Raw genomic sequence first — 230686 nt, forward strand, 5'->3', positions numbered from 1 at the left:
CCCGTATATTTTATAAAATTAATGGACTATAATAGATGAAATAGTTTTTTGTTAATAAAGTAGGAGCAAGTAATGATTATTTTAAAAGGGCGATATGACTATATCGCTCTTTTGTTTTTTTTACCTCATAAGTTGTTTGAGTTATGATTCTCAGACCTTTATTTAATGGCTATCCTATTAAATCGATATGCTAAACATTTATATTTTTTTGTTAAATAATTTACTAATAGTGAATATTTGTTAAATATATAAATAAAAGTATTGCCCTTAAATTAATTATGGTTTTAACGTAACCATTTGAATGTAAGTATTTTATGACAATTTATTTTTTTGTTTCTAGATGAAATATTCTATATTTATCCAAGTCATAGTTGAAATAATTCTTTCCAAAATTTTAATAACGATTCTACATTTTTTGCCTCAAAATGTTAGTCGTTACTACTTATGCTGAAATTGGTATAAAACCGAACAATTAACCAAATTTCACTCATATGAAAACTAAATTTTTTTATTTAACATTATTCATGTTTTGCAGCTTCGGGCTGCTAGCTCAACAAGGGACTCCTGTTAAAGCCAATGCCGTAAGCAAAGCGGTTTATAAAAAGGATATCCCAGCATTTTCTAAAATGAAAAACATTATTTCTGCTGCAGGACTTCAGCATGTCGCTCCACCTAAGCGTAGAGGAAGTAATACTTTTGTTCCAGGAAAAGGTTTCCCTAAAGGAAATGATCCTCTTATCGAGCAACAAAAAAGTGCTAGTAAAATGGCAATTCGAGCTCCAATAGCATCTTTTGATGCTCATGTAGGAACTGTATTAAATGATGCAACAGGGGCTATTGGTCCTAATCACTATGTGTATGCATTTAACTCTGGTTTTGGTATCCTCGATAGAACGGGTAACGTTCTATTGGCAGAAGCTTCTTTGGCAACTTTGTTTCCAGGAGAAGATTTGGGAGATCCAGTGGTGGTATATGATAATTTTGCCGAGAGGTTTATTATCATGGAGTTTAGTAACTCACCAAATGGATTTTTAATAGCCGTTTGTAAAGGACCGGATCCAGTAAATGATGGATGGTCTACTTATAGATTTAATACAGGAACATTTCCTGATTATGAAAAATTATCTATCTGGCATGATGGGTATTACATTACTGCAAACAAAGATCAAAATGCTCCAGATACCAATAATGTAGTATTTGCAGTAGAACGAGATAAGATGATTGCAGGAGAAGCATCTGCACAGATGGTAAGTTTTCCATTGCCAGGAGCAGAAACAAATGGGTTTTATAGCCCAGGAGGATTTAATGCTACAGGTACAACACTTCCTCCGGCAGGTGTAGGATGTTCTATAGTGTATATGCAAGACGATAGCTGGTCTGGAATTTCGACAGATCACCTAAAAATCTGGACAACCAATGTAGATTGGACGACTCCAGCAAATTCTACGATTTCACAACCGCAGGTGCTCAATACAACACCTTTTGACAGTGTATTTGATAATGGATCTTTCCAAAATCTTGATGAACCAGGTAGTGGACCAGACATAGATGCATTACAGGCAACTATGATGTATATGACAAACTATAGACGTTTTGGTACTCATAACTCTGTGGTAATGAATTTTGTGGTAGACTTAGATGGTAATGATAGCTTAGCTGGTATTCGTTGGTATGAACTTCGACAAACTGCAGATGGGCAACCATGGACTATTCATCAAGAGGGTACATACACACAACCAGATGGACTTAGTGCTTTTTGTGGAAGTATTGCTCAGGATTCACAAGGTAATATCGGGTTGGCATATACGGTAGTAAGCACTAGCGTGTATACTTCATTACGATACACTGGTCGATTAGCTAGTGATCCGGTAGGAACGATGACTGTTGCAGAACAGGTTTCTGCAGATGGAGATAGCCAAAATAATAGAGGTGATGGTCGTTATGGAGATTATGGTCAAATGACTATTGATCCATTAGATGATAAAACTTTCTGGCATATTAGTGAGTATATGAAAGGACCAGCTCCTAATGTAAGAAAGAGTCATGTTGTAGCTTTTAGAATCGAACCAGATACTCCGGATACAGAAGCTCCTACAGCTCCTGCTAATCTAACTGCATCTAATACTACAGATGTTTCTACTTCATTGAGCTGGGACGCATCTACCGATAATATAGGAGTTACTGGATATGACGTATATCAAGATGGTACGGTAGTGGCAACTGTAGCTACAACTACAGCAGATATTACTGGGTTAACAGCAAGTACCTCTTATGATTTCTCTGTAAAAGCAAAAGATGCAGCAGGAAATGAATCTGTTGCAAGCGCAACAATTACTGTTACTACAGTTGCACCAGATACTCAGGCACCAACTGTACCTGCAAATTTAACAGCGTCTAATACTTCAGCAGGTCAGACAACCTTAAACTGGGACGCATCTACAGATAATGTAGGTGTTGCAGGATATGATGTATTACAGGATGGAGCAGTAGTTGCTACTGTAACGACTACAACTACTATAGTAACAGGACTTTCTCCTGAGACTACATATGAGTTTAAGGTGTTAGCTAAAGATGCTGCCGGAAATGAATCAGCTACCAGTACACCAATAAGTGTAACTACTCTAGCCGCAACAGGATGTTTAAATGGAGTTGCTGTTCCATATAGTGAAAGTTTTGAAAGTGATTTTGGAGGATGGACACAAGCATCAGGAGATGATCTGGACTGGTCAAGAGATTCTGGAGGTACACCTTCTAATAATACAGGACCTTCAAGTGCAGATGATGGATCAACTTATATCTATGTTGAAGCATCTGGAAATGGTACTGGATATCCAAACAAAAGAGCAATTCTTAATTCTCCTTGTGTTGACCTTAGCGGTGCTACAGCGGCTGTATTTTCATTTAGTTATCATATGTATGGTGGTACTGATTTTGGATCACTAGATGTTGAAGCAAGTAATGATGATGGTGCAACCTGGACCAGTATTTGGAACAAAAGCGGGAACCAGGGGAACTCTTGGCAAAATGCTACAATAGATTTGGCAGCGTATCTTGGGGTTGGACTACAATTACGATTTAATCGTGTAACTGGGAATACCTGGCAAGCTGATGCAGCAATAGATAAAATATCACTTACTAGTGATACTGCAGGAAATTGTGCTACTGGTGATTTATCATTAAGTATAACATTTGACAACTATCCAGAAGAGACTTCTTGGACATTAACTGATGCAGGAGGTACAACTGTAGCTTCAAAAAGTTATTCTACAGCAAATCCAGATGGGTCTACTGTTACAGAAACTATTAGTGCACCAGCTTCAGGAAGTTATACATTTACAATTTCTGATTCTTTTGGAGACGGGATTTGCTGTTCTTATGGTAATGGGTCTTATACATTATCAAGTAGTGCAGGTACAATTGCTTCAGGAGGAGAGTTTACAAGTTCTGATGCTACAGAGTTTTGCGTACAGGGATCAAGTGTAAGGCTGGATACTTATGAATTAACAGATGTTAACTCAAATGACAAACGATTTATGTTGTATCCAAACCCAACTACCGGTATTTTAAATATATCAGTTGGTAAGACACCAATCCAGAAACTAGAGATTTTCTCTATGTTTGGTCAAAAAGTTCGTAGTATTGATGATCAGGGAATTAAGCAAATTGATGTAAGTAACCTTACAGCGGGAACTTATTTTGCAAGAATTACTGCTAAAGAAACTATTGTTACAAGAAGTTTTATTGTAGCGAAATAATTTCTGAACAAATAAAAAATTAATGTTAAGAGGCTGTCTTTTTTAGACAGCCTCTTTTTTTATTAAATCAAGAAGAGGACAGTGTTTCAGGAATTATATTATTTTTGCGTTGAGCTTGTCGATATAAGTAAAGACAAACTTTTGTAGTAGGATTCTCAATAAAGTACTTACTGCTCAATATTAATTATATAATACCAGATAATGATCAATAAGTCCACTATAGATGCTGTATTCGAAACTGCTCGGTTAGAAGAAGTAATAGGTGACTTTGTGCAATTAAAAAAAGCAGGGAGTAATTTTAAAGGATTAAGTCCATTTAGTGATGAAAGAACACCTTCTTTTATGGTGTCTCCCGTAAAACAGATTTGGAAAGATTTTTCTAGCGGAAAAGGAGGTAATGTAGTTGCTTTTTTAATGGAACATGAACATTTTACATATCCTGAAGCCATAAAATATTTGGCTAAGAAATATAATATTGAATTTGAAGAAACCGAGCAAACAGATGAACAAAAAGAGCAAGCAAATGAAAGAGAAAGTATGTATCTGGTTAGTGAGTTTGCTAATACTTTTTTTCAGAATTCTTTACTTAAAACAGAACAAGGTAAAGCCATAGGGCTAACTTATTTTAAAGAAAGAGGATTTACCGAAGAAACTATAAAAAAGTTTGGACTAGGGTACTCTCCTGATGTTTGGGATGCATTGACGGCAGAGGCTATTAAAAAAGGATATCAATTAGATTATTTAGAGAAAACAGGTCTTACCATAGTAAAAGAAGAAAAACAATTTGATCGTTTCAAAGGTAGGGTGATGTTTCCCATTCAATCAATGTCTGGCCGTGTCCTGGGTTTTGGAGGGAGAATCTTAACCAATGAGAAAAAAGCGGCAAAATATCTTAACTCTCCAGAGAGTGATATCTATCATAAGAGTAAGGTGCTTTATGGGATTTATCATGCAAAACAAACTATTGCCAAAGAAGATAACTGTTACCTTGTAGAAGGATACACAGATGTAATTCAGTTTAATCAAACAGGTGTTACCAACGTAGTTTCTTCATCTGGTACGGCATTAACGTCAGATCAAATTCGCCTAATTAGCAGACTAACCAAGAATGTCACAGTATTGTTTGATAGTGATGCTGCCGGGATGCGAGCATCTTTAAGAGGGATTGATTTGATTCTTGAACAAGGAATGAATGTAAAAGTTTGTAGTTTTCCCGATGGGGAAGATCCAGATAGTTTTGCTAAACAAAATACGCTAGAAGAACTAAGCTCGTATCTCGAAGAGAATGTTCAGGATTTTATTAGCTTTAAAGCATCACTATTGCAGCAAGAATCTAAGAATGATCCTATTAAAAGAGCAGAATTGGTTAGAGATATGGTAACTAGTATTTCTAAAATCCCAGATGTGATCAAACGAGAGATTTATGTAAAAGAATGCTCTCGAATAATGGACGTTTCTGAAGATGTATTGTTTGATACTTTAGCACAAATTCGTAATGTTGATGTAAAAGAAGATCGTAAACAGCAAAAACAGCATCAAAAATCACTAGAAGTTGTAAAGAAAGAAACTGCGCAATCTCCAAAAGTTGACGAACAGTATGAACTGGAAAGAAAGGTCATAGAGATATTGTTACTTTATGGAAATCGTGAAGAAGAGTTTGAAGATCTTGTTTTAAAAGAAAATGATGATGGAGACCTCGTTTTAGAACCAGAAGTGCATATCACAAAAGTATTTGAGAAAATATACCTAGATCTTCAGGATGATGAAATAGAATTTACTAACAATAGTTTTAAAGAGATATATGCTGTTTTAATAGAACAATTACATCAAAATGAAGAATTTAAAATCGAAAACTTTATTAATCATGTGGCTCCCGAGATAGCTTCAGAGATCACAGCTATCATGATGAATGAAGAGCGATATACATTGCATAGATGGATAGATATGGAGATTCATGTAAAGCAAAAAGATTTTACAATAGCCCAATATGTAAGTGATATTATTTTAAATCTACGAAGATTTCTGATTAGTCAAAAAGTAAAAGAGCTCTCACAAGAAGTGAAAGCTCCAAATACTGATGCCGATGATAATCAAGAAACCATACAGGATATCATGGATTATCTGTCATTAAAAAGAATATTGTCTGAGAAACTAAACCGAGTAGTTTAGCTAATATGCAATAATCTGGATTGATGAATTAGATCAGCAAGATTATCCACTTTTAATTTTTTTAGCAGTCGTGTCTTATACGTACTTACCGTTTTTTCATTAATAGATAATGTAGAAGCGATATCTTTATTACGTTTTCCAGAAGATAACAGGTTGAGTACTTCTATTTCTCTGGAGGATAGTTTTTTATATTTTACAACCATATTATTTTCATTAGCATTTCCGTTTGCTAATTGTTGTGTAAGGTTATCATTTAAATATATACCACCCCTTGCAACACGTTCGATTGCTTTTTTAAGTGTTTTTGTTGGTACTGTTTTGGATAAGTATGCCGAAGCCCCTGCTTTAATAGCACTTAAAGCATACATTTCTTCGGGATGAGAACTAAAAATAATTACTTTGATTCTGGGAAATTCTTTTTTAATAGTTCTCAATGCCATAATTCCATTGATCTGAGGTAAATCTAACTCCATAATGAGTACATCTGGAGTATTAGCTTTCAAAACATCATACATCTCGTTTCCGTTACTTACTTTGCCAATGATCTCATAATCTTCTGAGTTGCGAAATAAGGAAACGATCCCCTTCCTTGTAATTGGATGATGATCTGCGATTAATACGGTTGTCATTCTTGTTTACGATTGTTAATGTTAGTTTAATTTTAAGAGTGTAACATCTTAGGCTAGGGGTAATTTTCAAATCTTTGTGCAAAATTACTAAGAACTAGTCCTCGTAAACTTTTTTTTATGTATTTATCGACAAAATGTTGATTATAATAGATCAACGGGTATTTTACACACCGGAATAGGGATCATTTTGTGTTGGTTTACGGTATTTAGACGGATAAAAATTTTAAAAACCTCTTGTTCTCTTCCTTTAAAATCATCAATTTTTTTACCTTCATCTTTCATTTTCATAGCCCATTCTAATTCATCATAACTTGCGCCAATTTGATCTTCGTCACTTCTGCTATCTCCAAATAATCCATCAGTTGGAGGAGCAACTTGTATCGAATTTGGTACCTTTAAAGCTTCTCCTATAGCATATACTTCACTTTTTAGCAAATTTGCAATTGGACTTAAATCTACACCACCATCCCCATATTTGGTGTAAAAACCAACTCCAAAATCTTCAACCTTATTACCTGTTCCCGCAACTAGATATTTGTATAAACCAGCAAAATAATATAATGTAGACATTCTTAATCGAGCTCTGGTATTTGCTAATGACAGATCAAGTTGTGCACTTGGCGCTGTCTCTGGAACAACAGATTTTAATTCTTCAAAAACTGGAGTTAGATCAACTCTGATATCAGAAACATTAGGAAACCTTTCTTTTAATTGGGTAATATGCTCCTGGGCCCTTGTTACCTGACTCTGGGCTTGATGAATGGGCATTTCTACACAAAGCGTTTTTAATCCTGTTTTTGCACATAAAGAAGAAGTAACAGCACTATCAATCCCCCCGCTTACACCAATAACAAAACCTTCTATGTTTGCATTAGTAGCGTATTCTTTTAACCAGTTTACGATATGATCAATTACTTTTTCTGTTTGCATTCTTCGTTATTTGTTAGTGTTAATTTAAATCCGAATACGATGAGTATTTCAATTTTATACTTCGTATTTTGATCTTTGTCTATAGCAATTTGATATCTTACCTTTGCGAATATAAAATTAATAAAAAAAGATGGCGTTCTGGAATAATAGAAATTATTTAAAGAGATATTATAATTTAGGAATGAATAGTATTAAGTATTTAAAATTAGCCATTGTTTTTTGCATATTATTTTCTTGCTCTAGCAAAAATAAAGTAGATAAAGAGGTTGCTAAAATCCCTGTAGATATTAAAATTGAACGTTTTGATCGATTATTTGCAGAAATGACTCAGGAAAACTTACCTAATCTAAAAAAAGAATATCCTTTCTTATTTTCAGAAAAATATGCAGATAGTGTATGGATCAAAAGATCTCGAGATACAATACAACAAGAAGTAAACAAAGAAGTAGAAAAAGCTTTTCCTGATTTTTCTTCTGAGGAAAATGAACTACATTCACTTTTTCAGCATATTAAATATTATTTCCCAGAAATTAAAGAACCTAGAGTGGTTACAATTACTAATGATGTAGATTATCATAATAAAGTGGTGCTTTCAAAAGGGTTACTTATTATTTCTTTGGATACATATTTAGGTAAGGACCATCATTTTTATGAAGGGATACAAAAATACTTAAGACAGCATTTTGATAGACAGTATATAGTGCCAGAGGTAGCCTCTATGTATGCTAAAAACCAGATAGGGCCGATTAGAGATAGAACGTTTTTAGGTAATCTTGTTTCTTTTGGGAAAGAGCTATATCTTAAAAGTTTACTCTTACCAGATTTTAGCGATGCCAGAAAAATGGGGTATACAGAGGAGCAATATGCCTGGGCAAAAGCTAATGAAGAGGAAATATGGAGGTATTTCGTAGATCGCCAACTATTATATAGTACAGACAGCACTCTTATGCCTAGATTTTTGTATCCTGGACCTTTTTCAAAATTTTATTTAGAAGAAATTGATAAAGAAGCACCAGATAGAATAGGACAATTTATAGGATGGAGAATTGTAGCTTCGTATATGAAAAATAACAATGTATCTTTGCGGCAATTAATAGTGGCAGATGCCGAAACGATTTTTAACAGATCAAAGTATAAACCCGAAAGATAATGGCAAATAATCATAAGTCAGAAATAAAAATAGATATAGAGCTAGATGAAAACAGGATTCCAGAAAAATTAAAATGGACGGCAAAAGATGGTGGAGTAGAGAACGAAGAAACCAAAGCAATGCTTCTGTCTGTATGGAATAGCAAAAATAAGGAAAGCCTTCGTATTGATTTATGGACCAAAGATATGCCTGTCGACGAAATGAAGATCTTTTTTCATCAAACATTAGTTGCTATGAGTGATACTTTTTATCGAGCTACACAAGATGAAAAAATGTCGGCAACCATGAAAGATTTTTGCGATTATTTTGCCGAAAAACTAGAACTTAAACAAAAATAGTATTGTGCTTTTTTGAAATGTTTTGTCAAATTTGTTGACTAAATGTCAAAATCTAAACATTGAAAAAAACCTTGTATTTTGTATATAATACAAAATCAGATATTTGGAATAAATATCTTGATAACCTTCATAAAATTATAAGTCCAACTACATATTCATGTGATCTTTGTAGTCTTACTCATGGTAATTTTTCTGAAAAAAAGGAATGGAAGAGTTTTAGAGAAAATTCAAATTATAAATTCGTTTTCATGTATAAAGATGAGTTTTTGAGAATGTATTCCTGTCTGGAAGATAAGAATTTTGGATTTCCTATTATTTTTCAAAAGCAAGGAGAAAAGATTGATGTACTATTTGATTCAAAAGAGATATCACCTTTAAATTCTGTAGAAGAATTGATAGAATTTCTGAAAAAGAAAATGAGTTAAGATTTTTTTAGCTGCGAATTAATTTCTGCTATGTAATTAAGAACATCTTCTTTGCCTAGCCCAGAAGAAGATGAGGTGATAAAATAATTAGGCATTTCTTCCCAATATTTGAGCATTTCTTCAGTGTAAGCATTTATTTGAGCGGGTAACTTGTTTTTTGAAAGCTTATCGGCTTTTGTGAAAATAATAGAAAATGGTATTTGATTTTCGCCTAACCATTGCATAAACTCAAGGTCTATTTTTTGTGGTTCATGTCGGCAATCCACTAAAACAAAAGCGCTAACCAATTGTATGCGTTTAGAGAAGTACGCAGTAATAAATTTCTGAAATACTTTTTTTGAAGACTTAGATACTCTTGCATATCCGTATCCTGGTAAATCAACCAAAAACCAAGCCTTATTGATAATAAAATGATTAATCAATTGCGTTTTTCCCGGTCTTCCAGATGTTTTAGCAAGACTTTTGCGAGTAGTAAGCATGTTGATTAATGAGGACTTGCCAACATTAGATCTGCCTATGAATGCATATTCAGGGAGTTTGTCTTTAGGACATTTGGAAACATCGCTATTACTCATTACAAATTCAGCGCTACTAATCTTCATAGTATCAAATCAATTATGATTAGAAGTTACGTTCTTGTAACCAATTGTATAGTAAACGGTTAAATTCTTCGGGATGCTCCATCATAGCAGCATGACCACATTTGTCAATCCAGTATAAATCAGAATCAGGTAATAAACGATTAAAATCATCTGCAACTTCTGGAGGAGTAACATTATCATTTTTCCCCCAAATAATACAAGTTGGGGTATTCATGTTTGGTAAATCTTTTGCCATGTTATGTCGAATAGCACTCTTAGCAATTGCAAGAGTTCTAATTAATTTATTTCGATCATTAACAGTAGCGTATACTTCATCTACAATTTCTTTGGTAGCAATTTCGGGATCATAGAATACATTTTCTGCTTTAACTTTAATGTATTCATAGTCACCTCGTTTTGGATAACTCTCTCCCATGGCACTTTCATAAAGGCCAGAACTTCCGGTTATAACCAAACCTTTTACCTTTTCGGGAAACATTTTGGTGCATAAAAGTGCAATGTGTCCCCCTAGAGAATTACCTAGAAGTATAACTTCTTTATCACCATATCCTAAATGATCTATAAAATCTTTAAGGTACCTGGCATAGGTACTAACTTTGGTTTTTAGTAAAGGTAAAGTGTATACAGGGAGCTCTGGAATCAGTACCTTATATCCATGTTCAGGGAAGTAAGAACTAACACCTTCAAAATTACTCAAACCACCCATCAATCCGTGTAAAATGATGATTGGTGTGCCTTCCCCTAAATCTAGATAACTAAATTTTCCGTCTTTTTTTAATTCGTGCTTCATTAATACTTCTTACAAGAATTAAAAGCAAATATAGCATTTTCATAATTAGTTTTGGGATTTTTTATTAATACTACAGAATGATTTTTTATATTTTTTTTTGCGACCTATTATTTCTATCTCAAATTAGGTGAAACCAAGAATTCACAAGTGTTACCGTAGTGTGCTGATAAACAAAATCTTAAAGTTTTTAGTAGTTGTGGCTTTACTGTTTAGAAGACAATTTATTAACAATGTGGTAAATTGTGGTAAAAAGTGGTAATTTTTTCAATATATTTGACTAATTAAACGTTTAGGGAAATAAAAGTGGTAAATCTAATCGGCACATACGAGTGTAAGGCAGACGCTAAGGGACGTCTGATGATACCTGTGGCTTTTAAGAAGCAACTCTCGCCGGTGCTACAAGATGGATTTGTATTAAAAAGAGCTGTTTTTCAATCTTGTTTGGAGTTGTATCCAATGGCAGAATGGAATCTTTTGATGCAAAAAATTAATAAACTCAACCGCTTTAAAAAGAAAAATAATGATTTCATCAGAAAATTTACTGCTGGTGTAAAAGTAGTTGAAATTGACGCTGCTGGTCGACTCTTGATTCCAAAAGATCTGGTTGGCTTTGCAGGAATTACTAAAGATTTGGTGTTATCATCTGCTGTAAATATTATAGAAATTTGGGACAAAGATCAATATGAAAAGGCAATTGATGATGCAGCTGTTGATTTTGCAGATTTGGCAGAAGAAGTAATGGGTTTTGATGACGAAATAGATCATGATTGATAGCATTGATAGGAGTTAAAACACTTATTCTGATAAGATTAGTAGAGGTTTAGCTTTTATTTAGACTATTAAAACTAGAAAAGAAAAGATGAAAGAGATGGAATATCATAACCCGGTTTTACTTAAAGAAACGGTAGATGGATTAGCAGTGAAGCCAAATGGAATCTATGTCGATGTCACATTTGGTGGAGGAGGTCATTCTAGAGAAATTCTGAAGCGATTGGGGCCAGAAGGTAAATTGTTTGCTTTTGATCAGGATCAGGATGCTTTAGAGAATGCGATTGATGATGATCGATTTACTTTAATAAACGAAAACTTTAGATTTATTAAACGATTTCTACGATTCTATGGGGTTAGAAAAGTAGATGGAATCTTGGGGGATTTTGGGGTTTCTTCACATCAGTTTGATGTAGCAGATAGGGGCTTTTCTACTAGGTTTGAAGCAGAACTGGATATGAGAATGAATCAAAACGGAAAAATATCAGCTTATCATGTAATCAATGAATACGATGAGTCTGATCTAAGGATGATGTTTTTGCAATATGGAGAATTGAGAAATGCTCCTAAGCTAGCAAGAGCGATAGTTGGAGCCAGAAAAGAAGAGAGTTTAAAAACCAGTGTAGAATTAAAAGAAGTGCTTAGGCCGTTTTTGCCAAAACATAAAGAACATAAAATACTGGCGCAGATATATCAAGCGATTAGAATCGAAGTAAATCAGGAGATTGAAGCTCTTAAAGAGTTTTTGGTACAAACAACAGAGCTCTTGGATGTCGAAGGAAGAATTAGCCTGATCTCTTATCACTCTTTAGAAGATAGGTTGGTAAAGAGATTTATACGTAGCGGGATGTTTGAAGGAGAGCCAGAAAAAGATTTATATGGTAACGTATCGGTACCTTTTAAAAAAGTAGGTGGATTGATAGTTCCGGATGAAGAAGAAGTTAAAGAAAATAATAGAGCACGAAGTGCTAAACTGAGAATAGCCAAAAGAATTTGAAGCAGACAATTTATGACATATTAAAAGGTAAGTTTCTTATTGCAGATGATGCAATGAAAAACTGGAGAATGTTATTGTTTCTTTCTTTTTTGGCAATAATAATGATTGCAAGTTCACATAATGCAGAGAGCAAGGTGCATGAGATTGCTAGATTGAATAATGAAGTTAGAGAATTAAGGACACATTTTGTAGATGGAAAAACCGAATTGATGAGATTGAAGATGGAGTCATCAATAATAAAAAAGATGACGCAAAAAGGGCTAAAACGGCCCGAAAGGCCTCCGAGAAAAATAATAGTAAAAAAGTAAGCTGTTGGCAATAAAAGAAAAAAACATATTAAACCGATTGTATTTCATAGCAGCGTGTATGTTCATCTTTGCAATAGCAGTATTGGCTAAGTTGGTAAATATACAGTTTGTAGAAGGAGATATGTATCGTAAGAAAGCTCAGGAACGGGTTTTTAAAACCTTTGATATTCCTGCGAACAGAGGTAACCTGTATGATAGTAAGGGAAACCTTTTAGCAACATCTGTTCCTAAATATGATATACGATTTGATGCATTGGCAGTTAATGATAAAGACTTTAGAGCACATATTAAACCACTTTGCGAAGCATTATCTAAAGAATTTGGAAAACCAGTTTCATACTATGACAAAATTATAAGAACCGCAAGAGCGAATAGAAACAGATACTTGTTGTTACGAAGAAATTTAGGGTATTCTCAGTATATGAGAGTTAAAAAGTTCCCTTTGTTCGAATATGGAGCTAATCGAGGAGGATTAATAGTAGAGCAACGCACAGTAAGAGAACATCCTATAGGAAAAATAGCTGAACGTACAGTAGGATATGAAAGAAGGGATGAACATGGGTATTATACCAGAGTAGGCTTAGAAGGGGCTTATGGACCATTTTTAAGAGGGAAAGAAGGGAAACGAAAAAAACAAAAAATAGCAAAAAACCAATGGAAACCTATAGGGGATGCTAACGAAGTAGAACCGCAAGACGGGTATGATGTTGTTTCTACTATTGATGTAAATATACAGGATATAGCACATCACGCATTACTTGCTCAACTTGAAACATTTGAAGCAGAGCACGGCACTGTAGTGGTAATGGAAACTAAAACCGGAGAGATAAAAGCGATTTCTAATCTGGGGCGCACCAATGCAGGGAAATATTATGAGAAACTTAATTATGCGGTTGGAGAATCTCATGAGCCGGGATCTACATTTAAATTGATGACAATGGTTGCTGCTTTAGAAGACAGAGTTATAGATTCAAGTTATGTAGTAGATACCGAAAATGGTCGTGTAAAGTTTTATGATAGAATTGTAAAAGATTCTAAATGGGGAGGGTACGGAAAAATATCTGCAGCAAAAGCATTTGAGTTATCGTCAAATACTGCTTTTGCTAAGATGATTAATGAAAATTATAAAGATAACCCTAGAAAGTTTGTAGATCGCTTAATTAATATGGGCCTTGGAGAAACACTTGGATTGGCAATTAAAGGAGAAGGGAAACCTATAATCCCTTACCCGGGAGATAAAGATTGGTACGGAACCACATTGCCATGGATGGCACATGGTTATGGTGTTGCAATTACGCCATTACAAACATTGGTTTTTTATAATGCAATCGCTAATGATGGCGAAATGGTAAAACCTAGATTTATTAAAGAAGTCAAAACATGGGATAAAACCAGGGAGAGGTTTGATAAAGAAATTCTTAATCCAACAATATGTTCTAAAGAAACTGCAAAAATTGTTCAGGAGATGATGAAGAATGTGGTTAAGAGAGGAACAGCAGATAATATCCGTACTAATAATTTTGGTATTGCAGGCAAAACAGGCACATGTTGGGGAAATTATGGAAAAGACAAAGAACGTGAATACATATCATCTTTTGCGGGCTATTTTCCATCTGATAAACCTATTTATTCTTGCATTGTAGTGGTGCATAAACCAAATAAGAAAAAAGGATATTATGGTAGTGAAGTTGCTGCTCCGGTGTTCAAAACCATTGCTACAAAAATATATAACGATATACCGGTAATTGATGAAGTATCTTATGCTGTTGTCGAAAGTAAATCAGTTGTAAATAGTTATGAGAAGTATTATCAGAATGCTCAAAAATACAAGACTATAATGCCTAATGTAACAGGTATGCCAGCAATGGATGTGATCTCTCTTCTAGAAAATATGGGACTGAAAGTCGAACTAAAAGGATCAGGAAGGGTGAAAAAACAATCTATAGAACCAGGAACTAAAGTAAAGATAAACCAAACAGTGAGATTAGAATTATCGTGACAGAGTTAAAAGACATTCTATACAAGGTAGCGATTAATGCCGTAGTTGGTAATACAACAATGAGCGTTAATAAGATTGAATTTGACTCAAGAAAAGTTGAACAGGATGATGTGTTTGTTGCCATTAGAGGTTCTGTCTCAGATGGTCATGATTATATAGAAAAAGCTATTAATCAGGGAGCTTTGGTTGTGATCTGCGAAAAGGTGCCAAATATTGCAGTTAGTGGTGTAACCTATGTAGAGGTCGAAGATACCCAATCTGCATTGGCGATCATGGCATCTAATTATTATGATTCTCCTTCGGGAAATCTAAAACTGGTTGGAGTTACAGGTACCAATGGTAAAACAACAATTGCATCTTTATTATATCAGCTTTTTAAGAAAGCGGGATTTAAAGTGGGCTTGTTGTCTACGGTAAAAGTTGTAGTAGATACCAAGGTTTATGATGCGACACATACGACTCCAGATTCTTTAACTATTAACTACTACCTCAAAGAAATGAATAATGCAGGGGTCGAATATTGTTTTATGGAAGTTAGTTCTCATGGGATACATCAAAAACGTACAGAAGGATTAGATTTTGCCGGAGGAATCTTTACGAATCTGTCTCATGATCATTTAGATTATCACAATACATTCAAAGAATATCGTGATGTAAAGAAAACATTTTTTGATGAGTTGCCGGCAAAAGCTTTTGCATTGGTTAATAAAGATGATAAAAACGGAAGTTTTATGATTCAAAATACCAAAGCAAAACAGCATACTTATGCTTTAAAATCCTATGCCGATTATAGAGGTCAAATTTTAGAAAGTAGTCTAGAAGGGTTATTGCTAAAGTTGAATGATCATGAAGTCTGGGCAAAATTAATAGGCAGTTTTAATGCATACAATCTACTGGCAATTTTTGGTACAGCCGAATTATTAGGACTTGAAACCTTAGAAACCCTTCAGCTATTAAGCGACTTGCAAAGTGTAAGTGGTAGATTTCAATATCTGATCTCTGATGAAAAAATTACAGCAATAGTTGATTATGCTCATACACCCGATGCATTAAAAAATGTGTTAGAGACTATTAATGATATTCGAACCAATAATGAAACATTGATTACAGTTGTAGGATGTGGTGGAGATAGAGATAAAATGAAACGACCTGTGATGGGAAATATTGCAGCAAGACTTAGTAATAAAACAATTTTTACGAGTGATAATCCCAGGACAGAAAATCCAGATCAGATTATAGAAGATATCGAGAAAGGAGTAGAGCCGCAGGATTATAAAAAAACACTATCAATTACAGATAGAAAACAAGCTATTAAAACTGCATGCCAATTAGCAAATAAAGATGATATCATTCTTATTGCTGGTAAAGGACATGAAACCTATCAGGAAATTAATGGAGAACGAACCGATTTTAATGATTTTGAAATTGTCAAACAAGAACTAAAAAAACTAAATAAATAAATCCTTGACTCTCTTAAAAAAGAGGTAGAGGTAGTAACTTATGCTATACTATCTATTCGAATATTTGGAAAGCGAATACCAGTTCCCCGGGGCGACGTTGTTTCAGTTTATCACTTTTAGGGCAGCAATGGCAATAATTTTGTCGCTATTAATCTCTACAATTTATGGTAAACGAATCATAAATTTTCTTAGAAAAAAACAGATGGGAGAAAGCATTCGTGAGCTTGGTCTGGATGGTCAAGCCGAAAAAGCTGGTACGCCAACCATGGGAGGAATTATTATTATTCTGGCAACTCTGGTTCCTGTACTATTGTTAGCTAAACTTGATAATATATATGTAATCTTATTGATCATTACTACATTATGGATGGGGGTTATAGGTTTTACAGATGATTACTTAAAAATAAAAAGAAAAGATAAAGAAGGTCTGGCAGGAAAATTTAAGATAATAGGACAAGTTGGGCTTGGGCTTATTGTGGGATGTACAATGTATTTTCATAATGATATTACTATCAAAGAAGAAAAAGTAAAATCAGAAACAGAGCAAGTTGTAAATGCAGGAGAAGAGGTGTCCGATTTTAATCCGGCTATAAAATCTACAAAAACTACGATACCTTTTTTTAAGAATAATGAGTTTGACTATTCAGATTTGATTACCTGGATTAGTCCTGAAATGGAAAAATATGCTTGGTTAATTTTTATACCTATTGTCATTTTTATTGTTACGGCCGTATCAAATGGAGCGAATCTAACCGATGGGATTGATGGTCTTGCAGCAGGCTCATCTGCAATTATGGTATTAACATTAGCTCTTTTTGCATGGGTGTCGGGTAACATTATTTTTTCAGACTATCTCAATGTGATGTATATCCCAAATTCTGGAGAAATGACCATCTATATTACTGCCTTTGCAGGAGCGCTAGTAGGGTTTCTATGGTATAATACATATCCGGCTCAGGTGTTTATGGGAGATACAGGTAGTCTTACTATAGGAGGAATAATAGCAGTGATAGCAATTGCAATACGTAAAGAATTTTTGATCCCAATTTTATGTGGCATCTTTTTTATTGAAACCGTATCAGTAATGATGCAGGTGAGTTGGTTTAAATATACCAAAAAGAAACATGGAGAAGGAAGAAGGATTTTTCTAATGTCTCCATTACATCATCACTATCAAAAAAAAGGAATACATGAAAGTAAGATCGTTACCAGATTCTGGATTGTCGGCATTTTTATGGCAATCATAGCAGTGATTACATTAAAAGTTAGGTAGTATGAAAAGGCTGGTAGTGCTGGGAGCAGGAGAAAGTGGAGTAGGAACTGCTATTCTGGGTAAAAAAGAAGGATTCGATGTTTTTGTTTCGGATAAAGGGACAATTACAGATCAATATAAAGAAGTTCTTAGAAATTTTGAAATTGAATGGGAAGAACAAGGGCATACAGAAATTAAAATTCTGAATGCAGATATCGTTATGAAAAGCCCTGGGATTCCTGATACAGTAGCATTAATAGCAAAGCTGAATAAAAAAGGAATTCCTGTAGTGTCTGAGATAGAATTCGCTGCAAAGTACACAGGCGCTCAGATTGTTGGTATTACCGGGAGTAATGGAAAAACTACAACCACAATGCTTACACATTATGTGCTTCAGCATGGTGGATTAAAAGCCAATATGGCTGGTAATATAGGAGATAGTTTTGCAAAACAAGTAGCAGAAAATGATGCTCCTTTTTATGTGCTTGAGCTAAGTAGTTTTCAGCTAGATGGGATAAAGGATTTTGCTCCGCATATTGCTGTTCTTACAAATATTACTCCAGATCATTTGGATCGATATGAATACCGGTTTGAGAACTATATAGCGTCAAAATTCAGAATTGCAATGAATCAAAATGAAAATGATTATTTCATTTATGATGCAGACGATACAGTAATAACAGAATATTTAAAACAACATCCCGTTCGTTCAAGGTTACTGCCTTTTTCATTGACCAAAAAGGTAGAAAATGGAGCATATTTAGAAGAAGAAAATATAACAATAATAATAGATAACAACAAAGTAATCATGCCAACAACAAATTTAGCATTAAAAGGAAATCACAATGTAAAAAACGCTATGGCCGCCGCTACAGTATCACAATTGTTAAAAATTAGAAAAGCGACTATTAGAGAGTGCCTGGAGAATTTTCATGGAGTAGAACATAGATTAGAAGATGTATTAAAGATTAATAATGTGCAATACATTAATGATTCTAAAGCGACAAACGTAAATGCTACTTTTTATGCTTTGGATGCTATGAAATCGGCAACAGTGTGGATTGTTGGTGGGATAGACAAAGGAAATGATTATACAGAATTGTATTCACTGGTTAATGAAAAAGTAAAAGCTATTATTTGTTTAGGAGTAGACAACTCCAAGATTATTAATGCATTTGGAAATTGTGTGGATAATATTATAGAAACACAATCGATGAAAGAAGCTGTAAATATGGCATATAAAATAGCGGAGAGAAATGAAAATGTACTGTTGTCTCCAGCGTGTGCAAGTTTTGATTTATTTAAAAACTACGAAGAAAGAGGGAGACAATTTAAAGAAGCAGTAAGAGAATTGTAATAAAAAAACAGAAAAATAATAGTAGAATGACCAAAGTATTAGCAAATATAAAAGGGGATAAGGCAATCTGGGCGGTAGCAGCTTTGTTGGCACTGTTTTCGTTCCTACCTGTATATAGTGCTAGTAGTAATTTGGCATATTTGTATGGAGGCGATGGAGATACTTTTAGTTTTTTGGTTAAACACTTTGCACATTTGGTTTTAGGGTTTTTGATCATGTATGGTGTACATAAAATACCTCATCATTATTTTAAAGGACTTTCTATTATCATGATACCAATGGTGATAGTACTGTTGTTAATCACATTGGCGCAGAATACAACAGGCGGAGGGACAAACGCAAGTAGATGGATTCGTTTACCATTTGTAGGTGTAGGTTTTCAGCCTTCTACTTTGGCAGCAGTAGTTTTAATGGCTTATGTAGCTAGATATCTTTCAAAAATTAAAGATAAAGCTGTTACTTTTAAGGAAACATTACTACCATTGTGGTTACCCGTGTTTTTGGTACTAATGTTGATTTTGCCTGCCAATTTTTCTACTGCAGCAATCATATTTTCAATGGTAATTGTTTTGGTATTTCTAGGAGGATATCCGCTAAAATATATTTCGGTGATCTTAGGATCCGGGCTTTTGATACTTACTTTTTTCATTTTGTTTGCAAAGGCATTTCCGGGAGTTTTTCCAAATAGGGTAGATACTTGGGTAAGTAGAATAGAAAATTTTACAGATAAAAAGGACACTCAGGAAGATTATCAGATAGAACGTGCAAAAATTGCAATTGCCAGAGGAGGAGTTATTGGTACAGGGCCTGGTAAAAGTGTACAGAGAAACTTTTTGCCGCAGTCATCATCAGATTTTATTTATGCAATTATTATTGAAGAATGGGGTTTTGTTGGAGGAGTTTTTCTAATGTTATTATACATATTGTTATTATTGAGGTTGGTGATTGTTGCCCACAAAAGCGCAGATATTTTTGGTAAGCTATTAGTGATGGGTGTTGGTTTGCCTATTGTTTTTCAGGCGTTCATAAATATGGCGGTTGCTGTAGAGTTGTTTCCGGTAACAGGACAAACACTTCCGCTTATTAGTAGCGGAGGAACATCAATTTGGATGACCTGCCTGGCAATTGGTATTGTATTAAGTGTAAGTAGTAAAAGAGAAACTAGTATAGAAGAAGAACGAATAAAAGAAAAAGAAGAAGACCCTTTAGAGGTTTTGAGTGAAGTTTTATGAGCAAAAAGCTAAGAATCATATTATCTGGAGGAGGTACAGGAGGACATATCTATCCTGCAATAGCTATTGCTAATGAAATACGTGACAGATACCCAGATACTTCTATTTTGTTTGTAGGAGCAAAGGATCGTATGGAGATGCAAAAAGTACCGCAAGCAGGATATGAAATTAAGGGATTGTGGATTAGTGGTATTCAAAGAAAGCTAACGTTGAGTAATTTGTTGTTTCCGATAAAACTATTAAGTAGTCTGTGGAAATCCAGAAAAATTATAAAAAAATATAATCCAGATGTAGTTATAGGAACCGGGGGATTTGCAAGTGGGCCATTATTAAAAATGGCAAATTCAAGAAAGATTCCAACCGTGCTTCAGGAACAAAATTCGTTTCCGGGAATTACCAATAAATGGTTGTCAAAAAGAGCCAGTAAGATTTGTGTTGCTTATGATAATATGGAAAAGTTTTTTCCGAAGAATAAAATCATAAAAACGGGTAATCCTGTTCGTCAGGATTTGCTAAATACCAACGAAAAGAGAGACCAGGCAATTGAAAAATATACCCTTGACCCAGAAAAGAAAACAATTTTGGTGATTGGAGGAAGCTTAGGAGCTAGAAGAATTAATCAATTAGTCGAAAAAGAACTTGATTTTTTTGCAGGAAAAGAGGTTCAGTTACTTTGGCAATGTGGTAAACTGTACTATTCAGATTATAAGCAATATACAGATCAAAAGGATGTGCAAGTACATGAGTTTTTAGAGACTATGGATTTGGCATATGCAGCTGCAGATGTTATTATATCAAGAGCTGGTGCAAGTTCGGTTTCAGAATTATGTATTGTTGCTAAGCCAACATTATTTATCCCTTCGCCAAATGTAGCCGAAGATCATCAAACCAAAAATGCTAAGGCGATTGTCGATAAAAATGGAGCTGTAATGTTAAAGGAGAGCGAACTCGATAATAAGTTTGAGTATACGATTTCGGAATTACTAGATTCAGAAAATGTACAAGCCAAACTTTCTGAAGGAATAAAAGAATTAGCCTTGCCTAATGCTACTTCGGATATAGTAGATGAGATTGAAAAATTAATGTAAAATAAAACAGTAAGAAATTAGAAGCATATAATGAATAAAGGTTTAGAGAACATACAAAATATATATTTTATCGGTATCGGTGGTATCGGTATGAGTGCTCTTGCCCGATATTTTAAATTTCTAGGTAAAAATGTAGCAGGATATGATAAGACTCCTAGTCAGATTACTTCTGATCTAATAGCATTAGAAATTCCGATTCATTTTGAAGATAACATTGATCATATCCCTAAGCCATTTTTGAATACTGAGAATACGTTAATTGTGTATACTCCTGCTATCCCAAAAGATCATAAAGAATATGTGTATGTACAGAGCAATGGATTTTTGATCAAGAAGAGAGCAGAAGTTTTAGGAATTATAACAAAAGATACGTATACGCTTGCAGTGGCGGGAACACACGGAAAGACGACAACAACAGCTATTCTAGCGCATTTACTTAAAGAAAGCGGAGCAAAAGTGACTGCTTTTTTGGGAGGGATAAGTGAAAATTATAATTCTAATCTTGTATTAGAAGGAAATGAAGTAGTGGTAGTAGAGGCAGACGAATTTGATAGATCGTTTTTACAATTATATCCGGATATAGCAGGAATTACTTCGATGGATGCAGATCACCTGGATATTTATGAAAAGGCTAATACATTAGAAGAGTCGTTTGTTGAATTTTCTTCTAAAGCAAAAGACCACCTTTTGGTACGTAATGGATTGCCTCTTTCGGGTATCACTTTTGGAATCGAAGATGACTCAGATTACTGTGCTCAAAATATAAAAATAGATAATGGAACCTATATTTTTGATTTAAAAACACCACATAAGTATATTAAAGATTTGCATTTAAACCTGCCAGGTAGACACAACTTGTTAAATGCTATTACAGCCTTTGCTATAGCGATGCTTTACGGCTCCCCGACCGGACCTTTGGCAAAGGCTTTATTTTCTTTTAAAGGCGTGCAAAGAAGATTTACCTACCAGATTAAAACGAATGATCTTGTGTATGTAGATGATTATGCACATCACCCCACAGAAATTAATGCGTTGCATCAGGCGGTGAGAGAGATGCATCCTGGTAAAAAGATACTCGCTATTTTTCAGCCGCATTTATATAGTAGAACTAGAGATTTTGCAGCAGATTTTGCGCAGAGTCTCAGTCAGTTTGATCAATTACTGCTTTTGGATATCTATCCGGCAAGAGAATTGCCTATCGAGGGCGTAACCTCGGATTGGTTATTAAGTATGATAGATGCAAAAGATAAAAAACTAATACAAAAAAATAATTTGATTGAAGCAATAGTAGGTAGTAATGCCGAGGTAGTGTTAACTATTGGGGCAGGAGATATTGGAGAAGAAGTATATCGTATAAAGGAAGCTTTGTTAGTATGAAAAGAAGGATTTTGACATATTTAAAATTTAGCAGTCTGCTCATTTTAATGGTGGTTCTTTTTGCTTTTGCCAGTAAACGTAATGAGCAACGAAGGATTAATGAAGTGCTCATAGAATTTGTTGAAGAGCAAGATCCTTATGTAGATGAAGTAACGGTTAATAAATTGTTAATACAAAATCAGGACAAAGTTACGAACGTGGGTAAAGAAATTTTAGTTTTGAATATTGTAGAACAAAAGCTCGATGCACATAAAATGATTGAACATTCTGATGTGTATCTTACTGTAAATGGAGAACTTAGGGCAAGAATCAAGCAACGCACCCCAATTGCTAGGGTTAATGCGGTTACTCCTTTTTATGTTGATGTTACAGGAAATACGATGCCTTTATCTGATAGTTATTCGGCTCATGTGCCAATAGTACATAATGTATCAGAGCGAGAAGTTATTCAGGTTTTCCCTTTATTAAAAAAAATTCAGGAAGATGAATTTTTAAAAAAACATGTTGTAGGGGTTTACCTTAATGTCGAAGGAAATTATGAACTAGAGTTGCGAGTGTACTCGTTTAAATTAGTTTTTGGGAAAATAGAAAATTTAGATAATAAGATAAGGAACTTTAAAGCATTTTATCAAAAAGCACTAAGAGATAAAAGTCTTGAAAAATATAAAAAAGTCAGTTTGCAATTTAGTAATCAAGTGGTGTGTACAATAAAATAATACCAATATGGAAAGAGAAGTAAATGAAATAGCGGTAGGACTAGACATAGGAACAACTAAGATTGTTGCCATGGTAGGAAAATATAATGAGTACGGAAAGATGGAGGTATTGGGAATTGGCAAATCCAAAAGTTTGGGAGTACACCGTGGTGTAGTTAATAACATAACGCAAACAATTCAATCAATACAGCAAGCAATTCAGGAAGCAGAAAGTGTTTCGGGATTAAAAATTAATGATGTAACGGTTGGGATTGCAGGTCAGCATATTCGTAGTTTACAACATAGTGATTATATCACCAGGCCTAATGCAGATGCTGTAATAGATGAAGATGATATAGACAAATTATGTAATCAGGTACATAAATTAGTGATGTTACCTGGCGAAGAGATTTTACATGTATTACCTCAGGAATATAAAGTAGACGGGCAAGCCGAAATAAAAGAACCGGTGGGGATGTATGGAGGAAGATTAGAAGCTAATTTTCATGTAGTAGTCGGGCAAGTGACTTCTATTCGTAATATAGGACGATGTGTAAAAAGCGCGGGATTAGAATTATCAGATGTGACTTTAGAACCATTGGCATCTGCTAATGCAGTGCTAAGCCAGGAAGAAAAAGAAGCAGGAGTTGCATTAATTGATATAGGGGGAGGTACCACAGATTTAGCCATTTTTAAAGATGGAATTATTCGTCATACAGCGGTAATTCCTTTTGGAGGTAATGTAATTACCGAAGATATTAAAGAAGGATGCTCAATCATCGAAAAACAAGCAGAATTACTAAAAATAAAATTTGGATCTGCCTGGCCAGGGGAAAATAAGGATAATGAAATTGTTTCAATTCCCGGACTAAGAGGAAGAGAGCCTAAAGAAATTACTTTAAAAAACCTCTCTAAAATCATTCATGCACGAGTGGTCGAAATTGTAGAGCAGGTTTTTTTAGAAATCAAAAATTATGGACATGAATCTCCTAAAAAGAAATTAATTGCAGGAATAGTATTAACAGGAGGAGGATCACAGCTTAATCACCTTAAGCAACTTGTCGAATATATTACAGGTATGGATACACGAATTGGATATCCTAATGAACACCTGGCAGGAAATAGCGATTCAGAAACTACAAGTCCTATGTATGCAACAGCAGTAGGATTAGTAATGGATGGATTAATACATATTAAGAAACAAAAGAAAATCAGTAAAAAAGAACCTGTTGCAAGCGTTCAATCAAAACGACAACCTGAAACAGCAGCTATAGATGATGATATCACTATTGAAGAAGAAGATCCAAGAGTTGATCTAAAACCGAGGAAGAATATTTTGGAGAAATGGACAGAGAAATTCAAGGAATTCTTAGATAATGCAGAATAGTTAGAAGATTAAGTAATGTTCATTTTTTTGAACAGTGAAAATATATAAAATACAGTAGGAGAACCAGAAAATTAGCAATTATGAGTAAAAATGAGGAGTTCGAAAACATTTCGTTTGATTTACCAAAAAATCAATCTAATGTAATTAAAGTTATTGGAGTAGGAGGAGGAGGTAGTAATGCCATTAATCACATGTTCCAGCAAGGAATTAAAGGAGTTGATTTTGTCATTTGTAATACAGATGCACAAGCATTAGAAAATAGCCCGATACCTAATAAAATACAGTTAGGGGTTTCACTAACCGAAGGACTAGGTGCAGGAGCAAACCCAGAAGTAGGTGAGCAATCTGCCGTAGAAAGCTATGAGGAGATAAAAACAATGTTGGATACCAATACCAAAATGATCTTTATCACAGCAGGTATGGGTGGAGGAACCGGTACAGGAGCTGCTCCGATCATTGCCAAAATGGCAAAGGAATTGGATATCTTAACTGTTGGGATTGTAACAATTCCTTTTCAGTTCGAAGGTCGTATGCGTAATGAACAAGCGCAATTAGGAGTAGAGAAACTTCGTGCTCATGTAGATTCTTTGGTTGTTATTAATAATAATAAACTAAGAGAGGTTTATGGTAATTTAGGATTTAAAGCCGGGTTCTCTAAGGCAGATGAAGTTCTTGCCACCGCATCTCGAGGTATAGCAGAAGTAATTACACATCACTATACACAAAATATAGATTTACGAGATGCAAAAACAGTACTAAGCAATAGTGGTACAGCTATTATGGGGTCTGCTAATGCCTCTGGAAATAAACGTGCTCATGATGCTATTGTTAAAGCATTAGATTCTCCTTTGCTTAATGATAATAAAATTACCGGTGCTAAAAATGTACTCCTGTTAATCGTATCTGGTAAAGAAGAGATTACTATTGATGAGATTGGTGAAATTAATGATCATATACAACAGGAAGCTGGTCATGGTGCTAATATCATTATGGGAGTTGGTGAAGATGAATCTCTAGAAGAAGCAATCTCTGTAACTGTTATTGCTACTGGATTTGATGTAGAACAACAAGACGAGATTGTTAATACTGAAACTAAGAAAATAATTCATACTCTAGAGGACGAACAACGTTCTGCAATACAAGATTTATCTCCTAAGTCTACTGGTAATGTTACTCCCATGCGTTCTCCTTTACCAAAGAAAAAAGAAGTAGAAGAACCACCAATTATAAAGCATGAACTAATTGAAGATGAAGAAGTAGATGAGGATTCCTTGTTGATCCCTACAACAGATCTGCTAAAAGATATTGATGTATCCTACGAAGTGGTAGATTCTTTTTCTTCGGATAATGATTTTGTGATTATTAATGCACAAGATATCATTAAACAAATAGAAGTTAATGATGAAAAAGAAGTTAATGCCGAAACAGAAAAAGAAGATCAGTTTGCATTAGCTTTTGATATGCCTGTAGGAGGAAACAAAGAAGAATCTACGAAGGCACCAACGGCTTCTATCGATGAGCCAAAAGTAGAAGATGAAGAACAACCTATTGTTTTTGATCTAAGTGATGATATTCTCGATTTAGAAGTAAATGATGCAATAGAAGTGGTTCCTGTTGGAGAAACCACATCTGAGGGAGTGCGTAAGTATAGCTTAGAGGATTATATGGAAGAAGAAAAGCGATTAACTGAAGCGCAACCAGCAGAAGTTATGGAAGAAGAAGATGAAGAGGTTATATTAGAAAAGAAAACGATCGCTCCAACTCCAGAAGAAGAAAAAGTAGAAGATGCAGATCCAGTTAATCAGCCTATTTCTGAAACCCTAAAAGCCAGAGCAGCAGAACGTAGAGCTAAGATGAAAGAATTTAATTATAAGTTTAGAAATAACTCTTCTAACATCGATGATATCGAAAAAGAACCAGCTTATAAAAGAGCAGGAATCGATGTCGATACTAAACCAGATGATTCTGGACTATCAAGAACTTCTTTAGGAACCGATAGTAATGATGATATACAATTGCGCAAAAACAATTCTTTTTTGCATGATAATGTAGACTAATTGCATAATAATTAGAATACTAATATTGTAAAGTATAAATATGTAATTCTGGGACTTCGTCTATGTTTAGTATAGACTTAGCCAGAATCTAAAAAATAAACATAATACTTAAACTAAACCGATAATCTACTCTTAGATTATCGGTTTATTTTTTATCTTCGCAATCCAAAGATAAAAATCGATTATCATGAGTTTAGAGCAAAAAGTAATGACTGCGATGAAAGAAGCTATGAAAGCTAAAGATACTAATGCATTAACATCATTGCGTGCTGTAAAATCAGCTATTCTATTAGCCCAGACAGAAAGTGGGGCAAAAGAAGAACTTACCGAAGATCAGGAATTAAAATTATTGCAAAAACAAGTTAAGCAACGTAAAGATAGTGCTGCGATTTTTATAGAACAAGGGAGAGATGATCTGGCAACGCCCGAACTGGCACAAGCAAAAGTGATTGAACAGTTTTTACCAGAACAATTAGACGAAGCAGAGATCGAAAAAATAGTAATAGATATTATTGCTAAAACTGGCGCAGAGGGGATGAAAGATATGGGTAAAGTAATGGGGATGGCAAATGCTGCATTAACAGGGAAAGCAGATGGGAAAACAATTTCTACAATAGTAAAAAGTAAATTATCTTAATATAGGAAAAATGGCCTCGTGGCGCAACTGAATAGCGCATCAGATTTCGGCTCTGAGGGTTGGGGGTTTGAATCCCTCCGGGGTCACGAATGAATCACAAAAAAGTGAATCATGAAGCGAGTTTCAAAAATGAAGCTCGCTTCTTTTTTTGAAAATTGTGAAGTGATTCTTTTTGTGATTTTCAACGCGGAGCGTTGTAGGGATCAACACTAGTTAATCCCTACAGAGTCACTACTAATTAATAATCCCTTGTGAAAACTAGTTTTCACAAGGGATTATTAATTTTTGTAACAAATCGACAAGATTTTAAAGTTTTGATAATCAGCATGAAAAAGTTTAATCTTTCCTATGTTAGATTTGTAGGAAAAAACTTCTTTTTTCAGGTTCAAGAGAATTTAAAGTAGAATCGAGATAAGTTAGCATATCTTCAATTTTATTATTTAACAATTTTTACAATACCTCTATCAATAATATCTAATGCTGTTGTGATGTTAGACATATCAGTAAACAACTCATCTGTTTTTCCTGAATGATGACTATGCCCAATTGGCTCGAATAAAAAGTTCTTAGACAGCCCAAATTTATCTAAATCTACATCAACTGCATAAACAATAGCAGGTTGACCAACTCTACCCGAACCACTATAAATACTATCATTTGGAAAACGGTCTTTACTATAATACTTGTTCCAGTTAAATGATTGATTGACCTCCATTAAAACTCTAAATTTTTTCAATTTTCCGAGTTTCGCTTTAGAATTAATGATGAAATCATAGGTTGGAGTTGCACCAGAAACTGCATCGATATCGTAAGCTTTTCCTAAAGGAATAAATAATCCGTCAGAAGCTCTAATGCCTCTTTTGTGCGACCAATATGGTAGCGATTCTGGACGACGAACAATAGCGGGTTTCCAAATTCCGTTTTTGTCTGGTTTACCATTTACATACTTGCTTGTTGCAATAGATTTGGGCACAAATAAACTTTCAATATAATTTCCGTCTATATCTTCTACCCAAATTACCATCATTGCATAACGAAATGCGTCCCCTATTTTTACATCTATCTCTACCGCAACTTCGTTAATTTCCTTTTTTATGATAATACTTTGTGTTCCGTCTTCTAATGTTTCTTTTCCTTGTAGGCTATTACGATATTCATTTCCGAAATCGTAAATTTTGTTAAATCCAGAAATATTAAATAATAATCCTGTGAATAAAATTCCTGCAATAAAAAGTAATGTGATAAAACGAACATTCAAAAAGTTATTCTTTGAATTTATACTATACATTTTTAATGGCTTTATATTGTTGATGATATGAAAAACTACCAAAATTGAAAATAGAAAACCAAAGACTGTATGTATTGATGCCGTAATTTTGTAATAAGGTTTTATATACATTAAAACTCCTGTTATGCTTACTATTAAAAATATTAGTGCAATGCTTATACTTACTAATTTTCTAAATTTCATCTGTTCTTTTTTATTGTTCTTTATATGCCAGATAGAACTTGTTATTGATCATATCGGTTGGTATTAATCAAATTATTATGACTCTTTCATAATTTAAAAATCAAAACGGTAATTGGCTTTAAATGCCACACCCCAATTAGTTCTTGAGATATGTTTATTGAAGTTATCGGTAACGACAAAATAGATATAGGATAATGGTTTATATTCCCATTGCAAACGACTGTTAATATTGAAGTTATTTTGTTGAGTATTATACTGCACATAAGTTGTCCAATTCAAACGATTACTAAAAAATACTTCGCCTGTAAAACGTGCTAAATGAAATGTGTCTTTTCCTAGATTTTCAAGATCGATATGATTCAATGAATAATTAATGTTTAATTGTGCAAAAGGTAAAAGGCGATACCCTAAAACAGTTTCAAAACCACTTCTTTTTCCATTAAAATATCCGCCATGAAAAACTTCAGTTGCATAATAGAAATTTTTGTTACCTGAACGGTTATCGTATCCAATTTTAGCATCGATTGTATTGTAAATGCCTGGTTGAATAGGATTACCACTATTTAAAATATCAAATCCGTATTGAAGATTGAAGTAATTATGTGTCAAATTAAAAAATAAAGATGACAAATTCTTCTTAAACCAGACAGAATTACCCAATACTGTAGCCATCTCGGTAAGTGTGCCTTTGCTATTCCAAAATGTATCATTTACTACCGACAAATAACGAAAACGATCTATAGAATTAGATTTTATTGGATAATAATTTTTTTGAAAAACGAAATAAGAATCTAAATACGAATCTCGAATGACCAGGTTGTTTATGGCATCATAATTATAAAGTCTTGGTGTAAAACCAACATCGGCTATAAAGTTTTTGTCTACCGTTTTAAATGCACCTTTAACATAAGTTTTTCGTGTGTTGTATTGCCCTTCGATATTGAAAAAGTTATTGTTTGAATTGATATTATTGCTAAAGCTTTTTCCGTAGTTCGTCTGTGCTGACCATAAATTGTTTTTTGATTTGTAATTTAAGTTCAAGCCAAAAACACGATTGTAATCGTTTTTAAAATCAAATCTGTCGGTTTGCTGTCTGTTTACCCAATATGCTGTGGTTGTAAATGCTCTTGATAATTTTTGTCGACCCACCACAACAGCATAATTTTGTGCGTCGTTTCCATCAGCTTTTTCGGTTTGAGCATTTAAAATTCCGATACGTGTATTAGGCGAAACATTTCCCGAAAGCTTTAATCCAAATTGCATATCGGTCGTTCCGCCGATTATTCGAGAGTAAAATGGATTGACACCAAAGGCTCCTAAATTATTAAACAGATCACTGTTTTCTAAAAAGAAATTTCTTCGTTCTGGAAAATTAACTGCAAAACGGGTTAAATTAACTACTTGTTGGTCAACATCTACTTGCGAAAAATCAGGATTAATAGTCGTATCTAATCGTAATGAAGACGTGATATTATACTGTGCATCTATGCTTGGTTTAAAGGTAGATTCATCTGTATTATTAGCAACATCTTTTTCGTAATTATACGCTACCGAAGGGACTAACATAAATTTTGAAGTATTGGTTTTGGGTAAATTTTCAATAATCACATCTTCTGTAAAACGTAAATCAAACTGAAAAAAGTTACGTGGCATATCGGTATATGTCATCCATAAATTTGTTTTAAAATCTCTATAGAAGAATTGAATTCCCCAAGTATTGTTATTTATATCAAAATTTAATGCTTTAAACGGAATTTCTATTTCATATACTTTTTTAGTTCCTTCAACCGAAGTTTGCGAATACCAAATGGCATTCCAGCTTTCATTAAAATTGTAGCCTGTTCCGTTAAAGTCTACCAGCGCATCTACTTGTGTATTTGCTGCGTTCAGTGTAAAATAATAGCCGTTATTTTCTTTATTGAATGGATCAAGTACAATTCCAAAAGCATCACTACTTACAACAGCATCTCCGTGATTATCACGCTTTAATGTGCTAATTTTACTTTGTAATGTCGTATCGTAATATGCAACACCTATATAGAGATTTTTACCATCATGAAATACCCTCACTTCTGTTTTGTTTAGTGCTTTACCTTCATCGTTGGGGTAATAATTATTAAAATCTGTAAACATTTGAATATTTTGCCAAATAGGTTCATTCAATTTTCCGTCAATTTTTACAGATTCTACAGAAAAAGGAATTGTTTTATTTTGAGAATATCCACAGAAATAGAAACCGATGACCGCTAAAAAAATGAATAGTTTAGTTTTCATCTATAAGTCGATAAGCGGTTAATTTATGTTGTAACATAGCAGGTACTAATACCATTTTTAATTCGGGGATGTAGGCAATGTCGGCAGAATTAACTTTTTCTTTTGTAGTATCTAAAAGGATGGTTTTATCACCATTTTTAGTTACATAATGTATTATTCCTTCCCAACTCGAAATTAAATAATCATCATTACCAATGGCTATAATTCCATCAGGGTTTGATATGTCTTTTGCTACTGTTTTTGAGGTTTTGGTTTTTAAGTTATAACTCTTAATTGTCTTGTCTCCCAGGCCAATGAGGATATTTCCTTTTTCATATAACACTCCGTTTGGCCATTCTAAATCATTCTTTAAAATGGTTACTATTCCATCTTTTAGGACGAATAATTTTCCGCTTTTTGTTCCACTTCCATAGATAGCTCCATCTTCGCTTGATGTTAAATCATTGATACGTTCTGTACCTTCAATTTTATGTCTCTTAATTATTTTTGATGTATTGATATCGATCTCTAAAACAGTATCAAAATCAGCAACAAATAACTTACCCTTATAAATAGCTGTTCCTGTTGGTCCTTCGATGTTATCAATCCATTTATGGTTTTTGATTTTTCCGTTTATATCAACTTTACTTATAAACCCTTTTCCGTTAGGTTTCATCCAATGTCCATTAATGCTTGTAACATAAAGTATAGTATTCCTTTTGTCATAAATAGCAGATTCTAAATCATTTAAAACGGTATCGGTTTCCCACAGTTTTATCAGTTTTGGATTCTTTAATGACTTTGTAAAACTTGATTTTTGTGAAGTACATAATTGTACCGAAAAAGCAGTAATTACTACTAAAACTAAAATAGCTCTCATAATTGTATTTATTTTGTAGATCAAAACTACAGTCCAATTGAGCTGTGATTTTAAAAAGAGGACAAGGCATGAGTTTTAGTGTACATAAACCTCAAAACATATTTGTAACTCGTATAGGCTTGTTTGTATTCTTATTTTACTTGTTCGTACACAAATTATTATATATAGGCAGCTTTGTTGTATTTTTATGAGTTGAAAATGAAGCGTTTTTTTAAAATATTTAACCTACCTGTTTATAAACACACTCTATTTTGGATTGTTGTTTTCTTGTTCTACACAACATCTGCAAGAGAGCGGTTTAATACTACAGAAGAAATTATAGTAACCTATTTTTTTCACGTGGTTTTTCAGATTATGATTGCGTATACAGTATTATATTTTATTGTATCGAATTATCAAAAAAACAAGAGTATTGTTAAACTTATCGCTTCAATTATCGTGTTATTTTTCTTCATTAATTTTTTATATGTTTCTATAAGAATGTCTTTTCTTGAAAAAGCATACCCTGATTGCTATAAAGTGTTTTTAGATAAAAACGGATATCTTACGTTTTGGGAACGGATCTTCGATTTAAAAACTATTTTCTTTCACTTACCACTGTTTTATTTACAGCCATTATTTTTTTTGGTTGGGTTAACGTTTTATGAAAACCAGTACAAGCTTTCGAAAATTAGAGAACAGAAAAATGCAGTGGAATTAAAAGTGTTAAAACACCAGTTAAATCCTCATTTCTTATTCAATACGTTAAATAATCTGTATGTGTTGTCTGTAGAAAAATCTGATAAAGCACCAGAAATCATTGAAAAACTTTCTGATATATTAGATTATATGCTATACGGTAGTGATAAAAAATTTGTACCTATTCAAAAAGAAATTGAACTTATTGAAAATTATTTAGCTTTAGAACAAGTGCGTTATGAAGATAGAGTTTTGGTGTCGTTTAATAACTCAATAATCGAAAATATTAAAATAGCACCTTTATTACTATTAACATTTATAGAAAATTCTTTTAAACACGGTGTAAGTCAGGAACTAAAAATGGCAGCTGTAAAAATTGATTTATCTTCTGAAAAAGAGCACATAATTTTCAATATTTTTAATACTAAACCTTTGTCAACAGTAGAAAAATTAATTCAAAAAAAATCGATAGGCTTAACCAATGTAGAACAACAACTTAATTTATTATATCCTGATGCTTACGATTTAAAAATTGAAGAAACGTCGAAAAGTTTTTCAGTAAATTTAAAACTCAAAAAACATTAAAAATGTACAGGTGTTTGATAATTGATGACGAAAAATTAGCAAGACAACTCATCGAAAATCATATTGCAAAAATTGATAATTTTGAAGTTGTTTTTTCTTGTAAAAGTGCCATTGAGGCAATTAATATATTAAATTCTGAACATATAGATTTACTTTTTTTGGATGTTGAAATGCCTGTTTTATTGGGAACAGATTTTTATAAAAACCTCTTTCAAAAACCTAAAGTAATTTTTACCACTGCCTACCGAGAATATGCTGTTGAAGGATTTGAATTAAATGCTATTGATTATTTAGTAAAACCAATAACATTCAGTAGGTTTTTTAAAGCAATAGAAAAGTTTTTAGCCTCACAAAACCACAAAACTGAAATACAAACTTCTTCAGAAACATTACAGAGCAAGAACTATATTTTTGTAACAGCAGACAGAAAGCAGGTCAAAGTACAGTTTGATGATATTCTATTTGTAGAAAGTGTAAAAAACTATATTAAAATTAGAACTGAAAATAAATCACTCCTTGTTAAATTTAGTATTTCTTCATTTCAAGAAGTGTTGGATGCTCGTTTTCTTCGTGTTCATCGTTCATTTATTATCAATAAAGATAAAATAACGGCCTATACAAAACACGATATTGAAATTGGTACTATTGAAATTCCTATTGGAGAGATGTATAAAAATATTTTAACCCAAATAAAATAATGATATCATCAAAAAAGAAGGGAATAATGGGTAACACTTGTTAATCCTGTTTTTAAATAGAACTAGCTTCCTTTTTTTGATTCTTTTGGCGACTATCATATTTTACAAAAGCTTCCATAGCAGCATAATCTGCTAATCCCAAAGCATTGTATTTTTGTGCAGTATCTCTATTTCGTTCTTCGACCCGCATCCAGAATTCTCTTGAATCTTCTCCCTGAAACATGACTCCATCTTTTTGTGATTGATGGCAAAAAATAGCGTGTCGTTTTTTTAGTACTTGATCCGGACTCATAGGTACAGCCATTTCAATTTCATGAATATCCCATTCGTGCCATGCGCCTCGATATAACCAAACCCAACAATCTTTCATATAAGGCTTTGTCTTTAACTCTTCTAAAGCCTTAAATAAAGCATCTAAGCATACTTTGTGAGTCCCATGAGGATCTGCCAGGTCACCCGCTGCATAAATCTGATGAGGTTGTATTTCTTCTATTAATTTACACATGATAGCAATGTCTACTTCTGATAGCTTGTCTTTTTTTATTTTACCTGTTTCATAAAATGGTAAATCTAAAAAATGAACATTACTATCGTTTAATCCTAAATAACGTGTTGCTGCAAATGATTCACTTCTTCTAATTAGTCCTTTTAACTGTCTTATCTCTATGGTATCTGAAGCATATTCCTTTGTATTAAACAACGTATTAATAATGTTTTGGGCTACAGTTGAATCTGAATTTAATTTTTGACCTACCTCAGCAAACTTTAAAGCTTCTTGATTTGATACGGCTATATTACCAGATGTTTGGTAAGCCACATGAACATCATGACCTTGCTCAACCAACCTATCAAAAGTACCTCCCATAGAAATCACATCATCATCGGGATGTGGACTAAAAATAATTACTCTCTTTTTGGTTGGATTGGCTCTTTCTGGCCTATTCGTATCATCGGCGTTAGGTTTACCACCGGGCCATCCCGTGATAGTATGTTGTAATTTATTGAACATTTTAATATTTAAATCATAAGCAGAACCTTCTTGTACTAATAATCCAGACATACCATTATCGTTGTAATCCTTATCTGTTAGACTTAAAATACTTTTTTGAGTAACTTCGCATAGCCAGATAATTGCTTTATTCTTTAATGCATCTGTCCAGATTAATGAACTGACCAACCAAGGTGTTTTATTTCTGGTTAATTTTGATCCTGCCTCGGTGTCCAATACAAAAGTTGTGTTTTGATGCTCTTGAAGATATGTTGCGGGTACTTGGGAAGAAATATTTCCTTCTATTGTTTCTTTGATAATTGATGCTTTGTGTTGTCCCCATCCTAACAATACAATACGTTTTGCTGCTCTTACTGTAGCAATTCCCATAGTTATAGCTTTTCTGGGGACATTTTCTATACCTAAAAAAGAAGGAGTAGCATCTACTCGGGTAATATGATCTAATGTAATCATTCTTGTACCCGAGTTATAATGTGATCCTGGCTCATTGAAACCTATATGACCTGTTCTTCCTATACCTAATAATTGAAAATCTAAACCTCCTGCTTCTTTAATTTTCATTTCATAATCTATACAATACTGATAGATACCATCACTATTTATTTTTCCATCAGGAATATGAACGTTTTCAGGAGGTATATCAATATGATCAAAGAGATGTTCATACATGAAGTAGTAATAACTTTGTATATTTTCTATATCCATTGGATAATACTCATCTAAATTGAAGGTCATCACATTTTTAAAACTTAAACCTTCTTTATGATGCATTCTTACCAATTCTTCATATACTTTAATCGGAGAAGAACCTGTAGCTAATCCTAAAACGCATTGTTCATTTTTTTGAGATTTTTCTTTTATAAGATTCGCTATTTCTGTAGCCACTACTATAGAAGCTTCATTAGAATTCTTAAAAATCACATTATGTATTTTTTCAAACCTTGTTTCCTCAAATTGACCTGCTGGTTTATAATTAATCTTCATCTTTATTTTAATTACATTTTATAATACATTAGTTTTAATTCTACTCCATATTTTTAGAAGTAAATATCCAGAAACAATAGTCAATATGGTTAGTAGCAAGGCATATGTTATGTATCCATATATTTAGTATCCTGTGGCGAACATGATGCTATATATCAATACACACCCTAATAGCTAATTTTAATCCCAGCTTAATTTAGAATAATATTTGTTTAAGTATTTTTTTACTGCAACGATATCTTCTTTAGCCGTTAAATCTGGTACATGTTCAGAAAAAGGTATTCCTATAGTTTCATTTGGATACTCTTTTAACATATTTAAAAGCACTGTTGGTAATTCTTTTTCATTTCTTTCGGGGTGAACGGGACAGTTTTTTAAATAGGGATAGATAGTACTACCATTAAATTTGAAAGCGTTCATACTAACTCGTAATTTACCTTCTTTGTCTTTATACTTATTAATCTCTTTTTGAGTAGGCTTCTCAACAATATCTAACAAATGGTTTGCCTCATCTAATTTTGCAAGTGCGAAACGTGAAATTCGTTCCGAGGAAAACTCCATTGTATCTCTATCGTAACTAATAAACGCATTTTTACTAGATGTAGCTCTTAGGGCGAATAATACTTCTGAAGAATACAAATTATCACTGTTGCAAACGGTATAATAGTTTTCGTTTAATTCGGGATATTGCTCAACTGCCTGAAATAATGCATCTGCTGTTCCAAATGGCTTTGCCCTTCCTGCAGGAATATATTGAATAGCAAAAGAGATGTCAAGTCCATGAAAATCATTATCCCTATCACTATTGCCATAAAATTTTTTGAATAATTCACCTTTTTCACTTATGATGATATAAACCTTTTTATAGCCTGCAAGTTTTACATTATATAACAGATAATCCATAAGAGGGCGTCCATTTGGACCAACACCAATAAGGCCTTTACTTCTTTTATTTGCTTGTTTAATTTCTTCATCGCTTAAACCCTTAAATGAAGTTTGTTTCTTCATTCTGGATGAGGTGCCTCCAGCCAAAATTATTAAGTTTCTATGCATGGGATAATTTATTTTTGTTTATTATTTTTAGAGTATTCTTGCTCCGGGATCTACTTCAACCGGATAAGCATTTTTTCCTCCGGCTTTTATAATTTTATCAATAACCTGTTGCTCTTTACCTTCTGGAGCAATAGTAACAATACTACCTCCTTTACCCGAGCCAACAATCTTTGCTCCATAGGCACCAGCTTGTAAAGCTCCTTCAATCATACGATCTATTTTGGGTAGCGTTATTTTTAAAAAATCTCTTAGGATAGTATGATGCTTATTCATTAACACGCCTATTTTTTTTATGTCCAAATGATCTTTTTTGAATTCTAAAAGTGCTTTTTGCGTAATATCATGGTTCGATACAGCTGCATGAAAAAAAGGCTCTAATCTATCTGGTAAATGATGAGATAATTTTTTTACATCTTTTTTTTTAATTTTTTCAATATCAAAATTTTCGTTACACATTGCCAATGTATGTATTGCTTGCCAAGCGTTTTCTTTTAACTCATTAAGAACACCTATTGTTTCTTTTGGAATACCAGACTCTCCTATAATTAACCCTGGTATAGGGCAATCAAATAATTCATATGAATTGTTTTCTCCGGTTTCCAAATACATAATATTTCCCAGTCCGATGCTATATTGATCCATTTTTCCTCCGGGGTTTCCATGTTCTAAAACTTCAGCCTCATATGCTATTTGTGAAATAAACTCTGGTGTGATTTTATCATCTGCTCCAAAAGCTTCTAATAAAAACTGAACCCATGACACTACTACAGCAGAGGAACTAGAGGTACCGGCATTTATAGGGAGATTTCCAGAAATTGTAATGTCATACCCAATATTAGGAATGCAACCATATCTTCTCAATACTTTTAGTGCTGATAATAAATGATCTCCTTTTTCAACAAAACTGATTTTATCATAAATATTAATACTTCTTTTTTTACCTATATCTGGTGTATTGATATTAAAGATTTTTTCTTCATTTTTTATAGCGGTTAATTTGATATGTCTATTTATAGCACAGGCTATAACCGGTAAACCTAAATAATCTTGATGGTCTCCAAAAAGGCATGTTCTCCCTGGAGCAAATGAAATCAATTTATTTTTTTGGCTAATTTTTTTCAAAATCATGTTATTATATTCGATACATATTATTCATTCTAGCAAAATAAAGCCTCTGAATAATGTTTAATCATCAAAGGCTTTATAAAACTAACTAACTCAACAACATTTAAAGTTTTAGTTTGGTTAAAGCGATGCCAGGTTACTTATTTTTTTGGATTCAATAGTTAATTTTATTGCGATCCTAAACTTGGTAATGACGAAAAATCTATATTTGGCTGTATACCATTTGATGTTCTCGAAAACTCGGTATTCATAGTTGTATTTTCATCAAAGAATCCGCAGTTTTTTAAATAAAACGAACTTTCTTTTACACCACCTGCATAATCAAGTCTAGCTTTATCTCGGGCCGTTGCATCAGCAGTAAATTTGGCTTTGGTTAATTCGTGCCATTCTCCTTGTGTATCATACACCCATTGATTTGTGTATTTTCCTTTTCGCGAAATAAACCCTGTATGGGGGCTAAAGTTTTCTAAAAATGAATGGAATCTTTTTAGGTATGTATTGGTATGTGGTCTTCTAAAACTTGCTATTAATTTCCACTCACTTTCTTCTGGGGCATAGAAATATGCTGTATAATCTGTACTGTTGTTTATCGAGGGTTCTCCTTTTAGCAAAAATTTGTATGAGTTTTCAGGTTTCCAATCAAACACTTTATAGCTCTGTCCTCCAGAACCTTCTCCTCCAAAATTTCCAGCTGTTACTCTTTCTCCTTTGCCTAAAAGAATTACCTTATAATCATCAGGAATAGTACTTGGATCATCAGTAACAAAGGGACTCCATACAGAAAATAATATCCTTCTTTCGGTATCAGAATTAACTTGTATTCCAAAATATCCTTCGCCAAAACCATTTGCCATAAAATAAGATCCAACTACATCTTCTCCCTTAGGCACAGTAATCTCGTTATAAAAATAGGTAATGTCCTTGTTTTCTGGCATTTCATAAGTTAAGTGAACAGAAGGGCCTCTTCTTCCGAAATGAAAACTGAAATCACTCGGTACAAAAGAAATACCACTAGCTGTAGCAGGCCCTCCTAAAAGAATTTTGTCGATATCACCTATATATTCACCTGTTTTTTGAAGCCCTTGAATTTCAATAAAGCTATACCCTGGTTTAGTGATATCAAACATCCCTATTTCAACATTTTTATAGGATACATTGTCAATTAGCACATCTTTTGTCGTATTTCCTAACGTTACTCTAATAGTAGATGGCCCTTTTTCTGATTTCATGTGTAAACCCAGATGCAATTCGCCTGTTAATTTTGTATGGAAATAAATACGAATAATGTCATCTAATGCTGTCCAATTATGAATACCTGAATCATGAATTAAAACAGCATCTTGCTTAGTACTATTTATTACCCAGCTATTACCTCCAGGAGGAATCGTTATTGATAGATCTAACTCTCTATTATCTCCAGGATTAAGAGGTTTTTTGTCTGAACTACAAGCTAATATGCAAGTACTTATTAGTACGAGTACGATTTTATCAATTGATTTTTTATATTTCTTCATTGTCTTATATTCATCATTATTAGTTAACTTCATATGATTGATGCTTACTATTATTATTTATTACAATAACTTTTTTCTTTTTTCGAGAGGTTATCAGCAACATATTTCTCACATCTTTATCTGCATAAAATCCAGTTTCAGCATTTTTTGTAGGTTTAAATTCTTTTTTTGAGCTTCCTTTAAGATAAACACCTATACCAGCATCGGCACGAGTGGTTTCTACCTCTGTATGATAATTATTTCCTGCCATGAGTAAGTCTTTAATCTGGTCACCATCAAAATCTTCATAAAGAATACTATTAATAGGGCTCATTTGAGCTTCTGGTGGGAAAGGCTTAAATTCAAAACCAACGTTGTTATTAACAAAAATACCAGATCTGAATTCTGTAGCTTGATAGTGAATAGCCGATTGAAAAGTCTCTCCTAATATTTCCTGAATATCACTATTCGCAAAATCGCTGTATGTTTTTATCCTTTCTTTTAAGTACGGTATTTGCTCTGCAGTACAATGCTTTCCTCTTACAGGGACTTGTTTAGATTTGTAATACTTGGCCAACATAATATCTTCTGTACCATTATTATCGAAATCATTTGTATACACATGAAAAGGCTTTTCTTTTGATGCTTTATGCTTGAAGTTTAATCCTAAATTCCCAGCTATTATATCTTTGTCACCATCATTATCAATATCGACTACCAAAATTTTATTCCACCAACCCTTGATTGATGATAAATCATTATACGTTTCTTTTCTTGAAAGAATACCGTTATCGTTACTAAAAACTTCAATACCCATCCATTCTCCCGTAACCACTAGATCTAAATCATTATCGTTGTCAATATCATTCCATTCTGCACTAGTTACCATACCAATATTTTTTAGGTCTGGCGCCAAATCATCTGTTTTATTAATAAAACTTCCATCTTTATTAATTAACAAATAACTTGTTGGTGCATACGGGTATTTCCCCGGAATTACGCGACTTCCTATAAATAGATCAATATCACCATCCTGATCAAAATCTGATGCTTTTACAATAGAACCTGCGGTATTAATGGATGGTAATTTCGATTCTGATCGATTAAAACTATAACCACCTTCATTAATATACAATCTATCTTGTAATAGTGATGAATCTGGGTCAAACTCATAGCTTCCGCTTACTACATATAAATCTTGATCTCCATCATTATCTGCATCAAAAAAGGTAGCACTTACATCCTCGTATATACTATCTTTTATAAAATCTGGTACAGGTATATTTTTGAAATTTCCATCATGTGTAGCAACTAATAGCTGTGCAGTTTGACTATGCGCTCCTCCTATAAAAAGATCTTCTAATCCGTCGTTATTAAGGTCTGTTTTTGCTATAGCTGGCCCTGTTTGTGACAGTTTATGTGGTAATAATAATTGTTTGTCAAAGTCATTAAAAGGAATTTCAGTATGCTCAAAATCTAACAAAGTTTCTGTAAAAATCGTATTAGATTTTGTATCTGTATTTTGTTCTGTTGTTTTAATACTTTTTGCATAGTCAATACGTAATAGTTGATTTGCTTTTATATTGGAAAAATATTGTTCATTCCCATCAGACCAAATGATCTCTATTTTGGGAACACTAGTATTTTTACCTAAACCAAAATGTAATGTATTAGACATAGAGGAGAGGTATCCTCTAGAGTTTATGAGTTGTCGAGTCAATATTTCTCCATCATTTTGGTATATTTTTACAGTTGTTCCTACTCCGAAAATATTTTCCTTGGGTCCTTTGAAAGTAAATTGCAAAAAATTGTTGGTATTGATCTTTCTCGCATTATTTCTAAGGATAGTTGCATTTTCATCTAAATTATTAGTAACAATGTCCAAATCTCCATCATTATCTAGATCAACATATACAGCACCATTTGAAAATGTAGGTTTTTCATCTGACCAATCTTTGGTTATATTATCAAATTTTAGATTTCCTTTATTTTTAAATAAGTAATTGGTTAATTTTTGTTGCGGTAATTTTTGAGTGAATTGATAAAAGTCTTTCTCTTTTAGGGTATTTCTTTTATCGTTGATCGTATTGTTGATTTCGATGTTCATGTCACGATCGACTACATCTCTATAAATACCATTAGTGACATAAATATCATTAAGCCCATCTAAATCAAAATCAGCAAAAAGAACAGACCAACTCCAGTCTGTTTGGGCAAGGCCAGACATATGTGCTATCTCACTAAAGGAACCATTTCTGTTATTTAATTGCATTACGTTATGCATGTACTGATGATGATGATCGTTTTTAACCATTTTATTAAATCTATCGATAGACATCATAGACATGGTTGTTTTAGATCGTACATGATCTTCTGGGCTCATGTCTAAAACCATTAAATCATTAAATCCGTCGTTATTAATATCTCCTATATCACTTCCCATACTATAGTATGAAATGTGTTTAAAAAGTGAATTTCTTTTCTCAGAGAAGGTGCCGTTTTTATTATTTATATATGCAAAATCAGGCCCTATAAAATCATTAGATACATAAATATCCTGCCAACCATCATTATTAAGATCTCCTACCTGTGCATTAAGTCCAAAGCCTAAATCTGGTAAAATTCCTGCTTGTACAGAAACATCTGTGAAATTTCCTTTTCCATCATTATTATATAACCTATCACTACTTCTAAAAGCTTGTGTTTTTTTGCTATTCTGAATTTTATTTACCTCTACTATTTTACCAGATAAATTAAACTCGGCTGGAGCATTAGCGATATAAACATCTAGATCTCCGTCTTTATCATAATCAAAAAATGTAGATGAGATCGACCGATTAGTATCTGCTAGACCATGACGTTTTGCTTGTTCTGTAAAAGTGAGATCTCCATTGTTTATGTATAACATATTGGCAAGTTTCTGGCCTCCTTCGTACCAACCTGCTCTATTGATATAGATATCTAAAAAGCCATCATTATTGATATCAACAACAGATACTCCGGTATCAAATCCAGCTCTTTTTTTTATTCCGGATTTTATAGTAATATCTTCAAATTGAAAATTCCCTTTGTTTAAAAAAAGTTTATTATGATAGATATTAGAGGTAAAGAAAAGGTCTTCTAATCCATCATTATTGAAATCGGCAGCAGCTACTCCTCCGCCGATATAGATATATAAATATTTATAGTAATGTAGTTGTTCGGATTCTAATATTTTATTCTCAAAAGTCACTCCTGTAATCTCTGTTGGGACTGTTGTGAATAATTTCTCTGATGATAAATTATCTACTTGATTATTACAAGAATACAGGAGTGTAAGTACAAAAAACACAATCCAAGTTTTATATGTATAAATCCACATGTTTTTGATATAAGAATACTTTAAATAGTAGAAACAGCATAGACTTCATAAGAAATCTATGCTATTGTATATTAATCATTCTGAATTAATGATGGTTGTAAAATGATCTGTTGTTCTGGAATAAATTCTACAACTCTTGGGTGTGTAGATGGTATTTCTAGAAAAGCATTTGTTCCATTTAAATGCGTACCTGGATATTTTCTATTCATTGTACGACCATTTCTATATACATCATATCTTCTATGTCCTTCATAAGCTAACTCTAATCTACGTTCTTCTAAAACAACATCTAATATGGTTTTTCCTGTTGGGATATTAGCTAATGTATATGTAGGGATACCTGCTCTCTCTCTAATGATATTTATATTATCCAATGCTAACTGATCCATACCTCTTTTTGCTAAGGACTCAGCTTTATTCAAATACATTTCTGACAGGCGAGATACCATTGGTGACCAAAGATGTATGTCATTTTCTTGTAATGATGCTTTTAGAATATAGAATTTTGGGTGACCATTACGTTTTTTAAGATCAACTCCTTTAATAACATCCTGTCTACCGTCGGTACCATTAAAATAATATATTGTTTTACCGTCTACAATTTCAGACTCTACGGTGTATGTATTTCCATTGTCTTCAAACGTAGTTATTCCTCCGCTTTCAGTTGTTATTCGAAACTCATAGACATACTCATCATTTACCCAATACACAGCAGGAATTTCGTTTTGATCACCATCTTTTTCGGGTTGTGGTTCTATAAATGATTTCCTTGCATCGTTAGGGTTCTTTTCTATTAGATCTAAATATGTTCTAGAGGCATACATTTCACCCCAACCTTTACCTTCGACATTGGCATAAAAAGATCCTATGGTAAACCAGTCATCAAAGCCCCCTAAAAGATCTGTAGCAGAACTTAATGTTACAGCAAAAATAGCCTCCTGATTTTGGTTAGGAATTAATGTATTCATTTTAGAAAATTGATCTGTTGAAAGCAAAGAGTAATTGCCAGATGTAATAACTTTATCAGCATATTCTTGTGCTTTTATATTATCTTCTTTATATAGATAAACTCTGGATAATAAGGCTTGTGCGGCTTCTTTTGAAGCAAAAGATGCGCCTTTGTTTACTGTCATCAAAGATTCTGCCTTTTCTAAATCCTTTATAACTTGAGTATATACTTGTTCTACCGTATGTCTATCTGGTCTATCTGTAATATTTGATGTTAATTTAAGTGGTACAGATAAATTTGAAGCACCTTGATTATAGGGTCTACCAAATACGTTCCCCATTTGAAAATATGTAAGTGCTCTTAGATAATAATTCTCTCCTAATAATTGATCAGTTTCTGCAGATTCTCCTTCTATAATTTTTTCGATAATTACATTACATCCTACTGCGATTTTGTACGAATTACGCCAAAATCGTTCTACTCTAGAGTTGGTTTTTATAGATTGATAATTATATAAAAAGAATAGGTGGTCGGTCGTACCACCACTAAGGCTTACATTATCTCCGGCATATTCTGATATTCTATGTAGATCATCTACCCAACCATCGAAACCTTTATCGCCTTTTAGTAAAGCATAATTACCAATTGTAGCTGTTTCAATTGATTCTGGATCAGAAAATAATTCATCTACCGAAATCTGCTCATAAGGGTTCTTTTCTAACTCACAGGAATGCAGTATAAACGCAATAGCTGGCAGTAGTATTATTAATTTTTTCATACTATTTGTTTTTAAATGTTTTTTAAAATGATACGTTAACACCTAATACATAGCGTTTTGGTATCGGATACGTTAATCCAGGGCTTCCTGATAAGCCTATGTTATTGCGATCATTTGGATTACCTGTAACTGCCGGATCAACACCACTGTATTTTGTAAATGTCAATAAATTGTCTCCGGCTACATATACGTTAAAGTTGCTTATTCCTATTTTATTTAATACATTCTGAGGTAAATTATAGGATAGTGTAACATTTGTCATTCTTAAATAGCTGGCATCTTCTAAATAACGAGATGAACGCTTGTTAGAGTTGTTGTTACCGCCTTCAACAACTAAGGGGTGTGTTGCTATATCTCCCGGCTTTTCCCATCTGTTCCAGTCATCGGCTAATACTTGCTGGTTGAAAGTAGTATAGAATCCGTCTGAGTCAAATAGTTCTCGAGCACCATTATATAGCTTTCCTCCCTTAGAGAAATTAAAATTGGCAGAAAGTGATACATTTTTATAGCTTAATCTAGAATCAAATCCTCCTATGAAATCTGGGGAGGACGCATCTACAACTTGTAAAGTAGCATCATTCCAATTACTGGTTTCTGTTCGTTCTCCGGTATCAGGATCAACGACTTCCCATAGTGGGTTTCCGTTATCAGGATCAACACCTAACCATTTTCTTATATACCATGAATTCGAATCTTCTCCAACTTTAAATATTTTGGATCCTCTAGGGATTTCTGTTTGTCCATCAAACAACTCTGTAATTTCATTTTTATTAAACCCTATATTAAACCCTAAGTTCCATTCAAAATTTTCACTTTGTATTACATCGACCGAAATCGCAGCTTCATATCCTGTATTGGTTAGGCCTCCTACATTCTCCCAAAATCCGCTATATCCAGTGACATCGGGTAAATTTACGAAGTACAATAGATCAGACGTGTCTTTGTTATAATATTCAAACGTTGCACTTACTCTATCAAACAGTCTTGTGTCGATCGCAATATTTGCTTCATACGATTTTTCCCAACTTAAATCTGGATTTCCCAATTGATCTAATACTGCTCCCGGAGTCCCAATGTATTGTGTGTTTAACCTATATGTTCCTTGGTATGGGTATAAAGATGATGGCCTGTTTCCTACAGACCCATAACTCAATCGCAATTTAAGCTCATTAATAGCTTTACTATTAAAAAACGCTTCATTATGTATGTTCCATCCTGCTCCTAGTGAAAAGAAATTACCATATTGGTCATCTAATCCAAAATTTGAAGCTCCATCTCTACGTATAGAAGCTTTTGCATAATATCGATTGCTAAATCCATAATTTGCAGAGAGAAAAAATGATTGTAATGCATAATCATTCTTGAATCCACTTATCTCTCCAGTTTCGCTCGCAACATTTAAAACTTCTGTTCCGGCAACAATGCCATTACCTGTTACGTCTACATTTTCATATTTATAATCATTATACTCATATCCGCCTAAAGCAGTCACAGAATGCTCTCCGAATATATTTGAATATTGTAATATCTGCGTTGTTAATTTGGTAAACCGCTCGTCTATCCTATCATTTATACTGCCACCTGTGGCCAATCCGGAAATTGATCTGGGATCTGTATATGTTTTTGATTTATAGCGATAATATGTAAAATTATTTACTGATTTAAAAACCAGATTGGGTACAACTTGATACTCAAAATCAAAGTTTGAACTTAGGCTAAATGTATTATCAGAAGAGTAGTTCCATTGTTGATCATATAAGTAATTTCTTTGATCTCTACCTAACCAATTAGAATCTTCCTGTGCATTAATTGGTTTACCTTCTGCATCAAAAGGATTATCCCAAGGTAAGTTTAAATACAACTCATATAAGGGAGCTTCTGCAATTTTATCTCTGTTGTCAAAACTAAATGATAATTTGGGACTTATTTTTAAACGCTGTGTAATATCATAATCCAGGTTCATTCGATAGGTATACCTATCTAATTCATTCCCTCGTAAGGTTCCTGTTTCATTATAGTAACCTCCATTGATATATAGTTTTAGTTTTTCGGTACCTGAAGTAAACGATACATTTACATCTTTTACAAAACCATCTTGAGTTCCGTTTTCGATCCAATCATAATTTCGATCTAATAATTCTGGAGTAAACCAAGGTTGTGAATTTGAGAATTGTGTATGATACTCATATAATTGTCCTGAGTCCATGACTTCAAATTTTCCGGTATTAAAAGTGTTTATAGCTACTTTTGAACTTACACTAATTTCTGACTTACCTGAGGTTCCTCGTTTTGTAGTAACAATAACTACTCCATTTGCTCCACGAGACCCATAAAGCGACGTTGCAGAAGCATCTTTAAGTACTGATATCGATTGAACATCATTAGGGTTTACAATAGGTATACTATGTTGTATTACACCATCAACCACCCATAGTGGGGTTACTCTACCTCCTAAAGATGAAGAACCTCGTATTAATATATTAGGTACGGATCCCGGACTACCGCTAGAAGCTCCTAAACGCACTCCTGCTACTTTTCCTTGTAACATGGTAGTCACATCGGGAGTTGTGATATCTTTTAGTTTTTCTGATTTGATATTTACTATCGATGAGGTAATCATTTCTTTCTTTTGTGTACCATAGGCCACAACTATGATTTCTTCTAATTGACTAATATCTTCTTGTAGGGCAATATTTACTTTTGTTTGTTCATTTACCACTACCTCTTGCGTTATAAATCCTACGTAAGATATTTCGAGAACATCTTTTTTATTAGCCTTTATGGTATAATTTCCATCAAAATCTGATGTAGTTCCTTTTGTAGTGCCTTTGATTAAGATAGAAGCTCCAACAACAGGTCTATCTGATGTGTCGTAAACCGTTCCTGTTATTGTTTTTTCTTGAGCTAACATACTACTTGTGAAAGTACATATGAGGATCAATAGAATAATCTTTAATTTTTCCATATATTATGATTTAGTGATTTAATACTTACTTTTTATCCAATTATAAGGTTTGCGTTTTACCCACATTCCTCTTGTGAAATCAGGAAAATCTTGTGGTTCTCCATTATTTTCAATAGATAATTCTGATAATGGTGTAATCGCGCTCCAAGCTGCTGCGTCATATACATCAAGAGGTGGAGCAATATTTTCTTTTGCAGATTCTACAAACGCATTTAGGACAAAGAAATCCATTCCTCCGTGGCCTGCATCAGTGGCTAATTCGCCATACTTTTGCCATAAAGGATGATCATATTTTTTGAGCCATTGATCTGCATTATCCCATTGATGTGGTTTTGATTGTCCTTCGATATACATTCTATCACCATCAACTTCCCATAATCCATTGGCTCCCTGTACTCTAAATCCTAAAGAATAAGGTCTTGGCAGATTACAATCATGTGTTACAATGATTGTTTCTCCTTTGGCGGTTTCAATTGTAGTGGTAATCACGTCTCCCTGCTTAAATTTTACTTTAGCATTCGGGTGCTCTTTTCCTCCATGTTTTACGATATAATTATGTAGCCCAATAGCTTTTGTTGCATTCGAACTTAATGAAGTAAAGCGATTGCCTCTATTAACATCGCACATGGTAGCAACCGGTCCCACGCCATGAGTTGGATACACATCTCCATTTCTTAGTACAGAATGTTGGGTTCTCCATTTGGATTCTGATATTCCTTTTTCTCCAAATTCAACACCTTTACCATATGCAGATTTCCCATCATTTAATTTCACAAAACGAAGATCATGTTGATAACCACATCTAAAATGAACCAATTCTCCAAAAACATTCTGCTTCACCATATTTAGAACAGCGAGAACATCTCTACGATAGTTTACATTTTCTAAGATCATTAAATGAGTCCCTGTTGCTTCATGGGTATTTACCAAATCCCAACATTCTTCAATAGTATTGGCTGCTGATACCTCTAGACCGGTATATTTTCCTGCTTTCATAGCATCTACAGCCATTTTAGTGTGCCATAACCAGGGGGTAGATATTATTACTGCATCGACATCTTCTAATTCTAGCAAATTTCTATAATCAAGATCGCTGTTTCCAAAAACTTTAGGCTTTGAAAAATTGGCTTTATCTATTTTCTTTAATGCTATTTTTATTCGCTCAGGATCTATATCGCAGATAGCAGTTATATCTATATCTTTTCTATTAAGAGCATTGTTAAAATGGTTCATTCCTCTTAATCCTACTCCAATGAAAGCTAATCTAAGCTTCCTGTCTGTTTGATTAGTGACTGCTCCAAAGGATAAGTTTGAAAGTAGTGATACACCTGCACTGGCAAGTGCTGTTTTTTTAACAAAATTTCGTCTAGAATTCATTTAAGTTATTTATATGTTAAACTATGAGAATTCAAATATGACGGATAGATTCCTTATTTAAGATGATATTTTAAGCGTTTAGGAGTACTATTTAAGACTTAATTACACCAATGCTTATTTTCTCCTCTTTTTTGACGAATTAGACTACTTTTTAAGGTGTTCTTCTAATCTTTTAAAGCCGTTTTTGGTATTTTTTATTAATATATTTAACACTACTTTAAGTAATAGTTCGTCATAGTTGTTAAAAATTTAATATTAAAGTATAAACTTGAGATTGTATGAATGATATCTCATGTGTATCATTTTCATATTTGTACAATTACAGAAAATCATATTGTTAAATAATTGTAGTAGAATACTAAGAGATATTTTACTAAAAAATGAGTGTTTTATGTCTGGATTAAAAATCTATCTTTTACTAAGTTTTTTTATGTCATGCTCTCTTTTCTTGCATGGTCAAAATCACACAAGTTTTAGACATCTCTCACCTGTTAATGATAATAAATTTGTTATCCCAACTAAAACTGTGCAAGATTCATTTGGTAATATTTGGATGTTATGTTCCGATGGGATATTAGTCTACAATGGGTATGATTATAAACTGATTAAAAACAAGATGATTTTTCCGGATATTCAGCATAATGACTTTGTAAACAATATGCTTGTTGATTATAACAAAAATATATGGGTAACCTCTCAATTTGGATTGATATCGAAATATGAAGCGATTGCTAACAAATTTGAAGATATGACTATTTTGTTACCCAAAAATGATGTTGTAAGCTCTATTGTCGCAAAAAAAGAAAGTATTTGGTTGGCTTCTAAGCTTGGTAACATTTACAGATATGTCGATTCTAAAATGAACTTTATCGCTACAATTTCAAACAGCGGTTCTGAAATCAAAAATATTATGGATATTGACATATTAAACTCTTCTGAAATATATGTTAGTACCAACAGTGGTACAATTTATAATTATTCTTTAAAATCAAAACAGACAACAGAATTAGTAGGACCATTTACTAACTATCCCGGAAATATTATCCTGACTTCAGATATCAATAATAAGCTTTGGGTAGGAACCGAAACTTATGGGTTATTTGTCTATGATCCTATCAACAAACAATTTATCCAAGATTCTTTTTTTGAGGAGGAGAAGTTTAATATCAACAAGGAGATGTTCTTGTCACTATTTTGCAGTAAAGATGGATATATGTGGGGAGGAACAGATGGAGGCGGATTGTACAAAATAAATATAAACAGTGGAGAGGTTGATTTATTTACAAGGCAATATTCTAATGAATTTTCCTTGAGTAGCAATACAATTTTGGATATTAATGAAGATAACCACAAAAACATATGGATTACGACAAACTATGGTAAACTTAATATTCTTCCCAACAGAAATAATAAAATTAGCTACCATGAAGGCTCTGATAACAACACTCCTCTTAGGGTATTAAGCATTCTTAAAAGCTCTAAAGATATTTTGTGGATTGGAACAGATGGATCTGGATTAACAAGAGTGACCTATAATACCGATGGAAGTACAAAAGAAAAGCGATACTTTAATGATATATCTCTAAATAGAGGGTTTTATATTCAATCCATTACAGAAGATAATCTATCAAATATTTGGTTCGGAACCTATAAAAATGGTTTATGGCATCACAATACAAGTAAAAACACTTTTGAAAAGATAAATATTTATAACTCTAATAAACAGGAAGCGACAGATATAAGAACTGTGTTTTCTGATTCTAAAGGACGTATTTGGATCGGATCAAATCTTTCTATTAATGTCTACTCTTCTGATTTAAAGCTTCTAGCTGTTTTCGATAATAATTCTAAAGGGTTAAAAGGTACTAACACAGAAAGTATTCTGGAAGATAGAAATGGTATTATATGGTTAGGACTTTATAATGGAGGATTATTTCAATTTAATGAACATCATCCTTCCGATATACAACATTCTACATTTATTGATTATTCACAAAAAAACAAAAACTACAAAGACCAAATCCATGCTGTTAAATCTATGGTTCTAGGCGACCCTGGAGAAATATGGTTAATTAACAGATTAGGTAAGTTATTAAAATTTAATACTAAAGATAAAACGTATACCACATTTGAAGATGTAGAATCTATTGGTGAAAAAATGTTTATTGCAATTCTTAAAGATAAAAATAATGACTTATGGATGAGTTCCAAAAATAATGGTATTAGCCACCTAGATGTAAAAAGACTTATTCTAAAAACGTATTATGATACAGATGGGCTTCAAGATAATATATTTTTACCAAGAAGTAAATTTAAAGATACACAGGATCTTTTGTACTTTGGAGGTGTTAAAGGGTTAAATAGCTTTGACCCAAAACATCTGAACAAAAAAACTTCTGAAACTAAATTATATATAAATAGCATAGAAATACTTAATCAACCCGTTTATTCACTATTACCTCACAAAACTACTACTGGAATATCCAATGTTGAATCTTTAAAATTAAAACATAATCAATCTCATTTTTCATTTAGATTTTATGCAATAGATAATATTTTAAATCCAAGTTATTATTATGCTTATAGATTAAAAGGGTTTGATGAAAATTGGATAACCAGTCAATCAGAACGTTTGGCCACCTATACAAATATTCCCTCGGGAAACTACACTTTTGAGATTAAAACAGGAACCAAAAAAGGGGTTTGGGATCTTCCCGAAAAAAAAATAGCCATTACCATACAGCAACCTCTATGGAATACACCTCTGGCTTATATTTTTTATCTGCTTATCCTCATATTCACTGCTTATGGAATAAGAAGGTGGTATTCTTTAAGAAAAAAACTGTTTCTAGAAAAGGTGAGCCATAAAAAAGAAAATGAATTACATGATTTAAAGATGAATTTCTTTGCAAAAATGTCACATGAAATTCAAACACCGATTACATTGATCCTTGGCCCTATAGATGATATGTTAAAAAAAGCCGAAAAAAATGGAAACTTATTATTAAAACAGCGTTTGGAGATTATGTCATATAATACCAAACGTCTTTCTAAAATTGCACAAGAATTAACACTGGTTAGAAATAAAGAATTAGGAGCCTTAAGATTAACAGTAACCAAAAATGATTTACATAAAGACATAGAAAATATCTCTATATCCTTTAAGGAATTAGCCAGAAAAAGAAAGATTGATTTTATCGTGAATTGCCCTAAAAATCTGCCTGCAACCTGGTATGACAAAGAAAAATTAGAACATGTAATTTATAATTTGCTTTCTAATGCTTTTAAGTTTACTCCTAAAGAGGGCAATATTTTTTTAAATATTGTGCCAGTTAATAATAAAAAATTTATCAAATTATCTGTCATAGATTCTGGGCCGGGAATTCCAGACGAAGAACTACAGCATATTTTCAAGCTATTTTATCAATCTGATATTGGTAAAAAAAATAAAGGTGCAGGTATAGGATTAGCGCTCACCAAAGAATTAATAAACTTACATAAAGGTAAGATTAAGGTTAACTCGAACCCTATAGAAGGCACAACATTTATTATTAAATTTCCAATTACAGAAAATGCCTATACCGAAACCGAGAGAATTATAACTGATGATGCAGAAGAACCTAATAATTTTTCTTTAGTAGAAAATGATACTTTAATTAAAGAAGAAGAATTAGATCTATCAAAAAAAACTATTTTAATAGTAGAAGATAATTTTGACCTACAAACTTTTTTAAAAGAGTTGTTACATATCAAATATAATATCATCATGGCCGAAAATGGCGAAGAAGGTTATTATTATGCAAAAAATAATTTTCCCGATCTGATCTTAAGTGATATTGTCATGCCAAAGTTAGATGGTATAGAAATGTGTGAAAAACTTCAAAAAGACCAGGTAACTATGCATATCCCCATTATATTGCTTACTGCTAAAAACTCTACGAAAGCTAAATTATCAGGACTTAAATCTGGTGCGATAGAATATATCAATAAACCATTCAATACGAATGAATTATTATTGAAGGTAAAAAATATTATTTCATCTAAAGAGCATATCATATCAAAATATCGTAAAGAAATTATTAGTAGCCCGAAAGTCAAATTAGAAAGGTCGCAAGACGAAATTTTTCTTGAAAACCTTGTGTCTAACATAAATTTAAGAATAGATGACGCTGATTTTAAAATGGAAGAACTTGCCGAATCCTTGCACATGGGATATTCTAGTCTTTACCGAAAATGCCAAGCATTAACAGGAAATAGTCTAGTTGATTTTGTACGGTTGATGCGTTTGAAAAAAGCTGCCGTTTTAATTACAAAATATGGCTATAATATTTCTGAGGCATCCTTTATGACCGGGTTTAATGATCCAAAATATTTTTCGAAATGTTTCAAGAAATATTTTAAAAAAACTCCTAAAATATTCAAAAAAGAAGCTAAAGAAATGGGTACTATTGCGTATCTAAAAAAGCATCAAGTAGAAACTATTTTTTAATATACTTATGTGTTTTAAAAATTTTATTAAATCTAAAGTGTGAAGTATTTTTGATCTATATTGTTGTATAACAAATCTATCAAGTAAGCTAATTTCTATTAAGAAATAAACTTCACTACCAGTAATCTCATTTAAGTAACCGATTTATTACTAAATCTTTTTTACGATTAGAAACAGGAATTACACTTCCATTGTTTAAGTATAGATATCCAGTTTTGTCATATTTGTCTATATATGTGGTATTAACTAAATATGACTGATGAGTACGTATGAAACTGGATTGTGATAGTTGTTTTTCGAAATCTTTTATCGGTTTGGAAGCTACAAATACTCGTTTATCTGAAAGGTGAAAACTAGTATAACCTCCATCAGATTTACAATACATTAAATCTTTGTATAATATAAATTGTAATGAACCTTGCAAGCTAAGCACTATTTTATCAAGACTAAACTGATTCCTTGTATTTGCAATGGTTAATGTATTTATGGGTTGACAATGATCGATAACCTTATCAATAGCCATAGAAAGTTCTTCTATATCTACCGGTTTTAAGATGTAATCCACCGCTCCATTTTTTAAAGCTTGTAAAGCATATTCATCATATGCAGTAACAAAAACTACATGAAAATTAATATGATTAATATTGTCTAAGAAATCGAATGCATTGCCATCTTTTAAGTTGATATCTAAAAAAATTAGATCGGGTTGTAAACTCTCATTAAGCTTTATTGCTTCTTTAACGGAGCTTCCTTCACCTATAATTTTTAACCCTTTATCCAGACGCTCAATCAGCGAGATTAACCCTTTACGAATAAATATTTCATCATCAACAATAAGTGTTCTCATAAATTATTTATAGATTTTTATACGGTAATACAAGATATACTTGAGTACCATGTTCTCCTTGATGTTTTCTATCTTCTATTGTAACTTTTGTTTTTTGTTTACATTCTTTAGCAAGTAATTGCAAACGCTCTTTTATTATGATTAAAGCAAGTGATTTTTTTGTAGCATTCTTTTTGCTTAAAGTCTGCTCTATGCCGATCCCATTATCACAAATCATACATTGTAATTCTCTATTGTTAAATGTAATGGTAATATCAATTTGCTTATCAATACATTCATTGGTAAATCCATGAACGATAGCATTTTCTATAAACGGTTGTATAAGCATAGGAGGGATCATAAGTTGGTTTTTTATTGATTCTTCTACTGTAATACTGTATTTAAAAGGAATTTCTGAACCTAAATTTTGAAGTTCTAAATAGTGCTCTATTTCTTTAAGTTCTTCTGTTAACACCACAAATTTTATACGTGAGTTTTCTAAATTCATACGTAGTAATCTAGAAAACTTAGATAAATACTTCATGGCCTGTGTCTCTTTTTTATTTAAAATCATTCCTTGTAATACAGAAAGAGCATTAAAAATAAAATGTGGGGTCATTTGTGATTGTAATAAACGATTTTCTAACAGAATTGATTTATTTTGGTTTTTAATATTTTTATAAATGTATAAAAACATTAAACTTAGTATGGTTATCAAAACAGCTAAAAAGGAGATAATACCCTGTAACATTTGTTTTTCAAATCGTTCTAATTCTGAATCTTTTATTTGTACTTTGCGCTTAAGTTTTTGCTCTCTCTCATAAGAAGTTTTTATTTCTTGTATCTCTTGACTTACTTTTTGTCTGTAAATAATTTCATTACATATGTATATTGAATCTAAATAGGCACTAGAAATATCCTGAAAATCACTATGTCTATAATAAGAATATAGGTTGTTGTACTTAGATTTTAAAGTTCTAAGAGTAAAATGTTTTTTGGGGATAGCATTTGCTGAATCTAAATATATTTTAGCTTGTTTTAGTTTTTTTAATTTTATAAGAAAATAAGCAATATTTAAATAGGATTGTGCTAAACCATCTTTGTCTTCTGTTTTTTTATTATGGGCAATAGAGGCTTTGAGATTTTTAAATCCTTTTTTATCATCTCCTAACTCTAAAAGTATTAGACCATAATTGTGTATGAAAATATCAAAATCAGTATACTTTTTAACTGTAATTTTATCATAGATATCCAAAGCTTTTAAATATTGTTCTTGTTGGTAATATAACATTCCCCATTTAAAATAAAGTAGTTGTAATTCTAGAGAATCCTTGGGCCTAAATTCCTTACTAATAGTTTCACAAAAAGCGATGCCTTCTTCAGTTTTGTTTAGATCTATAAGATTTTCACATTTTAAGTTATATGCTTTAAAAAGATAAGTACTATCAAATTCCTTTTTACATTTTTGTATGAGTGCATTGGCATGCACAAGAGAATTACTATATTTTGTTAACTTCTGATAGGTTTTCCCAAATCGATATAATTCGTTAATCGTAAGTTCGCACTCTTTACTTCTTTGGGTGAGTATATCAATTAGTGTATCGTACCTATGTTGTTTATATAGTTGTTTTAAATCATCTACTTGACCATAAACTCCAAATGACAAGAACATCGTACTACAAAGTATAACAATTTTGAATAAGTTATGCCTCAAATAAAGTTTCATCTATTTATCTTATTGTTTTTTATCGATCAGATAGAATTTGGATAATAATCAGCTCGATTACTATTAACCAGATTACTATGGTTCATTTCATAAAAATAAGTGTATTCTTACTATTAATGTGATATATTTTAAAAAAACCATGCACCAAGAACAATGTTCTTGGTGCATGGTAAGCTCTACTTACTATACTCTGTCATTTTTGCTCCATAATCATTCACGAAAAGATCATCTAGTTCATCGGCTTTTTCTGCCAAATGAGAAAAATTATTTAAAATTTGTTCTTCATGCTCACTATACAAATCACTTAAATGTACTCGATAAGATAAGAAAACCTTATTCGATGCAATAGAAAGTTGGTAAGGTTTGGTATCCTCTGTAAGTATATAATTATAAATCTTATCTAATTTAGTACGTGGTAAATCATTTAGTGGTGATACGGCAAATAAATAATTATTGTCGTAAACATACATCCTTATTTCTGCACTTCCTTGATGAAAAGACCAATATTCGGTTCCACATCTTGCCAAGATAGGGTCAATCCCTAATTTAGTAATGGCATTTTCGACTTTCATTGAAAGTTGAGATAATGGTGCTTCTTCAAAATAACGCTGATCTATTTCACAGCCACAAGAAGGGCAATAATCAGTTTTATCGTTTATTACCCCATTACAGCCATGACAACCTAGAGATAGTGTATTAACATCTATATCGTCAATAACTTCTAATTCGCTCAATAAATCTCTATATGGAATAGCAAACCCCATATTATCGGCTTGAGTAAATTTTGAAGTAACAATACCAATAAGGTTTCCTTGCTCATCTACCATGGGCCCTCCACTATTACCAGGGTTTATAGCTGCATCGGTTTGTATAAAACCATTGCCTTCTATCATTTGATTAGGATTAGATATAATTCCTTCTGTTATAGTAAATGGCATACCGTAGGGGAACCCAAGTACTAAAACACGATCTCTCACTTTAGTTATAGTATCATGATCTGAAGTAACTGTTTTTTCAGGTTTAACCAAATCATCTACTTTTAAAAAAGCTAAGTCTTTTCGAGGATTAATGTAAATAATTTTGGCCAAAAACCGATCTCTATTCTGATTCTCCACACTTACTTTTAAAGTACCCGCCACTACATGATAGTTCGTAATTACTATATTGCCAACTTCACTGTAAAATCCAGTTCCAGACCCGCTAGAGGTGTGTATTCTGTATATAGATGTACCTATATTGTTTAATTCGTTCATTGTATTTAAGTTAGTTATTTAACATTCCTTTCATCATATTTCGAACCATAGCCATACTGTTCTCCATCTGCTCACCCATTACTTTAGACAAATCCATACCAAAATCACCAAAACCGATATTATCTTCCATTATGGCTTCCATACCACTATAAAGTACAGAAGAGGCTTCATTCCATGATAAACCACTAGCCTTAGCCATAGCTTCACTAATTGGTGTACCAATTTCTGCTGAAATTAGATTATAGTAAAACAAATTATAAAAACATGATAGTAAAAACACTGATGCATCTCGATGACGTGAATTATTGATCATATCTTGGGCTATTTCATAAGACTCACTCCAATTTTCTCGTATATTTTCTTTTTTACCACTGTATTTACGTGGTATAAAAGTCTGGACTTTATACAAGCAGTTGAAAAACTTATCTTTATCGTATTCTTTTAGTTTGTTTAAAGCAGTTTTTCCTTTTAATAGGCGATCTTGAAAAGTAACATTATCATCATAAATACTATGTATCGCTCTGTTAATTTCGGTAATTAAAAAACCTTGTGGTTGCAAATAGTATTCTAATTGTTTCAATATAATATTAAGGGTGTACCAGGAATTATTATCATCTCTTTTAGATCGATAATAATCGAAATTCTGTATACCTTCTTTTAAAATATGCTGAAACTTAATATAAGCCTCTTCCTTCACTAAATCGGAAACGGGCTCTATATTTGGGTCTTGTAGATGTTTTGCTCCGAATTTTTCGATAAATTCATCGTCATAAATATCTGCGTATAGGCATATTTCATGTAATACATTATAAATTTTATGAGGTTCGCACAAACTCAAAGGGCATTCAAAATAGAATACAGCCTGGTCGTTTACTAAAGAAATATTGGTAAGATTTAGCGGATGCATTCTAAGCTCAGATAATTTACGCATTAATGGCATTTTTTTAGAACCAGAAAGATCTACAAATGGACATGTAATTTTGATCTCTTTTTCGGTTTGATGTAAGTTTACAACAACCGACCCATGTGGTATACTGTATGATGCATCAGTTTTATATTGTATTAACTTTGGATCTAAATAATTTAATATAGCTGGGATTATTTTGTCAAATTGATTGCTATTATAAAGAGCTATTGTTTCATCCCATTTTTCATCCTGTATAGTAGATCCTCCCGTACTATATATAGGAGGAACATAAGAATTACATTTTTCCATGAGCAAGTTTATTTTACTGATTGTATTTAAGGTTATTTTCAGAATCTATTGTGAAAGGAAACTCATAATAATTAGTAAGAATTTGTCCGTTTTCTAGAGAAGTTCCCTCTCCTTTTTTGATGGCTTCTATGGTAAACTCTGCAGAAATATTATTGTCGTTATCAATATCAAATGACCATCTGTTCAATTCAAAATCTCCAAACTCTTCGGGAATAGTTTTGGTTGCTTCTTCGAACTTTTCAAAGATAAGATCAAAATTCAAGTCCTTTATTTTTACCTTTCCTTGAGCATTTTTTAAAAAGAAATCGGATTGAGATCCTTTTTTAGGTTCTACTAAATTATCAGCTCCTTGTATCTCCATATAGGTTTGGGAATAATTCACACCATTATCTAAATAATCAATAGAGATAAAGCCCATTTTGCTTGTTAGATGTTCTTTTGCGTTTAGTGAAAGCCTGTAAATTTCTTTATCAGCACCAAAATTCTCTTCTACTAATGATTTAATACTTTTTAAATCATCCTGATCGTTAATATCATACCCTGTAATTCCTCCGCCTCCGCAAGAAGTTACTATACTAATAATGAGTATAAATACAAGTTGTTTAGTGATTTTATTCATCGTAAATTAAGTTTAATTATTTATTTAGTTTTCAAGTTTGTCTTTAGCAGTATACAGATATATGGCTGCCCCGCCTATGATAAGAAATATTCGTATTACCCACCCCATAAAGGTGCCCCATAGATCTATCCAGATTAATAGTTTAAGGTTGTAGTTAAAAATGGAAAGTATGGTTGATACTAAACCCATTAAAAATAACAGGCTTCCAATGCTAGAAAGTTTAGATTTAATGAAATCCATATTAAAAGATTTTAGTTAATGATTATGATTGTTTAAATAATGTTTTAGTGTCTATAGATGTTTGTTGTGTCTTGTTGGCATAATGCCATTCATAATTTTTAAATCCTGTTATAGATGCTATAATGTTACTCGGGAAAATTACTATAGCATTATTATAATCGGTAATAGAAGTACTGATATACCTTCTGCCAGCAGAAATTTGTTCTTCTACTTCATTAAGACTAAATTGTAGATGTGTAAACTGTGTATTAGCTTTTAGTTCAGGGTAGTTTTCTACCTGAACCATTAGTCCTTTTAATAAATTAGATGCTTCAGACTCCTTTGTACTATCATTAGGCAGAGTACGCATTGCAGTAATCTTTTTTAAAGTTTCTTCTTCAAAATCCATATACTCTTTTACTACATTAACTAAATTTGGGATCAAGTCATAGCGTTTAATGAATAATGCATCCAATGATGATATGGCATTTTCTATTTGATTTCTTCGTGTTGATAAGGTATTATAGCTTATTATAAAGCCAATTGTTAAGAGTAAAACAATACCTATGGTGATGTAAACAATAGTCATAATTTAAGATTTCCAGATATTAATATTTAAGTTTAATTGATCGATTACAGATAGTTGATCACAGAATTCCTTATAGAAAAGAGATATCAACGATTCATCCATATAATTGGTGAACACATTAGTTTCAAAACTATCTTTACCACTATTATTGGCTATAGTAATGCGTTGATCTTTAAAGGATATAAAATATTTACCTTTTGTAGTTAAAGTGAGGTCTTTTAAACGTTGCATTAGTGCTGTAGATAGAATATAACGTGCTTCAATTTGGTCATTACTATATACAGTATACATCTTCATGAATGCAGGATCCTCTAGGGTAACAGTTTCACCCAAATCGTAACTTAAATAAGTCTCTGCATCATTATCAAAATTCAGTATACCACTCTTAGGTATTAAATACAGCTCGCATTTAAAAGCTTTATTGAATTTTGCCATAAAAAGTTGCCCTGAAAACACTTTGTTGGGTGTTTGCATTTTAGTAGAAATATCGGGTACTTTTTCTACTAGTAAATCACAACGCTGAAAAGCAACGTTTTTATAATTCCCGATAATTTGGTCGTTTCCTGTGATACGATAATTTTTTGATTGAAACAATCCAATATTTATGAACTCTTCTAAGCTTATATGCCCATGAAGGGCATATTGAAAACCGGGAGCAATAAAATTAATTATAGCTTTAAAAATGTTGGTTTTATATAAATGATTACTATTTACGTCTGTAGTACTACCACGTTTTATAGCTATTACTCCATATAGAATAATAAAAAAACCAATAAAAGCACCAATAAAAATGACCTTATATTGTTTAAGAATATTTGAGATATTCACACTGTACATAAATGAATACCATCCGGTAAGTATTATTAGGGCAAAAGCGATATACATTATATAACTTTTTCGCTGCCTTAATTGTGATTGTGCTATAGAGGGTATTTCTGATGCTAACTGTTCTTTAATAAAAGTATTAAATGCTTTTTCGGAAGGAAGTTCTATTGCATCACTAGACGAAACCGTAAGTGTGTTGTCGTACAACTCATACCAAGCATTATGCAATTCATCATTTTCTAAACCACTTACCAGTTTTTTAAACTCAGGAATGATCTCAGGAGCTATAGGAAACTTGTATCCTTTAGTATTAGGATCATTGGTTAAAAAAATAGTGATATATTCTATTGGGAAAAATTTGAGTTTTAATTTTAATAATGGGATCGTGATTTTATAAATGCGATGCTCTATTAGATGTTGAGCTATTGCTCCATCAGAAATTTTATCAAAAAATGTATCGATTTTACCTGTTCTGCGAGTTACTTGAATATATATAGATATTAAATACGCTAAATAAATGATTATGATTACAAGTAACAATCCCTGAAGATACCTAAATAATCCTCCTTTTTCATTAGTTATACTATTTATCATAATTGCTATTCTATCTTTCGCTAACATATATAACAGCAATACTCCAACAATTAAAACAACAATTTGCAAGGAGATAGATATAGCAGTAAGACGTTTGTCCTCTTGATGTGTCTTTAAAAGTTCTTGTTTGAGTTTAGGTATCATTTTAAACAAAAGATTAGTACTTTAATTGGTGTGAATTTATGATCGAATGACTGCTATACCTATACCTAATGTATATTGATATGAAATGAACTTATATTTGAGTGGAATGAATTATTATTCGATTTAAAGTATAATTGAACTTAAATAATTATATGAGCTATACAATTCATTTTCTCTATAAAATAGCATCTGTTAAAGCTATAACAGGCATTAAGAAGAAATTTATAAGGTTATATACCTTGAGTGTGCTATTTGAAACATATCGAAACCAGACTTTGTCGATTTAGTATATTTTTTTACTTTTTAAAAGAAATCAGAAGTAAAAACTTCAAAATTTTAGTATAACTAAATCTATGATTAATTGTTAAACTATTATTAATTATAGTTAAACTTCGTTATGTAATAGTATTACTATTATATCTTTGTGATAAGAATGCAAAAATTACAGATGTTGAAGAAGGTAAAAACAATAGTGTTCGTTTTTATCACGATCTCGTATTAAAAACTATAAAATGAATTTGTGCAAGAGAGACATACTAGCATTTTTTAAAAGCCTCACAATATTGGTGGTATTGCTTGCCGTATTTATTCAACCTTTGGCTGAAACCATGAGCTTTCTTGCAGATTCTTCTTACGAATTAGTTCATGTAGATGACGAAGAAAATATAGAAAAGGAAGAGCAGCAGAAAGATGGAAAAAACGAATTACAGATTTTAGATTTACATAATCATCTTCTAGAGCATGGTGTGGGTTTTTCTGTCTATTCATCCCCAAATATGTATAGTAATCTTTATATAGAAATCCTTATTCCACCTCCAGATGTGGCATAAAACCATTCTAATTATTTTATATAGGTTTCCTAATTCTTAAGGAAACATTTCATTCAAATAGCGTAACAAAATAAGGATTAATACCTATTGATCCCTAACCATTAACACCCAATTCTAAGTTAAATGGAAAATAAAATATCACCCTGGAAGAGATTTTTAAGTCTTCTTGAACTGGATAAAAAAGATATTCGTCAAATTTTCTACTACGCCATTTTTGCTGGTATAGTAGCGCTCACCCTACCACTGGGGATACAAGCCATTATAAATCTTATTCAAGGTGCTCAGGTATCTACCTCGTGGATTGTACTTGTGGTTCTTGTCACAATGGGAGTCGCATTTCAAGGAGTTTTACAATTGATGCAAATACGTATTTTAGAAAATATGCAACAAAAGATTTTTACCCGAGCCTCTTTTGAGTTTGCGTATCGGTTTCCTAAAATAAAAATGAAAGAGTTAAATAATTACTATCCACCAGAATTGGCCAATCGGTTTTTTGATGTATTAACCATACAAAAAGGGCTATCAAAAATTCTAATAGATTTTCCGGCTGCTACACTACAAATCATATTTGGTTTGATATTGCTATCCTTTTATCATTCTTTCTTTATTATTTATGGGTTTTTATTGATTTTGCTCATTTATGTAGTCTTTAAGTTTACAGCAAAAAGAGGACTTGAAACCAGTCTTGTAGAATCAAAAAGTAAATATAAGGTTGCACATTGGTTACAAGAAATAGCTAGATCACTCATTAGTTTTAAGCTTTCTGGGAATACAGATTTAGCGATGAAACGTAATGATGATCTAACTACAAACTATCTTGAAGCCCGTGAAAATCACTTTAAGGTACTAGTGTTACAATTTATTCAACTTATCGGGTTTAAAGTTCTTGTCACTGCCGGGTTACTAATTGTTGGTGGGTTATTAGTGCTTAATCAGCAAATGAATATAGGACAATTTGTAGCTGCAGAAATTATCATTTTACTTGTTATTGGTTCGGTCGAAAAACTTATCAAAGGATTAGAATCATTTTACGACGTACTGACCTCATTAGAAAAAATAGGACAGTTTGTAGATAAAGAACAAGAGATGCAATCTGGAGAAGACCCATTTACAAGCGAACAAGATTTACATATAGAGATCGATAACCTAAAATATAGTACACAAGAAGGTCAAGAAGTGCTGAGTGGCATTGATTTCAGTATAAAAAAAGCCGATAGAATTCTATTTGATGGAGCTTCGGGAACAGGAAAGACGACCTTAATTAAAATCCTTTCTGGCCTTATTTCATCTACCACTGGAGCATTGTATATTAATGGTGTTTCTATAAAAGGTCTCTGGCTCAATAAATATCGCGCTTATATAGGACAAGTACTTCCTGTACAGTCTCCATTTGAAGGTACTATCCTGGATAACATAACCTTTGGGAACAAAGAGATTTCACAAGAACATTTGCATTCTGTACTCAAAAATCTTGGACTACTGTCTTTTATAAAAGAACAACCTAATGGAATCAATACAATGTTGTATCCCGAAGGGCAACAAATCCCGTTTACAGTATCCAGACGAATAGTACTCGCAAGAGCTATTATCCATAACCCTAAATTACTCTTGCTTAAAGATCCTTTAGAACATTTTGAAATAAATGAGGCCTCTAGAATTATCAAATATTTAACAGCACCAGAACGCCCCTGGGCACTTATAATATCTAGTCAAAATGGGCAATGGAAAAACTATTGCAATCAAACCATTAAAATTTCAGAAGGAAGAATAATCTCTAAGAACGCAAACAATGCTTAATATCTCTAATAATCAATTAAACAAAAAAGTATCGCTTGAAGGATATACCGCTTTTTCGAAAGCATTTACTTCAAGACACAATAAACTATTCAATAGGTTTTTAGGTGTTTTTGCTATCATTGTTATTATCATTCTCTTTTTACCATGGACGCAAAATGTAAATGGTAATGGTTATGTAACTACCTTAACACCAGATCAAAGACCGCAAACGATACAATCACCTATACCAGGACGTATTGAAAAATGGTATGTTAAAGAAGGTGATTTTGTGAAGAAAGGGGATACCATTTTATTTATTTCTGAAATAAAAAACGAGTATCAAGATCCACGTTTAGTCGAACGTACTAATCAACAGCGGGATGCCAAAAATAGATCGGTAATATCCTATCAAGAAAAGATTAAGGCATTAGAAAGTCAAGTAAGCGCATTAAATAATGAGCGACAACTAAAACTTTCGCAAGCTAAAAATAAGCTAGAACAATCTCGATTAAAAGTGAAGAGTGATAGTGTTGATTTACAGGCTTATAAAACGAATCTTGATATTGCTCAACGGCAGTTCGATCGTACTGTAATTCTGCAAAGTGAAGGTTTAAAAGCGATGATTGATGTAGAGGAAAAACGTCTAAAGTTACAAGAAACACAAGCCAAATTAATCTCTCAAAAAAACAAATTGCTTGCTAATCAAAATGAAGTGCTTAATGCAAATATTGAGATCAACCGCGTTGCTGCCGAGTATGCCGATAAAATTGCCAAATCACGTAGTGAACGTTTTACAGCAGAGTCAAGCCAGTTTGAGGCAGAAGCGCAAGTTACTAAACTTGAAAATCAGTCGGCTAATTATCAGATACGTAATGCTTTGTACTATATCACAGCACCGCAAAATGGGTATATAAACAAAGCCCTACGCGGGGGGTTGGGCGAAACTTTTAAAGAAGGCGAAAAGCTTGTAGGCATTATGCCTGTAGAATATGATCTCGCCGTAGAGACTTTTGTAAACCCTATAGATTTACCATTAATACATATTGGAGAGAGTGTTAGGGTTCAATTTGATGGCTGGCCTGCTATTTTCTTTAGTGGTTGGCCTAATGCATCTTACGGAACCTATGCAGGAAAAATTGTTGCTATAGAAACCTTTATAAGCGTTAATGGAAAATTTAGAATTCTCATTGCTCCCGATAATGCAGAGAATCCATGGCCTAAAAATATTCGTGTAGGCTCTGGTGCATATACTATAGCATTATTAGAAAACGTACCAATTTGGTATGAACTGTGGCGCCAATTAAATGGTTTTCCACCTAATTATTACATCCGGGATAAAAAAGAATCAACTAAAGCTAAAAAGTAAATGACAACAGGTATTAAATATATCATTGCACTGATTTTGCTCCCTTTTGCAAAACCTGTGCTGAGCCAGAGTAGCGTAGCTGAAACAGAACAAAATACAACTACTTCATTAGCGCAAACACTTACTTTTGAAGAATATTTGGGTTATGTAAAAAAGCATCACCCACTAATGAAACAAGCCGAACTTACATTAAGTATAGGTGAGGCAAATTTGTTAAAAGCACGTGGCGGATTTGATCCAAAAATCGAAGTAGATTATGATCGGAAGAAATTTAAAAATACTGAATATTACGATCAATTAAGTGCTACTTTTAAAATACCCACTTGGTACGGTATTGAGTTTAAAGCAAATTTTGAAGAAAATACAGGCGAATTTCTAAATCCAAATCGTACTGTTCCTGATGGAGGTCTATATAGTGCAGGTGTTTCATTTTCGCTGGCCCAAGGCTTTTTGATCAACGAACGCATGGCCTCGCTTAAAAAAGCACGTTTCTTTAAGGAGCAAACCAAAGCCGATAGAGATGTACTTGTTAATACACTATTGTTGGAAGCTAGTAAAGCTTACTTAGAGTGGTTAAAAGCTACTAATGAACAGCTTATTTATACAACTTTTCTAAAAAATGCGAATACACGTCTTATGGCCGTAGAGCGTAGTGTCGAAACAGGTGAAAAAGCAGCCATTGATATTACTGAAGCCAGAATTACATTACAGAACAGACAACTTAATCTGGAAGCAGCTTCTTTAAAAAGAAAAAAGGCAGCTCTAATAGTTAGTAATTATTTGTGGCTAAATGATATACCAATGGAGGTTAAAGAGGATGTAGTACCGGTAGTACCAGAATTAAATACGTTAGAAGCTTCCCTCTTATTAGAAGGCATTACGAATACTTCGGGATTACTTAACAATCACCCTAAATTATTGAGTCTTGATGCCAAAATTGAGGGACTTACCGTAGAACGTTCTTTAAAACTGAATAAATTACTGCCTAAAATAAATATTCAGTATAATTTCTTAACACCAAAAATTGATCAAATACACACGTTTAATACTACGAATTATAAAGCATTTGTGAATTTTAGTTTACCATTATTTTTGCGCAAAGCAAGAGGAGATTTACGATTGGCCAATTTAAAATTACAAGATGCCAATCTTGAGCGGGTATCGACAGCGATTACTCTTCAAAATAAAATAGATGCTGTTTATGCAGAGATTAATTCACTTGCTAAGCAAAATCAATTAATAAGAAATATCGTCATAGATTATGAGGCGTTAGTTAAAGCAGAAGAACGCAAATTCTTTTTAGGAGAAAGCTCGTTATTTATCATAAACTCACGGGAACAAAAATTACTCGATATACAGCTAAAAGAAAATATTCTGCTTATTAAACGACTTATGACAACAGCTAGTTTATATAACACTTTGGGATTATCTGTTTAAATAAAAATTGTGAAAGCAATAACTTGTGGTTTCGTATATATAGAAGAGAATATTCATGAAATCAAATCGGTTATTATTTCTACGAGAAAATAGAAATGTTTTTTTGTTTTGTTAGATAAACTATTTGCCCTAAATATAACTTGGTGTAAGTCCTATTAAATTACAGATCTATCCTATTCTTTGGATGATGACGAGAGCTATTTTTGTACATAAATAACGAGTAGTAATTTATGTATTAGTAAATGTAAACCGAATCGATATGAATCAGAAATGGGATAATAGATATAAAATTCAAGAATTTGCTTATGGTAAAGAACCTAATGTGTTTTTTAAAGAATGGCTTCAAAAATTTGAACCAGGATCTATATTGATGCCGGCAGACGGGGAGGGGCGTAACGGGGTATTTGCGGCGCAACTCGGGTGGAAAGTAACTTCATTCGACCTAAGTATAGAAGGGCAGTCAAAAGCAATACAACTAGCAAAAGAGAATCATGTAACTCTTGATTATATTGTAGGAAATCTAGAACAACTTAAGTTTAAAAAAGAAACATTTGATATGATCGGACTTGTGTATGCTCATTTTTCTGCCGAAAAGAAGTCAGTATTTCACAAGAAATTAAACGACTATCTCAAAGAAGGTGGCATTATTATTTTAGAAGCTTTTAGCAAAAACCATATATCCCTTAGAAAGCTTAATCCTAAAGTTGGAGGTCCAAACGATATTGATATGCTGTACTCTAAAGAAGAAATAATGGCTGACTTCAAAAATTATGAAATAGTAGTATTAGAGGAAGAAGAAATTCTATTAGATGAAGGTAAATATCATATAGGAAAAGGATCGGTGATTAGATTTGTAGCAAGAAAATTAGGGAGTAACTAACTATTAATATTTGTGATTAGCCCCTTTGTTTTTAAAAACAGATGATGATGTTAAACCCTAAACAATATTTTCTAAAAGAGGCTCGGCCATGGCTGCTGATACATCTCTGGTATCAATAGTGATAATATGCCCGTGATATTTAAAATGATATCGAATATGAGTCAATGCACCTCTATAAAACCATGCAGTATTTCCTGTGTATTTAAATTTTGTATTTATGTTCTTCAGAATTGGTAAAGAAGATTTTTCTTTTGACCCTTTTTTAGGATTGAATGCTCTGGTTAGTTCTAAACGTTTTTGTGAACAACACGACATAATTTTCTTTTTTAATTATTGTTTTGATGTAGCTTGTTCTAACAAACAAGCAAACCCTGATAATGCAAACCAAAGCAAGAGTATTTGGCTCCAATTCTCTCCTTTCCAAATTGCAAAAGGTAAGCTTACCCAAATGCTAAGGCAATAAAAACAATCTAATAAGGATCCGAAGAACCCTTGCCCTAACCATTTCCTGATTGTAATTATGATATCAAAGGGGCCGTCTTCGGCACTACACAAATGTGTAATTCTCCAGATGCAAAGCCCCTTTAGAATAAATATGAACCAATCCATTGGCTATGGAGTTGGTAAGTTTATACGTTCCATCAAAATACTTCTATGAGCTTGATACAAGCTACTAAGCCCACTATTATACCCATTAGTAATTCGTTTACGAGCAGTGAGATGAAAAGAAAGACGCGTAAAATATTCATTAGCTTTTATCCATCCTCCTTCTGTTAATGCTGGTTGTATTCCTGCATTGATTAACCCGACATCCGAAAATTCCTGAAGAGTTCCACTATATCCGACACAGGCATGAGGTTCGTTCCCCGATGCATTTCCCGAAGAAAATATAGTATCTCCAGAAACTGTATCAGATAGAGGAGGGTTAGGGGTATTAACTCGTAACCCAATCATCGGACCAGGGCATCTGCTCATCGTGAGAGCATAAGAATCAACAAATCCATATGGATCATTCGCTCTAAAATTGAAATTGATCTCGGTGTTAAGTTCATAGTCTTCTAAGCGATACAATCCGCAACCTGCATTTACAATTGAGGTATCAGCAAAAGTTAGAGCAGAAAGATTAAAGTTTAATGGTTTGTTATGTATATACAAAGCAATCATATCTGTAGCATTGGCTACCGGATTACCATTACCGTCATAACCATCTACACGTACATAGAATGTTCCTGGTTTGGTTTCACCTTGTACCTTATCATAAATACTGGTTCTAAGCTGCATGTAGCGACCAATTTTATCTGGCACCCAGTCAATATGATCAACATTCATTTCTCTCTGAATATTCTTGTAGGCGGGTACACTCACGGCAGGACCACCATCAACTTTTAGGAGTTGATTATAAAATGGACCCACATCATCACCGTTATAATTAGGTAAATTACGTTTAGAATAACGAGGGTGCTTGTAATTTTGACTAACAAATACCCAAGGAATGGTTCCTGAACGTTTTATACGAATGGTATACCATTTAATTTTATTTTGTGTGGCTGTCTTACTCACATCATACATACAACCAGTCATATCTATAGTACCTCCCCAAGCAGCACAATCTACTTTGAAACCTGCCAGGCTACTATTTACAGAAATTTTTCCATTTGGCTCTAGGTCATTGTTAAACCCATTACGATGCAATTGAGAGGAGAAAAAAGAAGCTGTTGTATTTTGATTTCCACCTATAAAAACATTTCCTAAGCTGCCGATCAAATTTCCGTTAAAACATGCAGACGAAGGTTGTATTTGCGATTTTGGTAAACAAAGGTTTATTCGTTTTTTGTTTGGAATGTTATAATAAGGAGCACTTTCATATAAAATAGTATTAGGAGCAAGGCTAGTAACTTTTACAATTACATCTGGATACGCAACTACATTAATGTTTTCGCCTGGAGCTTGATCACTAGAATCTTCGATCCCAGGGAAACTCATATCGAATGAGAACCTGAAAATATAGTTTCCATTCATATCAGTAATAGTGTCTCCCAACAATCTTCTGTTCCCTTCTCCTGTATACGCATCTCCTGCAAGTTCTGCAGCTGTACGATCATATTCCTCAAAAGTTAATGTAATATTATTTGCTGGTTCTGTATTACATCTAAAATATAATCCCTCAATGGCTTTTACCAATTTTAGATCCTGTACTTTTGATCTATCAACCAGTGAAACTTCTCGTTTTCTAGTGTTGATAAGCTTGTAGTTTGTAGCAGCAAATTCAGAAGCTTTTTCTTTTGCTTCTTTCTTAGTTATCAAATCAGGATTCTCTAACCTTTGATATAGTAATTCTGTTTTTGGTTTCGTAGCCTCTCCTTTTAAATCGATTACCATAGGTTTAAAAGGAGCGGGGTCTGGTGGAAATGGACCTATATCTTCTGGGATTCTCTCCGGGTATATTTTTTCTATATACTTTTTGATTTTATTATTCTTTAGTGCCTCGAGTAAACCAACATAGGTGTCAATTACAAACGGCCCTCTCCAGCATGGGTTAAATAGACATCTTCCACTATACATAGAAACATGACCATAAATAAGAAAATCATTAATGTTTACTGGTGTAGAACATTCGAGCACCAAGTCGTTAAAATCAGAATCACCTCCGGCATCATTAGATAGGATTTCGAAAGAGTGATTGCCTCCGATAGTTTTTGGAAATTTAATTTTGGTATCAGACTGTTGATATCCTCCTCCTGGATCGTTTTGTATGGCAATTGCCCATTGATCACCTGTTACATTAACCGTAGTTCCTACAGTTCCCGAGTGAGTTCCGTTTCCGGTATCAGCTCCGATCACGATAAATCTTTGAGGATAAGAAGCAGATTTTGCTTTTACCTTAACATTCCAATCCCCCTGCATTGAAATAATCATAATATACTTTTTTTAGTTAATATGGATTAATGAAGATTATAAAAATAAAATAGAAATCAACAAGTATCAAGGTGTGTAAAACCCTTAATACAAAGTGTTTAGACTGTGTTTTTTCAGTGTTAATACCCCGGGTTTGGTGAGTGGTAAAACGGTAAAAATTATGTATTGGGGTTTTTGTCGATATATTAAAAGTATATTATCTCATAAAAAGTATCATTAATATTTATTAGTAACTTTATATAGATTTATTGATCACTTTATTACCTTTGATTGTTTCTTGGGAAATAATTATTGTTATCAATACGATAAGTATAGTTTCCTGATACCTGTTTTAGAAAGAAAATGATGGATTCATAAAAAAATCTATAAAATGAACAAGGCTAAAAATTCTATTTCCAATCGGTCTACCCATCTATTACTTAGTGTTGCTAATTACATTAATATAAAATCTCCTTTTTCATAATAATTTCAATTTGATTACTAATTTATTACCTGCTACTTGAGTTTGAATTTTTTCATAACAATACTCATTTGGTATGATTATCCTTCTTCGAATGATTTTGTAAAGCATAGTAAAAGCAGAATTGTATTGAGAGTATATTTAAATCCGTATTAAACAGATCAACATTATGAATAGAAAAGAATTATTAGAAGCTATAGATAAAAAATATAATGCAATGGGGCAAGATCCAGATGTACACCTGTCTGGTTTATTGCATGCCGAACCCATGAAATATTGGGATTTTATTCAGGTAGATGCCTTATTAGGATTACAAACCCAACGAACACAATTGCCTGATGAGATGGTGTTTATCATGTATCATCAAATTAATGAATTATTGTTTAAAATGATTCTTTGGGAAATGAGTCAAATTTCTCATACCGAAAATATAGAACCTAAAAAATTCGAAATGCATCTTATGCGTGTGAGTAGATATTTCGATATGCTTTCGAATTCATTTGATATTATGGGCGAGGGGATGGAGATTGATCAATATATGAAGTTTAGAGATACGCTAACACCTGCAAGCGGATTTCAATCTGCACAATATCGTAAAATAGAGATTGCTTCTACAGAACTTATTAATCTAATCGATTTTAGATTCAGGAAAACTATAGATAGAAATACCCCTTATGAGTATGCTTTTGATAATATGTACTGGCAGGCAGCAGGAACGGATCATAAAACTGGTAAGAAGAGTAAATTGATGATTAATTTTGAAACGAAGTATAAAAAAGAATTGATCGAATGGATGAAAGAGTATAATACGGTTAATTTATGGACAAAGTTTAAAGAGCTTCCTGAAGAATATCAGAAAAATACCGAGTTGATTAATGCTATGCGCCATTATGATCATACGGTAAACATTAATTGGGTAATGCACCATTATGATGCCGCAGCAAAATATTTGGATCATGGAAAAGAAAATGTAGAAGCAACCGGAGGTAGTGATTGGCATAAGTATATGCATCCAAGATATCAAAGACGTATATTTTTTCCAGAATTATGGAACAAGGAAGAACTAGAAAATTGGGGAATTACCAATCTTAAAGGATATGAGAAAATTTCATAACCTCATTCTACCGATACTTAATTTTGATATAATGTTCAGTTCCTTAAAAACAGAGCTTAATTGGTATTAAGTTCTTGCAATTCCATTTCGGTAGCTTTTAAGAGTTTTTTTAATTTTCTTTTTGTAAATCTACAATTAGAGTTTGATATATCTTCTGTTGTACGATACATTAGGGATTCGCAATATTTAATTCGATTAGCAATGGGGAGCTTTGAGATAACATTTTTATAAAGTTGATCTAAGTTCCTTAATGAGTCTGGGGGATTCCTCTTAAATGAAAACATTATTGGCTGTAATTTTAGTCGTGTTAGGGGGTGCTGATTTTAAAAATTAGACACTAACTGCTACACAGAATCAAATTTCATTCCCAAGTCTATGCTAAATAGTTAAATTTTTGATAAGAGTAAGTATATTGATGTTTGCCCGTATTTACTATAAAAATATAAGAAACTGGTAGTGTGTAAAATAGGGCTGATTATGTTAAATTGTTATTTTAATACCATTTTTGCTTCTAAAACGTTATTTTTAATAACCTTAACCTACATTGTCCTTTTTTGAATCTTTATATAGTATCTTTATTATTGGTTGAAGAAGAACCTTCTAACACATTATTCCAAAATATACTTGGGGTGTTTGTTACCGTTGGGATTGTTTCGATATGTATATATTATGTTTTACGATATTTAGAATCAATTTATGTAAAGTATAAGAAAAAGCCCTATTTCATTCACCTTTATTTTACTCCGAAGAAATTGCCACCGCATTTGCAGGCATTCCTGGATGAGAATGATTTTTATACTACTCTCGATAAAAAAAGAAAACGATTTTTTGCACATAGAACAGTTAGGTTTCTTGAAAACATTCGTTTTGTAGGTAGAGATGGGTTAGTTATCGATGATTTTATGCGTATGCAAGTAACTATTATGGTTACGCAGCTTACTTTTGGGATGCGTCATTATCTATTAGAATATTTAAACACAATAGTTTTATACCCAACATCATTCTATTCGATTTTAAACAAAACAGAAAATATAGGAGAGTTTAATCCTATATCTAAGGCATTAGCTTTGTCCTGGAAAGATTTTCAGAAAGGAAATTTACACCTGGACAAAGGAAAAAGTTTGGGGGTTCATGAAATAACACATGCTATTCATTATAACTCTATAAAAAACAATAATATTAGTTGTGAAATTTTTTATGATACTTTTTTATTATTAGAAAAGTATCTGGGTGCTGAAGAAATAAGGAAAAAGATAGTAGATTCTAAGATATTGAGAGACTATGCATATACCGATAAATTCGAATTTATTGCAGTTCTGGTTGAAGTTTTTATGGAATCACCCAAAGAGTTAAAAAGACAATTTCCCGAGATATATTATTATGTAGTACAGATGTTTAATTTTAGATATTTTGAGGATTAATTATGATGTCATTCTCAAGAAACAATTATATTTATAACCATAAATAATCTTAATTAGTATACATATATATATGGAAGAATTTCAGCAAATACTACCTGTTAGTTCACTTACCGATGAAAAAAGGGTTGCGTTTTATAAAAAGACCTATACCCATCTTGCTATGGCTGTTCTACTTTTTGTAATCGTAGAATGGATATTTTTTCAAATAGAACCTATTGTAAATTTTGCATTTTCTATGACACAAGGATGGAGATGGCTTATTATGCTGGGCGGTTTTATGCTGGTGACAAATTATGCAGAGAAAATGGCATTAAAGAATCATAATATCAATCAACAATATTTAGGATTGTTATTATATGTCGTAGCAGAAGCTTTTATCTTTATTCCACTTATTGGGATTGCGATGATGATTGCAGAAAGCGGAGGTGCTAATATTCTTAACCAAGCTGCAATTTTGACTCTAGCATTATTTACAGGGCTTTCAGCTGTTGTTTTAATTACCAAAAAAGATTTTTCGTTTTTAAAATCGATACTGGCAATTGGATTTTTTATAGCAATAGGACTTATTGCAGCAGGTTTACTATTCGGATTTAATCTTGGCCTTTGGTTTAGTGTGGGGATGGTAATTCTAGCTTCTGGGTCTATTCTATATCAAACCTCTAACATGGTACATAAATATTCTGAAGACCAGTACGTAGGAGCATCATTAGGATTATTTGCTTCGTTAATGCTATTGTTTTGGTACATATTAAGTATTCTCTCTAGAGATTAGACGATAATTACTATAAAATTAAAGCCAGACTAAGTCTGGCTTTTTTTGTAGCTATTTTTCTGTAATTGATCTTAATATTGTTTTTGCATGAATTCTTGAGTTCTCGATAAACCAAACATGAGTGTCCATACCACCACATATTACTCCTGCCAAATAGAGATTTTTGATATTTGTTTCCATTGTTTTTTCGTTATATTGAGGATATAATTTGGCATCGTTAGAGAGTTGGATTCCAATTTTTTGCAGAAATTCGAAATTTGGTTTATAACCCGTTAGTGCCAATACCCAATCATTTTGAATACTAAATTTTCCCTGCGGTGTTTGGATATCGATTTTTTTGGGTAATATTTCTTTTATAGTAACATTGTAGAAAGCTTTGATACTCCCTTCTTCAATACGATTTATGATATCTGGCCTTACCCAATATTTTACACGTTTTCCAATTTCTGGTCCGCGAACCAGCATTGTTACTTCTGCACCTTTTCTATAACATTCTAAAGCGGCATCTACTGCAGAATTACTTGCACCAATAACGGCTAGTTTTTGTTTAGCAAAAAAATGAGGATCTTTATAGTAATGAGAAACTTTAGCTAAATTTTCTCCCGGAACGTTCATAGTATTAGGAAGGTCATAAAACCCGGTAGCAATAATTACATAAGTAGAAGTATATTGTTCTTTATCGGTTTTGATATGAAAAACACCTTGTTTTTTATGTACAGTATTAACTTTTTCAAACAGGTTAATATTTAATTGGTTAGAAGTTACAATCCTACGATAATATTCAAGAGCTTCATTGCGTTTTGGTTTGGCTTCATTACTGATAAACGGGATATTATCAATTTCAAGTTTTTCTGAAGACGAGAAAAACTGCATGTTAAGAGGGTAGTTGTATAAGGAATTAGTGATGACCCCTTTTTCGATAATACAATAATCAAGCCCTTTTTTCTTTGCTTCGAGACCACAGGCTATACCAATAGGTCCACCGCCAACAATTATCAAATCTATATGCTTCATTAAAAATCATATTGACAAGGTTCTAATTCTAACTTTTAGAACGATACCTTATTTTACTCTTGTAAAACTAATGATTTTTGTAATCTCAAAAGTAAAAAAGGTAGGGTTCTGTTACGAACCTCACCTTTTCTAAGTAGTGATTAACTATTATTTAATAACTAATTTTTTTATAACTGTTTTTTTCCCGAGTATAATATTCATAAAATAATTTCCTGGCGATAAAGAAGCAGTGTTTAGTATAATTTCCTGATTGATATTGAAATTGGTTTCCGAAATTTTTAACCCCGAGGCATCCATTATTTTAACCGTAATAGGAGTATTTGTTTCTATAGTATCAATTTTGACTTTCACTAAGCTTTTAGAAGGGTTTGGATATACGATTACTTTAGGATTGTTGTTGTTTCTCTTTTTTATAGGTGGATCAATTGGTTTTTTTTTACCTTCTTCTATAGTATAAAATTTATTTACTCTTAGTTTGGTATATGTATCGACATTTCCTGATGGCCAATAGATAGTTAATTTATCGATTTTTGGAGCTTTACCCAGTCCAAAATGAACTCGTAAGCTATTATGACCCATAAATGTATTTGAGGCAGAGACTTCTCTTTTTAGCGTTACCAATTTTCCTTTGATTTTGGTCGTTAATTCTAATCGAGCACCTAGTGCGGCTTTATTTGAAGGATTACCAATAAGTTTAATATTTACAAAATGATTTTTTATTGCTAAATCATTTCTAAAAAGCCCTTTTACGCCTTGGCCAACAACAAAGAAATCCAAATCACCATCATTGTCGTAATCTCCAATAGTTGCCCCGGTAGAATTTCCAGAAGTGGCTGTATTAATAAGATTAGCATTATTTTCTGTAAAAGTTCCATCTCCATTATTAACAAAATACCCACTACCTGTTGTACTAGAAGCTGTAATGATGACATCTAAATCACCATCATTATCAAAATCTCCCCAGGCATTGGCTAAGTTTTGATTGTTACCAGCGGTAAATGGGGTATTGGTACTTTGATATGCACCAGAATTATTAATATAAAATTTGTTTTCTACTCCAGAATAGTTAGTAAGGCAAATATCGAGATCACCATCGTTATCATAATCGATTGCATTATAGCATTGCCCATCTTGTGGATCTTCTGCAAATGAGAGATTGGTATTGGTTAATTTTACAAATCCTTCGCTTCCGGTTTCGACTTGTAGGTTTTTAAATAGAAAATCGTGTTTGATTCCTGTTGGACCAGCAGCAGGACCACTGGCAATGAATAGATCTGTATCTCCATCTTCATCATAATCAGTCCAATTAGATACCGTGTAGGCTGCTTTTTCTGTAAGAAAATCGTAGGGTTCTGTTACTTCGGTAAACGTACCATCACTATTTCCTCGATATAAACGATTAGGAAATCGATTTGTCCCAAGAAATAAGTCGGCAAAGGTTAAAATAAAATCAACATAGTTATCATTATTATAATCACACCATTGTACACTCCAGGTTGCAGAATTGATTGTGTTTAAAATTGTATTCGTTTCTGTAAATTGACCATTACCGTCGTTAGCATAAATTCTGGTTTGCAAAGTAGACGGTGCCGTAAACCGTGAATAGATTAGGTCGAGATCTCCATCATTTTCATAGTCTGCCCAGCTACAACTGTTAAGTGATGTGGCAGTAGGGATTGTTGTACTACCATCTGCAATTTTAAAATTTCCATTCCCAAGATTTTTGTAAATGGTTCCGGCATAAAATAGATCTAGATTGCTATCATTATCAATATCTGTCCATCCTGTGCCAAAATAGGTTCCTCGAATAGTCGAATCGGATACTATAGGATTAAGACTGTCTTTGATAAGTGTAAACTTTTGCGCAAAAGCGGTAATCGTAAAACTGTAAAAAATGAATAAAAATAAAGTTCTCATAAGCTCAAGATTTTTAAGAGTTATAAGATTAAAGTTCATTAAAACGGGAAGGGAATAGGTTTAGAATTATAATTTTTAACCTTTTTATACTATTAAGAGAGTATTCAAACTATAACTGGCGTTAATTATTCTGAACTTCTAATTTTTTTCTTTTATATTCAGATGGAGTACAATTGAACTTATTTTTGAAAGCAGTATTAAAAGTAGCTTTGTTATTGAATCCAACATCAAAATAAATCGTTTTAATACTAGCTTCAGAATTTTCTAGAAGTAGTTTTTTAGCTTCTTCTAATCTATATTCGTTTATAAATTGGTTAAAGTTCTTCTTAGATTTTTCGTTGATAAGTTTAGAAAGTATGTGGCTAGAAAAACCGATATTATCTGCTAATTGCACTAGACGTAAGTCATTGTTTAAATAGGGTTTATTTGTTTTAATATATGATAATAAGATATCATAAAACTCATCCTTGGTAGACTCGGTTAATTCCTGATGATTTTCTTCTTTCAAAAATAGATTAGATAATAATTCTCCGTTAAAGATAGATGGTTCTTTATATACCATATAACCAATGCCATAGATAGCTATAGACATTGAGAAAGAAATTGCATAATCCCAATGAATGTTGAAAAAAGAGAATTTAACTAATACATAATAACTTATATAGGCGATAATAAAGACTAAGAATAAGTTGATAAGGAAAGTAGACCATTTTTTTCTGATCATTTCGTATTGAGATTTTTTATCGCTTTTATGAAAAGTGATAAAATCTTTTATGGTGATTATATAAATTATTAGCGATAAAGCTACCAGCCAGGGAGAGCGAAGTGACCAAAAAAGATAAAATAGAAAATCACCTTTATAATCTTTAAGGTTTTGAAAACCTTCTGATGCAATAAGATAGTATCCATTAATAATAAATGATAGGATTGCTGGTGCAAAGTGATACCATCTTATTTTGAAATTTTTACTATAAAATCTTGTAATATACACATACAGTAGAGGTCCAAACGCGAGATACCAGCTAGAGTCAAAAAAATAAAAATAAGGATATACAGACCCGTAGTTAGTCCAGAAAAATACGTATTGAAGTAGAATAAAAGAAAAACCTAAGATAAGTAAAACAACAGGAAGGTTATTGATCCTTCCTGTTTTACGAATACTTAAAATAATACTTAAGAAGAACCCTAGTGAGCTTACGATTAGGAAAATTGATGTCCAGGTATCAAAAGACGGAATAGGATTCTGTTCCATTTTGTATAGACTAAGTGTTTATGATCTCTTTTAATTCTTTAATGGTTTGGTTAGGATTAGTACTTTTAAAAACAAAACTACCGGCAACTAATACATCCGCTCCCGCGTCTATAAGTTGTTTTGCATTTTTATTGGTTACTCCTCCATCAATCTCAATTAATGTACTTGCATTATTTCGTACAATAATTTCACGAAGTTGTTTTACCTTTTTATACGTGTTTTCGATAAATGATTGACCACCAAATCCGGGGTTTACGCTCATTATGCATACCAGATCTATATCATTAATAACATCTTCTAGTAAACTTACATTGGTATGTGGGTTTATAGCAACGCCCGCTTTCATTCCTTCTGCTTTAATAGCTTGCAGTGTTCTGTGAAGATGTGTACAAGCTTCATAATGTACAGTAAGAATATTACTTCCCAGATCGGCAAAAGTTTTAATGTATCGATCTGGATCAACAATCATAAGGTGTACATCAATTGTCTTGGTAGCATGTTTTACAATATCTCGCAAAACAGGCATCCCAAAAGAAATGTTGGGAACAAAAACGCCGTCCATAATATCTATATGAAACCAGTCTGCATCACTTTTGTTAATCATTTCTACATCGCGTTGCAAATTAGCAAAATCTGCAGCTAATACTGAAGGGGCTATACGTTTTGAAGCCATAAATCTATGTTGTTTCCGGCAAAAGTACTATTTAATATATTTATCCTTTGAATTTACTATAATAAAATGTTCTTTTTTCGATACTGTTTCAGAAAAAGAATAAACGGGTAGCTCTTCGTATACTTGATATCTAGTCTTGCTAAGCATAAACTTTTCTTGTTTAATGGTGCAAAAACAGGAATTCTCTTTTGTAAATAAATTTAGGTGATAAATGGTATAGGTTGTGTAATTGGAGAAAGCTCTATTTTGAAACCTTATGATAGTCTGTAGTTAATTGAATTTCATGAATTTTTGAGCTAGATATGAAATACTTTTATAATGTTCTGGATTATGTTCTTCTTCTTTTTTTAAGAATTGATGTAATTCACTTTGATTGTAATGATCAGATATTACTGTAAATGAAGAGCGAGATTCTGAGAAGGAAGAGCTTATGATTTCTTTATCCAGCATCTTAATGATATTATGGTGTCGATAATCTTTTCTTATCTTTTCGAACATCATTTTAACGGTTTGTTCTTCACCTTCTAGAATTTGAAAAAAATTTCCTTCAGAATATATCAATATCCCCATAATACCAATTGCATTATTATTAAGCCTAACATAATCCATAAGCTCTGTCATATCAGAATTTGATATGTTTGGATTTACGGTGCTAACATAACTTATTATATATCTCATGGTGAATAATATATTAAGAGGGGGGTAGCTACTTAAATATACGAATTTTGAGATACTTTTGCTAGAACATTGGGGGTTCTATTAGGGAAATTTGTAATATTTATGTGTAAAAATGTTTTTTTTATGGGTTCCCGTAAAGTTTTTACGGATTACCGTAAGAAAAAACCTCCGGTAATCAGCCGGAGGTCATTCATCAATCAAAAAACGAACAGTTATGTTATAAAACTGTTTGTAACCGCAATTTAGGAATTTATCCTAAATAAGTCTTTAATATTTTACTTCTAGATGTATGTTTTAATCTTCGAATTGCTTTTTCTTTAATTTGACGTACACGTTCACGTGTAAGATCAAAAGTTTCTCCAATTTCTTCAAGAGTCATTGGGTGTTGATCTCCAAGACCAAAATATAATCGTATTACATCTGCTTCTCTAGGAGTAAGTGTTTCTAGAGCACGTTCTATTTCTGTACGAAGAGACTCGTGTAATAGTGTCCTATCAGGATTTGGTGACTCTCCAGAATTTAATACATCATAAAGATTAGAATCTTCTCCTTCAACAAGTGGAGCATCCATACTTACATGGCGTCCAGAATTCTTCATCGATTCTTTAACATCGTTGATGGTCATATCTAATTCTTTTGCAATTTCTTCGGCACTTGGTGGGCGCTCATGTGATTGCTCTAAGAATGCATATGTTTTATTGATCTTATTGATCGAACCAATTTTGTTTAATGGTAAACGAACAATACGAGATTGTTCTGCCAACGCCTGTAGAATAGATTGACGAATCCACCATACAGCATAAGATATAAACTTAAATCCACGGGTTTCATCAAAACGTTTTGCAGCTTTAATTAGTCCAAGATTACCTTCATTAATTAAATCGGGAAGAGTAAGTCCTTGATTTTGATATTGTTTTGCAACCGAAACTACGAATCTAAGGTTAGCCTTTGTTAGTTTTTCAAGAGCTCTCTCATCACCAGCTTTTATACGCTGAGCTAATTCCACCTCTTCATCTGCAGTAATAAGATCTACTTTTCCTATCTCTTGCAAATACTTATCTAGCGATGCAGTCTCACGATTTGTTACCTGCTTCGTAATTTTAAGTTGTCTCATCTATAGTTCTCCTTGAAATTTAATTTTGTGAATATTTAGGGCCTTTTATTTATTATACGTAATATGTTATAGAAATGTTACAAAAAGATTGTTTTTTTATCAGAGATATTCTTTTGATTTGCTTGTTACCTATTGTTAATAAAGGCTGTAAGGCGATTTGGTTATTTTTTATGAAATTGGCTGTTTTTAAAAAAAAGACTCAAAAAACAACGAATTTTATAAAGAATGTAGAAAACAATGTGGTAGTATTAATATGATTTAAAACTCATAAGAAACCCCTGTTTGAATTGTAAAGTATAAAGGTCGGTAACTTTCAGAATTTTGACTTGCATTTTTTAATTGATACTTCAGTAAAGGCTCAACATTGAAAAATATTTTTTTCGATAGTTTGTATCGAAGATTTGCTCCAATGTTTATACTGAAATTTCTTTTCAGAATATTAGTATTGCTTCCTAATTTAAAATTATTAGAAGTAGTATGTATTTTAATATTGTTTTCATCAAGAAATAGAAAACCTAATTCTCCTATTAGCGCAGTGCTAATTTGATTATTTAAGATTTGATAGTGTAACCCAAATAAAACCTCATTATAAATAGTCTTTTGTATTAGATCTATCTTTTCAGGATTCTCTATAGTATTATTTGTTGGTAAAATTATTCCCAAATCATTAAGTATAATAGGTAATTGATCAGTTGGTACGTTTTTTATTTTGTTACTTAATTTTAATCGATTATATCCAACCCTTAGTGCTATTTTTTCTGTGTAGTATGTCTTAAAGAGAACACCATAACTTAAGCTTATTCTGCCACGGTTTGTGTTTTTTGCAAGGTGGTTGCTTACCAAAGAACCATTAGGGGCTATTGTATATGTTGGGGTAACATGTACTCCGATACTAAATTTCTGAAATGGTTTTTTCTTTATAGGGGTCATATATACTAATGTATCCTTTTTTTTACGATTATTGATAGACGTATTCTTTTTGGATGCTATTAGAGTTTTTAAGGAATCACCTTTATTTTCTTTAAGATTTTTGTTTTTAGCTCTGTTACGACTATTGTTTAAAATCTTATCCGATTTATTTTTTGTTTGGTTTGTAATTGAAGTTGAGGATATTGATGTTCTTTTATTTGTAAGATTAGTTTTTGCATTATAATTAGTAGAGTTTTTGGTGCTTTTTATTTCTTCGACACCTCTATTGGTACTATTTTTTACCCGAGGCGCTTGTTTACTAGTTCTATGAGTAGAAAGAGACATTTTTCTGGTTATTATAAAACTAGAATTCGAGACATTTTTATTTGATGACAAACCAATACCATTATTAGTTTTACTATTTAATATAGACCAATTATTTTCTATTGTACTGTTGTAGACGTCATTGATATCAGATTTTGATTTGGGTGATGCCGATACCGTTGTAATAATTTCATTACCGGGTAATTGCAGTTTGCTATTTTTTGGATCTATTTCGTTGCAGTCTTCTAGAGTTACTGGGATTTTTATATTGGTATTAGTTGAGTTTTTTGTGATGATATTACCATTATACGTATCGGCTGCAAAAAATATTAATAATAAGAGAAATATAAGTACACTTACTACTTTTGCCCAATAAGAAAGCGTATCATCTTCTTTTTTGGGTAACTTAGGTTCAATATCTTCCCAGGATAAATTACTAGGTGATTGATCAAAACCTTTAAGTTTTTCTTTAAAAGCTTTTCCTATGTCTTTTGGGTCAGCCATTACTTATTGCAATTTTTTTTAAACAATTGTTATTAGATGTTATTTTGGTTTTCAGTATAACTTTTGCTCTATGTAGATTCGATTTTGAGGTTCCTTCAGAAATATCTAACATTTTGGCTATTTCCTTATGAGAATACTCATCGAGTTCATATAAGTTAAAGACCAATCTATATCTATCTGGTAATTCTTGTATGTATTTTAGTAATTCATCTAATGAAAGGTTTAGTGTTTCAGAATCAATTTTAGTATCTGCGATGTTCTCTTTGTTTATATTTATATCGGTAAAAGGGGCTTTTTTATACTTGTCGATAGCTTTATTAATCGTTATTCTTTTCATCCACCCTTCAAAAGAACCCTTAAAATTATATTGATGTATCTTTTTAAAAATTGTAATAAAAGAGTCTTGTAAATTATCTTCTGCTTCATTGTAATTTTTGCAATACTTAAGACTCAAAGCAAAAAGTGTGTCCTTATAAAGGTGAAATAATTCACTTTGTGCTTTCCGGTTATTTTTTTGGCACTTTTTAATTAGTTTTCTTGTGTCCAATTGGTTTTAAGCTTAATAAAGATTATGGTTCGAAATCTGAAATGTTTTTTTTCATAAATAAAAAAGAATTCGATTTTCATTATGTGATACTTGAAATAACACATAAATTATCACTAGTTTACTCTTTTAGACTGAATTGTTTTAAATGGTTGCGTAAATGGGATGAAAAGATGTAATTAATAATAGGAACGTGCTTTTTATGGTATAAATAAAGCAATCTTTCCTTTTTTTAAGGAAAGATTGCTAAAAATAATAATTAACTCTCATCATTATTATCGCAGGCTTCAGCAAATAAAACTATTCTAATTATTTTAGATTCGTTGGTGTCTGTGTTTTTGATGGTAACAAAAACTAATTGGGGATTAGTTGTGTTTAGATAATCAGATGAATCTAATATATTTATTTCTTGTTCTGCATGTTCATAGGTTTGATAAAATGATAATGTTAATAAAGAAGGATCTACATTTTCCTGAAAAGAAAGAATGCAGTCTTTGTAATCATTAAAAACAAAATTGGCTGTATCTTCAAAATTTTTCAATTCACATTCCTTAAATTCTACATAATCACATGAGTTTTCGACATTACATTGTCTTTTGATGATGTATGTATCGGTTTCATTAGATATTTCTACAGTTTCATCATCTATTATCAAGGCTTTCCAATCAAAATTCCAATCTTTGGCTGTTTTAGAATCTCCTTCAAGATGGATATTAATATGTAGTTTACCTTCAAGGAAAAAGGATACCCACGAGGTTCTATACGCATTACCTTTATCGTAAAAAATACCGGTTCCGTCATCATAAAAATCTAATAACGCCTCATTATAATTTTGGTTATTGGTTAATGAGGTGATTTCCCAAACGCAATTTTTCTCTAATATTCTATTACAATAGATAATAACCTCTGATTCGATACAAGCTTCGATTGTTTTTTTTAATTCGGTATTGTCCTGTATGCTAAAGGAACTGCCATCTTCTAGAATGGTAGTTATAGGATAGCTTAGTCCTATTGCGTCATTGCTTCCTTCTGACTCTTCCAGAAGTCCTACAAAATCAATATTATCATAAACTATTCTACTATCTACAATTTCAGAATCTTCATTAAAAAGATATACATTAAAAGGGTAAATAAAAGTGATACAGATCGGTTGATCATCTTCATTCTTATTTTTAGAAATATTTTTTAACGAGTTAAATAGCTCTGAATCTGTTTCTATTTTTTGGATATTATCCGGAAATAAGTCAAAGGATTCATTATGGCAGGAAACCATAGAAATTAATAGGGCACTAAGCAGTAGGGTTTTAAATGTTGTCATGATTACATTATTTAAAGTCTTTGTCTAATAGACTAGTAGTCTTTAAATGGTTGCGTAACATTAACTAATTTATCCCAATGTCAATAATAAAGGAACATGTAGGAGAAAAGTGTATTAAGAGTTTAGAAGGCATCTGAATGAAATAAAAAACGCCTTCAAAATTCTTGAAGGCGTTTTTAAAATAGTATAGAAAAATTAATTTTCTTTTTTATCTCTGTGAGGTTTTCTATCACCTCTTGGTTTATCACCTTCTGGTCTTGGAGGTCTAGGTAATAATGCTTTTCTAGATACTTTTTCTTTACGGGTTCTAGAATCAATTCCGAAATATTTTACATCAAAGACGTCACCCATATTTACAACATCGCTAACATTCTCTGTGCGTTCCCATGCCAATTCTGAAACGTGAAGTAAAACTTCGTTACCAGGAGCTTCCATATATTCTACTACAGCACCAAAATCTAACATTTTGATTACTTTCACTTCATATACACTACCAACAGCAGGTTTAAAAGTAATAGCATCGATTTTTGCTAATACTGCATCAATTCCTTCTTGATTTGTACCAAGAATCTCTACATTTCCTTCTTCTGTAACAGGATCTTCATTAATTACTATAGTTGTACCTGTAGTTTTTTGTAATTCTTGAATTACTTTACCTCCGGGGCCAATTAAAGCACCTATAAAGTCTCCAGGAATTGTTTTAGTTACCATTTTTGGAGCGTGTGGTTTCACATCCGCATTTGGTGATGCAATAGTATCTGTTAATTTTCCTAGAATATGTATACGACCATCGGCTGCTTGCTTTAATGCATTTACCAAAATTTCATAGGAAAGACCTTTTACTTTAATATCCATTTGGCAAGCAGTAATACCATCGGCAGTACCGGTTACTTTAAAATCCATATCTCCTAAGTGATCTTCATCACCTAAAATATCAGATAAAACAGCATATTTTCCTGTTTCACCATCAGAAATTAATCCCATTGCAATACCAGAAACTGGTTTCACCATTTGTACTCCGGCATCCATCAATGCCATAGTTCCAGAACATACAGTTGCCATAGAAGAAGAACCATTAGATTCTAATACTTCTGATACAATACGTACAGTATATGGGCAATCAGCAGGAATCATTCCTTTTAAAGCACGTTGTGCCAAGTTACCATGACCAACTTCTCTACGAGAGGTTCCTCGTATAGGTCTTGCTTCACCAGTACAGAAAGGAGGGAAGTTATAGTGAAGGTAGAATGTTTCTTCTCCTTCATAAGATGGCATATCAATTTGATTTGCCTCTCTAGAAGTTCCCAAAGTTACTGTTGCTAGTGCTTGAGTTTCTCCTCGTGTAAATATAGAAGATCCGTGAGTTGATGGTAAATAATCAACTTCACACCAGATTGGTCTAATCTCATCGGTTTTACGACCATCCAGACGTAACCCTTCGTTTAAAGTAAGATCACGAATAGCGGATTTTTCTGCTTTAGCATAATATTTAGATACTAAATCTCCAAAATCTTCAAGCTCTTCTTCAGAATACGTAGCTTTTATTTCTTCTTTTATTTCTGAAAAAGCTAAACCACGTTCTTTTTTAGAAGATCCCGCTTTTGCTACAGCATATACTTTATCATATGCCATTTCATGAATTTTCTTAGCTAAGTCTTCATCTTCTCTTTCTGGGTCGTACTCTCTAACTTCTTTTTTTCCAAAGGCTTCTGCTAATTTAAGCTGAGCAGCACATTGTATTTTTATATGATCGTGAGCGAATTTGATAGCTTCTACCATTTCTTCTTCGCTAATCTCTTTCATCTCTCCCTCAACCATCATTACAGAATCCGCAGAAGCACCAATCATCATATCGATATCTGACTCTTCTAATTGCACTCTTGTTGGGTTAATGATAAATTCACCATTTACACGACCTACACGTGCTTCTGAAATAGCACATTCAAAAGGGAAATCAGATAATTGTATTGCTGCAGATGCTGCTAATCCTGCCATTGCATCAGGCATAACATCATCATCATGAGACATTAACTGAATCATCACTTGAGTTTCTGCGTGATAATCTTTTGGGAATAGTGGTCGCAATACACGATCTACTAATCTCATTGTTAATACTTCGCCATCGCTTGGTCTTGCTTCTCTTTTGAAGAAACCACCCGGGTAACGACCAGATGCTGCGAATTTCTCTCTATAATCTACTGTTAATGGTAGAAAATCGACATCACTTTGTTTGTAATTTGAAACAACTGTACATAATAACATACACTTGCCAGATTGTACAACAACAGAACCATGAGCCTGTTTTGCTAATTTTCCGGTTTCGATAGAAATTTCTCTACCGTCACCAAGGTCAATGACCTCTTTATAAACTTTTGGAATCATAATTTTTTTGATTCTAACGTATCAGTTTTATCATACAGATAAATCCTGATATGTTTAATTAAACATTGGTTTCCGTCTTACTCGGACGGACAAGGTTGTGTTGTTGTAGTAATTGCGCGACCAATGAAAAACTAAGGCATGCATTTGTACTCTAGTGAAGTACAAATGTTTTTTAATATATTTAATATAAAAAAAAGAGGCACGCAGCCTCTTTTTATTACTTTCTTAATCCTAATTCTTTTACAATTGCACGGTATCTCATGATATCCTTTTTAATAAGATAGTCTAACAGATCTCTACGTTTTCCTACCAACTTTACCAAAGAACGCTCTGTGTTATAATCTTTACGATTCTTTTTTAAGTGCTCAGTAAGATGAGTAATTCTGTGAGTAAACAATGCAATTTGACCTTCTGCAGAACCACTGTCGTTCTTTCCTTTACCGTGCTTTGCGAAGATTTCTTCTTTAACTTCTTTTGTTAAATACATTCCAATATTATTTAAATGATTTTTATGTATCAATAGCTCTTTGCTATTAGCGTGCAAATATAATATTTTTTGGGTTAGAATTGCATTTTATATAAAAAAACATAATGCAATTAAACGTTTTGCATAATATATAGTCTTAGTAGGGTAACGTTAAAATTAAATATTATGAAAAGTAACTTATCTAAATTTAGTTTAATCACATTATTTTTTTTGATTTTAGTAGGATGTAATAAAGATGATACCGAAGATCAATTGGTAGCATCTTTTACCACCGAAGAAACCGAACTTAATGCCAAAGTAGACAATACAACCGAGGTAATAAGCGATACATTTTTACAAGTGTATGAATATGAGGAAAGTGCTGTAAAAAGCCCAATACATCCTTTTATACCGGACTGTGCAACTATAACCATTAAAGTTACAGATACTTCTAAAGAGGTAACTGTAGATTTTGGTTCTGAAGGGTGCGAAGTTAGAGGAGGGCGTATCGTAAAGGGAAAGGTTAATATGTCATATGTGGTAGATACAGAAGCAATGACAAAAATTATTAACTATACGCTCGAGGACTTTTTTATTGATGATATGCAATTTGTTGGATCTAAAACAATAACCAGGCAAAAAGCTAACGATAATGGTAATCCTCAATATACAATGAATCTTGATTTAGCGATTACTTTTGCTGATGGCACGCAGGCAACTAGGACAGGATCAAAGGTTCGCGAATGGATTGAAGGCTCTTTTAATGGTAATTGGGGAGATAATGTGTTCTTAATTACAGGTGCCTGGGAAACTAATTTCAAAAATGGAAACATGCACAGTACCACAATTACAACACCTTTACGACGAGAAGCTAGTTGTAGGTTTTTGGTGAGTGGTGTTGTTGAGTTAGTACGAACAAATTATAGTGGTTCATTAGATTATGGTAACGGAGCGTGCGATAATTTGGTCGTATTTACTAATGATAATGGAGAAGAACGTGAGATTCGACTGTGATCTGTAAGTTTTTGATGTGATTATATAAAAGGGCACGACTTTAAGTCGTGCCCTTTTATATATAACTAGATATATTATATCTTAATTTGCCAAAGGACGATTTAGAATTAAACTTAGATATAAGTTTATCTTTTGTTTTAGTTCGTGTCTTGGAGTTATAAAGTCCAGAAATCCATGTTCTTTTAAGAATTCGGCAGTTTGAAAACCTTCGGGTAATTCTTTTCCTGTAGTGTCTCTTACAATACGAGGGCCAGCAAATCCAATAAGTGCTCCTGGCTCTGCAATATTAATATCACCTAACATGGCAAAAGAAGCTGTTGTACCCCCAGTCGTAGGATCTGTACATAATGATATATAGGGTATTCCTGCATCTGCTAATTGGGCCAACTTGGCAGAAGTTTTTGCCAATTGCATTAGTGATAATGCAGCTTCCATCATACGAGCACCTCCTGATTTGGAAATAATCATAAATGGAATTTTGTGTTTTAGGGAATAATCGGCAGCTCTTGCAATTTTTTCACCGACTACACTACCCATAGAACCTCCAATAAATGCAAAATCCATACATGCGATAACTAAATCATTACCAAAGGACTTTCCTACTGCGGTTCTTACGGCGTCTTTTAAATTTGTTTTTTCTTGTGCGTCTTTAAGACGGTCAACATATTTCTTTTTGTCTTCGAATTTAAGAGGGTCTTTTGAGGTAACACCTTTATCAAGCTCTTTAAATTTATTATCATCAAATAGGATTTCAAAATATTCTTTACTACCTATTCTTACATGGTATCCATCTTCTGGACTTACATAGAAGTTTTTTTCGAGTTGTTCTGCATCTACAATTTTTCCCGTTGGAGATTTGTACCAAAGTCCTTTAGGGACATCCTTTTTGTCTTCGGTAGCAGTTTGTATACCTTTTTGTGTTCTCTTAAACCAAGCCATATAGTTTTATTATAATTAAAAAAAGCTGAAACTCATTTAAGGAGTTTCAGCTTAAGTTTTCAGTCTTCTATAATGTATTTACATTATTTAAATCCTCGAATGCCTTTTTAAGACGGTTCTTAAAGGTAATTTCCCCTTCTCGTAACCATTTTCTAGGATCGTAATACTTTTTATTAGGTTCTTCTGATCCATCAGGATTACCAATTTGTGTCTTCAGATATTCAATATTATTGGTCATATAATCACGAATACCTTCATTAAATGCAAATTGCAGATCAGTGTCAATATTCATTTTAATAACTCCGTATCCAATTGCTTCTCTTATTTCTTCAATAGTAGAGCCGCTTCCTCCGTGAAATACAAAATCGATGTGGTTATGTTCGACTTTATATTTTTCTGAAATAAACTCTTGAGAGTTTTTAAGTATTTTAGGTGTTAACTTTACATTACCTGGTTTGTATACACCATGAACATTACCAAAGGCTGCTGCTACAGTAAATTTATCACTTACTTTACTTAATTCTTCGTAGGCGTAGGCAACTTCTTCTGGTTGAGTATATAGCTTAGAATCATCTACATCACTATTATCTACACCATCTTCTTCACCACCAGTGATTCCTAGTTCGATTTCTAAGGTCATACCCATTTTGCTCATACGAGCCAAATATGCTGCACAGATTTCGATGTTTTCTTCGATTGGTTCTTCAGATAAATCAATCATATGAGAACTGTACAATGGTTTTCCGGTTTCTTTGTAAAATTCTTCTCCGGCATCTAATAGGCCATCGATCCAAGGAAGTAGTTTTTTTGCACAGTGGTCAGTATGCAAAATTACGGGTACTCCATAGGCTTCAGCCATTAAATGTACATGTTTGGCACCTGCAACTGCTCCTGCGATTGCTGCCTTTTGGTTTTCATTAGAGAGGCCTTTTCCAGCATTAAACTGTGCTCCTCCGTTAGAGAATTGAATAATTACAGGAGAATTTAACTCTGCAGCAGTTTCTAAAACGGCATTAATCGAATTAGAACCGATTACATTAACTGCAGGTAATGCAAAAGCTTTCTCTTTTGCATATTTAAAAATTGCCTGAACTTCGTCTCCTACGGCAACTCCTGGTTTGATGTTGTGACTCATAATTTAGTTTTGGTTTATAAGGCTACAAAAATAGTAAAATTATACGGAAACCGATAGGATTAAAATAATCATTAAAACGGGTAGAGTTGTGGTTGTTTTAATTATTATGGATTATTGATTTTTCTCAAAAATAAGATATATAAATGTTTTGATGTTCGAATTAAGCTATCTGATATGATGAATGGCTAAAAAGGATAATTAATTCCAAAATTATAAACTGCTTCAGAGAAGTTATACCCTTTAAACCACCTTTTATTTTGATCGTTGGCTGGATTAAAAGTTTTAAATCCTATGTCAAGTCTTAAAACGAAGAAATTAAAATCATATCGAAACCCGAAACCACTTCCTAGAGCAATTTCCCGTACATCATCTAATTCTGAAAAGATAGCATCTTCTTCTTCTACATTGTCCAAAACATTCCAAATGTTTCCGGCATCAACAAATAATGCTCCATGTAATGACCCTAGAATCTTGTATCGGTACTCTGCATTTAGTGCAATTTTCATATTAGCTTCATTAAACTCATCTCTTCCGCCTGTACTTCCTGGTCCCAGATCATATACTAACCACGCTCTGTTATCATTAGGCCCACCACCAAAGAAACTTCGTGCAAAAGGTATACTATTAGAATTACCGTAGGGAAGTGCAATTCCTCCAAAAGCTCTAAAGGCAACTACACTTTTTCTTCCTAAATCCCAATGTTTTATATAATCCAATTCTGTTTTTGCATATTGAGAAAATTCTACACCAAATACCTCAAAACGTTTGTTAGAATTTTCTTTTAATCCGGATATATTTGAAATTGCACTTAATACATTGCCTGCTAACTCGATTTTTGCTCTAAATCTTGAGTAGCTTTCATCATAAAGATTTTCTCTATTGTTTTTTGTGTAGGTATAACTCGAAGCAAAGATTAAATTGTCTTCGGTTAATCTTACCTTTCTTTCATTGATATTTCGAATCTCTTGTAATTGATCTGATGTTAGATCAGAATCTGCTGCAGAGCTTAAAGATTCTGCTATAAATCCATTTGCTCCACTAGGTATATGTAATATGGCATTATCTATATTTGGAGTACCGGTATCTGGTTGAGAAAAGAATGGAGAATCTACCTCAAGAACTCTTGTAGCAATATTATTAAGCCTGTTAAATGAAGTGTTATAAATGTTAAAATAATTACTAGTGTTTAAGTTTCTAACGTATTGTATATTAATAAGATCAAATTGATTGGTTAGGATATTGCTGGGTTTCCATCGATAATTAAATACTCCTGTAGCATTTTGTTTGTCAAGACCAATATTTTGCTGAACATTCATTCCGAAAATAAGATTGGTGGTTGGTGACATGTGTTTTGGAATAATTTTATTGGTTCTAAGTGGGAAAAGTATTTTTGGAAATGATAGTTTTATATCTGCTCCTACTTCAGATATATTAAAGAATTTTTGACCACCATCTATTGCATCACTAGAAGAACCAATACTTCCTCGAGCCGAGATCTCTAAGATTTCGGCACCTCCAAAAACATTTCGTATCAAAAGAGATCCCCCAAAACCTATTCCGAAGGCTTGAATATTTGATGTCGATACATCAAAATCTATATTTGTACTGTATTTTTTTCTTGGGGTTAATAAAATATTAGCAACAAGGTTTTCTCCAGATGAATCATTGGGATCAATCTCATAATTTATGTTAGGGTATTTAAATGTTCTTAAGTTATTAATTTGGTTATAAGTATTTGTACGGTCTTTATCTCTAAAAATCTCGCCAGGGGTGATAAGAACAGAATTTGTAATTGCCTTACGGGTGTATTTTATTTTGTCATACCCATAGATGTTATATCCTTTGTAAAAAGTGCTATCCTTGGGGTTTTGATTTCGATTTTGATATGAATAATCGGTAAAAATATTCACTTTACTTATTTTATGAACCTTAAAGGGAATTCTGGCAGTAGAATCTCCATAGGTAATAGAACGATTCTTTATGAGTAAATTTAGATTTACCTTGTGACCTGTGTTAATTGTATCGGCATCAAATTTTATAAATTCTTTTTCAAAGTGATAGAGTCCAGAATTTCGGTATAATGATGTTAGTCTTTCTCGTTCTGCCTCTATATCCAGAGTTTTGTATTGTTTTCCTGAAATGATTGTAGATTTTTCAGTATTAAGTTGGTAAATAGAGTCCGCAACCTTGGATTCTATTCTAGTGTTAAGCGAATCAATAAAATAGGGTTGGTGCGGTTTTACATAATAATCTACCGTTGCGGTTTTATTATCTTTTGTATTAATTTTATAATCTGCTTCAATATTAAACCAGCCGTTATTCCAATAATAAGCTTGTAATCTTTTTATAGAGCGTTTTACTTTTGATTCGTCAATAATTGAAGGAGGCTCTCCTGTACTTTTAAGCCATTCATTAATACGTGATAATCCTACACCTAATCTATCTACTTGCTTTTTTGAAAGAAACTTGATGATTCGTTTTTCTCGTTTAGGTTTTCTTGTTAGCCAATCTTGATATAAAGAATCTTGATTTACACTGGCTAAATTATATATGTGAAGCCTAATAGGGATTCCTAATAGTTTAATATTGGGTTTTTGATATAATTGATTGTATAGTTTTGGGTTCTTAGTTTTAGCACTATCAACATAAATTTGATTTTTTTTCAAAAGATATTCACTCTCGGGAACTCTCTTTACCGCATTACACGAAAATAAAAAGATGCTAGTTAAAGTAATTAATAATATTTTTGTCAGAAAGTGTTTCAACCTGTATTCATTCATTGATTCAAAAATACACTATTTGTATGGTTAGCAAAAACCAAAAGAAACTAATAAAGAGTTTATATCAAAAAAAGTACCGAAAACAACATGGATTGTTTGTTGCAGAAGGTAAAAAAGTGATTAGGGAGTTACTTGAAGCTAATCTTAAGCTTCATTCTCTCTTTACATTAGAGGTAGGAATCTTTGATGTTTCTACGACCTTAGAGTATGGTATTACAGAGGAGGAGTTAAAACAGATTAGTTTTTTGACTACCCCACAAGTTGCATTGGCAGTATTTCATATCTCTGAAGTGAAAAAAACAAGCTCAAGCGGATTGATTTTGGCATTAGATGATGTTAGAGACCCTGGTAATTTAGGGACTATAATTCGTCTTTGTGACTGGTTTGGGATACAAGATTTGGTGTGTTCTTTGCAAACTGTAGATTGTTATAACCCCAAAGTGATACAAGCTACAATGGGATCCATTACAAGAGTAAATATTAGTTATATGAATTTAATGGAATTTTTAACTTTAGAAACATCAAATTCTAGGATTTTTGGCACTTTTATGAATGGAGACTCTATTTATACCGAGAAATTACCCAAAGATGCTATTGTTATAATGGGTAATGAAGCAAATGGAATTTCTGAAGATATCCAGAGCCTTGTTAAAGATAGGATAACGATTCCGCAATTTGGATCAGATCAAAAGACAGAAAGCCTTAATGTTGCTACCGCAACAGCTATTGTGCTTAGTGAATTTAGAAGGTCTTAACTAAGTAAAATTATTGAAACGTGAAATTTATAAAAATCCCTCTTGTCGACATTTTGTCAATAGTCGAAGTATAGGGACTATTAGGATCATTATCTTTTACCAATTCATCAGACATAGCAAAAACTCCTCTAATAGATGGAGTAAATTTGAAATACTGTAAATATAAATCTATACCAAAACCAATTTCATAATAATTAGTGTTGGTTTTCATTCTAAATTGCCCTACACTATTATCATCAGGATTATCTTCGTTACTAGATAAGTTTATAGAGGTAGAAACGCCTCCAACAATAAAAGGCTTAATATTATTGATTCTTTTGGTCGATATTTTTAACAATAACGGCACATGAACATATGTTGATTTAACCTCTCGTACAGATTCAAAATCAGAAGTGAATTGAGGATTCGAAAATCTTAGATTTCGAGTATTAAAAGTAACCATAGGTTCTAATCTAAGATCAAAATAATCATTTAACCTCAGATTCCCTAAAAGACCTACACTAAAACCTATAGATTCGTCATGTATAATATCGGTTTCTGGGGCATCAGTTTTATAATCAAAATTAAAATCATAAAGGTTAAATCCAAGAATATAGCCATAACTGAATCTTGGCTTATCAAAGTTTTGAAGGTTTTGTACCTTTTCTTTAGAAAATAACTGGGCACTCATGTTTTGAGTACATATTATAACAACTATTAAGATAAATATTCTTTTCATCTAAATTAAAATTAACCTTTTAATGGTTTAACCCTCTCATTTATTATGGTGCTACTATTTTGTAGCTGTGTAAATTGTAGCGACACCAAAAGTTTGTGGGCTATCTTTGACTTCTATAAACCCGATTTTTTTCAAAATATTGTTGAAGGCTTCTCCATAAGGAAAAGCGGCAGCACTTTCGCTTAGATAAGAATAAGCAGATTTATCCTTTGAGAATAACCTGCCGACAAGCGGTAGTATTGTTGTCGAATAAAACTTGTATCCTTGTTTATATGGGGTTTTGGTAGGAATAGAAGTTTCTAAAACTACAAAAATCCCTCCGGGTTTAAGAACTCTAAATACCTCTGAAAGTCCTTTTTCTAAATTTTCAAAATTTCGTACCCCAAAAGCTACGGTTATCGCATCAAAATAATTTTCATCATAAGGAAGGTTTTCACTATCTCCTTGTACCATATTAATAATGGTGTCTAATTTTTTTATTGCAATCTTTTGCCTTCCAACTTCTAACATTCCTGTAGAAATATCAAGACCAATGATTTCTGATGCCCCTGTTTTTGATAGATTTATAGCCAGATCACCAGTTCCCGTAGCAACATCCAAAATTCTTTTAGGATTTGTTTTGCTAACAAGTTTCACTACTTTTTTGCGCCATTTTACATCAATGCCAAAAGAGATAACACGATTTAATCCGTCATAATTCTCTGAAATAGTATCAAACATCTCGGCGACCTGCTCTTTTTTAGACCGGGTCTTATCTTTATATGGAGTTATTTTTTCTGACATTAAAAAAAATTTAGGCAAATATACATTTTTGATATTGAACTAATCCTGAGTTTTGTTGTTTAAGCAAAAAAATGTGATTTTGCTCCATAATAAAGGTTTTGTAAGCAATGATTTTTGATTACAGAATGATAAAAAATACGATCAGAAATATCAGAATTGAAGTTGGAGATCATCAAATTTTACCAGTTAGTCAATTTACATTATCTTTGTACGCTTTTATATTCTAAGACATTACTTCTTGTTATTTTGAAGTGTAGTATTTAGTCTTAGTTTGATTTTATCTTTAGATGGAAAACAATAAACAAAACCAATGAAAATCATAATCGCCGGAGCTGGTGAGGTAGGATTTCATTTGGCGAAATTACTCTCGTTTGAATCCCAGGACATTACTCTTATAGATACAGATAAGGAATGTCTTAATTATGCGGATACTCACCTTGATATTAGAGTTATTAAAGGAGATTCGACTTCAATTGCTATTTTAAAAGAAGCAAGAGTAGATAATGTAGATATGGTAATTAGTGTTACCTCTAGCGAAACGACCAATATTACAATATGTGTATTGGCAAAACAACTTGGAGCTAAACGTACAATTGCCAGGATTTCGAATACAGAGTTCATAGAAAATAAAGAAGAAGTAGGGTTTATTAAATTTGGTATTGATGAGCTTATTTCTCCAGAGGCCTTGGCAGCTAGTGAAATAGAATTACTGCTTAGTCAATCCGCATTTCACGGGAGTTACGAATTTGAGAATGGTGCGCTAACGATGGTAGGAACAACCTTATCTAAAGAAGCATTATTTGTTGGTAAAACGGTAAGACAAGCAGCAGAGGTTTTTCCAGAGTTACACTTTATGCCTATCGCAATTCAACGCTCAGGAACTCAATATACATTAATTCCTAGAGGAGATACTACTTTTAAAGAAGGAGATCAAGTCTATTTTGTGACTTCTAAAGGTGGAGTAGAAGAGTTGTATAAGTTAACCGGAAAAGTTAAAGAACAAATCAAGAATGTAATGATTCTTGGTGGGAGTAAGATTGGTTATAAGACTTCTCGCGACCTTTGTGATCACAAATTTAGAGTAAAACTAATCGAGAAAGATAGAGAGAAATCTTTTGATCTTGCCGATGAATTACCTAATGCTTTAATTATTAATGGTGATGGACGAAATGTAGAATTACTACAAGAAGAAGGTATAGATGGGATGGATGCTTTTATAGCGGTGACAGGTAATTCTGAGACCAATATAATGTCTTGTCTGGTAGCTAAATCTAAGGGAGTGAGAAAAACTATTGCATTAGTAGAAAACATGGATTATTTTCAGCTGTCTCATTCTATAGGTATAGATACCTTAATTAATAAGAAACTTCTGGCTGCAAACAATATTTTTAGATTTATTAGAAAAGGTGAGGTTGTAGCAATGACCAAACTTAATAATATGAATGCCGAGCTGTTAGAGTTTATTGTTAAATCTTCTTCAGAAGTAAGTGATAATTTAATCAAAGATTTAGATTTTCCGCGTTCTGCCATAATTGCTGGAGTTATTAGAGATGAAGAAGGAATGATCCCACTGGGAGATTTTTATATTCAGGCCGGAGACCGGGTAGTGGTATGTTGTTTGCCAAAATCTATTAAGAAAATAGAAAAGCTTTTCCTTTAAGATGTACAGATTAAACTATAAGATTATCTCACATATCATGGGGCTGTTGTTACTCTGTAACGGCGGGTTTATGCTAATCGCCACTGGTATTAGTTTTATCTATAAAGATGGAGTTACTTTAGAGATCATGATGGCATCACTGGCTACGATGTTTATTGGGATTATCTTAATGTTTTTAACGAGAGAACATCAAAAAGAAATCAATAAACGAGAAGGGTATATTGTTGTAACTTTTGGCTGGATATTTATGTCTCTTAGCGGAACCTTACCTTACTTATTCTCGGGAGCAATACCATCTTTTACTAATGCTTTTTTTGAAACCATGTCGGGATATACTACCACAGGTGCGTCTATTCTTAATGAAATAGAGATTATCCCTAAAGGAGTTTTGTTTTGGCGCAGTTTAACGCATTGGATTGGAGGCATGGGAATTATTGTATTGGCCATTGCTATTTTACCTTTGTTAGGGATAGGAGGGATGCAACTATTTGCTGCAGAGGCACCTGGGCCAAGTGCAGATAAATTACACCCTAGAATTACAGATACTGCAAAACGATTATGGTTGATCTATTTTGGATATACCGTTGCAGAAACTATTCTTTTAAAACTGGCAGGGATGAATTTCTTTGATGCAATAAACCATGCATTAAGTACATTGTCTACAGGAGGGTTTTCTACTAAAAATGCAAGTGTTGCCTATTGGAACGATCAACCGCTAATACAATATATCATCATACTGTTTATGTTTTTGGCAGGAATGAATTTTGTACTTAGCTATTTTGGATTTAAAGGCAAGGTTCAAAAAATTATAAGAGATGAAGAATTTAAATTTTATGCCCTTTCTGTTATCATATTTACAGCAATAGCTACTCTTGTAATATATAGTAAAGCAGATATGTCTATTTCCTCTATTGATCATCCAATGGTGTGGGGAGAAGCAGAAAGTGCTTTTCGTCATGCACTATTTCAAGTACTTGCAGTAATTACTACTACAGGTTTTGTAAGTGCAGATTTTACAATGTGGACATCATTTTTAACAGTTTTTTTCTTCGGGATTATGTTCCTGGGCGGTTCTGCCGGATCTACCTCGGGAGGTATTAAAGTAGTGCGACATTTAATAACTATTAAAAATGGGATTTTAGAATTTAAAAGAACACTGCATCCCAGAGCAATATTACCAGTAAGATATAATAGAAGATCTGTCTCTAAGGAAATTGTATTTAATATATTGGCATTTTTTATCTTATATATGCTTTCTTTTATTATTGGTTCTGTGGTTTTAGGTGCATTAGGATTAGATTTTGAAACTGCAATTGGTGGAGCAGCTTCTTCTCTAGGTAATGTTGGCCCTGCTTTTGGTAAACTTAGTCCGGTAAATAACTTCGATGTACTACCAGCCTTTGGGAAATGGTGGTGCTGCTTCCTTATGTTAATAGGAAGGTTAGAACTCTTTACAGTGCTGATACTTCTTACCCCGTTTTTCTGGAGAAATAGGTAATTTAGTTTATTGCATTTGCCACTCCCAGGTTGCAGAAGAATTTGGTACTATAGCCCATAACTCAGCAACTTTTTTGATAGTGTCTTTTACAGTTCCCTTTATGCTTTTTAGCTCTCCATCTTCAATTAGAAAAATATCTAATATTGATTCGTAAAATCTAATGTAGTTAGCGCTAAACTCTTTTTCGGGTTTGATGTTTAAGATTTCATCATCTGTGTGAGTGACGTCAAAGTTTTCTTTAAAGATTTCAAGGACATTTTTTTTGACGATACGTTCCTTTTCTAGAGTATCCATAACAATTGGTTTTAAGTTGGTTCTTTTTGAATACTTGTTTTTTGTAAAACTAATATTCGGGATATGGCAAAAGTATAACTCTAATTTCGTTTATTTAGTATAGAAGGCAGTTTTAAAAATTGTAAAATAAGGTTAAAATTTACTTAACGTTTGCTAAAAAAATATGCCAATACCTTATTTTATAGGCATTGGCATATTTATAAAAAGTTAAAACCGGTTACATTATTAACTCACGGCTTCTTTAATTCTTTTGATCGCTTCTTTGATTTCTTCTGTACTGGCAGCATATGATATTCTAATACAATTACTATTTCCAAAAGCAATACCCGTTACTGTGGCAACGTTAGCTTCTTCTAATAAGAACATTGAAAAATCTGTAGCATTTTCGATGGCATGTCCTTGTAATGTTTTACCAAAGTAATATGAAATGTCAGGAAAAACATAAAATGCTCCTTCTGGTTCATTACATTCGAACCCAGGAATTTCAGATAACAGGCCTAGTATTAGTTTTCTTCGCTCTTTAAACTCATCAACCATATACTGGATTTTACTAACCGGAGCTTCAAGAGCAGTAATTACAGCACGTTGGGCAATACAATTCGCTCCACTAGTTACCTGACCCTGCATTTTATTACATGCTCGGGCGATAGAAGCAGGTGCTCCAATATATCCTATTCGCCATCCTGTCATGGCAAAAGCTTTAGCAACCCCATTAACAGTTACTGTTCTGTTATACATGTCTTCAAATTGAGCCATAGAAGCATGACCGCCAACATAATTAATATGCTCATATATTTCATCACTTACTACAATGATATTAGGATATTTCTGTAGTACGTCTGCCAATGCTCTTAATTCTTCTTTGCTATAAATAGATCCGCTTGGGTTACAAGGAGAACTATACCATAGCATTTTGGTTTTTGGTGTAATCGCTTTTTCGAGCTGTTCGGCGGTTATTTTAAAATCCGTATCAATAGAAGTTTTTACTTCTACAGGAACTCCTCCAGAAAGTTTTATAATATCACTGTAACTTACCCAGTAAGGACATGGTAGAATCACTTCATCTCCTGGGTTAATGTATACTTGGGCAACATTATAAAGAGATTGTTTTGCTCCAGTAGAAACAACTATTTGAGAATGATCATAAGTAAGACCATTATCACGTTTAAATTTAGTAATAATTGCATCTTTCAGCGCTACGTATCCATCAACTGGTGTGTATGAATTGTAGTTGTCATTTACAGCTTGTATAGCAGCTTCTTTAATAAAATCCGGAGTGTTAAAATCTGGTTCTCCAAGACTAAGACCGATAATATCCTTCCCTTCGGCTCTTAGTTCACGTGCTTTTGCAGCCATTGCTAATGTAGCTGATGCTTTAAGCGCATTGATTTTGTCTGATAATTGTATGCTCATTTCTGATACTTGTGTGCTCATTTTATCTGGTAAATAAAAATTATGATTGTATGGCAGGCTTCATCCCCATTTCTTTAAGGTGTTTAAAATGGGCTATAATAGCTTTGCGTGTGGTTTTGTACTCGTTATATGGTAAATTAAACTCTAAAGCTGTTTGTTTTACAATTTTAGAGATTTTAGTATAATGAATATGGCTTATATGAGGGAAAATGTGGTGTTCTACCTGATGATTTAAACCGCCAGTAAACCAATTTACTAACCTGTTTTTTGTAGAAAAATTAACTGTAGTAAATAATTGATGTACGGCCCAGGTGTTTTTCATGGTTCCTGTACTATCGGGTACTGGCATTTGTGCTTCTTCTACCATATGTGCTAATTGAAATACTACACTTAATATTAATCCTGCAACATAATGCATTATAAAAAATCCTATTAAGATTTTCCACCATGCGATAGACATAATGATCATAGGAATTACAATCCAGATCAAAAGATAAATAATTTTGGTTATTACTACAGTACTCCATTGTTTTAATGGGCTAGGTAATTTACCGTAAGAAAGCTTACGGGCAAGATAGTTTTTAGTTTGCTTAAAATCTGTGGTCAACGCCCAGTTAAAAGTTAGTAAACCATAAAGAAATATAGAGTAATAATGCTGAAACTTATGAAAACGTCTCCATTTTGAATGTTTTGTAAAACGAATTACCCGACCAGCATCCATATCTTCATCATGGCCATGGATATTCGTATATGTATGGTGTAAAACATTATGTTGTACCTGCCAGTTATAAACATTACCTGCCAGGATATACATACTGCCTCCCATTAGCTTATTGATCCATTTTTTTGAGGAGTATGAACCGTGATTGCCATCATGCATCACATTCATACCCACGCCAGCCATTCCTACTCCCATTACTATAGTAAGTAGTAGCATCCACCATTGTGAAATGTTAAGGGTAAGAATTAAAAAATAAGGAGTTAGAAAAAGAGAAAACATAACGATGGTTTTAATGTGTAATCGCCAGTTTCCTGTTCGTTTAATATTGTTGTCCTTAAAATATTGATTTACACGTTTATTCAATGTTTTAAAAAATTTAGCAGAATCTTCTCTGCTAAAACGTATGTTTGGTGCAGTCATGAGCATTGAGGTTTATGATCAAACGATATTTGTCATAATTATATTGGGTAAAGTTAGGTATTTAAATTTTTTTAAGTTCCTAAAAAGAAGTAAAATATCTCATCTTAAGGTGTATTTTTGTGCTTTAATTACTATTTGATGGATATTCTACAAAAATACTTTCAGAACATAACTGAAGAACAAAGATTACAGTTCTCTAAACTTGGAGATTTATATACAGAATGGAATGCTAAAATTAATGTGATCTCTCGTAAAGACATAGAATTGTTATACGAACGACATATTTTACATTCTTTAGGAATCGCGAAAATTCTAGAGTTTAAACCGGGGACATATGTGCTGGATGTGGGAACAGGAGGAGGTTTTCCTGGGATTCCGTTAGCGATTTTATTTCCCGAGACTCAGTTTTATTTGGTTGATGTCATTGCCAAAAAGATCAAAGTGGTCAATGAAGTGGCAAAAGCATTAGATTTACATAATGTTAAAGCAGAGCAGCGAAGAGCAGGTACTTTTGACCATCGTTTTGATTTTATAGTAAGCCGTGCAGTAACTAATATGCCTGATTTTGTAAAGTGGGTACGAAAAAATATTGCCAAAAAAAACAATCACGAATTACAAAACGGGATTTTATACCTTAAAGGAGGTGATCTTACCGAGGAACTAGCTTTGTTTCCTAAAGCAATACAACACAATCTTTCTGATTATTTTGAAGAGGAATTTTTTGAAACAAAAAAAGTGGTGTATTTACCGCTAAAGTATAAAGTATAAAGAAAAAGGAGTTTTAAACGAATCAAAAACTCCTTTTTTGACAATTGTTTTGACTATTTATATATTAATAATCTGTATAGCCTACTTCACCAGGAGTGTAGAAAGTATCCATGATAGGTTGGGTTAAAGCAATGTTGTTTTTTAATTTTTCAATAAGATTTGGATTTGATATGTATGGTCTTCCTATATAAGCAAGATCACTTCCTTTATCCAATACAACTTGGGCTTCTTCTGCAGTATTTATATTTCCTCCTGTGATAATTGTTCCTTTAAAAATATTCTTAAGTGTCGTAACAATATCTGTAGGGAAATCTGGAGCTCCCATACCGCGATGATCTACGATGTGAATATATGCTATATTAAGTTTTGATAACTCTGCTGCTAAGTAGCTATACATTTCTACTAAATCATCATATGTATCTTGCATATCGTTAAAAACACCATAAGGAGAGATTCGTATACCTATTTTATTTGCGCCAATGGCATCAATGGTTCTTTGTGTTAATTCTAATAAGAAACGAGCTCTGTTTTTATAAGAACCTCCATACTCGTCGTTACGAACATTAGATGCTGGATTTAAAAATTGATCAAGTAAGTAACCATTTGCACTATGAAGCTCTATTCCGTCGATCCCTGCTGATACTAAATCAGTTGCTGCTTGTATGTATTCGTTTTGAGTTTTTTGTATTTGTTCTATAGACATAGCTTCAGGAATGGCATAAGGACTAATCCCTGATAAGTCGGTGTGAATTTCTCCGCTTAGTTGTATGCTTGATGGAGCTATAGCTTTTTCGCCTTCAGGTAAGTTTGGAGTTGCAGAAGCTCTACCGCAATGCATTAATTGCACAAAAATTTTACTGTCTTTGCTATGTACTCTTGAGGCAATATTTTTCCATCCTTCAATTTGGGTATCGGTAAAAGCTCCGGGAATTCTTGCGTACCCTAACCCATTAGGAGATGGCGAAGTTCCTTCGGTTATAATTAAGCCAGCATCAGAACGTTGTTCATAATACAATGCCATAATATCATTTGGGATGTTTTTGATTGCTCTATTGCGAGTCATAGGAGCCATTACAATACGGTTTTTTAAAGTAATTGAACCTAAAGAATATGGTTGAAAAATTTTCATTTTGTATGTTTTTTATATTAAAAGTTTATAAAAGTAATTATTAATAGTTTCTAAAAGAAACATTTGTATTTTTGTATTCTAAAAAAATGGTAACCTCGATGTAACTAATGGGGTTGTTTAACTAAAAATTAAGAATTATGAGTAGAAAATTAATTCATAATCCAAATCATTGTCCAATGATTCACGCAACGAATATTATAGGAAATAAATGGGCACCCATTATTATTTATGTTTTAGGAGAGCGTAAGTTAAGATTTGGGCAATTAGCGGTTTTTGTAGAAGGAATTAGCAGAAAAGTGTTAACAGAACAACTTAAAGAATTAGAACAAAAAGAGGTTGTGAAGCGCGAATCATTTGCAGAAGTCCCGCCCAGAGTCGAGTATTCTTTAACAGAATGGGGAAAAGAATTATTACCTATATTAAGTCAATTGTGTACTTGGGGGTCTGGTATTAGTACTGGTAGAGAAGATGAAAAAAATATTGAAATACAAAAGAAGGTTTGATTTATTCCTTTAGATTAACCCGCATCTCAATAAGATGTTTTTTAAAACCAACTTTTTCATAAGCTCGTATAGCTCTTGGGTTTTGATCATAAACCGTAAGACGTATTTCTTCTAGATTTTTACTTGCAAACCAATCACATAGGTATTTTATGATTTCCTGGCTAACACCTTTTCCTCTATGTTGGTCTTTTACATACATAAAACCGATATAGCCCAATTGTTTTTGTTTGAAGAAGTTTTTTCGGTCACGTATTTGGCCATAGCCGCTTCCAACAATTTCTCCTTCAATCTCGGCAACAACAACCTCTGTGTGATCAGATAAGATATAATCCTTAACACTATAATAGCTTATTTTTTTATCCTGTATTAATGTAGGATCCATTGGGCGCTCTGCTTCAATAATTTTTTGTTCAAAATCCAAAAGAATAGGTAGATCTTCTATTATAGCTGTTCTTATAATCATACTAGATTGCAATAAATTACTTTTTTTGTTTTGAGCAAAAGATACATGTATTATTTTAAATCTACCAATTTGGGGTTTCGGCAAGAGGCCTGTAATCTTCAGTCCAGTTTTTTTCTCCTACTTTTTTTAATCCTAATTTAGCAATCCAATAAGGTAATTTTGAAAGTTTTTCGCGCTTTTGATTGCGTGTTCTGGTCCAATCTATACGATTACTCCTATTTTTTGAAAATGTAGAGGCCATAGTGCTCCAATCGTTATTTTTTAATAAGCCAGATAATACAATAGCATCCTCAAGAGCTAAAGCGCCACCTTGTGCCATAAAAGGGGGCATCCCGTGGGCTGCATCTCCTATAAGAACAACCCTGCCACTACCCATAACTGGTAGTTTAGGAAGCTCTTCCAGATCATTCCAATAGGCATGATCAGGATTCCAGTCGTTAAGAATTTCGGGAACCGGAGAGGCAAATTTTTTAAAAGGCTCCATGTATTGCTTTTTGTCAAATGTTTTAAAACCTTTTGTTTTTCTATTTACGTAACAATATGCCGAATTCTCATCGACAGGGATGATGAGAAATTGCCCTACAGAATTTATAAATAAAGTCCAGGAATTGATATCTTTTGGCTTTTTAATAATAAAACGACATACTTGTGCGGTTACTTTTCTTAATGGGATATCTCCCAAAACTAGATTTCGGGTTTTAGAGTATAGTCCATCTGCACCGATAACCAGGTCATACTCTTCTTTAGAGCCATTTGATAGTTCTATTGCTACAGAATTTGGGTTTGCTTTTAAATTCTTAATAGTAGTGTTAAAAGAGATATCAATAGTATTTAATCCATCAATAAGAATGTCATGAAGTACTTTTCTTTTTATGCCTAGGCATGGTTTTTCTCTTCCCCATATTTTTTCGAGATCCAAATCGAGTATTGCTTTTGCTTTGGCGTTCTTTATATTACGATAATCTATAATAAATCCTTTCTCTCTTGCAGTAGCTGCAAGTCCTATTTTGTCTAAAGCAACAACTCCGTTAGAAGGTAAATATAATCCGGTTCCGGATATTTGCCACTCAGGTTGTTTTTCAATTATCTTGATGTAATACCCTTGATTTTGAAGTACTCTTGCAGTTGCAAGGCCGGCAATACCTCCTCCAGAAATTACTATTTTTTTCATATTAAGTTGGTGTGTGATTTTGAGTAAATTTAGAGGTTTTAAGTGGTATGCCCAAACAAAAAAAAGTGCCATTTGGCACTTTTTTGTATCTATAATTTATTGAGATTATTCTCCTAAAAATGGGTATCTATAATCTGCTGGAGAAACAAATGTTTCCTTGATCATACGAGGTGATACCCAACGTAATAAGTTGAGGTACGAACCTGCTTTATCATTTGTTCCCGAAGCTCTGGCTCCACCAAAAGGTTGTTGCCCAACAACTGCTCCTGTACATTTGTCATTGATATAGAAGTTACCGGCACAGTTTTCTAATGCTTTAGTTGCTTCTGCAGCAGCATATCGATCTGTAGAAAAGATAGCTCCTGTAAGAGCATATTCACTTGTTCCATCAACCAGCTCTAATGTTTCAGCCCATTGATTGTCTTCATAAACATATATTGTAATAACAGGACCAAATAATTCTGTACACATTGTAGTGTATTTTGGATCTTTAGCTACTATTACAGTTGGCTCAATAAAATATCCTTTGGATTTATCATAATTACCACCAGCTATAATTTCTACATCAGCATCGGTCTTGGCTTGATCTATATATTTAGCCAGTTTGTCAAATGACCCTTCGTGTATCACTGCAGTAATAAAGTTACTCATGTCTTCTGGCGATCCCATTTTAAAAGAATTAACATCTTCTATGATGTGTTTCTTTACATCAGGCCATAAACTTTTTGGGATATAAGCTCTGGATGCGGCACTACATTTTTGTCCTTGAAACTCAAATGCTCCACGAGAAATACCTGTTGCAACTTGTTTTGCATTTGCACTAGGGTGAGCCATAATAAAATCCTTACCACCAGTTTCTCCTACAATTCTTGGGTAGGTTTTATAATTATGAATATTAGTTCCGATTTTTGCCCAGATATCTTTAAATACGTGAGTACTTCCTGTAAAATGTATTCCTGCAAAATCAGGACTGGCTAATACAGTATCTGTAATCATGACAGGATCTCCATATACTACATTGATCACACCATCTGGTACACCAGCTTCTTTAAAAATATCTACAATAACTTTTGCAGAATAGATCTGACTATCACTTGGTTTCCATACTACAGTATTTCCCATTAGTGCGGCACTGGCAGGAAGATTTCCTGAAATCGCAGTGAAGTTAAAAGGAGTAATTGCATATACAAATCCTTCTAATGGTCTGTATTCTAATCTGTTCCAGGCAGCAGATGTAGAATCTGGCTGATCTTCATATATCTGAGTCATATATTCTACGTTAAAACGTAAGAAATCTATAAACTCACATGCAGCATCAATTTCTGCCTGAAAAATATTTTTAGACTGCGCAAGCATAGTAGCTGCATTAATCTTTGCACGGTATGGTCCTGCAATAAGTTCTGCGGCTCTTAAAAATACAGCAGCACGTTGTTCCCATGCTAAGTCAGCCCATTGTTTACGCGCTTCAAGTGCAGTATCAATTGCTTTTTGAATGTGTTGTTTTTCTGCCTTATGATAGGTCCCTAAAATATGCTGATGATCGTGTGGAGGCACCATTGTAGAAGTGTCTCCAGTTCTTATTTCTTCACCATTAATATATAAAGGTACGTCTACAGTAGTGTTGTACATTGCTGCATAAGTTGCCAGAACTTCTTCTCTTTCCGGTGTACCGGGAGCGTAAGACTTTATTGGCTCATTTAACGCAGTAGGAACTTGAAAAAAACCTTTTCCCATGATGTAATGTGTTAATTTAAATTAGTAAGATGTATTTATCTAATGAATTTTGTTATTTAAGATAGCAAAGATAGAAAATTATATAGGCTAAAATCTATTTTAACCTTTTATACCAAAAAAATCTGTAAAATGCTCGAATTCATATTTTCTTCTTCATGTTTTTGTGGTTGTGTTGATCTTTTGTGTTGCAGGTTTTTTAGAGTAATCATAGGGTGTTGTAAAGAGTTACTTCTTCATTTGGTATCTAAAGATATAGAGTAAGTATTTTTTTTGTAAGTTGTGAGATATTTAGCCGACCCAAAACTTATGTGTACAGTTACCTTAGTCCCAACTCAAGAAAATAATTTTATACTAACCTCTAATCGTGATGAGGCCGTAAATCGAAAAACGCTATTTCCTGAATTTTATCAGGTAAATAAAACCAGGATGCTATTTCCTAAAGATGCCGTTGCTGGTGGTACCTGGATTGGTGTTAGTGATAAAAATACTATGATTTGCTTGCTTAATGGCGGGTTCGAAATCCATGAAAGATCGTCGTCATACAGGCAGAGTAGAGGAGTTGTTGTGAGAGATTTATTGGGAGCCGATGATTTAGAGAAGGCAATTCATGCATATAATTATAAAGGGATAGAGCCTTTTACAATTGTAGCTGCAAATTGGCAATCTGATCTTTTGCTTTTTGAACTGGTTTGGGATGGACAACAAAAACATCTTAGGAGATTAGAAAAGAAAACCCATATATGGTCGTCTTCTACTTTGTATACTAAAGATATGAAAGCAACACGTAGAAAGTGGTTTGCTGCTCATGAAAACCAGAATGGGCTAACTCCGATGACACTTTTAGATTTTCATAAAAATGCCGGAATAGGAGATAAAGATGTTGATCTTCAGATAGATAGGGGATTTTTGAAAACCAGAAGTATTACTCAAGTTGTAAAGAATGAAGAAGAACTTTCTATGCGATACGAAAATCTGCAAAATAAAGAAGTAAGCACTGTTGTTTTTGAAGCTATAACAGCTTAAGAAAACTATCTAAATTTATGCAAAATTGAATTATACAGGTAAAATAATTTCACTTGCTTATCCTGATACATTTGTAAAACACTCAGATGAACCTTCGACCAAAGTACTTTTGGCACTGGGATTAGGAAAACATAGTTATATTAAAGCCGGGCACGCTGCTTTTGTTCTTATTGAAAATAGAACAGGCCAGGCCGAATACTATGATTTTGGAAGATATATTACTCCGCAAGGGTATGGCAGGGTAAGAAGTGCTGTTACCGATGTAGAATTGGTTATTCCGTTTAAAGCTATTATTACACCTGAGAAAAAATTAGGTAACGTAGAGGAGTTTTTGCTTTGGTTAGAAGCAAATCCTGATAAAACACATGGTGATGGCCGATTAGTTGCATCGGTATGTGACTATATTTATTATGAGGAGGCAAGAGATTATGTGTTGTCTGTTCAGGAGAAAGGAAGTATTCCTTATAAAGCTTTTGGAAAAGAAGGAAGCAATTGTTCTCGAATTGTTACCGATACGATTTTGGCAAGTACAGATTATGCTAAAATCAGAAAGCCATTATTACGTAATAAACTATTTACACCTAGCCCTCTGGGGAATGTAGAAAAAGCAGCTATTGGTAATCCGATTTATCAAGTAGAACAAGGGAGGTTGCATGTGTATCCGGGATCTGTTTTTAAAGAAAACCTCACTAATTATTTTGATAAAAATATACCCGAAACCAAACATAATCATACCGTGAGTCCGAAAGGAGTTTTGAAAAATGCTCATTTTCTTTCGGGTACGGGCAGTAGTGCATATTTTATATTAAACAAATCTTTAGAAAAAGATCTGTTCGAAATTAAGAGATATACCGAATGTGGTAAAGAAGATTTTAAGGGACTCTTTGCTGTGGCAGAAGGGTGTTTTGATATGTTAAAACACTATAGTTTTGTATATGATTCTAATTGTAAGTACTGTCATGTAGAGCAAGACGGAAAGAAGATTAGGTTCGAATTGGTAAAGAGAATTGTTAATTAAGTGCAAAAGGCGCACTTAATTTGAAACCAGGGATCATGACCTTAAATTTTCTGGTAGATGTAAAATTAACCATATTGTAATGTCCTTTCATTGCTCCAAAAGGAGAACTAAGCAAACAGCCGCTATTATACGTATGGGACTCGCCAGGTTTTAAAACTGGCTTTTTACCAATTACACCTTCACCTTCTACAATCTCAGTATTATTTAAAGCATCTTTGATTTCCCAGAAACGAGAAGTAAGTTGTACAGAGTCTTTACTTTGATTTTCTATGGTAATTCGATAACCAAAGGCAAAGTGAATCTTATAGTTCTTATAGAACGTACCTTCAAAAGTTGTATCCACCGAAATTTTTATTCCTCTGGTAATTTGCTGTACCATATCAAAATATAAACACAGATCCTATTATTGTTAATATAGAACCGATTCCTGCTAAGATAAAAAATAATACATTCACAAGCAGAAATTTAACAATTGTTTTGATTCTTCCTTGGTTGTAAAATTTCCGCATAGCTTTATATAGATAAAATAAGAAAACAAGCATTGCAATCCCAAAAAGAGCATTAATGTTGGTGATTTTGGCAATCAAAATTGAAAAACCTATGACGATAAAAAACATGGTTTGAGTGTGAAATATGAATACAAGATGTTCCATATAATTAAAAGGTCTTCTAATGTATATGAGCCAAATGCTTAAGGCGAAAAAGGGAAGAAAGAAGAATATGATGAAAGGTAATTTATTAAATATAAATTCAAAGAATTCTTGTCCGTAATTCTCTTCTATTGATTTGGTTTTTAAGACTCTATGGTAGATGTATTTGTTGTATTGATTTTTCTCATGTTTTAACTCTGATAAAGCTCTATAAGTAGATTTCTCTTCTGTTTTGTCATAGTAATCTTCATACATAGACCATAGTTTAAAGCCTCTTTTGAAAAAACCAATACTATCAATCTGTTCTTGAGAATAATAGGTGGCTTCTTCTGGTTTGGTTAGGCTGTCATTTAGTAAAGGAAGCCCCTCAACTTTTAGAATTCCTTCACTAATTTTTTCTTTGTCAGATTTAGAAATACCTTTAGTTGCTAATATTTGATCATTAATTTTCTGCGTTAACGAATCATCCATTTTGATGCTTTTTTTGATTTCGGTAATAGCATCTTTTCCAACGTTGACTTTACCTTCAACTTCTGTTCTAAAACCATCAAAATCAATAAATAAACCGTTAATGATAAAAAAGATAATAGAAACACTAAGGTAAAACCGAAATGGATTTGCGTATTTTACTCTTTTGCCTTGGGTGTATTCTTTAGAGATTTTTCCAGGCTTAAAAAGTAATGCAATAATAGTGTGTCTTAAACGAGAATCATAAGAAAAGATACTGGCAAAAAACTCATTAAAAAAATCCTTAAGCGATAATCTTTTATTGGTGTTAATTTGTCCACAATTATGACAATATCGATCAATAACGTCTAATGGTACACCGCAGTTAAGACATTCGCTACCGCGATACTCTTTTAAGAATCTTCCCGTTTCTTTCATTTTTTGTTGATAGTTTCCTTACGGGACTAAAATAGTAGTATTTTATTACAATCTAAAAAATGAATGTACTTATATTAATTTGTAATGTTAGCCGAGTTTCCTGTTCCTTTTCCGATAACCCTATCATAACGCGCTCCGGGAGCTCTGTAATAAGGTAATACGGTGTACTCATTTTCGGTTTCATCAAAATTACCACTAATAAAACCTGGATCTATGGTTCCGTCGGGTCTTAAGAGGATATATTTATAATTATAAAATCCTTGTTTAAAAATGCTTTTGTTGAAGTATCCACCACTTTCTTTATCGTATTGAAGTAGTGTTGATTTATCAAGAGTATAGTTGTTGAAATTACCATAAAGGTGAATTTCTCCTCCTTCCAGAGGTTCGTAACATTCTAATGAAAAGTGCATCCAAACATAATCTGCTTCGACATTATTATTTTCGGCATCCAGGTTTCTGATAACAAAATTACCATTGATATCGGGATTGTACGTGTATCTTCGATTAGCTCTAACTCGATTAGAGTACAGGTAGTTGTGATAGATGTCTTTTAGTTCTATGCTTCGTGTGCTTACTGTAGATGCTCTAATGTCTTTGCTGTCAAAAAATAGAAATTCATTTCCTGCCCAAAAACTAGACTCCTGATCATATTTGTATACTAGACTATTACCAATGGTGAATTGAGGAACCAAATTAGTAATCGCATTTTTGAGATCGTTATTTTGCATCACCAAAGTTTTTACTGTTTTTCGAGGGTTTCTTAAAATTTCATTTGGTGAGTTTATTTCGAATTGAACAGATTGTTTGGTGTCTATATGTTTGAGATCTCTAGATCTTTTTGTATATACTTTTACAGATGTTAAAGGTTCGTAGATAATAAATTTTCTAGAGAATACAACTTCATCATCTTCATCGTATATTTCTATGAGGTAGTTTCCGCTTACTTTAAGCCTTCTGGTGTCTTCATTAGGAATACTTAGACTGTAATGACTATACATTTGTAATGTATTAAAAGAATTTTCATAGGTTACAATCCTGATTTCGTCAAAACCGTCCAGATATTCATTTTTATATAAAGAAGAAGGTGTCCAATCGAAGTTATAATGACTTATTCTATAATAATAATCAGATTCATCACCATTAATATCATCAAAAGTGATTCTAAAAGGATCTCCAAGTTTAAGTATAGGTACTCCAGAGAATTCTGCGCCTGTTAGTAGTTGGATCGTTTTAATGTGATCGGCAGTACTGACTTCGTTTACAGTAGATTGACCAAAAAAGGTGTAAGGAGCAACGATCTGCAGTAGTAGAAGTAGTAGGGATGATTTAAATCTTTGTGACATCATATAAAGAATTACGGGTATAAATATAAGCAAAATGTGTGCCTAAAGAATAAAGAGTGTTTTTTTGAGTCGCAGATCGTTATTTAGAAGCATTATAAATAATATCTTATAACAAAACCAGCTTTCACTTACGTGTTTTAATTAGTAAATTTGCACGATTTTTTTAGTTAATTAACATAGACTACAAATATGTCAAAAGACATTCGTATCAGAAAAGGCTTAGACATTAAGCTTGTTGGCGGAGCAGAAAAAGTTACTGTAGATGCCATAAGAAGTAATGTTTACGCAATTAGGCCTGACGATTTTCACGGTATAGTACCAAAGGTTGTTGCTAAACAAGGTACAGAAGTTAAAGCCGGCGAACCACTTTTTTATTCAAAATCTAATGAAAAAATGCTTTTTCCTTCTCCTATAAGCGGAGAGGTAATAGAGATTGTGCGTGGTGCCAAAAGAAAGATTTTAGCTTTTAAGATTCTTGGAGACAAGGAACAGAAACATGCAGACTTTGGTGCAAAGGATGTGAATTCTATGAGTGGGGACGATATTAAAACCCACCTTTTAGCATCAGGTTGCTGGCCATTTATTAAACAACGCCCATATGATGTAATTGCTAATCCTGATGTAGCTCCAAAAGCTATTTTTGTTTCAGGATATACAACTGCTCCTTTGGCAGCAGATAGTGATTATGTATTAGAAGGAAAAGAAAAAGAACTTCAAGCTGCAGTTACTGCTTTAAGCAAATTAACTGAAGGTAAAGTGCATATTTCTGTTGGTAAAAATGGAAATTCACCACTATCTGGCCTGGAGAATAGTATAATGCATAATGTTTCGGGGCCTCACCCTGCAGGAAATGTGAGTGTACAAATAGCCAAAATAGATCCTATTAATAAGGGAGAAACAGTTTGGGTAGTAAATCCACAAGATCTAGTCGTTATTGGAGAATTGTTATTAACTGGGAAATTTAATGCAGAAAGAACCATAGCTTTGGCTGGTTCGTCTGTTAAAACTCCTAAATATTTTAAAACTAAAATCGGAGCTGAGGTATCGTCTGTAGTATATGCTTCTGGAGTACATGATGAAGGAAATATTAGAGTGATTAGCGGAGATGTACTTACCGGAGAAAATGTAAAACCAGATGGTTACCTTGGATATTATCATAATACCATAACAGTTATTCCCGAAGGAGATGATTATGAACTTTTTGGATGGAATAAACCTATTTTTAATAAGATTTCACCTTCTAGAGCACTTACTTTTTCATGGTTGTTTCCTAACAAAAAGTATGAGCTTACCACCAATACAAATGGTGAACACAGAGCTTTTGTAGTTACAGGAAATTATGAAAATGTATTTCCACTAGATATTTATCCGCTACAATTACTTAAAGCATGTGTGGTAAATGACTTAGATGCAATGGAACAATTAGGAATGTATGAGGTAGCTCCAGAAGATTTTGCTCTTACAGAGTTTATATGTGTTTCTAAACAACCACATCAACAAATTATAAGAGAAGGGTTAGACCTAATGTTAAAAGAAATAGGATAGTGCTATGGGATTAAAAGATAAATTACATAAACTAAAACTTAAGTATAAAAACAAAAAGATTGCCCCTGCATTTAATGCAATCCATACGTTTTTATATTTACCTAATGAGACCACACATTCTGGTGCTCATGTTCGTGGTGCAGATGATTTGAAACGTACCATGAATACTGTAATCATGGCTTTAGTACCATGTTTGATATTTGGAATGTTTAATGCTGGATATCAGCATCACTTAGCAGCAGGAGAGATAAAAGCCGTAACTAATGGTTTTTTTAGTTCAGGGTTTTGGTCTTTGGATAATCTTACAGTAGGATTATGGAAAGTATTACCACTAGTAATTATTTCTTATGGGGTAGGACTTGCTGTAGAAGTTTTGTTTGCAGTTATTAAAAAACATGAAGTAGAAGAAGGATACCTTGTAACAGGGATGCTAGTTCCTTTAATTGTACCGGTAGATACTCCATTATGGATGTTAGCTGTTGCAGTTATTTTTGGAGTTGTGATTGGTAAAGAAGTATTTGGAGGAACAGGGATGAATATTCTAAACCCTGCCCTTACCATTAGAGCATTCTTATTCTTTGCATATCCAACCTGGATGTCGGGTGATAAGGTATGGGTGCATGGTGCAGTAGAAAGAGCTAACGAAATAGCAGGAGGAGCAGAACTTGATGCAATGTCTGGAGAAACTGTTCTAGGTGCTTTAGCTCAAGGAAAAGAACTTACCTATTCAGTTTCGGATATGTTTTTAGGATTTATACCAGGTTCGGTAGGAGAGACCTCTGCAATATTAATTTTGTTAGCCGGGTTATTCTTAATCTTTACAAAGATAGGAAGCTGGAGAATTATGGTGAGTGCTGTATTAGGTGCTTTGGTAATGGGATTAATCTTTAATGGAGTGGTAAGTGCAGAATGGATTAATGAAGGAAGTAAGTTTTATAGCCTTATGAGTACAGAATTCTGGCATCATTTAATTATTGGTGGATTTGCTTTCGGAGTTGTTTTTATGGCAACTGATCCGGTAACAGCATCGCAAACTAATAAAGGAAAATGGATCTATGGATTTCTTATCGGATTTATCTCAATACTTATTCGAGTGTTTAATCCTGCATATCCAGAAGGAGTAATGCTAGCAATTCTATTAATGAACGTATTTGCTCCAACTATTGATCACTATGTGGTTCAGGGTAATATCAAGAAAAGAATGAAACGTTTAAAACTAAAAACGGCTTAATCATGGCGATGAATACAGATAAAAATTCATACACGATCATATTTGCCATTGCAATGGTAGTTGTGGTTGGTTCATTATTGGCATTTACTGCATCTTCATTGAAAGGAAGAATAGATGCTAATAAGCGTACAGAAAAACAGCAGAATATTTTGTTTGCAATGGGTATTGCAGATACCGAAGATCCTAATGAATTTGTGCCTGCAGAAAAAGCACAGGAGTTGTTCGATAAATATGTTGGTGATGAGCAATATATCATTACTGGTAGTTCTGCAGAGAAAACAAGTGACGCTTTTAGTATAGAGGTGAAAAAGGAAAATGATAAAGTAAAGCAGGATCCTAATTATGAAAGAAAACTTCCTTTATTTATAGGTAAGAAAGACGGAGAAGAGTTTTATGTAGTTCCTATGAGGGGTAATGGTCTTTGGGATGCAATTTGGGGTTATGTCTCTTTAGATAAAGAGTTTAAAACCGTAAAAGGAGCATTTTTTGACCATAAAGGAGAAACTCCGGGATTAGGAGCTAATATTAAAGAAGCATATTTTAGAGATGATTTTATAGGAGAAAGTATATTAGATGCATCTGGAAACTATAAAGGAATTACTGTGAAAAAAGGAAATGCAGATCCTAAAAATGAAGATAAAAGTGATAATGAAGTAGATGCCATGGCAGGAGCAACAATAACAGGAGATGGTGTTACAGCAATGGTAAAGAAGGGAATAAAGATGTATCAACCTTATTTCGAAACTTTAAAAAAATAACAAATGGCTGAAGTAACAGAAGAAAAAGTTAAAGTAAAAGAGCCTAAAGAGCCTTTGTTTTCAAAGAAAAACAAGAAATTACTAACAGACCCTCTTGCCGATAATAACCCAATTACCATTCAGGTATTAGGGATATGTTCTGCTTTGGCGATTACTGCACAATTGAAACCTTCAATTGTAATGGCAATTTCGGTAATCTTTGTATTAGGAATAGGTAATGTGGTTATTTCTTTGATGAGAAATATCATCCCTTCAAAAATTAGAATTATTGTTCAGTTAGTAGTAGTGGCAGCTTTGGTGATCATAGTAGATCAAGTCCTTAAAGCATTTGCCTATACCTTAAGTAAAGAACTTTCTGTATTTATAGGATTGATTATTACCAATTGTATTATCATGGGACGTTTTGAAGCATTTGCTTTGGGTAACGGGCCTTGGAAATCTTTTCTTGATGGAATTGGTAATGCAGCCGGTTATGGAGTGCTATTGATTATAGTAGCTTTCTTTAGAGAGTTATTAGGGTCGGGTACCTTGTTTGGTGCTAAAGTATTAGGAGATCCTATAGAAAAAACAGGATTATATGCTTTGGGATATGAAAATAATGGATTTATGGTATTGGCCCCAATGGCATTAATTACAGTAGGGATCATTATCTGGATTCAAAGAAGTAGAAATAAAGCATTAATAGAAGATCATTAAAATAAAGAGACATGGAATATTTAGAATTATTTTTAAAATCGATCTTTATAGATAATATGGTATTTGCATTCTTCTTAGGAATGTGTTCATACCTTGCTGTATCTAAAAAAGTGTCTACTGCGGTAGGACTGGGTGCTGCAGTAATATTTGTATTGGCAATTACAGTCCCATTAAACTTTTTATTAGATAAGTATATTCTTAGAGAAGGTGCTCTAGTATGGTTAGGACCAGAATATGCTGATTATGACTTAAGTTTTTTAACCTTTATATTGTTTATTGCTACGATTGCGACTATGGTACAATTGGTAGAAATAATAGTTGAGAAATTTTCACCATCATTATATAATTCTTTAGGTATATTTTTACCATTAATTGCAGTAAACTGTGCAATTCTTGGAGGATCATTATTTATGCAACAAAAAGAATTTGCAACGATTTCCCATGCAGCTGTATATGGTATAGGATCTGGTATAGGGTGGTTTTTAGCTATTCTTGCTATCGCAGCAATCCGTGAAAAAATTAGATACTCTAATGTGCCAGCTCCTTTACGAGGATTAGGAATTACATTTATTCTTACAGGACTAATGGCAATTGGTTTTATGAGTTTCGGAGGAATGTTAACAGGAGGGGATGAAGAAGAAAAGAAGGAACCTAAAGCTGTTCAGGTCGAAAAAAAAGAGACTACAAAAGAAGTAGCCGAAAATACTAACGTTACAATACTTAAATAATTATGATATTTTTAGCATCTACCGGTGGAACAATTGCGATAACCATTATTTCGTTTTTGGTGCTGATTCTTGTTTTAGTTGGAATCTTATTATTTGCAAAAGATAAGTTACTACCATCTGGACCTGTAAAGATTACCATTAATGGCGAAAAAGAAATTGAAGTAGCTTCGGGAGGTACATTACTATCAACTTTAGGAGCTCAAAAAATATTTTTACCATCTGCATGTGGTGGTGGAGGAACCTGTATCCAGTGCGAATGCCATGTACTAGAAGGTGGAGGAGAAGCGTTACCAACAGAAACTCCGCATTTCTCTCGTAAAGAGTTACAACATGGAGCACGTTTAGCTTGCCAGGTTAAGGTGAAACAAAATATGAATATCGAAGTTCCGGAAGAAGTATTCGGAATTAAGAAATGGGAAGCCGAGGTTGTACGTAATTATAACGTAGCGTCTTTTATCAAAGAATTTGTGGTTCGTATTCCCGAGGATATGGGATATAAAGCAGGAGGATATATTCAGATTGAAATTCCACAATGTGAGATTAAATATTCAGATATAGATATCACTGCTCACCCAGAAGAACATGAAACTCCAGATAAGTTTCAGGCAGAATGGGATAAATTTGGTCTATGGCCATTAGTGATGAAGAATGATGAAACTGTAGAGCGTGCTTATTCTATGGCTTCTTATCCTGCAGAAGGAAGAGAGATTATGCTTAATGTACGTATTGCTACGCCACCATGGGATAGATCTAAAAATGGATGGATGGATGTTAATCCAGGAGTAGCTTCATCTTATATCTTTGCTCAAAAACCTGGAGATAAAGTAGTGATTTCAGGACCTTATGGAGAATTCTTTATCAATGAGTCTGAATCAGAGATGCTTTACGTTGGAGGAGGAGCAGGTATGGCACCAATGCGTTCTCACTTGTATCACCTATTCAAAACCTTAAAAACTGGTCGTAAAGTAACATATTGGTATGGTGGTCGTTCTAAACGAGAATTGTTCTACTTAGATCATTTCTATGACTTAGAGAAAAACTTCCCTAACTTTAAATTTTACCTTGCGTTATCAGAACCATTAGAAGAAGATAATTGGAAAGTTAAAAGTGATATCGATGCCGAAGGAGATGGATTTGTTGGGTTTATACATAACTGTGTAATCGATAACTACCTAAATCATCATGAATCTCCAGAAGATATAGAACTATACTTCTGTGGACCACCATTAATGAATAAGGCAGTACAGAAAATGGGAGAAGATTTTGGTATCCCAGACGAACATATTAGGTTTGATGACTTTGGAGGTTAAGGATAATCTTTCAGATATAATATAAATAAAAAACCGATGCTTTTAAGTATCGGTTTTTTTGTAGAAATACATAACACCTCCTGTCAAAAAATTGGATATGTATATTTATTTCTCTCGATAGCAAAAGATAATTTTAACCTTTTGTTGAATCATGATACTCAGATTATTAATATTTTTATACACTAAATGTTAGTTATAATGAGGTCAAGGATTACTTTAATTTCGGCTTTTTCAATAGTAAACCTGTTAATAGGAAGGTTATTTCAGGAAAGTCTGCAAATTGTTTGTTTTTCAGAACTTATTGCCGTTGCAGTTTCCAGCTTTATATTTTGGAACCTAGCCATGCCTCAAATAAAACGTACCATTCGATATTGGAATCTATTTACAACTCCTAGGCATATATTGGCCCATAGTGGCATGGCAATTTTTACAAGTGTTTTAAATATATTGGTAAGTCAGGCTTTAATTTTGTTTCTGATGCTATATGTGTATCAATGTACTTCGCCAAGCTTCAGTTTTATAAATGCAAGCTTAACCAATAATATAGCTTTAAATCTTCTGTGTTATTTTTCATTAGTGTTTTACAGTATGCAGAGAAATCTTAAAAAAGAGACTCCTATAGAAAGTAATGTGCCAACGTCATCTAATTCGAATACTAACTTTGTAAGTTTAACTTATGGAAATACAAAAAAGATCATTCCGGTCGAGGATATAAAATTTATAGAGGCATCGAATAATTGTATAGTATTTAATACTAATGAGGGGAAATTTGTTAGATATCAAAGCCTGAAATCATTTTTACACGAGTATAATGGTACTGATTTTAAACGAGTACATCGATCATATGCGGTAAACATTAAATATGTTAACTGTATTCAAAAAAATAAAAACGGAGATGGTATTATTACACTTACAGATAATAAAAAAATTAAACTTAGTAGAACGTACCGATCATCGTTGGTGATGTAGGTAACTCCTCTTTTTACCCTTTTATCACCTCATATTACCCCTTTTCTTTTTTAAAACTAATATGCATGTCAGATGTTTGTTAAAAAACAAGCATGACAAGAATTGTATTAATATGTTGTAGCATTTTATGCTGCTCATATTCTTTTGGTCAGGAAAATACAGAAATCATAATCAAAAAGACGAATAGCAAAATTATATTAGATGGATATGTTAATGATGAAGAATGGAAAGGAAATCATACCTTTTTATTTCATGAGTTTACTCCAAATTGGAATCAAAAGGACAGCTTAACGACGGTACAAATAACTTTTGATGACAGTTTTATATATTTAGGAGTACATGCCAAAGAACCAGAGCCAGATAAAATAATTAATAGAAATTTACTTAGAGATGGATGGTATGGTGACGATTTTATTGCTTTTGGGATAGACCCTAATCAAACCAAAAAGAATGCTTTGGTGTTTAGTATATATCCTTCTGGGAGTCGGTATGATATGTCTATTTCTAATGATGGAATCCCTTTGGGAGATTCTACGTTTAATCCATCTTATGATATGATATGGGAGGGGAAAACTCAAATTACAGAAAAAGGCTGGTCTGCAGAGTATAGAATTCCTATTTCAAATTTAAGATTTGTAAGAAAAGAAAATCAAATAAAAGCAGGAATATCTGTAGTTAGAACACAGAATCATCGTAACAGAAAGGTAAGAACATTACCATTGCCACCACAAAATATTCCGAATGCTACAGAAACACCATCATTGTACCAGCCTATAGTTTTTGATAGTCTACATCCCAGAAAACAATTGCAAATAACTCCTTATGCATTGGGTTCTGTTGGAAGTTCTTACAATTTTGATGGTAATGAGTATCAAAAAGAAAATGATAATAATATAGAGGCAGGTGTTGATATACGATATGGTATTACACCAAAGCTTACTTTAGATGTCAGTATTAATACAGATTTTGCTCAAGTAGAAATTGATGATCAAATCGTTAATATTAATAATAGAGTAAATATTTTTTTACCCGAAAAACGAAGGTTTTTTCAAGAACAAGCAGGGTTGTTTGATTTTAATGCAGGTGTACTTTCGCAATTGTTTTATAGCAGAACTATCGGTATCAATAAAGGAAGGCTAACTCCAATAATTGGAGGAGTACGGTTAACAGGGCAGGTTAGAAATGCTGATGTTGGATTTCTTTCATTACAAACAGAAGGAGTGAATTTGGGTGATGAAGGGAGTGTATCATCAGAAAACTTTAGCGTATTACGATTTAGGAATAAAGTATTTAATGATAAGTCTTTTGTAGGTTTTATGGTTACTAATCGTTTGAGAAAGGATTATTTTAATACTGCAATAGGTTTTGATGGTGTATTTAGCTTGGCAAAAAGCTTATACTTTATTCCATCGGTATCGACTACTGTAGAGAAAGACACTAATGATTATGATTTGGCTGAAAATTCCAGAGTTTCATTAGTATTAGATAAACGTAAACAAGGTGGATTGTTTTATAGAGCAGCATATGAGTTTTCTGGTAAGCAATATAATCCGGGAATGGGGTTTTTATTACGAGAAAGACACCATAATTTTTATGGGAGTTTAAATTATGGAAATTACAATAGTAACAAAGATGAAGCTTTGTTTCAGTATACAAGATGGACTCTGATTAATTCGGATTTATATTATACCACAGATTTTTCAAAGGTTATTACATGGTATAATAGGAGTTTTTGGACAGGAAGATTGTTTAACGGAGATAGTTTTACTGTTTTTGGACAATTACAGTATGAAAATTTAGAAAAACCTATACGTTTCACAAATACGCTCGAAGCTGCTATTGGAGATTATATGTTTTATTATTTTGGAGCTTCCTACTCTCCGGGAAACCAGCGTAATATTCAATTTCCTGTTGCTATAGAATACGGTACGTTTTATGAGGGAACCAACTTGAAATTAGAAATCAAACCGACCATAAATTTTGGGAAACATTTTAATATAGAATCTTCCTGGAAAGCTAATCATATCGTATTTGATAAACAAAATACAGAAGAATGGATACATGTTATACAGACAAAACTTAATTGGGCATACAATCTTCATCTTTCTGGTAGTGTAATAGGTCAATACAATTCGGTTTCTGATCAATTTCTTACAAGTGTTCGATTGCGCTACAATGTTAAAGATGGTCATGATATATATCTGGTTTATAATCAAGATTACAACATAGACAGGCAGTTAACGACCTCAAATTTACCAGAATACAATAATCAGATATTTACCATTAAATATTTGTATACCTTTTTTAAATAAATTATTTCACTGTAAATAGGTATAAGCAATTGTACTGGTTTTTTTATTTTTGAGAATGAATGAGTATGATCAATGCTTTTTGCCAGAATATATGTTAAAACAGATGAATGTAATTATAGGAATTCAGTGGATTATTTTATTGATTTCTTCATCATTGTTTTCTCAAAACATAAAAATATCCAGAGATTCTTTGGTTAATATCGTTGAATTTGATGGAGCTTTTTATAATGAATATACCTTAAAACGATTGATGGTCGATAGTTGTAAAGTTTCCAGCGTTTTACGAAATAAAAGCCAGGATTATTCTAAAAACAACCTTATAGATGACAATGATCGTACAGCGTGGGTAGAAGGTCTTTCAGATTCTGGTATAGGAGAAAAAATTAGGATTACTTTTAAGGATAAGAGTGCTTTGCCTTATGTAATTAGAATAGTTCCAGGGTATTTGAAATCTGAAGAAACTTGGTATACCAATAATAGAGTTGCTAATATTACTATCAGAACTATAGGAACAAAGGTAGATTCAGAATACATAATTGATGAATGGAAAAATGTAAGTTTCAGAAAAGATTCTTTGTCTAAAGTGTCAATTTCTCCACAATATATTGATATCAGCCAAAATTATATTCAGCATATGGGGTATAACGATTTTGTGGCCATTGAATTTGAAATTATGGAAGTTGATGATGTTGGAGCAATATATAATGACACGTGTATTTCTGAAATAAGTTTTTATGAAATTGATAAACTAATCAAAGCCTATACTCCTGATGAATATGAAAAAATAAAGAATTAGTACTAATCGTGATGTTATGAAGAAATATATAGTATCTCTGGTTGTAATTATTGTTTTAGTCTTGGTATTTAAGAATACATCAAAAGGAAAAATGGTAACCAATCATGTAAAAGGTATCGTTACAGATGTAGTTAGAAAGCCAAATTATATTAATAGTAAAGGAGATTCAATTTCTAGCCGGGTTATGATTCCAGATGGGTATAAGAGAACAGAATATACGTCGGGTTCTTTTCAGGAATACTTACGTCATTATCCCATAAAACCTTATGGTAGCAAGATTATAAATTATGATGACAGCGAATATTTTGCACAGCATTGGCACGAAGCAATTCTAGAAGTTCCAGTTCCATCAAATGGATTGCAACAATGTGCAGATGCATTGATGAGAATTCGATCAGAATATTTGTGGAAACAAAACAGAAAAGATGAAATTGGGTTTAATTTTACTTCGGGTCATTATTGTTCATGGCGCAAATATGCACAAGGATATCGACCAAAAATAAACGGAAACAAAGTAACGTTTCATAAAACGGCATCCCCCAATGATTCTAAAGCTAATTTTTATAAATATTTAAATCTTATATATACTTATGCAGGAACCTTATCGATGCATAACGAACTACAAAAAGTACCGGTAAAAGATGTACGAATTGGTGATATGCTGGTAAAACCCGGTTCTCCAGGGCATATTGAAATCATAGTAGATGAAATCGTAAATGATGAAGGGGGTAAGATGTACCTTCTGGCTCAGGGAAATACACCAGCTCAGAACGTATGCTTACTTAAGAATTTTGAAGATACCACCATCTCCCCATGGTATAGGTTTGATGAAAACCAGCCTGTTTATACACCAAGTTATTATTTTGAAAAAGCGCAGTTTATTAGGTTTAAGTAACTATTTGATTTCATTTTTATTAGATGATTTCTGTATTTAACGAATTGTATTATGAGGTGTATACGTTAAAACCATTTTCTGTTAATGAGTATGAGTGTAAAGTTTCAAGTACATTACAAAGGGCAAAAAAATACATATTCTAGAGAAAACCTTACCGATAACAATGATAAAACGGCATGGGTAGAAGGAAGCCTGGATTCTGAGGTTGGCAATAAAATTCGAGAGTATTGAAGTAAATTCAAAAGGAGCTAAATATAATGATACCTGTATTTCAGAAATTAGCTTTTTACGCAACATAAGTTAATTAGAGAATAATCTTTTACTGGTATTTTAAAAATACTAAAAAACCCGATACATTAATGTATCGGGTTTTTTATTTAAAAGTTAAAATCGATATAAAACTCCAAAATAAATGTTGTCTAACCCTAAATTGATAGAGAAATTCTTTACGTCAGAGTTGAATTTTCCACCGTTTGGATCTGTATTTTCGTTATCTAAACTGTTATAGCTTATACTTCCGATTCTTGAGGTTAATGCTAATCTTTTTGAAACAAAAAACTGCATTCCCGGGGATATTGCAATGTTGTATCCTTTATTTTCTGATTTTCGAGATTCAATTTGATTATTTGATAATGTGAATTCTTGTTCCCTTTCCGAAGTTCGATAGGCAGCTGAGAGTTCTGCATATATGCTAAACCTCTTTTTTGGAGTAAAAAAGTATTTCCCAAAAACACCAACACCATAACCTGATTCTTCAACCTCATTACTATTAGAGTTTTTAGATGTATTGGTAAATACACTTAATCGTGTGCCAATGGCAATGTTAGAGTGAATAAAAAATCCAATTTCAGGTTCAATGATAAGTATATGCCCTTTTTCTGTTGACCCAAAATCGCCTCTGTTTTTAGAATTATTATAACTCATCGTACCCGAAACAAAAAAATCACTCTTATTAAAACCATAACTGGATTCTTCTTGAGCAAATGTAACGGAAAATGTAAATACTAGTGTAAAAAATAAAAATGCTGTTCTCATATTTTTGATTTTTGTAATTAATGATTTTGTGTAATAGACCTTTTGGGTTATACTCTTGTTTACTAATATTTTGTTAAATGGCAGAGTAATAAGAAGTTTGTGACGAATTCTTATGAATTAGGGACGATTGGTTTTGTTTTATAAAGATCAATAGATAATTATAGATGTTTTTAAAGGACAAAATCTTCTAGAGTTCTCAAGTTGGTTCTAAATAGATAACGATTGTAAGGAGCATTTATCTTCATTTAAAGTCGTAGAAATTTTATAAATATCATCATGATGTTTTCAAATGAGAAGTGATTTTGGTAAGCAATGTATTATATCTGGTTATATAGAATCAGTAATAGTCAATATGCTCTTTCATAAAGTTAAGTTTGACGAAAACCAGCCTGTTTATACACCGAGTTATTATTTTGAAAAATCACAATTTATTAGGTTTAAGTAAATATTTGTTTCCATTTTATGAGATCATTTCTTATAAGTTATACCCAATATGGATACACTTATGCTTAAGTTTTTAACGCTTATGGCATTCCTTTTATGAGATAGCGTAAATCTGATTAATTTTACCGTAGAAATGATAATGAAACCAGATTCGGTAACCAATTAAAAGTGTACAAAGAAGGAAGTAGTAGTGTGAAAATGAATTATTAAGATTGGTGTTTTGCGATTATAGCATGAATAGGATTTGTGTTTAGTTAAATAAAATTGAAACGTTCATACATTTAGTTTTTATAGAAAATATGCTGCTTCTGTTGTTGGTGAAATGGGGGTTTACCATTATGGCAGGAGCAGCCATATTTACTAAAAGTATAATGTGTTTGTTTTTACTTGAAGCTAATAGTATATATCTTAATAATACAATGCATTTAGTTTAATATATCATTATCCTTTATAAATAAAGCTTTATAGCGTTCGCTAAATGGGATTTTGGCATCGTTCTCTAATATGATAAGATTGTCTTCGAAATAGATTTCTTTAATTTTTTTAATATTGACCAAAAAATTACGATGCACTTGCGTAAAATCTGGATTTGATAATAACTCTTTTACTTTTATTAAGGATAGCTTAATCAAAAAATTACCTTCTTTACTTATTAGGTTACAATATTTTTCTTTTACCTCAATATAATGAATAGATTCTATGGCTAATTTCATAACACTTTTATTTTTTTTTACAAAAATATAAGTAGGACTCAATACTGCATTTTCTGAGTTAAAACTTAAGGTATTAGATTGTTTATAGTGCTTTTCGATAGCGAGCTCTATAGAAAATAGAAGTTCTAAGGTGTTATAAGGTTTAAGTAAATAGGTTGCAGGTTGTGTGAGTTTAGCCAGATCAAAAAAATGTTTACTCTGTGTACTGGTCAAAAATAAAAAAGGAACATTAAGTTGTTGCTCATTAATTTGTTGTGCCAAAACAATACCATCGGGTCTCCCGTCTATCATAATATCCAAAATGATCATATCAAAAAAATGATCCTGTATTTTTTTTTCGGCATCTTGTATCGTTGAAACTCTTGTAACTTCAAAATTATTATTGCTTAAAAATTCTGAAATTTCTTTAGCTTCTTCATCTTCGTCTTCTAATACTAATAACCTTAATGTTTTCATCTATATACATTTCATAAACCACATCGGTAATGGTTTTGGTTTATTCAGTGCCTATTATAGGCTTTTATAGCTAATCAATTCCTTTTGGTAATACAATTTTGATCCTTGTTCCTTTACCTGGCTCACTATCAAAAATTAGTTGCCCATTGTTTTTTTTGATAAGTGTATGGCATAATAGTAATCCAAGACCTACTCCCTTAGACCGATCAATTTTATCGGTGGTAATGTCATGTAATGAGTTGATTTTTGCTAGAATTTCTGGAGGAATACCTGCTCCCGTATCTTTAATCTCAATATAACATTCATTTGTAGTATGGTTACCAGATGTTATCGTGATTTTTCCTTCATTTTTAGTGTATTTAATAGCATTATCAAGAATGTTACGAAGAACAATTTTTAGGGATTCTTTATCAACTGTAACCAAAATAGAGGTGTCTAATGCAGTTTTGAGTACAATTTCCTTGGTTGTTGCCAAATATTCATAATCACTTATAACATGTTCAAGAATGGGTTTTAAAGGATATGTTTCGGATTCAAAAAATAATTGTTCACTTTGCTCTAACGACCAGTGCAATACATTGTTTAATAAATGACTGGTGGATTCTGTTAAGGTAATTGCAGTGTTTGTGGTTTTTTTGATTCCCAATAAATCTTTTTCGGCTATGTGATCCAACAATTTTTCATGTTGTCGTTTTAACGCATTAACAGGAGATCTTAAATCATGGGAGACTACAGAAAATAGATAATCTTTGGTAGTGTTTGCGATATCCAATTGTTCTTTCTGTTCTGTAATCAATTTCTTTTTACCAATTAACAATTTGTAAAAATATCCCAGAACACCAATAAACAAGAGTAAGAGCGAACTCCCTATTATCAGACCGTTACGTTGCGTTTTTTGTCGTTTTATCTTTTCATCCTGTATCCGTATTTCTTGTTCCTTTTGTGCAATGGCAAGTTGCTTGTCTTTTTCGGTAAGCTCCCAGATCTTATCCCTGTTCCAGATAGAATCTTTCCATTTCCCGTATTCTATATAATAGGTTACACTTTCTTGATATCGTTTTCTGTTTTTTTCAACTACTGCCATATTTTTGGCTGTATTTTGTTTTAGCTCGATATCATGAAATAATGTAGCTAATTGGTAGCACTCTTTAAACAAGGCGATAGCTTCCTCGTCTTTATATTGACTATAATAAGCGTTGGCAAAATCCATTTTGGCTCTAATAATAAGAGCAGTATCCTGCTCCCTGATTAAAGCTAATTCCTTAGAAAAATAATGTTTTGTATTCGCATACTCTTTTTTATGTAGGTAAGAAATACCCAGATTATGGTAAGCAGTTTTTAATAAAAGTTCATTTTTAGAGCCATTATCTTGATCCAACCATTTCTTATAATAATGTATTGACTTATCATAATTTTCCAACCCTACATATATTCTCGCCAGTTTATGGTTTTTAAGCCCTGAAAATTTAAAATATTCAGAAATACTGTCCATGTTTTGGAGGGCTTTGGTGTACAAATCTTTGTCAATTGCGCTTACACCTTGGATATAATGTAGAATATCCCGTTGTTCTTGATATTTAGTGATTTCTAATGCTTTACCAGCATAGATATAACAAGAATCCAGCTTATGATTACGATAAAACGCTACAGCGTTACAAAAATCGGTAGCTACAACCTTCTCGTTGCAATAACCATCCAGATGATCATAAAATGAGTTGAGTTGACTATTTTTTCGAGATTGACCATGCATAAACGTATAGCCAAGAAGTACACACCATATGATAATCGTTTTATGCATTTTATTGTCCACTCGTTGCAATAGTAGTCACTGTACCTCTATCGGTTTCGGGATCTAAATTTTTATCATGTACTACAATACCTTCTACACTCTGCGTTCTTAGGGATGCGATTTTATAATCTATCTGAATATGGTACATATCAAATTCTGAGGGGATAGGATCTGTAGAATCATATACAATATTAAAATCTCGCGACATGACTAAACCACTTTCGGTATGTATAGTAGTCTTTACATCTGTAACTCCATTGTAATTAAAGAATATGGTCTTTTCTTCATTTAAAAACAAACCGCTACTGGTGTTTTTTACGGGATCTAGTTTAACGGGTAAAAATGAAATAATGTTAACAATATAATGTCTTTCTCCTTTGGGATTGGCATATATATTAGCTAAAGATTGTTGTGGGACTTCTGCCAGAGGAATAGGTTGAGCATTTATTTTGTTACAAAAATTAATTACGAAATCTAATCCGGCCAAAGTAATTTTATTTTCCATAGGGTATGTTTAATACGGTTATTACAATTAAAAAACGTTAAGAGTTTTAATAAACTAAAAAAGATAATTTTACAGACGTTTTCAGGACTATCAAATTATCACATTAAACATACAATAATTTCTCTGAATGCGTAAAATAATGGCTATATTTTATACTATTATTTGTGAAGAATGGATAGAAATGGTTTGGCTTTTTTGATGTAAAACAAAAAATAAAGATGAGTTCGGTATAATTCTAAATTATATTTCCAAAATAATATCTTTGCAACGCTATGACCAGAACACTTACTAAACAAGAATTACATAACCTTGCAATGAATATTGTAGGTGAAGAATTAGAAAAAAAAGGCTTCGAATTTATTGCAATTAATAGCACTTTGGGAAAACATCCTCAGTTTGTGTGTATTGATAAATCTAATCAAAGATATTTCGTGCTTGTTAAAGCAGTTTCGTATCCGGATAACCCTCATAATTATGATATTATCTGGATGGAGTCGTTTAAAAAACATGCTATAGAACAAGAAGCAAAAGTATTCTACGCAGGTGTTGGTTTACAAAATCCTGAAAACCCAAATAAACCAGTACTTTTAAACGAAGAATATATTTTGGAATATGCAGGGCTACAAACCATTGAAACTCATCTGAACTAAAATTATGATTCGAAAAATAGGTATAGTTGTATTAATAGGATTGTTTTTCTCATGTAAAAAGGAACCTAAATTACATCTTAATTACACTAATGGTAAAGCTTTCGGAACCACGTTTTCGGTTCAGTTTATAGATGATAAAGAGTATGATTTTTCAAGATCATATGATAGTTTGATCAATGTGATCAATAGATCAATGTCTACTTATAGTAAGGATTCTGATATATCGAGGATAAACTCTGGCGATACTACTGTAGTGATAGATGAACATTTTGTAAAAGTATTTGATGCTTCTAAAAGGATACATAAAGAAACAAATGGAGCTTTTGATCCTACAATTGGGATTTTGGTAAATGCATGGGATTTTGGACCAGAAGGAAAAATAGCCTCTTTAGATAGTCTTAAAATAGATAGTTTATTGCTCTCGGTTGGTTTACACAAAGTAATACTGAAAGAGAATAAAATTGTAAAAGATGACCCTAAAACATATATCGATTTTAATGCATTGGCAAAAGGATACGGAGTAGATGTTTTTGCTGAATTTTTTGAAAGCAAGGGGTTTAAGAATTACCTGGTTGAGATAGGAGGGGAGATTAGAGGTAAAGGAAGTAATGTGATTAAACAAAAACCCTGGCGAATTGGAGTAGAAGATCCTAACTTTGATGATACGCAATCCTATAGTAAAGTAATTTCATTACACGATGAAGCTATGGCGACTTCTGGTGGGTATAGAAAGTATAAAATTGATGAAAACGGAGAGCGATATATTCATATTTTGAATGCTAAAACTGGGTACCCATTAAAATCAAACCTTCTGGCAGTTTCTATTATTGCTAATACCTGTATGGAAGCAGATGCATATGCAACTGCATTAATGTCGATGGGATTAGAAGGTTCAAAAAAATTCTTAGAAACGCATCAGGAACTCAAAGCATTCTTTATTTATGAAGATCAAAATAAAGAATTAAAAACACTATCTGTAAATGGTTTTCCGGATAGTGACTCTAAACTTTAAGATACATAAAAAAAGCAGCTCGAAATGTTTCGAACTGCTTTGTGAAATAAATGACTTGTCTATTCCTAGTAAAATTGACGTAAAGCTTGTATATCTGAGTTACTGGGGCCGTAAGAAGTTCCATTTCTTCTACCGTACTCTATAGCATTAGTAAAAGGCCTGTTATCACTCCTTCTTACCATATCGTATCTTCCACCTCCTATAGACTTAGAAGGGTAAAGCATAATCGAAGCCCAATCAAAAGAAGTTAAATTTTGAGTGCCTTGAATACTTATATTTGGATTGTTTACATATGCAATGATGTGATTGTTTCGGTCTGATCTCTGGTGCTCGTGAGCAAGCCCCAAAGCATGTCCTAACTCATGAATTGCTACAGATACATAAGGGTCATTTGTAGAAAGATCTTGTGCCCCACCATACATCCCAAGGCGAGAATAATCTGCACCATTTGCTATTACTCGAATGTAGTTTCTATGCTGGCTAGGATTATAATATACAAATCGTACACCTAAACGATTAGCCCATACCCCAGCAGCCTGAATAATACTGTTTCTATTCTGACTCGGTACCCCTGGAGTAAATTGAATAGGGATTACACCATTGGTCCAACCTCTAACTCCATAAGGGATTGCTCCTTTGGCTGTAGGTACTGCTTCGTCAGTGATAACCACACCTTTTGGCAATAACATGTCTCCACCTAATACATAATCTCCCTGATCATTAATCTGATAATGAATTTTTTCAGAACCGATATACCCTTCTTTAAGTTCTCCCGCAGAAGATATTAAATGAGTATCAGCATTAGAAATAGCTAAATCATTCGAATTTAGATTTCCAAAATTGAATGAAGAATAATCAAAATTGGCATATTCTAATGTTTTTTCATCCATTTCTTCGGGAGTGGTCTCATCATTTTTAGTACATGATGTCGAAATTATGGTAGTTGCAGCAACCATAATCGCTAAAAATCTTTTGTTTGATTTCATTTTTGTTAAATTTTGTGTTAAAAAATTACGCTTATTGTGTTATCAAACAAATCTAAATGTTAGAGAAAAATTAAAATTTAACAAAAGTGTATATTTGATAGCACTTTTTGAGGAGCTTTTTAATTTTTTGTTAAATAATAAACAGTGCCAGGAAGAGGTGTGTAATTTCAATATAAAAACATGAATACCTAATAGAGGTCATTGGAGTTTTTTAGAACAAATTATCAAATAACTTTTGATATCTTATTCATCCTTAAAGCAATGTAATATAATTTACCTGTCTTTTTGACCTTAGTTATGGTTTATAACAAACAGGAAGAATTTCTCCTGGGGCAAGACAGTATTTTGTTACACACTCTTTTGATAAAATATTAGTGTAATCTACCTCATCAACTTTAAAACCAATAGCTCTTAATTTTTCGAAATAATCCCGACCATAAACCCTTACATGATCATATTGACCAAATATTCTGGCACGTTCCTGTGGATCTGTGATGCTGTTATCTTCAAAAGTTACATCTCTATTTAGATCCTGAGGAATTTGTAGAATTGCCATCCCGCCCGGTTTTAGCACCCTGAAAATTTCTTGCATAGCTGTAGTATCATCTGGGATATGTTCTAAAACATGATTGCAAAAGATAATGTCATATTCATTATCGATAAAAGGTAAATTGCATATATCAGCTTTTACATCTGCTAATGGAGAGTTAAGATCAGTAGTAGTATAATCAAGATGTTTTAAATTTCTAAACCTTTTATAAAATGCTTGTTCAGGAGCAAAATGTAATACTTTTGCAGGAGTAGTAAAAAATTCGGTTTCATGGGCTAGAAATAACCAGAGTAACCGATGGCGTTCTAATGATAAAGTCGAAGGAGAAAGTACATTATCTCTTTGTGTACCATATCCATAAGGCAAAAAACGAGAAAAACTTTTGCCATCAATTGGATCAGTATATGTGTTTCCTCGTAAAAATAATGATAATATCGGGCGTGCTATATAACTCAATCGAATCAATAGTGGCCTGGGGATCGTATTAAGTATTAATTTAAATAGTTTTTTCATTTTGAAAAGCTACACAATGCAGACTTTGAGTGCTAAAGAATATATACTATACAGTCAACACTTCTTGTCTAAAGGCATCTTCTTCATTAGATTCAATACCTAATGCCTGATAGATATATTTAAAGGTTGAAAGAATTTCAGGTTTTCCATCGATTATAGCCACATCATGCTCAAAATGAGCACTCGGTTTGCCATCCGCTGTAAGAATAGTCCAGCCGTCTTGTAGTTGTTTGATACGATGGGTTCCCATATTTGTCATAGGTTCTATAGCAACGACCATACCTTCAATAAATTTTTTCCCTTTACCACGACGTCCATAATTAGGCATCTCGGGATCTTCATGCATTTTTCGACCCAAACCATGACCCACTAATTCTCTAACCACTCCATAACCAGCTTCTTCGGTGAACTTCTGGATTGCATACCCAACATCACCAACTCGTTTTCCAACTTTAAACTCAGCAATCCCAACGTATAGAGATTCTTTAGTAATGCGAAGTAAACGTTCTACTTCTTCTGATACTTCACCTACAGGAAATGTATATGCATGATCTCCATAAAAATCATTTTTAATAGCACCGCAATCAATAGATATAATATCACCTTCTTCTAATGGAGTGTTATTTGGGATCCCATGAACCACTTGAGCATTAGGACTCATACATAAGGTATTTGGGAAATCGTACAATCCCAAAAAACCAGGAATTGCACCATGATCTCTAATAAATTCTTCTGCAAGTTTATCTAACTGTAGCGTAGTTACCCCAGGTTTAACTTCAGGGGCTAACATCCCTAATGTTTTAGATACAATTAATGCACTTTCTCGCATTAATTCTATTTCTTCACGTGTTTTAGTAATAATCATATGTAAACAATTCCTTGATAAAAGAAGGCAAATTTACAAAGAATAATGCTTGTTCTGTTCAACAGCACCCTCTATTTTGATGTTTCACTTTTTTACGCTATTGATTAGCGTACTTTTAAGTGGTTTTTAATGTAAATGAAGTAGTTAGGCCTACGCAAAAATTTCGAGGTAACTTATCCACTCCAAAAATTGCTCTTGTGTGTGTACCTTTTTCTTCTAGTACCTTAATAAATAGATCTGAAGCCCCATTTACTACAATAGGAGAATCGTCCCAATGAGCACCCGATTGAAAGTAAGCATCAATATGATTGAGCCCTTCAATAGCATCAAAGCCAATTTTTTTATCTATCTGGGCAAGAACATTAAGAGCACATAATTTCATAGCTTCATATCCTTGATCCGTTGTTATGGTATTTCCTAATCTGCCTTGATATAAGTATTCACCATTTTGAATAGGAAATTGGATAGCTACATAGGCAATATTACCTCTTGTATTTACAGATACATAAGACCCTCCTGGGACAGATATTTCTGGTAATTGGAGTCCAAGTGTGTTTAATTTCTCTTTTGGTGTCATCGAATTATTTAATCTTCGTAAGAATGTTTATAAGGTTGTTCAGAAACAATTGCCAATATATCTTTTTCGAGGGTTTCTCTTGCAAATTCTACATAACGCCCTATTTCTTCTCCATTTTTATAAAAGATAAAAGTTGGCACTCGCATGATGTCTAAATCTTTTTCAAAACCTTTGGGAGTATCTTTTGATCTTGTTACTGTTATTAATTCCAGATTTTTATAACTAAAATTAGAAGCGTCCAGTATTTTATAAAATGTGGGAGTTTCTCTTTTACTGTCACTACACCAGGTGCCCATAAAAGCTTTAATCGTAATATTTTTTAGGTATGGAGATAATTTCTCTACAGTTCTGGTATCGACAGTATAATTTTTGTAATTAGTATTAAACCAATTTCCATATGGCTTTTGTTCTAACGCTTTTCGATCTTGTTTGCCTACTAAAAAATCTGATTTAGAGCTGTTTTTCTTTTCAGTTGAAACTTGCTGTTGCTTACTTTTCGTTAGTTCAGCATTAGAATTTTTATCATTTGTAGCAGTAGAAGTACTTCCACAAGAAAAAAGAAAACCGGTAATGGTAATAGCTAAAAAAAATATTTTTTTCATTTTGATCCACAATTGTTTGCTCTGCCAATATATATAAATTCTAATGCTTGATCCAATGATTTGATACTAGTTTAACAAATAATGAAATATCGACGCAGCGTTTTTATTTTTTCGGGGTTTAATAGATAGAAAACAAAGATAATATTCACTTAAAAAAAGAAAACCATGAAAAAATTATTGATTTGTGCCCTGATTTTTGGCCTAGTAGTGAGTTGTACTAAAAATGATGTTGATGATAGTGTTTCTGAACAAAATAATAAAGAAACATTTGAATTGAGTAAAACCGTGAACCTGGCTATGGATGATTTTGGGAAAATTTCGGAACAGGCTTCTTTAGATCTTAAAAACTCCTCTAAAAATAGTAAAGGTACCTGTTTCTCTATCGAATTATTAATTCCTTATCAGGAAAAACCTATTCCGGGTTTTTTGGGATATGATCATTACAGTAAGATGATTTTAAATGATACAGGAGACCAATGCCAATTTGACGATTGGACAGGTAGTTTAGAATACTATGTAGCCGAAGATTTACCATCTAAGTTTAAGGACTCTGCAGTGTTTAAAAATGTGCAATACGATCGGGGATATATTTTTGATGGGTATAGAGTAGCTCAAAAAAATGAAGAACAAAGCACCGATGATATTCCGGTATTTGATGTAAAAATAGATGGAGTTATTACAGCTCCTGATGGAGAAACATATCAGTATACAACGAATAGAAATTTTTCTTTTCAAAACCGATATACAGAACAAGGGGTTATTACTTTAAAAGAATCCTCTTCATTAGAAAACCTACAAAAACCTTTCTTTATAAAATCAAAATCTGTTGATGGATCTCCAATAGTATATAAAGCAGCATGTTTTGAAGGATTGAGCTTCCTTAAATATCCTGTGCAGGGATCACAAGATTATTCTAGTAATTTTGGAGTTAATTTTAATATTAATTTTGGCGACGGAACCTGTGATCGTGAGGTTATACTTACTTCTATAGAAGGGACGATAACTTTTGACCTTTAAATAATATATGTTAAGTTTAAAAAACCGGCCTATAAAATGTTTTATAGGCCGGTTTTTAATATACAAACAATAAGGTGTTTATAGTATAGAAAGCACTAATGACCAGAAGCATTAGAATATCTTTTTAGAGTTGTAAAGAAGATTGTTTATCTGGTACTGCAAATGTTATATGTCTTTTTAATTTGCACAATTACCTTCTCCTATAAGTATAAAAATCTCGCCTTCCTTTTCTATTTTTACGTTGAATTTCTTAGCTAATTCACTCAATACTTTTTCGGTAGTTGCATTGCTAAAAGATCCCGTGTATTTACAATCGAGTAGAGGACTGCGTTTTAATCTAATTTTGGCGTCAAAATTTTCTCCCAAATCACTTATAATTTGATTCACACTAACATTTTTATAATGTAAAACACTAGTTCTCCAGGCAAATTGATTTGGAGATCTTTTAAGAAGCATAATACCTTGGGGGTTGACATTAAAACTTTGTCCCGCAACTACATTTTGTTTTTTACCAGTTGTACGATGAATTATTTCTGCAGAACCTTCAATAAGCGTGATATAATCGGCATCTTTTTCTACAGATATTGCAAAAGAATTTCCGCTAACCTGAACATTACAATAGTTTCCGTGTATCACGAATGGTTTTGATTCATTTTTCTGTATTGAAAAGAATAAAGTACCAACAAGATCAACTCTTCTATAGCTTTGTATCGAAGTATTAAAATTAACTTTGCTATTTTTTCTCATTACCATCGTACTCGAATCGGGAAGCTTAATATACTTGGTGTTTTTTGTTGAAGCATATTTTTCTGAAGCGATATAGGATACCCCAATAAATCCTTTTTCGTTACTTTCTTCGTCTGGCTCTAAAATGGTAGAGTCTATAGAAAAAGTTTCTGTTTTAGAAGTTTTTACAGGTTTATCTTCTGTATTCGATTCTACAGGTTTGATTTCAATAATTTCTGGTTGCTCTTCTATTTGAATTGTGGTTTGAACATTTTTTGGTTCGACAGAATCGATATTTTCCTGGTGTGAAGGAGTGATCTCGGTATTTTCAGGAGTCGTGTCATTCATTACATAATACAGAATGAATATAGCGCAAAGTAATATGGCAATAACAGTTATTTCATACCAAGGTATATAATTACGCTTAATCTTTTCTTTCTGTACTGCATTGTATATGTCATCAAACCTATCCTTCGATGGTATAATCGAATCACTTTTAAATTTTGCTTGTAAAAGCGGTTTTAAAAGGTCTTTATCATCTTTCATTTGTTACTCATTTAGGTTTTAAACGTTAAAACTTTACAACTCCATTATTCCTCATACGCTCTAATAGCTTCTTTCTTGCTCTGGTATAGTTAGATCTTGATGTGCTTTCTTTAATATTAAGCATTTCTCCTATTTCTTTATGAGAATATCCTTCGATGGCATAGAGATTTAGAACATAGCGATACTGTTCGGGTAAATCACTAATAAAGGTTCGTAACCTCTCTATCGATATTTCCTTAGATAGATAGTCTTTTTCAGGCTCTTCTAGTTCCTGTATCTCATTTTTGTTGATGAAATCTTCATGATCTACATGAATCGTTTTTTTCATTTTATGCCAATGATCAATAGCGCAATTCACAACAATTCTTTCAATCCAACTTCCCAGCATTCCTTTATGGCGGTATTTTTGAATACTTTTAAAAACTTTAATAAAAGCTTCTTGTACAATGTCTTCTGCATCAGATTGATTTACACAATAGCGAAGACCCACCGCAATCATTCGCGGTGCAAAAGTATTGTATATTTTTTCCATGGCATCCCGATTACCCTTTTTACAGGCTTTTACTAGTCTGTCTTGTTCTTTTTTATTCATGAATAAGGGTTAGTGCTTAACTCATATAATGTATAACCAAGAATATTGGGTTTCGCTGCGTACTAATTATACTTTTTTTATCTACATAAAAACATATAATCTATGTTAAGGTAACAAAAGAATTTTGAAAAATAAAAAGACAGAAAAACACGAGTCGCATAAAAGCACTCTTTTATGCGACTTGTTTCAAAAAAAGAAATTATTCTTTAGTGTATTTTTGAATATTATTTTAGTAATGAATCTTGTGTCATAGCCTTAGGTTTTTCTATTCCCATAAGATCAAGAATGGTTGGAGCGATATCTCCTAAAACTCCATCATTTATTTGTATCTGGTCACTATCAATTAAGATAAAAGGAACGGGATTAGTTGTGTGGGCTGTATGTGGTGTGCCATCTGGATTAATCATAGTTTCGCAATTACCATGATCTGCAATCAGAATGGTAGAATATTGATTATCTAGAGCAGTGGTTACTATATCTTTTACACATTGATCTACAGCTTCACAAGCTTTAATAGCAGCTTCCATTACTCCTGTATGCCCTACCATATCACCATTTGCAAAGTTTAAACATACAAAATTAACATCGCCTTTTTGTAGTTCTGGTACCAAAGCATCTCTTAATTCAAAAGCACTCATTTCGGGTTTAAGATCATATGTTGCTACCTTTGGAGAATTTCTTAATATTCTGGATTCTCCTTTAAAAGGTTCTTCTTGTCCTCCAGAAAAAAAGAAGGTAACGTGAGGATATTTTTCTGTTTCAGCAATCCTAATTTGAGTTTTACCGGCTTTAGAAATGATTTCTCCAAGAGTTTCGGTAATATTATCTTTATTATAAATAACATTAATACCTTCAAAGTTTTCATCATAGTTGGTCATTGTAACATAATGTAAAGAAAGCTTGTGGGTATTATACTCGTGCATATCTTTTTGAGAAAGCATTTCGGTTAACTCTCTGCCTCGATCTGTTCTGAAATTAAAGAAAATTACAACATCCTCATCGTTTATGGTAGCGACCGAAACTCCATTTTCTTGTAGTATAATCGGTTTGATAAATTCGTCGGTAATGTCGTTGTCGTAACTATTCTGAATACTGTCGAGGGCATCAATACTAGATTCTCCAATACCATTTACCAAAAGATCATAGGCTAATTTAACACGCTCCCATCTTTTGTCTCTATCCATAGCATAATATCTTCCTATGATAGAGGCTAGTTTACCTGTGGTTTTGGACATATAATCCTGGATATTTTTGATGTGCGTTTTACCAGACTTCGGATCTACATCACGACCATCGGTAAATGCATGAAGGAAAACATCTTTTAATTCATAAGAGTGAGCTGCGTCAAGTAATCCTTTAATATGATCGATATGAGAGTGAACTCCACCATCACTTACCAGGCCCAGTAAATGAACATTTTTATTTTCTTTTTTTGCATAGCGAAAAGCATCCAGAAGAACGGATTCTTCTTTTAAAGTGTTGTTTTTAACTGCTATATTGATTTTGGCCAAATCCTGATATACAATTCTACCAGCTCCAAGATTCATATGACCAACCTCACTGTTTCCCATTTGCCCATCTGGCAAACCTACATGAAGTCCGTCTGTACGTAAAGAAGCATTAGGGTAGTGAGTGTATAAACTATCGATATACGGAGTGTTTGCATGATCAATTGCAGATACTTTAGGATCGGGTGATGTTCCCCATCCATCCAGGATCATCAGGATTATTTTTTTGTTCATAATGTATTCTTAATTAAGGTTTTTGGTTGGTTATTTTTTGAGCCTAAAATCTCAAAAAAATGAAATAAGAAACAAAGTTACAACTTCGCCCACAAGCACACAAAAAGCTTATGTTATTCCTATGTGATTTATACCTTTTTGTAATATTAACTGACACGTGGTTTTTGTGAAATTATTAACGAATTCATGTAGGGAAGGTTAAAAGTAAGTTATTCTTAAAATCACGATGTTTTTTGTGAGAATAATGTAATTCATTTGCACCGTCAAATTTTGACATAGCGCAAATCAATAATGAACTTATAAAGATAAAAAAAATGAAAAAGCTATCAATTTTAGTAATGTGTATGACGGTTGGTCTGGTTTTAGCAAACGATCCGGTGAAAAACCTTAATGCATATAAGGTTGCAAAAACAGAAATTATTAATGTATCTCCTTTTTGCATTTCAATCGCTAAAGGCGACTATGAAATGGTTAAAAAAATGGTCGAATTAGGGAGCGAAGTGAATAAATTTTCAGAAGGTATGACACCTCTTATGTATGCTGCTCGTTATAATCGATTAGAGATCATAAAACTTTTGGTTGCTAATGGAGCAAAAATCAATATTAAAAATGCGAAAGGCTATAATGCAATAAAATATGCAGAATTATCTGGAGCCAAAGAAGCTGCGGTCTTGTTATTAGAGCTTAAGAAAAAATAATTACTCAGAATTAGTTTTTAAACCGATATAAATCCCGTCTATCATTTTTATAATGGTAGGCGGGTTTATTGTATAGAAATGTATCGTTTTTATCAAAATATTTGTTACAAGAAAGTTAAAATCCTGTTATTTGGCAAGAGTAGGTGTAACATGTTGCCGATTCTAAGGTCGTACTATATATAAGTCAATCAAATAAACTTAAATCAATTTCATCATGAAAAAAACAGTTTTAGCAACCTTATTGGTTATGTGTATTACTTCTGTAAGTTTAGCTGCAGAAACAAATGTGACTACTACTAGTCATAATTACGATCTTACGGCATATAAGACAAGTCCGTTTTGTATGGCCATTGTAAAAGGAGATTTAGAAACGGTAAAAAAATTAATTGAATTCGGCAGTGACGTTAATGAAAAATCTGACGGAATGACACCGCTTATGTATGCTGCGCGATATAACCGTGCAGATATTATTAAACTGCTTGTAAAAAATGGAGCAAATATCAAAGCTAAAAATAGCAAAGGCTATACAGCAATGAAATTTGCAAAGCAATCTAATGCTAAAGATGCAGTAGCTCTTTTAGAGAAATTGTCATAAGTATTGAAGCCATTGCTTGTTGATATGAACAGGCAATGGTTTTTTTATTGTACACTACTATATTCTCGTATTGCCTCTTTGATTTTTTCTATACGATTTTCAGGATCAGGGTGGGAACTTTGAAATTCGGGAACACGGTTAGACCCGGCAGCAGCTTTTAGAATTTTCATTACGCCAATCATTTCTTCAGGATTATAACCCGAATTGATCATAAACAAAACGCCTAGTTTATCACTTTCCAATTCATCACCACGGCCATTTTTTAATAAAACATTTTGTCCGATACCATTTACGATCCCTCCAGCATCTGCACCAACTGATGCCCCGGTAGATATCGTTTTCCAGAATTCATGCTCTGCTATTCTTTCTGCAGAATGTCGTCCTAGTACATGACCGATTTCATGACCCAATACACCAGCAACCTGGTCTTCATTTTGTAATTTGGATAATAAAGCATAGGTTATAAATATTTGCCCTCCTGGTAATGCAAAAGCATTAATGGTATTGGGATCGGCTAACAAATGAAATTCATATTTGTAAGGAGTTTGTTTTGCCATACTCGAATTAACTAATTTGTTTCCAACCATATCGATATAGCTTTGCAATTTTTGATCCGGGTATAATCCTCCATGTTGTTGGGCCATTTCAGGAGCACTTTGTAGTCCAATAGCGATTTCCTGATCACTTGTCATATTAATATTTTGTACTCTATCGGTATATGGGTTTAGCGTTTTATTATTACATTTTTTAAAAAATGCAAAAGCTATAATTGCTAAACCTATTAATATTCTGATTTTTAAGCCGCCACGTCTCATGATAAACTAAATTTTAATATCAAAAAGCTTAAAGTTAATAAATATAAAAGTTGCTTACTAATAAAATGCAAAAAACACTTTTTAGTAAGCAACCACTAGAGGTACCGTTCTTAGTTAAAGAACAAGATTAGTGCTAACCTTGCATAGTTGAGTTTGCAGAGTTTAGCGGTAAAAAATTTGTGTATAGTAGTATCTGCCACTTTCATCTTTTATTGCAGCAATACCAGTATGGGTGTAATTACCTTCAATATTTTTTCTATGGCCTTCGCTATTAATCCATCCGTCTACAACACTTTGGGCATCGGGATAAAAACTAGCTACATTTTCTGCCATCCCTGTGGCATTTTCCTTTTCTCGTAAAGTGTCAAATTTAGCATCGAAATTATCATGATTAATAGTACCTTTAGAAATCATATACCGTGTATGATCAGCAGCTAATTCCTCGGCAGTTGTATTTTTTGCCAATGCCTCTAGTCCCTTAGTTTGTCGATATTCATTTACCAATTTTAGTATTTCGTCTGTAATCGAAACTTCACTTGGAGTTTCTGTAATGGTATTATCGTCGTCATCCTTAGAACAAGAAAAAGCAGTGCATAAAAGCACAAAAACACAAAAGTATTTAATTAAAGAAGTTTTCATTAGTATGGGGTCTTTATTTTAATAAATAACTAAAATAGTATAATTTTAGTATATAGAACTTATCTTGATTTTTTTGATTCAATCGAAAAAGAAGAATTTCACATATTGTATTAGGATACTACGGAATAGTAAAAGGGTGATTTTGAGTAAAAAGGAACATTTTTATGAGAAACTATAAAAATAACACGAATTTTATATTACTATAATAATTCAGGGTTAATGTCTGATATGTTCTCTGCAATATATTGTGTGATGAACTCTTCTGAGAAAAAGTTACTACCAAGCAGATTTGCCTTTTTTAACTCTTCGGCAATGTCGAGTTTTTGATATGATTTTAACATAGGAATAGAAAGTGGGGCATACGAATAGTGCCAGGGTTCATATTTAAAACCTTTTCTGTTTTCTTTATCCGTATATACAAGGTAGAAACCAAAAGAGTTTGCATGTATATCCATCCATTCTTTAAACTTGCAAAACGGGCCATCTCCTTCAAAATTCTTGGCAAGAAGTAATCCTTTGGGTTGTGGAGCATTACCATCTACAATATCTAAATCGGTACCCCAATGATGTCTTGAGGTACCAGGAATAGTAGAATATTCTATAATTTTTTGTATTGCTTTAATAGGGGGTAACCCTTCTTTTGTAAACTTTTTGTATTTACGTTCCCAGATTCGATTTTGGTGCGCATAGTTTCTATAGCTGGAAACAACTTTTATTTTGAATCCACTTTTTGATGCTTCAGTCTTCATTTTAAGAAAAGCTTCATATGCATCTTTTCGTAGCTTATATCCATCACCAAAAAGTGATGGATTACTTTTTCCCATAAGATCATCTTTAGAAAACTCTGAAGGAAGTATAGAAAATGATGATAATGAAACTCCAATCATTCCCAGGGTACTAATACCAATAAAATCTCTTCTTACCATAGGGATCTGATTATAATTATATCATTTTGGATCATTATTCCAGAATTCCATCTATAATACCGTACTCTATTGATTCTTGAGCATCCATCCAATAATCACGATTAAAATCCTTCAATACTTTCTCAACATCTTGTCCGCAATTATCAGCAAGGATTTGAGCACTAAGTTCTTTGGTCTTAAGGATTTCTGCAGCCTGGATTTCTATGTTAGAAGCTTGTCCTCTGGCACCACCACTTGGTTGATGAATCATCACTTTTGCATGAGGTTGTATAAATCTTCGACCTTTTTCACCAACACTTAGAAGAATTGATCCCATAGAAGCAGCTAATCCTGTGCAAATAGTAGAAACCGGACTTTTTAAACTTTTTATAGTATCATACATTGCAAACCCTGATGTAACATATCCTCCGGGACTATTAATATATAGTTTGATTTCTTTGTCGCTTATCATATCCAGATACATGAGTCTGTCGATTACATGTTTAGCCGACTTGTCATCTACCTGTCCCCAAAGAAATACACTACGTTCCTCCAGAAATTTTTTGTCGATCAGATCTTGTGTTTTTCCTGATTTTTCTTTCATCTTTATATTTTTTGTTCTTTTTAACTTGTTTGTAATACTAAAAAGGATGCTATACAAAGCCAATAAAACAATAGAATTGGTATATTCTTTCTTTTTTAAGAATTCTTTACATCTTTGAGATAAATGTATAATTATTTTTGCAGAAAAACATCATATGGATTTAGCATTTCACAAAATTTTAAAAGAGGACTTTGATATTATTTTACCATTACTTCAGAAATTGATGAATAATCAATTTTCTGATACTGTTTTAACAGAAAGGTTTGATGAAATGTTTGAGCAAAATTATGAATGCTGGGGAGTGTATTTGGATGAAAAACTAATAGGATTTTTTGGATTATGGTTTATGACACGTCATTATGTTGGGAGATCATGCGAACCAGATCACGTATATATTGATGAAGAGAATAGGGGTAAAGGAATAGGGAAGAAAGTATTTAACTGGATTTATGAATATGCAAGGAGTAGGGGGTGTGAGGCTTCTGAATTAAATAGTTATGTGGTAAATTATCCTTCGCATAAATTCTACCTTAATGAAGGATATGAAATATGGGCACATCATTTTGTGAAAAAGTTATAGAATTTTGATGAAAATGCTTTTGTGTAACCTACAATTATTATCGGGGGCCAATAGCTATAAAGGAAAAATATGAATCTTCAAATGTATAGGAGTCATTGTCAATTGTGCTAATGGTACACTGGGTTGTTGATATCTGAGATATATTTAAAATATTATCATCAAGAACTCCTGTAACATCTCCTGGAGTTGCTGTTAAACTTGGAGTTCCTGTAAAAGCTGTAGTGAAATTAATAGTATATCTTCCTGTACCGATTTTGGTAATAGTAAAACCAGTTCCCTGGGCAATACTACCATTTGCATTTACATTTCCTCTCATCATTCGCAAAGTTTCTTCTCCTTCTACTGTGTTAGAAGAAGATGATGCATTTGGACTTATTTGCTGCCAATTAGTGCCATCACTTTTTATCCATAACACAGATTCACTTGTAATAATGGCTTGGTTTGAATTGGTAAGATCACGATACGTGCTAATAGTTCTGTTGGCATTAGTACTATTTTTTAGGATGTAGATTCTGCCTTCACAAGTATTGGCATTTGGTAGTGTTATGCTGTGGGCTCCTGTAATGTGTATAGTATGATGATTCTCAGTTAATGTTAGATTTCCAGTAGTGCTAATTATCGAAGTCGAAAAAGACCCTTCCAGTTGTAAAGTAGAGTTTGCAACATTAAATCCTGTGCTAGGATCATCATATCCAGTATCTACAGCAACTTCTTGCGGGTTTAAATTAATACCAAATCTTGTGGTTGCATCGGCAGTATTGTTGCTTCCTTGTACTCTAAAAAGCTCTCGATGAAATTGACCACGTCTATAATCGTATCGTTTAAATACAATAGGTTCACTACCATCATCACCAATAATGAATTCTAATTTCCCATCATTTGCAGGCCCTGCAGAACCTATTTCAAACAGGTCTGTTCCTCCCGTACTTCCTTTTAGTCTAAAACTTCCATTTGTTGTTGTAAAGAACATTGGTTTGTAAAAAGAAGCACCTGCGGCTGTAAATTGTAATGCAGATGTAGTACCATCCCCGTTGATATTAACCAAAGGTTGATCATTATCTGTGTAATCAGGAAAAGCTTGTGTTAATCCTAAAGTTTGTCTTCTTCCAAACTGTAATAAAGGTAAATTGTTAGATCGAATTTCCATTTTTACATCATCGATATGACCTAAAAAAGATGTGGCGGGTAAGCCCGTATTACCATCTACTAACCAATTATCATTAGTAGTTGCTACCCAATTTGTACCATCAAAAACAAAGATTTTGCTTTCTTCAAGGTTGTATAGAATTGATCCTGTAGCTGCAGCGGTTACACCATTCATTTCTGCGTTTGTAGCAGCAGTTGGAAGACCCATAACAGAAAACTCATCGATCTGAGAAAAAATAACTCCAGGTAGAATGAGTAAAATAATAAGTAATGTTTTCTTCATTTAATACTAATTTTTTAATTAGTAACACCTCTAAAAATGACTTTATATAACCTTGAAGTTAACTATTTATTATTTTATGAGGTTCCTGAATTTACATTTTTTGAGAGTAAGACTTTTTTATTCGACAAAAATGATAGTGTATTAGTGATCTAGAAAATCATGATTTTCTAGATCATTATTCTAAACATTGATGTAAAGATATCCAGAACGATCTTTCTGACCTTCAATTTTCAGGATATAATAATAGGTACCTACAGGTAATTGTTCATCCTGGGCAATTGTAGCTCTACCTTCCGAGTAACCACCCCATGAGTTGTCATATCCTTTTTTACGATACACTTCAACTCCCCATCTGTTATAAATTATTACTTCATTGTTTGAAAATTGCTCAATCCCCTGAATGATAAAAGTATCATTAACTCCATCACCATTAGGAGAAACTGCTGTAAATATTTCCAGATCACCGTCTAATATGATATCAGAAGAACCAAACGTAAGAACAACATAGTTATCAGGGATCATTAATTCTGAAGTGATTTCTCCACTATTTAAATCTCCAGAGGCAGCAAAGTTTCCTAAACTTACCCACTGTTGTAAATTTCTATCCCATCCTACAACTCTAAGATCTTCTAACTCATCAACAAGAGTAGGTATATTACTATTGTCATCCCAGGTAAGAGTTACCCTGGTTTCTACATCTCCGTCAAGATCCCAAAATTCAAAAGAGCTAACACCAAATAATACATTACTGAAATTATCGGTATTAAAGCTGGTAGAGAAAAAATTAGGAGAGTTTGGATTTTCAAAGAAATACGCACCTCGTGCTGTATTTACCGCTGCCTGATTTTCGATACGCATAGGACGTAATCTAAAATCATCTCCAATAGGGAAAGAAAAATCTAATACTCCGGTAATAGAAGAATATCCATCTACATATCGATCATCATTTTCACCTAAATAAGGAGCATCATTTATATAATCTAAAGAAACATTACGTCTATCTCTGGGAGTTTGTACCCTTCCGTTTATAAATTCCTGAAAGTTTGTTACACCAACAGCAACATCCAATAGCAGATCATCTACAACATCAATTTCCATATTATGAAAAATAGGACGGTTGTCACCAGATACATTAAGACTACCTGAAGGATTGTAAAATCCTGCAAGACCTAAATTTTGGTCAAACGTACCATCGTTAATTAAATCAGTGTGGAAACCAACTTCACCTTGATCGTGAATTTGAATATTCCCGTAGTTATGAAAAGCTTGTTGAGCTATAGTAACTTGGGCCAGAAGGCATACGACAATAAAAAATATTCTATCCATAGTTATATTGGGGTAATACTGTTTTACGGTTTAACAGTAAATATGTTATGGCAAATATATTCTTTTTCAGCAAATTACACTACTTTTTCACGATAAAATGCAATTATTTATCGGTGAAATGCATTTTTGGTTCGATTAAAGGTATGGTTTTGTTGAAAAGTTACATATTCCTAAAAAAATAAACATTTTGACAAAACAAACATAAGAAAATAAATTGACGTAGAAATTTTGCTGAATTAATACGAATACCATTAATACGATTTGAATTATATGGTATTTGTTATAATTTTTTGATGTTTTGCTTTGAGGTTGATAATGAATTTGATTTTTTTCTTTGGGGTATTTAAGTGGTAATTTTAAAAATCAGTATATAATCATTAAAAAGGCAATGGGGTGTTTTTTTCATAAAGATTTGACAAATATGTGTTTAACAATCATTAGGATTATGTATTAAGATAAATCAAATACGGGGTAATAAATACATTTAACCTAATTTTAAATATTTTTTTATAAAATTGCTAATTTGGATTTACTCTATATGTAATTCTTCTATTAGTTATCACAGTTTTGGCTCCTATAGGGAAGGTGTTAGAAAACTCGGATGTGCTATTTGATAATGTTGCAGTTGCGGTTATCAATGTTCCTACGGGATAAGGTGAGGCTAATATAATTTCAAAGGAGAAACGATTTGTGGTATCTGCATTTCCATCGGGATCCGAGTATGATGAAGTCCCAGAAGCCTGATCCGAACCACTTCCTTCTACTGCAGAACCAAGATATACTTGTCCCTCACCATAATCTTGGGCTAATCCCAATTGATTATCACCAGTACTAGCCGTTCCTTGAGAGATATCTGTAACAAAAAATTCTAATGTAGCACCAGGCCTGCTCCAACCACTTACTCTTAATCTATTTCCTGTAATTACGATAGATTCAAATATAGGAAAATTAAGACTTCCATTAGGCCCTGTATCACTATCGTTAGTATCATTTATAGTTACACCATCACCTACAGGATTACCAGTAGTTGCTTGATCTATGTCAATACCCAGAGCAGGGCTAGACGTACCATTATTGTATATAGAGTTTTGAGAAATTAAATTTCCCGAAGTATTACCTCCTGTTATTACAATACCTGCGCCTCCATTATTGGCAATAATATTTGAAATTATTGAGGAATTATTTCCTTCTAATCGTATTCCTGCGTTTTCTATACTTCCAGAGCATGAGCCTCCATGCTGTCCAGAATTTTGAATAGTATTTTCTGTAATAGATATATTTCCTGAGATTCCAGCACCGTCAATTCCCATTGCTGCAGAATTTTCTATCAAATTTTGTTGTATTGTAACACCACTTCCTGATTGAATTGTAATATTGTCATTACATGCAGCAAGACCATTAGAAGCAATTTGATTGTCTTCGATAGTAGTTGATGTTCCTCCATTAATTAAGATTCCGGCATCAGTATTTGATGCAATATAATTACCTGAAATAGTTGAAGTCCCGCCTGTTATTTCAATTCCATAATTTATGTTTCCAGACGATATACCATCTCCATTTACTCCAATAAGGTTTCCGTCTATAGTAGAAGAACCTGATTCTAATATAATACCAGAATTATTTCCTGCATAAATTGAAATACCTCTTATAACGGTATTGTTTCCTTGTATATGAAGAACATCTCCATTGTTTCTATGTATCTGAACCTCAGGTAGATCATAATTAGGTAATGTATTTCCTGATACTCCTACGGTACTTCCTCCGCTTCCAATAGTACCGGTATTTGTATTAGAATATGCAGTTTGTGTTCTGGCGTCTATGTGTGTATTGGCATCTGTAATAGTCGAAAGGTTACTACCATTACCAATAGTAATGTCGAAATATCCATTAACGAAATTTATATCCGCAGCTCTACCTAATGCATCACCAGTTGGAGGAATCATAAAAACAGATGTATCTTCTCCTGCTGCAGGATTAAAAATACTATTAGTCTCAATATCCAATCCTGTTTCATCTAAATTGTTAGAATTTACAATAAACTGTTCCAATGACCCTTGGCCATCCTCGTTGGTGTTTACTATCGTATTAAAATTAAAACCAAAATCCATACCAACAACTCCTTCGCTAAGTATGGTTATTGAGGATATACTTTGTGCACCAATTAAAGTACCGGCTGCAACATCTTGTTGAGATGGGGCTGCACCTCCTATTTCTGTAGTAACATCTGTAAAGACAGTTGCAGCATAATTTCTTCTGTATGTTTGGACAGGATAGCATGTTGTACAAGCAGCTCCACCACCTCTGGTAGATCTAACAGTACTGTTAACCACTCTCACACTATACGTACCATTTTGCATACCTCCAATAGAATATTGCCCATTGGTATCAGTAGTAGTAGATTCAACAAATGTTCCGGTGTTATCATAAAGCTCTACAGTAGCTCCAACTATTGGCGCTCCTGATGAAGTTGCCAGGTTTCTGCCATTTCCACCGCCATAATTTATATCTTCAAAAACATTACCAATAATAAGGTTACTAGGAACTTTAAGTAATACTGCATTAGAGATCACAAAATCCTGACCCACACCTACATTTGTAGTTACTGTAGATTCACCAGGACCTATAAAAGCAGAAATATCATAGGTGTCTAAGTCTAGACCTAGAGTAGTTCTATTAACAACAGGACCAACAGTGTTGTCATATACTGTAGAGTTAAATGGATTTCCTCCTGTTTGCCCTCCATCTCCCGATAATGTAAATGTACCCGAACCTGTAGTTACGGTGAGAGATTCATTATTTGCTAATCCCTGATCACCTTCCCAAGAAAGTATAGTAGTTTTAGAACCAGAAGCTCCTATGGCAAAAAAACCAGTTAGATTATAACTATTACTATTATTTTGCTGGCCATCAAAACCATTATATAGATTAATACTTACAGCAGGTAGGGCAGGAGCAGTATAAAATATCATTAAACTCCAGCCTCCTAGTACCACTGTGCTAGAACAATATGGCTCTCCATTATCAATGGTAAGGTTAGAAAAATCAAATGTATTTGTAGAAAGGTTAGGTATACCTTGTATTAGCGTGGTAACATCACTCGTCATTCCATATAAACTTGCACCTCCAAAAGTAGAACTTCTGATAATACTTGCGTTTACAGTTTGTCCTTCAAAAGTTATCGATTCATCTGGCGAAGCCGAAGAATGTGCCCAGAAAAGATAGGCTTTTTCGATAGTAGCGCCAACAGGTATAGTAGTAGTTAATGTTGTTCCGGTGGTAGCACCAATAATACTACATTCATTAACAGTACTGTTTCTAAACGAATCTCCAGTAACGGCATAATCATAATACCCATTAAATTCATCAAAAAGTGTTAAGGGTACATTTGCCTGTATAGGAGTATCACCAGGATCATCAATAATTGTTGCTATTGCATTATCTAAAGTAACAGAGGGATCACTGGGATTAGACAAAATCAAGTTAAATGTTTCGTTAACTTCGATATACGTATTATCTACAATGGTAACAACCACATTAATAATTTCTCCAGTAGTACCCGAAAAATTGAGAGTAGAGGAAGTAGTGATATAATCTAATCCAGCAATTGCAGTATTATCTGTTGTCGTATAATCTACAGAAAAAGGGCCTGTATTTGATCCAATTTGGGTAACTTGAAAAGTTGCTGTTCCTGCATTTTCATTAACAGAAATATCAGCAATGCTAATCCCTGTATCATTATCTTGAATAGTAATTTCACCTTGTGGATCCCCGATGGTAACTAATGGACTACTGGCAGCTCCTAAGTTTACAAAAAAGTTATGATCTGTTTCTAGATCAGAATCATCAACAATAGGAATAGTGATTTGTTGTGTTTCGTTAATATTTCCTGCAAAATTAATAGGAGAAGCAGTAGCTCCAACAGTTGTATAATCGGCAGGATTAGTTGCAGAACCATTTGCAAGAGTATAGGGTACAGAAAACCCTCCAGAGACATTAGCTCCAGATAATGTTAGAGTAAGGGTAGCAGTCCCATCTCCTTCGTTTACTGTTATATCATTTATTGTAATAGATGCATTATCATTATCATTAATAGTAATTTCTCCTTGACCATCTGTAATGTTTATTGAAGGATCGCTAATATTAACAAGGTTTACAAAAAATGATTCTGTAGCTTCTGCAAAATTATCATCAATAATAGAGATAGGTATAGTTAAGGTTTGTGTTTCCGGACTAGTCCCCGAGAATGTAATTGTGGGAGCAGGGGAACCAGTTGCTGTATAATCGCCTGGAGTGATTGCTGAATTATTTGCTGTAGTATAGTCTACAGTAAAACTTCCTGAAGTGTTCGCTCCGGTATGGTTAACACTAAGATCTGCTGTTCCTGCGTTTTCATTAACAGAAATATCAGTAATGCTTAGCTCTGCCGGGGGTGGAACGACATCAAATGTAATAGTAGTATTTGCTCCAAAATTCCCAGGGAAATTCTGTAATATTTCGACTCCATCAACATATACTCTTACATACGAAGGTCCTCCTCCATAATTTTCCCATCCGTCACCAAAAGCGTCTGTTATAAACAAACTATATCCAGTGGCGTAAGGGACATTAAAGCTTGCTGGGCTTGCAATATTGTCAAAGGTGTTATCAGCAAAGGTTACAGCACCACATGTTGGATCACAAATAGTACCAAGAGGTGTAGTTGCTGGGTTTCTAAATGTAATTACATTTTCTTCAGAGAAATTATTCCAATCCACTTCAATAAGAACAGTTGCCTGGGCAATAGCATCTATGCTAGTCATAAAAACTAGCATTGATATGATAAGTGAAAATTGTTTAAAATAACTCATCTGTTTTTTTTAAGATTATTTAACAACAAATACTACATTAATTAATGCGTTAAAATCTGCAGGAGTATTAACAATACTATAGCTCATGTTTCCATTACCATCTATCGATATTGTTGTCGGATTTCCGAAAACACTCTGATCAGCAAAGGTTACATAGTAATATAATTCATTTCTTGCGTATGTTGGAATAGTAGGGGCGTTGGCAGCATCACTTGATGCTACAGGCGATCCGAACTGGTTAATGTATTCTTGATAAAGGTCAATAGGTGGTTTGACACCTACCGAAGAAGCATCCACAGCAATAGATGGTGGATAAAAAATCCTTGCTGCTTTAGAAGTAATAGGGGCAATGGCTTGTATTACTCCCTGAACTGTTGTTTCGTTGGTAATAGTTGCCGACCCGCTTTCATCAACATCAATAGGAGTTGCCAGATTTACTTCAGAATCTAATTGATCATCAGTACTTCTTTGCCATCCTGTATTAGTAAATCGATAAATTTCCTGATCATCTAAATTAAAAACTACAGAACCGATACTAGGGCCAATAATTGCATTTATTTCAGCTAAATCAGTAGCGGTAGGTAATCCCATTAATGCACTAGCATCACCTGTACCAATCTGTGCAAACATGCCAGTAGACAATATAAATGACAAAGCTATTAGGAGTGTTTTTTTCATTTTAAATAGTATTACGCTTTTTCTTACCTTAATTTTTTAGATATCTAATCTAGTTCCTTAAAAGATGAGTAAAGTAATTAAGTTAAAAATCAAGTACAGTAAACATGAACTCTAAATCTATATCATCTTTTTGATTAGTTCCATTATCGCTGTCTCCTATATTTACTCTAAATCCAGCTGTAGTTTGACTATAATATGTGATACCAGGATCATCATAGTTTGCTCCGGTATTACCAGGGCAGTCGCCTCCACAATCCACAATTGCTAACTGAATGATATAGTCATCGTCTGGCATTGGAGTTGTAAATGTTATTTGATAATCACCTTCATTTATTCTAGAAACGGTTGCATTTAATATTTTAGCAGCGGTACCATTACCAGCAACTTTCCCCATCGCTTTTACTGGGCTGATAAAGAATGCACCACCATCGGTTCCAACCGTAATTTGATTGTTTGTATTCGTACTTACTACATTAGCCGTTTGTACATCGGCAGTAGGAGTATTTTCGTTAGTATAAGTTATAACTCCTGTTCCCGTATTCTGAGTCAAATTGGTTACAATATTTGTTGCTGGATCTCCAGTAGGTCCTTGTGCTCCGGTTGCTCCAGTTGCACCTGTCGGTCCTTGTGCACCAGTTACACCTGTTGGTCCTTGTGCACCAATTGCTCCAGTGGCACCTGTTGGTCCTTGTACTCCCGTAGGTCCAGTATTACCTGTTGTTCCTTGCGCTCCGGTTGCACCAGTAGGTCCTTGTGCTCCGGTTGCACCAGTTGTTCCTTGCGCTCCAGTGGCACCAGTAGGTCCTTGTGCACCGGTTGCTCCTTGCGCTCCAGTTGCACCAGTTGTTCCTTGTGCTCCGGTTGCTCCAGTAGGTCCTTGTGCTCCAGTTGCACCAGTTGTTCCTTGTGCTCCAGTTGCACCAGTAGGTCCTTGCGCTCCAGTTGCACCAGTTGTTCCTTGTGCTCCAGTTGCACCAGTTGTTCCTTGTGCTCCGGTTGCACCAGTTGTTCCTTGTGCTCCAGTAGGTCCTTGTGCTCCAGTTGCACCAGTTGTTCCTTGTGCTCCAGTTGTTCCTTGTGCTCCGGTTGCTCCAGTTGTTCCTTGTGCTCCAGTTGTTCCTTGCGCTCCAGTGGCACCAGTAGGTCCTTGTGCACCGGTTGCTCCTTGCGCTCCAGTTGCACCAGTTGTTCCTTGTGCTCCGGTTGCTCCAGTTGTTCCTTGCGCTCCAGTTGCACCAGTAGGTCCTTGCGCTCCAGTGGCACCAGTTGTTCCTTGTGCTCCGGTTGCTCCAGTAGGTCCTTGTGCACCGGTTGCACCAGTTGTTCCTTGTGCACCGGTTGCACCTTGCGCTCCGGTTGCACCAGTTGTTCCTTGTGCTCCAGTTGCACCAGTTGTTCCTTGTGCTCCAGTTGCACCAGTAGGTCCTTGTGCTCCAGTTGCACCAGTTGTTCCTTGTGCTCCAGTTGCACCAGTTGTTCCTTGTGCTCCAGTTGCACCTTGCGCTCCGGTTGCACCAGTTGTTCCTTGTGCACCGGTTGCTCCAGTTGTTCCTTGTGCACCGGTTGCTCCTTGTGCTCCAGTTGCACCAGTTGTTCCTTGTGCTCCGGTTGCTCCTTGTGCTCCAGTATTACCTGTTGTTCCTTGTGCTCCAGTTGCACCAGTAGGTCCTTGTGCACCGGTTGCTCCAGTTGTTCCTTGCGCACCAGTGGCACCAGTAGGTCCTTGTGCTCCGGTTGCTCCTTGTGCTCCAGTTGCACCAGTTGTTCCTTGTGCTCCGGTTGCACCAGTTGTTCCTTGCGCTCCGGTTGCTCCTTGCGCTCCAGTAGTTCCTTGCGGTCCTTGTGCTCCAGTAGCACCAGTTGTTCCTTGCGCTCCGGTTGCTCCAGTTGCTCCTTGCGCTCCGGTTGCTCCAGTTGTTCCTTGCGCTCCGGTTGCTCCAGTTGTTCCTTGTGCTCCAGTAGCACCAGTTGTTCCTTGCGCTCCAGTTGCACCAGTTGTTCCTTGCGCTCCAGTGGCACCAGTAGGTCCTTGTGCACCGGTTGCTCCTTGCGCTCCGGTTGCTCCAGTTGTTCCTTGTGCTCCAGTTGCACCAGTTGTTCCTTGCGCACCAGTTGCTCCAGTTGTTCCTTGCGCTCCAGTTGCACCAGTAGGTCCTTGTGCACCGGTTGCTCCAGTTGTTCCTTGCGCACCAGTGGCACCAGTTGTTCCTTGTGCACCAGTAGGTCCTTGTGCACCGGTTGCTCCAGTTGTTCCTTGTGCTCCGGTTGCTCCTTGCGCACCAGTTGTTCCTTGTGCTCCAGTTGCACCAGTAGGTCCTTGTGCACCGGTTGCTCCTTGTGCTCCAGTAGGTCCTTGTGCACCAGTTGTTCCTTGCGCACCGGTTGCTCCAGTTGTTCCTTGTGGCCCTTGTGCACCGGTTGCTCCTTGCGCTCCGGTTGCTCCAGTTGTTCCTTGCGCTCCAGTTGCACCAGTTGTTCCTTGCGCTCCAGTGGCACCAGTAGGTCCTTGTGCACCGGTTGCTCCTTGCGCTCCGGTTGCTCCAGTTGTTCCTTGTGCTCCAGTGGCACCAGTTGTTCCTTGCGCTCCAGTGGCACCAGTAGGTCCTTGTGCACCGGTTGCTCCTTGCGCTCCGGTTGCTCCAGTTGCTCCTTGTGCTCCAGTTGCACCAGTTGTTCCTTGTGGCCCTTGTGCACCGGTTGCTCCTTGTGCTCCAGTTGCACCAGTTGTTCCTTGTGCTCCGGTTGCACCAGTTGTTCCTTGTGCTCCAGTTGCTCCTTGTGCTCCAGTTGCACCAGTTGTTCCTTGCGCTCCGGTTGCTCCAGTAGGTCCTTGTGCTCCGGTTGCACCAGTTGTTCCTTGCGCTCCAGTGGCACCAGTTGTTCCTTGTGCACCGGTTGCTCCTTGCGCACCAGTTGTTCCTTGTGCTCCAGTTGCACCAGTAGGTCCTTGTGCACCAGTTGTTCCTTGCGCACCGGTTGCTCCAGTAGGTCCTTGTGCTCCAGTTGCACCAGTTGTTCCTTGTGCTCCGGTTGCACCAGTTGTTCCTTGCGCTCCGGTTGCTCCTTGTGCTCCAGTAGGTCCTTGTGCTCCAGTTGCACCAGTTGTTCCTTGTGCTCCAGTTGCACCAGTTGTTCCTTGTGCTCCGGTTGCACCAGTTGTTCCTTGCGCACCAGTTGCTCCAGTTGTTCCTTGTGCACCGGTTGCACCAGTTGCTCCTTGTGCACCGGTTGCACCAGTTGTTCCTTGCGCTCCGGTTGCTCCGGTTGTTCCTTGTGCACCGGTTGCACCAGTTGTTCCTTGCGCTCCGGTTGCACCAGTTGTTCCTTGCGCTCCGGTTGCTCCGGTTGTTCCTTGTGCACCGGTTGCTCCAGTTGTTCCTTGCGCTCCAGTTGCACCAGTAGGTCCTTGTGCACCGGTTGTTCCTTGTGCTCCAGTGGCACCAGTTGTTCCTTGTGCACCGGTTGCTCCTTGTGCTCCAGTAGGTCCTTGTGCTCCAGTTGCACCAGTTGTTCCTTGTGCTCCAGTTGTTCCTTGTGCTCCGGTTGCACCAGTTGTTCCTTGCGCACCAGTTGCACCAGTTGTTCCTTGTGCACCGGTTGCTCCGGTTGTTCCTTGTGCACCGGTTGCTCCAGTTGTTCCTTGCGCACCAGTTGCACCAGTTGTTCCTTGCGCTCCGGTTGCACCAGTTGCTCCTTGCGCTCCGGTTGCTCCAGTTGTTCCTTGCGCACCAGTTGCTCCAGTTGTTCCTTGTGCTCCGGTTGCTCCTTGCGCTCCAGTTGCACCAGTTGTTCCTTGCGCTCCAGTGGCACCAGTAGGTCCTTGTGCACCGGTTGCTCCAGTTGTTCCTTGTGCTCCAGTGGCACCAGTTGTTCCTTGTGCTCCGGTTGCTCCTTGCGCTCCAGTGGCACCAGTAGGTCCTTGTGCTCCAGTTGGTCCTATAGGGCCAGCTGATATTAGAGAAGATAAATCAACCGATCCTCCATCTTCCAAACTTAAAATATTTGTTGTCGGATTAAAAGATAATTGTTGATCATCGTTGCCAGTGCATAGACTTGACCAGCTATTATTGTTATATTGAAAGACGCAATTAACAGTTGTATTGTAGACTAATGCTCCATTTAAAGGAGTCATTGCATTCATTTGAGTTGTAGTAACTCTAGAGAGAACGAATGTCTTATTAGTACTTTCCAATTCTAAAATAGAAAAAGAATCTATTTGATTGGGGTTATCACCTACTTTGACCTGAGCCTGAGTGGTTGCTAAAGATAAAAATAAGATTATGAGGGGTAATTTTATCTTCATATTTTACGTTTTATTTACAATTAAAACTCAAATAAAGTATGCTTTAACCGTAATCTGTATATGGTTAAAACAGCCTTTATTCTTTTTTGGCATAAATATAAATTGATAATTTCTTAAAATGTTATCAATTAGGCAAATATATGATTTTTTCGACAAAAAACAATTTTTATCGCCAAAATACACACAAAAAAATATTTACAACTAGCTTTTGTTAAAATTTAACGCGAAATTATCATAAAAAAATATTTATTTGTTTTTTAGTTTAGAAGAAATCTAATACATTTGTCGCCGCACAAGGCGGGAGTAGCTCAGTTGGTAGAGCGTCAGCCTTCCAAGCTGAATGTCGCCAGTTCGAACCTGGTCTCCCGCTCTAAGGTTTCATCAGTAATGATGAAACCTTTTTTATTTAATAAATAGTTTTTAAGAATTTTATATTTTTAGAAAGATTCTGTACTACTGTTTTGTGTCATATGGATATAATATTTTGAAGAAGTTTAGTTTTTGGATAAAATTTTTGGGTGTGATTCTGTTTTGCCTTTTGATATATAAGGTGGGGTGGGAAGATACATTAGAATCTATAAAAAAAGTTTCTATTGCACATTTGTTAGTAGCAATAGTTATTTTTTGGATTGCTTTTTATCTAAAAAGTGTAAGGTGGAAAATCATTTCCAATTCTTTTGGAATACCATTACATAGCTACCAAGCACTTAAGATTTTTTTTATTGGTCTTTTTCTTGCGAATATTACTCCTGGGAAATTAGGCGACTTTGGTAGGTTGTTTTATATTAAGGACCAGTTGCCTAATCAGAAGGTTGGATGGTCTAGTCTTATTATGGATCGCATTTTTGATTTGATTTGCTTGGTTTTTTTTAGTTTAATAGCACTTTTTTATTATCAAATTAATTTTAATGTTTTAAAATCCCCAGATAATTATTCGTCTGTGCTACTAATAGGTATAGTGTTGTTATTACTGTTTTTTGTCCTTTTTATATTTCGAAAGAAAATTAAAAAATATATTTTACCATGGTGGGAAGCTTTTAATTCTCATACTCTTGGTATTAAAGGATTCTTACTAGCCATAGGAATTACCTGTCTAAGTATGATATTGATATATGGTGTTTTTAATTATATAGCATGGAGTATGGGTATACCTATTAATCATTTAGGTTTGTTTTTAGGAGTCTTTATTTTAGGATTGCTAACATTACTTCCAATTACTGTTTTAGGAATAGGAGTACGTGAAACTTCGCTAGTTGTAATTTTTCAGTTATACGGCCTTCCTTCTCAAGATGCTATCGCACTATCTCTTATAATATTTCTATTACAGCTTTTATCTTTTATTCCCGGAGCCATTTGGTTTTATCTTTCGCCAATTCAATTAAGTCAATTAAGAGAATTAAAGTAGGTTTATTGAGATAGCCTTTCATTATCCTGTATGTCCATCCACATAGCAAATAGTAAAGATTGAAACCCTGAAATGGTTAAGAAAATGAAAATTATAAGATAATCGGTTGGAGTTTTAGAATCTGGGATGAAAAAGTTTACTAATAAATGATATAAGAAATACATATTGATTATTCCAATAATAAATGAAATCCAATACAATAAAAATAGTGGATGGAAACTTCTAATCAAATATTTGGTATGTAACCGCTTAAAGAAGCAACGAATTAACAAGAATAATATAGGAAAAGAAACTTTAATAACATTTAATTTTGATTGTTCGCCAACACCATAAACAGGTTTTATCTTTACTTCACGAATTGTACAGAAAGCAATATTGAGTTTTACTAATACATCATTAGGCATTCCGTATCTTTTATAAATGTTATATAATGGAATTGAATTTAAAGCGTGATTTGACATAGCTGTATATCCGCTTTGAGTATCAGATATTCCCCAATACCCCGAAACAATTTTGGTAAGGATGCTTAATACTGAATTTCCTAAAAAGCGAACTCTTGGAATAATAACCCAAGCACTTTTGTGAATTAATCGATTTCCTTTTACATAATCGATTTCTTCTTTTACAACAGGATTACAAATAGATTCAAGTTCATTTGGATCCATTTGCCCATCACCATTCATTACTACAGCGCAATCGATATCATGATCTTTGCACCATTTATATCCTGTGGCAACAGCTGCTCCAACTCCTCCATTTTTTAAATGTTTAATAACTATAATTTTTTCTTCGTCAGGATTTTTATTTAAAATTTCAATAGGGGGAAATCTTTTTAATTCTTCTATATTTTTTTGGTGCACCTCAATATCAGCTCTATTATATATGGTTGGAACTATTTCTTTTTGAAGATTAGAGGTTAGTTTTAAAGCTGAAGTATTATTTTTTAAATATTTAATAACAACCTCTACTGTTTGGTCTTTGGATACATCATCCACAATGATAATACGATCAACAAAGTCTGGCATACTGTCAAGGACCATTGTTATTTGAGTAGCTTCATTGTAACAAGGAATTACTACACCTATTGTTTTGTTATTAAGCATTATTTATTGTTTTTATTTTTTGATTAATTGTTAATGTTATCTGTTGCCCATTTTAAGTTGTTTTTTGCTAATTGATAATCAGGATTGATTTCTAATGCTTTTTTACAGGCTTCAGCTCCAAGTTTCCATTGCTCCATTTGATTATGGGCAGAACATATATTGTTATAGGCAAGAGCATTATTAGGGTCTATTTTTAATAATTCTTTGCAAGTAGAAATTACCAATTTATATTTTTTGTCTTTATAATATATAAGGCTTAGATTGATATAAGATTCAATGTCAGGATTTGTTTTTATTTTTTTTAATAAGATTTTTATCTCTTTTTCAGAGGTTACAATCTTATTTGAGATTTGTTTTAATAATTCCTTAGATAGAATATGATTTGGACTTTTAACTAATGCTTTTTTTAAATATACTTCGGCTTCATTGTATTTTTTTTGTTCAGAAAGATATCGTCCATAATAATATTCTGCAGCTGGTGCACTAGAGTTTAGTTGTATTGCAGACTTAAAATAACGTTCTGCTATGGGATATTCTTTTTTTGCTCCATGTACAATGCCTAAATTGATGTGTAAAATATAATAATTAGGAATCAATTTATCTGCTTTGTTGAAATATTCTAATGCGACATCAAATTTCCCTTTTTCCATTTGAGTTAGGCCATAATTCATTTGTCCTCTTCCGTTTTTAGGACTTTTCTTTGTAACATCTAACCATAGTGATTCTTCAGAGTTCCATATTTTACTCCTTTGAAATGTACCATATCCATGACCGATAAGGATTATCGATAGTACAGTTGCAATGCCGATAGTATATTTTTTACCTTTTTCAAATACATTATACTTTTTTAGAATAATTAATATTCCCCATGGAACAGCAATAAAGAGACCGATAAAAGGAAAGAACATACGGTGATCATTTGCAGTCTGAAATAGAGGGTTTAGAGAAGTTGGTATTAGGGCAATAAAAAACCAGAGAATACCAAAAGCAATTGGTCTTAGTTCTTTTTTGAAAGCAGTTTTTATCATTAAAAATAGCATTCCTAAAATGATCAATACCCCTAAAAGTATTTTGAAATTGTACCAAGGTTTTATAATAGTAATATCAGGATCTGCACTAAGGTTAATTGGAAGAATAAAATTACCAAGATAGTGTATGATTACATAACATTGGGTGCTAATATATTCAAACCTTGTTACTACATAATTAGTAGAATCTGTTGACTCCGGAGTTAAATAATATTGATTGAAAATAAAAAGAGAAGTAGTGATAATAGCGGTTGGAGCAATTTTTTTAAATACCTCAATTATTTTCTGTTTAGTATCTGTTTTGAAATCAGTAAGTAATGAATGATTTTCGAAAAGGATAATATAGGCGAGTAGTATTGGAAAAACCATAACTCCGGTTTGTTTTGTCCAGATACCAATAATCATAGGGATTAAATATAAATGCCATTTTTTTCCGAAAGGATAAATGTATAAAAGTAACGAGGCTACGGTACATAAAGAGGAAAAAGAATCAGAGCGAGCACAGATATAATTAATAGTTTCTGCATTGGCAGTATGGAGTGCAAACCAAGCGGTTGCAAAAAGTGCTGTGACTCCAATCCACTGATATTTTCCCAGGGATTTTTCGTAAATATGTTTAGTTAATCGAAACATTAAAATAATTAGAACCAAAAACCAAAAAAAGATGTGATAATGATAATATTTAGAATTTAATCCATTTGCCAATGCATAATCAATAGCATTCATCAATGTAATTACAGGTCTGTATGATCTATTGGCAGGAAGAGAGCTAAAAGTATCGGCATTTGAGAAAAAACTCGTCCAATTGTCTAAACTTCGTATGGATTCATTTTCGGTAATGGTATGATAATCATCAAAAAAAAATGGATTGTCAAAATGATTTAGATATACCAATAGAGTGATAAATAGTATGATGACTAAAGATTTAAACTCAAAGCTTTTTGAAGTAAAATTTTTAAACATATACCTGTCGAATTATATAAAATTAGGGTACAATTATTTTGGTATTTATAACCTTAATTCAAAATTAATTATTACTAATTTAAATTAAGGAATTATGACTAAATATAATAGTTTTATATTGTTTTTGTTATTGGAGAAATAAATATTTCAAAAAATTAAAAATTAAAGAAATGTAAATGTTTTGTTATTAATGTGTTAAAGAGAAGTAATATTTTCATTTTTGTAATCTATAATTATGAATGTAGTGATAGAAAATTAATAGTATTATATTTGGACGTTAAATAATGAATAACTTGTTTTACCTTTTTAATGCGCTAAGAAAAAGAGTTGGTTTTGAAAGAAATATACTAATGATAAAAATTCTTGTAAGCCAAATTTTTCTGCATTAAATTATTTCGAAAAAACAATATATGTATAGTATTTAAATTATAATATTTGAAAAAAAAAATAGCAATATCTCAATCAAATTATATTCCCTGGAAAGGGTATTTTGACATGATCAATATGGTTGATGTATTTGTGTTGTATGATGAAGTTCAATACACAAAAAATGATTGGCGGAATCGAAATATTTTAAAAACTAATAAGGGGTTAGAATGGATTACTATTCCTGTTAAGCAAAATAATCTTGATCAGAGAGTTGATGAAACCAAAGTTTTTTTACCCAAATGGAATGTAAAGCATTGGAAAACCTTACAGGCCGTATATGGGAAAGCTCCTTTTTTTAGAAAATATAGAGAGCGATTTGAAAAATTATATTTAGAAATAGATACTTTATTGCTTAGTGAAATTAACAAGAAATTTATTCATGAAATTTGCGATATTTTAGATATTAAGACGCCTATAATTAGCAGCACAGAGCTTTTTCTTGTTGGAGATGCAAATGAAAGATTAATCGATGCTTGTAAAAAGTTAGAAGCAAAAACTTATGTTTCAGGGCCCACTGCAAAGACTTATATCAAAAATGCTCTTTTTTATGAAAATTCTATAGAGATAGAATGGATAGATTATTCTGGATATAAAGAATATAATCAAATGTCATCTCCTTTCGAACATGGAGTAAGTGTTTTGGATTTAATTTTTAATGAAGGTGAAAAAGCAAATTCATTTTTGAAAAGTTTTAATTCATGAAGTTATCAATCGTCACCACTCTGTATAAATCTGAACGCTTTGTTAAAGAGTTTTATGAAAGAGTTCAAAAAGTTGCACAGAAACTTACGGAAGATTATGAGATTGTATTTGTAAATGATGGTTCTCCTGATCATTCAAATCTAGAAGTTTTAGAAATTAGAAATTTTGATTCAAAAGTTAAACTTATAGAGTTATCCAGAAATTTTGGGCATCATAAGGCGGTAATGACAGGATTAAGGTATGCTACTGGAGATTATGTGTTTTTGCTAGATTCTGATTTGGAAGAAGAACCAGAGCTACTTACCATTTTTTATAAAGAAATGAGTGAACAAAATGTTGATGTGGTATTCGGAGTACAAAAGACTAGGAAAGGTGGGTTTGTAGAACGAATAACAGGAAAGATATTTTATAAAATATTCAATAACCTTGCAGATGTTCCTATTGAGGAAAACATTTTGATGGCTAGATTAATGAGTAAACCATATATAGAGGCCTTAAAGGATTTTTCTGAGAGAGAGTTATTTCTTGGAGGCGTTTTTGCATTAGTTGGGTATACTCAGTTACCTGTTGAAGTCAAAAAACTTGGAAAAGGAACATCAACTTACAGTACCAGAAGGAAACTTGCATTATTAGTTAATGCAATTACTTCTTCGACTAAAAATTTATTGATTTATGTCTTTTATCTGGGTTTAATTATTAGTTTTTCATCCTTTGTGTTTACCATGTATTATTTAATATCCAATTTATTTTATAAGGATTACTTAGATGGTTGGACATCTCTCATCTTATCTATTTGGTTTTTGAGTGGTTTAATTATTTTGAGTGTTGGTATATTAGGAATTTATTTGTCTAAAATTTTTGAAGAGACTAAACAACGACCGTTAACCATTATTAAAAAAATTTATGATGAAACCAATACCAAATAAGAAGAAAATAGTTGATTATTATCAAAAACAGGTAGAAGAATATGGATTTGGAGCTAAAGGAATGGATTGGAAGAATGAAGAGACTCAGGACTTGAGATTTGAAATAATTAATAGATATATAGATTTTTTTGGTAAGCCCTCTGTTCTTGATGTAGGATGTGGCGGTGGAGGATATTTGGGGTATTGTAAAAAAAAAGAACTTGATTTTATATATAAAGGAATCGATATAGTTCCTGATATGATTGATCAGGTTAATAGTATTTATGGTAATGATAAAGCTAAACTAATAAATGTTGAAAACGTTTCCGAAAATTTTGATTACGTTATAGCTTCTGGTACGTATAATGCAAAACTAGATTCAAAAACAAACGATTGGGAAATCTATGTTTTTGAATCAATCGAAAATATGTTTAAGATTAGTAATAAGAAAGTTATTTTAAATCTAATGACACCTCATGTAGATTATGGATATGATCGATTGTATTATCCTGATTTAGGTAAGTTAACCTCTTTTATTGTTGAAAAAATGACGAGAAATTTTATCATTGACCATTCTTATGATCTTTATGAACTAACGCTTGTGATACATAAATAATCGTTATATGAAGTCTATTGTTATTGTTGGAACTGGTGATTATGCCGAAATGGCGTATCAATATTTAAAAAGAGATAATTATAATAAAGTTATTGCCTTTTCTGTAGAGAAAAAATTTAAAACTGTAAATAAATTTTGTGATCTACCCGTTGTTGATTTTGAAGAGATAACCAATTTTTTTCCAGCACAAACACATGAATTGTTAATTGCAATCGGGCCAAATAAAGTAAATACGGTGAGAGAACGTTTGTATCTTGAAGCAAAAGATCTAGGCTATGATTTTGTTACATATATTAGTCCAAGAGCAAATATTTGGGATTTAAGAATGGTAGGGGAAAATAGTTTTATTTTTGACGGTTGTGTAATAGAACCTGGTGCCAAAATAGGTGTTAATACTGTTTTGTGGTCTGGAACTGTAGTCGCTCATCATTCTACAATTGGAGATCATTGTTTTTTAGCACCGTCGGTTGCTGTTTCTGGAAAAATAACAATTAAGAATAATTGTTTTATAGGGATAAATGCTACAATCAGGGATCATGTAACAATTGAAGAACATTGTATTATCGGATGTGGAGCAGTAATTAAAAAGAATACTATAAAAAATGGCGTATATTCTACCAAGGGGACAGATTTATTACGTGTTGATAGTATAGAAACTCAAATATAAACCATTTTAATAATTAAAATTGTGCAGTATGGCTGCTATATTTACTAAAAAAATTTCTGCAAAAGGTTTGGCTATTTTTAGAATAGCATACTGTCTTAATTTTTTGTTTGAAATCATCGAAATATTTAATCATCGTCAGCTTTATTTCGATAGATTGCCATATCTCGATGTTCATTTCCCTGATACTAAGTTGTTAATGTTGTTATGGATGACAGTTCTTGTTTTTATGATTATTGGGTTATATACAAAAACAGTAACAATCATTAATTATTTGTTTACGCTGATATTTATTTCTAGTATGACTAATTATTCTTATCATATGTTTTACGTGTATATAGGAATCAATTTCCTACTTATATTTTTACCTATAAGTAGATTTTTATCCATCGATATAATACTTAAGAAATTAAAATATTTAAATCAAGGTTTAGTATACGTTACTTCCAAAGTGTCAAAAATCAATTATTTACTACCTGTTTTTATGGGACTTGGAATAGTTTACCTTGATTCTGTTATCTTCTATAAGATGCAATCTCCAATGTGGCTTGGGGGATTAGGGATGTGGTTACCATCTTCACTTCCTCATGTTTCTATTGCTGATGCTCAATGGATACTTAATCAGGAATTCTTAATCAAGTTTCTATCTCACTTGACAATAGTATTTGAGTTTATATTTATTTTCATTTTTTGGAATAAAAAATTTAGAATACCATTCTTGATTATTGGTCTTGGACTTCATTTAGGAATATATATAGAATATCCAATACCTTATTTTGCTTTTGGCTGTCTTTCTATTTATTTTCTGATGGTTCCAGTTTCGTGGTGGGATAGAATATGGAATAAATTAGCTTCTAAAAAAGAAAGCCTTGTCATTTATTATGACGCTTCTAATTTACGCTCTCATAAATTAAAAATGATAATTCAAAGTTTAGATATTTTTAATCGTATAAAATTTATTAGTCATGTTTACGGTAAGGAATCAACAAACGAATCTGTAGAAATAAAAGAAGAAAAAATACACGGGATAGATGATGATAATGTAAGCTATACAGGGAAAAATTTACTTAAGAAAATTGTAAAAGTTTCTCCTACGTGTTACCCTATATTACTTTTTGATAAAATAAATTTACATGAAAATACTTTTAGCACGAATTCAAATTCTATTATTAATAAAATAGAATTATTAAAATTTAATGAAGATGACAATTCACGTGGTTATAACAGAAATAGAATAAGAAATGGGATACTGGTGTCATTTTTCTTCTTATCAATTATCTCACAAGTACAAGTACATTATAGCTTTTTTGGTTCTAGTACTACTACGCATTTTGTAGATAAATCTTTAGTAAAATATTTTGGAATATGTAAACATCCAGTATTTATGGATAATCATTTTAAAGGATATCATCAAGTATATGGTTTGAAATATAAAGATGAATTTTTACCTATTTTAGATGAAAAAGGTATGCCAGGAGATTATTTAAAAGGAGGTACATATGTAAATTGGATGTGGGTTGTAAATGCACCTAATATTAAAGAGAATGCATATTCTTTGAAAAAAGGTTTTACAGATTATTCTTCCTTTTGGGCACATCGTAATGCTATTGATTTGGCGCAAAAGCAAGAGTTTGAAATTGTAAAAAAAAGAATTAAAGTATCTTTTAAGTGGGAAAGAGATTTGTTGCATAAAAATATAGATTCTCCTTGGGAAAAAGCGGGTACCCTAATATGGGAAAATAAAACACCACAGCTTTTTTGGAACTCTAATGCTAAATAATTAATAATTAGACAAGATGCTATGATACCTTTTAACAAACCTTACATGACTGGTGATGAATTGTATTATATCAAGGATGCAGTAAATCGAGGTAAAATCTCAGGTAATGGATATTACACTCAAAAATGTCATAATTTCTTTAAAAAAACGGTTGGTTTTAGGAATTGTTTGCTAACCTCTTCTTGTACTGATGCTTTAGAGATGGCTGCAATTTTGATTGATATCAAACCTGGTGATGAGGTAATTATGCCTTCCTATACATTTGTGTCTACTGCTAACGCTTTTGTTTTACGTGGCGCCAAAATTGTTTTTGCAGATAGTTATACTAATAATCCAAATATTGATGCCAATTCTTTAAAAAAGCTAATTACTCCTAAAACGAAAGCTATTGTAGTTGTTCATTATGCAGGAGTCGCTTGTGATATGGATTTAATTATGGACTTTGCAAATGAAAATAATTTATTTGTAATAGAAGATGCAGCACAGGCCATAGATTCGTATTATAAAGATAAACCTTTGGGTAGTATTGGCCATTTAGCTACGTTTTCTTTTCATGAAACCAAAAATATAATTTCGGGAGAAGGAGGGATGTTGGTTATTAATGATGAGCGCTTCGATAAGAGAGCAGAGATTATTTGGGAAAAAGGCACGAATCGCTCTGCTTTTTTTAGAGGAGAGGTAGATAAATATTCTTGGGTTGATGTAGGTTCTTCTTTTTTACCTTCAGATGTTACTGCTGCTTTTTTGTTTGCACAATTAGAAAACCTGCAAAAAATTCAATCTAGACGAAAGATTTTATGGAATAATTATTATAATGACTTAAAACAGCTTGAGAGTGAAGGTTTATTAAAATTGCCTGAAATCCCTAGTTATGCTACTTCAAATGGCCATCTCTTTTATTTAGTTTGTAAAAACATAGAAGAAAGAAGTCAATTAATATCGTTTTTAAAAGATAATGATGTTTTTTCTGTTTTTCATTATGTGTCACTTCATAAAAGCCCTTTCTATATCGAAAAAAACACAAATGTAGAACTTAAGAATTGCGATACTTTTGCAAATCAATTATTAAGATTGCCATTGTTTTATGATTTACATATGGAAGATCAAAACAAAATTATTAATTTGATAAAAAGTTTTTTTCAAAAAAACCAATCTCTATGAAATTGAATTTTGTTCCAAAAATCATTTATCGTAATGGATTTATTGTAGTTGCAGTTTTAATAGGTTACACGATGGCTTTTTTGAGTCAAGATTATGGACCTTTAGAGGATACTAAAATTCATCAAGATCATGGAACTCGAATTCTTAATTACTTTAAAGGAATAGATGAAATTGCAACTTTAAGCCCAATTAATGATCAAGGAAATTATTATGATGTCAACAAAAATATTGATAGTGAGCATCATGGGATGAATGGTTTTGGAGGTTTTTTTGATTTATTATCTAATTTTTTACATCAATTTTTTAGCTTTATAGGAGTATATGAATTTAAAAATTTTTTAAATTCTATTTTTGGTTTTTTACTCTTTTTGTTTTGTGGTCTATTAGGAAAAGAATTAGGAGGTTGGAAAGTTGGGTTGTTTACATTATTATTTGTAGTGTTAACTCCTGTAATGTTTGGATATTCGATGAATAATCCAAAAGACATTCCTGCTGCTGCATTTTATATGTTTTCTTTGTTTCATATTATCAAGCTATTAAAAGAACTTCCTAGAATATCTATTAAAAGATCTTTTTTATTAATCCTCAATATCTCCATTCTAATTAATATTAGAATAATTGGCCTAATTGTTATTGGGTATGTTTTATTGGCAGTTTTACTATGGTGGTTACTTGAGAATTATAAATCAAATTTCAAAAAAATTATAGTAAAAGATACTTTGCTATTAGCTGGTAAATCTGTTGGAATATGTGTGCTTGCGTATTTGGCAGTGAGCATTTTTTGGCCATATGCACAAACCAACCCTATAAAAGTTCCTTTCGAAATGTTATTTAAAACGAGCGAGTTTAGAGGTTTTGAAAACTTACAAATATTTGAAGGGAATTGGCAGAGTAGTTTTAATGTGCCCTGGTATTTTGCAATTAAAAACTTGTTTATTATTACAATGCCATTACATGCATTTATTGGTTTTTTTCTGATACCCTTACTTTATTATAAGAATACCAATAAGAATATACTATATATATCTATAGTGTTGTTTACTACTGTATTTCCTATGTTACTCGTTATTTTTGGTAAGCCCAATAGTCATGATGGTTCAAGGCAATTTATGTTTTCAGTACTGCCCATCGTTGTGCTAAGTGCATTATCATGGAGTAGATTAATTCAATTGATAAAAATAAAAAATGTAAAGCTAGCAATCTATGGAATTCTTTTCTTGTTGTTATTGCAACCATTACGGTTTATGGTACAATATCACCCAATGCAAGCATTATATTTTAGCCCGATTATTGGTGGTGTAGGAGGAGCGTATGGAGATTATGAGATAGATTATTATGGTGTTGCTATTAAACCAGCTTTAGATTGGTTAGAAAAAAATGTTGGAGATAAAGATAATCCTCCTAGGATACGAATGTATTATGGCAGCCAAACTAAAGTAACATATCATCTCGATAAAAGCCCAAATTTAGAATATGCTCTAACAAGACGAGATTCTCCGGATTGGGACTATTCTATCGTTATGTTGGCAGAAGGGAAGTATAAAAAAGATATAAAAAGTGCAAATTGGTCTCCAGAAAATACTGTACATGAAATTAAAATAGATGGTGCACCGATTTGTTTTATTATAAAAAATAGCTATAGTGTAGATGAAGACATTCTAAAAATTGAAAAAAGCTTAAGTAATGCTCCTTCTGTAAACCAATATATTCAATTAAGCTTATTGTATTATAATAAGGCTAATTATTTAAAAAGTATAGAGGCTTCAAAAAAAGCAGTATCATTAGATCCCAATAATAGTATTGCATATAATAATTTATGCTCTGCGTATAATAATTTGTTGATGTATGATGAAGCTAAAATAGCTTGTGAAAAATCGTTGTTGATCAAACCTAAAACATCATTAACAATAAATAATCTTAGTGTATCTTTTAAAGGTATTGATAGAAGAGAAAATCGAAAACTAACCTCAGAAGAATACCTTAATCTTAGCTATAATTATTACAAATTGGGGTATTTCGATAAGTGTATTGAGGTTAGTGAAGAATTGTTAGAAATAGTGCCTAATAGTGTGGTAGCGTATAATAATATATGTTCATCTTATAATGCTCTTAAACAACATGAAGAAGCTATTAAAGCATGTAAAAAAGCTTTAGAAATAAATCCTGATTATCAATTAGCAAAGAATAATTTGAAATGGGCAGAAAGTAAATTAAACCCATAGTTTTTTAAGATTAGAAGTAAAAAAAATGTTTTTTATAGAGCCTTTTTATACTGCATGTTTTATCAGGTGTTTTGTAGTTATTTAAAATGTACTTTACAGAGTTTTATTATTAGAAGATTATAATCTTAAAATATAGATAACCCTGTCAAAGTAGTTAATCGTTCTAAAGCAAGCATCCCTAGTTCTGAGTTTCCTTTGGGGTTTAATGGAGGGCTCCATACCGTTACGGTATACTGCCCAGGGTGTACTGCTACAATTCCTCCGCCAACACCACTTTTTCCGGGTAAACCTACTCTATAACTAAACTCACCTGCTTCATCATAAAAACCACACGTCTGCATTATTGCATTAATACGTTTCACCTTTCTGGATGATAATATTTGTTCTTTGTCAAATAATCGTTTTCCGCCGTTGGCGTATATCATAAATGCAGTTGATAGTTCTTTACAAGACATTTCAATAGAACACTGGTAGATATAGAAATCAAGGACGGTTTCAATATCATTTTTAATATTGCCAAAAGATTTCATTAAATTTAATACTGCTGCATTGCGGTAACTATGTTTTTTTTCGGATTGAAAAACTTTTGGGTTGATATCAATATCTGTACAGCCAGTGATTTTATGTATGAAATCGAGAAAATCTTTTTTAGGGTCTTTTAATTGAGATATTAAAACATCACAAATTACTAAGGCACCCGCATTTATAAATGGATTCCTGGGAACCCCATTTTCATATTCTAATTGTACCAAAGAGTTAAAAGGGTCTCCAGAGGGCTCTACATCCACACGTTTAAATAATTCATCATCTAATAATGACATGGCCATAGTTAAAGCAAATACTTTTGATATACTTTGAATAGAAAATCGTTCACCATTATCTCCAAAGTTATAATGACCAGAATTAATGCAATACAGGTGCATCCCGAATTTTTTAGGCTCAATTTTTGCTAATTCAGGAATATATGAAGCTACTTTTCCAGTATAATGTATCGACGGTAGTTCTGATCTTATCTCGTTAAGTATTTGTTGATAATCCACAGTATAATTTTTAATTTAATCCAGATAATGAGCTACCCGTTTCTACTTCGTAGGGGTCTTTGTCTTTTTCAAAAATTCTAGCACTTAAATTTCCTTCCAGAGTTATTTTATTGTCATAAACTTTTAACCAACTTCCTTCTCTTAAACCTACCACGGGTTGCGGATTTAGATTATGAAATTCTTTAATTCGAGTTTCTCGGGTTTCTCCTTTATGTGTCGAATTAGGGTCAGGATCAAGATAATGTGGATTAATATTAAATGGTACGATACCTAATGTTGCAAAGTTTGGAGGGTATACAATAGGCATATCATTTGTAGTTTTCATAGTAAGACCACAAATATTACTTCCTGCACTTGTTCCCAGATAAGGTACTCCAGAAAGAACGGCTTCTTTTAATGGTTCTATAACTCCATTTCGGTATAATTGATCCACCAATAGAAATGTATTTCCGCCTCCGGTATAGATACCTTTGGCGTTTTTAATAGCTTCTATAGGATCTGAAAACATATGTATGCTAACTATTCTTTTATTTATTTTTTTAAAAATATTATTGATACCTATGGTGTATTCGTCATGAGAAATTCCGCCCGGACGAGCATAAGGTATAAAAAGTATTTCCTCAATACCTGAGTATAAGTCGATTAAAGTGTCTTGTAAATATGCCAAGGGTTCACTTCCGTGAAGTGTAGATGTACTTGCAATAATACAGTTTGCCATTAGATTTTTTTTATAAAAGTAGTTTAACGTTTTCTTATCCGGAAATCTTCTGTGAAAATAAAAAAATGTAGTATCTTAAAAAATAAAATTAACCTCGTTTATTATGAAGATAAAATTATCTGTTCTTTTTGTTTGCTTTATAGTTAGTACATCCATAGCCCAAATTACTTCAAGAGTTATAATTCATGGAAAAATAAGTGCGCCCATTGGAGATGATGTAGAAGGTGTAGTGGTTTATAACCGAAGTACGAATAAAGGTACAATTACTACCAAGGATGGAAAGTTTAAAATAGGTGCTGGTATTAATGATCGGATTGAAGTTGTGGCAATGCAATATCAGAACTTTGTGATACTGGTAGATAAAGGAATAGTAGATACTAAGAGATTAAATATTTTTCTTAACGAATCTGTAAACCAACTAGAAGAAGTTGTGGTAACCCCATATGACTTAGCTGGTAATGTGTCTGTAGATGTAAAAAAAATAGGATTTAGTCAAAGTGGGATAGGAGATGTAGCAGAAGAGACGTCTTCGAGAATTAATGATACCGATTATGATTTTAGGCCAGATGAGTTGTCTCCATTAGAAAATAAAGTGTTCTTAGAAGATAGAATGATTAATGGGCTTAATTTTGTTAACCTTTTTAAATTGTTTTATAATACTAAGAAAACTTCTAAAAAGAAAAAGTACTCTTCAGATATTGATGTTAGGGTTAGAGATTTGTATAATGATGAGTTTTTTAAAGATTATCTGGCATTAGAAATAGATCAGATTAATGATTTCATCTTTTTTGCTGAAGAAAATGGCTTAAATGCAAAGTATTTTGAATCAGGAAAAGAACTCGATCTTTTACAGTTTTTGGCATATCAAAGTAAGCTTTATCATAAGAAATAAGGTAGGGCAAAAAGGAGCTTTTGTAATTCTATGTTAGTTATATCGTCTTTGGTAGAGAAGATCTTTATGTAGTGGTATTGTATAAAGATCATTTCTGATGATATTTATATGATAAGATTACTACTATTTCTACCTCTACTTATTTCACTACAAACTTTTGGTCAATCTGAAAAACTTCAAGGAAAAATCGTTGCCGATTCCCTACAAGGGTACGCCATTAATATTGTAAATTTTACTAAAGAAATTGGTACAACAAATGATGAGCAGGGTTTTTTTGAAATACCTGCAAGTCCAGGAGATTCGATTGTTTTTTCTTCTGTTCAATATCAAATACGATCAATTGTAGTTAAGCAAGATCAGCTTCAGGATAAAAAGATTACAATTGTACTATATCCCATAGTACAACAATTAGAACAAGTGAGGATAAGCACTACAGAGCTTTCGGGTAACCTCGATAAAGATGTAGGTATCGTAGAGTTACAACCTTTTGTAGATAACAGGACATTGGGTCTTCCGTTTAGCGATAAACCACAGCCAACAAAAGCCGAAAGAAGAATCTATACAGCAAGAAGTGGGATAATTGATAGACCCATTAATTATCTAAGCGGAAAATTAAAAAAACTAAAGAGAATTAAAGCATTAGAAGATCTTGATGCAATAGTACAAAGAGGAGAAACGACTTTTAATACTACCTTCTTTGTAGAAGCACTACAATTACCAGAAGATTTGATAACCGATTTTATGTATTACTGTGCCAAGGATGAATATTTTAAAAACCTTCTTGAAAACTCTAAAAGGTTAACACTTGTAGAGTTTTTTCAGACAAAGGCAAAATCTTATAAAGAACACAAAAAGCTGGATTAGTTACTTTTTGTTATGGCCTAAAGTTTGATTTCTAAAAAATTATATGAATGCAACATGATTGGATACGATTTGTCTTTAATAATGAATTTTAACAAGCATAGGTGCAGAAAAAATACGTAACTATAATTTTATTTCATTTTTTCTTTCTTTCGGTTTTCTGTCAAAGAAAAATGATAAAAGGAGTAATAGAAAATGATAGTTCAGAAGGAATTCATATCATTAATAAAACAGTCAATCTATTTACGATTACAAACAAAGAGGGAGTTTTCTTCATAGAAGCAACTATTGGAGATATAGTTGTTATTTCATCTGTTCAATATAATCTAAAGGTTATTGTGGTAAATAAAGATATGTATGACAATAAAGAATTTAATGTTACGCTAAAAGAAAACCTTAACGAATTAGATGAAGTAATTGTAGGGGTACAATTATCAGGTAATTTAAATACTGATATTAAGGATATAAAGACAGAAGAATTGTTTAGCCCCGAAGATGTTGGAATACCTGTTTATGATGGAGTTCAGATGGAGGAAATTGTGCCAATGCATAAAGCTATTATGTTTTATGGCATAGGATTTAGACTAGATATAGAAGCAACTTATAAAAATTTATCAGGATATTATAAAACCTTAAAAACAACAAGAAAATTAGATAAAGAAAATAATAGTTTAGAGGCTATTCAGGATTTTTATGGTAAACAATTTTTGTCTACAGTATACAACCTCCCCGAAGAGAAAATATATGACTTTTTATTATTATGTATTCAAACCAGTGATATTCAATATGAATTTGGCAAAGAAAATCACAATGTGGTATTAAAAATATTCTCAGATAAACGAAAAGAGTTTGTGGTAAACAAACAATGAATATATTGCTGCAGATAGTTAAATTTTACTAACAAGAGAATAGATTTTAACTCTTTGTTTCTAATGGTAAGAAGTTTGGCATAATTTTTTAATGCATACCATTAAAATTAATTACATTTAACGCTTTACAAATTTTAGATGATGAACAAAACCTTACTGCTCTTTCTTTTTGTAGTGTCTGTTTCACTAAGTTCTTTTACAACTGCGCATAAGTTTTATGTAAGTGTAACTCAGGTAGATTATAATGCAAAACAACAGTCGTTACAAATTGTATCCAGAGTTTTTGTTGATGACATAGAAGAACTTCTAAAAGTACGATATGATGAGTCTACTAATTTAGATAAAGATGAAGAAAGCCTGAGAGTAGATAAAAATTTAGCAACATATCTTGGTCAGAAACTACAATTTGTAGTGAATGGAGAAGAAGTTTCTTTTACATTTTTAGGAAAAGAGTATGAAGATGATCTTATCATTTGTTATTTAGAAATAGAAAATATTACTTCTTTAAATACTATAGAAATCACAAATCAAGTTTTGATGGATCTTTTTGAAGAACAACAGAATATTGTTCACGTTAAAAAAGGAAATCAACGCAAAAGCCTTATACTTGAAAAAGAAAAAGCTTTGGGGATGTTAAAGTTTAGTGAATAAATCACTAAACTTTTAAAAAACAATTACTTTGCGAAATCATAACATTAAATTCAAAACCATTACAATGAAAAAGATACTTTTAGTCCTTTCGGTGACTTTTTTGATATCGGGTATTTCATATGCTCAAAATCAAGAAGAGGCTAAAAATGTTCGTGAATTAGGGCATACTAATCAGAACAAATTCAAACAAATGTACGACGAGTTTGCAACTCCCAACATGTACAGAACAGGTTCTGGAGCCCCGGGTCCGGCTTATTACCAGCAACAGGCTGATTATAAGATGGATATTGAACTTGATGATAAAAACAAAAAACTATCAGGAAAAGAAACCATTACATATACTAACAATTCTCCTGATGATTTAGAATTCCTTTGGGTACAACTGGATCAGAATATGCGAGCTAAAGACTCTAAAACTCCATTAATTCAATCAAATGGAATTGACCCTGCAACAACACCAGGAGGTTTTTTAAATAAATATCTTGCAGAACCTTTTGACGGTGGATTTAATATTACTGCAGTAAAGGATAGTAGTGGAAATCCACTTAAATATACAATCAATAGAACTATGATGCGTGTAGAGATGCCTAAAGATTTGGCATCTGGCGAGAAATTTGTATTCTCAATTGATTGGTGGTACAATATTAATGATCATGTAAATGGTAGAGGTAGATCTGGATATGAAGAGTTTGAGGATGGAAATAGAGCGTATGTTATCGCTCAGTTTTATCCCCGTATGGCAGTGTATAACGATGTTGAAGGGTGGCAAAATCACCAGTTTTGGGGTAGAGGAGAGTTTGCATTACCATTTGGTAACTTCGAAGTAAATATTACTGTTCCTGCAGATCATATTTTAGACGGAACCGGAGTATTAGTAAATAGAAAAGAAGTATTTACAAAAGACATGATGAGCCGCTATGAAGCAGCAAAGAAATCATATAATGAGCCAGTTGTTATTGTAACCCAAAAGGAGGCTATAGCAAAAGAAAAAACATTTTCAGAAAAAAAGAAAACATGGAAACTAAAAGCCGAAAATGTACGTGACTTTGGTTTTGCTACTTCCAGAAGGTTTATTTGGGACATGATGGCTGTTAAAATAGGAGGGAAAGATATAATGGCAGTATCGATGTACCCAAAAGAAGGAAATCCTCTTTGGGAAGATTGGTCTACAAAAGTAGTAGCCAGTACATTAAAATCGTATAGTCGAATGACCTTCGATTACCCATATCACAAAGCCATCTCTGTACATGCAAAAAATCAAGGTATGGAATACCCTATGATTTGCTGGAATTACGGAAGACCAAAACCTGATGGGAGCTATAGCGATCGTGTAAAATATGGAATGATGAGTGTAATTATCCACGAAGTAGGCCATAACTTTTTCCCGATGATTGTGAATAGTGATGAACGCCAATGGACCTGGATGGATGAAGGTCTTAATACTTTTGTGCAATATGTGGCAGAACAAGATTTTGGAGAATGGTATCCAAAGGCATTAGGGAATGATAAAAAATATCCATCTCGTCGTGGACCAGCAAAAAAGATTATACCCTATATGAGTGGAAATCAAAATTTCCTGTCTCCAATTATGTCTCAATCTAATAATATTCACCAATTCGGACCTAATGCATACTCAAAACCAGCGACAGGCTTAAATATTCTAAGAGAAACTGTAATGGGAAGAGATCTTTTTGATTATTCATTTAGAACATATTCTCAGCGATGGATGTTTAAACACCCAACACCAGAAGACTTTTTTAGAACTATGGAAGATGCTTCTGCTTTTGATCTAGATTGGTTTTGGAGAGGATGGTTCTATACTACAGATTATACCGACATTGGAGTGAAAGAAGTGAAGAAATTTGTAGTTTCTAAAGAACCAAATAAAAGAGTAAAAGAATATGCAGCATCTGTAGGTGCTAAAGTGGAAGACCTTGGGCCGCTTGTATATATGGTTAAAGAGGGAAGCGAAGAATATGAAACAATTAAAAAGAATGGAAATATTATTAGTGATGCTAAAACATTAAAAGCATATCTAATGGATAATTTTTCTGTTAAAGAGCGTGAAAAACTTAAACAACCTAAGTTTTTCTATGAGATTACCTTTGAAAAACCAGGTGGACTTGTAATGCCATTGATCGTAGAATATACCTATGAAGATGGAACAACAGAGACAATAACATATCCTGCAGAAATATGGAGGAAAAATGATGTTGAGGTAAAAAGAGCTGTAGCTTCTGAGAAAGCAATTTCTAAGATAGTAGTTGATCCTAAACAAGAGACGGCAGATATTGACACCTCAAATAATAGTTGGCCTCAAAGAAAGAAGCTAGGGAAATTTGAGCAATTTAAAAACAAAGTAAAAGGGCAGTAATCTGTTGTTTTACAAAAGATAAATAAAAGCCGTCCCGGAAGTCTTTTCGGGATGGCTTTTTTACACAATATTGATTATATTTGCATTGTTATGACAACTCTACCTTTATTTATTAGCGGAACCGAAATTGCCTTTATTGTTTTTATATTGGTTATGGTTTTTGGAGCAGATAAGATTCCTGAGATTGCACGAGGATTGGGTAAAGGAATGCGTATCGTTAAAGATGCAACCAATGATATCAAAACCGAAATTACCAAAAGTGCAGAAAAACATGGTATTGATATCGATATTCCTACTTCTATTACATCTGATATAAAAAAGGAGATCGACCAGGTCAAAGATGATATTGATAAAGTTACTGGTCCAATAAAACGCAAATTCTAAATTACAATATCCTTTCATAAACTTGTTTTTTTGTTTATTTCTCCTTGTAAATTCTGATTAATATTCAAAAAAATGAATATTTTTTTGAAACATTTTCATTTTTAATAACAAACGATTAAACTCCCCGTGAACACTGGCTTTTTACAAGGCTTTAGTAGTATTTTTTAGTCCTATGCAAGCATAATATTGGTGTTTTTTATGAATATATGATAATTTAATTGTAAAATATTTGAATATAATTTAATACATTAGCTATGAAATTATTAAAATGATAATTATTCGCAATTTTTGCGAGATTGTCATTTATTGACTTTTACACACAAACTCTTAAAAACTTATTCTAAAAATGAAAAAGATTACTCTTCTAACTTTAGGACTAATTCTTGTATTTTCTTGCTCTAAAGAAAATCCTAATGAAATTGTAGAACCAAATTCGGAAATTTCTGAATCTCAAAAATTACTTTCTGTATCACAAGTTAATAGATATATCGAAGGCGAATTAAAACAAAATGGTGATGTAAACTGGATGAAAGCACCTTCTGTGGTATTATGGAGCGCTGTAGTGCACGGTGGAGAAGTGTTAAGTGTTGGTTTTGGAGAAAAAGGAGAAAGTTTCTCTATCCAAAGATCATCAAGACTAAATGATGCTAGAGAAAATGTATATAATATTATACAGTCTAAAGAAGGAGCAAGTAAGTCTAATTCTGTAATATCTGCCGATGAAATACTTAATGTAACGGATGTGAAAGTTACTAGTTTAGAGACCGTAAAAGCTTTACAAAAGGCAGATCAAATTCGTTATTTAGATCCAATTGGTTATGGTTTTTACCTACAAGAAGATAATTCAAACCAACAGAAATCTGCGGGATGTAGTAAAAGTGGACAATCTATAAATAGCGGGGATTATAGAGTAATTTCACCTAATGCACGATTACCTTGGAATTTTGATATTCATAAAGTACCACAGGCTTGGAATTATAGTACTGGGGCAGGTATAACTGTTGGTTTGATTGATACCGGAATTTCTGCAAGTCAGAATTTATTGGGTAGTGGATTTAATGATGGGGCTTCTAATGGAAGGTTTGTACAACGATTTGGTACTTTTATCGACTCTCCGTGGTGGTGGTCTAATAACTTAGATGGCCCAAATGATAAGTGTGGGCATGGTACTTCTATGGCATCAGCAATTGCATCACCCCGTAATGACGATTTTATGCCAGTAGGAGTAGCGTATAACTGTAATTTGGTTGCTTATAGAGGAACAGAGGATGTTGTACTAAATGATTATCATGAGCGTAAAGGAGTAAGTAATGCATTAAAAGCATTAGGAAATAGAGGAGATGTTAAGATTATCTCGATGTCTATTGGGTATCCCTGGTCTATTGGTAATGTAAAAGATGCCGTAAAATATGCATATGGGAAAGGGAAAATGATAATCGCTGCGGGAGGTACATCGACTTCGTTTACAAATTGGTATGGTGTTATTTTTCCAGCAAGTATGTCAGAGACTGTTGCGGTTACAGGTATAAAAGATAATGGATATAATCGTTGTAATATCTGTCATGATGGTAGTAAAATCGATTTTACTATTGTGATGGAGAGAGCAGGAAACTCTAATAGAAATGTACCCGTATTAGGGTTTAATACAGGAATACAAACTTATGTAGGAGGATCTTCTGTCGCAACGGCTACCACAGCAGGAATTGCTGCTTTGGTATGGGCTCGTAATCCTAATATGACTAGAGCTCAAGTGCTGGATAAACTAAAGAAAGCAGGAGAGTTTTACCCTAATCGTAATAGTAAATTTGGTTATGGTAATATTGATGCATTAAAAGCGGTTCAATAAAACAGATGAAATATAAAACATAAGGCTGTGGTATTTAGATGTCACAGCCTTGTGTTTTTGTAAAAGTTATAGTACTCTACTAATGGTTAACCCATCTCTAATAGGTAATAATACAGTTTCTATTCGTTTATCTTCGATCAAAAGCGTATTGTATTCCAAAAGAGCTTTGGTAGAAACATCCTCTTCTTCAACTTTTTCGATTACTTTACCATTCCATAATACATTGTCAGATAAAATTACACCTCCAGGATTCATTTTATTAATAATCAATTCAAAATAAGTAGGATAATTAGGTTTATCAGCATCTATAAACACCAGATCAAATTTCATATCCAGATTTGGAATAATTTCGGTAGCATCACCAATATGTTGATGAATTTGTTTTCCATGATCAGAAAGGTCAAAATATTTTCTTTGAAAGTCTTCTAACTCCTCATTAATGTCAATGGTGTGTAATTCTCCATCTTTTTGAATCCCTTCGGCAAGGCATATGGCAGAATACCCTGTATACGTTCCTATTTCCAGTATGTTTTTTGGGTGAATAAGTTTAGCTAACATGCTTAAAACACGCCCTTGATAAGCACCACTAAGCATTCTGGGTTGTAATATTTTTTGATATGTTTCACGATTTAATTGTTGTAGTAATTCAGGCTCTTTTTGGGTGTGATTTACTACATATGTATCCAGTTCTTCAGGAATAAAATGCATGATTATATTGGTTTTTAGATATAAAAATAGAATGTTTTATAACGATTTTTGTTCCTAATGAACTTTTTCTTTACCTAAAATTTTATCAATTAAATCTTGTTTTGCTTTTTCATTATCACCAAATAACCAACGTAGAACATTATCTTCCCAGATATCATCATATTCTTCTGTAGTTATAATATTACGATCCAGTGCTAAATCCAGAATTTTCCCAGGATAGGATGATTGAGGTGCACTTTCCATTTCTCCCAATGGGTAAGGGTCATCTAGTCCCATAATTACTTGATTACTGCCTTGTCGATCTACAGTTAGTTTTAATGAATCTGTGTCATGTACTAGGGTGTCAAAATAGATGTTAGGATGTCCTACAGCTTTTCGAGGATGTTGTTTCCCCTCAAACAAGTCTGGCCTTCCGTCAAATCCTTGAATACGTCTTCCTAGATTCATTTGTGCTAATTGTCCTCCATGAGCGAAGCAAGTTCTTATATTGGGATAGCGACTTTGCATTCCGTTAAGAGTATAAAAATGATAAGCGTCACCACATTGTGCAAGCATCCATACCAAATGAAAACGCCAGGAAACATTTTCTAATTTGATCATTTTATCACCATCATAAGGGTGAACTTCTATAGCTAATTTATATTTGTCTGCTAGTTCAAAAATCGGATCATTTTCTTCATCAAAAATACATCGCCACTGTCCAATAGAATCCATAAAGTGAGTAGGTAAGCATAGTACATGCATTCCTAATTCTTCTACACAACGCTCCATTTCCCATAGTGCTCCGTTAATGAATCCGGGGTGTATAACAAAACCACAAGAGAACTTATCTGGGTGATCTTGTTGTACGTGGGCATTAAAATCATTTTGAAATCGTAATGCATGTTTCATTTCCTCTAGACGTAAACCGTTACCATATAATTGAGAAAGGTTTAGTACTACTGCATGATCAATTTTGTTATGCTCCATCCACTCTAATTTTTCATCTAAGAAAAAACTAGAATGAGTAACCGGGCGTTTCCACCCTTTTTGTAACATGTATTTACGCTCATCATCTACCCAAAAAATCTCTTTGTCTTTCATAAACTGAGGAATCTCTTCTGGGTATGGCAGTAAATGTGAATGACCGTTTATGCGAAGTTTTCTTTTCATTATAGATGTTATCCCTGTTGTTTGTACAGGGATCTTTTTAATTAGGTTATTGTTTTTTCTTTTTTGGAGCATCCATTACACTTCCACAATTAGAACAAGTGCATTTTGTCTTATCACTATAATATGTATCAAAAATTATAGGCATATCAGTTTCTATATTATCCAACGCAAATTTTTCTCTATATAGTTGGGTATTACAGTTTTCACAATACCACTCCAAAGCATCTAGCATTTTTTCTTCTCGAGGATATTCAATTACCAAACCTACTGTGTTTGCTCCTCGTTGTGGAGAATGAGGGACTTTGGGGGGTAATAGATAAATATCACCTTCTTTGATATGAACATCTTTAGGTTCGCCATTATCTATTATTTTTAATATCATATCTCCTTCTACCTGATAGAAAAACTCTGGTGTTTCATTATAATGATAGTCCTTTCTATTATTAGGTCCCCCAACAACCATTACAATAAAATCTCCGTCTTTCCATACACATTTATTACCAACAGGAGGTTTTAGTAAATGGCGATGTTCGTCTATCCAGGCTTTAAAATTTAATGGTGAAACTAGATTGCTCATATGCTTGTTTTAATTTAGATGTATTGTTTATTCTATAGCATAAATACTATCATTATAATCTACACTATTGATTAGTATTTTGTATTAAATTTAATTATTTTGATTGTTATTTTGTAATAACAAATAGTTAACTATAAAGACTTTGTTCTTCCTCCATCAACGGGAAGGTTTATTCCGTTGATATAAGATGCAGCTTCAGATGCCAAAAATGCTATAGCATAAGCTATTTCCTGCGGTTTGGCAAATCGTTTTGCCGGCACTTCATTTTTCATAGCATCAGAAGCTTCTTCTATTGATTTTCCTAGTTTTGTTGCTTTGTTATTAATGATTTCATTTAGTCGTTCTGTCGCCGTAGCACCGGGCAACACATTGTTTACAGTAATTCCAAATACGCCAAGTTCATTAGCTAATGTTTTTGACCAGTTTGCTACTGCACCACGAATGGTATTAGAAACACCTAGTCCATTCAATGGTTGTTTTACAGAAGTTGAAATAATATTGATTATTCTTCCGTACCCTTCTTTCTTCATTCCCGGTACTACAGTTTGTGCCAGGATATGATTACATTTCAAGTGTTGGGTAAAGGCGCGTTCGAATTCTTCCAGAGAGGCATTAAACACTGGCCCCCCGGCAGGCCCTCCTGTGTTATTTACTAAAATATGAAAAGCTTGCCCTGTAGCAGAAATTTTTTGCTGTAGGCTTTCTGGATTCTCAAAATCTGCTACGATATAAGTATGTGATTGCCCTTGATCTGTTGCTAATTCTGTTAGAACGTGTTGAAGTTTTTCTTCATTCCTGGCAACTAAGGTAACATTAGCTCCTAATTCGGCCAATTGTTTAGCAGATGCTTTTCCTATACCTTGAGTACTCCCACAAACTAATGCATTTTTATGAGTTAGACCTAGATTCATTTTTTTAGTATTTAGATGTTAGTATTGAGATGATTATAGAAATTTTCAATTTCATATTTTCTAATGTGTTTACTTATAAAAGTTCAAAAGTGTATTCTTCTGTTCATTATTTATTTTTATACGCTACAATTATTTAAAATGTTTAAAACAGATGTAAACAGTATTTTTATTAATAATTATCTGATTTATTACATTTAAGTATCAGTAAATCTTATTTTTTCTAGTTGCCTGATCTCTTAATTCTGATTCCTCAATACTTAATACTCATATCTTAATATTGTATACAAACGTTTTTAGGTTCGGTAAAAAATCTTAATGCTTCAAATCCACCTTCTCTACCTACACCAGAATCTTTTGTACCTCCAAATGGGGTACGTAAATCACGCATCATCCAGGTGTTTACCCAAACGATACCAGCTTGTATGTGCTTTGCTAAATACATACTTCTATTTAAATTATTTGTCCAAATTGTACATGATAATCCGTAGCGCACATTATTTGCCATGGCTAGAGCTTCATCATCATTATCAAATGGCATAATCGTAACAACTGGTCCAAAAATTTCTTCTTGGGCCAATCTGCAATCTGTAGTATTAATTTCGATAATGGTTGGTTGTAAATAATACCCTTTTTCATATCCATTTACCGTTACATAATTACCACCACAGAGAATAGTACCACCTTCTTTTTCTGCTATATCGATATATGATTTCACTTTTTCTAAATGTGATTTTGAAACTAGTGCGCCTAAGTTAGTTTCGGGATCAAGAGGAGCACCAACTTTTAATGCTTTGGTTTTTGCAATAAAATCGGTTTTAAATTTATTATAAATCGTTCTTTCTATAAATATTCGGGAGCCGCAAAGGCATATTTGTCCTTGATTTGCAAATGATGATCTTAGTGTTGTATTAAGCATTTTATCATAGTCGCAATCTGCAAAAATGAGATTGGGGTTTTTACCTCCCAACTCCAGAGATAATTTTTTAAACATAGGAGCAGCAGTTTTAGCAATATGTGCTCCTGTTGCCGTTCCTCCTGTAAAAGAAATAGCTTTAATATTTGGGTGTTCTATAATGGCTTGCCCGGTAGTATTTCCTAATCCATGAACAATGTTTAAAACACCTTTTGGTAAACCTGCTTTAGTACAGATATCGCCAAGTAAATAAGCTGTCATTGGTGTAATCTCACTTGGTTTGGCTACTACCGTATTACCAGCGGCCAATGCAGGAGCAATTTTCCATGTAAATAAATAGAGTGGTAAATTCCATGGAGAAATACAACCCACTACACCGATAGATTGTCTTAGGGTAAAGTTAATAGCATTTAGACCTGTGCTTTCATGCGCTTCGCTTGCAAACTGTGTAATTGCATTAGCAAAAAATTGAAAGTTGGAAGATGCTCTTGGGATATCTACACTGGTAGATAGGCTTAAAGGTTTGCCATTATCAATAGCTTCTGCTTGGGCAAGTTGATCCAGATTTTCTATTATCAATGATGCTATCTTAGCTAAGATTTCGCTACGTTGTTGTAATGGGGTTTCTGACCAGGTAGGAAATGCTTGTGCGGCAGCTTCATAAGCGAGCTGTACATCTACGGCTGAAGAGTTAGGAATTAAACTATATATATCACCAGTAGATGGATTGTAGTTATCTATCCATTGGTCTTGCATAGGAGCTTTGAACTCCCCATTAATATAGTTTTTAATTTTTTTCATGTGTTCTCAATTTTTTTAATTAACTGAAAATGTATTTTAGTTGCTCGGCCGTTTGTTTTAAATCTCCTGTATAGGTTTGAATTTCATTTTCATTAAATCTAGCCGAAGGACCAGAGGTGCTTATTGCGGCAATAAACTTTCCTTTAGTACTAAAAACAGGAACAGCAACACATACCAGTCCTATTTCATTTTCTTCCAGATCCAAAGCAAAACCATTGTTTTTAATATTCTCAACTTCGGTAATTAATTTTTGTTTATCGGTTATTGTGTTTTTAGTGACTGACTCTAAATCAAGATTTTTAATAATTTTTTTGTAATCGTGCTCTACGAATGCAAGCATAATCTTTCCTAATCCAGTACAATGCAGAGGTTTTTCTGTACCAATTTGTGAGTTGATTTGTAAATCATGCCTTCCTACAACTTTGTCTAAGAAATATACTTTTTGATTTTTATGAATAGCTAAATGAGCGGTCTCACCTGCACGTTTTACCAATTCTTCCATAAAAGGCCTTGCCTTGGATATGAAATTTTGATTAATGCTTACTTTTTGCCCTAACTCGAATAATTTAAGCCCCAATCTATACTTTCCGTTTTCTGTGTTTTGTTGAATTACATTAAGGGCTTCCATAGTTGCTAACATCCTATATACCGCACTTTTATTGGTGTGCATTAGTTTTGCAATTTCGGTAACACCTAATTCTATTGTATCTGTTGAAAAGCAGTCTAGGATATTGAATGCTTTTTCAACCGAAGTGTTTAGAATTTTTTTGTCTATGGCATTACTCATGATTACCTTGATTTTTTTAGAGATTACAAACTATTTAGTTTTGTTTTTTATAGGCAACTACCTTTATTTCTATCAATAAATGAGGATGCGGCAATTGATGAACAGCTACAGTGGTTCTCGTTGGGCCGTCATAATCAAAATATTGAGCATAAACCTCATTATACCCTCCAAAATCGTTCATATTGACTAAAAAAGAAGTGACATCAACAATATCTTTTAGGGTTGCATCTTCTTCTTTTAAAATATCATTAATGTTTTCTAAAACAGCTTTTGTTTGTGCTTTGATATTTAGATTTGTTGTTCCAAATTCATCTACTTCTACGCCTTCGAAGGAATTGTCAGGTCTCCTAGAACTTGTGCCAGAAACAAATATAAAATCACCAACACGTTTTACATGCGGAAACTTACCTCTAGGAGCGGCTTTACCTTGTATTAATTTTCCTTTGTTCATGGTTAGTAGCGTTGAAATGTTAGTATTGAGTATTGAGAATCTATAATTTTCATTTATTACGTATTTATTTTAATTTAGAAATCTTAGATTTTCTTATCTATTTTAATCCTGCAATTTTATCTTCTTCAAGTATTTCACTGGTTTCTTGTTGTACTTGATTAAATATGCTTTTTAAATCTTTTGAAGTGTTAATTTCATGATCTGCAATTAGATTTAGTAAAGCTTTGTCTTGTGCTCTACCAATCTTCATGGCTTTGGCATACCCAATATTTTCATCAAAAGTGACCATAGAATATTTTGAGAAATAGGTGTCGGGAAATGTTTTTTCCAAATCCATTTCTAGTTTTCTTTTTTCCTTAAACAAGGGATTAGCTACATGATCTCGCATCTCGAAGTAATTATCAATTGCTAAATCTGCAATGGCATCTGTATCTTCTTTTCGCACTTTTTGATATGCTTTAAAAGTAGCACTCCAATCTCCCTGATGTTGTTCTAAAATTTCATCAAAAACCACAACATCTTCAAAAGAAGCGTTCATTCCCTGACCATAAAATGGTACAATTGCATGGGCAGCATCCCCAATTAATAGTGTCTTTCCTTTGTAGCACCACGGAGAGCATTTTACAGTGCCTAATGCTCCTGTTGGGTTGTTAAAGAACTCATGGTCAATATCTGGAATTAAATCAAGAGCATCGGGGAATTGTGTTTTAAAGAATTCGGTAACTTTTTCAATATTGGTTAGATTATTGAAATTGTACTCACCTTCATCATAAGATAAAAATAGGGTTACCGTAAAACTGCCATCTAAATTTGGTAAAGCTATAAGCATATATTCACCACGGGGCCAGATATGCAAATGATCCTTACTTATTTGATGGTTTCCTATCTTGCCTGCGGGAATTTCTAATTCTTTATAGCCATGTGTTAGATAATTCTGAGAGTAGCTAAACAGGAACTTTTTCTCGAGATAATAACTCTTTCTAAGAGCAGAACCTGCACCATCCGCACCAAAGATAATATCTGCATGTACTTCAAACTTTTCTTTGGTCGTATAACATTTAAATTTTGCAACTGTATTTTCGATGTCGACACCAGTGCATTTTTTGTTAAAATGTATAGTTACATTCTCGTATTTTTCTGCTTCAGTTAGCAGTAACCCGTTTAAACCCCCTCTAGAAATAGAATTGATGTATTTTCCTTTTCTTCCAGAATAGTTAGAGGCAAATGTATTTCCTTCAATATCGTGAATTAATCTACCATACATCGGGATACAAAACGGAGTTACTTTATCTTCAATACCAACCATTTTCATGGCTTTTAAACCTCGATCAGATAATGCGAGGTTGATAGAACGCCCTGCAGAGATATCGGTAGTTCTTAAATCAGGCCTACTTTCATATACAGTTACCCGGTATCCTCTTTGTGCCATTCTTAATGCTAAGAGAGAGCCACATAGACCTGCACCAATGATCAGTATATTTTCTTCTTTTTGCGTCATACCAGTGTTTTTAATATTTCGATCATTCGATATACATCTTCAAAACTATTGTATAGTGGTGTTGGAGCACAACGAATAACATCAGGTTCTCGCCAATCTGTAATAATATGATGATCTGTAAGTTGTTGATGTAAACTTTTATCTGCATTCTTAACCTGAATAGATAATTGGCACCCTCTTTCCTCTGGATTAGTGGGAGTAATAATTTTGATTCTATCGGTATCTATCTCATTAATTAAAAATTCGAAATATGCTGTTAGTGCTTTAGATTTTTCTCGTAAAGCATCCATTCCTACCGCATTAAAAATATCTAAAGAAGCTTTAATCGCTGCCATAGATAGAATAGGAGGATTGCTTAATTGATATCCTTCTGCACCAGGCATGACATCAAATTCCTGACGCATATTAAAACGGGTGTTTTTATTATGACTCCACCAACCGGAAAAACGTTTTAGATCTTTGTTATATGCATGTTTTTCATGAACAAATAATCCTCCCAAACTGCCAGGACCAGAGTTTAAATATTTATACGTGCACCATGCAGCAAAATCGACTCCGGATTCATGTAATTCTGGTTGAATATTGCCAACGCCATGTGCCAGATCAATACCAACCATACAATTTTTGGCATGTCCTAGATCTGCAATTTTCTTAAGGTCCAAATATTGGCCAGTATAATAATTAACGCCTCCAATTAATAATAAAGCAATTTCGTCGCCTTGTTGATCAAGAATAGTTTCTAAGTCCTCTAGTCTCAATAATTCTTCACCAGGGCGTGGTTTCCATTCTACTAATCCTTCTTTGGGATCAAAACCATGAAATCGTAATTGAGACTCTACAGCATAACGATCCGAAGGAAATGCATCACTCTCTATTACAATTTTATATTTAGTTTTATTAGGTTGGTAAAAAGATACCATTAACAAATGTAAATTGGTAGTTAACGTATTCATGATAACTACTTCTAGAGGTTTTGCACCGACTACTTTTGCCATAGTATCTGTTAAAAACTCATGATATGGCATCCAGGGGTTTTTGGCCTCAAAATGGCCTTCTACACCATAATTAGCCCAATCCTCAAGTTCTTGCTGAATATACTTTTTTGTAGTTTTTGGTTGTAACCCCAAAGAGTTACCGCACATGTATATCCAATCGTTTCCGTTATTGTCTTTTGGAATATGAAATTGATCTCTGTATTGTGCTATTTTATCTTTTTGATCAAGTTCTTTTGCGTATTCTAAACTAGCTTTTGATGCTATGGTCATCTCGGGTGTTTTAATAATTGAAACAGTGTTTCACTAATTTACAAAAATAAAATGATACTAAAGCAATAAACTTAATTTTGATATGTATAAGATCAAATTAGAAGAAATACTATGTATTCTTCAATTGGAATTAAACTCTGTAAAAGAAATCTTGAAATGAAGTATGTGAAGTAGTACAAAAGACTTCGAAGAGGCGTAATGATTGTTTACGGTTTTTAGTCGGCAATTACTTCAATTCCTGTGAAATAAAGTTTTCTATTTCCTTCATGCAACTTATGAGTTTTAGCAATTTTAATACCATTAAAATTCTGATAATTCTCCCAGGTCGTAATCATAGAAGGTTCTGGTTGATTACTTTTTCTAAACACCCATTCTTTGATACTAAAATCTCCTTCAAAATAAAAATCATAAGCATCCCCAGGGGTATATCCTCCTTTGTTGTACACTATGGTTAATTTTTGCATTTCGACATTACTTATAGGAGCGATGGCTTTTACTTCATGTTTTGACGTAAAACTTGCTGCATCCCAAACAAGATTGAAAGGAGCTAATAACCAATATTTGTCATTAATAAATCTTTGATCTGCTTTAGCAGAAGTGCTATCTAATTGAGTTCTGTTATAGGTTATGGTGTCCTGTTCAGAGGTTAAGGTCACTATATCATTTTTGGGTTTCCAACTCCAGGATCTATGATAATGGCTACTGTCTCGATCAACATTAAAGGTGAATTTAATTTCTTTTACCTTGTTCCAATGCTGTAATCCATTGGCATTAGCAATTGCTTCTGCCGTTGTTGGTATTTTCTTTTTATTCTTATCTACCACAGGCTCTGGGTCTCTAACTTCTATATCCTCTTCGTATGTATTTTCTTTTTTAGTGTTATTGTTACATGCTACACATAATAAAATAGATGATAATACTATTAAGGCTTTTTTCATTGTGGGTTATTTTTGGCTAAAATATAAAAAGAAAAACCTTGCTAATCGAGATTAACAAGGTTTTAGGTTTTAAAAAGATAGAGAAAATTACTCTACAACCAAAGTGTATTGAGGAGTTTTGTTTAAAGGACAAAAATATTTGTAGGTTCCTCTTTGTAATTTAACTGTTTGAGAGCTTTCGGTTTTTCCTTCGGCTACGACTTTGGTTACATATGCTGTTTTGATATGATTTTCGGCATTAGAAGCATCCTTTCCTTCTGGAACCAGTACAAAACCAACATCTGTTCCTGCATGGTTGTTGGTAATATTGAATACATAGCTTCCTTCTGATAGTTTTATTTCTTTTTGAGTGAATTCTCCTTTAGTCTGCTCTAAAGAAACATTTTTTACTTTTTGTGCTTGTGCACTAAATGTGATTGCTAAAATAAATGAGAATACTGTAATTAACTTTTTCATGATTTTGATACTTGAATTTAAATTGTTTTGAAATTATTTTGTAAACCTCACAGAGATACCAATCGAGTTTGATATCAATCTGTGAGGTTCAATCGGGGGTAATTAGACTTCGGTAGTTTCTAGTGGTTGTGCAACTGGGAAATCTACAGGAACCTGGGTTGTGCTATGTATATAATTAGAAATTGTTTTATCTCCTACTAATACGATAGTATCTATTAAGTTTCCTTTAGAATATCCAGCATTTAAAAAATTGTTTACAACATCCTGATTAGTTTTACCTCTATTTTCTGTAATATTTTTGGCTAATCCGGCTAATGCATTCAGTTTAGTGTCGAAAGAAGCACGACCAGCTCTAAGCTCTAAAATTTGCTCATCGGTAAATCCGTTCATTTTTCCTATAGCGGTATGGGCAGATAAACAATAAATACAATCATTTACCTGGCTTACGGCTAAATTCACTACTTCTTTTTCTTTAGCAGAGAGTGATGTTTTTGCATTCGAAAAGTTTAGGTAGTTTTCTAGTGCTGTATCACTATGGGCATAGGTGGCATATAGATTTGGTACGAATCCTAGTGCTTTATTTAAATTATCAAATATTGCTTGATTACCAGTGTTTACTTCTTCTCTTGTTGGTACATTAAATGTGCTCATAATATAATTGTTTTAAGTTATTTTATTGAAATTGAAACCTTTTTGGGTTTCTGTTGTTTTGTTTTAATTTATTGAGGCAAAGATCGTGTTGAAATAAGCGAGATAGAATAGTCGTTTTTCCCGATTGCTTGTCAAATTTTCCCGATCTATTTTGATACTTATCTTTGCGCGAAAGATTTTTTGGTATCGCAATAAAAATCATGAATAGCTTTTTGCTCACAATGTGTTTTTGGATGAATAGCAGCGGCTATTTTTTTTCTTCCTTGGCTAAAAATTTCAATTAAATTGAAAATTGATTTATGTTGTACGGTCATTTTTATAGTGTTTTAAATTAACAATGCAAAGATGCGCCATAGAAGAAGGGAAAGAAATGCTAGTTTTTCCCTGAAGCTTGTCGATTTTTCCCGGACATAAAAAAACACCTCTATTATAAAGAGGTGTTGAGTACTTTTTTTGAATACTATAGATTAGTATCTAATCGCTTTAGAGTTAAAAAAACTTAACTTCTTTTCTTCTCATCCAAAGAATAACAGCACTTAATACAAAAGTCACTACAGCCGTAATGAAGAGAATTCCTCCATCATTATTAATTTCAATGCCTAGTTTGGTTAAATGCATCATGATGGCTCCTCCTATAATACCAAGGGTTAACATTGCGCCAATCCATGCTGTTTTGGGTATTAATAATAAAACTCCGGCGATTAGTTCGGTTATCCCTGTTCCTATTCGTCCATAAGGTTCTAATCCGACTTTTGTGAATATGTACACACTATCTGGATGAGCAGTAAATTTAAATCTTAGTGTTTGAATTAAGATCAATGCTACGACGATTCGTAACAAGAGGGGTAGAATCTTTTTCATGTTAGGTTGTTATTTGTTAGCTTCATAGTGCGGTAAACACGTTACAAAACACTGGGTAAAGCGTCGATTTTCCCATTAAAAGTATTCTTTCTTGAGATAATATACAATTCTTCTAGATTATTATCTTTTCTAAATTGATGAATTAACTCTGGTAACTTCTCATTAAGAAAAGCTTTAAAAGACTTAGGGTCATTGCTTTGATTGGCTCCTCTACGTATAATTTTTAAGTAAGTTGAAGCTAGAATTTGCAGGTTACTTCTCTCAGAAAGAAACAATAAATGATCGTTGTTTTGGTTTGCTTTTTGAATTTGATTCTTGAAACTAATTTCGTTTGTAGCAATAAGATCATTATTAAAATTGCTAAAGCTATTTGTATACACAACTTCTTCTGCATTTTTATTTAGATATATGGTTTCTAATTGATCTTCATAAATTATTTGAGCATTACCTATCGAGAGAGAGAGAAATAAAATGCTAAATATTACTGTTTTGATTGCACGAATTGAACTTTTCATATCTAATATACTTTATCCGAAAACACTTCGGTAAGTTGTTTTATTTTTAGGATACAAAGTTGGGGCAAAAACGAATACTAATATATAGATTTTTTTCCCATATTCTTGTCAATATTTCCCTTCAGGTTCTGGTTTTAATTGTTTTTTAAACTCTGAAGGAGAAAGAGATGTATGTCTTTTAAACATTCTGCTAAGATGAGATGCATCTTCAAAACCAATTTCATATGCAATCTCTTTAGCAGATTTATCTGTATAGATAAGTAGGCGTTTAGCTTCTAAGATTATTCGATCATGAATAATTTGCAGAGGACTTTTCTCAAATTTCGCAAAATTATTTGATAACGTTTTAGGGGATTTAAATAGTTGTTGAGCATAAAAGCCAACAGCATGTTCTTTTCTAAAATGGGTATCTACCAGGATGTTAAAATTTCTGATCAAATCTACCTGATCTCCAAGGTTATTATAGTTGCTTTGTTGTTTGATAAGACGTGTTGTCGTTATTATAAATCTTGCCATTAGCATGCGTAACATTTCTGCCTGTATTGTATCTACTGTATCTAATTCATCCAGAAAAACCTTATGTAATTGATCTAATTTATTTTGTTCTTTTACATTTAATTCTACAATAGAGATAGTAGTGTTACCATAAAAAAGTACTCCGACACAGCTAACTTCTTTATCATGATCTTTGATACAATAAAACTCCCTGTTAAACTGATATACTAAGATATCTGATCCATCAATAAATTTAAAATATTGATTAGGAGTTAATACTATAATTTTATTTTTTTTGACTGTTGTAGAAATTCCATCAATCTCTATACTAATATCAGTACCTCTAACCCAGATAAAAGTGTATAATCCTACAAGTTTTGATGTTGCATAGGACTGTAATAATTCTTCGTTGGCAATTTTTAATACAGCACCGGTCGAAAATTCTTTAAATTCTTTTATCATATAGGATAGGTCGTTGTTTATATGATTATATTACAAATTAATGTAAAAGATTTAAGCTTGTGGTTTTTACCTTATTGGTAAGCTTTTTAGAGTATTGGAAATTTGTAGAATGTGTTTTTCTCGAAACAGAGAAACAATATGGGAGTTATCGATATTCGTATAAAGAAGATCGATTATAATGAACTATGGTAGCTAGAGGTTCAAACTAATAATAATCTAACGATTAATCCAATTGCCCCTCGTTGTCCAATCATATTTCTAAGCTCTTGTAAGCTCGATGAGGTTATTTCTATTTTAGTAGCAAGTCCATTACTCGTACCTCCATCTACAAATGTTTGTAATGAAGAAGTTGTAACCCCAAGCTTATTTGCGATGCCAGATCTTACATTTCCTTGAGTAAGATCTCTAAGTGTGTTTAATGTTACACCACTTTTTCTAGCTATTCTATTTAAACTCATATTTGTGTCTTTTAAAATTAAGTCATTCATAGTTAGTTATAGTAAGTATAAGCAATTATTGATCGGTAAACTGACGTATAATGAGAAGTATATTTTGTGCTATTTTTTTCTCTATTACTAATTTAGTACAGATTTTTTTAGAATTCTTACGGGAAACCTCAACCTATGAAAAAAAGTGAAAAAAAATAAGTTTTTTTGAATTGAATTATAAGTGTGAATAACTCCTACATCACGTAAAACCCTATGTTTTATAGTTTTTTACTTGTTTTGTGACTAGGGAATCAGATTAGATTTTTACGTATGTACAATACTATTTTTTTTTATTCAAAAGATTAAAATGTATTATCGAGTTGTCAAATAATTGTGCGATATCTATAGCATTTGTTTTTTGATTATACTCTATGTCAGCCATCCCATTGCTATTCGTTACAATTTCGATAAATTCTTTACTGTCATATTTTAAAAGGATACTTTTTTTCCAATCAATAGACCAACTAGTAAGATAAATTGATCCACTTTTATCCATTGTAACTCCATCTAAATGTGGGTAATTGGTTTTGACAACTAATGTGGTTTTTTTGCTTTCTAAATCTATTTCGTATACTGCACTTTTGTCTATCGTATTACAGACTAATAGCCTATTTTTTTTAGTATCAAAATAAAGTCCGTTCGGAGTATTAATAGTATTATCTAGAATTTCATAAGATTTATTGTCGATCGATACTTTAAAGATTGTGTTTCCTTCACGATCCGAAATGTATAAATTTCCTGTATTATCAAACTCGATATCATTAAGTTGTTTAGTGTTTGGTATACGTAATGAAAATACTAACTCAGCTGTCGATATGTCAAATCCTCTAACAAAATCATCTCCAGATTTATTGTCTTCTGCGCTATAAATAACTCCGTTGTGTAGTTTTACACCAAGAAATGAAGTGTATCCCGATACAAAAGATGTTTTTGCACCTGTTTTATCTATTTTAAGGATTTCTCCATTACCAATATTTGAAACGTAATAAGAATCTGTTACCTCATCAAATGTTATACTTTCTGGACTGTCAAAGGATTGTGATTTTCCTGAAAATGAAATGCATACAAAAAAAACAAAAAAGGTAGTAGAGAAATTATTCATAATAATAGGTTGAAAACTGATTTTTCAAAGTTACGGTTTTGTATTTGTTTAATATATCTCATTGTTTTTTTATCATATACCTTAATAGAATTGACTTTATTATATTTATGAAAAATAAGCATACTCGGTTAAATTAATCTTATAATGTCTAAAGAACTATACAATTATTTTGAAACTAATAAACAGACCTGGAATAAAAAAGTTGATATTCATGCCAGAAGTGATTTTTATAATATAGAAGCTTTTAAAAAGGGAAAAACTTCATTGAAACAATATGAACTAGAAGCGCTAGGAGGTGTGTCCGGTAAGTCATTATTACATCTTCAGTGTCACTTTGGACAGGATACTTTAAGTTGGAGTAGGTTAGGAGCAAAATGTACTGGTGTTGATCTATCAGAAAAAGGAATCGAATTGGCCAAAAGTTTAAATACAGAGTTGGATCTGGATGCAAAATTTGTATGTTGTAATGTGTTGGATACTTCAGAATATATTAATGATAAATTTGATATTGTTTTTACCAGTTATGGAGTCATCGGATGGTTACCTGATTTAAAACCCTGGGGTAAAATGATAGCTGAACGACTAAAACCTGGTGGTGTTTTTTATATAGTTGAGTTTCACCCTATAGTATGGATGTTTGATTATTTAGAAGAGAAGCCTATAATGAAATATGGATATCATCAAAAAGATGTCATCTATGAAGAATATCAAGGAACATATGCTAATCCAGAATCTAATATGATTAGTAAAGAGTATGGATGGAATCATGGATTAGGAGAAGTAGTATCATCTCTTACAGAAGCTGGATTAACTATAGAGTACTTAAATGAATATGACGGATCACCTTATGAGGTTTTTCCTGGTTTAATTAAGGATGAAAACAAGATGTTTGCTACAAAAGAGAAATTATATCCACTAATCTTTGCGATCAAAGCCCAACTATAGATTTAATTGCTTTTTGTGAAAAACACTTTACTATGTTAGTTATGAATAAAATTATTTTTATTATTCTTTTTCCCAGTGTAATAATCGCCCAACAGAAACTTGAGATTAATCTTGTATATGGTATTTATATCAATGATCACGTTGAGCGAAAATTTGATACTAAAGAACGTGCTTGGAACTTGAAAGGAAAATTTCTAGAGTATTGGATAGATGCACACGATAAACAATACACAAATAGTATTGACCTTACAGAAAAGGAGATTAAAAAAATCTCAAATTTTCTTTCAAAAAATAAACTGATCCAGACAATTGATAAGGAGTTAAAGGATAGGTATTTAAATAAATATGGGTATAGTGAAAGAATTAAAGGAACTCTTAACCTAAATGGTGAAGAGGCTCAAATAAATATAAAGACTAATAGCCAAAAGTTGATAAAAGAAGATATTGATGGTAAGCGACTTTATGCATTAGAACAACTTTTTTATCAAATTGTTGAAAATCATTCTGACTAATTAAGATGTATTTACCCGATAATTCGTTTTAACCATTTCAATTTTTTTGCACTATATGGAGCATATTTTAAATTAAGCTCTATCCAAAATGGTTTTTGAAGAATACTCTTGAAGTGAGAAAAAGTATCAAATCCATATTTTCCATGATAATTTCCGATGCCACTATCACCAACACCTCCAAAAGGGAGAGATTGTTCTGCAAAATGCATTACAGCATCATTTACAGCACCGCCTCCAAAGGATATTTCGTTTAGAATTTTGTTTTTTACAGCTTTGTTTTTGGTAAACACATAGCAAGAAAGAGGTTTGGATAGTGTTTTAATTTTTGTGATAGCTTCCTCGATAGAATCAAATGAAAGCACTGGTAAAATAGGGCCAAAGATCTCTTCTTGCATTACTTTATCAGAAAAAGAAATATCTTTTAGAATTGTTGGCGGTATTACTCGCTCTTCTGGATCACCCAAGCCACCTACATATATTTTATCAGGATCTATTAAGCTATTAAGTCGGTCAAAATTCTTATCATTAATGATCTGCGTATAATTATGGTGAGTTACTTTGTAATCAGCTTTATTAATATGATTTTGCATCGCTGCCAAAAATTGATCGTATATAGAGGATTCGACCAAGACATAATCGGGGGCAATACAAGTTTGTCCGGCATTAAGAAATTTAGCCCAAACCAATCTTTTGGCTGCCATATTGATATGTATATCTTTAGTAACAATTGCGGGACTTTTACCTCCTAATTCCAAGGTAACTGGAGTAAGGTGTTTTGCGGCTGCCTGGTAGATTATTTTTCCTACCGATACACTTCCTGTAAAAAATATTTTATCGAATTTAACTTTTAAAAGATCAGATGTTTCTTGTACTCCACCTTCGATAACTTTAAAAAATGCAGGATCAAAATTTTGATTAATAAGTGAAGCCATTGTTTTAGAGGTATGAGATGGTATCTCACTTGGTTTAAGAATAACAGTGCACCCAGCTGCAATTGCTGCTATTGCCGGGCAAAGTGATAATTGATATGGATAATTCCATGCTCCGATTACAAGAACACTCCCATATGGTTCTGGGATAATGTAGCTTCTCCCCGGAAGGTTAGCTAATCTTGTAGAGGCTTTTCTTTTACGAGTCCATTTTTTAATTTTTACTAGAGCAAGATCAATTTCATGATAAATTATGGATAACTCTGTAACATAAGTTTCGAATTCGGATTTCTTAAAATCGGCATAGATAGACTCGTAAAGTAGCTTCTCATTTTTTCGCAAAACATTTTTTAGCTTCTTTAGTTCTCTAATTCTAAAAGAGATGTCTTTTGTCGTATTTGTATTAAAAAATAGACGTTGTTGATCTATGACACCTTGGTAGTCCATAATGATAAATATTCTTGAGAATCTTAAAAATAAGGATTTTTATTAAGCCTTTTGTTTTTTATGCTTAAGTAGTTCTCGTTGCATCTGTTTTACGGTCAAAGTGCTACCGTCATGACTCCACCCTGGAGGGCCAAAAATATACATGAATTTATGGTACCAGTTTTTTGATTTTTTGGTGTCATTCCATATATCCTTATATTCATGAGTGAGAATCACCCAGGGATTATATGAATTTGGTGCATGTGTAACACCATATTGTATTTCTATGTCTTCGTCTAGTTCTTTCCAGGTACCAAATATCTTATCAAAAATGTTGAGAAAACCACCATGGTTTTTGTCCATGTATTCTACATTTTTGGCATGATGTACCTGATGCATGGTGTGTGTGTTGAATATTTTTTCAATAAACCCCATTTTAGGAACATACACCGAATGGAGTTGAAATTGCCATAAAGCTTCTATACCCAAACAAACTATTACCATCTCAGGAGGAAAACCTATTGCAGGTAACCACATATAAAATAATGGTTTGTAAAGAAGGGTGAACCATCCATTTCTTACTGCGGTACCAAGGTTAAAATTATCCGAAGAATGATGTACAATGTGTGCAGCCCACAAAGCTCTTACCATATGATTTTGCCTATGAAACCAATAATAAGTATAGTCATCTGCAAGTTGACATAAAAGCCAAACATACCATGCAAATCCAAAGGATTTCCAACCCATAATATTAGTTCGTACCCCATCGATTTCTGGGTTAAAAAGTTCGTATACAAAATGAAAGAGTACAATAGAAAAAATAGTTTTGATCAATGGCCCTAAGATTGCAGATCCTACACCCATAGTTAAACTAGCAGTTAAGTCTTTCCAGTTATATAAGTCCTTGTGATTGTGAGTTTTACTGTAGGTGAGCTCTAATAAAATTAATGCCAAAAAAAGAGGCACTCCATAGGTCAAGGGTTTAATAAATTCCATTTTTCTTTTTCTGTTTTATTCCATAGTGGCGGAATATAGGGAGAATTTTTAGGATATCATCCACAAAATTGAAGTATTCGATTACGAACCCTATTTTAGTATTAGTTTGTATAAAATAAGCGGTTTGAAAATAAATAAACATATTGTCAATCTATTTTCAAACCGCTTATTTTTAGCTTATTTTATGGTTTAATGAAGTTCTCTAAGTAGATCAAAGGCTGCCAAGACATTTTTCATAGATTTCTTTTCTGCCTTACTTACAATTCTCGAGTCAACATTTTCTTTACCAAAAAATGTTATTTTAACCTTTTTTCCTGAAGCAATTGCTTTTATCATGGGCATCTCAAGCTGCTTTACAACACGGTCAATCCATTCTCTTTTCCCTCCAGATTCTTCTTTCGAATTAAATTCTCCAGGGGTGTCTTCTTCTACATCATAAATTTTACCATCCACATCTATTTCGATTCTTTGAACAAATAACCAATCTTTTTTAGTGAAATAGTTTATAGAAAATCCTAACCATGGTTTACGATTATCTTTTTTGCCAATATAAATCTGAAAATAACTTTTAGTATTTACCTGGATAGAAGATTTGTCTGAATACCAGGTCACTTCATTAACAGCGTCATACTTCTTCCGCATTTTAGCAATCGCTTTTTGATACTCTTTAGAATTATTTTTTTCTGTTAACTCATCTTTATTTAGTGCTTTTTCAGCTTGAAGAATTTCTTTCTTAACCTTTTTTAGTAAGCTTTTTCCTTTCTTGGTCTCGCTAGAGTTAGGGTATTTATCAACCAGAGTTTCGAGTCGTTCTTTGCTTCTGGTATAGTCTAAGGCGTCATGATACTCCTGGGCTTGCTCAAGTATTTGACTAGGAGTTAGCTGGCATTCTGCAATTTCTTTTTTTAGTTTATCATTTTCGTCCTTTAATTTATCAAAGTCAGCCTGAGGAATACCACAGCTAACTAGAATCAAAGTCATTAAAATATTAGAAAGTATAATTCTTCTCATTACTAAACTTTTTGAGATTATGGTTATTAATTGTTTAAAACAAAGTTATAATTAGGTTAAATATGTTAAAAAACAGTAAAAAATTTGCTTATAGCCCTAATATAGTAAAAATCCTTTAAAATACGTAATTTAAGCTTTGATCTTAAGGAAAAGGTAAGATTATACTTACAATTTATTTGTAAAATGCTACTTTTTTATCTAATACTAGGAGGCAAGAGGTGTTTATTTTGCAAAAATTTGAGAAGTATCTTTAAATGACTTAAACTCTAATGCATTACCACAAGGGTCACAAAAGAACATAGTTGCTTGTTCTCCAACTTCTCCCTCAAACCTGATATAGGGGTCTATAACGAATTGAATATTTTTATTGGATAGTTTTCTTGCAAGATCTTGCCATATACTCCATTCTAGAATAATCCCAAAATGAGGAACAGGAACATCTTTATCATCTACCAAATTGTTGTGATTATCTTCTATGTCTGTTTTTGATTTGTAATGAATCACCAATTGATGACCAAAAAAATTAAAATCAACCCAGTGATCACTACTTCGACCTTCTTCAAGTTCTAGAATATTCTTATAAAAATTTCTGGCATTTTCTAAATCATGGACGGGGATTGCCAGATGAAAAGGAGATAAAGTATTCATTTTCTAATAAAATTATTAGGGTTATTTTTCTATTCTATTCCAAATGTCCAAATACATTTTCCATTGATCATCAACTTTTTTCCAGATAACGACATATTTTCCTTGATATGTTATCTCTGTGCCATCGTCATTTTTGTTTTTTCCTTTATAAATTCCATAATCATGAGCAGTATCTCCGAGAATTATAATTTCTTCAGGAATAATTTCATGCTCAATAGGAGTATAACCGCTAGACTCTGCCCATCTTTTTTTAATAGCATCATATCCTTTAATGATAGGGGCATTGGTTGGAAATATTTTTGCATTATCCGTATAAATTTTCGCGATAGCTTCATAATCTTGCCTTAGATAAGCGTCAGAAAAAGCTTTTGCCTCTGCTCTTATTAGTTCTTCATCAAAGAGTTGTTCTGTATTTTCTTGTCTAACACATTCAATTTTCCAGGTCGGAAAAGAAATAGACTCATTTGTGTCTACCCATTCACCAAGCCATTTAAATCCATTGTCATTAATATCATAAAAACTAAGTTTAGAAAAACCATCCATGCCATTAGGGGCTTTTTGTTTACGATATAAAATGATCTTTCCGTCTTTCTTATTTCCTTTCCAGGAAGAAAGCACAGGATTGGCACTTACAGATGAATAATAATGCACATACCATTGACTACTATCTGCATTAAATTGTCTTATACTACCAGAATGTCGACCATCTGCTTTTAAGGTTTGGTCTTGAATAGCCATTCCGTTCATGATATACTTAAATTCCCAGGTCATTTTATTTGGTTCCCCCCAGGTTCGATCCTGATTTCTGGTTTGTGATATACAATTGCATTTCCCTATAAGAGGTGCAAAATCCAGAATTTCTTTTGGTGCTTTAGGATTTGGTTGCCCAAAAGGATGTGCTTCTGAAGGTTCGTATTCTGACTGGCTCCAGGTTACAATACTTATCAAAAAAAATAAAGAAAACAGTATACGCATCATGGGATTGAGAATTGATTAGTAAGACAATTTAGGTATTTTAGAAAAGGGAAAAACTTAAGAATGGAGGAATTAAGATATAATTAACAACGAAAAAAAAGATTAGTTTCTTCGATCTCTCCGTTTTTTATCTCTTGATCCACGAGAACTTCTTTTATCAGAATTCCTTTTTTTATCGTTTTTAGAGGTAAGTCGTCTTGAATTATTCGTATTTTTTTTTAGTTTAGTATCATCTAGTATAGAAGCCTCTTCTGTTTTACTAGAATCGCCAACATCAGCATTAAGAACTCCTAATTCTTTTTCTGTTAAATACCTCCATTCTCCTGTAGGAATATCAAGAGATACATTCATGATTCTAATTCGTTTTAGTTTTATCACTTCATACCCGAGGTATTCACACATTCTACGAATTTGACGATTAAGCCCCTGGGTCAACACGATTTTAAAATCATATTTGCTAATTTGTTCTACTTCGCATTTACGGGTTATAGTATCGAGAATGGGAACTCCACTACTCATTCGCTTTATAAATAACGGACTAATCAATTTGTTTACTGTTACTACATATTCTTTTTCATGATTATTTCTAGCTCTAAGAATTTTATTAACTATATCTCCATCACTAGTTAAAAAAATAAGCCCTTCACTAGGTTTGTCTAATCGACCAATAGGAAAAATACGTTTAGGATAATTAATATAATCTACAATGTTATCTTTTTCATTTTGTGCTGTTGTGCAAACTATGCCAACAGGTTTATTAAAAGCAAGATATACGTGTTTTTCTTTAGGTTTATTTATTAATTTACCATCTACCCGAACAATATCATCGGGAGTAACTTTGGTCCCCATTTCTGGCACTTTACCATTAATGGTAACGCGCCCCTGGTCGATTAATTTATCTGCCTCACGACGTGAGCAATAACCAACTTCGCTTAGATATTTATTAAGTCTTGTGAAAGTTTTTTCAAGCATAGAATATAAATAGTGTACAAAGATAACATTTAAAGATAACGGTTATAACAAAATGATAAATGGTATTAGTTTAATTTTAATTCTTTAATATCAATGTTTCCATCTGGTGAGATTAAGAAATATTTCGGATTTGTAATTTCTTTTTCGATTGGTTTTTGCTCTTTTGATATAGGTGTGTACTGTAGTTTTATTTCCATACCTATTTGTACAACAGGTTCAACTATTGACGTATTTATAACCATATCATAATCTTTATAAGTGATAGGATCATAATAATATGTGGTTTGTTTTTTTGCAGTTACAACCCCTTGTTTTTTATTAAGTGTTTCTAAAGAGGTACTATGAAAAGCCTGGTAATTTTTATAAAACTCTTTTGGAAAATGACAATATTTGGTATCAGCAATTGTTGGACGATATGATGTTAAGTCAAAACCTAAATCTGTATAGAATTGTTGTTTCTCTTTTAGGGTTTTCAATATTTCTGTACGTAATTGTTTGTATACGGTTTGTATATCGTTTATGAAATAATCTACTTTAACAAGATTATATATTTCGTTATTTGCGCAGGTAGCAAGTATTTTTTCAAATTGATTTACATTAGTGAATTTTACATGAATATTTTGTTGTAATTCAAAACCTTTGGGAACTTCATTGTATTTTTTACTGAATAATTTTTTTTCTACTACAGTTTCATAAACAGGAACAAATGAAATGACATCGATAATAATATCTCCCTCTAAAATACCTTTGGTACGCAATTCATCTTTTACTTTTTCTACTCTCTCGTTCATTAGCGTATTAGTTTCTTGAGATGTTTTTCCAATTTGCACGATATTAAAAACTGCAGTATACGAATCGGCAACAATATTGTTTAATACTTTAGCATCAATTGTTATCACAGGATTAGGTGTTAAATCCTTTTGCCTAAATTGTTGTATTTGATTTCCATAAATATCAGCATTCGCCAATTCTGCAGAAGCTATTATATTTTGTCTAGAAATAATTGTTGCGTTTCCTTTAATTTGAGCAAAGGCGAAAGAATTAGAGAATACTAAGAAGATATAAATTAAATTTTTCATGATATAGATTTATCGTAAATCTATGTTGAAGATGGATTTTGGGAAAACAGTAATGAGTAAACGGTGCTTTTAAATGAGGGAAGTGCTTTTTTTCTAAAAAAAAGAGGCTATTAGAATTTGTTTAAGTCCCTATACTTTCAAAAAATTAATAATCATATTATCAACTTCATCAAAAAACAGAGAGTGACCATAATTTTCTGTAGTAATAAATTGGGAATTTTTCCAATTTTTGCTAATACCTTCGGCTTCACTATAAGGGGCAATATCATCATTTTTATCATGAATTAAAAGCCCGTTAAGTACTAGGTCTTTCACAAAATTAGCCATAGAAAACTCATCAAAATAGAAATCATGTTTTTCTTTAAAATACTGATTTAATGCCCTCATGAATTTTGGAGAAAGCTTTAATATCTCCTGATATCCTTTCATGATTCTGGATAATTCTGAAGGAGGTGCCAATACGATTAGTTTTTCTATTTCCTTATTTGGATAGGTGTATTGATGAAATATAGTTGCCATACCACCTACAGAATGCCCAATCATATGATTAGGTCGATAGAGTTCAACTATCTTTTGAAGGCACTTAGTGTATAAAGGGACGTTTAATATTTTTCCTGTAGAATTACCATGTGCAGGTGCATCAAAAGCAATTACATTAAATCCTTTTTCATGTAATTTTTGTATGAGCACCTTCCATCGATGTGTATTGCTCTCCCATCCATGAACTAATAAAATTGTTTCTCCCATGCTAGACCATCTATAGGTCTGGATATAGATAGTATCGATAAGAACCATTTCGTCTTCTGCTTCTTCGAGAAAATCTTCTTGTTCGGGTAATATTTTACCTTTTCTTGGAGTACAAAATAAGATATATGCTTTATTGATTGCCTTTTTTGGATAAAAAAGGAAAAGAAACTGGATGTATTTTCCAATGATAAGAGGCAGGTATTTTTTATATTTTTCTTTCATTCACCTTCACGATGTACTGCTTCCATAGTAAATGCAGGGAGGCAAATGGCAAGATACTCACATTCTTCATCAAATGGGTTAGTATATTGAATTCTTGTGTTTTTTTTAATTTTAATAGATTGTCCCGATTCTAATATTATTTTTTCTCCATCAATGATAAACTGTTTTTTACCCCTAATAATATAGGTGTATTCATCAAACTCTGGAGTTTGAAAAGGTTCGCTCCAGTGAGGTGGCGCAATCATATGTGCGATACTAATTTGAGAATTTTGATCAGTTGCCATACCAAAATGCTCTTCTATTAGTTTTCCATCGGTAGTCGGAACAATAAAAGGGGATTTTTGGATCTGATATTTTTTACTCATTTTTTTGTTTTTTAATTAGCTGTGTCCCAGCTTATCCAGAAATGTTTGATTTTTGCAGAATCGGGTATATCTGTTGCTGTTATTTCTATATCGGTAGTAGATTGAAACTTTTTTGATAATTCTTTTTTATCAATAGTGAAATATGCCTGAATGCTATCTACAAATATTACAGCTGTACTTAGTGTATTATTAATTTTTGAGATATTGTAATGGTCTTTGATATCTTTAAAAACACCCTTAGAAGATAAACCCGAAGCAGTTTTATATCTGGGATCCACAATTTGAATATTTTCTATAGTAGACATTGGATCTGATTCTTTATGAGCTTCTAAAACTAATAGCTTTGTTCCTCCTTTTTCATAAATTTCTATTTCATTTACATTATTAAGAAATTGATCTCCAGCAGTTCTTTTTGCAATAGAATCATTGGCATAGATAGAATCTAATTCTTTGATTTGTATTTCGCTTGTTAATAGTCCTATTCTATTATTGGTAATCTCAAACGGATCTTGTTTTTTTTCTCTCTGACAGCTATATATTAATAGTGAGATAAGAAGAATTTTTAACATTCTCTTTGCCATAACTAGATGATTTAGTGATTTGTTAAATTATAAACGTAAATTATTTCAATAACTTATTAAGTACTCCTAAAGCTCCTCGAATAAAAGTGGCACTGGTAAGTACTTTTATCACTGCTTTTTCTGTAGCACTAGCTCTTCTACTTTTTGATCGAGAACTAGATGAGCTTCTATTTAGCTTTTCTCTTTCCTTTTTGGCGGCTGCTTTTGCTTCTTCTGCTTCTGCTTTCTCAATTTTTTCATTTAACAGCTCATAGGCACTTTCTCTATCTATTTCTTCATTATACTTAGGGATAAGCTTTGATTTTTTAAGTAAAGCTTTTAATTCACTATCGTTTAGGATGTCCATTCGACTCATAGGAGCCCTTAGCATAGTTGCTGCCAATGGAGTAGGACGCCCTTTCTCATCAAGGGCAGATACCAAAGCTTCTCCAATTCCCAAAGAAGTAAGTATTTCTTTGGTGTCATAGTATTCAGAAATTGGATAATTCTCTGCAGTAAGTTTAATCGCTTTTCTATCCTTGGCCGTAAATGCTCTAAGCGCATGCTGAACTTTGAGTCCTAATTGACTTAAAACTCCATCAGGGACATCAGTTGGATTTTGAGTTACAAAATAAAGACCAACACCTTTGGATCGTATTAATTTTACGATACTCTCGATCTGGCCCATAAGTGCGTTAGAAGCTTCTTTAAAAATGAGATGAGCCTCATCAAGAAAGATAACTAGTTCTGGCCTCCCACTGTCCCCTTGTTCTGGGAAAGTACTATATATTTCGGCAAGAAGGCTAAGCATAAATGTAGAAAACAACTTTGGCTTATCCTGTATATCTGTTAACCTAATAATATTGATGATACCTCTACCGTTTTCATCAATTCTACATAAATCCTGAACTTCAAAAGATTTTTCGCCAAAAAAGAGATCTGCTCCTTGTTGTTCTAATTCGACTATTTTACGTAAAATTGAACCGGTAGAAGCAGTAGAAATACGTCCATAATCCTTCTCTAATTCCTTTTTACCTTCTTGAGTGGAAAATTGTAAGACTTTTTTTAGATCTTTTAAATCTAATAGCGGCAATTTATTATCATCGCAATATTTAAATATGATAGAGATAATCCCAGCTTGTGTTGTAGTAACATCAAGAATTCTGGATAGTAAAACTGGTCCAAACTCACTTACTGTAGCTCTAAGCCGAACACCATCCTGATCAGAAAGAGATAAAATCTCTACAGGAAAATCTTTGGCTTCGAATGGGATACCTATTTTTTCGTGACGTTCATCAATTTTAGGATGACCAGGGCTGGCAGCTGCAATCCCACTAAGATCCCCTTTTATATCCATTAAAAGTACAGGTATTCCTTGATCGCTTAAGTTTTCTGCCAGTACTTGTAGAGTCTTGGTTTTACCTGTACCCGTAGCGCCAGCAATTAACCCGTGGCGATTTAATGTTTTTAAAGGGATTTTTACATGAGCATCGGTTACTGTTTCGCCATTGTACATGGCTGCTCCCATAGTTAGGAAATCACCTTTAGTTTTATAACCTTCGTTAATATGTTCAAGAAATGCCTGGTTATCACTCATAATTCAATATAATTTTGCATAAAAATAGGAATCTTAACTTTTCTATAGAAATTATAAGTTACTTTTAATATAAAGTAAATCACAATACTAATTTTTTATTATTTGGGACCCATGAAAAAAATAACACTAATAGTTTGTCTCTTCACTTTTTTAATGAGCTGTAAAACAGATACTATAAAGCCTGTAGATGAGGTGGTTTTTCATAAAACTCACGAACCTAAAAAATCAACGGCTCCTTTTTCTGATGCTGTACAGGTAGGGAATCTATTTTTTCTGTCTGGTCAGGTAGGAATGGATCATAGTGTGAGAAAATTGGTGCCAGGAGGAATACAACCTGAAACAAAACAAACGCTGGAAAATATCAAAGCAGTTTTACAACACCATGGTATGGATATGGAGGATGTAGTGAAATGTACTGTGATTCTGGCTGATATAGAAGATTTTTCTGCTTTTAACGAAGTATATAAAACCTACCTACTTCAAAAACCAGCGCGTACTACCTTTGCTTCCAAGGGATTGGCTGTTGGTGCTAAGATCGAAATAGAATGTATTGCTGTTAAGTCTGAGTAGAGGTAATAGTCTAATATACTATTACTATAGGTGGTAGATTAAGTCATTTTTGTTTGTATTTCGTAATTTTAATTAGAAGAATTTTTTAAGATGTAATTATTCTAAAATCGTAATTTAATATTATTTACATTTGCAACCTTATGCAAAAGAGTATACAGAAATTGGTGAATGATGGTAAAATGCTTCCTTTGATGGAAGAATTTTATACCATTCAGGGAGAAGGTTTTCATAAAGGAACGGCAGCATATTTTGTTAGAATCGGTGGTTGTGATGTTGGGTGTCATTGGTGTGATGTAAAAGAAAGTTGGAATGCAGATTTGCATCCTCCAACAGATACAAATGTTATTGTAGAAAATGCACTAAAGTATAGCGATGTAATTGTGGTTACAGGAGGAGAACCTCTTACCTGGGATATGACCTTGTTAACTCAGGGGCTTAAAGATAAAGGAGCTAAAACTCATATTGAAACATCTGGTGCTTACCCTCTAACAGGTGAATGGGACTGGATTTGTCTTTCTCCCAAAAAAGTAAAACTTCCAAAAGAAGAAGTTTATAAAAAGGCTAATGAGTTAAAATGTATCGTTTATAACAAAAGTGATTTTGAATTTGCTGAAAAGCAAGCAGACAAGGTTTCTGATAATTGTGTATTGTACCTTCAACCCGAATGGAGTGTTCGTGAAAAAATCATCCCTCTGATTGTAGATTATGTGATGAAAAATCCAAAATGGAAAGTTTCTCTTCAGACTCATAAATACTTAAATATCCCTTAAAAATATCTATTGTATTGATTCTTAAGTCTTTTTGAATAAAAATACAAGTATTTAATCATTAATACATTATGGTTTTTCCATAATTTTGGGGATAATTCCCCATATTCCATTTTTTATTTTGAAGGAAAAAGACTACGATGCTTATGGTTTTTCAATATTTTGTATACTTTTTACCCAGCTCTTTAAGTATTTATATCGAAATTATCATTTTTGTATTACTACTTATTTTGGTAGTGTTTAAATTTATGTGAACAATTTAAAATCAGTTTCTTATGAAAAATTTATACGCTACATTTGGATTAACTTTTAGAGCTTTTATCAGTTTTGTAAAAGAATTACCAGGAGCATCTCTATATGCTATGCGTAGATAAATATCGCATAAAGTATTATATAAACTTTTTGATTTTGAACGCAAATTTACCTTTCGTCGAATGTAAATGTCGTTTTAATTATTCTTTTAGACCAGCTAACGATTTTTTGTACTTACAAATGTAAATATGAGATAAATTTGTAACTGTAATTAAAAACCAAACAGTTATGAAATATTTTACCTCTATTTTCGGATTAAGTTTTAACGTAGTAATTAATTTTTTAAAAGATCTTCCAGGAGCATCTCAATATGCAATCAATAAATGATAATGATGAATGTACTAGTTTATTATCATCGATCATTTTATTTTTTAGATCCTTAGTAAGAGATTGTTTTGAGAAACAGTCTCTTACTAATTTTTATAAGTAAGAAAAAGATGATATGGTGTATAAGAAAAGGACTATATCTGTTTTTATGATCAATACTACTTTTTTAAAAGATTGCTTTTTTATTTGGGTTGAACAAAATGTTTCATATCCCAGTGTAATTAACAGTTCTTTGTAAATTCCTCATTACATTTAGGGATCAACTTAGTTTTAAGCTTTTATACGAATAAACGTCATAACTATTTTGATCAATAGACTTCATTATTTTCTTTAATTTTTCATAGTATAATATTCAATTGAAGGAAAAAATATTCAAAAAAAACATAAAAATGGGTTATATAATATTAAATATAATCTCTTTTTTACATTTCTAACAAGGAATGAATAATGGTATTTCTAGAATAATATATAGATATAACTCTGCTTTTTAGTTGTTTTATATGTTTTAAGAAAATTTGATTGAAAGGATGTGAAATAAAAAAGGGGGAGAAAACCCCTAAAACACAACTTTATAGTGTGGGAAAAAACCTCAAAAATTAACACATGTAAATTGATTTTTGGTGTTATGGCGTTTTAAAGTGTTTTATGTCTAAAATTTTGTTTTGTCGATGTTAATTTTTATGGGTCAAATGAGATAGACATTATCTTTGTATAACAATTTTAAACCAAAAGATTATGAAGCTATTTTACGGTATTTTTTTTGTTGATATAAAGGCTTTAAAAACCTTTTTAAGACAACTACCATCGGCTTGCAGTAATGCAATCCATAGATAAGATTTTTTGAAATTGTTGAGGGACGATTTTGAAAACCGAATGAAACGAAAAAGAATAAGCTTTTGAAAAATTTATGTTAAGGAATTTAGGGAAATTACCCCATTATCCTTGTATAAAATAACAAAGCATTAGGGGGTGGACTTATTAGAATTAAGATTTTCGTGCTTATTATCGATAAAATCTTGATTTATATCTAAAATATATATAAATTTATTGACATCGAGTTATATCGGTATTATATTTGAATAATAATTACATTAATTTTTAAACGTAACATATGGGGCTATTTTACACAAAATTTAGATTAACTTTTAGAATTGTGATGGATTTTCTAAAAGAGTTACCTGGGGCATCTGGTCATGCTATTCACAGATAACATAAGAACTTATTATCTCTGTTCGAGATAAGAACAAACACAAAAGTTGAGGAAAAAAATAGCTTGAAAATTTATTTTCAAGCTATTTTTTTATGAATTAAATTGTAAACTCTTTCGTTTGTTATAAATAAAAAGGTACTTCTACACGAGTAGTATCCCATCCCATAACCATGTGATATCCTTTATCTACTTTTTTGAAAGCTATAGAAAAAACTTCTAACTCATCACCACTTCCAACCGGAACATTGATTCTAGCCACATCTTTACTTTTATCATAAGAGTAGGCTCCCCAACTATCTAGATCAGAATTTATAATAATAGTCCATTCTTTTTCACCAGGAATAGTGAATAATGAATATGTACCTGCTTTAATGGTTTTGTCTCCCATTTTTACATCCTGAGAGAATCTAATTTCGGTAGCTTCATCAGCGCCAGTTCTCCATACTTTATCATACGCCGCTAAACTACCAAAAATTTTACGCCCTTTCTTTTGTGGACGACTATAGACAACTTTGATTTCTGGTTTGGCATTTCTATCTTTCTTAGCATAAGAAATATCGGTTGGACTTTTCTGTAATCCTGCAAATTTTTGAGCGTTTACACTTGATAATGTACCCAAAAACATAATAACAACTAATACGAGTGATTTTTTCATAATTTGATTTTAATTTTTATGACAGACGTAAAGATATTGTTGAACTTACAATTGAAATGTTAATCGAGTCTATAAGTTGTGTTAAATGTTTGAGATAACAATTTGATAGTATATATATGAATACATTCTTTTTATAGTTTCTTTTTGTTATGGTTTATTGTGTTTTTTGTTTTAATATGTAAGCTTTATTGGGTTTATTGTTTTTATTTTGTAACTATAAATCAATCTTTGACCTTTCAAAATAATAGAAAAAGAAGAATATGTGTGGAATTGTTTGTGCTTTTGATATAAAGCAAGATTCAGAGATGTTACGACCTCAATTACTTGAGATGTCAAGAAAAATTAGACATAGAGGCCCGGATTGGAGTGGGATATACTCCAGCAAAAATGCAATACTAGCTCATGAAAGATTGGCTATAGTAGATCCGGTTTCTGGTAAACAACCATTGTTTAGTGCAGATAATAAATTGGTGCTAGCGGCTAATGGAGAAATTTATAATCACAGGGAGCTTCGTAAACAATTTGAAGGAACTTATGATTTTCAAACAGAATCTGATTGTGAGATAATTTTGGCACTATATAAGCAAAAAGGTGTAGATTTCTTAGATGATCTTAATGGTATTTTTGCTTTTGCACTATATGATGTAGAAAAGAATACGTATTTCATTGCTAGAGATCATATGGGGATTATTCCTCTTTATATGGGGTGGGATCAAAACGGTACTTTCTATGTGGCATCTGAGTTAAAAGCTCTTGAAGGAGTTTGTGCCAAAATAGAATTGTTTCCTCCAGGACATTATTTATCAAGTGAAGAAGGAGAACCAAAGAAGTGGTATGTTAGAGATTGGTCTGAGTATAAAGCAGTGCAGGAAAATCAAACGAGTATTGATGAACTAAGAGATGCTTTAGAGGCCGCTGTTCATAGGCAATTAATGTCTGATGTTCCTTACGGTGTTTTGCTATCTGGTGGATTAGATTCTTCAGTAACCTCTGCTATAGCAAAAAAATATTCAGAAAAACGAATAGAAACCGATGACACCAAAGATGCATGGTGGCCAAAATTGCACTCGTTTTCTGTTGGATTAGAAGGTTCACCAGATTTGGAAGCTGCACAAAAAGTAGCCGATCATATAGGGACCATACATCACGAAATAAAATTTACTATTAGAGAAGGTCTTGATGCGATAAAAGATGTGATCTATAATTTAGAGACCTATGATATTACTACCATAAGAGCTTCGACTCCAATGTATTTGATGGCTAGAGTTATTAAATCTATGGGGGTAAAGATGGTACTGTCGGGAGAAGGAGCCGATGAGATTTTTGGAGGGTATTTATATTTTCATAAAGCACCAAATGCAAAAGAATTTCATGAAGAAACTGTGCGTAAACTCAACAAATTACATATGTATGATTGTTTACGAGCAAATAAATCGCTTGCCGCATGGGGAATTGAAGGGCGAGTTCCGTTTTTGGACAAAGAGTTTATGGATGTTGCAATGAGAATTAACCCAAAAGATAAAATGATCAATGGGGAGAGAATGGAAAAATGGGTTATTCGCAAGGCTTTTGAATCTTATTTGCCAGAGAGCGTAGTCTGGAGACAAAAAGAACAATTCTCTGATGGAGTAGGGTACAGCTGGATCGATACATTAAAAGAAGTTGTTGAGATCGAAGTTACAGATGAGCAAATGGCAAATGCACATTTTAGATTCCCAATACAAACTCCTCAAAACAAAGAAGAATTTTACTATCGTACTATTTTTGAAGGGCATTTTCCTAGTGATACGGCAGCATTGAGTGTTCCTCAAGAACCATCGGTAGCATGTAGTACAAAAATTGCTTTAGAATGGGATGAAGCTTTTAAAAATATGAATGACCCAAGTGGTAGAGCTATTGCCAATGTACATGAAGAAGCTTATGATGATGTTGCTATATGATAAAAATTACAGTTTATTTTAGCTGAAAGTTGAGTTAATTGAGATTAAAACCCTAAGAATATTTTCTTAGGGTTTTGTAATATATCTTATGTTGAAAATTAAAATAAAAGAAGGCTACAAAAATGATTATAGCCTTCTTTACAAATTCATTTTTTTTTAGGTGATGTGAACTAATTTAGTTGCTACATCTTTCTCCCCGAAGCCATCTGTTATTACTTTGTAACGTGTATAAATAACCAGAGTAGGTTACTTTATCTCCTACAGCATACGATTGTCCCGAAGACCATGGACTTACACCTGCACATGGGTCGCTAGAGTTGGATGGATATGCTTTATTGGTTCCTTCAATATCTAATGGAGAAATAGTTTTTTGAGCTCCATTATATGTTTGCCCATTAAGTAAGGTAATTGTTGGTTGACCATTTTTAGAAAAACCATAAGGATGATACATCATTATAGAGTTAATATCGAATTTTCTGGTTAATAATTGTGCACTTGAACTTTTTCTGAAATTACCTTCCATACCCGACTGGATATTATTCCACTTTATAATAACATAGTCATCTCTGTCAGATCTTGTTTGTTCATGAACAAACCCAAGAGTATGCCCTAATTCATGCGCAATAAGACTGGCACTAGCTCTATTTCCTAATTGTACAGTTCCTCTAGTTCCTTGTACGCCAAAGGATGCTCTTCCACATCCAGAACAAACATTGGTAGATTCATAAATTGTTACATAGTAAGACTCATTAGTTCTTTCTTTGAATTTAATATTAGTTTTACTAGTCCATCGTCTAAAAGCCTCGGTAAGATTACTACGTAAATTACTATTTAAGTTTCCAAGCACATAAACTATGGTATTGTTTGGCCATTTATTAGTAGAACCCCATAAAGCTAGTTTTTGATCAGCTTCGGCAGCACTCGGGGCAGCTTTTGGATCAAAAGGAGCAGGAGGAGTGTCTGATAACATTTTTTCAGAAAGAATAATATCTGAGTTGTAGAGAAATTCTCCATTGCCTATGTCTTCGACAGTTACCAAATCTCCCTGAAAATATTTTTCAATAGTTTTTCCAGTTGTCGATGATGAGTTTGCATTTATACTCTCATCAATGTTTTCTTTTTGACAAGAAGCAAAAAGTAATACCGCACTCAATGTAAGGGTTTTGAGCACATTAATTTTTTTAGTTTTCATAATTGTTATATTAAGTTTGTGTAAAAATGTTATTATCAAATATAGACGCAACATTCTAAAAGATTAATTTCTTTTACATAAACATGTCGTTTTAGTAAACAAAATGTTATTTATGGGGTATAAACTGATAAGATTTGTGTAAAAACTACTTATTTTTGGTGTATATGTATACTCGGGATATGATTTGTAATAGGTGTAATTTACTGTGATAAATACTACAGATTTTGCAAATTGAAATCATCCTTTCTAGAATATAAATAAATCTTAAATTCATTTTAAGGGCATTTTTATCGTTTTTAAGAGTGTTTTTTATTTTTCTAGTACTATTCTTAACTAATTGTTGATAACTCGTTAAATCCTTCTTGATAAAACTCTTTGATCCTTTTACTCTTTTTTTATCTTTGTTTGTTGTCAAAAAAATAAAATAATTAATTAAGGGATTTTATGAGCGAAGAAGCTAATAAGAAAAATTACTCCGCAGATAGTATTCAGGCACTCGAAGGAATGGAGCATGTACGTATGCGCCCATCGATGTATATTGGTGATGTTGGATCTCGAGGATTACATCATTTGGTGTATGAAGTAGTAGATAACTCAATTGATGAAGCACTGGCAGGGCATTGTGATGCTATACAGGTAACTATCAATGAAGATAATTCTGTTACTACACGAGATAATGGTAGGGGTATTCCTGTAGGTATACATAAAAAGGAAGGTGTTTCTGCTTTAGAGGTTGTAATGACCAAAATAGGTGCAGGAGGAAAATTCGATAAAGATTCTTACAAGGTTTCTGGTGGTCTTCACGGGGTAGGAGTATCTTGTGTGAATGCATTATCAGCTCATTTGCATGCTTTTGTTCATAAAGAAGGTAAAGTATGGGAGCAGGAATATGAAAAGGGTAAACCATTATATCCGGTTAAATCTACAGGAGATACAGATTTTAATGGTACTATAGTTACTTTTAGACCAGACCCCACAATTTTTCAGCAGACTCTGGAATATAATTATGATACTTTGGCAAGTCGTATGCGTGAATTGGCATACCTTAATAAAGGAATAAAAATTACATTAACAGATAAGCGTCATCAAGATGATGAAGGCAATGATGTTACTGAAACTTTCCATTCTGAAGAAGGGTTAAAAGAATTTGTTCGATTTCTTGATGCAAGTCGTAGTGCTATTATAGCAGATGTGATTTCTATGGAAGGTGAAAAAAACAATATTCCTGTAGAAGTGGCGATGATCTATAATGACTCTTATGCAGAGAATTTACATTCTTATGTGAATAATATTAATACCCATGAAGGAGGAACACATCTTTCAGGTTTTAGAAGAGGTTTAACTGCTACACTTAAAAAGTATGCAGACGCTTCAGGGATGTTAGATAAATTGAAATTCGAAATTGCTGGAGATGATTTCCGTGAAGGATTAACAGCTATTATTTCAGTAAAAGTTCAAGAACCACAATTTGAAGGGCAGACCAAAACTAAATTAGGAAATAGAGAAGTTACTTCTGCAGTTTCACAAGCTGTTTCTGAAATGCTGGAGAATTATCTTGAGGAGAACCCTAATGATGCTAAAACTATTGTTCAGAAAGTAATCCTTGCTGCTCAGGCACGTCACGCTGCTAAAAAAGCACGTGAAATGGTACAGCGTAAATCGGTAATGAGCATAGGAGGTTTGCCCGGTAAACTTTCTGATTGTTCAGAACAGGATCCTGCATTATGTGAAGTATTTCTAGTCGAGGGAGATTCTGCAGGTGGAACAGCAAAACAAGGACGTGATCGTATGTTTCAGGCAATTCTTCCGTTACGTGGTAAGATATTGAATGTAGAAAAAGCAATGCATCATAAGGTTTTTGAGAATGAAGAAATCAAAAATATTTTTACAGCTCTTGGTGTTACCATTGGTACTGAAGAAGATAGCAAAGCACTAAACCTTTCAAAATTACGCTATCATAAAATTGTAATTATGTGTGATGCCGATGTCGATGGTAGTCATATTTCTACATTAATCCTGACATTCTTTTTCCGTTATATGAAGGAACTTATCGAAGCAGGGCATATTTATATAGCTGCTCCACCATTATATTTGGTAAAAAAAGGAGCCAAAAAACAATATGCATGGAACGATGATCAGCGAGATATGATTGTAAAAGAGTTCGGCGAAAATTCGAAAATACAACGATATAAAGGTCTTGGAGAGATGAATGCAGAACAGCTTTGGGATACTACTATGAACCCAGAATTTAGAACCATGCGTCAGGTTACAATTGACAACCTTACAGAAGCAGATCGCATATTTTCTATGTTAATGGGAGATGAAGTACCACCTCGTAGAGAGTTTATAGAAAAGAATGCTGTGTATGCAAATATTGATGCATAAATAATAGTTTAAAATTATATTTAAGATCCGCTATATAATAGGTATAGCGGATTTTTTTTATATTGCAATGCCCATTAAACCCAAATCTTATGAAAAAATGTACTTTGCTGTTGGCATTACTTCTAGGTCATATTACGTTTTCGCAAACAGATATCGATCAAATTCTTGAAATAGGAATTGAAAATGCCCAGAGATTTAGTGAAGATTATTTTGCATCTGCAGGAGAATCCTTAGTAAATGCTATGTCAAATGGTTGGTATAATACAGCAGAAACAAAAAAATTGTGGCACTTCGAAGCTGGGATTGTAGGTAACCTTTCCTTTGTAAGAGAAGAAAAACAATCCTTTGTCCTAAATGTGCAGAATTATACAGATTTAACATTTAGAAATGGGCAAACCAGTCAGACTGTTGCAAATGCATTGGGTGTAAACCGAGAAGAAATAGCAGTAGTGATAAATCGAGGCCAAGCTACAGAATTAGAAGTTATTTTACCAAATGGGATAGGTGATTCTGAAATTGGTTCTTTACCAAGCGGATTTATTCAAGGGTCAATGGGATTAATAAAAAGTACAGAAATAAAACTTAGATTTTTGCCAAGGATCAAAGCGGTACAAGATGCAGAAATACAACTGTATGGTGTTGCTTTTCAGCATGAGTTTACCGATTGGGTTTTTCCGTTAAAGAGATGGCCCGTTAGACTATCTGCTTTATTAGGATATACCAATGTAAAAGGTTTTTATGATATTAATGCCAGTAGTGGGATAGAAGGTGCAGATCAGGAAGTGCGCTTAAATACTAATTCATGGTTGATCACGGGTATTGTATCTACCAAATTACCGGTTTTAAACTTTTATGGGGGGCTAGGATATTATTTTGGCTCGAGTGATGCAGATTTATTGGGAACCTATCAAATTCAAAATGGACCGCTAACATCACAAACGGTAATAGATCCAATAAGTGTGAAAAATAGAACAAAAGGAGTTAAAGCATCAATTGGCGCAAAAGTACAGTTTGGTATTTTTAGAGCGAATCTGGATTATACATTACAAAACTATAATAACCTTTCTTTAGGACTTAATTTTGGCTGGTAATTAACACTCTATTTGTTAATTAATTCATCAAAGAATTCGTATTTTCGCGAAATAAATAAGTTTAATTACATTCAAAAAAATATACCATGAAAGTTACAGTAGTAGGAGCTGGTGCAGTAGGTGCTAGTTGCGCTGAATATATAGCAATAAAGAATTTTGCTTCAGAAGTAGTAGTGTTAGATATTAAAGAAGGATATGCAGAAGGAAAAGCAATGGATCTCATGCAAACCGCTTCTTTAAACGGGTTTGATACCAAAATCACTGGTACTACAGGAGATTATTCTAAAACTGCAGGAAGTGATATTGCTGTAATTACTTCAGGAATTCCTCGTAAACCAGGAATGACAAGAGAAGAATTAATTGGTATTAATGCAGGGATTGTTAAAACAGTATCTTCAAGTTTGATAGAACACTCTCCTAATGCTATTATTATTGTGGTTAGTAATCCTATGGATACAATGACCTATTTGGTACATAAAACAACCAATCTTCCTAAAAATAGAATTATAGGTATGGGTGGTGCTTTAGATAGTGCTCGTTTTAAGTACAGATTAGCAGAAGCATTAGGTGCTCCTATTTCTGATGTTGACGGAATGGTAATTGGTGGTCATAGCGATAAAGGTATGGTGCCATTAACAAGATTGGCTACAAGAAATAGTGTGCCTGTTTCAGAATTTATTTCAGAAGAAAGAATAGAGCAGGTAGCTGCAGATACTAAAGTTGGTGGAGCTACATTAACCAAATTATTAGGTACATCGGCATGGTATGCTCCGGGAGCAGCAGTATCTGGTTTAGTACAAGCAATCGCTTGTGATCAAAAGAAAATTTTCCCTTGTTCTACCTTATTAGAAGGAGAATATGGATTAAATGATCTTTGTATCGGTGCGCCAGTTGTATTAGGTAGAAATGGAATCGAAAAGATTGTTGAAATAGAACTTAACGATGCAGAAAAAGCTAAACTTGCAGAAAGTGCTGAAGGTGTTAAGAAAACAAATGGATTATTAGAGTTATAATATATCCTTATAAATAAGTTTAATAAGAGCTGCTTTATGCAGCTCTTATTGTTTTTACGGTAGTGTAGAAATATGATTTTCTCTAATTAATGAAGCCTTTACAGTACAACAAGCCTCGATTTTGATGTTTTTTGAATAGTGATAAATACCAAAATTGAAACTTATACGTTTTGATGTTCGAAGATTGCAATAGATATTTATTTGAAGACTTTAGAAATGCAGTTTTAATTTTTTTATATTTGCCGCATGAAGAAAAAATGGTACTTCGGGATTTTAATTTCTGCTTTAGCAACGCTTGTTGTTATTCAGCAGCAAACCGTAGTACCTAATCAGGAAATTGTATTAGAGTTTGTTAATAATGAGATTACTTCTGTTGAAGCTCAAAATGCGATAACACTTGTAAAAAAACAACTACAATCTATAGGAGTTCAGCATACAAGGATATCAAAGGGGCTAAAAAATGGCAAACTCAAAATTGCTTACTATAGCGATGCAGATGTAGAGTACATAAAAAGAATACTTTCTGAAGCACATGATGTAGCCCTGGATCATGTTTTTTACGACCAAAATGAAGATGACAACCAGTTTCCATTAAATAAAAATTCTAAAGACTATAATCTCGATGTTTATGAAATCCAAAAAAGTACAGATTTTGATGCTGACTTTAATGGTAAGTATGTTTTAGAAGTAAAACATGAACGCGATGGCTATTCTGGTTCTAACTCGTATAGTTTTGTTAAAGGAATAGATACCGATTATATAGATAGGCTTATAAAGATAGCCCAAAAAGTAAATACAAATATTGCAATTGCAATAGATAATACTTCACATAACATTCCAGAAGTAAGAGCTGGACCAATCTCTTGATTGGAATTTACAGCTTTTAAGAAATTCCTAAAAACTACCATATTTTAAAATAGAGCTTTTGTCAATAGTTTGATAAAGCTTAATTACACAGTATTAAATAATTAAAAATAATTGTCAAACCTTGAGTACATTATATAATTACTCGTTTTAAAAGGTTTGACCAAAATAAATAAATAATGCAAAATAAAGGACTTGTTAGGGTATTTGCTATCTTATTTGGCTTGGTATGTGTTTACCAATTGTCATATACATACATGGCATATACAAAAGAGGCAGAAGCTGAAGTTTATGCACAGCAAAAGTATCCCGAAAGCGTAAAAGATTATTCAAAATTAAGGGAGACAGCAGAGCGTAATTATTTAGATTCTATAGGTAAAGAAGAAATTTTTGCCGGGATTACATATAATGATGCAAAGGATAAAGAACTTAATAAAGGGCTTGACCTTAAAGGAGGGATTAATGTTATTCTGCAAATCTCTGTAAAAGATATTTTAAGTGGGCTAGCTAATAAATCTAAAGACCCATCGTTTAATCAAGCTTTGCTTGCTACCGATGAGGTGCAGAAAAATAGTCAGAATAATTATATCGATGATTTCTTTACCGAATTTGAAAAAATTCCGGATGCAAAATTAGCATCACCAGATATTTTTGCAAACAAAAACCTAAGTGATGATATCACTTATGATATGACCAATGAGCAGGTTAAGCCTATTCTGAAACGTAAGATTGACGAGTCTGTAATATCTGCATTCGAAGTATTACGTAAGCGTATTGATAAGTTTGGAGTTACACAACCTAATATCCAGCGTTTAGGAGAATCTGGTCGTATTTTGGTAGAACTTCCTGGTGCAAAAGATATAGAGAGAGTAAAAAGCTTGGTAACAAGTACAGCTCAATTAGAATTTTGGGACGTATATAAGATGGAAGAAGTTTTTAATCATCTTATTGCTGCTAATAATTTGATTAAAGAAGAGCTTGAAGGTGTAGATGAAATAAAAGAAAAAGTTGCAGAAACTAGTGAAACGGTAGTAGATTCTACTCAGGTAGATACGGCAAAAGTTGATTCTACAACAACTGATGCTGACGCAGCTATCGAAAACTTATTAGAAGATGCAGAAGATTCTACAGATATTGAAGCACAGGTAAATCCATTGTTTGACCTAATTGTAGGACAAGGAAGACAAGGGGGACCAGTAGTGGCTACTGTAGAGAAGAAGAATGCAGATCAGTTTATGGCATATCTTAATGATCCTAAAGTAAAAGCTTTATTGCCGGTAGAGCAACGTTTTATGAAATTTGCATGGGGAAAACCAGAAAAAGATTCTGAGTTTTTAGATTTATATGCTATAAAAGGAAATAGAGATAATGAGCCCGAACTAAGTGGTGGTGTTATTACAGATGCAAGACAAGAATATAGCCAATTAGGTAAAGTAACAGTTACCATGCAAATGGATGGTAAAGGAGCTAAAAAATGGGAAGAAATGACTGGTCGTGCTTTTAATCAAAGCAGTCAGATAGCAGTTGTATTAGATGATATAGTATATTCTGCTCCAGGAGTTACAACAGGAGCGATTAGTGGAGGAAGAAGTGAAATCACTGGAGACTTTTCTATAGAAGAAGGTCAGGATTTGGCAAATGTATTAAGAGCAGGTAAATTACCAGCCTCTGCAGATATTATACAGAGTGAAGTAGTAGGACCATCATTAGGTCAAGAAGCTATTGATAGTGGTGTCATGTCTTTTGCAATAGCATTAGTATTGATTCTGATCTGGATGGTGTTTTACTATGGTAAAGCTGGACTTTTTGCAGATGTGGCCTTGGTGGTTAATATTTTATTTATTTTTGGAGTATTAGCAGGATTAAAAGCGGTATTAACGCTTCCTGGTATTGCGGGTATCGTATTAACGATTGGTATGTCGGTTGATGCAAACGTATTAATATTTGAACGAATTAGAGAAGAGCTAGCAAAAGGTAAATCTCAGGTAGATGCTATTAAAGATGGATTTAGTAATGCATTATCATCGATACTTGATGCAAATATAACTACAGGTCTAACAGGTCTTATTTTATTAGTTATTGGTACAGGACCAATTAAAGGATTTGCGACTACCTTATTAATAGGTATTTTAACCTCATTGTTTACAGCGATTTTTGTTACCAGATTATTTATAGATGGTTATGGTAAAAATGGTAAAGAGCTGGCTTTTTCTACAGGAGCAACCAAAAACTTATTTAAGAACGTTAATGTTAATTTCTTAAAGAAACGTAAAATTGCGTATGTCATTTCTGGTATTATTGTCGTAGCAGGTATTGGTTCTTTATTTACTAATGGACTGGATCAAGGTGTAGATTTTGTAGGAGGAAGAACGTATACTGTTCGTTTTGCAAAAGATGTTGTTCCTGCTGTAGTAGAGAAAGATCTTGTTGCTGCTTTTGAAAGTGCACAAGCAAAAACTTACGGAACAAATAATCAACTAAAAATTACGACAAAGTATAAAGTTGATGAAACAGGTGAAGAAGTAGATGCAGAAATTTCAAACAAATTATTTACAGCTTTAAAGCCTTATTTAACAGATGGATTGACTTATGATCAATTTGCTAATGGCGGAGATGATAAGCAAGTAGGTATTATGCATTCTATGAAAGTAGGACCAACAATTGCTGATGATATTAAGCAAGCAGCATTTTGGTCTGTACTTGCGTCTCTTATAGTTGTATTCCTATATATCTTACTGCGATTTAGAAGATGGCAGTTTAGTTTAGGTGCGGTTGCGGCGGTATTCCATGATGTATTAATAGTACTAGGGATATTCTCACTAACCTATAAATTTATGCCATTTAATATGGAAATTGACCAGGCGTTCATTGCAGCTATACTTACTGTAATTGGATACTCGTTAAATGATACCGTGGTTGTATTTGATAGAATTAGGGAATTCTTCAACGAGCATACTGGAAGACCGTTGGATAAAAATGTTAATGGAGCTTTAAATAGTACGTTAAGTCGTACTTTAAATACATCTTTAACTACATTATTAGTACTTATAGCGATCTTTATATTCGCTGTGCCATTAAGAGGTTTTATGTTCTCGTTAATTATTGGTGTAATTATAGGTACCTATTCGTCACTATTTATTGCAACTCCGGTAATGTATGATACCGTACGTAAAGTTGGTTTAAAGACTAAAGAAAAAGTAACCGAAGAGAAGAAAAAATAATCTTTTTCTAAGTTATAATTACAAAAAATCCTTTCTAAGCAATTAGAAAGGATTTTTGTTTATGTATATTTTCAAACCTCACAGGTTTTCTAAACCTGTGAGGTTTGATTGTTTTTTACATCTTGGTGAAAGAAATAGAATCACCAGCTTTAAGATTCCAGGTATCAGTAAGTTTAGCATTAACTTCTAGCACATATTGTGCTGGTCCTTCAGATGGTAATGAAGATTCATTAAGAGGCTGTGCGTTTTTTTGGATACTTACTACTTTATTTTTTGCATCTATAAATATGATATCTAAAGGGAACTTTGTATTTTTCATATAAAACGAATGTGGAGCTTCTTCAGAAAAAATAAATAACATGCCCCGATCCTTCTGCATAGATTTGCGATACATTAAGCCTGTTTCTCTTTCGTAATCAGAGTCGGCAATTTCGATATCTAGTTTGGTTATTGGATTTGGGATTGAATCCTTTAGATCAAATAAAGAAAGTTCACCTTCTTTGGTAAATGTGATCTCTTTAGTCAGATTCTTCTCATTTTTAGAATCTGTTTTGCACGAAAACATACTTAATGTAGTACATGCTATGATAGAGATATAAATGGTTTTTTTCATCTGTTTTTTTATAAGAACTAAAAGTAGATAAAAAAGCCGCACTTCAAAAATATGAAGCACGACTTTTATCAACTAACTAACCAGCTAATTTTATATGCCTTATTTAATCGTTTTTCCAATCAATTTTACGGGATATCATCATTATAGTTCCCAGAATTAGGAATAACCCTATGCTTCCTACTAATAATGCATAGTTTTCTAATTGGATGATTACAAATATGAATGCATATAAAGCTGCTAAAGAAGCGGCTATGAATCCCATAAATTTGTAGCTTTTAAGTATTGCTTTAGAATACATAGAAATTAGTAAAACTACTGCACTACCCGCTATAGCATATGCTTGTAAAAAACTTGAATGTTCTGATATAGAAATCAATAATGTATAAAACATGGTTAATGCTAATCCAATCATTAAATATTGAAAAGGATGAATATGGATTTTACTTATTGCCTGGATTAAGAAGAATACCAGAAAAGTAAGTGCAATCACCAGATATCCATATTTGGCAGCACGTTCACTTTTTTGATACTCATCTACCGGGATCAGTAATTTTACACCAAAAGCAGAAGCGTTAATATGTGGCAGTTCTCCAAAAAATTCCTGCTCAAACTCTCTGTTGATTTGTAATACTTTCCAATTGGCTTTAAAACCTTGATCAGAGATTTGTTTGGTTTTGGTATCAGGTAGATAATTACCATTAAAACTTGGTGAGGCCCAATTTGATGTCATAGATACATTGGTTTCACGACCTACAGGTATAAATCGTAATTGTTCACTTCCATTAATCAAGAGATCCAGGCTAAAATCAACTGTACTTTCTTTGGGTAAAGAATTATCTTTTAGAAATTTGGTTTCCAGAGTGTTTGTATATGAGTTTTGTGCATATCGAGAACGTAAAGGATATTGATCTGTTCCTAGTTTTAGTTCCAGGTTACTTCGTATACCCTTTAGGTTTGTTGAGTTCACTTGCACAGTAGCTTTGTTCCATAAGATATCTGCTTCTGCGATATCCTGTGTTTCGAAGTTTGGAGTAGTAAAAGAGCCTGTTATTTTCATATCAGCAGTATATACTACAGACTCATAGATACTTCTTCCCAGAGTTTCAGACTCGATATTGGCTTTTATATCTAATGTGTTAGGAAAGAAAAAAGCATATTTTATAGTAATAATATCTTCTTCGTTATAGGATTTTGTTTTATCATCCCAGGTTTTTTTTAAAGTATGTACCTGATATGGGATTTTAAGAATCGGACCATATAATAGTACTTCATTTCCCCATTTTTGATTAATCTCCTTAACGACTTCTTCTTGTCTATAAGAGCGTTCTCGTATTAAATCTTTAATGTAAGACAAAGGGATTAATAATACTAAAATTAGTATTCCGACCATTAGCATTCGAACGGTAATTGAAGTCTTTAACCATTGACCAAAGGACTTTTTTTGTTTTTGGGTTTCCATAGATATAATATTTATAGTGATTGTATTTTTTTAATTGTTTTTTTCTTGATAATGTTGGATCATTCGATATGTGATGATTAGAAAACCACCAAAACCTATCGTAAATGCCCAGGTGTTAATATGTTGAGCGGGAAATAGAACTCTTTTTAGGATGTCTGATAAAATCCCTGATGGATTTTGAAGTATATCCCAGCTGTTCCATCTCAATACTCTTCCCAGATATATCCCAAAACCACACAATAATAGAATGCAGTATGAGAAGAGATTTGTGATTTTTTTTGAGAATTTTTCAAGAAGTAGTGTTTGCATCATCCATAAAGAAGCAAAACCAATAATTAAACCATTAATGGCAAAGGATAGAATAAGTAAAACATCAAACCAAACAGACTGTAGGTTACTTAATCTGATATGCTGTAAATCGGTTAAGATATATGGAGAGTTGGGTAAAAATAAGAGCCATATCACAAAACCTAACCAGAAAATGATTTGATTTGTTTTGCGTATGCTTAGTAATATTGTAATACCGTAAGGGATACATGCCAAAAAGAGATTCCAGACCAGGAATAGATAAAAAGAAGATTCTGTTTTTAAAATTCTGATTGCTAGTAATAATAAACTAAACGTAACTGAAAACGTAAATAGTTTTATGAAAGGTATTTGTTTTTCTATAATATTCATAATAATTAATATTTATACGATTTGGATATAGATAAGTGTAATAGGGATGTTAAGTAAAAAGAGTAGTATTGTGATTAGATTCTCTTTGGTGTCTTTTGAAAAGAAAAGCGCATTAATAATTAGAAATGCCAGAAAAATTGCATTAACAAGGAAAGCAATTCTGACATAATTAATTCCTATATGCAATAGTGTACTCCATTTAAAACATATGTAAAGTAATAATAGGGAGGTTCCGATAAGAAAACTAACTAGGGCTAAAGTAATCGCAATTTTATTAATAGGGTGCGCTATTTTCATAATGATGAGATTAAAAATATTTTAGAAATGGGTTGTTCATTACGATAATGATATACCCAATAGTAATTGGGATATTGAGAACGACCAGTATGATCGTTGTTAAATTCTCTTTGTAGTACTGGTAGTTGATGATGGCATTGGTTATGATCCCTACAAAGACGATTACATTAAGAACTGATGCTATGATCACATAAAAAAGACCTATGTCTAATACGATATTGGATTGAGAAATTAAAAAGAACAGTAATAGTAAAGTTCCCAAAAGAAAGCTTATGGTTGCTATGATAAGCGCATTTTTGTTAATTGGTTGTATGATTTTCATAATGATGAGATTAAAAATGTGGTTTTCAAGGTTTGTACAGATTGATGTAAAAGCTTTTTGTAATCCAGTTGGTAAAAAGGATAAGCAGTTTTGCCTTTTCGATATGCTTTTTTAAAAAGTTTGATCTTGTCTGGATAGAATAGGGTGCCTAGTACTATAACAGAGATTAGATATATTGTGCGTTTACCATTTCCTAAAAGATAATACTGCATAGCCACCTCTTCAGAAACAGAGATACCAATATTGGTTAATACATGAAAAACGTCATGGTTTTCTAATTTGGGTTGTGGGCTAAAATCATGTTGTAGCAAAAAGCAACCTAAATGAAACCCAAGACTTCCTTTGGGATATGTAATAAGTGTTTTTACCGAAATATCCCAGGATGGTTGTTTTTTAAACCATTTTTGATACGGCTTTTTACTTAACTCATAAATTGTTTCTAATATAAATGCTCTCATTTTTTTATTTTAAAAGTACTTTGTTTTTCAAAGTAAAATGATAAAAAAAATATAACTACTGTTTTAGTAATTTTTCAATAGCTTCTACGTGTTTTTTAAAAGCTTCTCGGCCTTTTTTGGTAACACTGTACCTTGTATTAGGTTTTCTGCCTATAAATGATTTTTCTACTATAATATATTCTTCTTTTTCCAAAGCTTTAGTATGACTGGCTAAGTTACCATCGGTAGCTCCCAGAAGCTCTTTTAGTGTTTTGAAATCTGCATATTCGTTAACAATCAATATCGACATAATTCCTAATCGAATTCGATGATCAAAAGCTTTGTTTATATTGTTAATTATATTTTTCATTCTTTATTCCCGTGAGGGAAGAAACTTTTCAAATTTTATATTTAGTTTAACCCGATTGAATTACATTTATATATAAATCAAAAACTAATTTATATGATAAGGATTGCTACTTTATGGTTTAGATTTTGAATTTGAAGTCTCATTAAAATATATCAGGCTTCCGTATATAATATGCATTATACCAAATCCCAGCACCCAAAACCAGAAACCATATCCAGGATAAATTGCGCAGATCAAACCTAATACAATTTCTATATATCCCAAATATTTTACATTACCAATTGTATATTTTGATGCATTTACCAGGGCAAGACCATAAAAAATAAGCATTAATGAACCGGTAAGACCATAATGATCGCTGGATATTTTTATAATGATATAAATACCACCAGTAACTAATGGAATCAAAAAAGCGGTAAGTAATCGTTTGGAAGCACTATTCCATAAGGTTTCGTTATTTTTTTTTGCTTTTGTAATACTTAATATGATAGCCGTAATAATGCTTAGAAAAGCAACTGCAACCAAATCTAATAGGATATAATTAAATATTTTACCATCTAGAATAAGGTAGTTTCTTCCGCTAATACTAACCAGATAATACGCAACAGCAGCGCCAATTAGCGCATAGATGCCAGCCATTATTCCTGATAAACCACTAAGTGAGAAAAAACGAGATGATTTGTTCATCATATCTTTGATCTCTGTAATGTCTTTTAAGTATTCTTCTGTGCTCATATTAAAAAGTACTTTGAAATACAAAGTAAAGTTAAAATATTGAATTGTGCAAATTTTAATGTGCTTTGTTGTATTCTAGAATGCTTTCGATATAATAGGTCTAGACATATGATTAATATTGGTTGGATATTTTTTTAGCATAAATGGATATAAAATCAGATTTTGTGATGGCACTTGTTACGAAAGGATTTTGACCTATTTTATAAAAAAGTCTAAACCACTTCAAAAGGAAAGAAATACAAAACCGCAAATTTCATGTGAAATTTGCGGTTCTACAGATAATGTTTACCTTAATCTAAGTCTATTAAATAGTTTGATTAAAGCATTTTTTGTTATTTATGGGCATTGGGGCCCACGGCATGGATCAGTTGGAGGTTTTTGTTTTCCTTTGATTAATTTTGTAGACCATTTACCACATCCATCATTTAGGTTGTAAATTGTATATAACAGACCTTTGGGGGAAGTAAAAAGATTTTTTTCATTTTGGGTGGCTAATGTTAGTGAGCATGTCCATTTTCCACCCGTAAATGATACAAAGAGTTTATTTTTAGGATTTGTAGAGTTTTTTGTATAGGTCTGCAGCGGAGCCCAAGTTATCGGATCACGTGTGGTTACTCCCACATCTTTACCTACTTTTGTAGCAATCATCCATACTGCAGTAGCATCACCACCACCTTGCACTATTTGAGGAGTGAGACCACGACTAACTCTTCTTGCATTTTCACGGGGTCCAGGATCATCACCTGGTCTTGGAGGTCGTGGAGGAGGACAGTCATGACTGTCTATATATGCTACGTGCTCCCACCCAGCAGGAATAGGCTGGCCAAAACATATATCTTGTGTTTCACATGCAGATGAGTTTTTTTGTAAATCCGATACAATAAGATCGTTTTCTGTTGCGTCAATTTGTTCCGTAATTTCATCTTTTTGACAGGATACTAGTACTAGTACTGCTGCCAAAAGATAAGATAGCATTTTTGTTTGTTTCATAATTAATAAGTTTTAAGATTATAAAATGGTTGTATTAAAATGTTCTAAATCTTTATTTTTTTAATAGTTAAAAGAATTGTTTTGCGATGTTTTTATTAGAATTCTTGTCGACTAGAATTGCTACGAAATCATTCCATTATCCTTATAATAAAAAAGTACGTTTTCAATTAGTGCTAGCAACTATTTTAAAAACTTTAATTAAGTATTTAATACATTTGATACACATTTTTCACATCAGTATTAAAGGCTTCAATTGCCTAATCATTTGAAGAAAAAGTGTGTAAAAAAAAGTAAAGATCATTTTGTAAATCTAAATTTTAACAGCTTACTTTTGAAATGGATCATAGGAAAAAAATGCAATTTATAAGGACAATCAATTGTTTTTTTATGGTTTTTCCGTCTGTTGCAAAATTGTCCTTATTCTTAGTACTTTTGATCTGTTGATCTTGTATTAGACCTCAATGATTTGCGATTGAAATTTATATTTTAAACCGTATTTTTGAAATATGAATCCAGCAGAAGAATACATTTTAAGACAATCAGAGCCTTTTAAATCTATATTGCTTCATCTACAGGTGGTGGTTGAAATGACACTACCAGAAGTTGAATTGTTGTTTAAATGGAGAGTTCCTTTTTATTATATGGATAAAAGTCCGATCTGTTATCTTAATGTAACTAAAGGCTATGTAGATGTAGGATTTTGGAGCGCGCAGTATTTTACCAAACACCAGGAAAAACTAGAATCTGATAAAAGAAAATATGTAAAATCTCTTCGATATCAAAACATAGAGGATATCAATGATCAGGTACTTATAGAAGTCCTTAAAGAGGCTTATGTTTTTAGAAATGAAAAATTTATAACTGATTAACCGTTTGTCTAATGGCAACCAAATTGCTCAATAGCTTTTCCAGGTGATCAAGATGTAACATGTTTGCACCATCACTTTTTGCATTTGCAGGATCGAAGTGTGTTTCCATAAATAAACCATCTACGCCAGTTACTATTCCTGCACGTGCAATAGTTTCGATCATCTCAGGTCTTCCTCCGGTTACACCACTGGATTGATTAGGTTGCTGTAACGAATGTGTTACATCGAGTACCGTAGTGCCGTACTGTTTCATTGTAGGAATCCCTCTGAAATCAACAATCATATCCTGGTAACCAAACATAGTTCCACGATCGGTGATCATTGCATTTTCATTACCGCTATCTTTTACTTTTTTTACAGCATGTTGCATAGCTTCGGGACTCATAAATTGTCCTTTTTTTAAGTTAACCGTTTTTCCTGTTCTTGCAGCAGCAACCACAAGATCGGTTTGGCGTACCAAAAAAGCCGGGATTTGTAAAATATCTACATATTCGGCTGCAAGTGCTGCATCCTCATTTTCATGAATATCAGTAACAGTTGGGATTTCAAAAGTATCTCCAACTTTACGTAGGATCTTTAATGCTTTTTCATTACCAATTCCCGTAAAACTATCAATACGACTACGGTTAGCTTTTTTAAATGACCCTTTAAAAACATAAGGAATTTTGAGCTTAGAGGTAATAGTAACCACTTTTTCTGCAATACGTAATGCCATCTCTTCTCCTTCAATAGCACAGGGTCCGGCCAGGAGAAAAAAGTTGTTTGAATCAAGGTTTTTAAGGTTTGGAATATTTTCTAATTGCATGATAGCTTATTTTATGGCGCAAAGATATGAGTTTTGTTAATGTATAAGCGATTTAACCATTAACTTTTGGTATAAAGTTTGATTCATAGATTTTTTTTATCAATTAAGCTTTTATACATGAAAAAAATATTTCTCACTATTTTGATATTGGGTGTTTTTAGTAGTAATGCTCAGACCAGTACTAATAATGCACAAGGGACACAAAATATGTTTACTGCAAATATAATAATGCCAGGACTACGATACGAAGTAGGGTTAACTTCTAAAACTTCATTAAGTGTTGGGGTGGGTACAGGATTCGCTTGGGTATATAGCGATGCCAGTGGCTCTGAATATGGGATTTTCCCTAATTTTGAAGGCGCATATCGTTATTATTATAATTTTAGAAGAAGAAAACAAAAAGGAAAGCGAATAGCTAATAACTCTGGAAATTATCTGGCTTTGTCGTCCTATCTAAGCATTGGAGATCCTTTGATTGGTGATTTAGAAACAAGGTCGGATTATAATGGGGTAGTTGGCCCTGTATGGGGAATACAGAGAACCTATGAATCAAAACTTAACTGGAATTTGGAACTAGGAGTTGGTTATGGATTTAATGATAAGGAGACTTACATATCACCAATTGCCAGTTTTTCAATAGGATGGACATTCGGAAAAGATGCTAATTAATAGACAATGAGTTGGTTATAGTGTTTTTTTTGTTTTTTTTGAATAATATTCCCCTATTTATTAATAATTAAAATTTTCGTATACAACCTGTCAAAATATCTCGTACCTTTGCACCCTTAAAAATGAGGCGTTTATGACAGCTATAAAAAATATTGCGATAATTGCTCACGTAGATCACGGTAAGACTACGTTGGTAGATAAGATTATGTACTATTGTCAATTATTTCGTGAAAACGAAAACACAGGTGATTTAATTTTGGACAATAATGACCTGGAGCGCGAAAGAGGTATTACCATTACTTCAAAAAACGTTTCGGTTACTTATAAAGGAACCAAAATTAATATCATAGATACTCCTGGTCACGCCGATTTTGGAGGAGAGGTAGAGCGCGTATTGAATATGGCAGATGGAGTACTACTTTTGGTAGATGCTTTTGAAGGGCCTATGCCACAAACTCGTTTTGTACTGCAAAAAGCAATTGACCTTGGGCTAAAACCATGTGTTGTGGTTAATAAGGTAGATAAAGAAAACTGTACACCAGACGAAGTACATGAAAAAGTATTTGATCTAATGTTCGAACTTGGTGCAGAAGAATGGCAATTAGACTTTCCTACAGTATATGGTTCTGCTAAGAATAACTGGATGAGTGATGACTGGAAGAACGAAACAGATAATATCGAACCTCTACTTGATATGGTAATTGAGCATATTCCTGCTCCGAAAATTGAAGAAGGAACTCCTCAAATGTTGATCACATCGTTAGATTTCTCATCATTTACAGGACGTATTGCTATTGGACGTTTACAAAGAGGAACTTTGACAGAAGGGATGCAGGTTTCTTT

General features: G+C 33.0%; 201 protein-coding genes, 2 tRNA genes and 1 pseudogene (1 of these 204 running past the window's edge). 86 read left to right on the forward strand and 118 right to left on the reverse strand.

Going from position 1 to position 230686, the window contains the following annotated elements; genetic code table 11:
- Positions 1-491 precede the first annotated feature (491 nt).
- Positions 492-3755 (forward strand): fibronectin type III domain-containing protein, encoded by a 3264-nt coding sequence (locus DK441_RS16105; protein WP_160112129.1) that lies wholly within the window; start codon positions 492-494, stop codon positions 3753-3755.
- A gap of 201 nt (positions 3756-3956) precedes the next feature.
- Positions 3957-5924, forward strand: coding sequence for a DNA primase (gene dnaG / locus DK441_RS16110; RefSeq protein ID WP_109851614.1), 1968 nt, complete (start codon positions 3957-3959; stop codon positions 5922-5924).
- Here the strand turns inward: dnaG and DK441_RS16115 are convergent.
- The gene (locus DK441_RS16115; RefSeq protein WP_024770694.1) at positions 5921-6553 is read right to left on the reverse strand and encodes a response regulator transcription factor; all 633 of its coding nucleotides are present in this window, start codon (positions 6551-6553) and stop codon (positions 5921-5923) included. The two genes, dnaG and DK441_RS16115, sit on opposite strands and share 4 nt — an antisense overlap.
- Positions 6554-6694: 141 nt before the next feature.
- The gene (gene nadE / locus DK441_RS16120; protein WP_109851615.1) at positions 6695-7483 is read right to left on the reverse strand and encodes an NAD(+) synthase; all 789 of its coding nucleotides are present in this window, start codon (positions 7481-7483) and stop codon (positions 6695-6697) included.
- 130 nt (positions 7484-7613) lie between these two features.
- Between nadE and gldB the strand changes: the two genes are divergently transcribed.
- Genes gldB through DK441_RS16135 form a run of 3 tightly spaced genes read left to right on the forward strand, consistent with a single transcriptional unit; the run spans position 7614 to position 9396 of the window.
- Positions 7614-8633, forward strand: a complete 1020-nt coding sequence (gene gldB / locus DK441_RS16125) for a gliding motility lipoprotein GldB (RefSeq protein WP_235015777.1) — start codon at positions 7614-7616, stop codon at positions 8631-8633.
- Positions 8633-8971, forward strand: a complete 339-nt coding sequence (gldC, locus tag DK441_RS16130) for a gliding motility protein GldC (protein WP_074408474.1) — start codon at positions 8633-8635, stop codon at positions 8969-8971. The genes gldB and gldC overlap by 1 nt, the downstream gene beginning before the upstream one ends.
- A gap of 59 nt (positions 8972-9030) precedes the next feature.
- On the forward strand, positions 9031-9396 hold the full coding sequence (locus DK441_RS16135; protein WP_109851616.1) for a GTPase: 366 nt from the start codon (positions 9031-9033) through the stop codon (positions 9394-9396).
- On the opposite strand, the gene yihA is transcribed toward DK441_RS16135, so the two are convergent.
- Both yihA and DK441_RS16145 read right to left on the reverse strand, forming a co-directional pair.
- Complete coding sequence (gene yihA, locus DK441_RS16140; RefSeq protein ID WP_109851617.1) at positions 9393-9998, reverse strand: ribosome biogenesis GTP-binding protein YihA/YsxC; 606 nt, start codon at positions 9996-9998, stop codon at positions 9393-9395. The genes DK441_RS16135 and yihA overlap by 4 nt on opposite strands.
- Positions 9999-10017: 19 nt before the next feature.
- The gene (locus DK441_RS16145; protein ID WP_074408471.1) at positions 10018-10788 is read right to left on the reverse strand and encodes an alpha/beta fold hydrolase; all 771 of its coding nucleotides are present in this window, start codon (positions 10786-10788) and stop codon (positions 10018-10020) included.
- A 303-nt stretch (positions 10789-11091) separates the two neighbouring features.
- On the opposite strand from DK441_RS16145, the gene mraZ reads away from it, so the two are divergent.
- From mraZ to DK441_RS16220, 15 genes are all read left to right on the forward strand, one after another.
- Positions 11092-11559, forward strand: coding sequence for a division/cell wall cluster transcriptional repressor MraZ (gene mraZ, locus DK441_RS16150; protein ID WP_109851618.1), 468 nt, complete (start codon positions 11092-11094; stop codon positions 11557-11559).
- A 97-nt stretch (positions 11560-11656) separates the two neighbouring features.
- Complete coding sequence (gene rsmH, locus DK441_RS16155; protein ID WP_109853542.1) at positions 11657-12553, forward strand: 16S rRNA (cytosine(1402)-N(4))-methyltransferase RsmH; 897 nt, start codon at positions 11657-11659, stop codon at positions 12551-12553.
- On the forward strand, positions 12550-12861 hold the full coding sequence (locus DK441_RS16160) for an FtsL-like putative cell division protein (protein WP_025665065.1): 312 nt from the start codon (positions 12550-12552) through the stop codon (positions 12859-12861). The genes rsmH and DK441_RS16160 overlap by 4 nt, the downstream gene beginning before the upstream one ends.
- A gap of 4 nt (positions 12862-12865) precedes the next feature.
- Positions 12866-14860, forward strand: coding sequence for a penicillin-binding protein (locus DK441_RS16165; protein WP_200822859.1), 1995 nt, complete (start codon positions 12866-12868; stop codon positions 14858-14860).
- On the forward strand, positions 14857-16320 hold the full coding sequence (locus DK441_RS16170; protein WP_109851620.1) for a UDP-N-acetylmuramoyl-L-alanyl-D-glutamate--2,6-diaminopimelate ligase: 1464 nt from the start codon (positions 14857-14859) through the stop codon (positions 16318-16320). Before DK441_RS16165 ends, DK441_RS16170 begins: the two co-directional genes overlap by 4 nt.
- A 40-nt stretch (positions 16321-16360) precedes the next feature.
- Positions 16361-17593, forward strand: coding sequence for a phospho-N-acetylmuramoyl-pentapeptide-transferase (mraY, locus tag DK441_RS16175; RefSeq protein ID WP_109851621.1), 1233 nt, complete (start codon positions 16361-16363; stop codon positions 17591-17593).
- Position 17594: 1 nt separating this feature from the next.
- Entirely contained in the window at positions 17595-18929 is a 1335-nt protein-coding gene (gene murD / locus DK441_RS16180) for a UDP-N-acetylmuramoyl-L-alanine--D-glutamate ligase (protein WP_109851622.1), read from the forward strand.
- Between the two features lie 26 nt (positions 18930-18955).
- Entirely contained in the window at positions 18956-20161 is a 1206-nt protein-coding gene (locus DK441_RS16185; protein ID WP_109851623.1) for an FtsW/RodA/SpoVE family cell cycle protein, read from the forward strand.
- Positions 20158-21249, forward strand: coding sequence for an undecaprenyldiphospho-muramoylpentapeptide beta-N-acetylglucosaminyltransferase (gene murG / locus DK441_RS16190; RefSeq protein ID WP_109851624.1), 1092 nt, complete (start codon positions 20158-20160; stop codon positions 21247-21249). Before DK441_RS16185 ends, murG begins: the two co-directional genes overlap by 4 nt.
- 30 nt (positions 21250-21279) lie before the next feature.
- On the forward strand, positions 21280-22626 hold the full coding sequence (gene murC, locus DK441_RS16195; RefSeq protein WP_109851625.1) for a UDP-N-acetylmuramate--L-alanine ligase: 1347 nt from the start codon (positions 21280-21282) through the stop codon (positions 22624-22626).
- Positions 22623-23342: a cell division protein FtsQ/DivIB gene (locus DK441_RS16200; RefSeq protein ID WP_109851626.1), complete on the forward strand. Its 720-nt coding sequence runs from the start codon at positions 22623-22625 to the stop codon at positions 23340-23342. Before murC ends, DK441_RS16200 begins: the two co-directional genes overlap by 4 nt.
- A gap of 7 nt (positions 23343-23349) precedes the next feature.
- Positions 23350-24708 carry a cell division protein FtsA gene (ftsA, locus tag DK441_RS16205; RefSeq protein WP_109851627.1) on the forward strand — a complete coding sequence of 453 codons (1359 nt, stop codon included), beginning with the start codon at positions 23350-23352 and terminating at the stop codon, positions 24706-24708.
- Positions 24709-24788: 80 nt separating this feature from the next.
- Complete coding sequence (gene ftsZ / locus DK441_RS16210; protein WP_109851628.1) at positions 24789-26765, forward strand: cell division protein FtsZ; 1977 nt, start codon at positions 24789-24791, stop codon at positions 26763-26765.
- A gap of 187 nt (positions 26766-26952) precedes the next feature.
- A complete protein-coding gene (locus DK441_RS16215) occupies positions 26953-27402 on the forward strand; it encodes a GatB/YqeY domain-containing protein (protein ID WP_074408460.1) in 450 nt (149 codons plus the stop codon).
- 12 nt (positions 27403-27414) lie between these two features.
- A tRNA-Arg gene (locus tag DK441_RS16220) sits at positions 27415-27488 on the forward strand.
- A gap of 350 nt (positions 27489-27838) precedes the next feature.
- Here the strand turns inward: DK441_RS16220 and DK441_RS16225 are convergent.
- The 3 genes from DK441_RS16225 to DK441_RS16235 form a co-directional block, all read right to left on the reverse strand.
- Positions 27839-28873, reverse strand: a complete 1035-nt coding sequence (locus DK441_RS16225) for a DUF4405 domain-containing protein (RefSeq protein WP_109851629.1) — start codon at positions 28871-28873, stop codon at positions 27839-27841.
- A gap of 93 nt (positions 28874-28966) precedes the next feature.
- The gene (locus DK441_RS16230) at positions 28967-31147 is read right to left on the reverse strand and encodes a carbohydrate binding family 9 domain-containing protein (protein ID WP_109851630.1); all 2181 of its coding nucleotides are present in this window, start codon (positions 31145-31147) and stop codon (positions 28967-28969) included.
- Positions 31137-32006: a hypothetical protein gene (locus tag DK441_RS16235; RefSeq protein WP_109851631.1), complete on the reverse strand. Its 870-nt coding sequence runs from the start codon at positions 32004-32006 to the stop codon at positions 31137-31139. The genes DK441_RS16230 and DK441_RS16235 overlap by 11 nt, the downstream gene beginning before the upstream one ends.
- Before the next feature lie 198 nt (positions 32007-32204).
- Here DK441_RS16235 and DK441_RS16240 point away from each other — a divergent pair, with 198 nt between their 5' ends.
- Both DK441_RS16240 and DK441_RS16245 read left to right on the forward strand, forming a co-directional pair.
- Positions 32205-33269: a sensor histidine kinase gene (locus tag DK441_RS16240; RefSeq protein WP_109851632.1), complete on the forward strand. Its 1065-nt coding sequence runs from the start codon at positions 32205-32207 to the stop codon at positions 33267-33269.
- A gap of 2 nt (positions 33270-33271) precedes the next feature.
- A complete protein-coding gene (locus tag DK441_RS16245; RefSeq protein ID WP_109851633.1) occupies positions 33272-33967 on the forward strand; it encodes a LytTR family DNA-binding domain-containing protein in 696 nt (231 codons plus the stop codon).
- A 52-nt stretch (positions 33968-34019) separates the two neighbouring features.
- Here DK441_RS16245 and nagB read toward each other — a convergent pair whose 3' ends face one another.
- The 8 genes from nagB to DK441_RS16285 form a co-directional block, all read right to left on the reverse strand.
- Positions 34020-35960 carry a glucosamine-6-phosphate deaminase gene (gene nagB / locus DK441_RS16250; RefSeq protein WP_109851634.1) on the reverse strand — a complete coding sequence of 647 codons (1941 nt, stop codon included), beginning with the start codon at positions 35958-35960 and terminating at the stop codon, positions 34020-34022.
- A 180-nt stretch (positions 35961-36140) separates the two neighbouring features.
- Positions 36141-37013, reverse strand: a complete 873-nt coding sequence (locus DK441_RS16255) for a sugar phosphate nucleotidyltransferase (RefSeq protein WP_109851635.1) — start codon at positions 37011-37013, stop codon at positions 36141-36143.
- Positions 37014-37040: 27 nt separating this feature from the next.
- Positions 37041-38141 carry a mevalonate kinase gene (locus DK441_RS16260; protein ID WP_109851636.1) on the reverse strand — a complete coding sequence of 367 codons (1101 nt, stop codon included), beginning with the start codon at positions 38139-38141 and terminating at the stop codon, positions 37041-37043.
- Positions 38142-38305: 164 nt separating this feature from the next.
- A complete protein-coding gene (locus DK441_RS16265) occupies positions 38306-39685 on the reverse strand; it encodes a DUF3472 domain-containing protein (RefSeq protein ID WP_235015778.1) in 1380 nt (459 codons plus the stop codon).
- The gene (locus tag DK441_RS16270) at positions 39672-42962 is read right to left on the reverse strand and encodes a VCBS repeat-containing protein (RefSeq protein WP_235015779.1); all 3291 of its coding nucleotides are present in this window, start codon (positions 42960-42962) and stop codon (positions 39672-39674) included. Before DK441_RS16270 ends, DK441_RS16265 begins: the two co-directional genes overlap by 14 nt.
- Before the next feature lie 101 nt (positions 42963-43063).
- Positions 43064-44719 (reverse strand): RagB/SusD family nutrient uptake outer membrane protein, encoded by a 1656-nt coding sequence (locus tag DK441_RS16275; RefSeq protein WP_109851638.1) that lies wholly within the window; start codon positions 44717-44719, stop codon positions 43064-43066.
- A gap of 22 nt (positions 44720-44741) precedes the next feature.
- Positions 44742-47684: a TonB-dependent receptor gene (locus DK441_RS16280; protein WP_109851639.1), complete on the reverse strand. Its 2943-nt coding sequence runs from the start codon at positions 47682-47684 to the stop codon at positions 44742-44744.
- A gap of 18 nt (positions 47685-47702) precedes the next feature.
- Positions 47703-49061, reverse strand: coding sequence for a Gfo/Idh/MocA family protein (locus tag DK441_RS16285; RefSeq protein ID WP_109851640.1), 1359 nt, complete (start codon positions 49059-49061; stop codon positions 47703-47705).
- Positions 49062-49452: 391 nt separating this feature from the next.
- Here DK441_RS16285 and DK441_RS16290 point away from each other — a divergent pair, with 391 nt between their 5' ends.
- Positions 49453-53550 (forward strand): ATP-binding protein, encoded by a 4098-nt coding sequence (locus tag DK441_RS16290; protein ID WP_160112130.1) that lies wholly within the window; start codon positions 49453-49455, stop codon positions 53548-53550.
- A gap of 127 nt (positions 53551-53677) precedes the next feature.
- Here DK441_RS16290 and DK441_RS16295 read toward each other — a convergent pair whose 3' ends face one another.
- The 8 genes from DK441_RS16295 to DK441_RS16330 form a co-directional block, all read right to left on the reverse strand.
- Positions 53678-54397 (reverse strand): LytTR family DNA-binding domain-containing protein, encoded by a 720-nt coding sequence (locus DK441_RS16295; RefSeq protein ID WP_109851642.1) that lies wholly within the window; start codon positions 54395-54397, stop codon positions 53678-53680.
- Between the two features lie 7 nt (positions 54398-54404).
- Positions 54405-56102 (reverse strand): histidine kinase, encoded by a 1698-nt coding sequence (locus tag DK441_RS16300; protein ID WP_109851643.1) that lies wholly within the window; start codon positions 56100-56102, stop codon positions 54405-54407.
- A gap of 176 nt (positions 56103-56278) precedes the next feature.
- Positions 56279-57355: a trypsin-like peptidase domain-containing protein gene (locus DK441_RS16305; protein WP_109851644.1), complete on the reverse strand. Its 1077-nt coding sequence runs from the start codon at positions 57353-57355 to the stop codon at positions 56279-56281.
- Positions 57356-57365: 10 nt separating this feature from the next.
- On the reverse strand, positions 57366-58571 hold the full coding sequence (locus tag DK441_RS16310; protein WP_109851645.1) for a hypothetical protein: 1206 nt from the start codon (positions 58569-58571) through the stop codon (positions 57366-57368).
- Between the two features lie 13 nt (positions 58572-58584).
- Positions 58585-59190 carry a hypothetical protein gene (locus DK441_RS16315; protein WP_109851646.1) on the reverse strand — a complete coding sequence of 202 codons (606 nt, stop codon included), beginning with the start codon at positions 59188-59190 and terminating at the stop codon, positions 58585-58587.
- Positions 59191-59214: 24 nt separating this feature from the next.
- Positions 59215-59430: a hypothetical protein gene (locus DK441_RS16320; RefSeq protein ID WP_109851647.1), complete on the reverse strand. Its 216-nt coding sequence runs from the start codon at positions 59428-59430 to the stop codon at positions 59215-59217.
- A 22-nt stretch (positions 59431-59452) separates the two neighbouring features.
- Positions 59453-59998, reverse strand: coding sequence for a LemA family protein (locus tag DK441_RS16325; RefSeq protein ID WP_109851648.1), 546 nt, complete (start codon positions 59996-59998; stop codon positions 59453-59455).
- Positions 59999-60001: 3 nt separating this feature from the next.
- Positions 60002-61561 carry a DUF3137 domain-containing protein gene (locus DK441_RS16330; RefSeq protein WP_109851649.1) on the reverse strand — a complete coding sequence of 520 codons (1560 nt, stop codon included), beginning with the start codon at positions 61559-61561 and terminating at the stop codon, positions 60002-60004.
- Between the two features lie 512 nt (positions 61562-62073).
- Between DK441_RS16330 and DK441_RS16335 the strand changes: the two genes are divergently transcribed.
- The 5 genes from DK441_RS16335 to DK441_RS16355 all read left to right on the forward strand — a co-directional run bounded on the left by DK441_RS16335 (position 62074) and on the right by DK441_RS16355 (position 67850).
- Positions 62074-62391, forward strand: a complete 318-nt coding sequence (locus tag DK441_RS16335) for a hypothetical protein (protein ID WP_109851650.1) — start codon at positions 62074-62076, stop codon at positions 62389-62391.
- Positions 62392-62514: 123 nt separating this feature from the next.
- Positions 62515-64188 carry a peptidase domain-containing ABC transporter gene (locus tag DK441_RS16340; RefSeq protein WP_109851651.1) on the forward strand — a complete coding sequence of 558 codons (1674 nt, stop codon included), beginning with the start codon at positions 62515-62517 and terminating at the stop codon, positions 64186-64188.
- The gene (locus DK441_RS16345) at positions 64181-65533 is read left to right on the forward strand and encodes an HlyD family secretion protein (protein WP_109851652.1); all 1353 of its coding nucleotides are present in this window, start codon (positions 64181-64183) and stop codon (positions 65531-65533) included. The genes DK441_RS16340 and DK441_RS16345 overlap by 8 nt, the downstream gene beginning before the upstream one ends.
- Positions 65534-66970 carry a TolC family protein gene (locus DK441_RS16350; RefSeq protein WP_109851653.1) on the forward strand — a complete coding sequence of 479 codons (1437 nt, stop codon included), beginning with the start codon at positions 65534-65536 and terminating at the stop codon, positions 66968-66970. It begins immediately after the preceding gene.
- Between the two features lie 259 nt (positions 66971-67229).
- Positions 67230-67850, forward strand: coding sequence for a bifunctional 2-polyprenyl-6-hydroxyphenol methylase/3-demethylubiquinol 3-O-methyltransferase UbiG (locus DK441_RS16355; protein ID WP_109851654.1), 621 nt, complete (start codon positions 67230-67232; stop codon positions 67848-67850).
- A 57-nt stretch (positions 67851-67907) separates the two neighbouring features.
- Here the strand turns inward: DK441_RS16355 and DK441_RS16360 are convergent, their stop codons facing one another.
- Genes DK441_RS16360 through DK441_RS16370 form a run of 3 tightly spaced genes read right to left on the reverse strand, consistent with a single transcriptional unit; the run spans position 67908 to position 70766 of the window.
- Entirely contained in the window at positions 67908-68165 is a 258-nt protein-coding gene (locus tag DK441_RS16360; protein ID WP_109851655.1) for a hypothetical protein, read from the reverse strand.
- Between the two features lie 15 nt (positions 68166-68180).
- Positions 68181-68459 carry a DUF1360 domain-containing protein gene (locus DK441_RS16365; RefSeq protein ID WP_109851656.1) on the reverse strand — a complete coding sequence of 93 codons (279 nt, stop codon included), beginning with the start codon at positions 68457-68459 and terminating at the stop codon, positions 68181-68183.
- A gap of 3 nt (positions 68460-68462) precedes the next feature.
- A complete protein-coding gene (locus DK441_RS16370; protein WP_109851657.1) occupies positions 68463-70766 on the reverse strand; it encodes a hypothetical protein in 2304 nt (767 codons plus the stop codon).
- 629 nt (positions 70767-71395) lie between these two features.
- On the opposite strand from DK441_RS16370, the gene DK441_RS16375 reads away from it, so the two are divergent.
- The 3 genes from DK441_RS16375 (at position 71396) to DK441_RS16385 (ending at position 74533) form a co-directional block, all read left to right on the forward strand.
- The gene (locus DK441_RS16375; protein ID WP_109851658.1) at positions 71396-72340 is read left to right on the forward strand and encodes a tryptophan 2,3-dioxygenase family protein; all 945 of its coding nucleotides are present in this window, start codon (positions 71396-71398) and stop codon (positions 72338-72340) included.
- Positions 72341-72894: 554 nt separating this feature from the next.
- Positions 72895-73761: a zinc-dependent peptidase gene (locus DK441_RS16380; protein WP_160112131.1), complete on the forward strand. Its 867-nt coding sequence runs from the start codon at positions 72895-72897 to the stop codon at positions 73759-73761.
- A gap of 70 nt (positions 73762-73831) precedes the next feature.
- A complete protein-coding gene (locus DK441_RS16385; RefSeq protein WP_109851660.1) occupies positions 73832-74533 on the forward strand; it encodes a Bax inhibitor-1 family protein in 702 nt (233 codons plus the stop codon).
- Between the two features lie 51 nt (positions 74534-74584).
- Here DK441_RS16385 and DK441_RS16390 read toward each other — a convergent pair whose 3' ends face one another.
- The 11 genes from DK441_RS16390 to rpsO all read right to left on the reverse strand — a co-directional run bounded on the left by DK441_RS16390 (position 74585) and on the right by rpsO (position 87649).
- A complete protein-coding gene (locus DK441_RS16390) occupies positions 74585-75547 on the reverse strand; it encodes a YpdA family putative bacillithiol disulfide reductase (protein WP_109851661.1) in 963 nt (320 codons plus the stop codon).
- A gap of 147 nt (positions 75548-75694) precedes the next feature.
- Positions 75695-77464 (reverse strand): FG-GAP-like repeat-containing protein, encoded by a 1770-nt coding sequence (locus DK441_RS16395; RefSeq protein WP_160112132.1) that lies wholly within the window; start codon positions 77462-77464, stop codon positions 75695-75697.
- A 121-nt stretch (positions 77465-77585) separates the two neighbouring features.
- Positions 77586-78716 (reverse strand): helix-turn-helix domain-containing protein, encoded by a 1131-nt coding sequence (locus DK441_RS16400; protein WP_109851663.1) that lies wholly within the window; start codon positions 78714-78716, stop codon positions 77586-77588.
- Positions 78717-78726: 10 nt separating this feature from the next.
- A complete protein-coding gene (gene rpe, locus DK441_RS16405; protein ID WP_025665004.1) occupies positions 78727-79389 on the reverse strand; it encodes a ribulose-phosphate 3-epimerase in 663 nt (220 codons plus the stop codon).
- Between the two features lie 270 nt (positions 79390-79659).
- Positions 79660-80067, reverse strand: a complete 408-nt coding sequence (locus DK441_RS16410) for a BLUF domain-containing protein (protein WP_109851664.1) — start codon at positions 80065-80067, stop codon at positions 79660-79662.
- Between the two features lie 250 nt (positions 80068-80317).
- On the reverse strand, positions 80318-81181 hold the full coding sequence (locus tag DK441_RS16415; protein ID WP_024772554.1) for an RNA polymerase sigma factor RpoD/SigA: 864 nt from the start codon (positions 81179-81181) through the stop codon (positions 80318-80320).
- 258 nt (positions 81182-81439) lie between these two features.
- Positions 81440-82918: a hypothetical protein gene (locus tag DK441_RS16425; protein WP_109851666.1), complete on the reverse strand. Its 1479-nt coding sequence runs from the start codon at positions 82916-82918 to the stop codon at positions 81440-81442.
- Entirely contained in the window at positions 82911-83465 is a 555-nt protein-coding gene (locus DK441_RS16430) for an RNA polymerase sigma factor (protein WP_109851667.1), read from the reverse strand. Before DK441_RS16430 ends, DK441_RS16425 begins: the two co-directional genes overlap by 8 nt.
- Before the next feature lie 256 nt (positions 83466-83721).
- The gene (locus DK441_RS16440; RefSeq protein WP_109851669.1) at positions 83722-84780 is read right to left on the reverse strand and encodes a hypothetical protein; all 1059 of its coding nucleotides are present in this window, start codon (positions 84778-84780) and stop codon (positions 83722-83724) included.
- 195 nt (positions 84781-84975) lie between these two features.
- Positions 84976-87162, reverse strand: coding sequence for a polyribonucleotide nucleotidyltransferase (locus tag DK441_RS16445; protein WP_235015780.1), 2187 nt, complete (start codon positions 87160-87162; stop codon positions 84976-84978).
- Positions 87163-87379: 217 nt separating this feature from the next.
- Positions 87380-87649, reverse strand: a complete 270-nt coding sequence (rpsO, locus tag DK441_RS16450) for a 30S ribosomal protein S15 (RefSeq protein WP_025664998.1) — start codon at positions 87647-87649, stop codon at positions 87380-87382.
- Positions 87650-87814: 165 nt separating this feature from the next.
- On the opposite strand from rpsO, the gene DK441_RS16455 reads away from it, so the two are divergent.
- Positions 87815-88642 carry a hypothetical protein gene (locus DK441_RS16455; protein ID WP_109851670.1) on the forward strand — a complete coding sequence of 276 codons (828 nt, stop codon included), beginning with the start codon at positions 87815-87817 and terminating at the stop codon, positions 88640-88642.
- An 81-nt stretch (positions 88643-88723) separates the two neighbouring features.
- On the opposite strand, the gene accD is transcribed toward DK441_RS16455, so the two are convergent.
- From accD to DK441_RS16470, 3 genes are all read right to left on the reverse strand, one after another.
- Complete coding sequence (gene accD, locus DK441_RS16460) at positions 88724-89581, reverse strand: acetyl-CoA carboxylase, carboxyltransferase subunit beta (protein WP_024772561.1); 858 nt, start codon at positions 89579-89581, stop codon at positions 88724-88726.
- A gap of 67 nt (positions 89582-89648) precedes the next feature.
- The gene (gene fbaA / locus DK441_RS16465; protein ID WP_109851671.1) at positions 89649-90716 is read right to left on the reverse strand and encodes a class II fructose-bisphosphate aldolase; all 1068 of its coding nucleotides are present in this window, start codon (positions 90714-90716) and stop codon (positions 89649-89651) included.
- 185 nt (positions 90717-90901) lie between these two features.
- Positions 90902-93382, reverse strand: coding sequence for a BamA/TamA family outer membrane protein (locus tag DK441_RS16470; RefSeq protein ID WP_370444324.1), 2481 nt, complete (start codon positions 93380-93382; stop codon positions 90902-90904).
- 137 nt (positions 93383-93519) lie between these two features.
- Here DK441_RS16470 and DK441_RS16475 point away from each other — a divergent pair, with 137 nt between their 5' ends.
- Complete coding sequence (locus DK441_RS16475) at positions 93520-94251, forward strand: RNA methyltransferase (RefSeq protein ID WP_109851672.1); 732 nt, start codon at positions 93520-93522, stop codon at positions 94249-94251.
- A gap of 10 nt (positions 94252-94261) precedes the next feature.
- Here the strand turns inward: DK441_RS16475 and DK441_RS16480 are convergent, their stop codons facing one another.
- Complete coding sequence (locus DK441_RS16480) at positions 94262-94969, reverse strand: porin family protein (RefSeq protein ID WP_109851673.1); 708 nt, start codon at positions 94967-94969, stop codon at positions 94262-94264.
- Between the two features lie 54 nt (positions 94970-95023).
- Positions 95024-95752, reverse strand: coding sequence for a bifunctional demethylmenaquinone methyltransferase/2-methoxy-6-polyprenyl-1,4-benzoquinol methylase UbiE (gene ubiE / locus DK441_RS16485; protein WP_109851674.1), 729 nt, complete (start codon positions 95750-95752; stop codon positions 95024-95026).
- Between the two features lie 310 nt (positions 95753-96062).
- On the opposite strand from ubiE, the gene trkA reads away from it, so the two are divergent.
- Positions 96063-97412 carry a Trk system potassium transporter TrkA gene (gene trkA / locus DK441_RS16490; RefSeq protein ID WP_025664990.1) on the forward strand — a complete coding sequence of 450 codons (1350 nt, stop codon included), beginning with the start codon at positions 96063-96065 and terminating at the stop codon, positions 97410-97412.
- 1 nt (position 97413) lies between these two features.
- On the forward strand, positions 97414-98910 hold the full coding sequence (locus DK441_RS16495) for a TrkH family potassium uptake protein (RefSeq protein ID WP_109851675.1): 1497 nt from the start codon (positions 97414-97416) through the stop codon (positions 98908-98910).
- A gap of 6 nt (positions 98911-98916) precedes the next feature.
- Here DK441_RS16495 and DK441_RS16500 read toward each other — a convergent pair whose 3' ends face one another.
- The 3 genes from DK441_RS16500 to DK441_RS16510 form a co-directional block, all read right to left on the reverse strand.
- The gene (locus DK441_RS16500) at positions 98917-99204 is read right to left on the reverse strand and encodes a hypothetical protein (RefSeq protein ID WP_109851676.1); all 288 of its coding nucleotides are present in this window, start codon (positions 99202-99204) and stop codon (positions 98917-98919) included.
- Between the two features lie 225 nt (positions 99205-99429).
- Positions 99430-100617, reverse strand: coding sequence for a pyridoxal phosphate-dependent aminotransferase (locus DK441_RS16505; protein ID WP_109853545.1), 1188 nt, complete (start codon positions 100615-100617; stop codon positions 99430-99432).
- Positions 100618-100657: 40 nt separating this feature from the next.
- On the reverse strand, positions 100658-101758 hold the full coding sequence (locus DK441_RS16510; protein WP_074408403.1) for an acyl-CoA desaturase: 1101 nt from the start codon (positions 101756-101758) through the stop codon (positions 100658-100660).
- 138 nt (positions 101759-101896) lie between these two features.
- On the opposite strand from DK441_RS16510, the gene rsmG reads away from it, so the two are divergent.
- Entirely contained in the window at positions 101897-102526 is a 630-nt protein-coding gene (gene rsmG, locus DK441_RS16515; protein ID WP_109851677.1) for a 16S rRNA (guanine(527)-N(7))-methyltransferase RsmG, read from the forward strand.
- Between the two features lie 64 nt (positions 102527-102590).
- On the opposite strand, the gene DK441_RS16520 is transcribed toward rsmG, so the two are convergent.
- Positions 102591-103655, reverse strand: a complete 1065-nt coding sequence (locus DK441_RS16520) for an alkene reductase (RefSeq protein WP_109851678.1) — start codon at positions 103653-103655, stop codon at positions 102591-102593.
- A gap of 137 nt (positions 103656-103792) precedes the next feature.
- On the opposite strand from DK441_RS16520, the gene DK441_RS16525 reads away from it, so the two are divergent.
- Positions 103793-104158 carry a helix-turn-helix domain-containing protein gene (locus DK441_RS16525; protein ID WP_109851679.1) on the forward strand — a complete coding sequence of 122 codons (366 nt, stop codon included), beginning with the start codon at positions 103793-103795 and terminating at the stop codon, positions 104156-104158.
- Position 104159: 1 nt separating this feature from the next.
- Here DK441_RS16525 and DK441_RS16530 read toward each other — a convergent pair whose 3' ends face one another.
- The 3 genes from DK441_RS16530 to pruA form a co-directional block, all read right to left on the reverse strand.
- Positions 104160-104621 carry a GNAT family N-acetyltransferase gene (locus DK441_RS16530; RefSeq protein WP_109853546.1) on the reverse strand — a complete coding sequence of 154 codons (462 nt, stop codon included), beginning with the start codon at positions 104619-104621 and terminating at the stop codon, positions 104160-104162.
- Between the two features lie 61 nt (positions 104622-104682).
- Positions 104683-105792, reverse strand: coding sequence for an FAD-dependent monooxygenase (locus tag DK441_RS16535; protein WP_160112133.1), 1110 nt, complete (start codon positions 105790-105792; stop codon positions 104683-104685).
- A gap of 105 nt (positions 105793-105897) precedes the next feature.
- Positions 105898-107526, reverse strand: coding sequence for an L-glutamate gamma-semialdehyde dehydrogenase (gene pruA, locus DK441_RS16540; RefSeq protein ID WP_109851681.1), 1629 nt, complete (start codon positions 107524-107526; stop codon positions 105898-105900).
- Between the two features lie 306 nt (positions 107527-107832).
- Here pruA and DK441_RS16545 point away from each other — a divergent pair, with 306 nt between their 5' ends.
- Positions 107833-108549: an NRDE family protein gene (locus tag DK441_RS16545; protein ID WP_109851682.1), complete on the forward strand. Its 717-nt coding sequence runs from the start codon at positions 107833-107835 to the stop codon at positions 108547-108549.
- A 25-nt stretch (positions 108550-108574) separates the two neighbouring features.
- Positions 108575-109567, forward strand: coding sequence for a DUF6695 family protein (locus tag DK441_RS16550; protein WP_109851683.1), 993 nt, complete (start codon positions 108575-108577; stop codon positions 109565-109567).
- Here the strand turns inward: DK441_RS16550 and apaG are convergent.
- From apaG to DK441_RS16565, 3 genes are all read right to left on the reverse strand, one after another.
- Positions 109560-109946: a Co2+/Mg2+ efflux protein ApaG gene (apaG, locus tag DK441_RS16555; RefSeq protein ID WP_025664977.1), complete on the reverse strand. Its 387-nt coding sequence runs from the start codon at positions 109944-109946 to the stop codon at positions 109560-109562. The genes DK441_RS16550 and apaG overlap by 8 nt on opposite strands.
- 1 nt (position 109947) lies before the next feature.
- Complete coding sequence (locus DK441_RS16560) at positions 109948-111102, reverse strand: DUF3667 domain-containing protein (protein ID WP_109851684.1); 1155 nt, start codon at positions 111100-111102, stop codon at positions 109948-109950.
- Between the two features lie 74 nt (positions 111103-111176).
- Positions 111177-112448, reverse strand: coding sequence for a DUF5103 domain-containing protein (locus DK441_RS16565; RefSeq protein ID WP_235015781.1), 1272 nt, complete (start codon positions 112446-112448; stop codon positions 111177-111179).
- Positions 112449-112634: 186 nt separating this feature from the next.
- On the opposite strand from DK441_RS16565, the gene DK441_RS16570 reads away from it, so the two are divergent.
- From DK441_RS16570 to DK441_RS26665, 11 genes are all read left to right on the forward strand, one after another.
- Positions 112635-113990, forward strand: coding sequence for a Na(+)-translocating NADH-quinone reductase subunit A (locus DK441_RS16570; protein ID WP_109851686.1), 1356 nt, complete (start codon positions 112635-112637; stop codon positions 113988-113990).
- A 4-nt stretch (positions 113991-113994) separates the two neighbouring features.
- On the forward strand, positions 113995-115221 hold the full coding sequence (locus DK441_RS16575; RefSeq protein ID WP_109851687.1) for an NADH:ubiquinone reductase (Na(+)-transporting) subunit B: 1227 nt from the start codon (positions 113995-113997) through the stop codon (positions 115219-115221).
- A gap of 2 nt (positions 115222-115223) precedes the next feature.
- Positions 115224-115979 (forward strand): Na(+)-translocating NADH-quinone reductase subunit C, encoded by a 756-nt coding sequence (locus DK441_RS16580; protein ID WP_074408391.1) that lies wholly within the window; start codon positions 115224-115226, stop codon positions 115977-115979.
- Between the two features lie 3 nt (positions 115980-115982).
- A complete protein-coding gene (locus DK441_RS16585) occupies positions 115983-116675 on the forward strand; it encodes an NADH:ubiquinone reductase (Na(+)-transporting) subunit D (RefSeq protein ID WP_051476030.1) in 693 nt (230 codons plus the stop codon).
- 11 nt (positions 116676-116686) lie between these two features.
- Positions 116687-117403, forward strand: a complete 717-nt coding sequence (nqrE, locus tag DK441_RS16590) for an NADH:ubiquinone reductase (Na(+)-transporting) subunit E (RefSeq protein WP_025664970.1) — start codon at positions 116687-116689, stop codon at positions 117401-117403.
- 2 nt (positions 117404-117405) lie between these two features.
- Complete coding sequence (nqrF, locus tag DK441_RS16595; protein ID WP_109851688.1) at positions 117406-118713, forward strand: NADH:ubiquinone reductase (Na(+)-transporting) subunit F; 1308 nt, start codon at positions 117406-117408, stop codon at positions 118711-118713.
- A gap of 198 nt (positions 118714-118911) precedes the next feature.
- Complete coding sequence (locus tag DK441_RS16600; protein WP_160112134.1) at positions 118912-119682, forward strand: LytTR family DNA-binding domain-containing protein; 771 nt, start codon at positions 118912-118914, stop codon at positions 119680-119682.
- Between the two features lie 92 nt (positions 119683-119774).
- Positions 119775-121994 (forward strand): DUF5916 domain-containing protein, encoded by a 2220-nt coding sequence (locus tag DK441_RS16605; RefSeq protein ID WP_109851690.1) that lies wholly within the window; start codon positions 119775-119777, stop codon positions 121992-121994.
- 103 nt (positions 121995-122097) lie between these two features.
- Entirely contained in the window at positions 122098-122790 is a 693-nt protein-coding gene (locus DK441_RS16610) for a hypothetical protein (RefSeq protein ID WP_160112135.1), read from the forward strand.
- 16 nt (positions 122791-122806) lie between these two features.
- Positions 122807-123685, forward strand: a complete 879-nt coding sequence (locus DK441_RS16615; protein WP_109851692.1) for a DUF4846 domain-containing protein — start codon at positions 122807-122809, stop codon at positions 123683-123685.
- Positions 123686-123769: 84 nt separating this feature from the next.
- Positions 123770-123916, forward strand: coding sequence for a hypothetical protein (locus DK441_RS26665; protein WP_160112136.1), 147 nt, complete (start codon positions 123770-123772; stop codon positions 123914-123916).
- Between the two features lie 153 nt (positions 123917-124069).
- Here DK441_RS26665 and DK441_RS16620 read toward each other — a convergent pair whose 3' ends face one another.
- The gene (locus DK441_RS16620) at positions 124070-124720 is read right to left on the reverse strand and encodes an outer membrane beta-barrel protein (protein ID WP_109851693.1); all 651 of its coding nucleotides are present in this window, start codon (positions 124718-124720) and stop codon (positions 124070-124072) included.
- A gap of 211 nt (positions 124721-124931) precedes the next feature.
- Between DK441_RS16620 and DK441_RS27280 the strand changes: the two are divergent.
- A pseudogene (locus DK441_RS27280) lies at positions 124932-125096 on the forward strand (IS1595 family transposase); the annotation flags it as partial.
- A gap of 493 nt (positions 125097-125589) precedes the next feature.
- On the opposite strand, the gene DK441_RS16625 reads toward DK441_RS27280, so the two are convergent.
- From DK441_RS16625 to DK441_RS16635, 3 genes are all read right to left on the reverse strand, one after another.
- Positions 125590-126333 (reverse strand): LytTR family DNA-binding domain-containing protein, encoded by a 744-nt coding sequence (locus DK441_RS16625; RefSeq protein ID WP_109851694.1) that lies wholly within the window; start codon positions 126331-126333, stop codon positions 125590-125592.
- A gap of 70 nt (positions 126334-126403) precedes the next feature.
- Complete coding sequence (locus DK441_RS16630; RefSeq protein WP_109851695.1) at positions 126404-128131, reverse strand: tetratricopeptide repeat-containing sensor histidine kinase; 1728 nt, start codon at positions 128129-128131, stop codon at positions 126404-126406.
- Between the two features lies 1 nt (position 128132).
- Positions 128133-128627 (reverse strand): hypothetical protein, encoded by a 495-nt coding sequence (locus DK441_RS16635; RefSeq protein ID WP_109851696.1) that lies wholly within the window; start codon positions 128625-128627, stop codon positions 128133-128135.
- Between the two features lie 272 nt (positions 128628-128899).
- On the opposite strand from DK441_RS16635, the gene DK441_RS16640 reads away from it, so the two are divergent.
- Entirely contained in the window at positions 128900-129277 is a 378-nt protein-coding gene (locus tag DK441_RS16640) for a Na(+)-translocating NADH-quinone reductase subunit F (protein ID WP_074408382.1), read from the forward strand.
- Between the two features lie 4 nt (positions 129278-129281).
- Positions 129282-130289, forward strand: a complete 1008-nt coding sequence (locus DK441_RS16645; protein ID WP_109851697.1) for an FAD:protein FMN transferase — start codon at positions 129282-129284, stop codon at positions 130287-130289.
- A 65-nt stretch (positions 130290-130354) separates the two neighbouring features.
- Here the strand turns inward: DK441_RS16645 and DK441_RS16650 are convergent, their stop codons facing one another.
- From DK441_RS16650 to DK441_RS16670, 5 genes are all read right to left on the reverse strand, one after another.
- Positions 130355-131275, reverse strand: coding sequence for a M12 family metallopeptidase (locus tag DK441_RS16650; RefSeq protein WP_109851698.1), 921 nt, complete (start codon positions 131273-131275; stop codon positions 130355-130357).
- A 295-nt stretch (positions 131276-131570) separates the two neighbouring features.
- Positions 131571-132338: a class I SAM-dependent methyltransferase gene (locus tag DK441_RS16655; protein ID WP_109851699.1), complete on the reverse strand. Its 768-nt coding sequence runs from the start codon at positions 132336-132338 to the stop codon at positions 131571-131573.
- Positions 132339-132384: 46 nt separating this feature from the next.
- Positions 132385-133203 carry a type I methionyl aminopeptidase gene (gene map / locus DK441_RS16660; RefSeq protein ID WP_109851700.1) on the reverse strand — a complete coding sequence of 273 codons (819 nt, stop codon included), beginning with the start codon at positions 133201-133203 and terminating at the stop codon, positions 132385-132387.
- Positions 133204-133318: 115 nt separating this feature from the next.
- Positions 133319-133780 carry a RidA family protein gene (locus DK441_RS16665; RefSeq protein WP_109851701.1) on the reverse strand — a complete coding sequence of 154 codons (462 nt, stop codon included), beginning with the start codon at positions 133778-133780 and terminating at the stop codon, positions 133319-133321.
- An 8-nt stretch (positions 133781-133788) separates the two neighbouring features.
- Entirely contained in the window at positions 133789-134382 is a 594-nt protein-coding gene (locus DK441_RS16670; protein WP_109851702.1) for a thioredoxin family protein, read from the reverse strand.
- Between the two features lie 165 nt (positions 134383-134547).
- Here DK441_RS16670 and DK441_RS16675 point away from each other — a divergent pair, with 165 nt between their 5' ends.
- On the forward strand, positions 134548-135399 hold the full coding sequence (locus DK441_RS16675; RefSeq protein WP_109851703.1) for a hypothetical protein: 852 nt from the start codon (positions 134548-134550) through the stop codon (positions 135397-135399).
- Between the two features lie 177 nt (positions 135400-135576).
- On the opposite strand, the gene DK441_RS16680 is transcribed toward DK441_RS16675, so the two are convergent.
- From DK441_RS16680 to gpmI, 3 genes are all read right to left on the reverse strand, one after another.
- A complete protein-coding gene (locus tag DK441_RS16680; RefSeq protein WP_109851704.1) occupies positions 135577-136671 on the reverse strand; it encodes a FecR family protein in 1095 nt (364 codons plus the stop codon).
- A 25-nt stretch (positions 136672-136696) separates the two neighbouring features.
- The gene (locus tag DK441_RS16685) at positions 136697-137263 is read right to left on the reverse strand and encodes an RNA polymerase sigma factor (protein WP_109851705.1); all 567 of its coding nucleotides are present in this window, start codon (positions 137261-137263) and stop codon (positions 136697-136699) included.
- Positions 137264-137487: 224 nt separating this feature from the next.
- Entirely contained in the window at positions 137488-139005 is a 1518-nt protein-coding gene (gene gpmI / locus DK441_RS16690; protein ID WP_109851706.1) for a 2,3-bisphosphoglycerate-independent phosphoglycerate mutase, read from the reverse strand.
- Positions 139006-139319: 314 nt separating this feature from the next.
- Here gpmI and DK441_RS16695 point away from each other — a divergent pair, with 314 nt between their 5' ends.
- Both DK441_RS16695 and DK441_RS16700 read left to right on the forward strand, forming a co-directional pair.
- Positions 139320-139703, forward strand: a complete 384-nt coding sequence (locus DK441_RS16695) for an ankyrin repeat domain-containing protein (protein WP_074408371.1) — start codon at positions 139320-139322, stop codon at positions 139701-139703.
- A 214-nt stretch (positions 139704-139917) separates the two neighbouring features.
- Positions 139918-140298: an ankyrin repeat domain-containing protein gene (locus DK441_RS16700; protein WP_109851707.1), complete on the forward strand. Its 381-nt coding sequence runs from the start codon at positions 139918-139920 to the stop codon at positions 140296-140298.
- A gap of 44 nt (positions 140299-140342) precedes the next feature.
- On the opposite strand, the gene DK441_RS16705 is transcribed toward DK441_RS16700, so the two are convergent.
- The 4 genes from DK441_RS16705 to DK441_RS16720 all read right to left on the reverse strand — a co-directional run bounded on the left by DK441_RS16705 (position 140343) and on the right by DK441_RS16720 (position 143297).
- Entirely contained in the window at positions 140343-141113 is a 771-nt protein-coding gene (locus tag DK441_RS16705; RefSeq protein ID WP_109851708.1) for a M48 family metalloprotease, read from the reverse strand.
- 162 nt (positions 141114-141275) lie between these two features.
- Positions 141276-141752, reverse strand: coding sequence for a CAP domain-containing protein (locus DK441_RS16710; protein WP_109851709.1), 477 nt, complete (start codon positions 141750-141752; stop codon positions 141276-141278).
- 200 nt (positions 141753-141952) lie between these two features.
- On the reverse strand, positions 141953-142678 hold the full coding sequence (locus DK441_RS16715; protein WP_109851710.1) for a M15 family metallopeptidase: 726 nt from the start codon (positions 142676-142678) through the stop codon (positions 141953-141955).
- A gap of 34 nt (positions 142679-142712) precedes the next feature.
- Entirely contained in the window at positions 142713-143297 is a 585-nt protein-coding gene (locus DK441_RS16720; RefSeq protein WP_255412333.1) for a ClpP family protease, read from the reverse strand.
- A 118-nt stretch (positions 143298-143415) separates the two neighbouring features.
- Here DK441_RS16720 and DK441_RS16725 point away from each other — a divergent pair, with 118 nt between their 5' ends.
- Complete coding sequence (locus tag DK441_RS16725; protein ID WP_109851712.1) at positions 143416-143841, forward strand: GNAT family N-acetyltransferase; 426 nt, start codon at positions 143416-143418, stop codon at positions 143839-143841.
- 37 nt (positions 143842-143878) lie between these two features.
- Here DK441_RS16725 and DK441_RS16730 read toward each other — a convergent pair whose 3' ends face one another.
- The 5 genes from DK441_RS16730 to DK441_RS16750 form a co-directional block, all read right to left on the reverse strand.
- Positions 143879-145270, reverse strand: coding sequence for a hypothetical protein (locus DK441_RS16730; RefSeq protein ID WP_109851713.1), 1392 nt, complete (start codon positions 145268-145270; stop codon positions 143879-143881).
- A gap of 180 nt (positions 145271-145450) precedes the next feature.
- On the reverse strand, positions 145451-146596 hold the full coding sequence (locus DK441_RS16735; RefSeq protein WP_109851714.1) for a gliding motility-associated C-terminal domain-containing protein: 1146 nt from the start codon (positions 146594-146596) through the stop codon (positions 145451-145453).
- A gap of 518 nt (positions 146597-147114) precedes the next feature.
- The gene (locus DK441_RS16740) at positions 147115-151443 is read right to left on the reverse strand and encodes an S-layer family protein (protein ID WP_109851715.1); all 4329 of its coding nucleotides are present in this window, start codon (positions 151441-151443) and stop codon (positions 147115-147117) included.
- A gap of 15 nt (positions 151444-151458) precedes the next feature.
- Positions 151459-152121, reverse strand: coding sequence for a hypothetical protein (locus tag DK441_RS16745; RefSeq protein WP_235015782.1), 663 nt, complete (start codon positions 152119-152121; stop codon positions 151459-151461).
- Between the two features lie 82 nt (positions 152122-152203).
- Positions 152204-156424 (reverse strand): S-layer family protein, encoded by a 4221-nt coding sequence (locus tag DK441_RS16750; protein ID WP_109851716.1) that lies wholly within the window; start codon positions 156422-156424, stop codon positions 152204-152206.
- A 297-nt stretch (positions 156425-156721) separates the two neighbouring features.
- On the opposite strand from DK441_RS16750, the gene DK441_RS16755 reads away from it, so the two are divergent.
- Together DK441_RS16755 and DK441_RS16760 are read left to right on the forward strand one after the other, a co-directional pair.
- Positions 156722-156794: transfer RNA gene (locus tag DK441_RS16755), tRNA-Gly, on the forward strand.
- A gap of 150 nt (positions 156795-156944) precedes the next feature.
- Positions 156945-157829, forward strand: a complete 885-nt coding sequence (locus tag DK441_RS16760) for a lysylphosphatidylglycerol synthase transmembrane domain-containing protein (protein ID WP_160112137.1) — start codon at positions 156945-156947, stop codon at positions 157827-157829.
- 2 nt (positions 157830-157831) lie between these two features.
- Here DK441_RS16760 and DK441_RS16765 read toward each other — a convergent pair whose 3' ends face one another.
- Both DK441_RS16765 and DK441_RS16770 read right to left on the reverse strand, forming a co-directional pair.
- Entirely contained in the window at positions 157832-158932 is a 1101-nt protein-coding gene (locus tag DK441_RS16765) for a glycosyltransferase family 2 protein (protein ID WP_109851718.1), read from the reverse strand.
- A gap of 23 nt (positions 158933-158955) precedes the next feature.
- Positions 158956-160923, reverse strand: a complete 1968-nt coding sequence (locus tag DK441_RS16770; RefSeq protein ID WP_109851719.1) for a tetratricopeptide repeat protein — start codon at positions 160921-160923, stop codon at positions 158956-158958.
- 435 nt (positions 160924-161358) lie between these two features.
- Between DK441_RS16770 and DK441_RS16775 the strand changes: the two genes are divergently transcribed.
- Genes DK441_RS16775 through DK441_RS16805 form a run of 7 tightly spaced genes read left to right on the forward strand, consistent with a single transcriptional unit; the run spans position 161359 to position 169402 of the window.
- Entirely contained in the window at positions 161359-162054 is a 696-nt protein-coding gene (locus tag DK441_RS16775; RefSeq protein WP_235015783.1) for a WbqC family protein, read from the forward strand.
- Positions 162051-162980: a glycosyltransferase family 2 protein gene (locus tag DK441_RS16780; RefSeq protein WP_109851720.1), complete on the forward strand. Its 930-nt coding sequence runs from the start codon at positions 162051-162053 to the stop codon at positions 162978-162980. Before DK441_RS16775 ends, DK441_RS16780 begins: the two co-directional genes overlap by 4 nt.
- A complete protein-coding gene (locus DK441_RS16785; RefSeq protein ID WP_160112138.1) occupies positions 162961-163575 on the forward strand; it encodes a methyltransferase domain-containing protein in 615 nt (204 codons plus the stop codon). The genes DK441_RS16780 and DK441_RS16785 overlap by 20 nt, the downstream gene beginning before the upstream one ends.
- Before the next feature lie 7 nt (positions 163576-163582).
- Positions 163583-164242 (forward strand): acetyltransferase, encoded by a 660-nt coding sequence (locus DK441_RS16790; protein ID WP_109851722.1) that lies wholly within the window; start codon positions 163583-163585, stop codon positions 164240-164242.
- 28 nt (positions 164243-164270) lie between these two features.
- Positions 164271-166019 (forward strand): HTTM domain-containing protein, encoded by a 1749-nt coding sequence (locus DK441_RS16795; protein ID WP_109851723.1) that lies wholly within the window; start codon positions 164271-164273, stop codon positions 166017-166019.
- Positions 166020-166040: 21 nt separating this feature from the next.
- Positions 166041-167180 (forward strand): dTDP-4-amino-4,6-dideoxygalactose transaminase, encoded by a 1140-nt coding sequence (rffA, locus tag DK441_RS16800; RefSeq protein ID WP_109851724.1) that lies wholly within the window; start codon positions 166041-166043, stop codon positions 167178-167180.
- Positions 167177-169402, forward strand: coding sequence for a tetratricopeptide repeat protein (locus DK441_RS16805; protein ID WP_109851725.1), 2226 nt, complete (start codon positions 167177-167179; stop codon positions 169400-169402). Before rffA ends, DK441_RS16805 begins: the two co-directional genes overlap by 4 nt.
- Positions 169403-169527: 125 nt before the next feature.
- On the opposite strand, the gene DK441_RS16810 is transcribed toward DK441_RS16805, so the two are convergent.
- Together DK441_RS16810 and pepE are read right to left on the reverse strand one after the other, a co-directional pair.
- Complete coding sequence (locus DK441_RS16810; RefSeq protein ID WP_109851726.1) at positions 169528-170442, reverse strand: glutaminase; 915 nt, start codon at positions 170440-170442, stop codon at positions 169528-169530.
- Positions 170443-170452: 10 nt separating this feature from the next.
- A complete protein-coding gene (gene pepE, locus DK441_RS16815; protein ID WP_109851727.1) occupies positions 170453-171160 on the reverse strand; it encodes a dipeptidase PepE in 708 nt (235 codons plus the stop codon).
- Positions 171161-171263: 103 nt separating this feature from the next.
- Between pepE and DK441_RS16820 the strand changes: the two genes are divergently transcribed.
- The 7 genes from DK441_RS16820 (at position 171264) to DK441_RS16850 (ending at position 179037) form a co-directional block, all read left to right on the forward strand.
- Positions 171264-172052: a carboxypeptidase-like regulatory domain-containing protein gene (locus DK441_RS16820; RefSeq protein WP_109851728.1), complete on the forward strand. Its 789-nt coding sequence runs from the start codon at positions 171264-171266 to the stop codon at positions 172050-172052.
- Between the two features lie 108 nt (positions 172053-172160).
- Positions 172161-172916 carry a hypothetical protein gene (locus tag DK441_RS16825; protein ID WP_109851729.1) on the forward strand — a complete coding sequence of 252 codons (756 nt, stop codon included), beginning with the start codon at positions 172161-172163 and terminating at the stop codon, positions 172914-172916.
- 170 nt (positions 172917-173086) lie between these two features.
- A complete protein-coding gene (locus DK441_RS16830) occupies positions 173087-173782 on the forward strand; it encodes a hypothetical protein (protein ID WP_109851730.1) in 696 nt (231 codons plus the stop codon).
- 138 nt (positions 173783-173920) lie between these two features.
- Positions 173921-174433, forward strand: a complete 513-nt coding sequence (locus tag DK441_RS16835; protein WP_231389068.1) for a DUF6702 family protein — start codon at positions 173921-173923, stop codon at positions 174431-174433.
- 64 nt (positions 174434-174497) lie between these two features.
- Complete coding sequence (locus tag DK441_RS16840; protein WP_109851731.1) at positions 174498-176807, forward strand: M1 family metallopeptidase; 2310 nt, start codon at positions 174498-174500, stop codon at positions 176805-176807.
- 90 nt (positions 176808-176897) lie between these two features.
- Complete coding sequence (locus DK441_RS16845) at positions 176898-177191, forward strand: twin-arginine translocase TatA/TatE family subunit (RefSeq protein ID WP_109851732.1); 294 nt, start codon at positions 176898-176900, stop codon at positions 177189-177191.
- Positions 177192-177537: 346 nt separating this feature from the next.
- Positions 177538-179037, forward strand: a complete 1500-nt coding sequence (locus tag DK441_RS16850; RefSeq protein ID WP_109851733.1) for a S8/S53 family peptidase — start codon at positions 177538-177540, stop codon at positions 179035-179037.
- 66 nt (positions 179038-179103) lie between these two features.
- Here DK441_RS16850 and DK441_RS16855 read toward each other — a convergent pair whose 3' ends face one another.
- The 18 genes from DK441_RS16855 to DK441_RS16935 form a co-directional block, all read right to left on the reverse strand.
- Positions 179104-179745: an O-methyltransferase gene (locus DK441_RS16855; protein WP_109851734.1), complete on the reverse strand. Its 642-nt coding sequence runs from the start codon at positions 179743-179745 to the stop codon at positions 179104-179106.
- Positions 179746-179799: 54 nt separating this feature from the next.
- Positions 179800-180897 carry an amidohydrolase family protein gene (locus DK441_RS16860; protein ID WP_200822861.1) on the reverse strand — a complete coding sequence of 366 codons (1098 nt, stop codon included), beginning with the start codon at positions 180895-180897 and terminating at the stop codon, positions 179800-179802.
- A gap of 46 nt (positions 180898-180943) precedes the next feature.
- Entirely contained in the window at positions 180944-181474 is a 531-nt protein-coding gene (locus DK441_RS16865; RefSeq protein ID WP_109851735.1) for a 3-hydroxyanthranilate 3,4-dioxygenase, read from the reverse strand.
- Between the two features lie 131 nt (positions 181475-181605).
- Entirely contained in the window at positions 181606-182385 is a 780-nt protein-coding gene (locus DK441_RS16870) for an SDR family oxidoreductase (RefSeq protein ID WP_109851736.1), read from the reverse strand.
- 271 nt (positions 182386-182656) lie between these two features.
- The gene (locus DK441_RS16875) at positions 182657-184099 is read right to left on the reverse strand and encodes an aldehyde dehydrogenase (protein WP_109851737.1); all 1443 of its coding nucleotides are present in this window, start codon (positions 184097-184099) and stop codon (positions 182657-182659) included.
- 19 nt (positions 184100-184118) lie between these two features.
- Positions 184119-184886 (reverse strand): IclR family transcriptional regulator, encoded by a 768-nt coding sequence (locus DK441_RS16880; RefSeq protein ID WP_109851738.1) that lies wholly within the window; start codon positions 184884-184886, stop codon positions 184119-184121.
- 34 nt (positions 184887-184920) lie between these two features.
- Positions 184921-185337 carry a RidA family protein gene (locus DK441_RS16885; RefSeq protein WP_109851739.1) on the reverse strand — a complete coding sequence of 139 codons (417 nt, stop codon included), beginning with the start codon at positions 185335-185337 and terminating at the stop codon, positions 184921-184923.
- A gap of 97 nt (positions 185338-185434) precedes the next feature.
- Positions 185435-186835 carry an NAD(P)/FAD-dependent oxidoreductase gene (locus DK441_RS16890; protein ID WP_109851740.1) on the reverse strand — a complete coding sequence of 467 codons (1401 nt, stop codon included), beginning with the start codon at positions 186833-186835 and terminating at the stop codon, positions 185435-185437.
- Entirely contained in the window at positions 186832-188100 is a 1269-nt protein-coding gene (gene kynU / locus DK441_RS16895; RefSeq protein ID WP_109851741.1) for a kynureninase, read from the reverse strand. Before kynU ends, DK441_RS16890 begins: the two co-directional genes overlap by 4 nt.
- Before the next feature lie 215 nt (positions 188101-188315).
- On the reverse strand, positions 188316-189038 hold the full coding sequence (locus DK441_RS16900) for a hypothetical protein (protein ID WP_109851742.1): 723 nt from the start codon (positions 189036-189038) through the stop codon (positions 188316-188318).
- A gap of 87 nt (positions 189039-189125) precedes the next feature.
- Positions 189126-189494 carry a cupredoxin domain-containing protein gene (locus DK441_RS16905; protein WP_109851743.1) on the reverse strand — a complete coding sequence of 123 codons (369 nt, stop codon included), beginning with the start codon at positions 189492-189494 and terminating at the stop codon, positions 189126-189128.
- 102 nt (positions 189495-189596) lie between these two features.
- Positions 189597-190145 carry a carboxymuconolactone decarboxylase family protein gene (locus DK441_RS16910; RefSeq protein WP_109851744.1) on the reverse strand — a complete coding sequence of 183 codons (549 nt, stop codon included), beginning with the start codon at positions 190143-190145 and terminating at the stop codon, positions 189597-189599.
- Between the two features lie 158 nt (positions 190146-190303).
- Positions 190304-190459: a hypothetical protein gene (locus DK441_RS26670; RefSeq protein WP_160112139.1), complete on the reverse strand. Its 156-nt coding sequence runs from the start codon at positions 190457-190459 to the stop codon at positions 190304-190306.
- Between the two features lie 175 nt (positions 190460-190634).
- Positions 190635-191006 carry a DoxX family membrane protein gene (locus DK441_RS16915; RefSeq protein ID WP_025666564.1) on the reverse strand — a complete coding sequence of 124 codons (372 nt, stop codon included), beginning with the start codon at positions 191004-191006 and terminating at the stop codon, positions 190635-190637.
- A 41-nt stretch (positions 191007-191047) separates the two neighbouring features.
- Entirely contained in the window at positions 191048-191521 is a 474-nt protein-coding gene (locus DK441_RS16920; RefSeq protein WP_109851745.1) for a hypothetical protein, read from the reverse strand.
- 108 nt (positions 191522-191629) lie between these two features.
- Positions 191630-192478 (reverse strand): AraC family transcriptional regulator, encoded by an 849-nt coding sequence (locus tag DK441_RS16925; RefSeq protein WP_109851746.1) that lies wholly within the window; start codon positions 192476-192478, stop codon positions 191630-191632.
- Positions 192479-192678: 200 nt separating this feature from the next.
- Complete coding sequence (locus DK441_RS16930; protein ID WP_160112140.1) at positions 192679-192936, reverse strand: hypothetical protein; 258 nt, start codon at positions 192934-192936, stop codon at positions 192679-192681.
- Between the two features lie 310 nt (positions 192937-193246).
- Entirely contained in the window at positions 193247-194068 is an 822-nt protein-coding gene (locus DK441_RS16935) for an SMP-30/gluconolactonase/LRE family protein (protein ID WP_109851748.1), read from the reverse strand.
- 144 nt (positions 194069-194212) lie between these two features.
- Here DK441_RS16935 and DK441_RS16940 point away from each other — a divergent pair, with 144 nt between their 5' ends.
- Positions 194213-195013, forward strand: a complete 801-nt coding sequence (locus DK441_RS16940; protein WP_109851749.1) for a bifunctional 2-polyprenyl-6-hydroxyphenol methylase/3-demethylubiquinol 3-O-methyltransferase UbiG — start codon at positions 194213-194215, stop codon at positions 195011-195013.
- Between the two features lie 41 nt (positions 195014-195054).
- Positions 195055-195525, forward strand: coding sequence for a hypothetical protein (locus DK441_RS16945; RefSeq protein ID WP_160112141.1), 471 nt, complete (start codon positions 195055-195057; stop codon positions 195523-195525).
- 11 nt (positions 195526-195536) lie between these two features.
- On the opposite strand, the gene DK441_RS16950 is transcribed toward DK441_RS16945, so the two are convergent.
- The 11 genes from DK441_RS16950 to DK441_RS17000 all read right to left on the reverse strand — a co-directional run bounded on the left by DK441_RS16950 (position 195537) and on the right by DK441_RS17000 (position 206052).
- Positions 195537-196901 (reverse strand): aldehyde dehydrogenase, encoded by a 1365-nt coding sequence (locus DK441_RS16950; RefSeq protein WP_109851751.1) that lies wholly within the window; start codon positions 196899-196901, stop codon positions 195537-195539.
- 42 nt (positions 196902-196943) lie between these two features.
- Complete coding sequence (locus DK441_RS16955; protein ID WP_025666571.1) at positions 196944-197876, reverse strand: sterol desaturase family protein; 933 nt, start codon at positions 197874-197876, stop codon at positions 196944-196946.
- 189 nt (positions 197877-198065) lie between these two features.
- Positions 198066-198887 (reverse strand): hypothetical protein, encoded by an 822-nt coding sequence (locus DK441_RS16960; protein WP_160112142.1) that lies wholly within the window; start codon positions 198885-198887, stop codon positions 198066-198068.
- A gap of 222 nt (positions 198888-199109) precedes the next feature.
- Positions 199110-199535: a VOC family protein gene (locus tag DK441_RS16965; RefSeq protein WP_109851753.1), complete on the reverse strand. Its 426-nt coding sequence runs from the start codon at positions 199533-199535 to the stop codon at positions 199110-199112.
- Positions 199536-199556: 21 nt separating this feature from the next.
- Positions 199557-200513: a DUF4440 domain-containing protein gene (locus DK441_RS16970; protein WP_109851754.1), complete on the reverse strand. Its 957-nt coding sequence runs from the start codon at positions 200511-200513 to the stop codon at positions 199557-199559.
- Positions 200514-200612: 99 nt separating this feature from the next.
- On the reverse strand, positions 200613-201482 hold the full coding sequence (gene rluF, locus DK441_RS16975) for a 23S rRNA pseudouridine(2604) synthase RluF (RefSeq protein ID WP_109851755.1): 870 nt from the start codon (positions 201480-201482) through the stop codon (positions 200613-200615).
- 65 nt (positions 201483-201547) lie between these two features.
- A complete protein-coding gene (locus DK441_RS16980) occupies positions 201548-202561 on the reverse strand; it encodes an SIMPL domain-containing protein (RefSeq protein WP_109851756.1) in 1014 nt (337 codons plus the stop codon).
- Between the two features lie 129 nt (positions 202562-202690).
- A complete protein-coding gene (locus tag DK441_RS16985) occupies positions 202691-203530 on the reverse strand; it encodes an alpha/beta hydrolase (protein ID WP_109851757.1) in 840 nt (279 codons plus the stop codon).
- Complete coding sequence (locus DK441_RS16990; RefSeq protein ID WP_025666577.1) at positions 203527-203895, reverse strand: cupin domain-containing protein; 369 nt, start codon at positions 203893-203895, stop codon at positions 203527-203529. Before DK441_RS16990 ends, DK441_RS16985 begins: the two co-directional genes overlap by 4 nt.
- A gap of 11 nt (positions 203896-203906) precedes the next feature.
- Positions 203907-204476, reverse strand: a complete 570-nt coding sequence (locus tag DK441_RS16995; RefSeq protein ID WP_109851758.1) for a hypothetical protein — start codon at positions 204474-204476, stop codon at positions 203907-203909.
- Between the two features lie 40 nt (positions 204477-204516).
- A complete protein-coding gene (locus DK441_RS17000) occupies positions 204517-206052 on the reverse strand; it encodes a helicase HerA-like domain-containing protein (RefSeq protein WP_109851759.1) in 1536 nt (511 codons plus the stop codon).
- A gap of 153 nt (positions 206053-206205) precedes the next feature.
- Here DK441_RS17000 and DK441_RS17005 point away from each other — a divergent pair, with 153 nt between their 5' ends.
- Together DK441_RS17005 and DK441_RS17010 are read left to right on the forward strand one after the other, a co-directional pair.
- A complete protein-coding gene (locus DK441_RS17005) occupies positions 206206-206622 on the forward strand; it encodes a RidA family protein (protein WP_235015784.1) in 417 nt (138 codons plus the stop codon).
- A gap of 140 nt (positions 206623-206762) precedes the next feature.
- Entirely contained in the window at positions 206763-207392 is a 630-nt protein-coding gene (locus tag DK441_RS17010) for a 7-carboxy-7-deazaguanine synthase QueE (RefSeq protein ID WP_109851761.1), read from the forward strand.
- Positions 207393-209359: 1967 nt separating this feature from the next.
- On the opposite strand, the gene DK441_RS17015 is transcribed toward DK441_RS17010, so the two are convergent.
- Positions 209360-209893, reverse strand: coding sequence for a DUF2911 domain-containing protein (locus DK441_RS17015; RefSeq protein ID WP_109851762.1), 534 nt, complete (start codon positions 209891-209893; stop codon positions 209360-209362).
- A gap of 260 nt (positions 209894-210153) precedes the next feature.
- Here DK441_RS17015 and asnB point away from each other — a divergent pair, with 260 nt between their 5' ends.
- A complete protein-coding gene (gene asnB, locus DK441_RS17020) occupies positions 210154-211833 on the forward strand; it encodes an asparagine synthase B (RefSeq protein WP_109851763.1) in 1680 nt (559 codons plus the stop codon).
- A gap of 175 nt (positions 211834-212008) precedes the next feature.
- Here the strand turns inward: asnB and DK441_RS17025 are convergent, their stop codons facing one another.
- Entirely contained in the window at positions 212009-213025 is a 1017-nt protein-coding gene (locus DK441_RS17025) for a M12 family metallopeptidase (RefSeq protein WP_160112143.1), read from the reverse strand.
- 444 nt (positions 213026-213469) lie between these two features.
- Between DK441_RS17025 and gyrB the strand changes: the two genes are divergently transcribed.
- The 5 genes from gyrB to secDF all read left to right on the forward strand — a co-directional run bounded on the left by gyrB (position 213470) and on the right by secDF (position 221599).
- A complete protein-coding gene (gyrB, locus tag DK441_RS17030) occupies positions 213470-215410 on the forward strand; it encodes a DNA topoisomerase (ATP-hydrolyzing) subunit B (RefSeq protein ID WP_074408308.1) in 1941 nt (646 codons plus the stop codon).
- Positions 215411-215499: 89 nt separating this feature from the next.
- On the forward strand, positions 215500-216501 hold the full coding sequence (locus DK441_RS17035) for a DUF6588 family protein (RefSeq protein WP_109851765.1): 1002 nt from the start codon (positions 215500-215502) through the stop codon (positions 216499-216501).
- A gap of 86 nt (positions 216502-216587) precedes the next feature.
- Complete coding sequence (gene mdh / locus DK441_RS17040) at positions 216588-217514, forward strand: malate dehydrogenase (RefSeq protein WP_074408306.1); 927 nt, start codon at positions 216588-216590, stop codon at positions 217512-217514.
- Positions 217515-217760: 246 nt separating this feature from the next.
- The gene (locus DK441_RS17045) at positions 217761-218381 is read left to right on the forward strand and encodes a hypothetical protein (protein WP_109851766.1); all 621 of its coding nucleotides are present in this window, start codon (positions 217761-217763) and stop codon (positions 218379-218381) included.
- Between the two features lie 176 nt (positions 218382-218557).
- A complete protein-coding gene (secDF, locus tag DK441_RS17050) occupies positions 218558-221599 on the forward strand; it encodes a protein translocase subunit SecDF (RefSeq protein WP_109851767.1) in 3042 nt (1013 codons plus the stop codon).
- Positions 221600-221714: 115 nt separating this feature from the next.
- On the opposite strand, the gene DK441_RS17055 is transcribed toward secDF, so the two are convergent.
- The 9 genes from DK441_RS17055 to DK441_RS17090 all read right to left on the reverse strand — a co-directional run bounded on the left by DK441_RS17055 (position 221715) and on the right by DK441_RS17090 (position 227500).
- The gene (locus DK441_RS17055) at positions 221715-222212 is read right to left on the reverse strand and encodes a DUF192 domain-containing protein (RefSeq protein WP_109851768.1); all 498 of its coding nucleotides are present in this window, start codon (positions 222210-222212) and stop codon (positions 221715-221717) included.
- Positions 222213-222315: 103 nt separating this feature from the next.
- Positions 222316-223671 (reverse strand): cell envelope integrity protein CreD, encoded by a 1356-nt coding sequence (gene creD / locus DK441_RS17060; protein WP_109851769.1) that lies wholly within the window; start codon positions 223669-223671, stop codon positions 222316-222318.
- 30 nt (positions 223672-223701) lie between these two features.
- Positions 223702-224349, reverse strand: a complete 648-nt coding sequence (locus tag DK441_RS17065) for a DUF1361 domain-containing protein (protein ID WP_109851770.1) — start codon at positions 224347-224349, stop codon at positions 223702-223704.
- Between the two features lie 12 nt (positions 224350-224361).
- Positions 224362-224646: a hypothetical protein gene (locus tag DK441_RS17070; RefSeq protein ID WP_074408301.1), complete on the reverse strand. Its 285-nt coding sequence runs from the start codon at positions 224644-224646 to the stop codon at positions 224362-224364.
- Positions 224647-224656: 10 nt separating this feature from the next.
- Positions 224657-224968 carry a hypothetical protein gene (locus DK441_RS26675; RefSeq protein WP_160112144.1) on the reverse strand — a complete coding sequence of 104 codons (312 nt, stop codon included), beginning with the start codon at positions 224966-224968 and terminating at the stop codon, positions 224657-224659.
- Positions 224965-225426, reverse strand: coding sequence for a Coq4 family protein (locus DK441_RS17075; protein WP_109851771.1), 462 nt, complete (start codon positions 225424-225426; stop codon positions 224965-224967). Before DK441_RS17075 ends, DK441_RS26675 begins: the two co-directional genes overlap by 4 nt.
- Before the next feature lie 55 nt (positions 225427-225481).
- Positions 225482-225775: a transcriptional regulator gene (locus DK441_RS17080; protein WP_025666597.1), complete on the reverse strand. Its 294-nt coding sequence runs from the start codon at positions 225773-225775 to the stop codon at positions 225482-225484.
- Between the two features lie 111 nt (positions 225776-225886).
- Complete coding sequence (locus tag DK441_RS17085) at positions 225887-226510, reverse strand: hypothetical protein (protein WP_109851772.1); 624 nt, start codon at positions 226508-226510, stop codon at positions 225887-225889.
- Positions 226511-226846: 336 nt separating this feature from the next.
- Positions 226847-227500, reverse strand: a complete 654-nt coding sequence (locus tag DK441_RS17090) for a hypothetical protein (protein WP_109851773.1) — start codon at positions 227498-227500, stop codon at positions 226847-226849.
- A gap of 506 nt (positions 227501-228006) precedes the next feature.
- Between DK441_RS17090 and DK441_RS17095 the strand changes: the two genes are divergently transcribed.
- Positions 228007-228369 (forward strand): DUF1801 domain-containing protein, encoded by a 363-nt coding sequence (locus DK441_RS17095; protein WP_109851774.1) that lies wholly within the window; start codon positions 228007-228009, stop codon positions 228367-228369.
- On the opposite strand, the gene kdsA is transcribed toward DK441_RS17095, so the two are convergent.
- The gene (gene kdsA / locus DK441_RS17100) at positions 228356-229174 is read right to left on the reverse strand and encodes a 3-deoxy-8-phosphooctulonate synthase (protein WP_109851775.1); all 819 of its coding nucleotides are present in this window, start codon (positions 229172-229174) and stop codon (positions 228356-228358) included. The two genes, DK441_RS17095 and kdsA, sit on opposite strands and share 14 nt — an antisense overlap.
- Before the next feature lie 117 nt (positions 229175-229291).
- Here kdsA and DK441_RS17105 point away from each other — a divergent pair, with 117 nt between their 5' ends.
- Both DK441_RS17105 and typA read left to right on the forward strand, forming a co-directional pair.
- Entirely contained in the window at positions 229292-229843 is a 552-nt protein-coding gene (locus tag DK441_RS17105; RefSeq protein ID WP_109851776.1) for a hypothetical protein, read from the forward strand.
- Positions 229844-229976: 133 nt separating this feature from the next.
- Positions 229977-230686 carry the 5' portion of a translational GTPase TypA gene (gene typA, locus DK441_RS17110; RefSeq protein WP_109851777.1) on the forward strand. Its footprint extends 1090 nt past the window's final position, so the window shows 710 of its 1800 coding nt (coding positions 1-710); the start codon lies at positions 229977-229979; the stop codon falls past the right edge of the window.

The sequence above is a fragment of the Aquimarina sp. AU58 genome, assembly GCF_900312745.1.
Lineage (GTDB): Bacteria > Bacteroidota > Bacteroidia > Flavobacteriales > Flavobacteriaceae > Aquimarina > Aquimarina spinulae.

Excerpts from the sequence above, each read along its gene's own strand:
- DK441_RS16440 (WP_109851669.1), bottom strand. The coding sequence starts at position 84,780 with ATGACAACATTTAAAACCCTACTGCTTAGTGCCCTATTAATTTCTATG.
- DK441_RS16785 (WP_160112138.1), top strand. The coding sequence starts at position 162,961 with ATGAAACCAATACCAAATAAGAAGAAAATAGTTGATTATTATCAAAAA.
- nadE (WP_109851615.1), bottom strand. The coding sequence starts at position 7,483 with ATGCAAACAGAAAAAGTAATTGATCATATCGTAAACTGGTTAAAAGAA.
- DK441_RS16245 (WP_109851633.1), top strand. The coding sequence starts at position 33,272 with ATGTACAGGTGTTTGATAATTGATGACGAAAAATTAGCAAGACAACTC.
- DK441_RS16390 (WP_109851661.1), bottom strand. The coding sequence starts at position 75,547 with ATGAAGCATATAGATTTGATAATTGTTGGCGGTGGACCTATTGGTATA.
- DK441_RS16655 (WP_109851699.1), bottom strand. The coding sequence starts at position 132,338 with ATGAAAAAACTATTTAAATTAATACTTAATACGATCCCCAGGCCACTA.
- DK441_RS16260 (WP_109851636.1), bottom strand. The coding sequence starts at position 38,141 with ATGATTTTGAAAAAAATTAGCCAAAAAAATAAATTGATTTCATTTGCT.
- ftsA (WP_109851627.1), top strand. The coding sequence starts at position 23,350 with ATGGAAAGAGAAGTAAATGAAATAGCGGTAGGACTAGACATAGGAACA.
- DK441_RS16710 (WP_109851709.1), bottom strand. The coding sequence starts at position 141,752 with ATGAAAACTTCTTTAATTAAATACTTTTGTGTTTTTGTGCTTTTATGC.
- DK441_RS16645 (WP_109851697.1), top strand. The coding sequence starts at position 129,282 with ATGATTCGAAAAATAGGTATAGTTGTATTAATAGGATTGTTTTTCTCA.
- DK441_RS16145 (WP_074408471.1), bottom strand. The coding sequence starts at position 10,788 with ATGAAGCACGAATTAAAAAAAGACGGAAAATTTAGTTATCTAGATTTA.
- DK441_RS16870 (WP_109851736.1), bottom strand. The coding sequence starts at position 182,385 with ATGAATCTAGGTCTAACTCATAAAAATGCATTAGTTTGTGGGAGTACT.
- DK441_RS26675 (WP_160112144.1), bottom strand. The coding sequence starts at position 224,968 with ATGAAAATCATACAACCAATTAACAAAAATGCGCTTATCATAGCAACC.
- DK441_RS17015 (WP_109851762.1), bottom strand. The coding sequence starts at position 209,893 with ATGAAAAAATCACTCGTATTAGTTGTTATTATGTTTTTGGGTACATTA.
- DK441_RS16640 (WP_074408382.1), top strand. The coding sequence starts at position 128,900 with ATGACCAGAACACTTACTAAACAAGAATTACATAACCTTGCAATGAAT.
- DK441_RS16560 (WP_109851684.1), bottom strand. The coding sequence starts at position 111,102 with ATGAAAGAAACGGGAAGATTCTTAAAAGAGTATCGCGGTAGCGAATGT.
- DK441_RS17035 (WP_109851765.1), top strand. The coding sequence starts at position 215,500 with ATGAAAAAATGTACTTTGCTGTTGGCATTACTTCTAGGTCATATTACG.
- DK441_RS16680 (WP_109851704.1), bottom strand. The coding sequence starts at position 136,671 with ATGAAAGATGATAAAGACCTTTTAAAACCGCTTTTACAAGCAAAATTT.
- DK441_RS16605 (WP_109851690.1), top strand. The coding sequence starts at position 119,775 with ATGACAAGAATTGTATTAATATGTTGTAGCATTTTATGCTGCTCATAT.
- DK441_RS17010 (WP_109851761.1), top strand. The coding sequence starts at position 206,763 with ATGCAAAAGAGTATACAGAAATTGGTGAATGATGGTAAAATGCTTCCT.
- DK441_RS16930 (WP_160112140.1), bottom strand. The coding sequence starts at position 192,936 with ATGAGTTTAAATAGAATAGCTAGAAAAAGTGGTGTAACATTAAACACA.
- DK441_RS16510 (WP_074408403.1), bottom strand. The coding sequence starts at position 101,758 with ATGACTGCACCAAACATACGTTTTAGCAGAGAAGATTCTGCTAAATTT.
- DK441_RS16480 (WP_109851673.1), bottom strand. The coding sequence starts at position 94,969 with ATGAAAAGAATATTTATCTTAATAGTTGTTATAATATGTACTCAAAAC.
- DK441_RS16535 (WP_160112133.1), bottom strand. The coding sequence starts at position 105,792 with ATGAAAAAAATAGTAATTTCTGGAGGAGGTATTGCCGGCCTTGCAACT.
- DK441_RS16955 (WP_025666571.1), bottom strand. The coding sequence starts at position 197,876 with ATGGAATTTATTAAACCCTTGACCTATGGAGTGCCTCTTTTTTTGGCA.
- DK441_RS16185 (WP_109851623.1), top strand. The coding sequence starts at position 18,956 with ATGACCAAAGTATTAGCAAATATAAAAGGGGATAAGGCAATCTGGGCG.
- DK441_RS16340 (WP_109851651.1), top strand. The coding sequence starts at position 62,515 with ATGGAAAATAAAATATCACCCTGGAAGAGATTTTTAAGTCTTCTTGAA.
- rsmH (WP_109853542.1), top strand. The coding sequence starts at position 11,657 with ATGGAATATCATAACCCGGTTTTACTTAAAGAAACGGTAGATGGATTA.
- DK441_RS16475 (WP_109851672.1), top strand. The coding sequence starts at position 93,520 with ATGGTTAGCAAAAACCAAAAGAAACTAATAAAGAGTTTATATCAAAAA.
- DK441_RS16375 (WP_109851658.1), top strand. The coding sequence starts at position 71,396 with ATGAATAGAAAAGAATTATTAGAAGCTATAGATAAAAAATATAATGCA.
- DK441_RS16385 (WP_109851660.1), top strand. The coding sequence starts at position 73,832 with ATGGAAGAATTTCAGCAAATACTACCTGTTAGTTCACTTACCGATGAA.
- DK441_RS16455 (WP_109851670.1), top strand. The coding sequence starts at position 87,815 with ATGAAAAGTAACTTATCTAAATTTAGTTTAATCACATTATTTTTTTTG.
- DK441_RS16570 (WP_109851686.1), top strand. The coding sequence starts at position 112,635 with ATGTCAAAAGACATTCGTATCAGAAAAGGCTTAGACATTAAGCTTGTT.
- DK441_RS16715 (WP_109851710.1), bottom strand. The coding sequence starts at position 142,678 with ATGGTAAGAAGAGATTTTATTGGTATTAGTACCCTGGGAATGATTGGA.
- DK441_RS16850 (WP_109851733.1), top strand. The coding sequence starts at position 177,538 with ATGAAAAAGATTACTCTTCTAACTTTAGGACTAATTCTTGTATTTTCT.
- DK441_RS16935 (WP_109851748.1), bottom strand. The coding sequence starts at position 194,068 with ATGAATAATTTCTCTACTACCTTTTTTGTTTTTTTTGTATGCATTTCA.
- DK441_RS16885 (WP_109851739.1), bottom strand. The coding sequence starts at position 185,337 with ATGAACAAAGGAAAATTAATACAAGGTAAAGCCGCTCCTAGAGGTAAG.
- DK441_RS16995 (WP_109851758.1), bottom strand. The coding sequence starts at position 204,476 with ATGGCAAAGAGAATGTTAAAAATTCTTCTTATCTCACTATTAATATAT.
- DK441_RS16985 (WP_109851757.1), bottom strand. The coding sequence starts at position 203,530 with ATGAAAGAAAAATATAAAAAATACCTGCCTCTTATCATTGGAAAATAC.
- DK441_RS16425 (WP_109851666.1), bottom strand. The coding sequence starts at position 82,918 with ATGGCTGACCCAAAAGACATAGGAAAAGCTTTTAAAGAAAAACTTAAA.
- DK441_RS16105 (WP_160112129.1), top strand. The coding sequence starts at position 492 with ATGAAAACTAAATTTTTTTATTTAACATTATTCATGTTTTGCAGCTTC.
- DK441_RS16505 (WP_109853545.1), bottom strand. The coding sequence starts at position 100,617 with ATGAGCATACAATTATCAGACAAAATCAATGCGCTTAAAGCATCAGCT.
- DK441_RS16635 (WP_109851696.1), bottom strand. The coding sequence starts at position 128,627 with ATGGAAAATAAAATTACTTTGGCCGGATTAGATTTCGTAATTAATTTT.
- rpsO (WP_025664998.1), bottom strand. The coding sequence starts at position 87,649 with ATGTATTTAACAAAAGAAGTTAAAGAAGAAATCTTCGCAAAGCACGGT.
- DK441_RS16295 (WP_109851642.1), bottom strand. The coding sequence starts at position 54,397 with ATGAGAACACTTATTGTTGATGATGAAATATTTATTCGTAAAGGGTTA.
- apaG (WP_025664977.1), bottom strand. The coding sequence starts at position 109,946 with ATGGTACAGCAAATTACCAGAGGAATAAAAATTTCGGTGGATACAACT.
- DK441_RS16695 (WP_074408371.1), top strand. The coding sequence starts at position 139,320 with ATGAAAAAGCTATCAATTTTAGTAATGTGTATGACGGTTGGTCTGGTT.
- DK441_RS16960 (WP_160112142.1), bottom strand. The coding sequence starts at position 198,887 with ATGAGAAGAATTATACTTTCTAATATTTTAATGACTTTGATTCTAGTT.
- DK441_RS17065 (WP_109851770.1), bottom strand. The coding sequence starts at position 224,349 with ATGAATATTATAGAAAAACAAATACCTTTCATAAAACTATTTACGTTT.
- DK441_RS17095 (WP_109851774.1), top strand. The coding sequence starts at position 228,007 with ATGAATCCAGCAGAAGAATACATTTTAAGACAATCAGAGCCTTTTAAA.
- DK441_RS17000 (WP_109851759.1), bottom strand. The coding sequence starts at position 206,052 with ATGAGTGATAACCAGGCATTTCTTGAACATATTAACGAAGGTTATAAA.
- DK441_RS16280 (WP_109851639.1), bottom strand. The coding sequence starts at position 47,684 with ATGGAAAAATTAAAGATTATTCTATTGATCCTCATATGTACTTTCACA.
- DK441_RS16395 (WP_160112132.1), bottom strand. The coding sequence starts at position 77,464 with ATGAGAACTTTATTTTTATTCATTTTTTACAGTTTTACGATTACCGCT.
- DK441_RS16665 (WP_109851701.1), bottom strand. The coding sequence starts at position 133,780 with ATGACACCAAAAGAGAAATTAAACACACTTGGACTCCAATTACCAGAA.
- DK441_RS16325 (WP_109851648.1), bottom strand. The coding sequence starts at position 59,998 with ATGACTATTGTTTACATCACCATAGGTATTGTTTTACTCTTAACAATT.
- DK441_RS16970 (WP_109851754.1), bottom strand. The coding sequence starts at position 200,513 with ATGATGCGTATACTGTTTTCTTTATTTTTTTTGATAAGTATTGTAACC.
- DK441_RS16795 (WP_109851723.1), top strand. The coding sequence starts at position 164,271 with ATGGCTGCTATATTTACTAAAAAAATTTCTGCAAAAGGTTTGGCTATT.
- DK441_RS16700 (WP_109851707.1), top strand. The coding sequence starts at position 139,918 with ATGAAAAAAACAGTTTTAGCAACCTTATTGGTTATGTGTATTACTTCT.
- DK441_RS16240 (WP_109851632.1), top strand. The coding sequence starts at position 32,205 with ATGAAGCGTTTTTTTAAAATATTTAACCTACCTGTTTATAAACACACT.
- DK441_RS16320 (WP_109851647.1), bottom strand. The coding sequence starts at position 59,430 with ATGGATTTCATTAAATCTAAACTTTCTAGCATTGGAAGCCTGTTATTT.
- DK441_RS16520 (WP_109851678.1), bottom strand. The coding sequence starts at position 103,655 with ATGAAAATTTTTCAACCATATTCTTTAGGTTCAATTACTTTAAAAAAC.
- DK441_RS16300 (WP_109851643.1), bottom strand. The coding sequence starts at position 56,102 with ATGAAACTTTATTTGAGGCATAACTTATTCAAAATTGTTATACTTTGT.
- DK441_RS26665 (WP_160112136.1), top strand. The coding sequence starts at position 123,770 with ATGAGTATGAGTGTAAAGTTTCAAGTACATTACAAAGGGCAAAAAAAT.
- DK441_RS16310 (WP_109851645.1), bottom strand. The coding sequence starts at position 58,571 with ATGGAAAAATGTAATTCTTATGTTCCTCCTATATATAGTACGGGAGGA.
- ubiE (WP_109851674.1), bottom strand. The coding sequence starts at position 95,752 with ATGTCAGAAAAAATAACTCCATATAAAGATAAGACCCGGTCTAAAAAA.
- pruA (WP_109851681.1), bottom strand. The coding sequence starts at position 107,526 with ATGGGAAAAGGTTTTTTTCAAGTTCCTACTGCGTTAAATGAGCCAATA.
- DK441_RS17070 (WP_074408301.1), bottom strand. The coding sequence starts at position 224,646 with ATGAAAATAGCGCACCCTATTAATAAAATTGCGATTACTTTAGCCCTA.
- DK441_RS16840 (WP_109851731.1), top strand. The coding sequence starts at position 174,498 with ATGAAAAAGATACTTTTAGTCCTTTCGGTGACTTTTTTGATATCGGGT.
- murD (WP_109851622.1), top strand. The coding sequence starts at position 17,595 with ATGAAAAGGCTGGTAGTGCTGGGAGCAGGAGAAAGTGGAGTAGGAACT.
- DK441_RS16875 (WP_109851737.1), bottom strand. The coding sequence starts at position 184,099 with ATGAAAAAAATTAAAAACTATATTAATGGGGAGTTCAAAGCTCCTATG.
- DK441_RS16650 (WP_109851698.1), bottom strand. The coding sequence starts at position 131,275 with ATGAAATCAAACAAAAGATTTTTAGCGATTATGGTTGCTGCAACTACC.
- DK441_RS17085 (WP_109851772.1), bottom strand. The coding sequence starts at position 226,510 with ATGAGCACAGAAGAATACTTAAAAGACATTACAGAGATCAAAGATATG.
- kdsA (WP_109851775.1), bottom strand. The coding sequence starts at position 229,174 with ATGCAATTAGAAAATATTCCAAACCTTAAAAACCTTGATTCAAACAAC.
- DK441_RS16920 (WP_109851745.1), bottom strand. The coding sequence starts at position 191,521 with ATGAAAAGTTCAATTCGTGCAATCAAAACAGTAATATTTAGCATTTTA.
- DK441_RS16890 (WP_109851740.1), bottom strand. The coding sequence starts at position 186,835 with ATGACGCAAAAAGAAGAAAATATACTGATCATTGGTGCAGGTCTATGT.
- mraY (WP_109851621.1), top strand. The coding sequence starts at position 16,361 with ATGCTATACTATCTATTCGAATATTTGGAAAGCGAATACCAGTTCCCC.
- DK441_RS16350 (WP_109851653.1), top strand. The coding sequence starts at position 65,534 with ATGACAACAGGTATTAAATATATCATTGCACTGATTTTGCTCCCTTTT.
- DK441_RS16790 (WP_109851722.1), top strand. The coding sequence starts at position 163,583 with ATGAAGTCTATTGTTATTGTTGGAACTGGTGATTATGCCGAAATGGCG.
- DK441_RS16740 (WP_109851715.1), bottom strand. The coding sequence starts at position 151,443 with ATGAGTTATTTTAAACAATTTTCACTTATCATATCAATGCTAGTTTTT.
- DK441_RS16580 (WP_074408391.1), top strand. The coding sequence starts at position 115,224 with ATGGCGATGAATACAGATAAAAATTCATACACGATCATATTTGCCATT.
- DK441_RS17025 (WP_160112143.1), bottom strand. The coding sequence starts at position 213,025 with ATGAAAACTAAAAAAATTAATGTGCTCAAAACCCTTACATTGAGTGCG.
- DK441_RS16225 (WP_109851629.1), bottom strand. The coding sequence starts at position 28,873 with ATGAAATTTAGAAAATTAGTAAGTATAAGCATTGCACTAATATTTTTA.
- DK441_RS16545 (WP_109851682.1), top strand. The coding sequence starts at position 107,833 with ATGTGTACAGTTACCTTAGTCCCAACTCAAGAAAATAATTTTATACTA.
- DK441_RS16495 (WP_109851675.1), top strand. The coding sequence starts at position 97,414 with ATGTACAGATTAAACTATAAGATTATCTCACATATCATGGGGCTGTTG.
- DK441_RS16265 (WP_235015778.1), bottom strand. The coding sequence starts at position 39,685 with ATGAAGTTAACTAATAATGATGAATATAAGACAATGAAGAAATATAAA.
- DK441_RS16410 (WP_109851664.1), bottom strand. The coding sequence starts at position 80,067 with ATGAGATATATAATAAGTTATGTTAGCACCGTAAATCCAAACATATCA.
- DK441_RS16830 (WP_109851730.1), top strand. The coding sequence starts at position 173,087 with ATGATAAAAGGAGTAATAGAAAATGATAGTTCAGAAGGAATTCATATC.
- DK441_RS16255 (WP_109851635.1), bottom strand. The coding sequence starts at position 37,013 with ATGCATAGAAACTTAATAATTTTGGCTGGAGGCACCTCATCCAGAATG.
- DK441_RS16115 (WP_024770694.1), bottom strand. The coding sequence starts at position 6,553 with ATGACAACCGTATTAATCGCAGATCATCATCCAATTACAAGGAAGGGG.
- DK441_RS17090 (WP_109851773.1), bottom strand. The coding sequence starts at position 227,500 with ATGAAACAAACAAAAATGCTATCTTATCTTTTGGCAGCAGTACTAGTA.
- DK441_RS16400 (WP_109851663.1), bottom strand. The coding sequence starts at position 78,716 with ATGGAACAGAATCCTATTCCGTCTTTTGATACCTGGACATCAATTTTC.
- DK441_RS16370 (WP_109851657.1), bottom strand. The coding sequence starts at position 70,766 with ATGATTATTTCAATGCAGGGGGATTGGAATGTTAAGGTAAAAGCAAAA.
- DK441_RS17105 (WP_109851776.1), top strand. The coding sequence starts at position 229,292 with ATGAAAAAAATATTTCTCACTATTTTGATATTGGGTGTTTTTAGTAGT.
- DK441_RS16780 (WP_109851720.1), top strand. The coding sequence starts at position 162,051 with ATGAAGTTATCAATCGTCACCACTCTGTATAAATCTGAACGCTTTGTT.
- DK441_RS16820 (WP_109851728.1), top strand. The coding sequence starts at position 171,264 with ATGAAGATAAAATTATCTGTTCTTTTTGTTTGCTTTATAGTTAGTACA.
- DK441_RS16945 (WP_160112141.1), top strand. The coding sequence starts at position 195,055 with ATGAATAAAATTATTTTTATTATTCTTTTTCCCAGTGTAATAATCGCC.
- DK441_RS16835 (WP_231389068.1), top strand. The coding sequence starts at position 173,921 with ATGATGAACAAAACCTTACTGCTCTTTCTTTTTGTAGTGTCTGTTTCA.
- DK441_RS16415 (WP_024772554.1), bottom strand. The coding sequence starts at position 81,181 with ATGAGACAACTTAAAATTACGAAGCAGGTAACAAATCGTGAGACTGCA.
- rpe (WP_025665004.1), bottom strand. The coding sequence starts at position 79,389 with ATGGCTTCAAAACGTATAGCCCCTTCAGTATTAGCTGCAGATTTTGCT.
- DK441_RS16530 (WP_109853546.1), bottom strand. The coding sequence starts at position 104,621 with ATGATTATAAGAACAGCTATAATAGAAGATCTACCTATTCTTTTGGAT.
- DK441_RS16735 (WP_109851714.1), bottom strand. The coding sequence starts at position 146,596 with ATGGATAGAATATTTTTTATTGTCGTATGCCTTCTGGCCCAAGTTACT.
- rffA (WP_109851724.1), top strand. The coding sequence starts at position 166,041 with ATGATACCTTTTAACAAACCTTACATGACTGGTGATGAATTGTATTAT.
- DK441_RS16275 (WP_109851638.1), bottom strand. The coding sequence starts at position 44,719 with ATGAAAAAATTAATAATACTACTGCCAGCTATTGCGTTTATACTGCAT.
- DK441_RS16230 (WP_109851630.1), bottom strand. The coding sequence starts at position 31,147 with ATGAAAACTAAACTATTCATTTTTTTAGCGGTCATCGGTTTCTATTTC.
- DK441_RS16705 (WP_109851708.1), bottom strand. The coding sequence starts at position 141,113 with ATGAGACGTGGCGGCTTAAAAATCAGAATATTAATAGGTTTAGCAATT.
- nagB (WP_109851634.1), bottom strand. The coding sequence starts at position 35,960 with ATGAAGATTAATTATAAACCAGCAGGTCAATTTGAGGAAACAAGGTTT.
- nqrF (WP_109851688.1), top strand. The coding sequence starts at position 117,406 with ATGATATTTTTAGCATCTACCGGTGGAACAATTGCGATAACCATTATT.
- DK441_RS16805 (WP_109851725.1), top strand. The coding sequence starts at position 167,177 with ATGAAATTGAATTTTGTTCCAAAAATCATTTATCGTAATGGATTTATT.
- DK441_RS16980 (WP_109851756.1), bottom strand. The coding sequence starts at position 202,561 with ATGAAAAATTTAATTTATATCTTCTTAGTATTCTCTAATTCTTTCGCC.
- murC (WP_109851625.1), top strand. The coding sequence starts at position 21,280 with ATGAATAAAGGTTTAGAGAACATACAAAATATATATTTTATCGGTATC.
- DK441_RS16730 (WP_109851713.1), bottom strand. The coding sequence starts at position 145,270 with ATGAAGAAAACATTACTTATTATTTTACTCATTCTACCTGGAGTTATT.
- DK441_RS16880 (WP_109851738.1), bottom strand. The coding sequence starts at position 184,886 with ATGAGTAATGCCATAGACAAAAAAATTCTAAACACTTCGGTTGAAAAA.
- DK441_RS16765 (WP_109851718.1), bottom strand. The coding sequence starts at position 158,932 with ATGCTTAATAACAAAACAATAGGTGTAGTAATTCCTTGTTACAATGAA.
- kynU (WP_109851741.1), bottom strand. The coding sequence starts at position 188,100 with ATGACCATAGCATCAAAAGCTAGTTTAGAATACGCAAAAGAACTTGAT.
- rluF (WP_109851755.1), bottom strand. The coding sequence starts at position 201,482 with ATGCTTGAAAAAACTTTCACAAGACTTAATAAATATCTAAGCGAAGTT.
- DK441_RS16585 (WP_051476030.1), top strand. The coding sequence starts at position 115,983 with ATGGCTGAAGTAACAGAAGAAAAAGTTAAAGTAAAAGAGCCTAAAGAG.
- DK441_RS16990 (WP_025666577.1), bottom strand. The coding sequence starts at position 203,895 with ATGAGTAAAAAATATCAGATCCAAAAATCCCCTTTTATTGTTCCGACT.
- DK441_RS16565 (WP_235015781.1), bottom strand. The coding sequence starts at position 112,448 with ATGATGTCACAAAGATTTAAATCATCCCTACTACTTCTACTACTGCAG.
- DK441_RS16915 (WP_025666564.1), bottom strand. The coding sequence starts at position 191,006 with ATGAAAAAGATTCTACCCCTCTTGTTACGAATCGTCGTAGCATTGATC.
- DK441_RS16360 (WP_109851655.1), bottom strand. The coding sequence starts at position 68,165 with ATGTCGTGTTGTTCACAAAAACGTTTAGAACTAACCAGAGCATTCAAT.
- DK441_RS16525 (WP_109851679.1), top strand. The coding sequence starts at position 103,793 with ATGAGTAGAAAATTAATTCATAATCCAAATCATTGTCCAATGATTCAC.
- nqrE (WP_025664970.1), top strand. The coding sequence starts at position 116,687 with ATGGAATATTTAGAATTATTTTTAAAATCGATCTTTATAGATAATATG.
- fbaA (WP_109851671.1), bottom strand. The coding sequence starts at position 90,716 with ATGAGTCACAACATCAAACCAGGAGTTGCCGTAGGAGACGAAGTTCAG.
- gyrB (WP_074408308.1), top strand. The coding sequence starts at position 213,470 with ATGAGCGAAGAAGCTAATAAGAAAAATTACTCCGCAGATAGTATTCAG.
- secDF (WP_109851767.1), top strand. The coding sequence starts at position 218,558 with ATGCAAAATAAAGGACTTGTTAGGGTATTTGCTATCTTATTTGGCTTG.
- DK441_RS16610 (WP_160112135.1), top strand. The coding sequence starts at position 122,098 with ATGAATGTAATTATAGGAATTCAGTGGATTATTTTATTGATTTCTTCA.
- DK441_RS16200 (WP_109851626.1), top strand. The coding sequence starts at position 22,623 with ATGAAAAGAAGGATTTTGACATATTTAAAATTTAGCAGTCTGCTCATT.
- DK441_RS16910 (WP_109851744.1), bottom strand. The coding sequence starts at position 190,145 with ATGAGCACATTTAATGTACCAACAAGAGAAGAAGTAAACACTGGTAAT.
- DK441_RS16905 (WP_109851743.1), bottom strand. The coding sequence starts at position 189,494 with ATGAAAAAGTTAATTACAGTATTCTCATTTATTTTAGCAATCACATTT.
- DK441_RS16345 (WP_109851652.1), top strand. The coding sequence starts at position 64,181 with ATGCTTAATATCTCTAATAATCAATTAAACAAAAAAGTATCGCTTGAA.
- DK441_RS16305 (WP_109851644.1), bottom strand. The coding sequence starts at position 57,355 with ATGAACGAATTAAACAATATAGGTACATCTATATACAGAATACACACC.
- DK441_RS16290 (WP_160112130.1), top strand. The coding sequence starts at position 49,453 with ATGTCTGGATTAAAAATCTATCTTTTACTAAGTTTTTTTATGTCATGC.
- DK441_RS16725 (WP_109851712.1), top strand. The coding sequence starts at position 143,416 with ATGGATTTAGCATTTCACAAAATTTTAAAAGAGGACTTTGATATTATT.
- gpmI (WP_109851706.1), bottom strand. The coding sequence starts at position 139,005 with ATGAACAAAAAAATAATCCTGATGATCCTGGATGGATGGGGAACATCA.
- DK441_RS17005 (WP_235015784.1), top strand. The coding sequence starts at position 206,206 with ATGAGCTGTAAAACAGATACTATAAAGCCTGTAGATGAGGTGGTTTTT.
- DK441_RS16330 (WP_109851649.1), bottom strand. The coding sequence starts at position 61,561 with ATGATACCTAAACTCAAACAAGAACTTTTAAAGACACATCAAGAGGAC.
- DK441_RS16670 (WP_109851702.1), bottom strand. The coding sequence starts at position 134,382 with ATGAAAAAAATATTTTTTTTAGCTATTACCATTACCGGTTTTCTTTTT.
- rsmG (WP_109851677.1), top strand. The coding sequence starts at position 101,897 with ATGGATATTCTACAAAAATACTTTCAGAACATAACTGAAGAACAAAGA.
- DK441_RS16365 (WP_109851656.1), bottom strand. The coding sequence starts at position 68,459 with ATGGATTGGTTCATATTTATTCTAAAGGGGCTTTGCATCTGGAGAATT.
- map (WP_109851700.1), bottom strand. The coding sequence starts at position 133,203 with ATGATTATTACTAAAACACGTGAAGAAATAGAATTAATGCGAGAAAGT.
- asnB (WP_109851763.1), top strand. The coding sequence starts at position 210,154 with ATGTGTGGAATTGTTTGTGCTTTTGATATAAAGCAAGATTCAGAGATG.
- DK441_RS16630 (WP_109851695.1), bottom strand. The coding sequence starts at position 128,131 with ATGCATAAAACGATTATCATATGGTGTGTACTTCTTGGCTATACGTTT.
- DK441_RS16685 (WP_109851705.1), bottom strand. The coding sequence starts at position 137,263 with ATGAATAAAAAAGAACAAGACAGACTAGTAAAAGCCTGTAAAAAGGGT.
- DK441_RS16315 (WP_109851646.1), bottom strand. The coding sequence starts at position 59,190 with ATGAATAAAATCACTAAACAACTTGTATTTATACTCATTATTAGTATA.
- DK441_RS16825 (WP_109851729.1), top strand. The coding sequence starts at position 172,161 with ATGATAAGATTACTACTATTTCTACCTCTACTTATTTCACTACAAACT.
- DK441_RS16865 (WP_109851735.1), bottom strand. The coding sequence starts at position 181,474 with ATGAGCAATCTAGTTTCACCATTAAATTTTAAAGCCTGGATAGACGAA.
- DK441_RS16750 (WP_109851716.1), bottom strand. The coding sequence starts at position 156,424 with ATGAAGATAAAATTACCCCTCATAATCTTATTTTTATCTTTAGCAACC.
- DK441_RS16770 (WP_109851719.1), bottom strand. The coding sequence starts at position 160,923 with ATGTTTAAAAATTTTACTTCAAAAAGCTTTGAGTTTAAATCTTTAGTC.
- DK441_RS16500 (WP_109851676.1), bottom strand. The coding sequence starts at position 99,204 with ATGGATACTCTAGAAAAGGAACGTATCGTCAAAAAAAATGTCCTTGAA.
- yihA (WP_109851617.1), bottom strand. The coding sequence starts at position 9,998 with ATGAAGATTAGTAGCGCTGAATTTGTAATGAGTAATAGCGATGTTTCC.
- ftsZ (WP_109851628.1), top strand. The coding sequence starts at position 24,789 with ATGAGTAAAAATGAGGAGTTCGAAAACATTTCGTTTGATTTACCAAAA.
- gldB (WP_235015777.1), top strand. The coding sequence starts at position 7,614 with ATGGCGTTCTGGAATAATAGAAATTATTTAAAGAGATATTATAATTTA.
- gldC (WP_074408474.1), top strand. The coding sequence starts at position 8,633 with ATGGCAAATAATCATAAGTCAGAAATAAAAATAGATATAGAGCTAGAT.
- DK441_RS16745 (WP_235015782.1), bottom strand. The coding sequence starts at position 152,121 with ATGAAAAAAACACTCCTAATAGCTTTGTCATTTATATTGTCTACTGGC.
- creD (WP_109851769.1), bottom strand. The coding sequence starts at position 223,671 with ATGGAAACCCAAAAACAAAAAAAGTCCTTTGGTCAATGGTTAAAGACT.
- DK441_RS16940 (WP_109851749.1), top strand. The coding sequence starts at position 194,213 with ATGTCTAAAGAACTATACAATTATTTTGAAACTAATAAACAGACCTGG.
- DK441_RS16335 (WP_109851650.1), top strand. The coding sequence starts at position 62,074 with ATGAATTTGTGCAAGAGAGACATACTAGCATTTTTTAAAAGCCTCACA.
- DK441_RS17055 (WP_109851768.1), bottom strand. The coding sequence starts at position 222,212 with ATGAAAAAAACCATTTATATCTCTATCATAGCATGTACTACATTAAGT.
- DK441_RS17080 (WP_025666597.1), bottom strand. The coding sequence starts at position 225,775 with ATGAAAAATATAATTAACAATATAAACAAAGCTTTTGATCATCGAATT.
- DK441_RS16355 (WP_109851654.1), top strand. The coding sequence starts at position 67,230 with ATGAATCAGAAATGGGATAATAGATATAAAATTCAAGAATTTGCTTAT.
- DK441_RS16845 (WP_109851732.1), top strand. The coding sequence starts at position 176,898 with ATGACAACTCTACCTTTATTTATTAGCGGAACCGAAATTGCCTTTATT.
- DK441_RS16925 (WP_109851746.1), bottom strand. The coding sequence starts at position 192,478 with ATGATAAAAGAATTTAAAGAATTTTCGACCGGTGCTGTATTAAAAATT.
- DK441_RS16615 (WP_109851692.1), top strand. The coding sequence starts at position 122,807 with ATGAAGAAATATATAGTATCTCTGGTTGTAATTATTGTTTTAGTCTTG.
- DK441_RS16575 (WP_109851687.1), top strand. The coding sequence starts at position 113,995 with ATGGGATTAAAAGATAAATTACATAAACTAAAACTTAAGTATAAAAAC.
- DK441_RS16900 (WP_109851742.1), bottom strand. The coding sequence starts at position 189,038 with ATGAAAAAAGCCTTAATAGTATTATCATCTATTTTATTATGTGTAGCA.
- trkA (WP_025664990.1), top strand. The coding sequence starts at position 96,063 with ATGAAAATCATAATCGCCGGAGCTGGTGAGGTAGGATTTCATTTGGCG.
- DK441_RS16235 (WP_109851631.1), bottom strand. The coding sequence starts at position 32,006 with ATGAGAGCTATTTTAGTTTTAGTAGTAATTACTGCTTTTTCGGTACAA.
- DK441_RS17075 (WP_109851771.1), bottom strand. The coding sequence starts at position 225,426 with ATGAGAGCATTTATATTAGAAACAATTTATGAGTTAAGTAAAAAGCCG.
- DK441_RS16675 (WP_109851703.1), top strand. The coding sequence starts at position 134,548 with ATGAAAAAATTATTGATTTGTGCCCTGATTTTTGGCCTAGTAGTGAGT.
- DK441_RS16965 (WP_109851753.1), bottom strand. The coding sequence starts at position 199,535 with ATGAATACTTTATCTCCTTTTCATCTGGCAATCCCCGTCCATGATTTA.
- DK441_RS16445 (WP_235015780.1), bottom strand. The coding sequence starts at position 87,162 with ATGATTCCAAAAGTTTATAAAGAGGTCATTGACCTTGGTGACGGTAGA.
- DK441_RS16620 (WP_109851693.1), bottom strand. The coding sequence starts at position 124,720 with ATGAGAACAGCATTTTTATTTTTTACACTAGTATTTACATTTTCCGTT.
- DK441_RS16625 (WP_109851694.1), bottom strand. The coding sequence starts at position 126,333 with ATGAAAACATTAAGGTTATTAGTATTAGAAGACGAAGATGAAGAAGCT.
- accD (WP_024772561.1), bottom strand. The coding sequence starts at position 89,581 with ATGGCTTGGTTTAAGAGAACACAAAAAGGTATACAAACTGCTACCGAA.
- DK441_RS16860 (WP_200822861.1), bottom strand. The coding sequence starts at position 180,897 with ATGAAAAGAAAACTTCGCATAAACGGTCATTCACATTTACTGCCATAC.
- pepE (WP_109851727.1), bottom strand. The coding sequence starts at position 171,160 with ATGGCAAACTGTATTATTGCAAGTACATCTACACTTCACGGAAGTGAA.
- DK441_RS16285 (WP_109851640.1), bottom strand. The coding sequence starts at position 49,061 with ATGAATTCTAGACGAAATTTTGTTAAAAAAACAGCACTTGCCAGTGCA.
- DK441_RS16600 (WP_160112134.1), top strand. The coding sequence starts at position 118,912 with ATGAGGTCAAGGATTACTTTAATTTCGGCTTTTTCAATAGTAAACCTG.
- DK441_RS16950 (WP_109851751.1), bottom strand. The coding sequence starts at position 196,901 with ATGGACTACCAAGGTGTCATAGATCAACAACGTCTATTTTTTAATACA.
- DK441_RS17045 (WP_109851766.1), top strand. The coding sequence starts at position 217,761 with ATGAAGAAAAAATGGTACTTCGGGATTTTAATTTCTGCTTTAGCAACG.
- mdh (WP_074408306.1), top strand. The coding sequence starts at position 216,588 with ATGAAAGTTACAGTAGTAGGAGCTGGTGCAGTAGGTGCTAGTTGCGCT.
- dnaG (WP_109851614.1), top strand. The coding sequence starts at position 3,957 with ATGATCAATAAGTCCACTATAGATGCTGTATTCGAAACTGCTCGGTTA.
- DK441_RS26670 (WP_160112139.1), bottom strand. The coding sequence starts at position 190,459 with ATGACCGTACAACATAAATCAATTTTCAATTTAATTGAAATTTTTAGC.
- murG (WP_109851624.1), top strand. The coding sequence starts at position 20,158 with ATGAGCAAAAAGCTAAGAATCATATTATCTGGAGGAGGTACAGGAGGA.
- DK441_RS16855 (WP_109851734.1), bottom strand. The coding sequence starts at position 179,745 with ATGCATTTTATTCCTGAAGAACTGGATACATATGTAGTAAATCACACC.
- DK441_RS16215 (WP_074408460.1), top strand. The coding sequence starts at position 26,953 with ATGAGTTTAGAGCAAAAAGTAATGACTGCGATGAAAGAAGCTATGAAA.